This is a genomic window from Streptomyces sp. NPDC052773 (assembly GCF_044547145.1).
In the GTDB taxonomy this organism is placed as follows: domain Bacteria; phylum Actinomycetota; class Actinomycetes; order Streptomycetales; family Streptomycetaceae; genus Streptomyces.
The window spans coordinates 38870-269555 of the sequence record NZ_JBITZX010000011.1; the positions used below are offsets into that span (position 1 = coordinate 38870).

The 230686-nt window shown below is 72.6% G+C and carries 197 protein-coding genes, 1 tRNA gene and 2 pseudogenes (1 of these 200 only partly in view); 126 read left to right on the forward strand and 74 right to left on the reverse strand.

What is annotated here, in order from left to right:
- Positions 1 to 101: 101 nt before the first annotated feature.
- Positions 102 to 455 carry a hypothetical protein gene (locus tag ACIG0D_RS23685; RefSeq protein ID WP_399804209.1) on the reverse strand — a complete coding sequence of 118 codons (354 nt, stop codon included), beginning with the start codon at positions 453 to 455 and terminating at the stop codon, positions 102 to 104.
- A gap of 136 nt (positions 456 to 591) precedes the next feature.
- On the reverse strand, positions 592 to 1374 hold the full coding sequence (locus ACIG0D_RS23690) for a hypothetical protein (RefSeq protein WP_399804212.1): 783 nt from the start codon (positions 1372 to 1374) through the stop codon (positions 592 to 594).
- 544 nt (positions 1375 to 1918) lie between these two features.
- Between ACIG0D_RS23690 and ACIG0D_RS23695 the strand changes: the two genes are divergently transcribed.
- Together ACIG0D_RS23695 and ACIG0D_RS23700 are read left to right on the forward strand one after the other, a co-directional pair.
- Positions 1919 to 2542 (forward strand): transglycosylase family protein, encoded by a 624-nt coding sequence (locus tag ACIG0D_RS23695; RefSeq protein ID WP_399804214.1) that lies wholly within the window; start codon positions 1919 to 1921, stop codon positions 2540 to 2542.
- Positions 2543 to 2706: 164 nt separating this feature from the next.
- Positions 2707 to 3321 carry a transglycosylase family protein gene (locus ACIG0D_RS23700; RefSeq protein ID WP_399804216.1) on the forward strand — a complete coding sequence of 205 codons (615 nt, stop codon included), beginning with the start codon at positions 2707 to 2709 and terminating at the stop codon, positions 3319 to 3321.
- Here the strand turns inward: ACIG0D_RS23700 and ACIG0D_RS23705 are convergent.
- Both ACIG0D_RS23705 and ctaD read right to left on the reverse strand, forming a co-directional pair.
- Positions 3287 to 3529 carry a hypothetical protein gene (locus ACIG0D_RS23705; RefSeq protein WP_399804218.1) on the reverse strand — a complete coding sequence of 81 codons (243 nt, stop codon included), beginning with the start codon at positions 3527 to 3529 and terminating at the stop codon, positions 3287 to 3289. The two genes, ACIG0D_RS23700 and ACIG0D_RS23705, sit on opposite strands and share 35 nt — an antisense overlap.
- Positions 3530 to 4094: 565 nt before the next feature.
- Positions 4095 to 5789: a cytochrome c oxidase subunit I gene (gene ctaD, locus ACIG0D_RS23710; RefSeq protein WP_399804220.1), complete on the reverse strand. Its 1695-nt coding sequence runs from the start codon at positions 5787 to 5789 to the stop codon at positions 4095 to 4097.
- A 432-nt stretch (positions 5790 to 6221) separates the two neighbouring features.
- On the opposite strand from ctaD, the gene ACIG0D_RS23715 reads away from it, so the two are divergent.
- The gene (locus ACIG0D_RS23715; RefSeq protein ID WP_365763968.1) at positions 6222 to 6437 is read left to right on the forward strand and encodes an I78 family peptidase inhibitor; all 216 of its coding nucleotides are present in this window, start codon (positions 6222 to 6224) and stop codon (positions 6435 to 6437) included.
- Positions 6438 to 6532: 95 nt separating this feature from the next.
- On the opposite strand, the gene ACIG0D_RS23720 is transcribed toward ACIG0D_RS23715, so the two are convergent.
- Entirely contained in the window at positions 6533 to 7573 is a 1041-nt protein-coding gene (locus tag ACIG0D_RS23720) for a phosphatase PAP2 family protein (protein ID WP_399804223.1), read from the reverse strand.
- A 239-nt stretch (positions 7574 to 7812) separates the two neighbouring features.
- Positions 7813 to 9108 (reverse strand): glycosyltransferase family 39 protein, encoded by a 1296-nt coding sequence (locus ACIG0D_RS23725; protein WP_399804226.1) that lies wholly within the window; start codon positions 9106 to 9108, stop codon positions 7813 to 7815.
- A gap of 258 nt (positions 9109 to 9366) precedes the next feature.
- On the opposite strand from ACIG0D_RS23725, the gene ACIG0D_RS23730 reads away from it, so the two are divergent.
- Positions 9367 to 10971 (forward strand): MFS transporter, encoded by a 1605-nt coding sequence (locus ACIG0D_RS23730; protein WP_399804229.1) that lies wholly within the window; start codon positions 9367 to 9369, stop codon positions 10969 to 10971.
- 112 nt (positions 10972 to 11083) lie between these two features.
- The gene (locus tag ACIG0D_RS23735) at positions 11084 to 12274 is read left to right on the forward strand and encodes an acyl-CoA dehydrogenase family protein (protein WP_399804231.1); all 1191 of its coding nucleotides are present in this window, start codon (positions 11084 to 11086) and stop codon (positions 12272 to 12274) included.
- Positions 12275 to 12316: 42 nt separating this feature from the next.
- Here the strand turns inward: ACIG0D_RS23735 and ACIG0D_RS23740 are convergent, their stop codons facing one another.
- On the reverse strand, positions 12317 to 12754 hold the full coding sequence (locus ACIG0D_RS23740; RefSeq protein WP_399804234.1) for a cell division protein SepF: 438 nt from the start codon (positions 12752 to 12754) through the stop codon (positions 12317 to 12319).
- Positions 12755 to 13106: 352 nt separating this feature from the next.
- On the opposite strand from ACIG0D_RS23740, the gene ACIG0D_RS23745 reads away from it, so the two are divergent.
- The 7 genes from ACIG0D_RS23745 to ACIG0D_RS23775 all read left to right on the forward strand — a co-directional run bounded on the left by ACIG0D_RS23745 (position 13107) and on the right by ACIG0D_RS23775 (position 21448).
- Positions 13107 to 14315: a DUF5685 family protein gene (locus ACIG0D_RS23745; protein ID WP_399804236.1), complete on the forward strand. Its 1209-nt coding sequence runs from the start codon at positions 13107 to 13109 to the stop codon at positions 14313 to 14315.
- Positions 14316 to 14645: 330 nt separating this feature from the next.
- The gene (locus ACIG0D_RS23750; protein WP_399804239.1) at positions 14646 to 15479 is read left to right on the forward strand and encodes an amino acid ABC transporter permease; all 834 of its coding nucleotides are present in this window, start codon (positions 14646 to 14648) and stop codon (positions 15477 to 15479) included.
- Entirely contained in the window at positions 15476 to 17233 is a 1758-nt protein-coding gene (locus ACIG0D_RS23755; protein ID WP_399804242.1) for an FAD/NAD(P)-binding protein, read from the forward strand. Before ACIG0D_RS23750 ends, ACIG0D_RS23755 begins: the two co-directional genes overlap by 4 nt.
- Before the next feature lie 58 nt (positions 17234 to 17291).
- Positions 17292 to 18074, forward strand: coding sequence for a DUF1684 domain-containing protein (locus ACIG0D_RS23760; RefSeq protein ID WP_399804244.1), 783 nt, complete (start codon positions 17292 to 17294; stop codon positions 18072 to 18074).
- A gap of 229 nt (positions 18075 to 18303) precedes the next feature.
- Positions 18304 to 19209 (forward strand): S1 family peptidase, encoded by a 906-nt coding sequence (locus tag ACIG0D_RS23765; RefSeq protein ID WP_399804247.1) that lies wholly within the window; start codon positions 18304 to 18306, stop codon positions 19207 to 19209.
- Between the two features lie 386 nt (positions 19210 to 19595).
- Positions 19596 to 20678, forward strand: coding sequence for a S1 family peptidase (locus ACIG0D_RS23770; RefSeq protein ID WP_399804250.1), 1083 nt, complete (start codon positions 19596 to 19598; stop codon positions 20676 to 20678).
- Between the two features lie 170 nt (positions 20679 to 20848).
- Complete coding sequence (locus ACIG0D_RS23775; RefSeq protein ID WP_399804252.1) at positions 20849 to 21448, forward strand: 2'-5' RNA ligase family protein; 600 nt, start codon at positions 20849 to 20851, stop codon at positions 21446 to 21448.
- Between the two features lie 217 nt (positions 21449 to 21665).
- Here ACIG0D_RS23775 and ACIG0D_RS23780 read toward each other — a convergent pair whose 3' ends face one another.
- The gene (locus ACIG0D_RS23780; RefSeq protein WP_399804255.1) at positions 21666 to 22688 is read right to left on the reverse strand and encodes a DUF3533 domain-containing protein; all 1023 of its coding nucleotides are present in this window, start codon (positions 22686 to 22688) and stop codon (positions 21666 to 21668) included.
- 132 nt (positions 22689 to 22820) lie between these two features.
- Here ACIG0D_RS23780 and dnaE point away from each other — a divergent pair, with 132 nt between their 5' ends.
- The 4 genes from dnaE (at position 22821) to ACIG0D_RS23800 (ending at position 29042) form a co-directional block, all read left to right on the forward strand.
- Positions 22821 to 26471: a DNA polymerase III subunit alpha gene (gene dnaE, locus ACIG0D_RS23785; protein WP_399804729.1), complete on the forward strand. Its 3651-nt coding sequence runs from the start codon at positions 22821 to 22823 to the stop codon at positions 26469 to 26471.
- Positions 26468 to 27436, forward strand: coding sequence for a DNA polymerase thumb domain-containing protein (locus tag ACIG0D_RS23790; protein WP_399804258.1), 969 nt, complete (start codon positions 26468 to 26470; stop codon positions 27434 to 27436). Before dnaE ends, ACIG0D_RS23790 begins: the two co-directional genes overlap by 4 nt.
- 9 nt (positions 27437 to 27445) lie before the next feature.
- A complete protein-coding gene (locus ACIG0D_RS23795; protein WP_399804261.1) occupies positions 27446 to 28021 on the forward strand; it encodes a GNAT family N-acetyltransferase in 576 nt (191 codons plus the stop codon).
- A 160-nt stretch (positions 28022 to 28181) separates the two neighbouring features.
- Positions 28182 to 29042: an esterase/lipase family protein gene (locus ACIG0D_RS23800; RefSeq protein ID WP_399804264.1), complete on the forward strand. Its 861-nt coding sequence runs from the start codon at positions 28182 to 28184 to the stop codon at positions 29040 to 29042.
- A gap of 58 nt (positions 29043 to 29100) precedes the next feature.
- Here the strand turns inward: ACIG0D_RS23800 and ACIG0D_RS23805 are convergent, their stop codons facing one another.
- Positions 29101 to 30156 (reverse strand): lytic polysaccharide monooxygenase, encoded by a 1056-nt coding sequence (locus ACIG0D_RS23805; RefSeq protein ID WP_399804267.1) that lies wholly within the window; start codon positions 30154 to 30156, stop codon positions 29101 to 29103.
- Between the two features lie 164 nt (positions 30157 to 30320).
- Here ACIG0D_RS23805 and ACIG0D_RS23810 point away from each other — a divergent pair, with 164 nt between their 5' ends.
- Positions 30321 to 30773, forward strand: a complete 453-nt coding sequence (locus tag ACIG0D_RS23810) for a GNAT family N-acetyltransferase (RefSeq protein ID WP_399804272.1) — start codon at positions 30321 to 30323, stop codon at positions 30771 to 30773.
- Position 30774: 1 nt separating this feature from the next.
- On the opposite strand, the gene ACIG0D_RS23815 is transcribed toward ACIG0D_RS23810, so the two are convergent.
- The 3 genes from ACIG0D_RS23815 to ACIG0D_RS23825 form a co-directional block, all read right to left on the reverse strand.
- Entirely contained in the window at positions 30775 to 30912 is a 138-nt protein-coding gene (locus tag ACIG0D_RS23815; protein ID WP_365764004.1) for a hypothetical protein, read from the reverse strand.
- 235 nt (positions 30913 to 31147) lie between these two features.
- Positions 31148 to 31666 (reverse strand): DUF402 domain-containing protein, encoded by a 519-nt coding sequence (locus ACIG0D_RS23820; protein ID WP_399804274.1) that lies wholly within the window; start codon positions 31664 to 31666, stop codon positions 31148 to 31150.
- Positions 31647 to 32579 carry a GNAT family N-acetyltransferase gene (locus tag ACIG0D_RS23825; RefSeq protein WP_399804277.1) on the reverse strand — a complete coding sequence of 311 codons (933 nt, stop codon included), beginning with the start codon at positions 32577 to 32579 and terminating at the stop codon, positions 31647 to 31649. The genes ACIG0D_RS23820 and ACIG0D_RS23825 overlap by 20 nt, the downstream gene beginning before the upstream one ends.
- Positions 32580 to 32650: 71 nt before the next feature.
- On the opposite strand from ACIG0D_RS23825, the gene ACIG0D_RS23830 reads away from it, so the two are divergent.
- Complete coding sequence (locus tag ACIG0D_RS23830) at positions 32651 to 33025, forward strand: GntR family transcriptional regulator (RefSeq protein ID WP_399804280.1); 375 nt, start codon at positions 32651 to 32653, stop codon at positions 33023 to 33025.
- A 10-nt stretch (positions 33026 to 33035) separates the two neighbouring features.
- Here the strand turns inward: ACIG0D_RS23830 and ACIG0D_RS23835 are convergent, their stop codons facing one another.
- Complete coding sequence (locus ACIG0D_RS23835) at positions 33036 to 33815, reverse strand: DUF72 domain-containing protein (protein ID WP_399804283.1); 780 nt, start codon at positions 33813 to 33815, stop codon at positions 33036 to 33038.
- 15 nt (positions 33816 to 33830) lie between these two features.
- A complete protein-coding gene (locus tag ACIG0D_RS23840; protein WP_399804286.1) occupies positions 33831 to 34925 on the reverse strand; it encodes a DUF5925 domain-containing protein in 1095 nt (364 codons plus the stop codon).
- 274 nt (positions 34926 to 35199) lie between these two features.
- On the opposite strand from ACIG0D_RS23840, the gene ACIG0D_RS23845 reads away from it, so the two are divergent.
- Positions 35200 to 36609: a xylan 1,4-beta-xylosidase gene (locus ACIG0D_RS23845; protein ID WP_399804289.1), complete on the forward strand. Its 1410-nt coding sequence runs from the start codon at positions 35200 to 35202 to the stop codon at positions 36607 to 36609.
- Between the two features lie 20 nt (positions 36610 to 36629).
- Here the strand turns inward: ACIG0D_RS23845 and ACIG0D_RS23850 are convergent, their stop codons facing one another.
- The 7 genes from ACIG0D_RS23850 to ACIG0D_RS23880 form a co-directional block, all read right to left on the reverse strand.
- Positions 36630 to 40406, reverse strand: coding sequence for a lipopolysaccharide biosynthesis protein (locus tag ACIG0D_RS23850; RefSeq protein WP_399804292.1), 3777 nt, complete (start codon positions 40404 to 40406; stop codon positions 36630 to 36632).
- A complete protein-coding gene (locus ACIG0D_RS23855; protein ID WP_399804295.1) occupies positions 40399 to 41202 on the reverse strand; it encodes a polysaccharide deacetylase family protein in 804 nt (267 codons plus the stop codon). The genes ACIG0D_RS23850 and ACIG0D_RS23855 overlap by 8 nt, the downstream gene beginning before the upstream one ends.
- Positions 41199 to 42170 (reverse strand): glycosyltransferase family 2 protein, encoded by a 972-nt coding sequence (locus ACIG0D_RS23860; RefSeq protein ID WP_399804732.1) that lies wholly within the window; start codon positions 42168 to 42170, stop codon positions 41199 to 41201. Before ACIG0D_RS23860 ends, ACIG0D_RS23855 begins: the two co-directional genes overlap by 4 nt.
- A 59-nt stretch (positions 42171 to 42229) precedes the next feature.
- Positions 42230 to 43051 (reverse strand): glycosyltransferase family 2 protein, encoded by an 822-nt coding sequence (locus ACIG0D_RS23865; RefSeq protein WP_399804297.1) that lies wholly within the window; start codon positions 43049 to 43051, stop codon positions 42230 to 42232.
- Between the two features lie 344 nt (positions 43052 to 43395).
- Entirely contained in the window at positions 43396 to 44493 is a 1098-nt protein-coding gene (locus tag ACIG0D_RS23870; protein ID WP_399804300.1) for a GNAT family N-acetyltransferase, read from the reverse strand.
- A 1-nt stretch (position 44494) separates the two neighbouring features.
- Positions 44495 to 44947: a hypothetical protein gene (locus ACIG0D_RS23875; RefSeq protein ID WP_399804303.1), complete on the reverse strand. Its 453-nt coding sequence runs from the start codon at positions 44945 to 44947 to the stop codon at positions 44495 to 44497.
- A 140-nt stretch (positions 44948 to 45087) separates the two neighbouring features.
- Complete coding sequence (locus ACIG0D_RS23880; RefSeq protein ID WP_399804305.1) at positions 45088 to 46293, reverse strand: S8 family peptidase; 1206 nt, start codon at positions 46291 to 46293, stop codon at positions 45088 to 45090.
- A 384-nt stretch (positions 46294 to 46677) separates the two neighbouring features.
- Between ACIG0D_RS23880 and ACIG0D_RS23885 the strand changes: the two genes are divergently transcribed.
- Positions 46678 to 47481, forward strand: a complete 804-nt coding sequence (locus ACIG0D_RS23885; RefSeq protein WP_399804307.1) for an SGNH/GDSL hydrolase family protein — start codon at positions 46678 to 46680, stop codon at positions 47479 to 47481.
- Between the two features lie 3 nt (positions 47482 to 47484).
- Here ACIG0D_RS23885 and ACIG0D_RS23890 read toward each other — a convergent pair whose 3' ends face one another.
- The 4 genes from ACIG0D_RS23890 to ACIG0D_RS23905 form a co-directional block, all read right to left on the reverse strand.
- Positions 47485 to 49110: a serine/threonine-protein kinase gene (locus tag ACIG0D_RS23890; protein WP_399804310.1), complete on the reverse strand. Its 1626-nt coding sequence runs from the start codon at positions 49108 to 49110 to the stop codon at positions 47485 to 47487.
- A gap of 53 nt (positions 49111 to 49163) precedes the next feature.
- Complete coding sequence (locus ACIG0D_RS23895; protein WP_399804313.1) at positions 49164 to 50795, reverse strand: nickel transporter; 1632 nt, start codon at positions 50793 to 50795, stop codon at positions 49164 to 49166.
- Positions 50792 to 52564, reverse strand: coding sequence for a tetratricopeptide repeat protein (locus tag ACIG0D_RS23900; RefSeq protein WP_399804735.1), 1773 nt, complete (start codon positions 52562 to 52564; stop codon positions 50792 to 50794). The genes ACIG0D_RS23895 and ACIG0D_RS23900 overlap by 4 nt, the downstream gene beginning before the upstream one ends.
- 309 nt (positions 52565 to 52873) lie before the next feature.
- Positions 52874 to 54406 (reverse strand): DUF4331 domain-containing protein, encoded by a 1533-nt coding sequence (locus ACIG0D_RS23905; RefSeq protein ID WP_399804315.1) that lies wholly within the window; start codon positions 54404 to 54406, stop codon positions 52874 to 52876.
- Positions 54407 to 54579: 173 nt separating this feature from the next.
- On the opposite strand from ACIG0D_RS23905, the gene ACIG0D_RS23910 reads away from it, so the two are divergent.
- The 3 genes from ACIG0D_RS23910 (at position 54580) to ACIG0D_RS23920 (ending at position 56327) form a co-directional block, all read left to right on the forward strand.
- Positions 54580 to 55122, forward strand: a complete 543-nt coding sequence (locus tag ACIG0D_RS23910) for a sigma-70 family RNA polymerase sigma factor (RefSeq protein ID WP_399804737.1) — start codon at positions 54580 to 54582, stop codon at positions 55120 to 55122.
- On the forward strand, positions 55119 to 55931 hold the full coding sequence (locus ACIG0D_RS23915) for an anti-sigma factor domain-containing protein (protein ID WP_399804318.1): 813 nt from the start codon (positions 55119 to 55121) through the stop codon (positions 55929 to 55931). Before ACIG0D_RS23910 ends, ACIG0D_RS23915 begins: the two co-directional genes overlap by 4 nt.
- Positions 55932 to 56057: 126 nt before the next feature.
- A complete protein-coding gene (locus ACIG0D_RS23920; RefSeq protein WP_165997082.1) occupies positions 56058 to 56327 on the forward strand; it encodes a hypothetical protein in 270 nt (89 codons plus the stop codon).
- A 42-nt stretch (positions 56328 to 56369) separates the two neighbouring features.
- Here ACIG0D_RS23920 and ACIG0D_RS23925 read toward each other — a convergent pair whose 3' ends face one another.
- The 3 genes from ACIG0D_RS23925 to ACIG0D_RS23935 are packed head-to-tail and all read right to left on the reverse strand — an operon-like array spanning position 56370 to position 59340.
- Positions 56370 to 57566: a CaiB/BaiF CoA transferase family protein gene (locus ACIG0D_RS23925; RefSeq protein ID WP_399804321.1), complete on the reverse strand. Its 1197-nt coding sequence runs from the start codon at positions 57564 to 57566 to the stop codon at positions 56370 to 56372.
- A 53-nt stretch (positions 57567 to 57619) separates the two neighbouring features.
- Positions 57620 to 58402 (reverse strand): ABC transporter permease, encoded by a 783-nt coding sequence (locus ACIG0D_RS23930; RefSeq protein ID WP_399804324.1) that lies wholly within the window; start codon positions 58400 to 58402, stop codon positions 57620 to 57622.
- The gene (locus ACIG0D_RS23935) at positions 58399 to 59340 is read right to left on the reverse strand and encodes an ATP-binding cassette domain-containing protein (protein ID WP_399804327.1); all 942 of its coding nucleotides are present in this window, start codon (positions 59338 to 59340) and stop codon (positions 58399 to 58401) included. The genes ACIG0D_RS23930 and ACIG0D_RS23935 overlap by 4 nt, the downstream gene beginning before the upstream one ends.
- Before the next feature lie 63 nt (positions 59341 to 59403).
- Here ACIG0D_RS23935 and ACIG0D_RS23940 point away from each other — a divergent pair, with 63 nt between their 5' ends.
- Positions 59404 to 60150, forward strand: a complete 747-nt coding sequence (locus ACIG0D_RS23940) for a TetR/AcrR family transcriptional regulator C-terminal domain-containing protein (protein ID WP_399804330.1) — start codon at positions 59404 to 59406, stop codon at positions 60148 to 60150.
- On the opposite strand, the gene ACIG0D_RS23945 is transcribed toward ACIG0D_RS23940, so the two are convergent.
- From ACIG0D_RS23945 to hmgA, 3 genes are read right to left on the reverse strand one after another with little or no spacing between them, the layout of a single operon-like run.
- Entirely contained in the window at positions 60147 to 61304 is a 1158-nt protein-coding gene (locus ACIG0D_RS23945) for a type ISP restriction/modification enzyme (protein WP_399804333.1), read from the reverse strand. The two genes, ACIG0D_RS23940 and ACIG0D_RS23945, sit on opposite strands and share 4 nt — an antisense overlap.
- Positions 61305 to 61356: 52 nt before the next feature.
- Entirely contained in the window at positions 61357 to 62106 is a 750-nt protein-coding gene (locus ACIG0D_RS23950; RefSeq protein WP_365766154.1) for a GntR family transcriptional regulator, read from the reverse strand.
- 28 nt (positions 62107 to 62134) lie between these two features.
- Positions 62135 to 63481 carry a homogentisate 1,2-dioxygenase gene (gene hmgA / locus ACIG0D_RS23955; RefSeq protein WP_399804337.1) on the reverse strand — a complete coding sequence of 449 codons (1347 nt, stop codon included), beginning with the start codon at positions 63479 to 63481 and terminating at the stop codon, positions 62135 to 62137.
- Positions 63482 to 63661: 180 nt separating this feature from the next.
- Between hmgA and ACIG0D_RS23960 the strand changes: the two genes are divergently transcribed.
- From ACIG0D_RS23960 to ACIG0D_RS23995, 8 genes are all read left to right on the forward strand, one after another.
- Complete coding sequence (locus tag ACIG0D_RS23960; protein WP_399804340.1) at positions 63662 to 64207, forward strand: hypothetical protein; 546 nt, start codon at positions 63662 to 63664, stop codon at positions 64205 to 64207.
- Positions 64208 to 64308: 101 nt separating this feature from the next.
- Positions 64309 to 64926 carry a TetR family transcriptional regulator gene (locus tag ACIG0D_RS23965; protein ID WP_399804343.1) on the forward strand — a complete coding sequence of 206 codons (618 nt, stop codon included), beginning with the start codon at positions 64309 to 64311 and terminating at the stop codon, positions 64924 to 64926.
- A gap of 128 nt (positions 64927 to 65054) precedes the next feature.
- Entirely contained in the window at positions 65055 to 67310 is a 2256-nt protein-coding gene (locus ACIG0D_RS23970) for a molybdopterin oxidoreductase family protein (protein WP_399804346.1), read from the forward strand.
- 155 nt (positions 67311 to 67465) lie between these two features.
- A complete protein-coding gene (locus ACIG0D_RS23975; RefSeq protein WP_399804349.1) occupies positions 67466 to 68887 on the forward strand; it encodes a CitMHS family transporter in 1422 nt (473 codons plus the stop codon).
- A gap of 64 nt (positions 68888 to 68951) precedes the next feature.
- Positions 68952 to 70181, forward strand: coding sequence for an MFS transporter (locus ACIG0D_RS23980; RefSeq protein ID WP_399804352.1), 1230 nt, complete (start codon positions 68952 to 68954; stop codon positions 70179 to 70181).
- A gap of 756 nt (positions 70182 to 70937) precedes the next feature.
- Complete coding sequence (locus ACIG0D_RS23985) at positions 70938 to 72326, forward strand: aldehyde dehydrogenase family protein (RefSeq protein ID WP_399804355.1); 1389 nt, start codon at positions 70938 to 70940, stop codon at positions 72324 to 72326.
- Positions 72327 to 72372: 46 nt separating this feature from the next.
- Complete coding sequence (locus tag ACIG0D_RS23990; RefSeq protein ID WP_399804358.1) at positions 72373 to 73470, forward strand: Zn-dependent alcohol dehydrogenase; 1098 nt, start codon at positions 72373 to 72375, stop codon at positions 73468 to 73470.
- A gap of 158 nt (positions 73471 to 73628) precedes the next feature.
- Positions 73629 to 74966: an MFS transporter gene (locus ACIG0D_RS23995; protein ID WP_399804361.1), complete on the forward strand. Its 1338-nt coding sequence runs from the start codon at positions 73629 to 73631 to the stop codon at positions 74964 to 74966.
- Between the two features lie 161 nt (positions 74967 to 75127).
- Here the strand turns inward: ACIG0D_RS23995 and ACIG0D_RS24000 are convergent, their stop codons facing one another.
- Together ACIG0D_RS24000 and ACIG0D_RS24005 are read right to left on the reverse strand one after the other, a co-directional pair.
- Positions 75128 to 75850, reverse strand: coding sequence for an ArsR/SmtB family transcription factor (locus ACIG0D_RS24000; protein WP_399804364.1), 723 nt, complete (start codon positions 75848 to 75850; stop codon positions 75128 to 75130).
- A gap of 78 nt (positions 75851 to 75928) precedes the next feature.
- A complete protein-coding gene (locus tag ACIG0D_RS24005; protein WP_399804367.1) occupies positions 75929 to 76570 on the reverse strand; it encodes a TetR/AcrR family transcriptional regulator in 642 nt (213 codons plus the stop codon).
- A gap of 91 nt (positions 76571 to 76661) precedes the next feature.
- Here ACIG0D_RS24005 and ACIG0D_RS24010 point away from each other — a divergent pair, with 91 nt between their 5' ends.
- The 3 genes from ACIG0D_RS24010 to ACIG0D_RS24020 all read left to right on the forward strand — a co-directional run bounded on the left by ACIG0D_RS24010 (position 76662) and on the right by ACIG0D_RS24020 (position 78824).
- Positions 76662 to 77813 carry an acyl-CoA dehydrogenase family protein gene (locus ACIG0D_RS24010; RefSeq protein ID WP_399804370.1) on the forward strand — a complete coding sequence of 384 codons (1152 nt, stop codon included), beginning with the start codon at positions 76662 to 76664 and terminating at the stop codon, positions 77811 to 77813.
- A gap of 90 nt (positions 77814 to 77903) precedes the next feature.
- Entirely contained in the window at positions 77904 to 78140 is a 237-nt protein-coding gene (locus ACIG0D_RS24015; RefSeq protein WP_399804374.1) for a YiaA/YiaB family inner membrane protein, read from the forward strand.
- A 60-nt stretch (positions 78141 to 78200) separates the two neighbouring features.
- Entirely contained in the window at positions 78201 to 78824 is a 624-nt protein-coding gene (locus ACIG0D_RS24020) for a TetR/AcrR family transcriptional regulator (RefSeq protein ID WP_365765238.1), read from the forward strand.
- 13 nt (positions 78825 to 78837) lie between these two features.
- On the opposite strand, the gene ACIG0D_RS24025 is transcribed toward ACIG0D_RS24020, so the two are convergent.
- A complete protein-coding gene (locus tag ACIG0D_RS24025; RefSeq protein WP_365765236.1) occupies positions 78838 to 79299 on the reverse strand; it encodes a MaoC family dehydratase in 462 nt (153 codons plus the stop codon).
- Positions 79300 to 79392: 93 nt separating this feature from the next.
- Between ACIG0D_RS24025 and soxR the strand changes: the two genes are divergently transcribed.
- Complete coding sequence (gene soxR / locus ACIG0D_RS24030) at positions 79393 to 79938, forward strand: redox-sensitive transcriptional activator SoxR (RefSeq protein ID WP_399804378.1); 546 nt, start codon at positions 79393 to 79395, stop codon at positions 79936 to 79938.
- Between the two features lie 102 nt (positions 79939 to 80040).
- Here soxR and ACIG0D_RS24035 read toward each other — a convergent pair whose 3' ends face one another.
- Together ACIG0D_RS24035 and ACIG0D_RS24040 are read right to left on the reverse strand one after the other, a co-directional pair.
- Complete coding sequence (locus tag ACIG0D_RS24035; RefSeq protein ID WP_399804381.1) at positions 80041 to 80784, reverse strand: 3-keto-5-aminohexanoate cleavage protein; 744 nt, start codon at positions 80782 to 80784, stop codon at positions 80041 to 80043.
- Between the two features lie 120 nt (positions 80785 to 80904).
- The gene (locus tag ACIG0D_RS24040; protein WP_399804384.1) at positions 80905 to 81507 is read right to left on the reverse strand and encodes a hypothetical protein; all 603 of its coding nucleotides are present in this window, start codon (positions 81505 to 81507) and stop codon (positions 80905 to 80907) included.
- A 231-nt stretch (positions 81508 to 81738) separates the two neighbouring features.
- Between ACIG0D_RS24040 and ACIG0D_RS24045 the strand changes: the two genes are divergently transcribed.
- Entirely contained in the window at positions 81739 to 84561 is a 2823-nt protein-coding gene (locus tag ACIG0D_RS24045; protein WP_399804387.1) for a penicillin acylase family protein, read from the forward strand.
- Positions 84562 to 84664: 103 nt separating this feature from the next.
- Here ACIG0D_RS24045 and ACIG0D_RS24050 read toward each other — a convergent pair whose 3' ends face one another.
- Entirely contained in the window at positions 84665 to 85903 is a 1239-nt protein-coding gene (locus ACIG0D_RS24050) for an exo-beta-N-acetylmuramidase NamZ domain-containing protein (RefSeq protein WP_399804390.1), read from the reverse strand.
- Between the two features lie 189 nt (positions 85904 to 86092).
- Between ACIG0D_RS24050 and ACIG0D_RS24055 the strand changes: the two genes are divergently transcribed.
- From ACIG0D_RS24055 to ACIG0D_RS24065, 3 genes are read left to right on the forward strand one after another with little or no spacing between them, the layout of a single operon-like run.
- Positions 86093 to 86857: an SDR family oxidoreductase gene (locus ACIG0D_RS24055; RefSeq protein ID WP_399804393.1), complete on the forward strand. Its 765-nt coding sequence runs from the start codon at positions 86093 to 86095 to the stop codon at positions 86855 to 86857.
- Entirely contained in the window at positions 86854 to 88518 is a 1665-nt protein-coding gene (locus ACIG0D_RS24060) for a class I adenylate-forming enzyme family protein (protein WP_399804395.1), read from the forward strand. Before ACIG0D_RS24055 ends, ACIG0D_RS24060 begins: the two co-directional genes overlap by 4 nt.
- Positions 88519 to 88545: 27 nt before the next feature.
- The gene (locus tag ACIG0D_RS24065; protein ID WP_399804398.1) at positions 88546 to 89139 is read left to right on the forward strand and encodes a TetR/AcrR family transcriptional regulator; all 594 of its coding nucleotides are present in this window, start codon (positions 88546 to 88548) and stop codon (positions 89137 to 89139) included.
- 81 nt (positions 89140 to 89220) lie between these two features.
- Here the strand turns inward: ACIG0D_RS24065 and ACIG0D_RS24070 are convergent, their stop codons facing one another.
- The 3 genes from ACIG0D_RS24070 to ACIG0D_RS24080 all read right to left on the reverse strand — a co-directional run bounded on the left by ACIG0D_RS24070 (position 89221) and on the right by ACIG0D_RS24080 (position 91958).
- Positions 89221 to 90435: an acyl-CoA dehydrogenase family protein gene (locus tag ACIG0D_RS24070; RefSeq protein ID WP_399804401.1), complete on the reverse strand. Its 1215-nt coding sequence runs from the start codon at positions 90433 to 90435 to the stop codon at positions 89221 to 89223.
- 6 nt (positions 90436 to 90441) lie between these two features.
- Entirely contained in the window at positions 90442 to 91464 is a 1023-nt protein-coding gene (locus tag ACIG0D_RS24075) for a phosphotransferase family protein (RefSeq protein ID WP_399804404.1), read from the reverse strand.
- Positions 91465 to 91661: 197 nt separating this feature from the next.
- Positions 91662 to 91958: a hypothetical protein gene (locus ACIG0D_RS24080; protein ID WP_399804406.1), complete on the reverse strand. Its 297-nt coding sequence runs from the start codon at positions 91956 to 91958 to the stop codon at positions 91662 to 91664.
- An 88-nt stretch (positions 91959 to 92046) separates the two neighbouring features.
- Here ACIG0D_RS24080 and ACIG0D_RS24085 point away from each other — a divergent pair, with 88 nt between their 5' ends.
- Positions 92047 to 92976 carry an NADP-dependent oxidoreductase gene (locus ACIG0D_RS24085; RefSeq protein ID WP_399804409.1) on the forward strand — a complete coding sequence of 310 codons (930 nt, stop codon included), beginning with the start codon at positions 92047 to 92049 and terminating at the stop codon, positions 92974 to 92976.
- 34 nt (positions 92977 to 93010) lie between these two features.
- Here ACIG0D_RS24085 and ACIG0D_RS24090 read toward each other — a convergent pair whose 3' ends face one another.
- The 4 genes from ACIG0D_RS24090 to ACIG0D_RS24105 all read right to left on the reverse strand — a co-directional run bounded on the left by ACIG0D_RS24090 (position 93011) and on the right by ACIG0D_RS24105 (position 95249).
- Entirely contained in the window at positions 93011 to 93334 is a 324-nt protein-coding gene (locus ACIG0D_RS24090; protein ID WP_399804412.1) for a DUF202 domain-containing protein, read from the reverse strand.
- Positions 93331 to 93723 carry a YidH family protein gene (locus ACIG0D_RS24095; protein ID WP_399804415.1) on the reverse strand — a complete coding sequence of 131 codons (393 nt, stop codon included), beginning with the start codon at positions 93721 to 93723 and terminating at the stop codon, positions 93331 to 93333. The genes ACIG0D_RS24090 and ACIG0D_RS24095 overlap by 4 nt, the downstream gene beginning before the upstream one ends.
- A 37-nt stretch (positions 93724 to 93760) precedes the next feature.
- Entirely contained in the window at positions 93761 to 94276 is a 516-nt protein-coding gene (locus tag ACIG0D_RS24100) for an NUDIX hydrolase (protein WP_399804418.1), read from the reverse strand.
- Positions 94277 to 94358: 82 nt separating this feature from the next.
- Positions 94359 to 95249: a DMT family transporter gene (locus ACIG0D_RS24105; protein WP_399804421.1), complete on the reverse strand. Its 891-nt coding sequence runs from the start codon at positions 95247 to 95249 to the stop codon at positions 94359 to 94361.
- A gap of 371 nt (positions 95250 to 95620) precedes the next feature.
- Between ACIG0D_RS24105 and ACIG0D_RS24110 the strand changes: the two genes are divergently transcribed.
- A complete protein-coding gene (locus ACIG0D_RS24110) occupies positions 95621 to 96568 on the forward strand; it encodes a hypothetical protein (protein WP_399804424.1) in 948 nt (315 codons plus the stop codon).
- A gap of 197 nt (positions 96569 to 96765) precedes the next feature.
- A complete protein-coding gene (locus tag ACIG0D_RS24115) occupies positions 96766 to 98322 on the forward strand; it encodes an APC family permease (protein ID WP_399804427.1) in 1557 nt (518 codons plus the stop codon).
- 121 nt (positions 98323 to 98443) lie between these two features.
- On the opposite strand, the gene ACIG0D_RS24120 is transcribed toward ACIG0D_RS24115, so the two are convergent.
- Both ACIG0D_RS24120 and ACIG0D_RS24125 read right to left on the reverse strand, forming a co-directional pair.
- A complete protein-coding gene (locus ACIG0D_RS24120; protein WP_399804430.1) occupies positions 98444 to 99841 on the reverse strand; it encodes a GntP family permease in 1398 nt (465 codons plus the stop codon).
- Between the two features lie 103 nt (positions 99842 to 99944).
- Positions 99945 to 100463 (reverse strand): gluconokinase, encoded by a 519-nt coding sequence (locus tag ACIG0D_RS24125; RefSeq protein WP_399804433.1) that lies wholly within the window; start codon positions 100461 to 100463, stop codon positions 99945 to 99947.
- A 130-nt stretch (positions 100464 to 100593) separates the two neighbouring features.
- Here ACIG0D_RS24125 and ACIG0D_RS24130 point away from each other — a divergent pair, with 130 nt between their 5' ends.
- Complete coding sequence (locus ACIG0D_RS24130; protein ID WP_365765192.1) at positions 100594 to 101295, forward strand: FadR/GntR family transcriptional regulator; 702 nt, start codon at positions 100594 to 100596, stop codon at positions 101293 to 101295.
- Between the two features lie 7 nt (positions 101296 to 101302).
- Here the strand turns inward: ACIG0D_RS24130 and ACIG0D_RS24135 are convergent, their stop codons facing one another.
- Positions 101303 to 101728, reverse strand: a complete 426-nt coding sequence (locus tag ACIG0D_RS24135; protein WP_399804436.1) for a YchJ family protein — start codon at positions 101726 to 101728, stop codon at positions 101303 to 101305.
- Positions 101729 to 102095: 367 nt separating this feature from the next.
- Here ACIG0D_RS24135 and ACIG0D_RS24140 point away from each other — a divergent pair, with 367 nt between their 5' ends.
- The 20 genes from ACIG0D_RS24140 (at position 102096) to ACIG0D_RS24235 (ending at position 132337) form a co-directional block, all read left to right on the forward strand.
- The gene (locus ACIG0D_RS24140; RefSeq protein WP_399804439.1) at positions 102096 to 103961 is read left to right on the forward strand and encodes a phage tail sheath C-terminal domain-containing protein; all 1866 of its coding nucleotides are present in this window, start codon (positions 102096 to 102098) and stop codon (positions 103959 to 103961) included.
- A 33-nt stretch (positions 103962 to 103994) separates the two neighbouring features.
- On the forward strand, positions 103995 to 104519 hold the full coding sequence (locus tag ACIG0D_RS24145) for a phage tail protein (RefSeq protein ID WP_141309194.1): 525 nt from the start codon (positions 103995 to 103997) through the stop codon (positions 104517 to 104519).
- A 26-nt stretch (positions 104520 to 104545) separates the two neighbouring features.
- The gene (locus ACIG0D_RS24150; RefSeq protein WP_399804740.1) at positions 104546 to 105274 is read left to right on the forward strand and encodes a hypothetical protein; all 729 of its coding nucleotides are present in this window, start codon (positions 104546 to 104548) and stop codon (positions 105272 to 105274) included.
- Positions 105267 to 105995, forward strand: a complete 729-nt coding sequence (locus ACIG0D_RS24155; protein ID WP_399804442.1) for a hypothetical protein — start codon at positions 105267 to 105269, stop codon at positions 105993 to 105995. Before ACIG0D_RS24150 ends, ACIG0D_RS24155 begins: the two co-directional genes overlap by 8 nt.
- Positions 105996 to 106107: 112 nt before the next feature.
- Positions 106108 to 107025: a DUF4255 domain-containing protein gene (locus ACIG0D_RS24160; RefSeq protein ID WP_399804445.1), complete on the forward strand. Its 918-nt coding sequence runs from the start codon at positions 106108 to 106110 to the stop codon at positions 107023 to 107025.
- Between the two features lie 32 nt (positions 107026 to 107057).
- Positions 107058 to 109130, forward strand: coding sequence for an AAA family ATPase (locus ACIG0D_RS24165; RefSeq protein WP_399804447.1), 2073 nt, complete (start codon positions 107058 to 107060; stop codon positions 109128 to 109130).
- Complete coding sequence (locus ACIG0D_RS24170) at positions 109121 to 109399, forward strand: hypothetical protein (RefSeq protein ID WP_399804449.1); 279 nt, start codon at positions 109121 to 109123, stop codon at positions 109397 to 109399. The genes ACIG0D_RS24165 and ACIG0D_RS24170 overlap by 10 nt, the downstream gene beginning before the upstream one ends.
- Positions 109396 to 116277: a DUF4157 domain-containing protein gene (locus tag ACIG0D_RS24175; protein WP_399804451.1), complete on the forward strand. Its 6882-nt coding sequence runs from the start codon at positions 109396 to 109398 to the stop codon at positions 116275 to 116277. Before ACIG0D_RS24170 ends, ACIG0D_RS24175 begins: the two co-directional genes overlap by 4 nt.
- Positions 116274 to 116969, forward strand: coding sequence for a hypothetical protein (locus ACIG0D_RS24180; RefSeq protein WP_399804454.1), 696 nt, complete (start codon positions 116274 to 116276; stop codon positions 116967 to 116969). The genes ACIG0D_RS24175 and ACIG0D_RS24180 overlap by 4 nt, the downstream gene beginning before the upstream one ends.
- Complete coding sequence (locus tag ACIG0D_RS24185; RefSeq protein WP_399804457.1) at positions 116966 to 117700, forward strand: hypothetical protein; 735 nt, start codon at positions 116966 to 116968, stop codon at positions 117698 to 117700. The genes ACIG0D_RS24180 and ACIG0D_RS24185 overlap by 4 nt, the downstream gene beginning before the upstream one ends.
- Before the next feature lie 11 nt (positions 117701 to 117711).
- Positions 117712 to 118089 (forward strand): hypothetical protein, encoded by a 378-nt coding sequence (locus ACIG0D_RS24190; RefSeq protein WP_399804460.1) that lies wholly within the window; start codon positions 117712 to 117714, stop codon positions 118087 to 118089.
- Positions 118082 to 119221: a hypothetical protein gene (locus ACIG0D_RS24195; RefSeq protein ID WP_399804463.1), complete on the forward strand. Its 1140-nt coding sequence runs from the start codon at positions 118082 to 118084 to the stop codon at positions 119219 to 119221. The genes ACIG0D_RS24190 and ACIG0D_RS24195 overlap by 8 nt, the downstream gene beginning before the upstream one ends.
- Positions 119222 to 119296: 75 nt before the next feature.
- Positions 119297 to 119836: a phage baseplate assembly protein V gene (locus tag ACIG0D_RS24200; protein ID WP_399804466.1), complete on the forward strand. Its 540-nt coding sequence runs from the start codon at positions 119297 to 119299 to the stop codon at positions 119834 to 119836.
- Between the two features lie 77 nt (positions 119837 to 119913).
- On the forward strand, positions 119914 to 120249 hold the full coding sequence (locus ACIG0D_RS24205) for a hypothetical protein (protein WP_399804469.1): 336 nt from the start codon (positions 119914 to 119916) through the stop codon (positions 120247 to 120249).
- Positions 120246 to 120656, forward strand: a complete 411-nt coding sequence (locus tag ACIG0D_RS24210; protein ID WP_399804471.1) for a GPW/gp25 family protein — start codon at positions 120246 to 120248, stop codon at positions 120654 to 120656. The genes ACIG0D_RS24205 and ACIG0D_RS24210 overlap by 4 nt, the downstream gene beginning before the upstream one ends.
- Positions 120653 to 123811 carry a putative baseplate assembly protein gene (locus ACIG0D_RS24215; protein ID WP_399804474.1) on the forward strand — a complete coding sequence of 1053 codons (3159 nt, stop codon included), beginning with the start codon at positions 120653 to 120655 and terminating at the stop codon, positions 123809 to 123811. Before ACIG0D_RS24210 ends, ACIG0D_RS24215 begins: the two co-directional genes overlap by 4 nt.
- Positions 123808 to 127632 (forward strand): putative baseplate assembly protein, encoded by a 3825-nt coding sequence (locus ACIG0D_RS24220; RefSeq protein WP_399804477.1) that lies wholly within the window; start codon positions 123808 to 123810, stop codon positions 127630 to 127632. Before ACIG0D_RS24215 ends, ACIG0D_RS24220 begins: the two co-directional genes overlap by 4 nt.
- Positions 127632 to 129833: a hypothetical protein gene (locus tag ACIG0D_RS24225; protein WP_399804480.1), complete on the forward strand. Its 2202-nt coding sequence runs from the start codon at positions 127632 to 127634 to the stop codon at positions 129831 to 129833. The genes ACIG0D_RS24220 and ACIG0D_RS24225 overlap by 1 nt, the downstream gene beginning before the upstream one ends.
- Positions 129834 to 129887: 54 nt before the next feature.
- Positions 129888 to 131441 carry a DUF6519 domain-containing protein gene (locus ACIG0D_RS24230; RefSeq protein ID WP_399804483.1) on the forward strand — a complete coding sequence of 518 codons (1554 nt, stop codon included), beginning with the start codon at positions 129888 to 129890 and terminating at the stop codon, positions 131439 to 131441.
- Positions 131441 to 132337: a peptidoglycan-binding protein gene (locus ACIG0D_RS24235; RefSeq protein ID WP_399804485.1), complete on the forward strand. Its 897-nt coding sequence runs from the start codon at positions 131441 to 131443 to the stop codon at positions 132335 to 132337. Before ACIG0D_RS24230 ends, ACIG0D_RS24235 begins: the two co-directional genes overlap by 1 nt.
- 140 nt (positions 132338 to 132477) lie before the next feature.
- On the opposite strand, the gene ACIG0D_RS24240 is transcribed toward ACIG0D_RS24235, so the two are convergent.
- Positions 132478 to 132565 (reverse strand) — tRNA-Leu (locus ACIG0D_RS24240).
- A gap of 220 nt (positions 132566 to 132785) precedes the next feature.
- On the opposite strand from ACIG0D_RS24240, the gene ACIG0D_RS24245 reads away from it, so the two are divergent.
- The 3 genes from ACIG0D_RS24245 (at position 132786) to ACIG0D_RS24255 (ending at position 135714) form a co-directional block, all read left to right on the forward strand.
- Positions 132786 to 134111 (forward strand): M20/M25/M40 family metallo-hydrolase, encoded by a 1326-nt coding sequence (locus ACIG0D_RS24245; RefSeq protein WP_365767852.1) that lies wholly within the window; start codon positions 132786 to 132788, stop codon positions 134109 to 134111.
- A 157-nt stretch (positions 134112 to 134268) separates the two neighbouring features.
- Positions 134269 to 134502, forward strand: coding sequence for a chaplin ChpH (gene chpH, locus ACIG0D_RS24250; protein WP_399804487.1), 234 nt, complete (start codon positions 134269 to 134271; stop codon positions 134500 to 134502).
- Positions 134503 to 134616: 114 nt separating this feature from the next.
- Positions 134617 to 135714, forward strand: a complete 1098-nt coding sequence (locus ACIG0D_RS24255) for a chaplin (RefSeq protein ID WP_399804490.1) — start codon at positions 134617 to 134619, stop codon at positions 135712 to 135714.
- Between the two features lie 115 nt (positions 135715 to 135829).
- On the opposite strand, the gene ACIG0D_RS24260 is transcribed toward ACIG0D_RS24255, so the two are convergent.
- The gene (locus ACIG0D_RS24260) at positions 135830 to 136018 is read right to left on the reverse strand and encodes a DUF5703 family protein (protein ID WP_324940905.1); all 189 of its coding nucleotides are present in this window, start codon (positions 136016 to 136018) and stop codon (positions 135830 to 135832) included.
- A gap of 47 nt (positions 136019 to 136065) precedes the next feature.
- Between ACIG0D_RS24260 and ACIG0D_RS24265 the strand changes: the two genes are divergently transcribed.
- A complete protein-coding gene (locus ACIG0D_RS24265) occupies positions 136066 to 136800 on the forward strand; it encodes a hypothetical protein (protein ID WP_399804493.1) in 735 nt (244 codons plus the stop codon).
- 151 nt (positions 136801 to 136951) lie between these two features.
- Here the strand turns inward: ACIG0D_RS24265 and ACIG0D_RS24270 are convergent, their stop codons facing one another.
- On the reverse strand, positions 136952 to 139051 hold the full coding sequence (locus ACIG0D_RS24270; RefSeq protein ID WP_399804496.1) for a helix-hairpin-helix domain-containing protein: 2100 nt from the start codon (positions 139049 to 139051) through the stop codon (positions 136952 to 136954).
- Positions 139048 to 140031, reverse strand: a complete 984-nt coding sequence (locus ACIG0D_RS24275) for an aldo/keto reductase (RefSeq protein WP_399804498.1) — start codon at positions 140029 to 140031, stop codon at positions 139048 to 139050. Before ACIG0D_RS24275 ends, ACIG0D_RS24270 begins: the two co-directional genes overlap by 4 nt.
- Before the next feature lie 194 nt (positions 140032 to 140225).
- Between ACIG0D_RS24275 and ACIG0D_RS24280 the strand changes: the two genes are divergently transcribed.
- On the forward strand, positions 140226 to 141281 hold the full coding sequence (locus tag ACIG0D_RS24280; protein WP_365766170.1) for an LLM class F420-dependent oxidoreductase: 1056 nt from the start codon (positions 140226 to 140228) through the stop codon (positions 141279 to 141281).
- Positions 141282 to 141484: 203 nt separating this feature from the next.
- On the opposite strand, the gene corA is transcribed toward ACIG0D_RS24280, so the two are convergent.
- Positions 141485 to 142480 carry a magnesium/cobalt transporter CorA gene (corA, locus tag ACIG0D_RS24285; RefSeq protein ID WP_399804500.1) on the reverse strand — a complete coding sequence of 332 codons (996 nt, stop codon included), beginning with the start codon at positions 142478 to 142480 and terminating at the stop codon, positions 141485 to 141487.
- 62 nt (positions 142481 to 142542) lie between these two features.
- Between corA and ACIG0D_RS24290 the strand changes: the two genes are divergently transcribed.
- The 4 genes from ACIG0D_RS24290 (at position 142543) to mshC (ending at position 146044) form a co-directional block, all read left to right on the forward strand.
- On the forward strand, positions 142543 to 143229 hold the full coding sequence (locus ACIG0D_RS24290) for a histidine phosphatase family protein (protein ID WP_399804503.1): 687 nt from the start codon (positions 142543 to 142545) through the stop codon (positions 143227 to 143229).
- A 99-nt stretch (positions 143230 to 143328) separates the two neighbouring features.
- Positions 143329 to 143919: a DUF3090 domain-containing protein gene (locus ACIG0D_RS24295; protein WP_165996987.1), complete on the forward strand. Its 591-nt coding sequence runs from the start codon at positions 143329 to 143331 to the stop codon at positions 143917 to 143919.
- Positions 143883 to 144707 carry an SCO1664 family protein gene (locus ACIG0D_RS24300; RefSeq protein ID WP_399804506.1) on the forward strand — a complete coding sequence of 275 codons (825 nt, stop codon included), beginning with the start codon at positions 143883 to 143885 and terminating at the stop codon, positions 144705 to 144707. Before ACIG0D_RS24295 ends, ACIG0D_RS24300 begins: the two co-directional genes overlap by 37 nt.
- 107 nt (positions 144708 to 144814) lie before the next feature.
- Complete coding sequence (gene mshC / locus ACIG0D_RS24305) at positions 144815 to 146044, forward strand: cysteine--1-D-myo-inosityl 2-amino-2-deoxy-alpha-D-glucopyranoside ligase (protein ID WP_399804509.1); 1230 nt, start codon at positions 144815 to 144817, stop codon at positions 146042 to 146044.
- Between the two features lie 72 nt (positions 146045 to 146116).
- On the opposite strand, the gene ACIG0D_RS24310 is transcribed toward mshC, so the two are convergent.
- The 6 genes from ACIG0D_RS24310 to ACIG0D_RS24335 form a co-directional block, all read right to left on the reverse strand.
- Positions 146117 to 147043 (reverse strand): PAC2 family protein, encoded by a 927-nt coding sequence (locus tag ACIG0D_RS24310; protein WP_365766175.1) that lies wholly within the window; start codon positions 147041 to 147043, stop codon positions 146117 to 146119.
- A gap of 132 nt (positions 147044 to 147175) precedes the next feature.
- Complete coding sequence (locus ACIG0D_RS24315; RefSeq protein ID WP_399804513.1) at positions 147176 to 147727, reverse strand: SMI1/KNR4 family protein; 552 nt, start codon at positions 147725 to 147727, stop codon at positions 147176 to 147178.
- Between the two features lie 182 nt (positions 147728 to 147909).
- Entirely contained in the window at positions 147910 to 149529 is a 1620-nt protein-coding gene (locus ACIG0D_RS24320; protein WP_399804516.1) for an FAD-dependent oxidoreductase, read from the reverse strand.
- Between the two features lie 63 nt (positions 149530 to 149592).
- Complete coding sequence (glpK, locus tag ACIG0D_RS24325; protein ID WP_399804519.1) at positions 149593 to 151155, reverse strand: glycerol kinase GlpK; 1563 nt, start codon at positions 151153 to 151155, stop codon at positions 149593 to 149595.
- 62 nt (positions 151156 to 151217) lie between these two features.
- Positions 151218 to 152006, reverse strand: a complete 789-nt coding sequence (locus ACIG0D_RS24330; RefSeq protein WP_399804521.1) for an MIP/aquaporin family protein — start codon at positions 152004 to 152006, stop codon at positions 151218 to 151220.
- A gap of 374 nt (positions 152007 to 152380) precedes the next feature.
- The gene (locus ACIG0D_RS24335) at positions 152381 to 153145 is read right to left on the reverse strand and encodes an IclR family transcriptional regulator (protein WP_399804524.1); all 765 of its coding nucleotides are present in this window, start codon (positions 153143 to 153145) and stop codon (positions 152381 to 152383) included.
- A gap of 324 nt (positions 153146 to 153469) precedes the next feature.
- On the opposite strand from ACIG0D_RS24335, the gene metH reads away from it, so the two are divergent.
- The 4 genes from metH (at position 153470) to ACIG0D_RS24355 (ending at position 161549) form a co-directional block, all read left to right on the forward strand.
- Positions 153470 to 156982, forward strand: coding sequence for a methionine synthase (gene metH, locus ACIG0D_RS24340; RefSeq protein ID WP_399804527.1), 3513 nt, complete (start codon positions 153470 to 153472; stop codon positions 156980 to 156982).
- Between the two features lie 186 nt (positions 156983 to 157168).
- Positions 157169 to 157870, forward strand: a complete 702-nt coding sequence (locus ACIG0D_RS24345) for an HAD family hydrolase (protein WP_399804530.1) — start codon at positions 157169 to 157171, stop codon at positions 157868 to 157870.
- Between the two features lie 423 nt (positions 157871 to 158293).
- Positions 158294 to 159898, forward strand: coding sequence for an ABC transporter substrate-binding protein (locus tag ACIG0D_RS24350; protein ID WP_399804532.1), 1605 nt, complete (start codon positions 158294 to 158296; stop codon positions 159896 to 159898).
- Between the two features lie 70 nt (positions 159899 to 159968).
- Positions 159969 to 161549 (forward strand): ABC transporter substrate-binding protein, encoded by a 1581-nt coding sequence (locus ACIG0D_RS24355; RefSeq protein WP_399804535.1) that lies wholly within the window; start codon positions 159969 to 159971, stop codon positions 161547 to 161549.
- 93 nt (positions 161550 to 161642) lie between these two features.
- Here ACIG0D_RS24355 and ACIG0D_RS24360 read toward each other — a convergent pair whose 3' ends face one another.
- Positions 161643 to 162314 (reverse strand): response regulator transcription factor, encoded by a 672-nt coding sequence (locus ACIG0D_RS24360; RefSeq protein ID WP_073942070.1) that lies wholly within the window; start codon positions 162312 to 162314, stop codon positions 161643 to 161645.
- Positions 162315 to 162328: 14 nt separating this feature from the next.
- Positions 162329 to 163296, reverse strand: a pseudogene (locus ACIG0D_RS24365) (RecB family exonuclease).
- A gap of 176 nt (positions 163297 to 163472) precedes the next feature.
- On the opposite strand from ACIG0D_RS24365, the gene ACIG0D_RS24370 reads away from it, so the two are divergent.
- The 3 genes from ACIG0D_RS24370 to ACIG0D_RS24380 all read left to right on the forward strand — a co-directional run bounded on the left by ACIG0D_RS24370 (position 163473) and on the right by ACIG0D_RS24380 (position 166843).
- Complete coding sequence (locus tag ACIG0D_RS24370; RefSeq protein ID WP_399804538.1) at positions 163473 to 165011, forward strand: site-2 protease family protein; 1539 nt, start codon at positions 163473 to 163475, stop codon at positions 165009 to 165011.
- 69 nt (positions 165012 to 165080) lie between these two features.
- Positions 165081 to 165983, forward strand: a complete 903-nt coding sequence (locus ACIG0D_RS24375) for a tRNA (adenine-N1)-methyltransferase (protein WP_399804541.1) — start codon at positions 165081 to 165083, stop codon at positions 165981 to 165983.
- 284 nt (positions 165984 to 166267) lie between these two features.
- Entirely contained in the window at positions 166268 to 166843 is a 576-nt protein-coding gene (locus ACIG0D_RS24380; protein ID WP_399804544.1) for a hypothetical protein, read from the forward strand.
- Between the two features lie 58 nt (positions 166844 to 166901).
- Here ACIG0D_RS24380 and ACIG0D_RS24385 read toward each other — a convergent pair whose 3' ends face one another.
- Positions 166902 to 167207: a ferredoxin gene (locus ACIG0D_RS24385; RefSeq protein WP_365764273.1), complete on the reverse strand. Its 306-nt coding sequence runs from the start codon at positions 167205 to 167207 to the stop codon at positions 166902 to 166904.
- A gap of 245 nt (positions 167208 to 167452) precedes the next feature.
- Here ACIG0D_RS24385 and arc point away from each other — a divergent pair, with 245 nt between their 5' ends.
- From arc to prcA, 5 genes are all read left to right on the forward strand, one after another.
- A complete protein-coding gene (arc, locus tag ACIG0D_RS24390) occupies positions 167453 to 169219 on the forward strand; it encodes a proteasome ATPase (RefSeq protein WP_399804548.1) in 1767 nt (588 codons plus the stop codon).
- Positions 169220 to 169464: 245 nt separating this feature from the next.
- Positions 169465 to 170976 (forward strand): depupylase/deamidase Dop, encoded by a 1512-nt coding sequence (gene dop / locus ACIG0D_RS24395; RefSeq protein WP_399804551.1) that lies wholly within the window; start codon positions 169465 to 169467, stop codon positions 170974 to 170976.
- A 169-nt stretch (positions 170977 to 171145) separates the two neighbouring features.
- Positions 171146 to 171364, forward strand: a complete 219-nt coding sequence (locus ACIG0D_RS24400; RefSeq protein ID WP_062154959.1) for a ubiquitin-like protein Pup — start codon at positions 171146 to 171148, stop codon at positions 171362 to 171364.
- A 253-nt stretch (positions 171365 to 171617) separates the two neighbouring features.
- The gene (gene prcB, locus ACIG0D_RS24405; protein WP_399804554.1) at positions 171618 to 172463 is read left to right on the forward strand and encodes a proteasome subunit beta; all 846 of its coding nucleotides are present in this window, start codon (positions 171618 to 171620) and stop codon (positions 172461 to 172463) included.
- A gap of 59 nt (positions 172464 to 172522) precedes the next feature.
- Positions 172523 to 173284: a proteasome subunit alpha gene (gene prcA, locus ACIG0D_RS24410; RefSeq protein WP_399804557.1), complete on the forward strand. Its 762-nt coding sequence runs from the start codon at positions 172523 to 172525 to the stop codon at positions 173282 to 173284.
- A gap of 58 nt (positions 173285 to 173342) precedes the next feature.
- Here prcA and ACIG0D_RS24415 read toward each other — a convergent pair whose 3' ends face one another.
- Complete coding sequence (locus ACIG0D_RS24415) at positions 173343 to 174359, reverse strand: LacI family DNA-binding transcriptional regulator (protein ID WP_399804560.1); 1017 nt, start codon at positions 174357 to 174359, stop codon at positions 173343 to 173345.
- 119 nt (positions 174360 to 174478) lie between these two features.
- On the opposite strand from ACIG0D_RS24415, the gene ACIG0D_RS24420 reads away from it, so the two are divergent.
- From ACIG0D_RS24420 to ACIG0D_RS24500, 17 genes are all read left to right on the forward strand, one after another.
- The gene (locus ACIG0D_RS24420; RefSeq protein WP_399804563.1) at positions 174479 to 175738 is read left to right on the forward strand and encodes an MFS transporter; all 1260 of its coding nucleotides are present in this window, start codon (positions 174479 to 174481) and stop codon (positions 175736 to 175738) included.
- A gap of 9 nt (positions 175739 to 175747) precedes the next feature.
- The gene (gene pafA / locus ACIG0D_RS24425) at positions 175748 to 177109 is read left to right on the forward strand and encodes a Pup--protein ligase (protein ID WP_165996941.1); all 1362 of its coding nucleotides are present in this window, start codon (positions 175748 to 175750) and stop codon (positions 177107 to 177109) included.
- Positions 177110 to 177240: 131 nt separating this feature from the next.
- On the forward strand, positions 177241 to 178242 hold the full coding sequence (locus tag ACIG0D_RS24430; protein ID WP_399804566.1) for an FKBP-type peptidyl-prolyl cis-trans isomerase: 1002 nt from the start codon (positions 177241 to 177243) through the stop codon (positions 178240 to 178242).
- Positions 178243 to 178376: 134 nt separating this feature from the next.
- Positions 178377 to 178748 carry an FKBP-type peptidyl-prolyl cis-trans isomerase gene (locus ACIG0D_RS24435; protein WP_399804568.1) on the forward strand — a complete coding sequence of 124 codons (372 nt, stop codon included), beginning with the start codon at positions 178377 to 178379 and terminating at the stop codon, positions 178746 to 178748.
- Between the two features lie 188 nt (positions 178749 to 178936).
- Positions 178937 to 179914: a helix-turn-helix transcriptional regulator gene (locus ACIG0D_RS24440; RefSeq protein ID WP_399804571.1), complete on the forward strand. Its 978-nt coding sequence runs from the start codon at positions 178937 to 178939 to the stop codon at positions 179912 to 179914.
- 19 nt (positions 179915 to 179933) lie between these two features.
- Positions 179934 to 181022, forward strand: coding sequence for a helix-turn-helix transcriptional regulator (locus tag ACIG0D_RS24445; RefSeq protein ID WP_399804573.1), 1089 nt, complete (start codon positions 179934 to 179936; stop codon positions 181020 to 181022).
- Complete coding sequence (locus tag ACIG0D_RS24450; protein WP_365764252.1) at positions 181019 to 181309, forward strand: hypothetical protein; 291 nt, start codon at positions 181019 to 181021, stop codon at positions 181307 to 181309. Before ACIG0D_RS24445 ends, ACIG0D_RS24450 begins: the two co-directional genes overlap by 4 nt.
- A 20-nt stretch (positions 181310 to 181329) precedes the next feature.
- Entirely contained in the window at positions 181330 to 181524 is a 195-nt protein-coding gene (locus tag ACIG0D_RS24455; protein ID WP_365764250.1) for a hypothetical protein, read from the forward strand.
- Positions 181525 to 181785: 261 nt separating this feature from the next.
- On the forward strand, positions 181786 to 182070 hold the full coding sequence (tatA, locus tag ACIG0D_RS24460) for a Sec-independent protein translocase subunit TatA (protein ID WP_365764248.1): 285 nt from the start codon (positions 181786 to 181788) through the stop codon (positions 182068 to 182070).
- Positions 182071 to 182117: 47 nt separating this feature from the next.
- On the forward strand, positions 182118 to 183065 hold the full coding sequence (gene tatC, locus ACIG0D_RS24465; protein ID WP_399804577.1) for a twin-arginine translocase subunit TatC: 948 nt from the start codon (positions 182118 to 182120) through the stop codon (positions 183063 to 183065).
- Positions 183066 to 183096: 31 nt separating this feature from the next.
- Complete coding sequence (locus ACIG0D_RS24470) at positions 183097 to 183987, forward strand: diacylglycerol kinase (RefSeq protein WP_399804580.1); 891 nt, start codon at positions 183097 to 183099, stop codon at positions 183985 to 183987.
- Positions 183988 to 184027: 40 nt separating this feature from the next.
- Positions 184028 to 186880, forward strand: coding sequence for a DEAD/DEAH box helicase (locus ACIG0D_RS24475; protein ID WP_399804583.1), 2853 nt, complete (start codon positions 184028 to 184030; stop codon positions 186878 to 186880).
- Between the two features lie 336 nt (positions 186881 to 187216).
- Positions 187217 to 188890, forward strand: a complete 1674-nt coding sequence (locus tag ACIG0D_RS24480; RefSeq protein ID WP_399804586.1) for a sensor histidine kinase — start codon at positions 187217 to 187219, stop codon at positions 188888 to 188890.
- On the forward strand, positions 188887 to 189297 hold the full coding sequence (locus tag ACIG0D_RS24485) for a roadblock/LC7 domain-containing protein (RefSeq protein WP_365764238.1): 411 nt from the start codon (positions 188887 to 188889) through the stop codon (positions 189295 to 189297). The genes ACIG0D_RS24480 and ACIG0D_RS24485 overlap by 4 nt, the downstream gene beginning before the upstream one ends.
- Positions 189294 to 189689, forward strand: coding sequence for a DUF742 domain-containing protein (locus tag ACIG0D_RS24490; RefSeq protein ID WP_399804589.1), 396 nt, complete (start codon positions 189294 to 189296; stop codon positions 189687 to 189689). Before ACIG0D_RS24485 ends, ACIG0D_RS24490 begins: the two co-directional genes overlap by 4 nt.
- Positions 189670 to 190290 (forward strand): GTP-binding protein, encoded by a 621-nt coding sequence (locus ACIG0D_RS24495; RefSeq protein WP_399804591.1) that lies wholly within the window; start codon positions 189670 to 189672, stop codon positions 190288 to 190290. The genes ACIG0D_RS24490 and ACIG0D_RS24495 overlap by 20 nt, the downstream gene beginning before the upstream one ends.
- A 34-nt stretch (positions 190291 to 190324) precedes the next feature.
- Complete coding sequence (locus ACIG0D_RS24500) at positions 190325 to 191902, forward strand: cytochrome P450 (RefSeq protein ID WP_399804594.1); 1578 nt, start codon at positions 190325 to 190327, stop codon at positions 191900 to 191902.
- Here ACIG0D_RS24500 and ACIG0D_RS24505 read toward each other — a convergent pair.
- From ACIG0D_RS24505 to ACIG0D_RS24515, 3 genes are all read right to left on the reverse strand, one after another.
- Positions 191896 to 192825: an RluA family pseudouridine synthase gene (locus ACIG0D_RS24505; protein WP_399804596.1), complete on the reverse strand. Its 930-nt coding sequence runs from the start codon at positions 192823 to 192825 to the stop codon at positions 191896 to 191898. The two genes, ACIG0D_RS24500 and ACIG0D_RS24505, sit on opposite strands and share 7 nt — an antisense overlap.
- A gap of 163 nt (positions 192826 to 192988) precedes the next feature.
- Positions 192989 to 193840, reverse strand: coding sequence for a siderophore-interacting protein (locus ACIG0D_RS24510; RefSeq protein ID WP_399804599.1), 852 nt, complete (start codon positions 193838 to 193840; stop codon positions 192989 to 192991).
- A 194-nt stretch (positions 193841 to 194034) separates the two neighbouring features.
- Positions 194035 to 194964, reverse strand: a complete 930-nt coding sequence (locus ACIG0D_RS24515; protein WP_399804742.1) for a 5'-3' exonuclease H3TH domain-containing protein — start codon at positions 194962 to 194964, stop codon at positions 194035 to 194037.
- Positions 194965 to 195198: 234 nt separating this feature from the next.
- Here ACIG0D_RS24515 and ACIG0D_RS24520 point away from each other — a divergent pair, with 234 nt between their 5' ends.
- From ACIG0D_RS24520 to ACIG0D_RS24535, 4 genes are all read left to right on the forward strand, one after another.
- The gene (locus ACIG0D_RS24520) at positions 195199 to 196272 is read left to right on the forward strand and encodes a glycine betaine/L-proline ABC transporter ATP-binding protein (RefSeq protein ID WP_399804602.1); all 1074 of its coding nucleotides are present in this window, start codon (positions 195199 to 195201) and stop codon (positions 196270 to 196272) included.
- Positions 196272 to 198101 (forward strand): ABC transporter permease/substrate binding protein, encoded by a 1830-nt coding sequence (locus tag ACIG0D_RS24525; RefSeq protein WP_399804605.1) that lies wholly within the window; start codon positions 196272 to 196274, stop codon positions 198099 to 198101. Before ACIG0D_RS24520 ends, ACIG0D_RS24525 begins: the two co-directional genes overlap by 1 nt.
- Before the next feature lie 408 nt (positions 198102 to 198509).
- Positions 198510 to 199079: a helix-turn-helix domain-containing protein gene (locus tag ACIG0D_RS24530; protein ID WP_399804607.1), complete on the forward strand. Its 570-nt coding sequence runs from the start codon at positions 198510 to 198512 to the stop codon at positions 199077 to 199079.
- The gene (locus tag ACIG0D_RS24535; protein ID WP_399804610.1) at positions 199076 to 199795 is read left to right on the forward strand and encodes a helical backbone metal receptor; all 720 of its coding nucleotides are present in this window, start codon (positions 199076 to 199078) and stop codon (positions 199793 to 199795) included. The genes ACIG0D_RS24530 and ACIG0D_RS24535 overlap by 4 nt, the downstream gene beginning before the upstream one ends.
- On the opposite strand, the gene ACIG0D_RS24540 is transcribed toward ACIG0D_RS24535, so the two are convergent.
- The gene (locus tag ACIG0D_RS24540) at positions 199707 to 200831 is read right to left on the reverse strand and encodes a TDT family transporter (protein WP_399804612.1); all 1125 of its coding nucleotides are present in this window, start codon (positions 200829 to 200831) and stop codon (positions 199707 to 199709) included. The two genes, ACIG0D_RS24535 and ACIG0D_RS24540, sit on opposite strands and share 89 nt — an antisense overlap.
- A 70-nt stretch (positions 200832 to 200901) precedes the next feature.
- Here ACIG0D_RS24540 and ACIG0D_RS24545 point away from each other — a divergent pair, with 70 nt between their 5' ends.
- Complete coding sequence (locus ACIG0D_RS24545; RefSeq protein WP_399804615.1) at positions 200902 to 201921, forward strand: LysR family transcriptional regulator; 1020 nt, start codon at positions 200902 to 200904, stop codon at positions 201919 to 201921.
- An 82-nt stretch (positions 201922 to 202003) separates the two neighbouring features.
- On the opposite strand, the gene ACIG0D_RS24550 is transcribed toward ACIG0D_RS24545, so the two are convergent.
- Positions 202004 to 202711 carry a gamma-glutamyl-gamma-aminobutyrate hydrolase family protein gene (locus ACIG0D_RS24550; protein WP_399804617.1) on the reverse strand — a complete coding sequence of 236 codons (708 nt, stop codon included), beginning with the start codon at positions 202709 to 202711 and terminating at the stop codon, positions 202004 to 202006.
- A 73-nt stretch (positions 202712 to 202784) separates the two neighbouring features.
- Positions 202785 to 203591, reverse strand: coding sequence for a FadR/GntR family transcriptional regulator (locus ACIG0D_RS24555; protein ID WP_399804620.1), 807 nt, complete (start codon positions 203589 to 203591; stop codon positions 202785 to 202787).
- 77 nt (positions 203592 to 203668) lie between these two features.
- Here ACIG0D_RS24555 and ACIG0D_RS24560 point away from each other — a divergent pair, with 77 nt between their 5' ends.
- The 4 genes from ACIG0D_RS24560 to ACIG0D_RS24575 are packed head-to-tail and all read left to right on the forward strand — an operon-like array spanning position 203669 to position 208195.
- A complete protein-coding gene (locus ACIG0D_RS24560; protein WP_399804623.1) occupies positions 203669 to 205033 on the forward strand; it encodes a glutamine synthetase family protein in 1365 nt (454 codons plus the stop codon).
- An 8-nt stretch (positions 205034 to 205041) separates the two neighbouring features.
- Complete coding sequence (locus ACIG0D_RS24565; RefSeq protein ID WP_399804625.1) at positions 205042 to 206430, forward strand: aldehyde dehydrogenase family protein; 1389 nt, start codon at positions 205042 to 205044, stop codon at positions 206428 to 206430.
- Positions 206427 to 207218: a 3-oxoacyl-ACP reductase gene (locus ACIG0D_RS24570; protein ID WP_399804628.1), complete on the forward strand. Its 792-nt coding sequence runs from the start codon at positions 206427 to 206429 to the stop codon at positions 207216 to 207218. The genes ACIG0D_RS24565 and ACIG0D_RS24570 overlap by 4 nt, the downstream gene beginning before the upstream one ends.
- A 29-nt stretch (positions 207219 to 207247) precedes the next feature.
- Positions 207248 to 208195, forward strand: coding sequence for a DUF2510 domain-containing protein (locus ACIG0D_RS24575; protein WP_399804745.1), 948 nt, complete (start codon positions 207248 to 207250; stop codon positions 208193 to 208195).
- 61 nt (positions 208196 to 208256) lie between these two features.
- Here the strand turns inward: ACIG0D_RS24575 and ACIG0D_RS24580 are convergent, their stop codons facing one another.
- Entirely contained in the window at positions 208257 to 209459 is a 1203-nt protein-coding gene (locus ACIG0D_RS24580) for an amino acid deaminase/aldolase (RefSeq protein WP_399804630.1), read from the reverse strand.
- Between the two features lie 1110 nt (positions 209460 to 210569).
- Here ACIG0D_RS24580 and ACIG0D_RS24585 point away from each other — a divergent pair.
- From ACIG0D_RS24585 to ACIG0D_RS24595, 3 genes are all read left to right on the forward strand, one after another.
- A complete protein-coding gene (locus ACIG0D_RS24585) occupies positions 210570 to 211805 on the forward strand; it encodes a hypothetical protein (protein ID WP_399804633.1) in 1236 nt (411 codons plus the stop codon).
- Positions 211802 to 213007: a type VII secretion-associated serine protease mycosin gene (mycP, locus tag ACIG0D_RS24590; RefSeq protein ID WP_399804635.1), complete on the forward strand. Its 1206-nt coding sequence runs from the start codon at positions 211802 to 211804 to the stop codon at positions 213005 to 213007. The genes ACIG0D_RS24585 and mycP overlap by 4 nt, the downstream gene beginning before the upstream one ends.
- A 65-nt stretch (positions 213008 to 213072) precedes the next feature.
- The gene (locus tag ACIG0D_RS24595; protein ID WP_399804638.1) at positions 213073 to 213804 is read left to right on the forward strand and encodes an SseB family protein; all 732 of its coding nucleotides are present in this window, start codon (positions 213073 to 213075) and stop codon (positions 213802 to 213804) included.
- 12 nt (positions 213805 to 213816) lie between these two features.
- On the opposite strand, the gene ACIG0D_RS24600 is transcribed toward ACIG0D_RS24595, so the two are convergent.
- Complete coding sequence (locus ACIG0D_RS24600) at positions 213817 to 214164, reverse strand: DUF1844 domain-containing protein (RefSeq protein WP_399804641.1); 348 nt, start codon at positions 214162 to 214164, stop codon at positions 213817 to 213819.
- A 388-nt stretch (positions 214165 to 214552) separates the two neighbouring features.
- On the opposite strand from ACIG0D_RS24600, the gene infC reads away from it, so the two are divergent.
- The 10 genes from infC to ACIG0D_RS24650 all read left to right on the forward strand — a co-directional run bounded on the left by infC (position 214553) and on the right by ACIG0D_RS24650 (position 225633).
- The gene (infC, locus tag ACIG0D_RS24605; RefSeq protein WP_166004705.1) at positions 214553 to 215203 is read left to right on the forward strand and encodes a translation initiation factor IF-3; all 651 of its coding nucleotides are present in this window, start codon (positions 214553 to 214555) and stop codon (positions 215201 to 215203) included.
- 112 nt (positions 215204 to 215315) lie between these two features.
- Positions 215316 to 215510, forward strand: a complete 195-nt coding sequence (rpmI, locus tag ACIG0D_RS24610) for a 50S ribosomal protein L35 (protein WP_003977225.1) — start codon at positions 215316 to 215318, stop codon at positions 215508 to 215510.
- Between the two features lie 99 nt (positions 215511 to 215609).
- Complete coding sequence (gene rplT, locus ACIG0D_RS24615; RefSeq protein ID WP_016642495.1) at positions 215610 to 215993, forward strand: 50S ribosomal protein L20; 384 nt, start codon at positions 215610 to 215612, stop codon at positions 215991 to 215993.
- 114 nt (positions 215994 to 216107) lie between these two features.
- Positions 216108 to 216956, forward strand: a complete 849-nt coding sequence (locus ACIG0D_RS24620) for a TrmH family RNA methyltransferase (protein WP_399804645.1) — start codon at positions 216108 to 216110, stop codon at positions 216954 to 216956.
- Positions 216957 to 217008: 52 nt separating this feature from the next.
- Positions 217009 to 218151 carry an ATP-binding protein gene (locus ACIG0D_RS24625; protein ID WP_399804648.1) on the forward strand — a complete coding sequence of 381 codons (1143 nt, stop codon included), beginning with the start codon at positions 217009 to 217011 and terminating at the stop codon, positions 218149 to 218151.
- 138 nt (positions 218152 to 218289) lie between these two features.
- A complete protein-coding gene (gene pheS / locus ACIG0D_RS24630; RefSeq protein WP_399804651.1) occupies positions 218290 to 219411 on the forward strand; it encodes a phenylalanine--tRNA ligase subunit alpha in 1122 nt (373 codons plus the stop codon).
- Entirely contained in the window at positions 219411 to 221924 is a 2514-nt protein-coding gene (pheT, locus tag ACIG0D_RS24635) for a phenylalanine--tRNA ligase subunit beta (protein WP_399804653.1), read from the forward strand. The genes pheS and pheT overlap by 1 nt, the downstream gene beginning before the upstream one ends.
- Before the next feature lie 237 nt (positions 221925 to 222161).
- On the forward strand, positions 222162 to 223214 hold the full coding sequence (locus ACIG0D_RS24640; protein ID WP_399804656.1) for a PP2C family protein-serine/threonine phosphatase: 1053 nt from the start codon (positions 222162 to 222164) through the stop codon (positions 223212 to 223214).
- A gap of 261 nt (positions 223215 to 223475) precedes the next feature.
- A complete protein-coding gene (locus ACIG0D_RS24645; RefSeq protein ID WP_399804659.1) occupies positions 223476 to 224816 on the forward strand; it encodes a transcriptional regulator in 1341 nt (446 codons plus the stop codon).
- Positions 224817 to 225066: 250 nt separating this feature from the next.
- Positions 225067 to 225633: an NUDIX domain-containing protein gene (locus ACIG0D_RS24650; RefSeq protein ID WP_399804662.1), complete on the forward strand. Its 567-nt coding sequence runs from the start codon at positions 225067 to 225069 to the stop codon at positions 225631 to 225633.
- Here the strand turns inward: ACIG0D_RS24650 and ACIG0D_RS24655 are convergent.
- Positions 225630 to 225887 (reverse strand): hypothetical protein, encoded by a 258-nt coding sequence (locus ACIG0D_RS24655; protein ID WP_365765503.1) that lies wholly within the window; start codon positions 225885 to 225887, stop codon positions 225630 to 225632. The two genes, ACIG0D_RS24650 and ACIG0D_RS24655, sit on opposite strands and share 4 nt — an antisense overlap.
- Before the next feature lie 241 nt (positions 225888 to 226128).
- Positions 226129 to 227004, reverse strand: coding sequence for a 3-hydroxybutyryl-CoA dehydrogenase (locus ACIG0D_RS24660; protein WP_165996865.1), 876 nt, complete (start codon positions 227002 to 227004; stop codon positions 226129 to 226131).
- A 205-nt stretch (positions 227005 to 227209) separates the two neighbouring features.
- On the opposite strand from ACIG0D_RS24660, the gene ACIG0D_RS24665 reads away from it, so the two are divergent.
- Positions 227210 to 228532, forward strand: a complete 1323-nt coding sequence (locus ACIG0D_RS24665; RefSeq protein WP_399804748.1) for a glycoside hydrolase family 10 protein — start codon at positions 227210 to 227212, stop codon at positions 228530 to 228532.
- A gap of 187 nt (positions 228533 to 228719) precedes the next feature.
- Here ACIG0D_RS24665 and ACIG0D_RS24670 read toward each other — a convergent pair.
- Together ACIG0D_RS24670 and ACIG0D_RS24675 are read right to left on the reverse strand one after the other, a co-directional pair.
- Positions 228720 to 228905 (reverse strand): annotated as a pseudogene (locus tag ACIG0D_RS24670) (DUF1918 domain-containing protein); the annotation flags it as partial.
- 90 nt (positions 228906 to 228995) lie between these two features.
- Positions 228996 to 229922 carry a DMT family transporter gene (locus ACIG0D_RS24675; RefSeq protein ID WP_399804665.1) on the reverse strand — a complete coding sequence of 309 codons (927 nt, stop codon included), beginning with the start codon at positions 229920 to 229922 and terminating at the stop codon, positions 228996 to 228998.
- On the opposite strand from ACIG0D_RS24675, the gene ACIG0D_RS24680 reads away from it, so the two are divergent.
- Positions 229921 to 230686, forward strand: the 5' portion of a protein-coding gene (locus tag ACIG0D_RS24680) for a PLP-dependent aminotransferase family protein (protein ID WP_399804667.1). It continues 677 nt past the right edge of the window; the window shows 766 of its 1443 coding nt (coding positions 1-766); its start codon is at positions 229921 to 229923; the stop codon falls past the right edge of the window. The two genes, ACIG0D_RS24675 and ACIG0D_RS24680, sit on opposite strands and share 2 nt — an antisense overlap.

Consider the following 230686-nt stretch of genomic DNA (forward strand, 5'->3'; position numbering starts at 1 on the left):
CCACGCGGGGGGGGGGGGCCCAGCCCGCCGCACACCTCATTTGCCCTCCCCCCCCGGGGGGCCCCCCCCCGCCGGCCCCCCCCCCTCTCGTCATGACGTGTTCAGCGGCCGGAGCGCCGCCCCGGGGGCAGCGCCGCCGGGATCTGCCCGACGCGCTGCCACTGTGGCTGCTGCTGTTGCCCGCCGCCGTGCCGGGCGCTCTGTGCGCCCGCGCTGTAGGCGCCGTACGAGCCGCCGAACGAGCCCGCGCCGTACGGAATGCTCCCGAAGGCGGTGAACCCCAGCTTCTCCTCACCGCTGCGGTCACCGGGCAGGGTGCGGAACGACTTGACGTACTCGGCGTAGAGCTTGTCGTAGATCGGGGTGGCCGATGGGCCGTTCTGATCCTGAGCCGACCGAGGTGGGGGAGGGACCGAAGGATAGGACGGGCGGCGGGGAGCGTCGTATGCGTGCACGTATGTCCAAACGACTGCGGTGCACAAGAAGATGCGGGGGACTGTCCCGGCCTGTAGGGGCGCGGGGAACCGCGCGACGGACCACGGTCGCCCCGCAGCCGCCGACGCAGCCCGCACCGCTACGGCGATTCCGTACTCACGTCCCGGCGAGCGGCAGCGTGGCGGCGACCAGCTTGCCGCCCGCCGCGGCCTTGTCCAGCGCCTCCCGCAGCAGGTCCTCCCGGGGCTGGCGCCCGATGGATCCCACCGGGGCGGCGAACATCAGCACCTGCTGGTGCTTGTTCGCGGCGGCCCGCCAGCCCTCGGTGACCTGGAGCGGCTGGTGGGCCTGCCACCAGGCCACGGGCTGGCCGCCGTTCGCCGACGGCTGGAGCACCGCGTGCAGCTGCCCCATGGCCAGCAGCACCGACCAGCCGTGCAGCACCGACGGCACCGCGGTCAGCTCGGTCACCGGCATGAACCCCTGCTCGATGAGCAGCGGCAGGAAGTCGTCGCCGACGGCGGTCGAGCCGGGCCGCACGATGGGGCCGGTCGGCTCGACGACCAGCGCCGGGTGCAACTCCCCGGCGATCAGGACGAGTCCGCTGGTGACCCCGAGCACGGCCTGCTCGGGGGTGACCTTCTGGGCTTCCGGGCCGGCGGTGTCGCCGCGGATGGACTTCACGGCGCCCTGGAGCTGTTCCTCGGTGACCTGGACGACCTGGGAGGGCAGGCAGGCGGCGTGGGCGAAGGCGAGCACGGCGGTCTCGTCGCCGATGAACAGCACGGTGCTGGTGCGCTCGCGCTCGGAGTCGCCCGGGGTGCGGCAGGACGTGCAGTCGTAACTGCCCGGGGTGTTGTCTCCGGCGAGCAGCCGGTCGGCTTCTTCGTCGCCGATCTCGGCGCGTACCTCGTCGCTGACGTCGAGCATGCGCGGCACGGGTGGCTCCCTGGGGATGCGGTGCGTGGCGAGGCCGGGTGGCTCCCGGCCGGTGGTCCGGGACGGTCCCGGGCTCATGAAGATGACAACGGGGGATCTGTGGCGGGAGTCACGCTGTACGACGAATGGAATCGAACCATCCGACGCGCAGGGTCACGTCCGGACCGGAATCGGACACTCACCGTCAACTCCTGGTGGCGGGGCGGCACTTGTGCCGGTGAAGTGGGTCACAGGTCGTCGGCTCGACTGGTCGACAAATCCGGAAATCGGCGAATGAATGGGGTGGCCGAAAGTTGCCGCTACCGGCGGTAATGTCGAACTGGCCTGCGGGGACGGCGCGTTGGTTGATCCGGGCCGGGAGCGGTCCCTACATTCCTCGGCCGTGTGCAACGAGCACCGCTCGGGTACGTCCGCCGGCCTCGCCGGTCGCACCATGCCGGCTCGCAGCACAGCCTCCGGCGGACGGGACGGAGCGCGCCGACCGCGACCGCGCGGGAAGCGGGCCCCGTTCGGGGGGACCCCGGGTCCGTCGAGAGGGATCTACATGTCCGAATGTGCCGATACCACCCGCGACAACGTCCGTAAGACCCGTACGACGGCGGCTCTCGCCGGGGCGGCCCTGCTCGCCCCGCTCGGGCTGCTGGCCGTGACCGGCACCGCCCGGGCGGCGGACGGCGGAGTGTGGGACCGCATCGCCCGGTGCGAGAGCGGCGGCAACTGGCACATCAACACCGGCAACGGCTACTACGGAGGACTCCAGTTCTCCGCCGACACCTGGCGCGCGTACGGCGGCACCGGCTACGCGCCGACCGCCGACCGCGCCACCAGGGACCAGCAGATCGCGGTGGCCACCAGGGTCCAGCGCGCCCAGGGATGGGGCGCCTGGCCGACCTGCTCGGTGCGGGCCGGCGCGTACGGCAGCGCACCCGAGGCGCCCGCGCCCGCCTCCCCGGCGGCCCCGTCCCGGCCCGCCGAGACACCCGCGCGCCCGGCGGGCCACACCGACCGCGGCGCGTCCCGCGGCGACTACACCGTCCGCGAGGGCGACACGCTGAGCGCCATCGCCGCCCGGCACGGGACCACGTGGGAGCGGCTGTACGCCGCCAACAAGGCCGTCATCGGCCAGGACCCCGATGTGATCACGCCGGGACAGCGCCTGCGGCTCTGACGCCCCAGGGCTCTGACGCCCCGCGTCCATGCCGCCGCGCGGCCGCGACGCCGTCCGACGCCGCGTCCGGGGGCTCCGTCCGGTTTCCGCCGACCGGGTGGGGCCCCCGCGCGCGTGGGGCGCGGCACGACGGAGGCGTCCGGGGCGCTGCTTAGCGTGGGCCGATGTTGCGTACGCCGATCACGCTCGCCCTGGCCGCGGCGGCCCTGCTGGCCGGGACCGCCCCCGCCGCCGCCCACGCGGCATCCCCGCCCCCCGCCCGCGTGGCGCACGAGTGCCCGAAGGACCAGTGGCCCTGGGGGTGCGTCGCCGAGTGCGAGAGCGGCGGCGACTGGCACATCAACACCGGCAACGGCTACTACGGGGGGCTGCAGTTCCAGCAGTCCACCTGGGAGGCGTACGGCGGCCTGAAGTACGCCCGCCGCGCGGACCTCGCCACCCGCGAGCAGCAGATCGCCGTCGCCCAGAAGGTGCTCGCGGCGCAGGGCTGGGAGGCCTGGCCGGTCTGCGCCAAGCGGTACGGGCTCCAGGGCCGGATGCACACCGTCAAGCGCGGGGACACGCTCTCCTCGATCGCCCGCAGATACCGCGTGCCGGGTGGCTGGCAGGCGCTGTACAAGGCCAACAAGGCGACCATCGGGGCCAGTCCGCACCGGCTGGAGATCGGCATGCTGATCGCCCTGCCGAAGGGCGCGTCCCGCGCCCAGGACGCGCAGCGGCCCCCCGCGGTGTTCGGCCCGCCGCTCAACGACCCCGCAGCTCGGCCGCCTCGCCGCTGAACACCACCGCCCCGTGGCGCGGCTCGTACACGACGACCGTCCGGCCACGCGGCGCGGACGGCAGCCGCCGCTCGGCGAGGAACCCGCACGCGTCCAGCCCGGCCGGCAGCGCGTACGTACGCGCTGCCACCGCCGGTGACAGCCCTTGCGCGGGCTTGTCGAGCAGCAGCACGCGCGGGCCGGTCGCGAGGGCGCGGGCCGGCTCCACCCGGCGCAGGGTGCCGGCCGGACAGTGGACGGCACGCGGCCTCCGGCCGCGTCGGGGTTCCCACCCGCACCACGTGCCGGTTTCGTGGTCGAGTGCGGGTGGCCGCTGTGGGGGTGCGGCGCCGTCGGCGGGTGCGGGTCGCCCCAGCGGCGTCAGGCGGGACCTGGCGGCGCGCGGGCGGGTGCGGGCGGTGTGGAAGGCGTGTTGCGGGCCCTCGGGGAAGCGGCCCGTCAGGGTGCTCAGGATGCCGATGACGGCGGCTCCGGCGCCGCCGTGGGTGCCGCGTCCAGGCCGGCCAAGAGGGCCGCGGCGGCGAACCAGGGCAGGCGCAGTGGTCGTAGGCGCGCAGGCCCATGCCGAGCAGGCAGCCGCCGAGGGCGGCGGCCCGCGACGAACGCCGGCAGCTTCAAGGACGGCGCCGGCACGCCCGCCGCCTGCGCGCCCGGCGCGTGGTCCCGCGTCGCCGCCGGTGCCCGCCCCGCACGGCCCCGGCGCAGCCCGTGCACGGCGAGCAGGGCGGGCGCCAGGCCGGCCTACCGGCAGCGGCGGCGCCGGCCGAGCCGTCTCAAGGGTGCCCGGGGATGTTCGTGTCGTGCGCCGGGTCGCCGTGGTGGGGTGCCGGTGCCGCGTACTCCGGATGGTGCAGGTCGAACGCCGGGGAGTCGGTGCGGATCCGGGGCAGCGCCGTGAAGTTGTGCCGGGGCGGCGGGCAGGAGGTCGCCCACTCCAGGGAGCGGCCGTAGCCCCAGGGGTCGTCGACGCCGACCTTCTCGCCGTACTTGGCGGTCTTCCAGACGTTGTAGAGGAACGGCAGCGTGGACAGGCCCAGCAGGAACGCGCCGATCGTCGAGACGGTGTTGAGGGCGGTGAAGCCGTCCGCGGCCAGATAGTCCGGGTAGCGGCGCGGCATGCCCTCCGCGCCCAGCCAGTGCTGCACCAGGAACGTGGTGTGGAAGCCGACGAAGAGCGTCCAGAACTGGATCTTGCCGAGCCGTTCGTCGAGCAGCTTCCCGGTGAACTTGGGCCACCAGAAGAAGAATCCGGCGAAGATCGCGAAGACGACCGTGCCGAACACCACGTAGTGGAAGTGCGCGACCACGAAGTACGTGTCCGTGACGTGGAAGTCCATCGGGGGCGAGGCCAGGATCACCCCCGTCAGCCCGCCGAACAGGAACGTCACCAGGAAGCCCACCGACCACAGCATCGGCGTCTCGAAGGACAGCGAGCCCTTGAGCATGGTCCCGGTCCAGTTGAAGAACTTCACCCCGGTCGGCACCGCGATCAGGAAGCTCATGAAGGAGAAGAACGGCAGCAGCACCGCGCCGGTCGCGAACATGTGGTGCGCCCACACCACCACCGACAGCCCGGTGATCGCCATCGTCGCGCCGACCAGCGCCATGTAACCGAAGATCGGCTTGCGGCTGAAGACCGGGATGATCTCCGTGACGATCCCGAAGAACGGCAGCGCGATGATGTACACCTCGGGATGCCCGAAGAACCAGAACAGGTGCTGCCACAGCAGCGCCCCGCCGTTCGCCGCGTCGAAGATGTGCGAGCCGAACCGCCGGTCCGCCTCCAGACACAGCAGCGCGGCGGCCAGCACCGGGAACGCCAGCAGGATCAGGATCGACGTGAACAGGGTGTTCCAGGTGAAGATCGGCATCCGGAACATCGTCATGCCGGGGGCGCGCATCCCGATGATGGTGGTGATGAAGTTGACCGCGCCGAGGATCGTGCCGAAGCCGGACAGCGCCAGCCCCATGATCCACAGGTCGGGGCCCACCCCGGGCGAGCGCTCCCAGCTGTTCAGCGGCGCGTAGGCGAACCAGCCGAAGGCCGCCGGCCCGTCCGGCACCAGCAGCGAACCGAGCACGATCAGCCCGCCGAACAGGAACAGCCAGTACGACAGCATGTTGAGCCGCGGGAAGGCGACGTCCGGGGCACCGATCTGCAGCGGCATCAGCTCGTTGGCGAAGCCCGCGAAGGTCGGGGTCGCGAACAGCAGCAGCATGATCGTGCCGTGCATCGTGAACAGCTGGTTGAACTCGTTGTTGCCGACCAGCTGGAGCCCAGGCCGGGCCAGCTCCGCGCGCATCACCAGCGCCATCGCCCCGGCGACCAGGAAGAAGCCGAACGACGTGATCAGATAGAGATGGCCGATCTTCTTGTGGTCGGTGGTGGTCAGCCAGTCGACGATCACCCGGCCGTGCGCCTTCGTCCGCGCGGGTCGTGCCCTCGCTGGTACGGTCTCCGTCCCCATGCTTCGCTCGCCCCTTCGCTCGTCGCGTCCCGGGTCCGCAGCCGCTCGCGCCGCACCGGCGGCCGAGCTCCCGCCATGATGCTCGCGCGGTCGCGCACCGCGACAGGGCGCATACGGGCCTTCTGTGTGGGAACCGTGTATTTCCCGTGTGGCGGCGGGGCCTCGTGGCCTGCTCCGGAATGGGAATGGAAAGCGGCCCGGGGACGGTCCTCACGGCACTTTCCGCCGGGCAATTCGACAAGCCCCGCCGACACGCGGGAATTGCGTTCGAATGCCTGCGGAAGAGGTACGGAACCGTTCGTCCGTGTGAGGGATCGCGCCCGAAACGCGTGTCGTGATCCTGTGACAGAAGTGTGACCGGAGGGGGACCAGTGACCCAGGGTGCCCGGCCCGCCCTTCCCTCGGCCGCCGCCCAGCGCCTAGCGTGGCGGCATGGCACCGATTCCGAAACCCCCCGCAGAGCCCCAGGACAGTCCGGACACCTATGTCGGCCTCGACGCGGACGCGGCCGAGCGGCGCGCCCGGGAACGGGGGTGGTCGACGGTGCGCGCGCTGCCGCCGGGGGCGATCATCACGATGGAGTACCGCGTGGGACGGCTGAACTTCGAGGTCAGGGACGGCCGTGTGAGCCGCGCCTGGAAGGGCTGAGAGCGCATGAGTGAGGCCCCGGTCGCGGTGACCGGGGCCTCACTCACACGCCTCACGCGTACGGCTCACTCACGCGGCTCGCTCGCGCTCCTGGCTCACACGCTCGCTGAGCCGCCCGTGAGCGGGCGCGCCGCCGGGGTCGCCGCGCCGCGGGTGAGGCGGTCGGTGTGCGGCGGGCGGCGGCTGCCGGCCGGGGTGACCGGGGTGCGTTCCGAACGGGCCGTGTGCGGGCCCGGGGCCAGCAGCGCCGACGTACGGGACGCGCGCGCGGGCGTCGGCGGGACGATCTCCCGCACCGGTACCGGCTCCTCCTCGGCGGGCGGCAGCGGGGTGACCAGCGCGGGCTCGGGCACCGGCACCGCACCGGCGCGGCGGGCCCGCAGCCGGTCGCGCCGGGTGAACAGCCACGCCTCGGCGCCCGCGATGTTCGGCTCCAGCCACGGCAGCGCGAGCAGCACCAGCAGGCCCGCGGCCCAGCCCAGCAGCACGTCGCTCAGCCAGTGCGTACCGAGGTAGACGGTGGTCAGGCCGACGCTCAGCGACAGCACCGCCGACAGCGCCGACAGCCAGCGGCGGGCGCGTGGGGTGGAGGCCAGATAGGCGAGGATGCCCCAGGTCACCACCGCGTTGGCGGTGTGGCCAGAGGGAAATATGTCGCTGCCGGCCTGGAACCAGTGCCACATCTCGTTGGAGCCGACCTCGGTCGCGTAGTGCGGCCCCGAGCGACCCAGCCCGTACTTCACGGCGCCCACGGTCACGTTCAGCAGCAGCAGGGCCGCGCCGAAGGCGAGCAGCGGGCGCAGGGTGTGCTGCCGCCAGCAGCGCCAGCCGAGCCAGGCCGCGACCATCACGGCGGTCGGGCCGCGCTGGCCGAGGACCACCCAGTAGTCCAGGAAGGCGTGGATCTCCGGCCACTGCTGGTAGGGCCGGAACAGCATGGCCTGCCAGTCCAGCCGGACCAGCCACGAGGTGGTCACCACGGCGAGGACGATCGTGAGGTAGAAGGCGAGCGTCGCGCCGAAGAGCACCACCCGGTGCCGCGTCATGCGCGGCACGTCGAGGACCGGCCGCTGTGGTTCGCGGTCCAGTCGGGCGAAGATCCGGTCGAGCCGGGTCGGCCTTGGTTCGGTACGCACCCAATCGACGTTACAGCGAGTGAGCTGACTTCCCGGCCGAATCACCGGGTTTGTAATGACGATGTGATGTGGGATTGCTCTCAGGAGTGACTTTATTTCCAGGCATTCCGCAATCCCCGGGTCGTGTTCCTTCAATTCTTTTGATCATTCCAAGGTGGCTGGTTTTGGGGCGCTTATGAATTCGTTCACCGGCGCATGGGCCGGAATTCGCCGGGCGCTCACCGGGCGGGCGGGGCCGGTCAGGGCGGACCCGAGCCGTTCAGCCAGAACGCCCCGTAGACCGCCGACGCCACCGCGACCCCGGCCGTGACCAGCGCCGACCGGCGCACGCGCAGCCGGGCGAGGGCGAGCGCGAGCGGCAGCAGCAGCGGGAAGGCCGGCAGCAGCAGGCGCGGTTTCGAGCCGAAGTAGCTCGACGCGCACAGCGCGAGGGCGGTGACGGCCCCGGCGTACACCAGCAGCGCGAGCGGCTGGCGCTGCCGTACACAGACGACGTACAGCCGGATCACCAGCGCCACCCCGGCGGTCAGGGCGACCCCCGCCAGGGCCGACGGAAACGACGTGAACTTCTCGGCGACGAACCGGGCGAAGGCGTAACCCCCGTCGAAGCCGTTGCGCCAGCCCGCCTGTACGTCCAGATAGCCGAGCGGCCCGTCGCCGGTGCGGTGGCCGACCCACAGCACATAACCGGCCGTGCCCAGGGGCGCGAGCAGCATTCCGAGGGCGCGCCGCCACCCGGGTGCGCCCTCCCCGCCGGGGTCGTGGGCGGGAAGGGGGGCGTACGGAGCCGGGTGCGCGCCGGGGGCGGGCGCCGCGCTCCGCTGCCGCGCGGATGGCCCAATCGCGGGGCCCCGGGAGTCCCCCACGGCCGTCCTCCGGCCCCGGGACTCCCGTACGAACGACGCCACGCCCGCCGCCCACACCGCCGCGACCACCGCGAGTCCCACCGGCCGGGTCAGCCCGGCAAGCGACGCGAGGGCGCCCGCGGCGAGCCAGCGGCCGGTGAGGACCGCGTACAAAGACCACGCGGCGAGGGCGGTGAACAGGGACTCGCTGTACGCCATCGACTGCACGATCCCGACCGGCAGCACCGCCCACAGCAGCACCGCGCAGACCCCGGCCCGCCGCCCGTACAGCAGGTCGGCGACCGCGAAGATCCCCCAGGCCGCGGCGAGCGAGGCCACAGCGCTGACCGCGAACCCGGCGTCCGCGTACGACAACGGGGTCACCGCGTGCCCCAGCCGCTCCAGCCACGGCAGCAGCGGGAAGAACGCGAGATCCGAGTGGAGGTCGCCGTTCGCCATGCGGACCTCGTAGCCGTAACCGCCCTCGGCGACCCTGGCGTACCAGAGGGAGTCCCAGCGGGCGGTGAGCAGGGTGTACGCGCTCTTGTCGCGCGCCGCGCTCCACAGGGCCAGCACGAGCAGACCCAGGGCACGGACGGCCGCGTACCCGAGGAGGGCCGGAACCGCCCCGGGCAGCGTGAGGCGCCTGGAGCGCTCGGGGGGCGCGGGGCGCGCGTCAAGATCGGTCACGGGCTCGATTATCGGCGGGCGGGTGAACCGGGCGGCCGGGCCGGGCGTACTCCCCGGTGGGAGGAGTGGTGTACGCCACACCGGATCCGCCGGACGGGTGAGAGTTCCGCCACGCGACCTCGGCGTGGACTCGCGTACGCTGACGTGTCACTCGCCGTTCGTTGCGCGGGCCGGAGACCACCGCTCCTCCGGCCGAGTCGCGGGGAGTCCCCACCCCGCGAGCCCGCCGATGCGAGGGAACATCTGGGAGGTACGTACATGTCCGGGACGACCACGGCTGCCGTCGGGCTGCGCCGTCGGGCGGCCGGGGCCGGTGCCAACCGCTGGGTCGTCCTCGTCGTCCTCTGCGTCAGCCTGCTGCTGGTCGCCGTCGACGCCACCGTGCTGCACGTGGCGGTCCCCGCCGTCACCGAGGACATCAAACCCGGCGCGATAGAACTGCTCTGGATCGTCGACACCTACCCGCTGGTCTGCGCCTCGCTGCTGATCCTGTTCGGCACGCTCGGCGACCGGGTGGGCCGCAGACGCGTCCTGCTCCTCGGATACGCCCTCTTCGGGGTGGCCTCCGCGCTGGCCGCCTTCGCCCCCGACGCCCAGGTGCTGATCGTCGCCCGGGCGCTGCTCGGCGTCGGCGGCGCGATGATCATGCCCGCGACGCTGTCGATCCTGCGCCAGGTCTTCCCCGACCGGCGCGAACGCGCGCTCGCCATCGGTATCTGGAGCGCGGTCGCCGCGGTCGGCGCGGCCGTCGGCCCGCTGCTCGGCGGTTTCCTGCTGGAGCACTTCTGGTGGGGCTCGGTCTTCCTCGTCAACATCCCGTTGATGCTGGTCAGTCTGCCCGTGGGACGGATGCTGCTGCCGGAGTCCAAGGGCGACGGCAAGGGCCCGTGGGACGTCGTCGGCGCCCTGATGGCGGCGGCCGGACTGTTCGGCGCCGTGCTCGGCGTGAAGCGGCTGGGCGGCGGCGAGGGCCTGGGCCCGGCCACGGTGGTGCCGCTGCTGGTGGGCGCGGTGCTGCTGGTGCTGTTCGTGCGGCGCCAGCGGCGGCGGGCGTATCCGCTGGTCGACCTGAAGATGTTCGCCCGCCCGGCGTTCAGCACCTCCGTCGGCTGCATCGTGCTCGCGATGCTCGCCCTGGTCGGCCTGGAGCTGATCGCGGCGCAGTACCTCCAGCTGGTGCTGGGGCTGTCCCCGCTGGAGACCGGGCTGCGGCTGCTGCCGCTGACCATAGCGGCGATGGCCGCCGGCCTGTTCGGGGCGCGGATGCTGCGCCGCTTCGGGCCGCGCCGGATGGTGGTGTTCGGGTTCTGTCTGACGGCGGGCGCGGTGGTGCTGCTGACCGCGATGGGCCGGGAGGACAACGCCACCCTGATGCTCTCCGGGTTCGTGCTGCTCGGCTTCGGCCTGGAGACCACCCTCTTCGGGGCGTACGAGTCGATGCTCAGCGAGGCCCCGCAGGAGCAGGCCGGCGGGGCCGCCGCGATCGGCGAGACCTCCTACCAGCTGGGCGCGGGCATCGGCATCGCGCTGCTCGGCACGGTGATGAACGCGGCCTACGCGCCCGGCATCAGCGCGGTGCCCGGAGTGCCCGCGCCGGCCGCGACGTCGGCGAGCCACTCCCTCGGCGAGGCCTACGACGTGGCGGACCGGCTCGGCGGCGCGACCGGCGAGGCGCTGCGCAGCGCCGCCCGGGACTGCTTCGTGCACGGACTCCATGTGACGCTGCTGGTCAGCGCGGGGCTGCTGCTGCTCGGCGCGGTGATGGCGCTGCGACTGCCGCGGGCGATGCACTGCGAGCCGGAGGGCGCCAAGGTCGAGGTGCCCGCGCCGCGCGAGGTGGCCGAGTCCAGGGTGTCCGCCTGAGCGGCTGACGCTGGACGTACGGGAGACTGCGTCGTAGCGTCGCCCTGAATACGAGACTAGCGGTGCTAGTTAACAACTGGCGCCGCTGCTCCCGAGCCGCCGGAGGGTGCCCGTGTCCACGTCCGCCAAGCTGCCGCCGTTCGACCCCGCCGACCCGCTGGGCCTCGACGACCTCCTCGAACCCGAAGACCTGGCGGTGCGCGACACCGTGCGCGGCTGGGCGGCGGACCGGGTGCTGCCGTATGTCGCCGAGTGGTACGAGAAGGGCGAGCTGCCGCAGATCCGCGAGCTGGCCCGGGAACTCGGATCCATCGGCGCGCTCGGCATGTCCCTCGAGGGATACGGCTGCGCGGGTGCGAGCGCGGTGCAGTACGGGCTCGCCTGCCTGGAGCTGGAGGCCGCCGACTCCGGCATCCGCTCCCTGGTCTCGGTGCAGGGCTCGCTCGCCATGTACGCGATCCACCGCTTCGGCAGCGAGGAGCAGAAGCAGGCCTGGCTGCCGCGGATGGCGTCCGGCGAGGTCATCGGCTGCTTCGGCCTCACCGAGCCCGACCACGGCTCCGACCCCGCCTCCATGCGGACGTACGCCAAGAAGGACGGCACCGACTGGGTGCTCAACGGCCGCAAGATGTGGATCACCAACGGGTCCGTCGCCGGGGTCGCCGTGGTCTGGGCGCAGACCGACGAGGGCATCCGCGGATTCGCCGTTCCCACGGACACCCCCGGCTTCTCGGCGCCCGAGATCAAGCACAAGTGGTCGCTGCGCGCCAGCGTCACCAGCGAACTGGTCCTGGACGACGTACGGCTGCCCGCCGACGCCGTGCTGCCCGGGGTGACCGGACTGCGCGGCCCGCTCAGCTGCCTCTCGCACGCCCGCTACGGCATCGTGTGGGGAGCGATGGGCGCCGCGCGCACCTGTTTCGAGACCGCCGTCGACTACGCGAAGTCCCGGGAGCAGTTCGGGCGCCCCCTCGGGGGTTTCCAGCTCACCCAGGCCAAGCTCGCCGACATGGCGGTCGAACTGCACAAGGGGATTCTGCTCGCCCACCATCTGGGGCGGCGGATGGACGCCGGCCGCCTGCGTCCCGAGCAGGTCAGCTTCGGCAAACTCAACAACGTCCGCGAGGCCATCGACATCTGCCGTACGGCCCGCACGATCCTCGGTGCCAACGGGATCTCCCTCGAATATCCCGTGATGCGGCACGCGACCAACCTGGAATCGGTGCTCACCTACGAGGGCACCGTCGAGATGCACCAGCTCGTGCTGGGCAAGGCGCTCACCGGACTGGACGCCTTCCGGTAAGCCGCCGGGGGAGCGGAGGCGGGGCCGGGGATCGGCCCTGCCTCAGCTCTGGTTGAAGAAGCCGTCCGCGCGGTGCGCGGCCGGGTCGCCGTTCACGATCTCCGTGTGGGCGGGGGTCAGCAGGAACACCCGGGTCGACACCCGCTCGATCGAACCGCGCAGCCCGAAGATGAGCCCCGCGGCGAAGTCGACGACGCGCTTGGCGTCGGCCGGCTCCATCGCCGTCAGATTCATGATCACCGGGACGCCGTCCCGGAACAGCTCGCCGATGGCCCGCGCGTCCCGGAAGCTGTCCGGGGTCACCGTGCCGATCCGGCGGCCCTTTTCCTCGGCCGTCTCCGAGGCCACCTTCACCCGCGGGTCCGTGACCCAGGCGTCCCCGGACTCGTTTCCCTCGTAAGTCTCGTCGTCGTAGTAGCGCTCGTCATCGTTGTCGTCGACGAGGCCGAGCCACGCACTCGCCTTGCGCACCGATCCCATGGACGCCTCCTCTCACAGCGGTCTTTCGTGCTTTCCGCATCCCCATGGTCGTCCATGATGCGGATGTCGCGCCAAGTGGATAGACGCCGCGCGGGGGGTTTGTGACGGTACTGGTGCACAGCCAATCCGTCGAGAGGCCGGATACCCCAAGGGTCTTGAGGTATGCGGCTGCTGACTGTGAGTGAAATATGATTCTTCGCGGCGTACGGGTGACGGGCGGTGCGTACGGGTGAACGAAGTGGCCGATACGATGCGGCCGAATCCGCGTCGTACGGACCACGGGGGAAGTGTTGTGTTCGGAATCGTCAGGCCTTGCGGCCATCGTCTCGGAGAACGCCTCAAGGCCGAATGGATGGCGCATTTGTGCGGCCTGTGTCTGGCGCTGCGCTCCGATCACGGCCAGTTCTCCCGGGTGGTGACCAACTACGACGGGTTGCTCATCTCGGTTCTGACGGAGGCTCAGGGCGAGCGCGAGGGCGGCCGGTGGCGGCGTACCGCCGGACCGTGCCCGCTGCGCGGCATGCGCACCGCGTCGGTCGCGCAGGGTGAGGGCGCCCGGCTCGCCGCGGCCGTCTCCCTGGTGCTCGCCTCCGCGAAGGTCCGCGACCATGTCGCCGACGGCGACGGGCTGCTGGCCCGCCGCCCGGTGGCGCTCGCCGCCCGCCGGGTCGCCGGCAGCTGGGGACGCGCGGGCGCCCGCACCGGTACGGCCGTCGGCTTCGACACCGCCGTACTCGTCGACGCCGTCGACCGGCAGCTCGGCATCGAGGCGCTGGCCGGGCCCGGCACCCCGATCCTCGCCGTCACCGAACCCACCGAGACGGCGACCGCCGCCGCCTTCGCGCACACCGCGGTCCTCGCCGGTCGCCCCGGCAACGCCGCGTCGCTGGCCGAGGCCGGACGCCTCTTCGGACGGCTCGCGCATCTGCTGGACGCCGTGGAGGACCGGCAGGCTGACGCCGCGTCGGGTGCCTGGAACCCGCTCACCGCCACCGGCACCTCGCTCACCGAGGCCCGGCGGCTCGCCGACGACGCCCTGCACGGGATCCGGCTCGCGCTGCGCGAGGTGGAGTTCACCGACGGGCGGCTGGCCCATCTGCTCCTCGTGCACGAACTGCGGCGCTCGGTGGACCGGGCGTTCGGCACGGTGCCCGTGTGCGCGACGCACCAGCCGGGGCCGTACGGACAGCCGCAGCAGCCCGGTCCGTACGGGCAGCCGCACCAGCCCTACCAGGCGGGGCCCTACGGCACGCCGCCGCAGCAGGGCGGGCCGCAGAACCCGTACGCCGGGGGAGGGGCGTACGGCGGAGGAGCCCACGGTGGAGGGCACGGCGGTGGTGGTGACTTCGGCGGATTCGGGGGCGGGCCCGCGCCCCAGCCGCCCAAGGGACGGCGCGGGTTCTGGGCCGGTTGCGGGATGTTCTGGCTGCTGTGCTGCACCTGCAAGATGTGCTGTGCCGAGGAGTACGAGGGGCCGTGGTCCCGTAAGAAGCGCGAGGGCTGCTGTCAGAACTGCGACTGCCCCAGCTGTGATTGCTGCTGCCCCTGTGACGGGTGTTGAGCTGCTGAGGGGAGGGGTGCCCGTGTGAAGGCGAGGAAGGAAGAGAAAGAAGGCAGGCAGCGGGGTCGGCTCAACAGGAAGAGGACCACACGCGACCGAAGTCGATGTGGGAGCGCGTGACCAGCCACTGCTGCGAATGCATGGGCCAAGTGGAACAGGTGTCCGGACGGCACGTCAACCGGTCCCCGGAAATGAGACACGGCTTGACAGTCCGGCAGATCGGGCCCGTACTCTCGACCGACGGCCGTGCTGAGGGGCTTGGCCGCTGCGTGTGAAGGCATCACCGTGCCCGGCCTACGTCACGGAGCCTTCCCATGTCCTCCGACACCCTTGCCCAAGCCCCCGCGCTCTCGGCACCGCCCCGATTCCGTACGCATCGTCCCCCAGCGCCGCTACGGCCAGTGGCTGGCCGCCGCCGTCGTCCTCGTCCTGCTCGGGCTCGCGGTCGAGTCCGTCCTGCGCAACGACGCGTTCCAGTGGGACGTCGTCGGCGACTACTTCACCTCGGCCGCGGTGCTGCGCGGACTGTGGCTCACCCTCTGGCTGACCGCGGTGGTGATGGTGCTCGGCTTCGCGCTGGGCACCCTGCTCGCGGCGGCCCGGCTCTCCGCCAACCCCGTGCTCAGAGCCGTCAGCTGGGGATACGTCTGGCTGTTCCGGTCGATCCCGATCCTCGTGCAGCTGCTGCTGTGGTTCAACATCGGGGCGCTGTACCCGCAGATCCTCGGGGTGAGGACGGTCGACCTGCTCGGGCCGGTCGCCGTCGCCGTCATCGGACTGACCCTGCACGAGGCCGCGTACGCCGCCGAGGTGGTGCGCGGCGGGATCCTGTCCGTCGGCGCCGGACAGATCGAGGCCGCGCAGGCGCTCGGGCTGAGCCGGTGGCGCCGCTGGTGGCGGATCGTGCTGCCGCAGGCGATGCGCTCCATCGTGCCGCCGGCCGGGAACATGCTGATCGGCACCCTCAAGGGCACCTCCATCGTCAGCGTCATCGCGGTGCAGGACCTGCTGTACTCGACCCAGCTCGTCTACCACCAGACGTACCAGGTCATCCCGCTGCTGATGGTGGCCACCGTCTGGTACACCGTCGTCACCTCGGTGCTCGGCGTCGGCCAGCACTACGTCGAGAAGCGCTACGCGCGCGGTACGGAGCGGGTCCGATGAGGGCGTCCCTGGTCATCGTGGGGGCGGGGCCGCGCGGGACCGGCGTCCTGGAGCGGATCGCCGCCAACGCCGCCGAACTGCCGCCCGGAGCGGGCCTCGACATCCATCTCGTCGACCCCTATCCGCCGGGCCCCGGGCGGATCTGGCGCACCGGGCAGTCGCCGCTGCTGTGGATGAACTCCCGCGCCGAGGACGTCACCGTGTTCACCGACGCCAGCGTGGAGATGGCCGGGCCGGTCCGGGAGGGCCCCACCCTGCACGAATGGGCCGGCCTCGACGGGGACGCCTTCGTGGGCCGCCGGGTCCAGGGCTCGTATCTGCGCTGGGCCTACGACCGGGCGGTGGCCGCGCTGCCGCCGGACGTCACCGTCCACCACCACCCGTACCGGGCCGTGCGCGTCTCCGGGCCGCGCGAGGGCCGGCAGCGGGTCTGGCTGGCGGGCCGCCCGCGCCCGCTCCTGGCCGACGCCGTCGTCCTCACCCTCGGCCACCTGGACGCCGAACCCGACGCGGAACAGACCGAGTTGAGCGCGTACGCCCGCGCCCACGGCCTCGTCCACCTGCCGCCCGACTTCACCGCCGACAGCGACCTGAGCCCGCTGCGGCCCGGCGAGCCGGTCCTGGTGCGCGGCTTCGGGCTCGCCTTCGTCGACCTGATGGTGCTGCTCACCGAGGGGCGGGGCGGGCGGTACGACGGGGACGTCTACGTCCCCTCCGGGCGGGAGCCGGTGCTGTACGTCGGGTCGCGGCGCGGGGTGCCGTACCACTCGAAGATCGGCTACCGCCTGGACGGCGCGCCGCCGCCGTTGCCCCGGTTCCTCGGCCCGGCCGAGACCGAGGCGCTGCTCGCCCGGCCCGGGAGGCTCGACTTCCGGCGGGATGTCCGGCCGCTGGTGGAGAAGGAGCTGGGCTTCGCCCACTACCACCGGCTGTTCACCGCCCACCGCGAGCGCACCCGCCTCGGCTGGGCCGCCTTCGAGGAGCGGTACGCCACCGTCGACGACCCCGCCGAGCGGGCCGCCCTCGTCGCCGCGGCCGTGCCCGATCCCGCCGACCGGTTCGACCCGGCCGCGCTCGACCGGCCGCTCGCGGGGGTGCGGTACGGCTCCCACGAGGCCTTCCAGACCGGTCTGCGCCGCTATGTCGAGGCCGACCTGAGGCGGCGCCACGACCCGGCGTACAGCCCCGACCAGGCGGTCTTCCTCGCCCTGCTCTCCGTGTACGGCCAGCTGATGCGGCTCGGGGACATCGGCACCTGGTGGCACGGCTTCTTCAGCTACCTCGCCTCCGGGCCGCCCGGGCCCCGGCTGCGGCAGCTGCTGGCGCTGTCCCGGGCGGGCCTCGTGCGGTTCGTCGGCGCCGACATGAGCGTGCGGGCCGAGGGCGGGGTGTTCCGGGCGACGAGCCCGACCGTGCCGGGGTTCGCCGTCGAGGCGCGGGCGCTGGTCGAGGCGCGGCTGCCGGAGCCCACGGTGGCCCGGACCCGGGATCCGCTGCTGCGGGAGCTGTACGCCGACGGGGCCGCCGCCACCGCCGACGGGCTGCTGCGCGTGGACCCCGCCGACGGGCGGGTCCTCGACCGGTCTGGCCGGCCGCACCCACGCCGGTTCGCCCTCGGACCGCACACCGACGTCCGCAGCGCGGGCGCCTTCACCCGGCCCCACACCGGCGGCCCGCCGTTCCGGCAGAACGACGCGGCGGCACGGGCGGTGCTGGAGCTCCTGGGAGCCTCGGCGGGCCGGGCCGCGGCTTGAACGCGCCTCGCGGTGCTCACATTCGGGTCGGACGACCCGGTACGGAAGGGTTGATCGCATGACGACGGACGCATTCGACGCGTGGAAGCGGTGGCACGAGGGCCGCCTGGAGGCGGTGTCCGCCCCCTACGGGGTGCTCGCGCTGAGCGCCACGCACTGGCTCGAGGACTATCCGGAGGGGCGACTTCCGGACATCCCCGGGAACTGGACCACCGAGGGGGGTGCCGTGGTCCTCACGGCCGCTCACGGGGACGGTCTGACGCTCGACGGCGTGCCCTTCGAGGGCCGGGTACGGCTCACGGCCGACTCGGGACCGGCCGCCGCCGCGCGGGTGGGCTACGGCGAACGACGGCTCGTCGTGCTGGTCCGCGAAGGCGCATGGGCGGTACGCGACTTCGACCCGGCGGCCGAGAACCGCCGCCGGTTCCGCGGTATCGACGCCACACCCCACGACCCGCGCTGGTCGGTGCCGGGGCGCTTCACGCCGTACGGCGAGCACCGCACCGTGCGGGTGGAGAACGCGGACGGGCGGCGGCGCGGCCTCGGGCTGGGCGGGGAGCTGGCGTTCACCCTCGACGGGCGGGAGCACACGCTCCAGGTGTCGGTGGAGGCCGACGGCTCGCTGTGGGCCGTCTTCGCCGACGCCACCAGCGGCGACGGCAGTTACCGCTTCCGGTTCCTGCGGCCTGCCGCGCCCGACGCGGACGGCCGTACGACGGTGGACTTCAACCGGGCCCTGCTGCCGCCGTGCGCCTTCGCCGATCACTTCGTCTGCCCCTTCCCGCCACCCGGGAACACCCTGGACGTGCCGGTCGCGGCGGGGGAGCGGAATCTGCTGTGACGAATTGACGGACCATCAGGTGCTGTTCAGGGGGCCAATCCACACAGTTGGTTCAAAGGTTGACGGCCGAAAGGCACCCTTGCGCCTACCGGCCGTTCGGCCGAATACTCCCACCCAGCGCTTGTCAGGGGCACGGCGTGTTCGGAATCCGGACACTCGTGCCCCCGGCTGCGCCTCACGGGCCCCGACCCCACGCGGGCCCCCGACTTCCTTTGTGGAGGAACGAAAAGTGAGGATCAAGCGCACCACCCCCCGCAGCGGCGTATCGAGACGGACCCGGCTGACCGCCGTTTCCGCCGGACTCGTGGCCGCCGCCGCGATCGCGATCCCCAGCGCGAACGCGTCCGAATCCACCACGTTCAGCGCCACCGAGCTGAAGAGCGCCGGCGCCTCGGTGCTCAAGGCGGATGTCCCGGGCACCGCCTGGGCCGTCGACAGCAAGAACAACCGCGTTCTCGTGACCGTCGACAGCACGGTCTCCCAGGCCGAGATCGCGAAGATCAAGAAGCAGGCCGGTGCCAACGCCGACGCGCTCACCATCAAGCGCACCCCCGGCAAGTTCACCAAGCTGATCCAGGGCGGCGACGCCATCTACGCGAGCAGCTGGCGCTGCTCCCTCGGCTTCAACGTCCAGGCCAGCAACGGCACCCAGTACTTCCTGACCGCCGGTCACTGCACCGACGGCGCGGGCACCTGGTACTCCAACTCCGGGCGCACCACCGTCCTCGGCTCCACCGCGGGCTCCAGCTTCCCGGGCAACGACTACGGCATCGTCCGCTACACCAACACGTCGGTGAGCAAGCCCGGCACCGCGAACGGTGTGGACATCACGCGCGCGGCCACCCCGGCCGTGGGCACCACCGTCATCCGGGACGGCTCCACCACCGGTACGCACAGCGGCCGGGTCACCGCCCTGAACGCGACCGTCAACTACGGCGGCGGCGACATCGTCTCCGGTCTGATCCAGACCAACGTCTGCGCCGAGCCCGGTGACTCCGGCGGCCCGCTGTACGGCAGCAACGGCACCGCGTACGGTCTGACCTCCGGCGGCAGCGGCAACTGCTCCACCGGCGGTACGACCTTCTTCCAGCCGGTCACCGAGGCGCTGAGCGCCTACGGCGTCAACGTGTACTGATCCTCACCTCGTTCGCAGCCGGCATCTCCCTGGCCCCCGCACGCCACCGCGTGCGGGGGCTTCTCTCGTGGGGTGTCCGGGGCGAGATGTGTGCGGAGGTGCAAGGGTGAAATCGCGTCAGGTCTAGACCTCACCGCCCTGTGTACGGTTACTCACGCGTAGCGTTTGCAGTGCGAATTCCCTGCGGATTTCCCGCACAGGGACCGGGCGGGCGCGGGGTGGTGAAGGAGCGAAGGGTGCGTGGTGGTCACCGTGTGCGCGTCCTGAAGTCGACCTTGTGTGCTCCCTGTGCGGTTCGGAAGAGTGGGCGCCCGTCAACCAAGCCTTCCGGCCCGTGGTGGTCCCCACAACCGCCACCGGGCCGACCCCCCACAGGAGGACGTGAGTTGCAGCACCGACGCATACCCAAGCGGCGGGCAGCCTTGGCAGGCGCGGGCATCGCCGCGCTGGTCGCCGCGGGCGTCACCTTCCAGACTGCGAACGCCAGTGAGCCGTCGGACACCCCGGCGGTCAAGACCCTCTCCGCGATCGCGGCCGGAAAGCTCGCCTCGACGCTGGACCGGGACCTCGGCGGGGACGCGGCGGGCACCTACTACGACGCGCAGGCCAAGAGCCTGGTGGTGAACGTGGTCGACGAGGCCGCCGCCGACGTGGTCGAGGAGGCCGGCGCCAAGGCGAGAATCGTCGAGCACTCCCTCGCCGAGCTGAAGAGCGCCCGTACGGCGCTGAAGCAGGACGCGACCATCCCGGGCACCGCCTGGGTGACCGACCCGACCACCAACAAGGTCGTCGTCACCGCCGACCGCACCGTCTCCGCGGCCGAGTGGAAGAAGCTGACCGAGGTCGTCGACGGACTCGGCTCGGTCGCCGAACTCCAGCGCACCAAGGGGGAGTTCAAGCCCTTCATCGCCGGCGGTGACGCCATCACCGGCGGGGGCGGGCGCTGCTCGCTCGGCTTCAACGTGGTCAAGGGCGGGGAGCCGTACTTCCTGACCGCCGGCCACTGCACCGAGGGGATCTCGACCTGGTCGGACTCGTCCGGCACCGTCATCGGCCGGAACGAGGCCTCCAGCTTCCCGGGCGACGACTACGGCCTCGTCAAGTACACCGCCGACGTGGCCCACCCGAGCGAGGTCAACCTCTACAACGGCTCGGCCCAGCAGATCACCGGCGCGGCCGAGGCCACCGTCGGCATGCAGGTCACCCGCAGCGGCTCCACCACGCAGGTGCACTCCGGCAAGGTCACCGGCCTGGACGCCACCGTGAACTACGGCAACGGCGACATCGTCAACGGGCTCATCCAGACCGACGTCTGCGCCGAGCCCGGCGACAGCGGCGGCGCCCTGTTCTCCGGTGACAAGGCCATCGGGCTCACGTCCGGGGGCAGCGGCGACTGCACCTCCGGCGGGGAGACGTTCTTCCAGCCGGTGACGGAGGCGCTGTCGGCGACGGGGACGCAGATCGGCTGATCCGCTCCGCTCCGTTTCACCGAAGTCCCGCCCCGCGCGCGAGGGGCGGGACTTTCGCCTCTGCCGACCCGCCCGCCCGTGCGGGTGCGTGGCCGGGTGCGGCCGGCCCTGGTGGGGACCGAGCGCCGCCGGCGGCTGCGGGCCGTGGGCCGGGGTGCTTCCATGGTCGTGTGAACGGCGAGCCGGTGGACGCGCTGGAGGTGGCGCCGACGCCCCGGACGGCGGTGGCGTGGCTGCCGCCGCGGGAGCTGTGGCCGGCGATCCAGGACATCCGCTGGGAGCACGACCCGCAGGTGCGGCGGTGGCCGCCGCATGTGAATCTGCTGTTCGGCTTCGTGCCGGAGGAGGAGTTCGAGCGGGCCCTGCCGCTGCTCTCCGCCGCGGCGGCGCGGTGCGCGGCGTTCCCGGCGCGGCTGGCCGGGGTGCGCTGGTTCCGGCACCGGCACTACGCCACGGTGTGGCTCGACCCGGCCGCGGCGGACCGGGCGCCGTGGGCCCGTCTCCACCGGGAGCTGCTGGAGCGGTTCCCGCTCTGTGAGGGGCGGGGTGGGAGGGGTGGCCGCGGTGGGCACTTCACCCCGCATCTCTCCCTCGGCCGTACCCAGGACCCGAAGCCCCTGGCCGCCGAGTGCGCGGCCCGCCTCGGCACCCTGCCGACCGTGGTCGAGGAACTGACCCTCCTCTCCCGCCGCGACCAGGAGCCCATGCGTCCGCGAGCGGTGATCACCCTGGGCACGGGCGAGGTGCGCAGGCCACGGGACACCCCGTAGGGGGTGTCTCGCCGATCATGCCGGGCTCCCGGCGCCTGGCACCGCGCCTCGCCGCGTTGTCGTCGGTCGCCAACTCCCCCACGCTCGGCTGCGCTCGCGCGGGGGCACCCCCATCGCATCGACTCCCTCCTCCGCCTTGCGATGCACGGCACCAGACGCCGCTCGCTGATCCGGCCTGATCGACGAGACACCCCCTCAGACCGCCGTCTGCCCGCGGCTACGCGGGTCTCTCCGCTGCGCGGCGCTCGCGCAGGGCCGCCGCCGCCAGGGTGATCAGGATGCCGGCCGCCGCCCAGGCGGACAGGACCAGCAGGGGGCCGAGGGTGGCGTTGCCGTCGAAGTACGCGATGGAGCGGGCCGTCCAGGTGCCGGCGCCCGGGGGGAGGGCCGGGCCGATCGCCTCCCAGAACGGGGGCAGCATCGGCAGGGGGAAGGCGCCGCCCGCGCTCGGGTTGCCCGCGATCACCACGAGCAGGATGGCGAGGCCGATGCCGACGATGCCGAAGAGTCCCTGGAGGGCGAGGGTGGCGGCGCCGACGGCGAAGGTGATGAGGGCGCCGAGACCCCAGAGTGCCGCGACGCTGCCGGGGAGGGCGTCCAGGATGGGGCCGACGATGAGCGCGCCGCCGAGTCCGCCGACGATCGACACCGCGGCCATCGTCGCCAGCCGGATCGCCGCGCGGCGCGGGTCGGCGGGCCGGGCGCCGGTGCTGATCGCCAGGATCGAGGCGCACAGATAGCCGCCGACGCACCAGCCGACGACCAGGTAGAACGACGACAGCCCGTCGAAGTCCTTCGGCGAGGCCGGGGCCACGTCCACGACCCTCACCGTGCGCCGCTCCGCCTTCTCCAGGGTGGTGGTCAGATGCTCCAGCGCGGTGGCGAGGACGGTGCCGCCGCCGGAGGCGACCAGGAGCGTGTCGGTGGTGCCGGCCGGGTTCAGCACCAGGGCGCCGTCGATGTCGCGGTCCATGACCTGCTTCCGGGCCGTCGCCTCGTCGGCCACCGCCCGCGGGTCCAGGGGCGAGCCGGGCAACCGCTCCAGCCGGGTGACCGTCTGCCGGGCGACGGCCTGCGACGCGACCACCCCGAAGGGCACGTCCTTCGGCCTGGGGTTGTGCAGCGCTCCCACGTACGAGGCGATGAACAGCAGCTGGAGGGCGATCACGCCGAGGACGAGCAGGGTGGCTCGCGGTGTGACGGCCTCCTTCACCTCGCGCAGGAACGTGGTCTGTGTCATGTCCCCACAGTCCTGGTCCGGCGCTGTTTCCGCAGGTGGGAGGCGCCCGAACGGTTGTCGTACATGTGTTCGGGATTTGGTCTATGGTGGTGGTGAGCAGGTTGGGAACGGATGTTCGAGCGGGAGGTGCGGATGCCGGGCTTCACGCATCTGCGCACCGTCTCCGGGTTCTCCCTGCGCTACGGCGCCTCGCACCCGGAGCGGCTGGCCGAGCGTGCCTCCGAGCGCGGCATGGACGCCCTCGCCCTCACCGACCGCGACACCCTCGCCGGCGCCGTCCGCTTCGCCAAGGCCTGCGCCCGCGCGGGCGTGCGCCCGCTGTTCGGCGTGAACCTGGCGGTGGGCCCGGCGGAGGCCGCCCCCGAGTCCGGTCTCGTCCGCCCGGAGCGGCGCCGCCGCACCCCCGTGCGCGGTGGTGCCTTCGTCGACGAGTCGACTCCGCGCGTCACCTTCCTCGCCCGCGACGGCGCCCGCGGCTGGGCCGACCTGTGCCGTCTGGTCACCGCGGCCCACCGGAGCGAAGGCGCCCACCGGAGCGAGGGCACTCACCGGAGCGAGGGCACCCCGGTCCTCCCCTGGGCCGACAACCACGCCGACGGGCTCACCGTGCTGCTCGGCCCCGACTCCGACGTCGGCCGCGCGCTCGCCGCGGGCCGCCCCGACCGGGCCGCCCGGCTCCTCGCGCCCTGGCGGGAGGTGTACGGCGACGCCCTGCGCCTGGAGGCCGTCTGGCACGGCCGTACCGGCACCGGCCCCGGCTCGCTGCGGCTGGCCGCGAGGACCGTCGGCTTCGCCGCCGAGCAGGGCGTCCGCCCGGTGCTGAGCAACGCCGTGCGCTACGCCGACCCCGGGCAGGGCCGGGTCGCCGACGTGCTGGACGCCGCCCGCCGCCTGGTCCCGATCGACCCCACCAAGGAGCTGGACTCCGGCGAGGCCTGGCTCAAGGACGCGGGCGCCATGCGCGAGGCGGCCGAGCGGATCGTGGAGGCCGCCGGGTACCGGCGCGAGGCCGCCCTGCGACTGCTGGAGCAGACCCAGGCGACGGCCGCCGAATGCCTGGTCGACCCCGAGGACGACCTCGGCATCGGCACCGTCCACTTCCCCGAGCCGCACCTGGTCGGCGCGGACCGCCGCACCGCCCAGCGGGTGCTCGCCTCCCGGGCGGCGGCCGGCATGGTGCGGCTCGGCTACACCGGCCGCCGCGCCTACTGGGAGCGGATGCACGAGGAACTGGACATCATCGCCCACCACGGCTTCGCCTCCTACTTCCTGACGGTCGCCCAGGTCGTGGACGACGTACGGAAGATGGGCATCCGGGTGGCCGCGCGCGGCTCCGGTGCGGGCTCCCTCGTCAACCACCTCCTCGGCATCGCGCACGCCGACCCGGTCGAGCACCGGCTGCTGATGGAGCGCTTCCTGTCCAGGGAACGGGTCGTCCTGCCCGACATCGACATCGACGTGGAGTCCGCGCGCCGCCTGGAGGTCTACCGGGCGATCATCGACCGGTTCGGCGCCGAGCGGGTCGCCACGGTCGCGATGCCGGAGACCTACCGGGTGCGGCATGCGATCCGCGACGTCGGCGCGGCCCTGTCCCTGGACCCCGCCGAGATCGACCGGCTCGCCAAGTCCTTCCCGCACATCCGCGCCCGCGACGCCCGCGCGGCGCTCGAGGAGCTGCCCGAGCTGAAGGCGCTCGCGGCCGAGAAGGAGCGGTACGGCGAGCTGTGGGAGCTGGTCGAGTCGCTGGACGCGCTGCCGCGCGGGGTCGCCATGCACCCCTGCGGCGTGCTGCTCTCCGACGCCTCCCTGCTCTCCCGTACGCCCGTGATGCCGACCAGCGGCGAGGGCTTCCCCATGGCGCAGTTCGACAAGGACGACGTGGAGGACCTGGGGCTGCTCAAGCTGGACGTGCTGGGCGTGCGGATGCAGTCGGCGATGGCGCACGCGGTCGCCGAGGTGAAGCGCGTGTCGGGCGCCGAGGTCGACCTGGACGCGCTGCCGCCGGGCGACCCGGCGACGTACGCCCTGATCCGCTCCGCCGAGACCCTGGGCTGCTTCCAGATCGAGTCGCCGGGCCAGCGGGACCTGGTGGGGCGGCTCCAGCCGGCGACCTTCCACGACCTGGTCGTCGACATCTCCCTCTTCCGGCCGGGCCCGGTCGCCGCCGACATGGTGCGGCCGTTCATCGAGGCGCGGCACGGGCGGGCGCCGGTGCGCTACCCGCACCCGGATCTGGAGGGTCCGCTGAGGGAGACGTACGGGGTCGTCGTCTTCCACGAGCAGATCATCCACATCGTCGACATCATGACCGGCTGCGGGCGCGGCGAGGCGGACCGGGTGCGCCGGGGGCTGTCCGACCCGGAGTCGCAGGGGCGGATCAAGGTGTGGTTCGCCCAGCGCGCGGCGGAACGCGGCTACGACGGGGAAACGATTCGGCGCACCTGGGAGATCGTCGAGGCCTTCGGGTCGTACGGCTTCTGCAAGGCGCACGCGGTCGCGTTCGCCGTACCGACGTACCAGTCGGCCTGGCTGAAGGCCCATCACCCGGCCGCCTTCTACGCCGGGCTGCTCACCCACGACCCCGGGATGTACCCGAAGCGGCTGCTGCTGGCGGACGCGCGGCGGCGCGGGGTGCCGATCCTGCCGCTGGACGTGAACAAGTCGGGGGTCGCACACAGGATCGAACTGGTGTCTGAATCGCCGGGGGTGTGGGGGCTCCGGCTCGCCCTCTCCGACGTCCACAACATCAGCGAGGCCGAGGCGAAGCGGATCGAGGACGGACAGCCCTACTCCTCCCTGCTCGACTTCTGGGAGCGGGCGAGGCCCAGCCGCCCGCTCGCCCAGCGCCTCGCCCAGGTCGGCGCCCTCGACGCGTTCGGCGCCAACCGCCGCGACCTGCAACTCCATCTGACCGAACTGCACCGGGGCGCCCGGGGCACGGTCGGCGGCGGAGGACAACTCCCGCTGGCAGGCGGCCGGAAGACCGCCTCCGCCGGGCTGCCCGACCTCTCCGCGGAGGAGCGGCTGAGCGCCGAGCTCGGCGTGCTCTCCATGGACGCCTCACGCAACCTGATGGACGACTACCGGGAGTTCCTCGACGAGCTGGGCGTGGTCGCCGCGCGCCGGCTGCGCGATGCCCGGCACGGGGAGACCGTGCTGGTCGCGGGCGCCAAGGCGGCCACCCAGACCCCGCCGATCCGGTCCGGCAGGCGGGTCATCTTCACCACCCTGGACGACGGCACCGGCCTGGTCGACCTCGCCTTCTTCGACGACTCCCACGACGCCTGCGCCCACACCGTCTTCCACTCCTGGCTGCTGCTGGTGCGCGGCGTGGTCCAGCGGCGCGGCCCGCGCAGCCTCAGCGTGGTGGGCGCCGCCGCCTGGAACCTCGCCGAACTGGTCGAGGCGCGCCGGGAGGAGGGCCTGGAGGGGGTCGCGGCCCGGCTCGCCGGCGCGCCCGGCACCGGCCCGGCGGCCGGCGACGGTTCCGCGTCCGGCGACGGTTCCGCGTCCGGCGACGGCTCGGCGTCCGGCGACGGTTCCGCGTCCGGTGACGGCCGGGGGCCCGCGCGGGGACGGCTCGCCGGTTCCGACGGGCTGCCCGCCCCGGCCGGCTCCGCCGCGCCGGACCGCATGGACGAGCACCGGTCCCGGACCATCCGCATGCCCACCGGCTACGAGATGCACCCCTGGGCCGACCTGCGGCCCGCGGGCCAGGAGCCCGCACAGACACGTTCACAGGTACGGAAGTTGTGGCACCAGAGTCCGGGGAGTGCGGGATGACGATTCTCTGCGTACGTTTCCAGCTGCCGCCGATGTACGAGGCGGCCCTGCCGGGGCTGCTCGGGCTGCTGGAGGAGTTCACGCCGGTCGTCGAGGCCCTGCCACCCGACGGGGCGCTCGCCGATCTCGGCGGCGCCGAACGCTACTTCGGGCGCAGCGCCGTCGAACTGGCCTCGGTGATCCGGGTCCGCGCCCTCGCCCACTTCGGCGTCAACTGCGCGATCGGCGCCGGGCCGGGTCCGATGCTGGCCCGGATCGCGCTGCGCGCCGCCCGGCCCGGGGTGACCTGCGCGGTCCCCGAGGACGCGGTGGCCGAGTTCCTCGCCGACCAGCCCGTCGCCGTGCTGCCCGGCGTGGGCGCCGCGACCGCCCGCACCCTGTGCGACTACGGCCTCGACACCCTCGGTCGGGTCGCCGCCGCGCCACTGTCCACGCTCCAGCGCCTGGTCGGCGCCAAGGCGGGCCGCGAACTGCACGAGAAGGCGAACGGCGTCGACCGCGGCCGGGTGGTGCCCAACGCGGTGTCCCGCTCCCTGGCCACGGACCGCCCCTTCGAACGCGACGAACTGGACCCGGAACGCCACCGCCGCGCGCTGCTGTCGGCCGCCGAGGAGATCGGCGCCCGGCTGCGGGCCGTGGACAAGGTCTGCCGCACCCTCACCCTCACCGTGCGCTACGCCGACCGGTCCGCCACCACCCGCTCCCGCACCCTCGCCGAGCCGACCGCCCACTCCGCGGCGCTGGCGAGGACGGTCTACGGCATGTACGACGCCCTCGGCCTCCAGCGCGCCCGGGTCCGCGCGATCGCCCTGCGCGCCGAGGGCCTGATGCCCGCCGAACAGGCCTCCCACCAGCTCACCTTCGACCCCGCGGACGAACGGATCCGCCGTATCGAGGAGGTCGCCGACCGCGCGCGGGCCAAGTTCGGGCCGCGCGCGGTGATGCCGGGAAGACTGGCGGCGTAGATTGATCAGGTGGCTCTGAAGATCGATCTGCGCGCGTTCACCCCCGAGGACGAGCAGGCCGTGCTGGACCTCTTCGCCGCCTGCGAGGACTGGTTCGTCGCCGCCACCGGACAGCCGTCCGGGCCGGGCGACGTCCAGAGCATGTACTACGCCCTGCCGCCGGGCTGCGACCCCGAGCAGAAGCGGCTGCTGCTCGTCGAGGCCGAGGGCGAGGTGATCGGGCTCGTCGACGCCGTCCTCGGCCACTCGGACCCGCAGACCTGCGCGGTCGGCTGCTACCTGCTCGCCCCCCGGTGGCGCCGGCGCGGCATCGGCGGCGCCGTCGCCGCGTCCCTGCTGTCCGCCGTGCCGGACGTACGCCGCGTCACGGCGGCGCTCGCACCTGACTGGCCTCCGGGCGCGGCCTTCCTGCGCGCCACCGGCTTCCGCATCGCGGACACCCCGGGGGTCTCCGTGGGCGACCGCAACACCGGACCGGCCGAACAGGCGGCGCTGCGCGCGGAGTTGGACGTCCGGTCCTTCCGCGCCGCCGACCGCGGGGTGGTCGTGGCCCGTACCGGCATCAGCGAGCCCTCGGCGGACTGACCGGCCGTCAACTAGCGCTGCCAGTTTTTACTGTCGCGTAACTTCCTTTTGGGGCTACCCGTCCGTAACTTGACGGAAGAAACAGCATCCCGTGATCCGGATCACCGGGCGCAAGGCAGACGCACCGCTCCTTCCCCACGAGCCGTCAGGAGATCACCCGATGCTGCCCTGGAGCCGAATACGCAGATCCGTGGCCGCCCTGCTGCTGGCCGCCGCGGTCGCCCTCGTCCCCGCCACCACCGCCCACGCCACCGATGCGCCAAGCCGGGGCTGGAACGACTACGGCTGCAAGCCCTCCGCCGCCCACCCCCGCCCCGTCGTGCTGGTCCACGGCACCTTCGGCAACTCCGTCGACAACTGGCTGGGGCTCGCCCCGTACCTGGTCAAGCGCGGCTACTGCGTCTTCTCCCTCGACTACGGACAGCTCCCCGGCGTCCCGTTCTTCCACGGGCTCGGCCCCATCGAGAAGTCCGCGCAGCAACTGGACGCGTTCGTCGACAAGGTGCTCGACGCGACCGGCGCCGCCGAAGCCGACCTGGTCGGCCACTCCCAGGGCGGCATGATGCCCCGTTACTACCTCAAGTTCCTCGGCGGAGCCGCCGAGGTGAACGCGCTCGTCGGCATCGCGCCCGACAACCACGGCACCACCCTCGCCGGACTCACCAAGCTGCTGCCCTACTTCCCCGGCGCCGAGGACCTGCTCTCCACCGCCACCCCGGCGCTCGCCGACCAGATCACCGGATCCGCCTTCCTCGCCAAGCTCAACGAGGGCGGCGACACGGTGCCCGGCGTCCGCTACACCGTGCTCGCGACCAAGTACGAGCAGGTCGTCACGCCGTACCGGAGCGGGTTCCTCGACGGGCCGAACGTACGCAACGTGCTGCTCCAGGACCTCTGCCCGGTCGACTTCTCCGAGCATCTGGCGATCGGGCTGTTCGACCGGATCGCCTTCCACGAGGTGGCGGGCGCCCTCGACCCGGCGCACGCCAAGCCCACCACCTGCGCCGCGGCGTTCAGCTGACACCGCCGGGGTCCGACCGGCCTGAGCCGCCGGTCGGACCCCGGAGTCACGCGCCGCCTCAGCGGCCGTGCCGGCCGCCGGTCACCGCCTTGCGGCGCACCGAGGCGAACAGGGCCGCCGCGCCCAGCGCCAGCGCGGCTGCGCCACCGACGGCGATGTACGCCGTGGCGCTGTCGCCGCCGGTCTCGGCGAGGCTCCCGGACGCGCCCGCCGCCTTCGGCTGGTTGGCCGGTGCCTCACCGGCCGGCTCCCCGGCGGCGGGCTCGGCGGCGGCCGGCTTACCGGTGGCCGGTTCTCCGGCGGCCGGCTCCGCGGCGGCGGGCTCCGCCGTCGTCCGGTGGTCGTCGTCGCCGTGCCCGTGGTTCTCGACGGTCGACTGGTCGGCGCCCGCCTCGATCTGCTCCTGGGAGGGCGCGGACGCGGACGGGGCCGGGGCGGCGCTCTCCGGCGTACCGCCGCCACCCGCCGCGCCGCCGCCGAAGCTGACGTCCGAGCAGGAGTAGAACGCCTCCGGGCTGTCCGAACGCTGCCAGATCGCGTACAGCACATGTGTGCCGGTGCGCTCGGGGAGCGTGCCGGTGAAGGTGTAGAAGCCGCCCGACGCGGCCGGGTCGGTGGCCGTCGCCACCGGGTTCGCCAGATCCAGGTCGTCCCAGGCCAGCGGCTGGGAGGGGTCGTAGCCCGGCTTGGTCAGGTACACCGTGAAGGTGCCCTTGTGCGGGGCGGTCACGCGGTACTTGAAGGTGTGCGAGCCGCTGCGCACACCGGTCGCCGGCCAGTCGGCGCGGGCCAGGTCGAGGCCCTTGAACTGCTCGTTGTTCGCGCTGCACAGCTTGCCGTCCGGGATCAGCTCCCGGTGCCGCCCGGCGGCGTCGCCGATGCGGATGCCGTTCCAGTCGTACAGCGCCTGGGTGCCGCCCGCCGCGACCGCCGCCTTGCACGCGTCCGACGACGGGCTCTCCGGTCCCTCCGCGTAGCACTGCGAGACCCGGCTGACCGGGTCGCCCATCGAGCCGTGCGCCGACGCGGGCGCGGCGGACAGCGCGGTCAGGGCGAGCGGGCCGAGGCCGAGGGCGGCGACGGTGGCGGCGGCCGTGCGGCGGGGTGCGGACATGAAGGAACTCCTAGGGGCGGTCGGTGCTTGCCGGGGATCCCGTGGGTGATCAGAAGCTAGCCCCAAGAAACCGCGATACCGCCTGCCGAGGGCGCCTGGGGGAGATCCTTATGGTGCCGTTAAGGGAGTGCTCAGACTGCGCTCAGGTAGCTACCGTTCGGGGCATGCGCCACCTGGAGATCCGGCCGGCCGTCGCCGCCGACATACCCGCCGTCAAATCCGTCACCGACGCCGCGTACCACCCCTACATCGCCCGTATCGGCGTCGTGCCGCAGCCCATGGAGGCGGACCACGCGGCGGACGTGGCCGCGGGGCGGGTGTTCGTCACCGGGGACCCGGTGACCGGTCTCGTCGTCCTGGACGCGTACGAGGACCATCTGTTCCTGGACAGCATCGCCGTCCGCCCCGACGCCCATGGACAGGGCGTGGGGCGGCGGCTGCTGCGATTCGTCGACGCACGCGCTCGTGCGCTCGGCCTGTCCGAGATCAGGCTCTACACGAACGCGATGATGTGGGAGAACCAGAAGATCTATCCGAGGTACGGATACGAGGTCGTGGAGCGGCGCGTCGACGGGCCGTACGACCGGATCCACTACCGCAAGCTCCTGACCGGCTGACTCAGCCGTCCGGCCACCAGGTGCGGGCGATGTCCTTGCGGACCTCCGGCCGCCCGGCGGGGCGCTCGTCGGCCGCCTCCTCGCGGATGCGGCGCGCGTCGGACTTCTTCAGGGGCTTGTGCACGGTCACACGGCGCATGGCTGCCTCCTCGTGGGCCACCGAGTTCCGCGTTCTCACGGAGGTAGACCCGTTACCTGAGACTTCCTCATCGCCGCCGGATGTGTCAGTGGCGGCTGTCACGATTCGGTTGCGAGTGGCGGGTGTCACCGCTGAGGCCTCGGCAAACCAACGTGATCGTCCGAACGCGGTGCGTGCCCGCGACTGGCGACTCCTCGCGGTCAAGTGAGCACGCGAGGTGAACATGCGGCGCGTCTCAGGCCAGCAGGGACTCCAGGCCGCCCTCGGCCCTCGCCAGCGCCTCCAGTTCGTCGAGGGCGGTCACGGCGGCCCGCGCCGCCCCCGGATCGCGCCGCGCGAGGCCGCTCTCGGCGAACTCGTCCTCGTCGAGACGGCGTACGTCCGACCCGTCCGCCGAGCGCCACAGATCCAGGTCCAGGTCCTCCACGACGAGTTCGGCGCCCGTGCGGACCGCGGGCCGGGTGATGTCGCAGTACCAGCCCTTCAGGGCACCGCCGGCCGCGCGGACCTCCTTCACGGAGTACCAGCGGTCCCGCCAGTAGTACTCGGTGAAGACGTCGCCCGGCTCGAAGCGCACGAAGCCGAAGTCCCGGACGCCGCCGCCCGCCCAGGCGGCGCGCACGGCGATCCGGGAGCCGTCGTCGGCGAGCAGCTCCGCCGGGTAACGGATCTTCGTCCGGCCCGCCTTGACCAGGACCACCTCCACCACGGCCCGCTCGGACCCGCGTCCCGGATCAGCCGAGTTCCCGTACATGGCGCACCTCCGTCGCGCAGATCTCGTACCCGAACCACGTGTTGATCGCGAGCATCGGGCCGTTGCCGGTGTCGTTGCCCGTGAACGCCTCCGTGTACCCCGCGGCGCGGGCCCGGTGCAGGGAGGCGTTCTTGGCGAGTTTGGCCAGGCCCCGGCCGCGGAAGGCGCGGGCGGTGCCGGTCATCGCGGAGCCGTAGCGGTGGAGCGCGCGGTCCGTGTGGGCGGCGCTGAACGCCGCCGGGCGGCCGTCGACGACCGCCACCGTGGTCAGCTCCAGGTCGAGCAGGGGATGCCGCCAGGTCTCCGCGACCCAGGCCTCGAAGTCGGTGAACTCGGCCGCGATGTCGCCGGGTTCGTCCGCCGTGGCCTCCGCGTCCAGCTCGAACAGGGGGCGCGGGTCGTCCGCGTAGTCGGCCGCCGTGCGCAGTTCGACCCCCGGGGGCGGGCTCTGCAGCGGCGGCAGGGTGCCGTTCGCCAGGTCCAGGCGCAGAAAGTGCGCGGAGCGGCTGGGGCGGTAGCCGTGGCGTTCGGCGAAGGCGCGGTTCGCGGGCTGGTCCAGCACCCACACGAACAGCCGGGCCGCGCCCTGGGCCGCCAGATACTCCTCGGCGGTGCGCACCAGCAGCGAGCCGGCGCCGCGCCGGGTCCGCTCCGGGTGGACGTACACGTTGAGGTAGCCCTGGCCGGGCTCCGGGCTGTCGTGGGCGAGTCCCACCTGGGCGGTGCCGACGATCTCCCCGTCCTCCTCGGCCACCAGCTGCCGGTGACGGGCGTCGGGATGGCTGTGGGTGAGGTCGTGCCGCACGGAGTCCGGGGTGGTCAGCATGAAGGGCAGCGCCCGGCGCCGGACTTCGGCGAAGCCCTCGGCGTCGGCCCGGACCTCGGGGCGCAGCTCGCGCACGATCACGGTCATGTGGGCGCACGCTACGCCGGGGGCCCGGCCGGGTGCCTCCCATTTTCCGGGACCTGCGGGACAATCGGCCCGTGACCTTGAAGATCCACATCGATGAGGGCGGCGTACCGCCGTACGAGCAGGTGCGGGCGCAGATCTCCGCGCAGGCGCGGTCGGGGGAGCTGCCGGTCGGGTACCGGCTGCCCACGGTGCGCGGCCTGGCCGAGTCGCTGGGCCTCGCCGCGAACACCGTCGCCAAGGCATACCGGGCCCTGGAGACGGACGGCGTGATCGAGACCCGCGGCCGTAACGGCACGTTCATCGCCGCGGCCGGCTCGGCGGCCGAGCGTGAGCTGGCCGCGGCGGCCCAGTCCTACGCCGAGCGGGCGCGCCGCCTGGGTGCCGGTCAGGAGGCGGCCCTGGCGGCCGTACGGGAGGCCCTGCGGGCGGCGTACGGGGAGCGGTGACCACCGCGGGTCACCGGCCGGGCGAACCCGTCACCCCCGCCGGGGTCCGCGTCACCGTGCGGCCCCGGGCGACGGCCAGCCGGCCGAAGGCCGCCGCGTCCGCGACGGCCGCTCCGCCGGGGTCGTTGTTGAAGTACGCGTACACGTCCCGGCCGTCGTCGAACGCCTCCGCGATGCGGCGCAGCCAGGTCTCCAGGGACTGGCGGCCGTAGCGCGGCCAGGGCCGGGCGCGGCCCTGGTGGAAGCGGACGTAACCCCAGTCGGCCGTGCGCCACAGCGGGGTGACCGGGCGGGAGAGGACGTCGGCCCAGCACAGGGCGGCGCCCCGGGAGGTCAGTACGTCGCGGACCTCCGGCGTCCACCACGACTCGTGCCGCGGCTCGACGGCGACCCGGACCGACGACGGGAAGCAGCGCAGGCACGCGTCCAGCAGCGCCGCGTCCACCCGCAGCGTCGGCGGCAGCTGGAGCAGCACCGGGCCCAGCCGGCCGGCGAGACCCGCCGCGTGGGTCAGCAGCCGCTCCACCGGCTCCTCGGGGTCCTTCAGCCGCTTGATGTGGGTCAGATACCGGCTGGCCTTGACCGCGACGACGAAGTCGTCCGGCACCCGCTCCCGCCACGTCTCGAACGTCTCGCGGGACGGCAGCCGGTAGAACGCGTTGTTGATCTCGACGGTGGCGAACCACCGCGTGTACTCCTCCAGCCACCGCCGGGTGGGCACCTCCGCTGGGTACAGGACGCCCTTCCAGTCCTTGTACTGCCATCCCGACGTGCCGACATACAGGGGCATACCCCCATCAAAGCATCACAGGTACAGCCCTGCCTCCGTCCCGCCCCGCGGCTCCGGCAGCGACGCCGGAGAGGTCCCGCGGCGCAGCGCGTACAGCTCGGCCAGCGTCGCCCCGTCCCGGCCGATGCCCTCGTCGGTGCCCAGCCAGTTCACCGCCTCCGCCCGGGTCAGCCGCCCCACCTCGATCCGGGCCAGACAGCGGCCGGGGCGGACCACGGCGGGGTGCAGACGCTCCAGGTCCTCGTTGGTGGTGACGCCGACCAGGACGTTGCGGCCCTGGCCCAGCAGCCCGTCCGTCAGGTTCAGCAGCCGCGACAGCGCCTGGCCCGCCGTGTGCTTGGCCTCGCCGCGGATCAGCTCGTCGCAGTCCTCCAGCAGCAGCAGCCGCCAGCGGCCCTTGCCCGCCGCGTCCTCCTCGCCGATCGCGATGTCCATCAGATAGCCCACGTCGCTGAACAGCCGCTCCGGGTCCAGCACACAGTCCACCTGGCACCAGTCCCGCCAGGAACGGGCCAGGGTGCGCAGCGCCGAGGTCTTGCCGGTGCCCGGCGGGCCGTGCAGCAGGAGCAGCCGGCCGGCGATGTCCTCCGGCGTCGTCTTCATCAGGCGGTCCATCGCCTCCGCGACCGGCGCCGTGTAGTTCGCCCGCACCTCCTCCCACGTACCCGCCGAGATCTGCCGGGTCGTCCGGTGCGGGCCGCGCCTCGGGGAGACGTACCAGAAGCCCATCGTGACGTTCTCCGGCTGCGGCTCGGGCTCGTCCGCCGCGCCGTCGGTCGCCTCGCTCAGCACCTTCGCCGCGAGGTCGGCGCTGGTCGCCGTCACGGTGACGTCGGCGCCCCGGTTCCAGCGGGAGACCAGCACCGTCCAGCCGTCTCCCTCGGCGAGGGTGGCGCTGCGGTCGTCGTCGCGGGCGACCCGCAGCACGCGCGCGTCCGGCGGCAGCAGGGTCGCCCCGGAGCGGACGCGGTCGATGTTCACGGCGTGCGAGTAGGGCTGCTCGCCCTTCGCGAAACGGCCGAGGAACAGCGCGTCGACGACATCGGCCGGTGAGTCGCTGTCGTCGACGTTGAGCCGGATCGGCAGTGCGTCGTGTGGGTTCGCGGACATGCCGCCATGATCGGGCACCGGGCCGCCTCGTGCACCCGGTTTCCGAGGTGCGCGCGGAGTGTCGGCGTGCGCCCCGCGTGTTCACCTCTGCGCCGGAGTGTCCGCCTTCACGCCGGAGTGTCCGTCTCCGCGCCGGAGTGTCGGTGCCCGCCGCGGACTGTCGGCCTCCGTGCCCCTCGCCCCGTCTTGCCCCTTACCTGCCTTTACCCGCCCCTTCGTTGCTTCTTCACGACATCTGCCCGGGCGCCCGCCTCCGCCGTTACTGTTGCCCTCGATGGGACGACATGGGTGGGATGCGGGGGCACGGCGGTGGCGGCTGGCCGCGCTGCTCGGCGTGTCGGCGGCCGTCGTGGCCCTGCTGGTGACCCTGGTCGGCACACTGCCCGGCGGCGGCCCCGCCACCGAGGGCACCTCACCCGACGGCGACCAGGTGCACGGCACGCCCGCCACCCCGCCCGGGCGCTCGCGCCCCGACGTCGGCTGGGGCTTCACGCACACCCGGTTCAGCGCCGACGAGGGCAGCCCGCGGGCCGTCGCCCGCGTCGAGGACCGGCTGAAGGGCGCCGGGCTGCCGCAGAACCAGCACATCATGGGCTGGGGCGCCGACAACCCCGAGCCCGTGCAGGGGCGTTACGACTTCGAAGCCCTCGACCTGCGGGTCGACTTCATGCGCGCCTCCGGCGCCACCCCCGTCATCACCCTGTGCTGCGCCCCGGACTGGATGAAGGGCGGCGAGGCCGGCGCCGAGACCGACTGGAGCCAGGCCGCCCTGGAGACGGCGCCCGAGCCGGAGCACTACGACGACTTCGCCGCGCTCGCCGCGACCGTCGCCAAGCGCTATCCGGACGTACGGCACTTCATCGTCTGGAACGAGTTCAAGGGCTTCTGGAACGACGCCGAGCACCGCTGGGACCACGAGGGCTACACCCGGATGTACAACCTCGTGTACCGGGCGCTCAAGGACGTCGACGAGGACATCATGGTCGGCGGCCCCTACCTGGTCATGGACAGCCTCGACCCCCGCCAGGAGCACGCCTCCCCGGCGCTGAAGGGACCGTGGGGCGCCCTCGACCGGCGGGTGCTGGACGCCTTCGCCTACTGGAACCGGCACAAGGCGGGCGCCGACTTCGTCGTCGTGGACGGCTCCAGCTACACCCGCGACGACGAGCTGCTGCCCGACGAGTTCGCCGCCACCGACAAGTTCACCGCGGTGGGGGAGTGGGTGCGCCGGCAGACCGGCGGCGCGCTGCCGCTGTGGTGGGCGGAGTACTACGTCGAGCCCGCCGACGGCGACGACCACCGCCACGGCTGGTCCGAGACCCGCCGGGTCGCCGTCCAGGCCGCCGGGATGATCGCCATGGCGAAGGGCGGCGCCACCTCCGGCTTCTACTGGAACCCGCAGGCCGAGCAGGGCCCCGAGTGCCCCGGCTGCCTGTGGACGCCGACCGACGGCGCGGACGGCGGCGGCGAGCTGCCGATGTACGGCCTCGTCTCCCGGTTCGCCGCCGCGTTCCCGCCGGGCACCCGCTACGAGCACGTCCCCGTCTCCGGCGACGACGTACGCGTCCTCGCCACCGACCGCACGGTCCTCGTCGTCAACACCCGCGACCGGGCACTGACCGCGAAGGTCGACGGCCGGACCGTCGACCTCCAGGCGTACGAGGTCACCTGGCTGACGCGCTAGCTAAGGGGTCTCTCGCGCCCTCACTTGATGGTCAGGAACCGCTGCACCAGCGAGGCCGCCAGCACCGCCAGCAGCGGCAGCGAGAACCAGAAAAGGCTCTGCAGCGCGCGCAGTTGCCGCACCCCCGGCCGCACCGCGACCCGGATCACCTCCCGGGCCGAGAGCAGCACCAGCAGCGACACCGCCGCGAGCGCCCCGACCACCGACCACGGCGTCCAGGTCACCCGCGGACCGGCCGGGCCGGGATCCGGCTCGGGAACCTCACCCGCGGGCCGCTCGCGCAGCGCGTACATCGTGACGTCCTCGTTGGCGAGGACCTTGCGCAGCTCCGGCCGCCGGTCCAGGTTCTCGACCAGCCGGGGCTCCCACGTGGGGGCGTAGCCGACGTCCATGACCAGATAGGTGACCTGGCTGCGGTTGACCATCAGATACGAGTTCGGGCCCGCGTCCCTGAGCGCCTTCACCAGCCCCGACACCAGCACCGGATCGGTCGGCGCCAGGGTCGGCAGATACTCCACCTTCTCCATGTCCCGCGCCCCCCACGGCATCGCCGGGGTCACGTTCTCGAAGGTGTCGTTGCTCAGCCACAGCAGCCGCACGCTCGGATCGTCGTGGGCGTACACGTACTCCATGGCGGCGACCTCGCCGGACCGGATCCGCTCGAACGGCTCGTTGCCCCAGCGGGCCACCAGGAAGCCGCCCATGAGGACCAGGCCGGCCAGCAGCGCGGCCGGCGGGGCGAGGCTCGCCCGGTCCTTCTCGCGCTCCTTCGCGGTGACGCCGGCGCGCGGGAACAGCGCGAGGGCGGCGAGCAGGGCCGCGCCGGGCAGGGCGAACATGAAGACGCGCAGCGCCATCTCGCCGCCGTAGGACTGCATGCCGAAGCCGAGGAACGGCACGAAGGCGAGGACGAGCAGCGACCGTTCGCGGTACCTGTGCCCGCGCCGCCGCCACCAGCCCCAGCAGGCGAACGCCAGCACCCCGCCGGCCAGCGCCACCCGCGCGTACAGCACCAGCTTGTGGGTGGAACTGCCGCCCTCGATCCGGCCGGACACCGACGAGGAGACATTGCCGCCGATGCCGCCGATCCCGCCGAACATCTCGTCGAAGTGCCCCGACCAGTACGGCTCCGCCATGAAGCCGATCCAGGACACCACCGCCACCCCGAACAGCAGTGGCAGCCCGCGCAGTTCGCAGCGCCCGACGAGGACCAGCACCGTGACCACGCCCAGCATCACGAACGGGGTCAGCTGATGGGCCGGCACGCTCGCCAGGAACAGACCGGTCACCACCAGCAGCAGCACCGTCCGCTGCCGCCGGTTCACCGGTTCGGTCTCCGCCTCGCCGGGCCGCCGCTTCGTCCAGATCACGCGCGGGGCGCGGAACCACACCAGCAGGATCGCCACGAACACGAGGTAGAGCAGATAGGTGAAGCCCTGCGGGGAGAAGTAGTCCTGGCCCACCCAGCCGCTCAGCGCGAAGATCCACACGCCGGTCCACCTGGCCCGCCAGCTCGCCCGCATCGAGCGGGCCAGCAGGAACATCGGCGCCAGGCAGAGCAGCTGGATCAGCGTCGGCCACCAGCGGATGACCTCGGTGAAGTCGTCGACCCCGCACGCCTGGGCGACGAACGCGGCCACCGCGAAGAACCCCGGCCAGCTCCACCGCGCGTCCAGATCCGGTACGGCCGTCCCGGTCCGCTCGATGTGGTCGAGGAACCCCAGATGCTGCCAGGCGGTCGCGAACCGCGGCTCGGTCTCGATCACCGCGGGCAGCGCGTGCAGGGACACCACCGTGGCCAGCAGCGTCACCAGCAGCAGCGCCCGGTGCTCGCGGCCCGGCCGGAGCAGCGAGGCGAACACCACCACCAGCAGCCCGGCGCCGGCCAGCGTCGGGGCGGGCAGCACCGAGATCAGTCCCAGCCCGCCCATCCGGTCCAGGTCGGCCTCGCCGAGGCGGGCGGCGGGCACCCAGTACAGCAGCAGCGCGGCGACCAGCAGACAGCCGAGGACCACCCCGAGGCGGGTGGGTGTCAGCCGCTCCCGCCAGGACGGCGGCGACGACGAGGGCGGTGGCGACGACGGGGGCGGTGGCGGCGCGGGAACCGCCGCTTCGGCGGGCTGCACGGGCTCGGACGCTTCCTCTTTCTCCGATTGCTCCAGCGGGTGCCCGGCGTCCCGTTCGAACGGCGCGTCCACCTCCGCGTCCGCCGCCCCCGGGTCCGCCACCCCCTGGTCCGCCACCCCCTGGTCCGCCACCTCCGCGTCCGCCACGACCGGGACGCCCGCGGGCGGCGTACCCGGCCCCGGGCGCACGTCCGGGCGGCGCTCCAGATGGTCGAAGTCGACACGGACCCCGAGAGCGAGCGTGTCGGTGTCGAGCGCCCAGCCCGGACCGCGACGGCGGGCCGCGGGCGCGGCCGGCACCTCACGCGCCCCCGGCCCGGCGAGGTCACCGCCCGGCGCCTCCCCCTCCGGACGCCCGGCGCCGGGCGCCCGGACGATCCGGTACAGCCGCGGCGCGGCGATCGCCACGATCACCGCGAGGCTGGCGATCTCCGCGACACCCGCCCCGGTCAGCCCCATCCGCGGGAGCAGCAGCAGCGTCAGGCCCAGCACCAGGGCGCACAGCAGGCCCTGGAGCCAGGCCAGTCCGGCCGTACGGCTCTGGGCGCGCAGCACCGCGAAGTACGTCTCCATCACCACCCGCAGCAGCGCCCCGACCGCGAACCAGCGCAGCAGCGGGGTGGCCGCGTCCGCGTAACCGGCCCCGAACACGCCGAGGATCCACGGCGCGCCGAAGAACAGCACCGCGCACACCGGCAGCATGATCCTCGCCATCCGGCGCAGCGCCGCGCGGGTGTCGGCGGCCAGCCGGCCCGGTGCGTGCGAGCCCTCCACGGTCAGCGAGGCGCCCATGTTGATGGCGAGCAGGTTGACCGTGCCGCCGATGGTGGCGGTGATGTAGAAGTACGCGTTGTCCTCGGAGCCGACCTGCGCGGCCACGATCACCGGGACGAGATAGACCACGGCGAGCGAGAACAGCGAGCCGGTGTAGTCGCCCGCCAGGAACCGGCCGACCTCCCGCAGGGACGGCGGCGCCGCCCGGTTCTCGGTCGCCCGCACATGCCGGGGCACCAGCCGCCGGAACACCAGCCAGCCCAGCGGCAGCACCGAGACGGCGATCGCCGCCACCCACGACACGAACACCCCGGTGGTGGGGACGGCCGCCGCGAAGGCGACCAGCAGCGCCAGCTTCACCGCGGAGAACGCGGTGTTGCCGACCGGCACCCACAGCGCGCTGCGCAGCCCGGTCAGCACCCCGTCCTGAAGGGTCAGCAGATTCCAGGCGACCACCGCGACCACGAAACCCAGCCCGCCCACCGGCCCCGCCAGGAAGGCGTACGACGGCCCCCACAGGTCCAGCGTCAGCAGGAACCCCCCGGCCGCCGACGCGACCACCAGCGAACTGCCCGCGTACGTCCGGGCGATGAGCCGCCCGGTGGTGCGCCCGGCGACCGGGATGAACCGGGCCAGCGCACCGGTCAGGGTCACCGCGGTCAGCCCCGCGAGCAGCTTCATCGCGGCGATCGCGGCGGAGCCCTGGCCGACCGCCGACTCCGAGTAGTAGCGGGCCGCCGCCAGCCAGAAGCCGAGGCCCAGCACGGCGGAGATCCCGGTGTTGAGCATCAGCGCGTAGGCGTTGCGCAGCAGCCGGCCGCCGCCGGGCCGCTCGGGCGGCGGCTGCTCCGGCCGGGCGTCGCTGCCCGCCTGCGCTGTGGTGGTCGTGTCAGACACGGGAACGGATGGCCTTCCGGCGGACCTGTCGGACTCTGCGGACCAGGGCGTACCCCTTGGTCAGGGCACGGTCGGCGGCGAACGTACGGCCGATCGCGCGGCCCTCGACCAGCCGCCCGAACTCCTCGATACCGGTGCTGCGGCGCACGGTGACCCGGCGCAGCGCGTACGGCCCCTGGCGGCGCCGGGCCAGGTCGTTGGCGACGGCGAGCGCCTGCGCGAACCCGGCCGACCGCACCTGCCGGCGCACCCGGCGGTCGGAGTAGCCGTAGGGGTAGGCGAACGACACCGGCAGCGCGCCCAGCTCGTCGGCGACCAGGTCCCGGCAGCGGGTCAGCTCGAACCGCAGCGCGTCGTCGCCGAGCTGGTCGAGCTGCGGATGGCTGTGGCTGTGGCCGCCTATCTCCACGCCCGTGCCGGCCAGTTCGCGCACCTGGTCCCAGTCGAGCATGGTGTCCGGGGCGCCCCCGGTCTCGTGGGCGCCCCGGATCCAGCCGGTGGAGACGAACAGGGTGGCCGGGAAGCCGTGTTTGGCGAGCACGGGCAGGGCGTGCCGGTACACGCCCGCGTAGCCGTCGTCGAAGGTGACCAGCACCGGGCGGGGCGGCAGCGGGCGGCCCTCGCGCCAGCGGCCGGCCAGGTCGGCGGCGGTGACCGGGGTGAACCCAAGGCCGCCGATCACCTCCATCTGGTCGGTGAACGCCCGCGGTGTGACCGAGAGGGCGCGGGTGGCGTCGCTGGGGTCGGTGTCGATCGCGTGGTACATGAGGATCGGCACACCGGCGTCCGCGGTCATCTGCTCTCCCCCTCGATCGGCGCCACGGAGAACGTGGCCCCGCCCCGGCGCGCCCGCACACTCCCCACGACGTACCCGCCGGCCGCCGTCAGCACGCCGGCGACGATCGCCCCGGCCCGTCCCGCGCCGCCCGGCCGGGCCAGCACGGCGTCCCGCAGCCCGCGCGCCACCCCGGCGGGCAGCACCCGGGTGGCGTACCGCCGCTCCGACTCCAGCCCCTTGTCCGCGCCGACGCTGCGGGCGACGAGCGCCTTGGACAGGCCCTCGGCGTACGTCCGGGTGCGGAAGTAGCCGAACCCTTCCCGCCCGGCCGGCACCCGGTGGTGGATGACCGCGCGGTCGTCGATCAGCAGCACCGCGCCGGGCACCGCCCGGGTGAGCCGGATGCACAGCTCCGTCTCCTCGCAGCCCAGCGGGCGTTTGTCGCCGTCGCGGCCGATGCCGGTGGCGAAGCCGCCCGCCGCGTCGAAAGCGATCCGGCGGAAGGAGGCGTTGCCGCCGAGCACGTTGCGCACCCGGACCCGGCCGGGCGGCAGGCCCCGGTAGGTGCAGCCGACCACCCAGTCGAACTCCTCCGGGAACCAGACGGGTCGGCGGCCCGACGCCCAGACGGGCACGGTCCGGCCGCCGACCGCCATCACCCGCGGATCGGCGTAGCCCTCGGCGAGGTGGCGCAGCCAGTCCCGCTCGGCGACGGCGTCGTCGTCGAGGAAGGCGATCACCTCGCCGTGCGCGGCGGCGATGCCGGTGTTGCGGCCGGCGGACAGCCCGCGGGGGCCCGCGTTGGCGAGCACCCGCACGTCCCCGGCCTCCTTGTACTCCCGGGCCAGCCGGTCCAGCAGCGCCTGGTTGTGGTCGACGACCAGCAGGGTCTCCAGCGCGGGCCGGGACTGCTCCCGCACCGAGGCGACCGCCGCGAGGATGTCCTCCCAGCGGTCCTCGGTGTAGACGCAGATCACGACGGAGATGCCGGGGCCGTCCGCGGCCCCTCTGTCCGTCCCGTTGTCCCTCCCGCTGCCCGCCCCGCTCAAGACGCCTCTCCCCGCACCGCGTCCAGCATCGGGGAGGTGTGCGTACGGCGGCGCAGTGCCCGCCGGTTGGAGCGCTCGCGCAGGATCACCCGCAGCACCCGCAGCCCGTCGCGCACGGCGCTGAGGTTGCTGGTGCCGTGGATGCGGAGGTACTCGTGGCTCGGTATCTCCTGCACCTTCAGGCCCGCCTTGACGACCCGTATGTTCATCAGGGTCTCGACCTCGAAGCCGGTGCAGTCGAGGTCGATCTCGTCCAGGCAGTGCCGCCAGAAGGCGTTGTAGCCGTAGCACAGGTCGGTGTAGCGGGCGCCGAACTTGCGGTTGACGACCGCGCACAGGGCGCGGTTGCCGAGCTTGCGGACGAAGGTCATGTCGTCGGTGCCGCCGCCGTTGGCGAAGCGGGAGCCCTTGGCGAAGTCCGCGCCGGAGACCAGCGCGGAGACATACGAGACGATCTCGCCGCCGTCGGCCGAGCCGTCGGCGTCGACCATCACGATGATGTCGCCGGTGCAGGCGGCGAACCCGGTGATCAGGGCATCCCCCTTGCCTTTGCCGCGCTGCCGGACGACCTTCACGCCGGGCCACAGCTCACGGGCGACCTCGACGGTGTCGTCGGTGGAGTTGCCGTCGACCAGGACCACTTCGTGGATCCAGGCGGGCAGGGTCTTGAAGACGTACGGCAGGTTCTCCGCCTCGTTCATGGCGGGGATCACCACGCTCACCGGTGGCGCGATGGCCAGGTGAGAGGAGATCGGCCGGTAGGCGGTGGTCCTGGCCGGCTCCTGGCCCGTGGACGCCGGGCGCAGTACTGAGCTCATGGGTTCGGTTCCCTCTCGTCCGGTGGGCCGCCCGCCCCTGGGCGGCCCGGCTGTGTGTCCGGTTCGAAAGGGGGGTTGTCACTGGCATAACTCACCGGCGCCGGAAGAACGGCAGCAGCCGGTTGCGCGGCACGCCTCGGCACCGGCACGTGCGCAGGCACGCACGCCCGACCGAGTACGGCACCCCCCTACCGCGCCCCGCGCCGGTACCACCTACGGCCCTGAGCCCTCCCCTTGAGCCGCTGGGCGATGGTCCGATGCGGGTGAGATGTACGACGGTATTGATGATTGAACCACTATGGCAAGACCTGCAACCAGGTCTCACATTTTTGTTGGTTTTTCCCTTACTGCCGACCTGAGCGGATCTTTCCCACCCGTTTGAGCAGCCGGTCGGCGGGTTCGAACAGTCCGGGCCGGGACACCACGGCGTTGCGCAGCGCCCGCACCGGGGCCCGGCGTGCCCGGTGCCCGAGCGCCACCGGGTGACGGCGGGTCACCCATCCCTCGGACACCTCGATGTCGCGGGTCTTCAGGGACTCCTTGTATTCCTTCTGGCCCCGGCCCAGATCGAGATGGGCGATGCCGTCGGCCGCGGCGGCCTCGGCCATCCGCAGATGCAGGATCAGGCCCGGGGAGTACTTCGCGAACGCCGGGTCGTACGCCGGGAACCAGCAGGCGAGGATCCGCTCGCTGCGCAGCCCGAAGTGGGCGGCGACCGGACGGCCGTCCGCGTACAGCACCGACAGGTTCCCGGCGAACCGGTCGGTGCGGGTGTGGAACAGATGGTGGACCAGGCCGGTGATCCAGTTCTGGGCGAAGCGGTCGCTGCGGCCGGTGCGGCGGTACTGCGCCGACTTCCACTCCATCAGGGTGCGCAGCGCCGCCGGGTCGCGCTCGTCGTGCACATAGCGCAGCCCGCCGGTGTCCCGGTCCAGCTTGCGCTCCTTGGCGAGCGTGGTCCGGGTGAACTTCGGCGAACGCTCGCGCAGCCCGGCGAGATAGGTGTCGTAGCCCTGGTCGACGTCCATGACCGGGGACGGGAAGGTGCCGGAGACCCATGGCTCGAACGGCCGCTGGCCCCGCACCAGATGGTCGAACTCCCAGACGGCGAGCCCGCAGGCGCGCAGCAGCTCCCGGGCGTCCCAGGTGAACCCGGGCCGGTGCACCACGCCCTGCGCGTCGGAGACGCCGAGCCCGACGGCCCGGCCGACCCCGGCGGCGGACCGCTGGAACGGGAGGAACGCGGCCGGTTCGCCGCCCTCCCGGACCACCGCGATCCGCACCCCGCGCCGGTACCTGCCCACCGCGAGCGCGAACTCGGGCGACAGGAAGGGGTTCGCCAGTTCCGGTGCGCCGTGCAGATGCGCCTTGGCCTGCAGGGCGGTCCACGCCGCCCGGTCGGCGGCGGTCAGCTCGCCGGGGCGGTACACGTTGATGTCCACGTCACTGGCCCTGTCTCTTCGGTGTACGTCCGCTGAGCCGGCGCAGAAGGACCGGCAGGAGAACGAGGGCGCTGAACACGGTCACGGCCACCAGCCCGGCGCGCACCGACCACTGGTGCGTGGCGAGCAGGGTCTGGGCCACCAGCATGTCGACCACGACCGCGCCCGCCAGCGAGGCGACGGCGCGGCCGAAGGGTTCGAGTCCGGTGAGCGCGGCGGCGATCGCCGCGGCCGGTGCCGCGAGCAGGAAGAACAGGGCGAACGGGCCGCGCAGCGGCGAGTCCGAGCCGGTGAGCGTGAGCAGCGCGCCCAGCCCCCCGACGGCGGTGGCGGCGCCCGCGAGCAGTGCGTTCAGGTCCCTCCCCGGCCCTGAACGCGTCCGCTCGGCGTCGTCGTCCGCCTCGTCCGCCGTTTCTGTTCCACCTGGATGGGTTGTGCTGCGGATGGTCTGCATGGGCGACTTTGCCCCCCGAAGCGCCGGATGCCGGGCTTCAATGTGGCCCAGTGCCGAGGGGGCCGTCAAGAGCGCGCAGATGTTCCCCGGAGGCGCCGCGCACCTCCGGGGAACCGTGGGTCAGTTCAGCCGCGGAGGTGTCAGGGGACGATCTTCAGCAGCCGGTTGGGGGAGCCGCTGCCGGGGCTGGTGACCTTGCCGGTGGTGGCGCCGGCGGTCAGCGCCGAGGCGACCTGGGCCGGGGTGGCCGAGGTGTGGTTCGCCAGGTAGACCGCTGCCGCGCCCGCGACGTGCGGGGTCGCCATCGAGGTGCCGGAGATGGTGTTGGTCGCGGTGTCGCTGGTGTGCCAGCCCGCCGTGATGGAGGAGCCGGGCGCGAAGATGTCCAGCGCGGAGCCGTAGTTGGAGTAGCTCGCGCGGGCGTCGGTGCTGGTGGTGGCGCCGACGGTGATGGCCTCGGCGACCCGGGCGGGGGAGAACGAGGAGGCGTTGGCGTTGCTGTTGCCCGCCGCGACCGCGTAGGTGACGCCGCTGGCGATGGAGTTGCGCACCGCGGTGTCCAGGGTGGTGGAGACGCCACCGCCCAGGGACATGTTGGCGACCGAGGGCCCGGAGTGGTTCTTCGTCACCCAGTCGATGCCCGCGATGACGCCCGCCGTGGTGCCCGAGCCGCTGTTGTTCAGCACCCGCACGGCGACGATCTTCGCCTTCTTGGCGACGCCGTAGGTGGAGCCCGCGATGGTGGTGGCCACGTGGGTGCCGTGGCCGTTGCCGTCCTGGGCGGTGGTGTCGCCGTCGACGGCGTCGTAGCCGTTGAAGGCCCGGCCGGTGAGCTGGGAGTGGGTGATGCGCACGCCGGTGTCGATGACGTAGGCGGTCACGCCGGTGCCCGCGGTGTCCGGGTAGGTGTAGGTGCCGGACAGCGGGAGCGAGGTCTGGTCGATACGGTCCAGGCCCCAGGGCGCGTTGGACTGGGTGGCGTCGATGGAGACGCGCTGGTTCTGCTCGACCGCGGCCACCGCCGGGTCGGCGGCGAGTCTCTTCGCCTCGGCCTCGGAGAGGGTGGCGGTGTAGCCGTTCAGCGCGGCGCCGAACGTCTTCTTCACGGACCCGCCGTAGCGCTGGATCAGGGCCTTGCCCTGGCTCGACGCGGCCTTGAGGCCGGTGCCCTTCTTCAGGGTGACGATGTAGCTGTCCTTGATCGCGGTGGGGGAGTCGGCCGCGAGCACGGTGCCCACGGCCGGGGCGGCCTGGGCGGGGAGGGTGGTGAGCCCGCCCACGAGGGCGGCGGTGGCCAGGCTGGTTATCGCGGCGAGCCGCACCTTCTTGCTCCGCAGGTGTGCCATTACGAGGGAGTCCTCCTCTAGGCGGCGCGCGCCCGGGTGGGGCGCAGCGCGTGTGGGGGATGCGCGCGTCTTCGCGCACACGGCCCGAAGTGGCGGGGTACCGCTCCGGGCTGAGGTAAAGCGTGGGTGTTCTACGGGCGTGGAACAAGGGAGTTGAGCACCCGTCAACAAATCTGTCATGCACACGAAATCAAGCGCACCGGCGCCTGGGCGGATCGGTCCGGAAAGTGCACGGTAACGGTCTGAAAATCGCTCCGGAACTACGTGGCAACCACTCAGGAACCGGCCGGTAACGCACACAAAAAGACTTGGCATGGACACTTCCCGTCAACTCGCGTAGTTGGTACCACGGTTGAGGCAGAGATCCTGCTAAAGGGAGGTTGCATGAGACGTTCCCGACTTGTCGCATACGTGACCTCGGTACTCCTCGGCGTCGTTGCGACGCTCACCGGAGCCACCGCGGCCCACGCGTCAGAAGCCGCCGCCACCGGATACGTGGCGCTCGGCGACTCCTACTCCTCCGGCGTCGGCGCGGGCAGCTACATCAGCTCCAGCGGCGACTGCAAGCGCAGCACGAAGGCGTACCCGTACCTGTGGGCCGCCGCCAACTCGCCCTCGTCCTTCCACTTCACCGCCTGCTCGGGCGCCCGGACCGACGACGTCCTCGCGGGCCAGCTCGCCCCGCTCGGTACGGGCACCGGACTCGTGTCCATCAGCGTCGGCGGCAACGACGCCGGATTCGCGGACGTCATGGTCACCTGTGTGACGCAGTCCGACAGCGCCTGCATCAGCCGCATCAACACCGCCAAGGCGTACGTCGACAGCACCCTGCCCGGCAAGCTCGACTCCGTGTACAGCGCCATCCGCTCCAAGGCGCCGTCGGCACACGTCGTCGTCCTCGGCTACCCCCGCTTCTACAAGCTCGGCACCGCCTGCCTCGGCCTGTCCGAGACCAAGCGTGCCGCCATCAACCAGGCCTCCGACCACCTGAACACCGCGATCGAGAAGCGCGCCCTGAACCACGGCTTCACCTTCGGTGACGTGCGCCCCGCGTTCACCGGCCACGAGATCTGCTCCGGCAGCTCCTGGCTGCACAGCGTCAACTGGCTCAACATCGGCGACTCGTACCACCCGACCGCAAACGGCCAGTCCGGCGGCTATCTGCCGGTGTTCCGCACCGCGGCCTGAACCTCACGCGCTCGGTGAGGCGGAGGCCCCGCCCGTCGGGGTCTCCGTCACGCACGTCACCGAGAACGCCACCTTCTCGGACGTGCCGCGCACCGGCTCACGCACCTCCACCCCGATCGCGTTCTCGAACGTCCCGCTGTCGTCGTACGTCGTCACGGTCACCCGGTCCTGCCCGCTCCGGCCGCCGCCCTCCGGGAACGACAGCGTCTTCCAGCCGCCGTCGAACGGCTCCCCGTCCTCGTTCACCCACTGGTACACGACCTCGGTCGGCACCCGGCTCACCGTGAACGTCGCCGTGAACCGCGGCGCGTCCCCGGCCGGCGGGGGACACGGCCCCGAGTACTCGGTACGCGCCCCGATGACCGTCACGGTCACCGACTGGGGCGGGGGAGTGCTGGAGTGGCTCTCGCTCGGCGTCGGGCTCGGGCTCGGACTCGGCGTCGGGGAGGGGGACTTCTCCGGGGTCCCCTCGTCGGTCGGGGTCGGTGAACCCTGCTGCACGGTGGGGGTGCCGGTGACGCCGTCCGCGTTCCGGCCGTCTCCGTCCGCGCGGTTCAGCAGCGTGTACGTAAGCCCCGCGAGGGCCAGCGCGAGCGCGGCCACGCCCGCGACGAGGGCGAGGGCGGCCCGGCGGCGGCGCGGCGGCTCCTGGCCGGGGGTGGTGGGGGCGGTCGGGGGGCTTCCCCGTCCCGGCGGCGGGGTGGACCCGCCCGCGGCGCCCGCGGCGCCCGCGGCGACGGTCGGGGCGTACGGCGAGTACGGCGTCGTCGGGGCCGTGTCCGCGCGATCGGCGCGCGGGGTGCCGCCCGCGCCGACGAGCCGCAGATCCCGCTCGGCCCGCTCGGCGGACAGCCGCTCGGCCGGGTCCTTGCGCAGCAGCCCCTCGATGACCGGGCCGAGCGGACCGGCCCGGCGCGGTGGCGGCAGCTCCTCGTCGACGATGGCCCGCAGGGTGCTCAGCGGGGTGTCCTGCCGGAACGGCGAGCTGCCCTCCACCGCCGCGTACAGCAGCACGCCCAGCGACCACAGATCGGACTCCGGGCCGGGCGTGCGGCCCAGCGCCCGCTCGGGGGCCAGGAACTCCGGCGAGCCGACGACCTCGCCGGTCATGGTCAGCGCGGAGCTGCCCTCGACCATGGCGATCCCGAAGTCGGTGAGCACCACCCGGCCGTCGTTCGACAGCAGCACGTTCGCCGGTTTTACATCCCGGTGCAGCACCCCCGCCGCGTGCGCGGCCCGCAGCGCGGACAGCACCTCGGCACCGATGTGCGCCGCCCGCTGCGGGGCGATCGGACCCTCCGCCTCCAGCAGCTCGGCCAGCGAGATGCCCCGCACCAGCTCCATCACGATCCAGGGGCGGCCCTCCTCGGTCGCCACGTCGTACACCGTCACCACATTGCGGTTCGCGACCCGCGCGGCGGCCCACGCCTCGCGCTCCAGCCGCGCGTACATCCGCTCCACGTCGGAGGCGGCCAGCCCGGCCGGGGCGCGCACCTCCTTCACGGCGACCTCGCGGTGCAGCACCTCGTCACGGGCCCGCCACACCGTGCCCATACCGCCCTCGCCGAGCGGGGACAGCAGCCGGTAGCGCCCCGCGATCAGCCGTTCACGACCCGGTACGTCGGACACGGGCGTCCCCCATTCGCATCCGGGCGAAATCCCTGTTTCTTCACGAAAGTAGCTCACCCGAGTGCCGTTGCCGCCCCCTTGAGCACCAATCCGGCGCCGAGGGCGACGACGACCGACGCCGACCCCAGCGGGGCGCCCCGCCGCAGCGCCGCCGCCAGCGGGCCCGCGGGCCGGCGCACCCGCGCCGCCAGGCCCGCGCCCAGCCGGAACACGGCGAACCCGGCCGCGGTGAGCGTCACCGCGAGGCCCGCGCCGTACGCGACGACGAGCAGCAGCCCGAACCAGGCCCGGCCCAGCGCAGCCGCGCCGACCAGCACGACGACCGCGGACGGGCTGGGGACGAGTCCTCCGGCGAAACCGAGGAAGAGGGTGCCGCGGAGGGAGGGGCGTGGGTGGGGGTGCTCGTGGGGGTGAGGGTGTGGCTGGGGGTGCTCGTGGGGGTCATGGTGTGGCTGGGGGTGCTCGTGAGCATGGTCCTGCTCGTGTTCGTTCTCGTGCGCGTGGCCGTGCTCGTGCGGATGCCCGTGGTCATGGGAGGCGCTGTGGTCGTGGGAGTGCCCCTGGTCAAGGGAGGCGCCGTGGTCGTGGGAGTGGCCGTGCGGGTGCGTGTGGCCGTGTCCGTGTGGGTGGGCGTGCCCGTGTGTGTGGGTGTGCCCGTGCCCTCGGTTGTGCCAGGCGCGTCGTACGAGGGCCAGGCCCGCCGCCGTGACCAGGGCGCCGCTCGCGATGCCCAGCCAGGCGACCACCGAGGGCGCCGCCGCCGAACCGGCCGTGACGAGCAGGCCCAGGGCGACCACGCCGAGGGTGTGGGTGGCGGTCACCGACGCGGCCAGCGGCAGGACGTCCCGCAGCCGCGCCCGGCCGCCCCGGGCCGCCGCCGTCGCGGCCATCAGCGTCTTGCCGTGGCCCGGCGCCAGCGCGTGCAGCGCGCCCAGGGCGAGCGCGACGGCCAGGGCGAGGGCGGCGAAGCCGGGGGTGAGGTCGTGGCGGGCGACCAGGGAATCGAGGGCGCGGGTGAAACGGTCGGCGCCGCGCGGCAGCAGGGACGCGGCGGGCGCGTCGCCGTCCCGCTCCCCGGCCAGGGCGGGCCCGCCGGGGCGCAGGCGCAGGGACGCGGAGGTGGTGTCGGCCGGCGAGGACAGCAACTCCTCGGGGTAGCGGGTCAGTTCGCGGGACACCGACTCCTCGGGCACGTCCGACGCGGTGAGCGTCATCCGGTCGCCGCGTGCCGTGATCTCCCGCCAGCCCGGGCCGACGGCCGCGCCCGCGCTGCGGAAGCCGACGGTCACCGGCCCGTCCTGCGGGAGCGGGGCCGTCAGCCGGCACTCCACGCGCAGGGTGTCGAGCCCCGCCTTCCCCGGCCGGACGTGTCCGGCGCCGGAGACCACGGTGAGCGGGACGCCGCGTCCGCCGACGGTGACCCGGCTGTCGCGCGCGGCCCGCGCGCACCGCTCCCGGGCCCAGGCGTCCAGGCCGCGCCGCTCGATGGCGGGCCGGGCCTGCGCCGCCGGGATCTCGGCGAAGTCCTCGACGTGCTCGACGCGCAACTCGCCGGGGGCGGCGACCAGCCCGTCGTACTGGCTGACGGTGAAGTCGCCCAGCGGATGGGCGGCGGCGGCCCCGGCGGGCAGCAGGACGAGCGCGCAGGCGGCCACCGCCGACGCGGCGAGGTGACGGGGCCTCACTCGGCGCCCCCCAGGCTCTTGAGCGCCGCCTTCGCCTCCCGGGCGCCCCGCGGGGAGAAGCCCGGGTTCAGCTCCAGCGCCGTGGTGAGGGAGGCGCGGGCGTCGGCGGTGCGGCCGAGCGCCCGTTCGATCATGCCGCGGTGATAGTGGAACGCGGCGTCCCGGTAGCCGGTCGCGGTGGCCCGGCGGGCGTACGCCAGCGCCTGCGCGTCCCGTCCGTTCACGTGCAGGGCCCAGGCGAGCGCGTCGGCGGTGTGCACGGTACGGCGGCGCTCCCACTCGGCGCGGGCCGCCCGCAGCGCCGTCCGCGCGTCGCCGTGGTCGGCCGCCGCGAGGGCGGTGTCCAGGTCGGGGTTGACGCCGCCCGCGCGGGCGAGGTCCGTCCAGGCGGCGACGAGGGCGTACTGCTCGCGCGCCTTCGCCTTCTCGCCCCGCGCCTCGTACAGCTCGCCGAGCAGCACCAGCGGGCCGGGCAGCGGGGAGCGGGCGACGACCCGCTCCGCCGTGCGGACGGCCGCGGCCAGGTCACCGCGCGCGGCCTGGGCGCGCGCCCGCCCCTCCAGCGCGGGCAGATGGCCTGCGTCGGCGGCGAGCGCGCGGGCGTAGTGCCGCAGGGCCGCCGCGTGATCGCCCTGGGCGAAGGCGAGCCGACCGAGCGCGGTGGCCACGTACGCCACGTCGCCGGGCGCGCGGGCCGAGCCGAGCGCCTGCTCCAGGACCCGGCGCGCGGTACGGACGTCGCCGCGCAGCTCGCGTACGTACGCGTACCGCGTGAACACCGGCACGCCCGGCCGCCGGGTGTCGGCGAGGTCGGCGGCGCGCGCCGCCTCGGCGTAGCGGCCCAGTTCGACGAGGGCGTCGACACGGCTGCACAGGGCGCGTTCGTTGTACGGGTTGCTCTTCAGCGCCCGGTCGGCGTGGCGGAGCGCGCCGGTGAAGTCGTGCCGGGCGGCGGCGAGGGCGGCACGCCCGGCGAGCGCCTGGTCGTTGCCGGGCCGCAGGGCGAGGGAGCGGTCCAGGGCGCGCTCGGCCCGCGGATAGCGGGACGGGTCGCCGGTGGTCCTCGCCTGTTCGACGTAGGCGAGACCGAGGGTCGCCCAGCCGGTGAAGTCCCGGGGCTGGGCGCGCAGATGCGCCTGGAGCGCGGTGACGCCCGCGTCGAGGTCGCCCTGGGAGAGCAGCACCGGCGGGACGGGCGCCGAGGAGACCGGCCGCGGGCCGACGTCACCGGCGTCGCCGACCGCGATCGACGTGCCCGTCAGGGCCACCGCCAGCAGGGCGGCACAGCCGGTGAGCCGCAGCGCCCGTCGGCGCCGGGGTGCGGTGTCGTTGTCGTGCGTCGTACGGGGGACCATGCCTCTCCTCGTGCGGCGGTGCGGAAGCTTGTGCGGGGGCCGTCCGGCGGTGGAAGGCCGTGTGGTGGGGCGTGCGGTGGGGGAAGCGCGGGCGGCGGCCGGGCGAGGCCGCCGGCGCCTGGGGCGTGCGCCCGGCGGCCCGCGCCGGTGGGAGTGCGGTGATGCGGAAGGTCCGCCCGGCGGTGCGGGGTCCGCGTCTGCGGGTCCGCCCGGCGGTGCGGGGTCCGCGTCTGCGGGTCCGCCCGGCGGTGCGGGGTCCGCGTCTGCGGGTCCGCCCGGCGGTGCGGGCCCCTCGTCTGCGGGTTCCGCCCGGCGGTGCGGAAAGCCGCCCGGCGGTGGGGAGGGTGGCGCGGCCCGCGCCGTGGGGGATGGGGAGGGACGGGCCGCGCCGGTCTGGGGGAGGGGCGCCGTCAGCGGAACCGGCGCCCTCGCGCCGCCGACCGATCCGGCACCGGTGGGAGTCACCCGGGCCCGCGCCGGTTCGGCGATATCCGATCCGGCACCGGTCGGAGTCACCCGGGCCCGCGCCGGTTCGGCGTCACCCGATCCCGCACCGGTCGGCGTCACCCGGGCCCGCGCCGGTTCGGCGACATCCGATCCGGCACCGGTCGGCGTCACCCGGGCCCGCACCGATTCGGCGTCACCCGATCCGGCACCGCCCCGACGCCGACCGAGCCCTCACCGGTCCGGCTCAGCGCGGCCGGGGGCGCCGCCACCGCGGCGTCAATACGCGCGGCCCCTTCCGCGGCGCCACCACGCCAGGGCCGCGCCGATCAGCAGGACGCCCATCGCGCCGGCGCCCGCGGAGAGGGCGATGAGGGAGGTGTCGTCGCCGCCGGAGGCGGAGCCCGCGGGGCGCAGCGCGTCGCCGAGCTGGCTGCGGACGTCGGTGTCACCGGAGGTGCCCTTCGCGAGCGGACCGCGCGAGCCCTCCGTCGGCAGGGCGAGGTACGGGAACGCCTTGTCGAACTTCTTGTCGTTGGCGTCGACCGCGTCGCCCAGGTCGTTCTTCGCGCCGACCAGCTCGCCCTCGACCACCTGGAGCGCGGCGTCGATCACGTCGTCGCCCAGCCGGCGGCCGTTGGGGAAGCCCGCGGTGTCGCCGTCGAGGACACCGAGCCGCTTCGGGTGCTTCGCCGGCTTGACCGAGGTGTTCAGGCGCAGCTGCTCCGACGGAGTCACGTGCGGCGGCTGGTTGAGGTCCTTCACGCCCTTGAGGAAGACGTCGACGAGGTCGTTGCGGGGCTCGTCCGGGGCCTTGATCTTGTAGATGGCCTCGATGAGCTTGGGCAGTTCGGGGTTGGTGACGTTCTTCAGGAACCTCGCGTCGTCGCGGGGCGTGGACGCGTTGAAGACGTCCTTGTCCTTCAGCGGGTTGACGACCTCGTTCACCAGCGGGTTGCCCAGGCGCGAGACCTGCCGGAAGTGCCCCTGGGCGTTCTTGCGCTGCGTGGTGGACCAGATGCCGACGACCGGCTGGTGCGCCGACTCGGTGATCAGGTCCGTGGGGACCCGGAGCGCGATGGAGTTGACGTTGTAACCCTTGAGGGTGTCGTTGCCGACCTCGGTGAGGTTCCCGCCGTACAGCAGGTCGAAGACGCGCAGGTCCAGGAAGAACGGGTCGTCCGCCTGCCCGGCGAACGTCGCGGCGCCGCCGGGCAGTTCCCGTACCGCCTGGGCGCGCAGCTTGCCGTAGTCCGGCATGGACGCCTTGCCGACGTTCGACGGCGCCACCGGCACCTCGTCGGCGATCTTCGTCCGGGACACCGAGCGCAGGTTCTTCAGCCGGATCAGCTCGATGTCGTACGTCTGCGTCACGTTCAGGTCCGGGTCGTCCAGGCTCTCGACCGGTCCGGTGTTGTACAGGAAGGTCTTGTCGTTCTTGACGTGCGTGGTGAAGGTGTAGCGGAAGACCAGGTCCTCCCGCGCGTCACCGTCGTTGTCGACGCGGAGGTCGTACTGCGCGTCCTCGGCGAAGGGGAAGAAGTTCGGTCCGCCGGCCGGCTCCTCGAAGGGGATCCAGTTGGCGATGAGCGTCGTCGTGTCCGGCTTGTCCGGGCTGACGAACGCGTAGAGATCCGTGTTGTCGTACTGCGGGGTCCCCGAGATCAGCGGGGCCTCCCGGTGGCTGGAGGCGGCGGCGGCCCCCGGCTCCAGCGCGGTCACACCGGCGGCTGCGAGCCCCCCGGCGGCCAGCGCGCCACACACGAGCGCGGCCACGCCGCGCCCCGTCCCGCTCCTGGAGATAGCTGTCATGCCGTCCGTCCTCCGTGCCTGCTTGCCTGACACGGGGGATTCGCGGCCGACGGCCCGGCGGATTGGTCCGTTCGAAAAAATTCCGGGAAAGCCGGTTTCCCCACGCCGTGACCCGCGTTTTCGGCACGCTGATCCGTACTCCCGTCCGACAGATGACAGGGAGGGGGAAGCGGGTGGGGGCGGACGAGCTTCTGCTGCGCGTGGCGGGCGGCGACCAGCGGGCCTTCGAGGACCTGTACACGCTGGTGTCCGGCCCGGTGTTCGGTCTGGTGAAGCGGGTGGTGCGGGATCCGGCCCAGTCGGAGGAGGTGGCCCAGGAAGTGCTGCTCGAACTGTGGCGGTCGGCCGGGCGGTTCGACCCGGGGCGCGGCAGCGCGCTCGCCTGGGTGCTCACCCTCGCCCACCGGCGCGCCGTGGACCGGGTGCGCAGCGCCCGCGCGGCCGTCGACCGCGAGCAGCGGGAGGCGCTGCGCGCCCAGGCGCCCGCCTACGACCAGGTCGCCGAGGAGGTGGAGGCGGGCCTCGAACGCGAGTGGGTGCGCCGCTGTCTGAACCGGCTCACCGCCCTCCAGCGCCAGTCCGTCACCCTCGCCTACTACGACGGCTACACCTACCGCGAGGTCGCCGAGCGGCTGTCGCTGCCGCTGGGCACGGTGAAGACCCGGATGCGCGACGGGCTGACCCGGCTGCGGGACTGCCTCGGAGGTGCGGCATGAGCCTGCTCGGCCGTCTGCTGCGCCGCGACGACCCCCATTCGCTCGCCGCGCCCTACGCCCTCGACGCGCTCGGCCCAGAGGAGCGGCGCCGGTTCGAGCGGCATCTGGCCCGGTGCGGGCGGTGCGACGCCGAGGTGCGGGCGCTGTCCGAGGACGCGGTGCGGCTGGCCTGGTCGGCGGCCGAACCCGCCCCGCCCGCACTGCGCGACCGGGTCATGGCCGCCGTACGGACCACTCCGCAGGAGGGCGCTTCCGCCCCCGGCCACACGCCGCGGTTGCCGCCGCACGTCTGGGGTGTGCAGCCGCCGCCGGCGCGCGCCCGGTCGCCCCGCGCACGCCCCCTGTTCGTGCCGTTCGCGACGGTGACCGCCGCCGCGGCCCTCGTCGTCGCGGCGCTGTTCGCGGTGCAGGCGGACCGGACGCGGGACGAACTCGCCGCCGAGCGGGACCGGGCACGTGAGATCGCCCACGTCCTGAGCGCCGAGGACGCCCGCGCGGCGACCGGACGGGACGCGCGGGGCCGCACGATTGGAGTGATCGCTTCCGTTTCGACGGGGCGCGCGGTGGTGACCCTGCGGGGGTACGGCGAGCCGCCCGGCGAACACGTGCACCAGCTGTGGCTCATGCGCCCCGACGCGCAACCGCGCTCCCTGGGCCTCTTCGACGGCGACACGCCGCTGGTCGCGACCGGCCTGGACAGCGCGGCGACGTCACTCGCCGTGACCGTGGAACCCGACGGTGGGTCAGCTCGGCCGACGACCACGCCGGTTGTCCAACTCGCCCTGAAATCGGTCGGATTCGGAGAGTAATCAGAGACGCGTCGTCAACACCCTTACGGGGAAGGTGTTTCCCGTGACCGCGATACACGCGTGCCCCGAGGGGGCGATAGGGTTACCCTGCCCGGGCCGGGTGGACTCGTACGGGTGGGGAGTGACATGGAACAGATAACTGTGCGCAGCAGGGCCAGGGTCCCTGCGATCACCTACGGAAGCAGCGCGAGCAGTACGCGCCTCGACCGCCATCTCGCGGTGCTGGCGGGTCCCGCCGTGCCGCGGCAGAAGACGGCCGAGGCCACCTCGCTGATGCTGGAGCTGACCGCGCGTGAGCCCGCGCACCGTCCCAGCGCCACGGGCGCCCGAGTGAGCCGCGTCTCGCTCTTCGCCCCGCTGCGCCGGCTCCGCCGCACCCTGTTCGGCGGGCACTGACCGGCACGGGCGCTCCCCGAGGGCCGCTTCCCGGACCCGCGCTCAGGCCGCCACACCGTCCCGGCGCAAGGCTGCGATCTCGTCGTCCGTCATCCCCACGGCACGCAGCAGCGCCTCGGTGTGCCGGCCGAGCGCGGGGACGTCACCCATCCGTGCGGGGTCCCCACCCGGCAGCGTGATCGGCGGCAGCAGCGCCCGCAGCGGCCCCACCGGCGAGCCCACCTCCCGCCACCGCCCCCGCGCCGCCAGCTGCGGATGCTCCGCCACCTCGCGGACGTCCCGCAGCCGCGCGCACGCGATACCCGCGCCCTCCAGCCGCGCCAGCGCCTCGTCGGCGTCCAGCACGCTCAGCGCCTTCGCCACCAGCTCGTCCGTGCGCTCCCGGTTCGCCACCCGCGCCGCGTTCGTCGCGAACGCCGGGTCCGTGCCCAGCTCCGGCTCGCCTATGACCTGCTCGGCCAGCCGCCGCCACTCCCGGTCGTTCTGCACCGACAGCAGCACCCGCCCGCCGTCCGCCGTGGCGTAGGCGTCGTACGGCGCGATGACCGCGTGCGCGAGGCCGGTGCGCGCCGGGGGAGTGCCGTCGTGCATCGCGTGGTGCAGCGGATGGCCCATCCACTCCGCCAGCGCCTCCAGCATCGAGATCTCCACCGGCCCGCCCCGCCCCGTCGTCCCCCGCCGCACCAGCGCGGCCAGCACCCCGGAGAAGGCGTACATGGCCGCCGCGATGTCCGCCGCCGGGATCCCCGCCTTCACCGGCTGCTCCGGCGTCCCGGTCACCGACACCAGGCCCGCCTCGCACTGCACGAGCATGTCGTAGGCCCGCTTGTCCGCGTACGGCCCCGACCCGCCGTAGCCGGAGATGTCCACGGCGATCAGCCGCGGGTGCGCCGCGCACAGCGTCGCCGCGTCCAGGCCGAGGCGGGCCGCCGCGCCGTGCGCGAGGTTCTGCACGAACACGTCCGCGTCCGCGATCAGCCGCCGTACGACGTTCAGCCCGCGCGGGTCCTTCAGGTCCAGCGCGATCGACTCCTTGCCGCGGTTGCACCACACGAAGTGCGAGGCCATGCCGCGGGCGGCGGTGTCGTAGCCGCGCGCGAAGTCGCCGCCGTCGACCCGCTCCACCTTGATCACCCGGGCGCCGAGATCGGCGAGCTGACGGGTGGCGAACGGGGCGGAGACGGCCTGTTCGACGGCGACGACGGTGATGCCCTCCAGGGGCAGGGGGAGACGGTCCATGGGCTGGATCATGCCCCTGTCCAGGGGTTTTGTCAGCAGTGCGGGAGCAGGCCCTAGCCGTTGCCGCGCGCGAACCGGCGTACGGCCGCCGGGGCGAAGACGGCGGTCAGCAGCGCGCACCAGGCCAGCGACCCGGCGACCGGATGCGCCACCGGCCAGGCCGCGCCCTCGGGCACGGGGGCGTTGCCGAACAGGTCGCGTACGGCCGTGGTGACCGCGCTGATCGGGTTCCACTCGGCGAGGGCGCGCAGCCAGCCGGGCAGGCCCTCGGTGGGGATGTAGGCGTTCGACAGCAGCGGCAGCACGAAGGTGGCCGCGCCGAGCTGGCCGGCCGCCTCCTCGTTCCGGGTGAGCAGGCCCAGGAAGATGCCCACCCAGACGCAGGCGAACCGGAACAGCAGCAGCAGGGCGACGGCCCCCGCCGCCCCGGCCGCCGATCCCTCGACCCGCCAGCCCATCGCGAGCCCGACGAGCAGGAACGGCACCGTGCCCGCCGCCGTGACGACGAGGTCCGCGGCGGCCTGGCCGAGCGGCACCGCGGCCCGGCTCACGGGCAGGCTGCGCAGCCGGTCCGTGACGCCGCGGTGGGTGTCCTGGGCGGCCTGGAACATCCCGGTCATCACCCCACCGGCGGCCGTCGCCACCAGCAGCCCCGGCACCAGGAAGGAGCGGTACTCGGCGCCGGGCATGGCGAGGGCGCTGCCGAAGACGTAGCCGAAGAACAGCAGCATGTTGATCGGCATGGTCTGGGTCAGGATCAGCAGGCCGGGGTTGTTCCGGGCCCGCTGGAGCTGACGGGCCAGCATGGCGGTGCCGTCGTGGGCGAGCGTGCTCATGCGGCGGGCTCCTTCTCGGTGAGGCGCAGGAAGACGTCGTCGAGGGTTGGGGGCCTGAGGCTCGCGTCGAGCAGCGGCACTCCCGCCGTGTCGAGTTCGCGCACCAGGCGGGGCAGGGTGAGCGTGGTGTCCCGGGTGACCGCGCCGACGGCTGCCCGGTCGTGGTCGAAGACGGGCCCGGCGCCGGTGAGCCGGTCCAGGACGCCCGCCGCCCGCACCATCGCGTCGGCGTCGGCGACGACCACCTCCACGTACGCCCCGACGAGCGCCTTCAGCTCCGCCGGGGAACCGGTGTGCGCGACCCGGCCGTGGTCCACCAGGGCGATGTCGTCGGCGAGCCGGTCGGCCTCCTCCAGGTACTGGGTGGTCAGCACCACGGTCGTGCCGTCGGCCTTCAGCGCGCGCACCGCGTCCCATATGCCGTTGCGGGAGGCCGGGTCGAGACCGGTCGTCGGCTCGTCCAGGAACAGCACCTCGGGACGGCGGACCAGGCTCGCCGCCAGGTCCAGCCGGCGGCGCATGCCACCGGAGTAGGTGGCCGCGGGGCGGTCGGCGGCCTCGGTGAGTCCGAAGCGCTCCAGCAGCTCGTCGGCGGCCCGCGCCGGGCCGCGCACCCGGTGCAGCCGGGCGAACAGCCGCAGGTTCTGGCGGCCGGTGAGGTCGCCGTCGACCGAGGCGTACTGCCCGGTGACGCCGATCCGGCGGCGGACCTCCGCCGCCTCGCGGACCAGATCGTGCCCCGCGATCCGCGCGGAGCCCGCGTCCGGGCGCAGCAGCGTGGTCAGCAGCCGCACGGCGGTGGTCTTGCCCGCGCCGTTCGGGCCGAGCAGCCCGCACACCGTGCCCCGCGCGACCGCGAGATCCAGCCCGCGCAGGGCGCGCACCTCGCCGAAGCGCTTCTCCAGACCCTCACTAAGTACAGCGTACGTAGTAGTCATGGCTCGACCATAGCGCACTACGTACGGTGTACGTAACTACGATGGTGGGCGAGGTGATGACCGATGGCGGGCCGAGCGGCCGAACCCGAAGTGATCTGGGCGCGCCCCGAGCGGACGGGGCGTGGGCCCAGGCCCGCGTACACCCGTGCCGACATCGCGGCGGCGGCCGTCCGCATCGCCGACGCCGAGGGGCTGGACGCGGTGTCGATGCGGCGGGTGGCCGCCGAGCTGGGCTGCGGCACGATGTCGCTCTACAACTACGTCCCCCGCAAGGAGGACCTGTACGAGCTGATGGTGGACGCGGTCGGGGCCGAGCACGAGATCCGGGAGCCGTCGGGCGACTGGCGGGCCGACATGCTCCGCAACGCGGAGGAGACGCGCGCCATCATGCGCCGCCACACCTGGGTGCCGCGCCTGATGACGGGGGTGTACGGCTTCAGCCCCAACACCCTGCGCTACCTGGAGCACTGCCTGGCCTGCCTGGAGCCGCTCGACGTCCCCCACAGCACCAAGATGGAGCTGATCGCGCTGGTCAACGGCGTCGTGACGACGTACACCGCGAACGAGATCGCCACCGCCGAGCGCACCCGTTCCATGCCCTGGTCCGCGGAGGAGGAGAACGCGGTCCGCATGGCCTACCTCGGCAGCCAGGTGGCCGGCGGCGCGTATCCGCGCCTGGCCGCGGCCTTCGGCGAGGCGAGTGGGCCGATCGATCTGGAGGCGGTGTTCCGGCGGGCGCTCGAACGCGTGCTGGACGCCTTCGATCCCGGCCTGCGCCGGGCGGGCGGGGATGTGCCGGACGGGTCCTAGATCAGGGTGAGTTGCCCCTCGGGTCCCTCCTCGGGTTCGTTCAGCACCGAGGCCGGTCTGCGGGCCGTGTCCGGGACAGGGAGGACGCCCGCCGTGCGCAGTTCCGCCGTCGTGATCGGGTGACGCACCGTCAGATGATCCTTGTGCGGGCGGAGTTCGGCGAGCAGGGTCAGGACGGTGATCAGCTCCAGGAGTTCGGACGTCCAGGCCTGCGGCCAGGTCGCCGGGCGGATCGCGGCGAGGGTGCCCGGCTCGGCTTCGGCGGTGCGGGCGGCGAACCACTGCTCCAGCACCCGGACCCCACCCGTCTCGAAGTCCCAGGCCTCCGGCGGCACCGGGGAGATACGGCCCCCGTCGAGGAGGAGGGCTTCCTCCTCGCGGTCGTAGACGAGGGTCCGGGGGCGGGCGGGCAGCGGGGCGCGGACGTACGGGCGGCGGCCACCCGGGAGTCTGGGGCGCTCACCGTCGCGGCGCAGCAGCCACAGCAGGCGGTGGCCCAGCGCCAGACCCTCGGCCCAGACGTCGGGATCCGCGGTGAGCGGAACGGCCGGGCCGGGACCGGCCGTCGCCAGCGCCCAGGCCAGGACGTCCAGCGGCTCGACCGGCCGTCCCAGGCGGGTGGTCAGGTGGTCCAGGAGGCCGGGCGCCAGGTTGGGTTCCGTGCCGTCAGGGCGGCGGTAGAGGGGGCGGACCGGGCCGGGGCGGAGCAGCGGGAGGAAGGAGGTCGCCAGCAGCGGCAGCGCCGGGTCCCCGGGGTGCTCCACGGCGAACACCTGGTGCGCGTCGGCCACCCGCCACAGCTCCGGGCGGGCGGCGTCGATGAGCCGGTGGTCGGGCAGCAGCCACTGCTCGTCGAAGGGGGCGCGCAGGACGCGGACCGGCTCCGGGCAGGGGCCCGAGGCGCGCGACAGGCGTTCCGTACCGGTGGACTGGCCGGGGAGCCGGCCGACCGCGGTGCGCAGGGTGCGGGCGCGGGACGGCTCCAGCAGCGCCTCCCGGTCTGCGCCCTCGGCCTTCAAGAAGGCGTCCCAGCGGGCCCTGAGCGAGCCGGGGTCGGGAGCCGCCGGCCACTCCCGGCCGATCCGCGGGGGCGCGACGGACCACGGCATGAGGTCGGCCAGCAGCGGAGCGTCCTCGTACGTCACGCCCGGCATCGTACGACGGGGTCAGGTGGCGTCGAGCGGGCCCGTGGAGGAGAACCGGTGCTCAGGTGGCGTCGAGCGTGACCGTGAAGGAGAACCGGTCGCCCCGGTAGTGGATGACGGCCACGTCCAGGACCCGCCCGTCACCGTCGTAGGTGACGCCCGTGTAGTGCAGGATCGGGCTGAGCAGCGGCACCTCCAGCAGCCGGGCCGTCTCCGGGTCGGCGAGGCGGGCCTCCACGGTGTCCGTGATACGGCTGATGTCGGCGCCGACCACGTCCCGCAGCACCTTGGTCATCGGCCAGCGGACCAGGTCGTCCAGGTCGATGCGGTCGGCCAGTTCGGGGCGGACCCAGTTGCGGGCGTGGTTCGTCGGCTCCCCGGTCTCCGCGTCGCTGCGCAGCCGGTGGTACGTGGCCGCCTCCACGAGGTCCGGGAAGTGCTCGGCGACCTCGGCGGGCACGGGGGCGCGGCCGTGCTCCAGCAGCCGCGTGGTCATGCCGGACTGCTGGGCCACGATCGCGTCCACCGAGCCCAGCAGCCGGACCGGGGAACCCCGGCGGGCGCTGGGCTCGATGAACGTGCCGCGCCGGCGGTGGCGGGTGATGAGCCCTTCGTCCTCCAGCTCCTTCAGCGCCTGCCGCATGGTCAGCACGCTCACGCCGTAGTGCCCGGCGAGCTGTTCCTCCGTGGGCAGCCGCAGCGGGTCCCGGGGCGAGCGGCCGAGTATCGAGGCGCGCAGCGACTGCGACACCTGATACCAGAGCGGCAGCTTGCGGTTCAGGACGATGGAGTCGGGGGCGAAGGAGGTCACGGGGCCATCCGTACCTGGTGCGGAATCGTCAGTGCAACCGGTGCGCCGGGGTCACCGTGCGCGGAAAGTGCCGCTCCAGGCCCTGCCAGACGTCGTCGTACGCCTGCTGGAGGTGCTCGGCGCGGGCGGCGTGCGGGGTGAGCGTCACCGGCCAGCGGGTCTCGAACATGAACGCCAGGCCGTCGTCGAGTTTCTGCGGCCTCAGCTCGGCCGCGCTCGCCCTGTCGAACGTCTCCCGGTCCGGGCCGTGCGCCGACATCATGTTGTGCAGCGAGCCGCCGCCCGGTACGAAACCGCCCTCTCCGGCCGTCTTCGCGTCGTACGCGCCCTCGATCAGGCCCATGTACTCGCTCATCACGTTCCGGTGGAAGTACGGCGGCCGGAAGGTGTCCTCGCCGACCAGCCAGCGCGGCGCGAAGACGACGAAGTCGACGCCCGCCAGGCCAGGGGTGTCCGTGGGCGAGGTCAGCACCGTGAAGATCGACGGGTCCGGGTGGTCGTAGGAGATGGTGCCGATGACGTTGAAGCGGCGCAGGTCGTAGACGTACGGCACGTAGTTGCCGTGCCAGGCGACCACGTCCAGCGGGGAGTGGTCGTAGGTGGCCGTCCAGAGGTTGCCGCAGAACTTGTTGACCACCTCCACCGGGCCCTCGACGTCCTCGTAGGCGGCGACCGGCGCCCGGAAGTCGCGGGGGTTGGCGAGCCCGTTGGCGCCGATCGGGCCGAGGTCGGGGAGGCGGAAGGGGGCGCCGTAGTTCTCGCAGACATAGCCGCGGGCGGTCTCGTCGAGGAGTTCGACGCGGAAGCGGACGCCGCGCGGGATCAGCGCCACATGGCCCGGCTCCGCGTGGAGCAGGCCGAACTCCGTGCGCAGGAGGAGGCCGCCGCGCTCCGGGACGATCAGCAGCTCGCCGTCGGCGTCGCTGAAGACCCGGTCCATGGAGGCGTTGGCGTGGTACAGGTGCACGGCCATGCCGGTGCGCTGGGTCACGTCGCCGTTGCCGCCGAGGGTCCACAGACCGGCCAGGAAGTCCGTGCCCGGGCCCGGGGCCGGGAGCGGGTTCCAGCGCAGGCGGTTGGGGTCCGGGACGGTCTGGTTGAACGGGGCCGTGCGCAGCGCGCCGTTGCCGGTGCGGGTGAACGCCGGGTGCGCGGCGGACGGGCGGATCCGGTACAGCCAGGAGCGGCGGTTGTGGGCCCGCGGCTCGGTGAACGCCGTACCGCTCAGCTGCTCCGCGTACAGCCCCAGCGGGGCGCGCTGCGGCGAGTTGCGGCCCTCGGGCAGGGCGCCCGGGACCGCCTCGGAGCTGTGCTCGTTGCCGAATCCCGAGAGATACGTCAGCCCTTCGGCGGTCTTGCGCGGGTCCCCGCTCATGATCACTGCTCCCTGTGCCCGGTGGTGTACTTCTGCTGATTCCTATGGTTCACCGTAGGATTGCGGTTGCTCCCGCGCAAGAGGCTCGCGCGACCTCCTCTCGGCGGACTACCCGAGGACTACGCGAACCCGACTCCAGGTGGATTCGAGGCCTCGTGCAGGTGTTCTACGCTCACCGGCATGTCGTGGACGCGCGGATTGACCGCCGCGCTCGCGGTCTGTGTCCTCGTGCTGGCCGGATCCGTGGGCTGCGGCACCAGTGACGCAGAGGAACGGGGAGACGGAGGGGCGCCCGCACCCGTGGGGAGGGTGCTGGAGGACCGGGACGAGGAGGGACGGCCCTACCGGCAGGTGGACGAGGAGCACGCCCCCGAGGTCGGCATCGAGGTGCAGCGCGAGCCCGCGGGGGACGGCTGGCGGGTCCGGCTGACCCTGCGCGACTTCCGCCTCTCGCCCGCCGGGACACCCGGGAAGGCGGTGGCCGGGCGCGGCACCGTGCGGCTCTTCCTCGACGGCCGCTTCGTCACCGAACTGCGCGACCTCGAACACCGCCTCCCCGGCCGCCTCGTCCCCCGCGGCACCCACCACGTCACCGCCCGGCTCTACGCCGACGACGGCACCGTCTGGGCGGTGAACGGCGAACCGGTCGAGAACACGGCGGACATCACCGTCTCGGAACCGGAGGCCTCGCCCGGGGCGGCTTCCGGTGGCGGCGGCGGGGGCTGAGGTGCGCCGGGGCAGGAGGTGACGTGGGGGGACGGTGAGTCCTGGAGCCCGCTGCGGACGTACTGGGGGTGAGGTTCACCGGATCGCCACGGAGAGGCATCATGAAGCCCGTGCCCCATGCGACCACGCTCCGCCGAGCGCCCGTCCAGCGCCGTAGTGCCGAACGGCTGACCAGGATTCTCGACGCCTGCGCCGACCTTCTCGACGAGGTCGGCTACGACGCGCTCAGCACCCGGGCCGTCGCCCAGCGCGCCGGTGTCCCGATCGGCTCCGTCTACCGCTTCTTCGGCAACAAACGGCAGATGGCGGACGCGCTCGCGCAGCGCAACCTGGACCGGTACGCCGATCGGGTCACCGCGCGGCTGAAGGACGCCCGGCCCGGGGACTGGCGCGCGGCCATGGACGCCGTACTCGACGAGTACCTGGCCATGAAGCGCACCGCGCCCGGCTTCTCCCTCGTCGACTTCGGCAACCAGATCCCCGTCGGCGCCCGGCAGGGCGAGCCCAACCACCGGGTCGCGGACCGGCTGACCGACCTGCTCGCCGGCTTCCTCGGGCGCGACCCCGACGACGATCTGCGCCGGACCTTCCTGATCGCCGTGGAGACCGCGGACACCCTCGTCCAGCTGGCCTTCCGGGTGGAGCCGCAGGGCGACGAGCGGATCATCGGCGAGATGCGGGAGATGCTGCGCTGCTATCTGGGGCGCGTGCTCGACTGACGGCCCCGCGCCGGGGAGCCGCATCTCACGGAGGGGAGTCGCGCGGAGCCCTCCCCTTCCATGCCTACTGGTCGGTATGCTCACCGCGCATCGTGCGTCGCCGTAGCCGCCAGACCCCGGGAGGACCCGTGTCCCGCACCGCTCTGCGTATCTGCCCCCTGTGCGAGGCCACCTGCGGGCTGACCCTCACCATCGAGGGCACCACGGTCACCAGCGCCCGCGGTGACCGCGACGACGTCTTCAGCCAGGGCTTCATCTGCCCCAAGGGCGCCTCCTTCGGCGCCGTCGACGCCGACCCCGACCGGCTGCGCACCCCGCTGGTGCGCCGCGGCGGCGAACTGCGCGAGGCGACCTGGGAGGAGGCCTTCGACGCGGTCGCGGCGGGCATCAGGCCCGTCGTCGAGCGGTACGGCCCGCACGCCGTCGGCGTCGTCCTCGGCAACCCCAACGTGCACACCATGGCCGGCGGCCTCTACCCGCCGGTCCTGGTCGGCGCGCTCGGCACCCGCAGCCTGTTCACCGCCTCCACGGTCGACCAGATGCCCAAGCACGTCTCCAGCGGTCTGCTCTACGGCGACGCGGGCGCCATCCCCGTGCCCGACCTCGACCACACGGACCATCTGCTGCTCATCGGCGCCAACCCGCTCGAGTCCAACGGCAGCCTGTGCACCGCCCCCGACTTCCCGGGCCGCCTCAAGGCCCTCAAGGCGCGCGGCGGCACCCTCACCGTCATCGACCCGCGCCGCACCCGCACCGCCCGGCTCGCCGACCGGCACATCGCCGTCCGGCCCGGCACCGACGCGCTGCTCCTCGCGGCCACGGCCCACGTCCTGTTCGCGGAGGACCTCGTCGACGTGGGCGACCTGGCCCCGCATCTGCACGGCCTCGACGAACTGCGGGAGGCGCTGCGCGACTTCACCCCCGAAGCGGTCGCCGAAGCCTGTGACGTCGACGCCGACGTGCCGCGCGTCCTCGCCCGCGAGCTGGCCGCCGCCCCCACCGCCGCCGTCTACGGCCGTATCGGCAGCTGCACCGTCCCGCACGGCACGCTCGCCAGCTGGCTCGTCGACGTCCTCAACATCCTCACCGGCAACCTGGACCGCCCCGGCGGCGCCCTCTTCCCGCAGGCCGCCACCGACAGGACGCCCCGCCCGGCCGGCCCCGGCAAGGGCTTCGCGCTCGGCCGCTGGCACTCCCGGGTGAGCAAACACCCCGAGGCGAAGGGCGAGTTGCCGATCTCCGCGCTCGCCGAGGAGATCGACACGGCGACCGAGGAGGGCGAGCCGATCCGCGCGCTCGTCGCCATCGCCGCCAACCCCGTGCTCTCCGCACCCGACGGCGACCGCCTCGACATGGCCCTCGCCTCGCTGGACTTCATGGTGAGCGTCGACCCCTACCTCAACGAGACCTCCCGCCACGCCGACGTCGTACTGCCGCCGCCCCCGCCCGCGCAGAGCCCGCACCACGACTTCGCCTTCAACACCCTCGCCATCCGCAACCAGGTCCGCTACACCCGCCCCGCCGTGCCGCTGGAGCCCGGCCGGATGGCGGAGACCGAAATCCTGGCCCGGCTGATCCTGGCGGTGAGCGGCATGGACGGTGCCGAACCCGCCGCCGTCGACGCGATGGTGATCGACCAGACCCTCGGCAAGGCGGTCAAGGACCCGCATTCTCCTGTGCACGGCCGCGACCCGCGCGAGCTGGCCGCACAGCTCACCGGCGAGAACGGCCCCGAGCGGCGGCTCGACATGATGCTGCGGCTCGGCCCCTACGGCGACGGCTTCGGCGCCCGCGAGGACGGGCTGACGCTCGAGAAGCTGCTCGCGCATCCGCACGGCATCGACCTCGGCCCGCTGCGCCCCCGCCTGCCGCAGCCGCTGAGGACCCGTACTGGCAAGGTGGAGCTGCTGCCCGGCCCGATCGCCGCCGACCTGCCCCGGCTGAAGCGCGCCATGGCCGAACGCCCCGCCGGGCTGGTCCTGGTCGGCCGCCGCCATCTGCGCTCCAACAACTCCTGGATGCACAACATCCCGGCCCTCACCGGCGGCACCAACCGCTGCACCCTCCACATCCACCCCGACGACGCCGAACGGCTCGGCATACGCGACGGGGCGCCGGTGCGGGTCAAGGGCGCCGGGGGAGCGGTGACCGCGCGGGCGGAGGTCACCGACGGGGTGCGCCGGGGCGTGGTCAGCCTGCCGCACGGCTGGGGCCACGACCGCCCCGGCACCCGGCTGCGCCACGCGGCCACCGACCCCGGCGTCAACGTCAACCAGCTCCTCGACGGCTCCCTGCTCGACCCGCTGTCCGGCAACGCGGTCCTCAACGGAGTGCCCGTCGAGCTGACGCCGGTGGCCGAGCCGACGGCCACGCCGGTGGCCTGAAAAGTGCGGGGCGCTGACCTGAGCAAAGCTGTGACCAGCAGTTTTGCGCTTATTGCTCGCGTGTCAACGTCTTGTTAACGCCGCTTGACGGGACCTAACGTCGTCGCACCGCCGGCCCAGGTGGGAGTTCAAGGGCGAACGTTAGGTATCCACTCATGCTGACCATCCTCGGCTTCGCCATGATCGCGACCTTCCTGGTCCTGATCATGATGAAGAAGATGTCGCCGATCGCGGCGCTCGTGCTGATCCCCGCACTCTTCTGTGTGTTCGTCGGCAAGGGCGCCCACCTGGGCGACTACGTCATCGACGGCGTCACCAGCCTCGCCCCCACCGCGGCGATGCTGATGTTCGCGATCGTCTACTTCGGGGTGATGATCGACGTCGGTCTCTTCGACCCGATCGTCAAAGGCATCCTGAAGTTCTGCAAGGCCGACCCGATGCGGATCGTCGTCGGTACGGCCCTGCTCGCCGCGATCGTGTCGCTGGACGGCGACGGCTCGACCACCTTCATGATCACGGTCTCCGCGCTGTATCCGCTCTACAAGCGCCTGAAGATGAGCCTGGTCATCCTGACCGGCGTCGCGGCCATGGCCAACGGCGTGATGAACACGCTGCCCTGGGGCGGCCCCACCGCCCGCGCGGCCACCGCGCTGAAGCTGGACGCCAGCGACATCTTCGTGCCGATGATCCCGGCTCTCGCCGTCGGCCTGCTCTTCGTGATCGGCCTCTCCTACGTCCTCGGTCTGCGCGAGCGCAAGCGGCTCGGTGTGCTGACGCTGGACGAGGTGCTGGTGGAGGAGACGGTGCTGGTGGGCGCGGGCGGCGCGGCGGGCGCCGAGGGCAAGGCCACGACGACCGGCGGCACCGGTACCGGTACCGGCGCCGGCACGGGTACCGACTCCGGCTCCGGCGCCTCCGACGAGGGCGACGACGACTTCCAGGGCCTCGACCCGCACCGCGACACCCTGCGCCCCAAGCTGTACTGGTTCAACGCGCTGCTCACGGTCACCCTGCTCACCGCCATGATCATGGAGTGGCTGCCGATCCCGGTGCTGTTCCTGCTCGGCGCCGCGCTCGCGCTCACCGTGAACTTCCCGCACATCCCCGACCAGAAGGCGCGCCTCGCCGCCCACGCCGACAACGTCCTCAACGTCTCCGGCATGGTCTTCGCCGCCGCCGTCTTCACCGGCGTCCTCCAGGGCACCGGCATGGTCGACGCCATGGCCAAGTGGATGGTCGACGTCATCCCCGCGGCCATGGGCCCCCACATGGCCCTCGTCACCGGTGTGCTCAGCCTCCCGCTCACCTACTTCATGTCCAACGACGGCTTCTACTTCGGCGTCCTGCCGGTCCTCGCCGAGGCCGGCGCCGCGCACGGCGTCTCGCCGCTGGAGATGGCCCGCGCCTCGCTCGTCGGCCAGCCGCTGCACATGTCCAGCCCGCTCGTCCCGGCCGTGTACGTGCTGGTCGGCATGGCGAAGGTCGAGTTCGGCGACCACACCCGGTTCGTGGTGAAGTGGGCCGCTCTCACCTGTCTGGTCATCCTCGGCGCGGGCATCCTCTTCGGCATCATCTGACGGCCTGCCGACCAGGTCGTCGTCCGTCGCCCTCGAACTCCTTCCTCTCCCGGAGGTAACAACCATGGGGCCCGGTGGGAACCGCGGCTGGCTGCTCCGCCTCGTCATCGCCTTCAGCTTCGCGCAGGGGGCGGTGTCGATGGCCCGGCCCGCCGTCTCCTACCGGGCCCTCGCGCTGGGCGCGGACGAGCGGGCGGTCGGTGTGATCGCGGGCGTCTACGCCCTGCTCCCGCTGTTCGCCGCCGTCCCGCTGGGCCGCCGTACCGACCACGGCCGCTGCGCGCCCCTGCTGCCGGCCGGCGTCGTGCTGATCTCCGGCGGCTGCGCGCTCAGCGGCGTCGCGGACTCCCTGTGGGCCATGGCGGTCTGGAGCGGGGTGATGGGCCTCGGCCACCTCTGCTTCGTCATCGGCGCGCAGTCGCTGGTGGCCCGCCAGTCCGCGCCGCACGAACAGGACCGCAACTTCGGCCACTTCACCATCGGCGCGTCCCTCGGCCAGCTGGTCGGGCCCATCGCGGCCGGGGGCCTGATCGGCGGTCACGACATGGCGGCGAGCAGCGCGCTCGCTCTGCTGGTCGCGGGCGCGGGCGGCGCGGTCGCGTTCACCTCGCTGTGGCGGATAGAGCACCGCCATACTCCGCCCGCGGCCCGCAAGGGAGCGGGTGACCGGGTCCCCGTACGGGGCATCCTGCGCTCCCGGGGCGTACCGGCGGGCATCCTGATCAGCCTCTCCGTGCTGTCCGCCACCGACATCCTCACCGCCTATCTGCCGGTGGTCGGCGAGCACCGGGGCATCGCCCCGTCCGTGATCGGGCTGCTGCTCAGCCTGCGGGCGGCGGCCACCATCGCCTGCCGGCTGGTGCTGACCCCGCTGCTGCGGCTGCTCGGCCGTACCGCGCTGCTCACCGTCACCTGTCTGCTGGCCGCGGTGCTCTGCGCGGGCGTCGCGCTGCCGGTACCGGTGTGGGCGCTGGCCGTGATGCTGGCCGCGCTCGGCTTCTGCCTCGGCGTCGGACAGCCGCTGTCCATGACGACGGTGGTGCAGGCCGCGCCCGAGGGCGCCCGCTCCACGGCCCTGGCCCTGCGCCTGACCGGCAACCGCCTCGGCCAGGTCGCCGCCCCCGCCACCGCGGGCCTCGTGGCCGGCCTCGCGGGCGTGGCCGCCCCGTTCGTGATGCTCGCCGGCCTCCTCCTGCTGTCCTCGGGCGTGGCCCTGCGCTCCCCGGCCAGACCGGAGACCGGGAACGACCGCCCGGCCCCCACTCCGCGCGCCCGACGCCGCAGCGACGCCTGAACGCGTCCGCGAACGGCCCGGTGTGATGGGCGGGCGGGGCGAACGTGGTCCGGTCTGCGGTGCGCTCGCGTCTCATCCGGGGGTGCTGCGGCCGACGGCGGCTTCGGCGCGGGTGGCGGGGTGGCGGGGTGGCGCGGGTGGCACGGGTGGCGCCGGGGCCCGGGTGGCCCGGGCGCGGGTGGCCTGGGCACGGGCGGTCTGGGCGCGGGCGGTATGGCCCGCCCGGGCGCTAGGGGGTGTCTCGCCGATCATGCCGGGCTCCCGGCGTCTGGCACCGCGCCTCGCCGCGTTGTCGTCGGTCGCCAACGCTCCGCGTTGACTCCCTCCTCCGCCTTGCGATGCACGGCACCAGACGCCGCTCGCTGATCCGGCCTGATCGACGAGACACCCCCTAGTGAATGAAGTGAGCGTTCCTGCACGCTCGTCTGCGGGACGCGAGCCCCGGCCGCGAAGCCGCGCCGGGTTGCCCACCCGGCGACCCGGCCGGGCGGCGCGTGGGTTGCCCACCCGGCGACCCGGCCGGGCGGCGCGCCCTGACCACCCGCGCCTGAACCTCGACCAGCCCATCCGCCCACGCCCGGCCGCCACCCACACCCCGGCCCGGTGGCTGCGCGCGGCCCCTCGCAGGCGGACCGCGGGTCGACTTCCGAGCGCGTTCCCGGCAGGGTGAGGCGTGCCATGCGGGGCGCCCCTGGTGCCGTAAAACTAACGGCGCTAGTTTGGGGGCGACGACGAGGCCCGCCCGGAGGGAACGCGATGAAGGCACATGACGGCATGTACATCGACGGAGCCTGGCGCCCGGCCGCCGGAGGGGACGTCATCGACGTCCTGAACCCGGTGGACGAGCAGGTCGTCGGCCAGGTGCCGGCCGGCACCGCCCTGGACGTCGACAACGCCGTACGGGCCGCCCGCGCCGCGCTTCCGGCATGGGCCGCCACCCCGCCCGCCGAGCGGGCCGCGCGGCTGGCCGCGCTGCGCGACGGCCTGGTGGCGCGGTCCGAGGAGATCGCCGAGACGGTCACCGCCGAACTCGGCGCCCCGCTGAAGCTGTCGCAGACGGTCCACGTCGGCGCGCCGATCGCGGTCGCCGGCTCCTACGCCGACCTGGCCGCCACGTACGCCTTCGAGGAGAAGGTCGGCAACTCGACCGTCTACCACGAGCCGATCGGCGTGGTCGCCGCGATCACCCCCTGGAACTACCCCCTGCACCAGATCGTCGCCAAGGTCGCCCCCGCGCTCGCCGCGGGCTGCACGGTCGTCCTGAAGCCGGCCGAGGACACCCCGCTCACCGCCCAGCTGTTCGCCGAGGTGGTCCACGAGGCGGGCGTACCCGCCGGTGTGTTCAACCTGGTCACCGGGCTCGGCCCGGTCGCCGGCCAGGCGCTCGCCGAGCACCCGGACGTCGACCTGGTCTCCTTCACCGGCTCCACCGCCGTCGGCCGGCAGATCGCCGCGATCGCCGGGGCCGGCATCAAGAAGGTCGCCCTGGAGCTGGGCGGCAAGTCCGCCAACGTCATCCTGCCCAGCGCCGACCTGGCCCGCGCGGTCAACGTGGGCGTGGCCAACGTGATGTCCAACTCCGGCCAGACGTGCAGCGCCTGGACCCGGATGCTGGTCCACCGCGACCGGTACGACGAGGCTGTGGAACTCGCCCGGACCGCCGCCGCCAAGTACGGCGACCGCATCGGCCCGCTGGTCAACGCCAAGCAGCAGGAACGGGTGCGCGGATACATCCAGAAGGGCGTCGCCGAGGGCGCCCGGCTGGTCGCCGGCGGCCCCGACGCCCCCCGCGAGCGCGGCTACTACGTCAGCCCCACCGTCTTCGCCGACGTCACCCCCGAGATGACCATCGCCCAGGAGGAGATCTTCGGCCCGGTCCTGTCGATCCTGCGCTACGAGGACGAGGACGACGCCCTGCGCATCGCCAACGGCACGGTCTACGGCCTCGCCGGCGCGGTCTGGGCGGGCAACGAGGCGGAGGCGGTCGCGTTCGCGCGGCGGATGGAGACGGGGCAGGTCGACATCAACGGCGGCCGGTTCAACCCGCTGGCCCCGTTCGGCGGTTACAAGCAGTCGGGCGTGGGCCGGGAGCTCGGCAGCCACGGCCTGGCCGAGTACCTCCAGACCAAGTCCCTCCAGTTCTGAGCCACTTCGGTTCCACCCCGCCTCCGGTCCTAGGGAGTCATCTGTCATGGCCGTCCGTGCCGCCGTCCGAGCCGCCGTCGTGCCCGCCGTCGGCGCCCCGCTGGAGATCACCGGCATCGAGCTGCCCGACCCCGGACCCGGGCAGGTCCGGGTCCGGCTCGCCGCCGCCGGTGTCTGCCACTCCGACCTGTCCCTGTCCAACGGCACCATGAAGGTGCCGCTCCCGGCCGTCCTCGGCCACGAGGGCGCGGGCACCGTCCTGGCCGTCGGCGAGGGCGTCACCCATGTCGCGCCCGGCGACCCGGTCGTCCTCAACTGGGCTCCGTCCTGCGGGAGTTGCCCCGCCTGCGCGCTCGGCGAGGTGTGGCTGTGCGCCAACGCCCTCGGCGGCATCGGCGCCGTCCACGCCCGCCGCGCCGACGACGGCACCGACCTGCACCCCGGCCTGAACGTGGCCGCGTTCGCCGAGGAGACCGTGGTGGCCGCGAACTGCGTGCTGCCCGCCCCGGACGGCGTGCCGCTCACGGACGCCGCCCTGCTCGGTTGCGCCGTGCTCACCGGCTACGGGGCCGTCCACCACTCGGCGCGGGTCCGCGAGGGCGAGACGGTCGCCGTGTTCGGCGTCGGTGGCGTCGGCCTCGCCGCCCTCCAGGCCGCCCGGATCGCGGGCGCCTCGAAGATCGTCGCGGTCGACGTGTCCCCCGAGAAGGAGGAGCTGGCGCGGGCCGCCGGCGCCACGGACTACGTCATCGCCTCCGACACCACCCCGCGCGAGATCCGCGCCCTGACCGGCAAGCAGGGCGTGGACGTGGCCGTGGAGTGCGTGGGCCGGGCCGTCACCATCCGCGCCGCCTGGGAGTCCACCCGGCGCGGCGGACGCACCACGGTCGTCGGCATCGGCGGCAAGGACCAGCAGGTCACCTTCAACGCCCTGGAGATCTTCCACTGGGGCCGCACCCTCTCCGGCTGCGTCTACGGCAACAGCGACCCGGCCCGCGACCTGCCGGTGCTCGCCGGACACGTCCGCGAGGGCCGCCTGGACCTCGGCGCGCTGGTCACCGAGCGGATCGCCCTCGACGGCATCCCGGCGGCGTTCGAGAACATGCTGGCCGGCAAGGGCGGACGGGCGCTGGTCGTCTTCTGACGCCGCGGACGAGCCGCGCCGAGCACAAGGGACCCGGGGGACACCCCGGGTCCCCTTTTTCCGCCCGGCAACTTTCCGCACGACCGTTGACCTCCATACCGTCCGGTCAGTACGTTCCCCGGAACGTCCCCATCCGCACCCACCGGAGTGTGCACCGCATGGACACGTTCCCCTCCGCTCACGAGACCCCCGCCCCCGCTCCCACCGCCACCCGCCCCACCGACAACCGACGCAGGGTGGCCACCGCCGCCGCCCTCGCCTCCGCCGTCGAGTGGTACGACTACTTCGTCTTCGGGATCGCCGCCGCGCTCGTCCTCGGCGACCTCTACTTCCCGGCGGGCAGCCCCACCGCCGGGGTCCTCGCCTCCTTCGCCACCTTCGCCGTCGGCTTCCTGGCCCGCCCGCTCGGCGGCATCGTCGCCGGCCACCTCGGCGACAAGCGGGGCCGCAAGCCCATGCTGGTGCTCGCGCTGACCCTGATGGGCCTGGCCACCACCGGCATCGGCCTGCTGCCGACGTACGAGACCATCGGCGTGGCCGCCCCGCTGCTGCTGGTCCTGCTCCGCGTCCTCCAGGGTGTCGCCGTCGGCGCCCAGTGGGGCGGCGCGATGCTGCTGGCCACCGAGTACGCCCCCGAGGGCAAGCGCGGCATCTACGGCAGCGTCGTCCAGCTCGGCGTCCCCATCGGCGTGGTGACCGCCAACTCGGTCTTCCTGCTGGCCGGCGCGTTCACCTCGGACTCGGCGTTCCAGGCGTGGGGCTGGCGCGTCCCGTTCCTCGTCGGCGTATTCGTCCTCGCCCTCGCCTGGTACATCCACACCCGCGTGGAGGAGACCCCCGAGTTCCGCGAGGCCGAGCGGGCGCTCGCCGAGAAGGAGAAGGGGGAGGCGGCGGCCTCGCCGCTGCGCACGATCCTCCGCCACCACCTCGGCACGGTCCTGCTCGCGGGCGGCTCCTTCGCCGTGAACACCGCGACCTTCTACATCATCATCACCGGCGTCCTCGACTACACCACCCGCGAACTCGGCATGGAGCGCGGCGCGGTGCTCACCGTCTCGCTCTGCGTGAGCCTCACCCAGCTGGTGCTGATCCCGGTCTCCGCGGCCCTCTCCGACCGCCTCGGCCGCATCCGGATCTACGCGCTCGGCGCCGTCGGCATCGCCGCCTGGGCCGTACCGATGTTCCTGCTCATCGACACCGGCTCCCTGCTGTGGCTCGCGGTCGGCACGTTCGTCGCCAGCTGCTTCCTCAGCATCATGTACGGCCCCCAGGCCGCCCTCTTCGCCGAGCTGTTCACCCCCGAGATGCGCTACACCGGCGCCTCCCTCGGCTACCAGATCGCGGCCGTCGGCGGCGGCGGACTGGCCCCGTTCGTGATGGTGCTCCTCCTGGAGGCCACCGGCACCTCGATGGCGGTCTCCGCCTACATCGTCGCCCTCTCGGTGATCGCCCTCCTGTCCATCAAGGTCCTTGCGGACAGGGCACGTTCACACTGATGCACGGGCTGGTGTGCCGGGGGAGGGGGGGAGAGAGCGCGGTGCCTGTAAATGGGCGTCCACCGCTCCCACTCAGGGGCGTGGGGAACCGCGCGACCGGCCCCACTCACCCGCACCCGGCACACCACGCAAGCCCGCCTCCACAACCGCTCACGCCGGGCTCAGCGCAGTGCCCCCACAGGGATGCCCAGCAGCTCCGCGAACGCCCCCTCACCCGCCGGCGTCACCTTCACCGCGCGCTCCGAACCGATGCGGACGCACCATCCCGCGTCGAGAGCGTGCCGGCACAGGGCGGCGCCGGCGGTGCCGGCGAGGTGGGGGCGGCGTTCGGTCCAGTCGAGACAGGCACGGGCCAGCGGCCGGCGGCCGGCGCGGTCGAGGGGGATGCCGGCGCGGGCGAACCAGGCCAGGCCCGCGTCGGTGAGGGCGAACCCGGTGTCCCGGCGCAGCAGCCCCAGCGCGCCGAACGCGTCGGTGACCGCGATGCCGAGACGTCCGGCGAGATGGTCGTAGCAGGTCCGGCCGCGGGCCATCGCGGACCCGGCGCCGGCCTCGCGCAGGCCGCGCGGTCGCCCGGCCGTCCCCGGCGGGACCTGGGCCGCCAGGTCCTCCAGCAGCTGGGCGACCCGGGCGTCGGCCAGCCGCACGTACCGGTGCCGGCCCTGGCGTTCCTCGGCGAGCAGGCCGCCCGCGACCAGCTTGCCCAGGTGTTCGCTCAGCGTCGAGGGGGCGACGCCCGCGTGCCGGGCCAGCTCACCGGCCGTCCACGCCCGCCCGTCGAGCAGCGCCAGCAGGCACGCGGCGCGCGTGGTGTCGGCGATCAGTCCGGCGAGGGCGGCGAGCCCGGCCGCCCGGCTGTTGCTGGTGGTCATACGCCCCAGCATGCGGCACCCACGGTTCGGCGGACGCCGAACCGTGCCGCGCGGACCTTCCGAACCGCGCTGCGCGGGCGCCCGAACGCGCTACGCCCGCCGGCTGAGCTCCGCGAACTGCTGGGCCAGCCCGTCCAGCAGGGCCGTCAGACCGGTCTCGAAGGCCCGCTCGTCCACCTTCTCCTGCTGCTCGGCGAGGCGGTGCGCCTGGCCGAGGTGGGGATAGTCGGCCGGGTCGTAGGCGCTGGCGTCGTCCGGGAAGCCCCCGGCGAACGAGCCGAGCGCGGAGCCCATGATGAAGTACCGCATCAGCGCGCCGATGGAGGTGGCCTGCGCGGGCGGCCACCCGGCGTCGACCATCGCGCCGTAGACCGCGTCCGCGAGCCGCAGCGCGGCCGGGCGGCGGCCGGGGCCGCGGGCGAGCACCGGGACGATGTTCGGGTGGTCGCGCAGGGCGGCGCGGTAGGAGACCGCCCAGTCGTGCAGCGCCGTCCGCCAGTCCCGGCCGTCCTCGAACATCGACAGGTCGACCTGCGCGCTCACCGAGTCCGCGACCGCCTCCAGGATCTCGTCCTTGGTCCGGAAGTGGTTGTAGAGGGACGGCCCGCTCACTCCCAGTTCGGCGGCGAGCCGCCGGGTGGAGACGGCCGCCAGGCCCTCGGTGTCCACGAGTTCCCGGGCCGTCTCGACGATCCGGTCGGTGCTGAGGAGGGGCTTGCGCGGTCGGGCCATGGCGCACATAGTAGGGCTGCGCCCGGAAACTAGCAGTGCTAATTTAAATGTGCGACTTTCAATCGATGACCTACGTGTGGGGTGACGCGCCGTGAACCTGGAGCTCAGCGAGGAACAGACCGCCGTACGGCAGCTGGCCCGGGACTTCGTGGAGCGCGAGATCGCCCCCAACGTCGTCGCCTGGGACCGCGCGGAGGAGGTCGACCGGGGCATCGTGAAGAAGCTCGGCGAGGTCGGCTTCCTCGGCCTCACCGTCGACGAGGAGTACGGCGGCTCCGGCGGCGACCACCTCGCGTACTGCCTGGTCACCGAGGAGCTGGGCCGGGGCGACTCCTCCGTGCGCGGCATCGTCTCGGTCTCCCTCGGCCTGGTCGCCAAGACCGTCGCGGCCTGGGGGAGCGAGGAGCAGAAGCGGCGCTGGCTGCCCGGGCTCACCTCCGGCGAACTCGTCGGCTGCTTCGGCCTTACCGAGCCCGGCACCGGCTCCGACGCGGGCGGCCTCGCCACCCGCGCGGTGCGCGACGGCGACGACTACGTCGTCAACGGCACCAAGATGTTCATCACCAACGGCACCTGGGCCGACGTCGTCCTGCTCTTCGCCCGCTCCACCGACGCCCCCGGCCACAAGGGCGTCAGTGCCTTCCTGGTGCCCACCGACACCCCCGGCCTGACCCGCCGCACGATCCACGGCAAGCTCGGCCTGCGCGGCCAGGCCACGGCGGAACTCGTCCTGGAGGACGTCCGCGTGCCCGCCTCCGCGATGCTGGGCGAGGAGGGCAAGGGCTTCTCGGTCGCCATGTCGGCCCTCGCCAAGGGCCGGATGTCGGTGGCGGCGGGCTGTGTCGGCATCGCGCAGGCCGCCCTCGACGCGGCCGTGCGCTACGCGGGCGAGCGCGAGCAGTTCGGCAAGTCCATCGCCCACCACCAGCTCGTCCAGGAACTGATCAGCGACATCGCCGTCGACGTCGACGCCGCCCGGCTGCTGACCTGGCGGGTCGCCGACCTGATCGACCGCGGCCTGCCGTTCGCGGTGGAGTCCTCCAAGGCCAAGCTCTTCGCCTCCGAGGCCGCCGTCCGCGCCGCCAACAACGCCCTCCAGGTATTCGGCGGTTACGGCTACATCGACGAGTACCCGGCGGGCAAGCTCCTGCGGGACGCCCGCGTGATGACCCTCTACGAGGGCACCAGCCAGATCCAGAAGCTGCTCATCGGGCGGGCGCTGACGGGGGTTTCGGCCTTCTGAGCCCGGCCCCTGCGGGCCCGCTCGTTCTGAGTACGTTTCTGAGTACGCCGGCGGATGTGGCGCGGGCCACGTCCGCCGACCCTGGTCCCCATGAGTGACAAGCAGCAGAACACGGCCGCGTTCTACGGCCAGGCCGTCGCCTCGTTCGCCGTCGCCATGGCGGCCACCGCCATCGGCATCTACCAGCTCGACGCCGACCCGTGGGTCCGCGCCTTCCTCGGGATCGCCGTCCTCTACCTCGTCACCTCCGCCTTCACGCTCGCCAAGGTCATCCGCGACCGGCAGGAGGCCGGACGGTTTCCCACCCCTCCCCAGCGGGGCGTCTAAGCGGGCGCTCAGGTTCGGCGGTATGGTGGTGCCCCTGTCAGCGAGAGGGGCGAGCGAGCGATGAGTACGGCGGAGGAGACGGCCGGCGGCGAGAGGCAGCCGTGGGCCGAGGTCACCCCTGACGCGGCCCGGCGGCTGCTGATCGCCGCCGTGGAGGCCTTCGCCGAGCGCGGCTACCACGCCACCACGACCCGCGACATCGCGGGCCGCGCCGGCATGAGCCCGGCCGCGCTCTACATCCACTACAAGACCAAGGAAGAGCTGCTGCACCGCATCAGCAGGATCGGCCACGAGAAGGCCCTGGAGATCCTGCGCACGGCGGCCCGCCGCGAGGGCACCGCGCGCGAGCGGCTGGCCGACGCCGTCGGCTCCTTCGTCCGCTGGCACGCGGGCGGCCGGACCACCGCGCGGGTCGTCCAGTACGAGCTGGACTCGCTCGGCGAGGACGCCCGCGCCGAGATCCTCGCCCTGCGCCGGCAGTGCGACGCCGAGGTGCGGCGGATCATCGAGGACGGCATGGCCTCCGGCGAGTTCGACGTGCTCGACGTCAAGGGCACCACCCTCGCCGTCCTGTCCCTGTGCATCGACGTCGCCCGCTGGTTCAACGTCGAGGGACCCTGGACCCCCGACGAGGTCGGCGCGCTCTACGCCGACCTCGTGCTGCGGATGGTGGGGGCGAAGTAGCCCCCGGCCGGGGTCAGACGTAGTAGCGGGCCACCGACTCGGCGACGCACACCGGCTTGTCGCCGCCCTCGCGCTCCACGGTGAAGGCGACGGTCACCTGGACGCCGCCGGTCACGTCCTCGACGCCGGTGATCGTCGCGGTGGCGCGCAGTCGCGAGCCGACCGGTACCGGGGCGGGGAAACGGACCTTGTTCGTCCCGTAGTTGACGCCCATCTTCACGCCCTCGACCTTGATCAGCTGCGGCCCGAACAGGGGCAGCAGCGACAGGGTCAGGTACCCGTGCGCGATGGTGGTCCCGAACGGCCCGGCGGCGGCCTTCTCCGGGTCGACGTGGATCCACTGATGATCGCCGGTGGCCTCCGCGAAGAGATCGATCCGCTTCTGGTCGATCTCCAGCCAGTCGGTGTACCCCAGCTGCTCGCCCACCGCCGACTTCAGCTCGTCGGCACCTGCGAAGATCCTCGGCTCTGCCATGTACCCGCCTCCAGGTCGCAAACTCTAAGCGACTGCTTAGCATGGTCTCCCGTGGGGCCGCTGTCAACGAAAGGCGTCGGTAGGCTTCGAGGGGTGCCCCAGATTCCAGAGAAGATCCACGAGCTCACCGTCGGCCAGCTCTCCGCTCGCAGCGGGGCCGCCGTCTCCGCCCTGCACTTCTACGAGTCCAAGGGTCTGATCAGCAGCCGCCGCACCAGCGGCAACCAGCGCCGCTACAGCCGCGACACCCTGCGCCGCGTCGCCTTCATCCGCGCCGCCCAGCGGGTCGGCATCCCGCTGGCCACCATCCGCGAGGCCCTCGCCGAACTCCCCGAGGAGCGCACACCCACCCGGGAGGACTGGGCCCGGCTGTCGGAGGCCTGGCGCTCCGAACTCGACGAACGCATCAAGCAGCTCAACCGGCTGCGCGACCACCTCACCGACTGCATCGGCTGCGGCTGTCTGTCCCTGGACTCCTGCGTCCTGTCCAACCCGGACGACGTCTTCGGCGACCACCTCACCGGCTCCCGCCTCCTCCCGGAACGCCCGGGGGCACGCGGGCGTGGCGGGCCGCGGACGCCGCAGTGCCGGGAGGACGCCGGGGAGGCCGGGGAGGCGGAGGTGGGGGCGCGCGGCTAGGGCGCCCATGCTCGAAGGCCGGGCCGAGGTCATGGCCGAGATCACGAAGCAGCAGCCGCTCGCCGGTCGCGGCAGGTCGTCGCTCGCCGGCCGCCGTGGGCGTCACCGCCCGGCGCGGGCCGCGTCGGCGTATTCGGTCAGGGAGGCTCGGACCAACTCCGCGTTGGACGCGGCCCGTCGGCCGTTCGGCAGGGTCAGGGTGTCCTCCAGGCCGATGCGGGTGGCGAGGCCGAGGTGGGCGGCGAGGCGCAGGACGGGCCAAGTGGCGGCGTTCTCGCCGTGGAGAAGGATCCGCGGTCCGTCCGGGACGACATGCCGTGCGGCGAGGGCGGACAGGAGGGCCCGGGCGGTCCGGGGTGCCGTGTCGGGGTCCGGATCCGTGATCTCCGCGAGGACGCGCAGTACCTTCGGCGCGAGGGGCGAGCGGGTGAAGCGGGTGGCTCCGTCCGTCCCGGACCAGATGCCCGCCTCGACGCCCACCCCGCGTTCCAGCAGCGCGGCGGCCAGTTCCTCGGCGCCCGGCTCGTGCCAGTTGACCGAGGCGTGGTCGGGCAGCACGGTCCAGCCGTGGACCCGCGCGAGCCGGGCGGCCGGGTCGGGCTCGGCCCACGCTCCCGTGGTCACGCCGACCGGCACCGCGACCCGCGCGCGGATCGCCTCCAGCGTCGCCGCGACCACCCGCGGGGACAGCGTGTCCCGGCCGCAGGGCGTCTTGGGGTGGACGTGCACGTCCGTGGCCCCCGCCGCGACGGCCCGCGCGGCCTCCTCCGCCAGCGCCTCCGGCGAGAGCGGTATCACCGCCCCGTCGGCGGCACCCCGGCTTCCGTTCAGACAGACCTGCACCATCCCCCGATGGTGCCAGTCCCAAAGGCGCAACGGCCCCCCGTTGCCCCCGTTCCCCCGTTGCCGTACCTCCCCGATGAACGGGGGTGCGGCATCCCCCGGCGCACCCCCCTGACTACTCCCTCACGCCGACACCAGCACCCGCCCGCGCCGGGCGTACGCCAGCGCCTCGGGGGTGAGCACGGGCCGCGGTACGAGAATCCCGCAGTCCGCGCAGACCGGTCCGGACGAGGGTTCGTGATCCAGGTCGTCCTTCCAGAACAGCCGTTCCCCGCCGCACACCGGGCACTCCGCGCCCGGTTCGCGCTCCAGTGCCGCGATCAGTTTCCGCAGCACGTCGGCCAGCGGCTCGTCGGGATGCACCCGGGGATCGTCGCACCAGGCGACTCCGAAGCCGCCCCAGGTCATCCGGTGCCAGTCGTCCACACTGCCCGGCCTGCGCAGGCCGTCGTGCTTCTCCTTCCTGCGGCGTTCGGCGAACTCCACCTCGTAGGCGAGCCACACCGCCCGCGCCTCCTCCAGCTCCTCCAGCGCGGCCACGAGCCGCGCCGGATCCGGGGAGCGGTCCTCCGGGTCGAATCCGGCCCGGGAGCACAGATGGTCCCAGGTCGCCCGATGCCCGTAAGGGGCGAACCGCTCCAGGCACTTGCGCAGCGAGTAGCGCCGTAGCGCCAGATCGCACCGTGGATCGCGTACCTGTCTCGCCAGACTCCGGAAACCGGCCATCGCCCTGCACCTCCGTCACACCTGAACCTGTACTTCGGTCACTTCGGCGTCGTCGTACGGACGTCGCCGAATAGACGTATCGACACGCGATTCGGCTCCCTTCGGGGCCATCCGATTTCCGATGGCCGCCATAAGCGGGCCCGGCGGCACCCGAAGGTGACGCATGTTCATCTTCAAACTCGGGGATACCGGCGGTAACGACCGGCCCACCCCCCGTCGGGAGGAGCTGCCTTGCCACGACGCACCCCACGCAATGTGCTCGACAGACTGAGAACTCCCCACGGATTCCCCGGGTTCCTGAAGAGAGCGTCCATATGCGTTCTCGTTGCCGGACTTTTGGTTCCGCTTTCCCCGGCCACCGCCCCCGCGGCCACCCCGCACACCCCGGCCACCGCTCTCGCGGACGCCCCCGCGGCCACCGTGGACGACCACTGCGGCGGCCGGTGCTCCGACATCCTGACGCCGGGCCAGAACGGCAACGCCACCCTCGCCCAGATCCTCCTCCACCAGGCCTTCGGTACCCGGCCCGCGCACTCCGACGACCAGCTCGGGCCCTACGCCGACCTCGCGGCCCGCTACCCGGGCCTCACCGACGCGACCGTCGACACCTTCTTCAACGACGCCTCGTTCGGCGTCCCCGCCGACCAGGTCGCCTCCACCGTCCGGCCCGCCGGGCGCACCGACGTGACGATCGTCCGCGACAGGAAGACCGGCGTGCCGCACATCACCGGCACCACCCGCTACGGCACCGAGTTCGGCGCCGGCTGGGCGGCGGCCGAGGACCGGCTGTGGCTGATGGACGTCTTCCGGCACGTCGGGCGGGGCCGGTTGACCCCGTTCGCGGGCGGCGCCGCCGCCAACCAGGGCCTGGAGCAGGAGTTCTGGCGCAACGCGCCCTACACCGAGGCCGAGCTCCAGGCGCAGATCGACAGCGCCGCCGCCGCGCACGGCGAACGCGGCCGGCAGGCCCTCGCCGACGTGCGCGCCTACGTCGACGGCATCAACGCCTACATCGACGCCGCCGACCGCGCCCGCACCTTCCCCGGCGAGTACGTCCTGACCGGCCACAAGGACTCCGTCACCAACGCCGGCACCATCGAGCGCTTCAAGCCCACCGACCTGGTGGCCCTGGCCTCCGTCATCGGCGCGCTCTTCGGCTCGGGAGGCGGCGGCGAGGTGAACAACGCGCTCTCCCTGCTCGCCGCCCAGTCGAAGTACGGCGTCGCCGAGGGCACCGAGGTCTGGGAGTCCTTCCGGATGCGCAACGACCCCGAGGCCGCCCTCACCGTCCGCGACGGCAGCTTCCCCTACGCCGTCAGGCCTGCCGAGCCGCAGGGCCGCGCCCTGCCCGACCCGGGCTCGGTGACCCGCGAACCGCTGGTGTACGACCGCACGGGCGCCGCCACCGGACCGAACGCCGCCGACGCCTCCGCCGACGCCGCCGCGCACGCCGTCAGCTCCGCCCGGCGCGGCATGTCCAACGCCCTGGTGGTGAGCGGCGAGCACACCGCGAGCGGCCACCCGATCGCCGTCTTCGGCCCGCAGACCGGCTACTTCGCGCCCCAGCTGCTGATGCTCCAGGAACTCCAGGGCCCCGGCATCAGCGCCCGCGGCGCCTCCTTCGCGGGCCTGAGCTTCTACGTCGAGCTGGGCCGCGGCCGGGACTACGCGTGGAGCGCGACCACCTCCGGCCAGGACATCATCGACACCTACGCCGTCGAACTGTGCCAGGACGACCACCACTACCTGTACCGGGGCGCCTGCGTCCCGATGGAGAAGGCGGAGCGGCGGAACGCCTGGAAGCCGACCGTAGCCGACGGCACCGCGGCCGGCTCGTACACGATGCGGGTCTGGCGGACGAAGTACGGCCCCGTCACCCACCGCGCGACCGTCGGCGGCAAGAAGGTCGCCTACACCACCCTGCGCTCGTCCTTCCTGCACGAGGCCGACTCGATCGTCGGCTTCCAGATGCTGAACGACCCGTCCTACGTGACCGGACCCGAGAGCTTCCAGAGAGCGGTGCAGCACATCAACTACACCTTCAACTGGTTCTACGCCGACTCCGGGCACACCGCGTACTACAACAGCGGCGACAACCCGGTCCGCGCGGCCGGCGTCGACGCCGAGTTCCCGGTGTGGGCCCGGCCCGCCCACGAGTGGCGGAACTGGGACCCGGCGGCCAACACCGCCGACCACACCCCGCCGTCCGAGCACCCGAACTCGATAGACCAGGACTACTACGTCTCCTGGAACAACAAACCGGCCCGCGACTACCCCTCGGCGCCCTGGGGCAACGGCCGGGTCCACCGCGGCGACCTGCTCGACGACCGGGTGGAGAAGCTGGTCCGGGCCGGCGGGGTGACCCGCGCGTCCCTGGTGAGGGCGATGGCCGAGGCGGGCCTCACCGACCTGCGCGCCGAGCGGGTGCTGCCGAACCTGCTCAGGGTCATCGACGGCGCGCCCGTCACCGACCCGGCCGCAGCGGCGGCCGTGAGCAGGCTCAAGGCGTGGCTGTCCGCCGGGGCGACCCGCACCGAGACCTCACCGGGCGCGAAGGCCTACGCCCACGCGGAGGCGATCCGGATCCTGGACGCCTGGTGGCCGCTGCTGGTGAGGGCCGAGTTCGAACCCGGCCTCGGCAGCGAGCTGTACGCCGCCTTCACCGCCGACCTGCCCGTCGACGAGCCGCCGTCCGCCGCCCACGGCCCGACCGGCGCCCACGCCGGCAGCGCCTTCCAGTACGGCTGGTGGAGCTATGTCGACAAGGACGTCCGCGCGGTGCTCGGTGACCGCGTGGAAGGGCCCCTCGGGGACCGATACTGCGGCGGCGGCAGCCTCACCGCCTGCCGGGACACCCTGCTCGCCACCCTGAAGGCGGCGGCCGGCCGGACCGCCGCCCAGGTCTACCCCGGCGACGAGCACTGCGCGGCGGGCGACCAGTGGTGCGCCGACGCGATCATCCACCGCGAGCTGGGCGGCATCGGCCACCGCACGGTCGGATGGCAGAACCGGCCGACGTATCAGCAGGTCGTGGAGTTCACGTCACACCGGTGAGCCGCACACCGGTGAGCCGCACGCCGTGAGTTGTGGGCCGGTGCATTGTGGGCCGGCGGCGGGTCGGCGGACGCGATCCGCCGCCGGAACCGGCCGGACCGGCTCAGTACAGCAGGTACTCCTCCCGCACCTCACGGAAGGCCGCCAGCTCCGCGCCCCAGTCCGCGACCACGTCGTCCACGCCTGCCCCCGCGTCGATCAGGGTGCGGACCCGGGTCGAGCCGGTCAGTTTGTCGATCCAGTTGTCCGGCCGCCACGCGAAGCCCGGCCAGACCCGCTTGGCGGTCACCAGCAGGCCGATGCCGGTGCGGACCGGGTCGTAGGCCGCCCGGTCGTGGACGTGGATCTGCACGCCGCCGACCGTCTTGCCCTGGAACTTGGAGAAGGTGGGCGCGAAGTAGGCCTCCCGGAAACGCACTCCGGGCAGGCCGAGGTCGTTCGCCGCGGCGGCCCAGCGGCCGTCGACGCCCTCCGCGCCGAGCAGTTCGAACGGGCGCGTGGTGCCCCGGCCCTCGGAGAGGTTCGTGCCCTCGAACAGACACGTCCCGGCGTAGACGAGGGCGGTGTCGGGGGTCGGCATGTTCGGGCTCGGCGGCACCCACGGCAGTCCCGTGGCGTCGTGGAAGTCCCGCCGCTTCCAGCCCGTCATCCGTACGACGTCCAGCGGCACCGGCGAGGTCAGGAACTCCCCGTTGAACAGCCGGGCCAGCTCGCCGACCGTCATCCCGTGCGCCTGGGCGATGGGCTCGCGGCCGACGAACGTCGCGAACTCCTTGTGTAGCACCGGGCCTTCGGCGGAGCGGCCGGTGACCGGGTTCGGCCGGTCCAGGACGACGACGCGCTTGCCGGCGAGGGCGGCTGCCGCCATGCAGTCGTACAGCGTCCAGATGTACGTGTAGAAGCGGGCGCCGACGTCCTGGATGTCGAAGAGGACGGTGTCCACGCCGGAGGCGGTGAAGATGTCGGCGAGGGCGCGGCCGCTCTTGAGGTACGTGTCGTAGACCGGCAGGCCGGTGGCCGGGTCGTCGTAGCGGCCCTCGGAGCCGCCGGCCTGGGCGGTGCCGCGGAAGCCGTGCTCGGGGCCGAAGACGGCGGTGAGGTTCACCCGGTCGTCGGCGTGCATGACGTCCACGATGTGGCGGGCGTCGCGGGTGATGCCGGTGGGGTTGGTGACGATGCCGACCCGCTCGCCGCGGAGGATGTCGTATCCGTCCTTGACGAGGCGTTCGAAGCCGGTGCGCAGGCGGTGGCCCTGCGGGGCCGCGCTCGCCGTGGCCGTGGCGGTGGCGGTCGCGGTGAGTGCTGCGGTGCCGGCCAGGACAGTGCGTCTGGACACGTTCATGCGGTGACCTCCGGTGGTGTGGAGTGCTCCCGCAGGGAGTGTGGCAGGGCGCGGGCCCGGTGAGTGGTTGCTCGCGCAGTTCCCCGCGCCCCGAAGGTGGGGTTCCTTGCCCTTCCTTTCGACATACCGACTGGTTAGTCTGTCCTTTCGCGGGGGCTGAGCCTGCTTGTGTCGCGTCGAAGGAGACCGATGGTGGAAGCCGTGCAGGGTGCGGGAGTCGTGGTCACCGGGGCCGGTGGCGGGATCGGGGCCGCGTTGGCGCGGCGGTTCGCCGCCGAGGGGGCCCGGGTCGTGGTGAACGATCTGGACGCCGAGAAGGCCAAGGCCGTCGCCGAGGAGGTCGGCGGCATCGCCGTGCCCGGGGACGCCTCCGCGATCGTCGACGAGGCACGGGACGCGCTCGGCGGCGTCGTGGACGTGTACTGCGCCAACGCCGGGGTCGCCTCCGGGGGTTCGGAAGCCGCCGGAGAGGACGTGTGGGCGCTCGCCTGGGACGTCAACGTCATGGCGCACGTCCGGGCGGCGCACGCGCTGCTGCCCGACTGGCTGGAGCGGGGCGGCGGGCGGTTCGTGTCGACCGTGTCGGCGGCCGGGCTGCTCACCATGATCGGGGCCGCGCCCTACAGCGTCACCAAGCACGGGGCGTACGCCTTCGCCGAGTGGCTGTCGCTGACGTACCGCCACCGGGGTGTGAAGGTGCACGCGATCTGCCCGCAGGGCGTGCGCACCGACATGCTCACCGCCAGCGGCAGCGCCGGGGAACTCGTCCTCCAGCCGACCGCGATCGAGCCCGAGGCGGTCGCGGACGCGCTGTTCGCCGGGATCGAGGAGGACCGGTTCCTGATCCTGCCGCACCCGGAGGTCGCCGGGTACTACCAGGCGCGGGCCGCCGATCCCGACCGCTGGCTGGGCAACATGAACCGCCTCCAGCAGAAGTGGGAGGCGGCGCGGTGAGCCCCCGTTACGCCGACAAGCCCTGGCTGGACCTGCTCGAAGACGCCCAGAAGGCGCCCGTCAGCCCGGCGGACTCCCTGGTGCACGCCCTGCGGCGCGCCGTCGCCGAGGCGCCCGAGCGGACCTTCCTCGCCTACTTCGACGGGCGGCTGAGCTACCGGGAGGCCGACGAGCTGAGCGACTCGGTCGCCGGGCATCTCGCCGCCCGGGGGCTGGAGCGCGGCGACCGGGTCGCCGTGCTGCTGCAGAACTCGCCGCACTTCGTGCTCGCCGTGCTGGGCGCCTGGAAGGCGGGCGCGGTCGTGGTGCCGGTGAACCCGATGTACAAGTCGGGCGAGGTGTCCCATGTGCTGCGGGACGGCGAGGTCGCGGCGCTCATCTGCTCCGACCGGGCCTGGGAGACGTATCTGCGCGACACCGCGAAGGACTCGCCGGTGCGGATCGTGCTCACCGGGTGCGAACTGGACTTCCAGACGCGCGGGGACGACCGCGTGCTGAGCTTCGAGCGGCTGCCGCTCGCCGGCGACGCCGACGACCTCACGGCCGTCGCCCGCGCGGGCCACAAGGCGCCCGAGGGGCGCGACCCGGGCCCGGATGACGTGGCGCTGATCAGCTACACCTCCGGGACCAGCGGCACGCCCAAGGGCGCCACCAACGCGCACGGCAACATCATGCACAACGCCGAGCGGCAGCGGACCGGGCTCGGGCTGCCCGAGGCGCCGGTGTACTTCGCGCTGGCGCCGCTGTTCCACATCACCGGCATGGTCTGCCAGTTCGGCGCCTGTCTGAACAGCGCGGGCACGCTGGTGCTGGCGTACCGGTTCGAGGCGGGCGTGGTGCTCGACGCGTTCGCCGAGCACCGGCCGCACTACACGGTCGGCCCCTCCACGGCCTTCATGGCGCTGGCCGCGCACCCGTCCGTCACCCGGGACCACTTCTCCTCCTTCCGGGTGATCTCCTCCGGCGGGGCCCCGCTGCCGCCCGCCCTGGTGGAGAAGTTCCGGGCCGGCTTCGGGCCGTACATCCGCAACGGCTACGGCCTCACCGAGTGCACCGCGCCCTGCGCCTCCGTGCCGCCCCACCTGGAGGCGCCCGTCGACCCGGCGTCCGGGACGCTCGCCGTGGGCCTGCCCGGGCCCGACACGATCGTGCGGATCGTCGACGAGCGGGGCCGGGAGGTGCCCTTCGGGGAGCAGGGCGAGATCGTGGTCCGCGGACCGCAGGTCGTGCCCGGCTACTGGCGGCGGCCCGACGCCACCGCCGAGACCTTCCCGGACGGCGAGCTGCGCACCGGGGACATCGGGTTCATGGACGAGCGGGGCTGGCTGTACGTCGTCGACCGCAAGAAGGACATGATCAACGCGTCCGGGTTCAAGGTGTGGCCGCGCGAGGTCGAGGACGTGCTCTACACGCACCCGGCGGTGCGCGAGGCGGCCGTCGTCGGGGTGCCCGACGGCTACCGCGGGGAGACCGTCAAGGCGTACATCAGCCTCCGTCCGGGCGCCGCGGCGGACCCGGAGGAACTGGCCGCGTACTGCAAGGAGAGACTGGCCGCCTACAAGTACCCGAGGCAGGTGGAGGTCCTGCCCGACTTGCCGAAGACGGCAAGTGGGAAGATCCTCCGTCGGGAACTGCGTTCCCGCACGCGGGACAATCGGTAAGGCAACACGGAAAGGCAGGTGGCGGCAGTGCCCAGGACGACGGACGGAGACGGGACTCCTGTGCCGCAGCGGCTGCTGGCCGCCGCCACCCGGCTCTTCGCGGAGCAGGGTTACGACCGCACCTCGGTGCAGGAGATCGTGGAGGCGGCCGGTGTCACCAAGGGGGCGCTGTACCACTACTTCGGCTCCAAGGACGACCTCCTGCACGAGGTCTACGCGCGCGTGCTGCGGCTCCAGCAGGAGCGTCTCGACACCTTCGCGGACGCCGACGAGCCGGTGGAGAAGCGGGTGCGGGACGCGGCGGCGGACGTCGTGGTCACCACGATCGAGAACCTGGACGACGCGTCCATCTTCTTCCGCTCCATGCACCATCTCAGCCCCGAGAAGAACAAGCAGGTGCGCGCCGAGCGGCGGCGCTACCACGAGCGCTTCCGCGCGCTGATCGAGGAGGGCCAGGAGGCGGGCGTCTTCTCCAAGGCGACCCCGGCGGACCTGGTGGTCGACTACCACTTCGGATCGGTGCACCACCTGTCCACCTGGTACCGGCCCGACGGCCCGCTCACCCCCCAGCAGGTCGCCGACCACCTGGCGGACCTGCTGCTGCGGGCGCTGCGGCCGTAGGCGACGGCACGAGCGCCGCGGGCCGCGGCCAAGAGCACGAGTGAGGGGCGGTCGCCCGGGCGACCGCCCCTCACGCATGTCTCAGGCGTACTTCTTCAGCTCCCTGCGTGCCAGCGACCGCTGGTGCACCTCGTCCGGGCCGTCGGCGATCATCAGGGTGCGGGCGCCGGCGTACAGCTCGGCCAGCGGGAAGTCCTGGCTGACGCCGCCCGCGCCGTGCAGCTGGATCGCCTTGTCGAGGATGTCGACGACCGCGCGGGGCGTGGCGATCTTGATGGCCTGGATCTCGGTGTGGGCGCCCCGGTTGCCGACGGTGTCCATCAGCCAGGCCGTCTTCAGCACCAGCAGCCGCAGCTGCTCGACCGTCACGCGCGCGTCGGCGATCCAGTTGTGGATCACGCCCTGCTGGGCCAGCGGCTTGCCGAACGCCTCACGGGAGACGGCCCGCCGGCACATCAGCTCGATCGCCCGCTCGGCCATGCCGATCAGCCGCATGCAGTGGTGGATCCGGCCGGGGCCGAGCCGGGCCTGGGCGATGGCGAAGCCGCCGCCCTCCTCGCCGATCAGGTTCGACACCGGCACGCGCGCGTGGTCGAAGATCACCTCGGCGTGGCCGCCGTGCCAATGGTCCTCGTAGCCGAAGACCTGCATGGCGCGCTTGACGGTGACGCCGGGGGTGTCGCGGGGGACCAGGACCATGGACTGCTGGCGGCGGATGTCCGGACCGTCCGGGTCGGTCTTGCCCATCACGATGAAGATCTTGCAGTCCGGGTTCATCGCCCCGGAGATGTACCACTTGCGGCCGGTGATGACGTACTCGTCGCCGTCCCGCTCGATGTGGGTGGTGATGTTGGTGGCGTCGGAGGAGGCCACCTCCGGCTCGGTCATCGCGAACGCCGAGCGGATCTCGCCCGCCAGCAGCGGCTGAAGCCACTGCTTCTTCTGCGCCTCGTCCCCGAACTGGGCGAGGACCTCCATGTTGCCGGTGTCCGGCGCCGCGCAGTTCGTGGCCGTGGGCGCGAGCTGTGGGGAGCGGCCGGTGATCTCGGCGAGCGGGGCGTACTGGAGGTTGGTGAGGCCGGCGCCGTACTCGGCGTCGGGCAGGAACAGGTTCCACAGCCCCTGCCGCTTCGCCTCCGCCTTCAGGTCCTCCACCACGGCCGGGGTCTCCCACGGCGAGGCCAGCCGCTGCCGCTGCTCGTGGGCGACGGCCTCCGCCGGGTGGACGTACTCGTCCATGAAGGCGAGCAGCTTGGCGCGCAGCTCCTCGGTGCGCGCGTCGAACGCGAAGTCCATGTGTCCTCAGCCTTCCCGCAGGGTCGACAGACCGTGGTCGATGAAGACCGGCACCAGATCGCCGATGCGGTCGAAGCCGCGCCCGACCGTCTGGCCCAGCGTGTACCGGTAGTGGATGCCCTCGAGGATCACGGCGAGCTTGAACCAGGCGAACGCCGTGTACCAGGAGACCGCGGACACGTCGCGCCCCGAGCGCGCGGCGTACCGCTCGATCAGTTCGGCCGGGGCCGGGTGGCCCGGGGCCTCGGCGGTCGTGGAGACGGGGGAGTCGGGCAGGCTCAGCGGCATGCTGTACATCACCAGCAGGCCCAGGTCGGTCAGCGGGTCGCCGAGGGTGGACATCTCCCAGTCGAGGATCGCCCGGATCCGGTCGTCGTCGCCGATGAGAACGTTGTCCAGGCGGTAGTCGCCGTGCACCACGGCCGGGGCGGGGGAGCGGGGCAGGTCGCGGCCGAGCGCGGCGTGCAGCTCGTCGATGCCGGGCAGGTCGCGGTTGCGGGAGGCGTCGAGCTGCTTGCCCCAGCGGCGCAGCTGGCGGTCCAGGAAGCCCTCGGGCCGGCCGAAGTCGTCGAGCGCCACCGCGGCGGGGTCGACGGCGTGCAGCTCGACGAGGGTGTCCACCAGGCCGAGCACCACGTCGCGGGTGCGCTCGGGGCCCAGCGGGGCGAGCTGGTCGGCGGTGCGGTACGGGGTGCCGTCGACGAACTCCATCACGTAGAAGGGCGCGCCGAGCACCTCCTCGTCCTCGCACAGCAGCACCAGGCGCGGCACCGGGACGTTCGTCGGGTGCAGGGCGTCGATCACGCGGTGCTCGCGCTTCATGTCGTGCGCGGTGGCCAGGACGTGGCCGAGCGGGGGGCGGCGTACGACCCACTTGCCGGTGCCGTCGGTGACGGTGTAGGTGAGGTTCGACCGCCCGCCCTCGATCAGCCGGCCGGTCAGGGGGCCCTGCACGAGACCGGGGCGCTCACGGTCGAGCAGGGCGCGCAGCCGGTCCGGGTCGAGGCCTGGCGGGTGGTCGGGACTCATCGTCGCTCCTACGGACGGGTGAACTGGTCCCGACTCATGATGCCGACCGGTCGGTATGCCGTCCAGTGGGCGGAGTGAACGTGATCAGAGCCACGATAGGCGGACGGCTCCCCGCGTGGGTACGAGGAGCCGTTCCGAAGGGATGCCGGGCCGGGGTTTCCGGGGCGGTGGTGCCGGGGCCGAAGTGGCGCCGCGGCTCAGTGGTCGTCCCAGTGGCCCTCGTGCTCGGCGTGCCGGTGCCCGTCGTGGAGGTAGTCGATGTGGTCGCCGTGCAGGACCGTGTCGTGACCGCAGTCCTCGCCGTGGCGGTGGTCGTGGTCCGGGTGGGTGGTGTGCGCGTCGGCCTCGCACTCGTCCCAGTGGCCGCCGTGCTCCCGGTGCAGATGACCGTTGTGGGCGTAGTCGACGTGGTCGCCGTGCGGGACCTCGGTGTGTCCGCAGTCCGGGCCATGGGCGTGGGGGTGGGCCTGGTGTTCCTGGTGGAGGGTCGTCATGGGGCTCACTTCCGTTGAGGGCGCAGAAGAGGGACATTCCCGGCAATCAAGGTTGCATGACGTCCGCGTACCCCGCAGTGTCGGCGGCATGAGAGCGATCAGTTACCGCCGATACGGCGGAGCCGAGGTGCTGGAGTACGGCGAGCTGCCCGAGCCCAAGGTGGGGCCCGACGCGGTACTCGTGAAGGTGCGGGCGGCGGCCGTCAACCCCGTCGACTGGAAGTGCCGCGAGGGATATCTGGACGGGATCCTCGAGCCCGTGTTCCCCGTGGTGCCCGGGTGGGACGTCTCGGGGGTCGTCGTAAGGCCCGGGCCGGCCGTCGCCGAGTTCTCCCCCGGCGACGAGGTGCTGGGATACGTCCGCGAGGACTTCCTGTCCCGGGGCACCTTCGCCGAGTACGTCGCCGCCCCCTTGCGCACCCTCGCCCGCAAGCCGAGCGGCCTCTCCTTCGAGGAGGCGGCCGGGCTGCCGCTGGTGGGCCTGACCGCCTACCAGACGCTGGTGAAGGTGCTCCAGGTCAAGCCCGCCGAGACCGTGCTGGTGCACGCGGCGGCCGGCGGGGTCGGCTCGATCGCCGTCCAGCTCGCCCGGCACCTGGGCGCCCGGGTGATCGGTACGGCGAGCGAGGCCAACCACGACTTCGTCCGCTCCCTGGGCGGCGAGCCCGTGACCTACGGCGACGGACTGGCCGAGCGGGTGCGCGCGCTCGCGCCCGGCGGGGTCGACGCGGTGTTCGACACCGTCGGCGGCGACGCGCTCCGGGCCTCCACGAACGTGCTGGCCCCCGAGGGGCGTATGGCCTCCATCGCGGACGGCGACGTCGTCGACTACGGCGGCCGCTACTACTTCGTCCGCCCCGACGCGGCCGACCTCACCCACCTCGCCGGCCTCGCGGACCGCGGCGTGATCAGCGTCCACGTCTCGCGTACGTTCCCCCTGGCCCGGGCCGCGGACGCGCACCGCCTCAGCGAGGAGGGACGCACGCGGGGGAAGATCGTGGTGACGGTGGAGCAGTGAGGCCGCGGCTCCGGCGCGGAGGCTTCCGGCGGGCTCAGAGGATCAGGGCCGTCGCGCAGATGGCCAGGGCCACCGTGCACAGGGCCGCCGTCGCCGCGTGGCGCGGGGGCAGGGCCGGCGGGCGGGCGGTCCTGGTGAGGGTGCGGATGCGGTGGTGGGCCAGGAGGAGGAAGGCCAGCCAGAGCGCGAAGCAGAGGGCGCAGGCGAGGACGGCCGGGGTGGTCGGGCCCTCGTGCAGGGTGGTCCGCACGGCGAGTACCGCGGCGACGGTCAGGGAGAGGGTCGTACGCCGCCAGGCCAGCCGGGTGCGTTCGGGCTGGAGCCCCGGGTCCCGCTCCCCGGGCGCCGCCCCGCTCACCCTTCCCAGCCGAACAGCACGACCACGACCATCGCCATGGCCACGACCGCGACGACCAGGCTGAGCAGCGCGGGGAACCGGGACACGGGCAGGTCCTCGCCGCGCCGCATGGCCCGCTCGCAGCGGATCCAGTGGTTGACCGCGCGCAGCGAGCAGAGCACGCCCGCCGCCAGCAGCGCCAGGGCCAGTCCGATCCGCCAGCCCCAGCGCAGGTCCGGCAGGAACTGGTCCACCGCGAAACCGCCGCCGATCAGCGCGAGCGCGGTGCGCAGCCACGCGAGGAAGGTGCGTTCGTTGGCCAGCGAGAACCGGTAGTCGGGGGTGCCGCCCTCGTCCCGGACCCGGGCGGGGGCGAACCACAGACGGACGTTCCGCAGGACTTCGATCACCCGTACGACAGTACCGGGAGGGGATCGTCGCGGCAGGTCAGTGCGCCGACCGGTGGGCGCGCAGCCGCTCGTAGGCGGCGAGGCCGTCCGGGACCCACTCCCACTCGGTCAGCCGCCGCGCCAGCTCGGCCTCCGGCAGGAAGGCGTGCCAGGCGACCTCCTCCACCTGGGGGCGGACCGGGAGGTCGCAGCGGACCTCGTAGACGGCGGACCACCAGGACAGGCCGGCGCCGTTGTCGTAGAGGAACGTGAACAGCCGGCGCGGGCGCGGCAGGCCGCTCACGCCCAGCTCCTCCTCGGCCTCGCGCAGCGCGGCGTCGTCGTAGGACTCGCCCGCGCCCACCACTCCGCCGACGAACATGTCGTACAGCGAGGGGAAGACCAGCTTGGTCGGCGTGCGCCGGTGGACGAAGATCCGGTCCTGCGCGTCGCGCGCCTGGATGAACACACAGCGGTGCCGCAGGCCCTTCGCGTAGACCTCACCGCGCGGGCGCCGCCCGATGACGCGGTCGTTCTCGTCGACGATGTCCAGGATCTCGTCCGCAGCGCTCATGGGCCCATCCAAGCAGGCCCGGTGCGTCCTCCGGCAGGGCGGGCCGCGGCACCCGTCTCAGGGGCCGGCCGCGGCACCCGTCTCAGCCCGTCTGCAGGGCGACCCGTGCCGGGGCGACGGAGCCCTGGGGGAGGGCCGGGTGCATGCCGAGGAGGAGGATGCCGCCGACCACGGCCGTCAGACCGGCGGCCTGCCCGGCGAGGGCCGCGGCGTCGGTGTGCAGCCGGTCGCCGAGGAAGCCGACGCCGCAGAGGATGCCGGCCAGCGGCTGCGCGGCGGTCAGGGCGGGCAGCGACTTGCGCAGCGGGGCGGTCTCGAAGGCGCTCTGGACCAGGATCAGCCCGGTCACGCCCAGCACCAGCACGGCGTACGGCTGCCAGCCGGTCAGCAGCTCCGGCCACCCGCCGGCGGCGAACCGCTGCCCGCTCTCCCGGGTCAGCGCGTCCTGCACGCCGTAGAGCAGCCCCGCCGCCACCGCGAGCAGCACCGGCGCGGAGCCGAGGCGGGCGCGGCGGGCGTATCCGGTCAGCAGCAGTGCCGTACCGACCATCAGGCCGATGATCAGCCAGTGCCGCACCGGATCGGCGACCGCGTGGCCGCCGCGCGGCTCGCCGGCCACCAGGAACGCGGCCACGCCGCCCGCGAGCAGCGCCAGCCCCAGCCAGCCCTGGCGGCCGAGCGGCTGCCGGGTGCGGCGCCGGGACAGGGCGAGGGCGAAGAGCAGGTTGGTGGCGAGCAGGGGCTCCACGAGGGAGATCTCGCCCTGGCCGAGGGCCACCGCGCCGAGGGCCATGCCCACGGCCATCAGACCGATACCGCCCAGCCAGCTGGGCACCTTCGCCAGGTCCAGCAGCAGGCGCGGCGAGAGGAAGTCCGCGAGGGGTGCGCGCTGGGCCGCGTTCTGCTGGAGGACGAAGCCGAACCCCAGGCAGCAGGCGGCGCTCAGGGCGAGCACCAGAACCGTGATGGACAAGCCGCTCCCTGGGTGATCATTCGGCAGTGCCGGGCAAATGGGACGCTTCCGGCCATGCTGAGCGGTGCGGCGAGGCTGCGCTATGACGCACGTCACATCGGGTGAGGGGGCGGGCGGGGGCGCACTCCGTCCACCTGCGCAAGTCCCCTGAGTGTGAACGGCGTTGACGCGTGTCATGTGTCAGCGGCGCTTGACGAAGAGCCTTGGCTGGGGGTTTGCTGTGCGTGATCGCCTGATGGCGGAGCACGTCCGAGCGGCCCCGGGTCGCCCCCCGACCCTCCCCGGCCGGCCCCGAACCAGTCCCCAGCCAGTCCGACCCGTCCTGCGTCAGCCCCGAGTCAACCCAGAGAAAGCCCCGAGGAACCTCCGAGGTGTCCCCGCCCCCGCCTCCTCTCGGCCGCGGTCGCAAGCGCGACCGGGGTCTCGACTCGGCTCTCGACGACACCGACCTCACCACCGCCCGCGCCGCGCTGGCGCAGGGGCGCTGGCAGGCGGCCCGCTCCCTGCTCGCCCGCACCGGCGACGACTGGGACCGGCGCGGACACCGGGTCACCGTGCTCGCCCACGAGCCGTACACCGCCGCCTGGGCCCGTGAGTGGCTGCTCGCCGAACCCGACTCCGCCGACGCCTCCGTGCTGCTCGCCGTGGCCCAGGTCTGGCGGGCGCTGCGCGGCAAGGAGAAGCCGGACCGGGTCCGCGACGCCTGCCGTGCCGCCGCCGCCCGGATGCCCGCCGACCCCACCCCCTGGCTCGGCCTGCTCCTGCTCGAACGTCACCTCGGCGACCAGGAGGAGGTCGTACGGACCTTCGAGCAGGTCCGCGCCCGCTACGCCGACCACCACCACGCCCACCACCTGATGGTCGCCCGGCTCGCCGAGCGGCGCGCCGACGCGGGCCCCGACCCGCTGCACGAGGTGTACGACTTCGCCGCCTGGGCCGCCGAGCAGGCCCCGGCCGACTCGCCGCTGGCGATCCTCCCGGTGGTCGCCCACGCCGAGCGGTACCGGGTGCTGGCCGCGCACGGCTTCGAGCCCGCCGACCCGGCCGCCTCCGGGCACTGGGTCGGCCGCCGCGCCCGGCAGGTGATGAAGGCCGCCTTCGACTGGTGGCTGGAGTGGGAGCACGACGGCCATCCGCGCCGCCTCGTCGACCTGAACTTCCTCGCCCACGCCAAGTACTGCGAGGGCCGGGGCGCCGAGGCCGCCGCCCTGTTCCACCGCATCGGCGAGCACGCCACCCCGGAGCCGTGGTCCTACCCGGACCGCGACCCGCTCGCCGCCTTCCGGGCCGCCCGGGACCGGGCGCTCGGCACGGGGTGATCCCGACCCGCCACCCCTCGCACCCGGCCCCGCACCGCCCCTTACACACGCCTCCGACAAGCCCTCTTCCGTTCGCCCCCGACAGCCCTCTTCCGTTCGCCCCCGACAGCCCTCTTCCGTTCGCCCCCGACAGCCCCCTTCCGTACGCCCCCGACAGCCCTCACAGCCTCATCCCCGACAGCAAGGACGGTCTCGACATGACGACGGGCAGTTCGCCTACGAGAACGAGCACGAGCGGCACCGCCGGCGCCGACGGCATCAGCACCTTCAAGGGCGAGGAGCGCGCCCTGCGCGCCGACCGGCTCGGCACGGGCGGCCTGCTGCTCTCCGTGCTCGCGGCGACCGCCCCCCTGATGGTGGTCGCGGGTGTCATGCCCACCACATTCGCGGTGATGGGGATCGTCGGCCAGCCGCTCCTCTTCGTCATCCTCGGTGTCGTGCTGGTCCTCTTCGGCATCGGCTACGCCGAGATGAGCCGGCACGTCCACAACGCGGGCGCCTTCTACGCCTACATCTCCCGCGGCCTCGGCGGCACCGCCGGCGCCGCCGCCTCCCTCGTCGCCCTGGTCGCCTACAACGCGCTCCAGGTCGGCATCTACGGCATCTTCGGCTTCGAGGTCGCCGGGCTCTTCGCCACCTACGCCGAGATCGAGATCGCCTGGTGGATCCCCGCGCTGGCCGCCGTCGCCGTCGTCGGTGCGCTCGGCTGGCTGAAGATCGACGTCAACGCGCGCGTGCTCGGTGTGCTGCTGCTGATCGAGCTGGCGCTGGTCGTCATCTTCGACGTGGCCGCCGTCGCCGACCCAGGCCCGCAGGGACTGTCGCTCGCCGCCTTCGACCCCGGCACCCTCTCCGGCGCGGGCGTCGGCACCGCCCTGTGCTTCTGCATCGCCGCCTTCACCGGCTTCGAGCAGGCCCCCGTGTACGCCGAGGAGACCAGCCGCCCGCACATCCTGGTGCCGCGCGTGATGTTCCTCGCCGTGGGCTTCGTCGCCGTCTTCTTCGCCCTCAGCTCCTGGGCGCTCACCGTCGCCACCGGCCCGGACCACATCGTCGGCACCGCGCAGAAGCAGAGCGCCGGACTGCTGTTCTTCCTCACCGAGTCCCGCCTCGGCGGCACCTTCACCGACGTGCTGCACGTCCTCTTCGTGACCGGCATGTTCGCCGCGCTGCTCAGCTTCCACAACGTCGTCGCCCGGTACGCCTTCGCCATGGGCCGCGAGGGACTGCTGCCGCGCGCCTTCGGCCGGACCAGGGGCGCCAGCGGCGCGCCCGGCACCGGCTCGCTGCTCCAGACCGTCGTCTCCGGCGTGATCGTCATCGCCTTCGCGATCGCCGACGACAAGCCCGCCGGCGATCCGACCGAGCCCGTGCTGCACCTGTTCACCTGGTTCGGCAACGTGGGCGCCCTCGGCGTGATCCTGCTGATGGCCACGGCCTCGCTGTCCGTCGTCGTCTTCTTCGCCCGCCGTGGCGCCGCCGGCGCGCAGGCCTGGCGGCTGGTGACCTCCACGCTCGCCGGACTCGCCCTGCTCGTCATCGCCGGCTACACCGTCAAGGACTTCGACGTCCTGGTCGGCACCGGCCCCGGGTCGGCGCTGCGCTGGGTGCTGCCCGGCATCATCGCCGCGGCGGCCGTCGCCGGTGCGGTGCTCGGCCTGGTCCTGCGCTCCCGGGCCCCCGAGACCCACGCCCGCATCGGCCTCGGCAACGAGGCGTTCCAGCTCGACAAGGCGGCGGGCAAGCGGCCGTAGCGCACGCCGGAAGAGCCGGAAGGGCCCACCCCCGCAGGAGGGTGGGCCCTTCTCCCGTCTCCGGGCCGGTCGTGGCCGTACGGCTGGATGGTCGCCGTACGGCCGGACGCATCCCGTACGGCTAGATGATCAGCGACAGCAGCAGCACGAACGCGCCCGCGACCACCGAGATGATCGTCTCCATCACCGACCAGGTCTTGATGGTCTGCCCGACGCTCAGCCCGAAGTACTCCTTCACCAGCCAGAAACCGGCGTCGTTGACGTGGCTGAAGAAGAGCGAGCCGGCGCCGATGGCGAGGACGAGGAGGGCGGCGTGGGTGGTCGACATGTCGGCGGCCAGCGGGGCGACGAGGCCCGCCGCCGAGACGGTCGCCACGGTCGCCGAGCCGGTCGCGAGGCGGATCGCGACCGCGATCAGCCAGGCCAGCAGCAGCGCCGGGATCGACCAGTCCTCCGAGATGTCGAGCACCATCTGACCCACGCCGGAGTCGATCAGCGTCTGCTTGAAGCCGCCGCCCGCGCCGACGATCAGCAGGATGCCCGCGATGGGCGCGAGGCCCTTCTCGACCATGCCCGAGACCCGCTCCTTGGAGAAGCCGGCCGGGCGGGCGAGCGTGAAGATGCCGAGCAGGACGGACGCGAGCAGGGCGATCAGCGGCGAGCCGATCACGTCGAAGACGCGCTGGACGGTGGCCTCAGGGTCGTCGACGACGATGTCCACCAAGGCCTTGGCGAGCATCAGGACGACCGGCAGCAGGATGGTGGCCAGGGTGGCGCCGAAGCTCGGGCGCCTGTCCAGCTCGTCGGAGGCGCGCTGCGGGATCATCCGGTCGGGCGCCGGGACGTCCACCCAGCGGGCCGCGAACCGGGAGAAGACCGGACCGGCGATGATCACCGTGGGGATGGCGACCAGCACGCCGAGCGCCAGGGTCACGCCCAGGTTGGCCTGGACGGCGTCGATCGCGACGAGCGGGCCGGGATGCGGCGGGACCAGGCCGTGCATCACGGACAGACCGGCGAGCGCGGGGATGCCGATCCGCATCAGGGAGTAGTTGCCGCGCTTGGCGACCATCAGCACGACCGGGATCAGCAGCACGACGCCGACCTCGAAGAACAGCGGCAGACCGATCACGGAGGCGATCAGCACCATCGCCCACGGCATGGACTTCCCGCCGGCCTTGGCGAGGATGGTGTCGACGACCTGGTCGGCGCCGCCGGAGTCGGCGAGCATCTTGCCGAGGATCGCGCCGAGCGCGATCAGCACGCCGACGCCCGCCACGGTGGAGCCGAGGCCGGTGGTGAAGCTGGCGATCGCCTTGTCCAGCGGCGCCCCGGCGAAGGCGCCGAGCGCCAGTGACCCGATGGTCAGCGCCAGGAAGGCGTGCAGCTTGAACTTGGTGATGAGCAGGACGATGACGGCGATGCCCGCCAGCACGGCGATGCCCAGCTGGGCGTGGCCGGCCGAGGTGATGGGCTCGACGGTGTCCGCTGCCAGCATCTCGACGCTGAGTCTGGTCACGGGTGTTCCCTTGCAGGTACGGGGATGGGGGAGGGGGCGCCCGGACGGGCCGGGCGTGGGGGGTTGAGGCGAGGGGGGTTAACACGGGGGACGGCGAAGGCGGTTACCGGCCCGGGCCGGACAGCTCGTCCAGCGCCCGCACCGCCCGCTCGGCGATCTCCTCCGGGCCGCCGGAGACATCCACGGCCACGCCCGCCTCGTCCGCCTCGAGCGGCTCCAGCGTGGCGAACTGGGAGTCGAGCAGCGCGGTGGGCATGAAGTGGCCCTGCCGGTGCGACATCCGGTCCTCGATGAGCGCGCGGTCACCGGTGAGGTGCACGAAGACCAGTCCGGGCGCGGCGGCCCGCAGCCGGTCCCGGTACGACCGCTTCAGCGCGGAGCAGCTGACCACCCCGCCGAGCCCGGCCCGGCCGTCCGCCCAGCCGCCGATGGAGTCCAGCCAGGGGAGGCGGTCCTCGTCGGTCAGCGGGGTGCCGGCCGACATCTTGGCGATGTTGGCCTGGGGGTGGAAGTCGTCGCCCTCGGCGTAGGGGACGCCGAGCCGGGCGGCGAGCAGGGGACCAATGGTGGTCTTGCCGGTGCCCGCGACGCCCATGACCACGACGACGTGGGGGGTCTTCATCGCTGCCTCGCTGTCTTCGTCGACACGGTGATGTCGGCATACTGAAACGCATTAGGTACGACGAATTCAAGAGACTGTGACAAATAAGTCTGACTTTTTGAGCGTGTGATCCGCCCCGTACTCTGTGTGCATGAGCACACCGGGCCGGGGGCTGCACGGCCATGTACTGGACACCCTCGGCCCCGAGATCACCGCGGGCGAGTACCCCCCGGGCAGCGTGCTGCGCACCGACGAACTGGCGCAGCGCTTCGACGTCTCACGCTCCGTGATGCGCGAGGCGGTCCGCGTGCTGGAGTCCATGCACCTGGTCGAGTCGCGCCGCCGCGTGGGCGTCACGGTCCGCCCCAAGGCCGAGTGGAACGTCTACGACCCGCAGGTCATCCGCTGGCGGCTGGCCGGCGCCGACCGGCCGCACCAGCTGCGCTCGCTCACCGTGCTGCGCTCCGCCATCGAGCCGGTCGCCGCGCGGCTCACCGCCCAGCACGCCACCGCCGAGCAGTGCGCGGAGCTGACCGAGTGCGCCCTCGGGATGGTCGCGCACTCACGCGGCCACCAGCTGGAGGGCTACCTCCTGCACGACATCGCCTTCCACCGGGTCATCCTCACCGCCTCCGGCAACGAGATGTTCGCCCGGCTCGGCGATGTCGTCGCCGAGGTGCTGACCGGCCGCACCCAGCACGACGTGATGTTCGAGGACCCCGACCCGGCCGCCGTCACCCTGCACGTCCGGGTAGCCGAAGCCGTCCGGGCACGCGACGCGGACCGCGCGGAGCAGCTGACCCGCGAGATCACCGTGGGCGCGCTCCAGGAACTGGACATCCTCGCGCCCTAGCGCCTGATCAGTCCTCCGGGAACTCCCCGTCGATGTACACCCACGCCCCGTCGACCCGCTCGAACCGGCTGCGCTCGTGCAGCGCGCCGCCCTGGAACGAAGCCCGGAAGGTCACCGTGCCGGTGGAGTGGAACGGGGTGCCGTCGGTGGTGTCCAGGATCTCCAGGCCGGTCCACCGCATCCCCGGGTCGAAGTCGACCCGCGGCGGCCGGGTCCGCGGGTGCCAGGTCCGCAGCAGATACCCCTCGTCCCGCTTCACGAAAGCGCTGTAGCGCGAACGCATCAGCCGCTCGGCCGTCGGCGCCGTGCCCTCACCCCGGTGGAATCGGCCACAGCACGATTCGTACGTCTCCGCAAGACCGCAAGGGCATGAGGGCTTGTGGGCGGGGGTGGAGGCGCTACGGCGCCGGAGATGCGAGCTGTGTCGGGACATGCCCACCATTCTGCTGCACTAAAGCCTGTGTGAGGACCGTGAAGGCCCCGTCGCGACATGCGCACATCGTGTGCGAGTCGTGCGCGGTGCCCTCCATGGAAACTCCCCCAGAGGTGGCGTGAACGCGCCTTGTTGACCCAACTCCCCAACGACCAACGTGTATTGCGCACTTGAGCATCAGGAGTCACAAGCGCGCTGCTTGGCCCGGACGGCCGTACGTCCCGGGTTCTGACGGGGGAAGCTGATGCGGTGCCCACCGATCGGGGCTGCCTGACCGCGCCCCGCTGACGTTCGCACGCGCCGCCCTCTCTCCCTTCGCCGTCTCTTGGTGCCCACGACCGGTGCCCGACAAGGGATTGGAGGGGGAATGCCGACGAATGCGGTGAGCGCCGCCAGGCCGACGTATCCCGGCGTCTACGTCGAAGAGCTTCCCAGCAGCACCCGCACCATCTCCGCCGTGACCACGTCCGTGACGGCCTTCGTCGGCCACACCCGGCGCGGCCCGCTGAACGAACCGGTGCGGGTCACCGGCTTCACCGAGTTCGAACGCCGCTTCGGCGGCCTCGGCTCGCAGAGCGCCGTCGCCCACGCGGTGCACCAGTTCTTCGGCAACGGCGGCTCCGTCGCCGTGATCGTCCGGGTCGCCAAGGCCGGCAGCGGCCAGGCCGCCTGCGTCGCCCTGGAATCCACCGACGGGCACAGCGAGAGCCGCGTCCTGGAGGTCCAGGCCAGGGAACCCGGCGTCTGGGGCAACGGACTGCGCGTCGCCGTCGACTACGACACGCCCCACCCCGACCAGACCTTCAACCTGCGCGTCCACGACGCCAAGGGCGACACCCGGGAGAGCTTCACCGGCCTGTCCATGGACACCGGACACGGCCGCTACGCCCCCACCGTGATCAACGCCGCTTCCCGGCTGATCCGCGTCGAGGCCGTCGGCGAGGGCCGCCCCGACCCCTCCGGCACCGTCTCCAAGCCGTTCGGCCACGAACTGCCCGACCTCGCCGTCGACCTCACGGTGAAGATCGGCGACGTGGAGCGCGAGTTCACGCTCTACGACCCCGACTGCGACGGCGAGGCCCCCACCACCGTCGCCGAACTCGCCCTCCTCCTCGAGCGCAAGCTGCGCGCCCTGCCCGACGCGCCCGGCAGGCACGCCTACGCGGGCGCCGAGGTGACCGCGTTCGGGCGCCGCCTCCAGGTCGTCGCCGGCTCCACCGACCCCGACGACGTCGTCCGCTTCCTCGGCGAGTGCGCCAACGACCTCGGTCTGGAGGCCTCCGTCAACCCGCCGGTGTTCCCGCTCGCGGGCGGCGAGGACGGCGAGGCGCCCGGCCCCCGCGACCTGATCGGCTCCGAGGCCGACAAGACCGGCATCCAGGCGCTGCGCTCCGTCGCCGACGTCAACCTGCTGGCGCTGCCGGAGATCGCCGCGTACGAGAAGACCGAGGACATGCTCACCGTCGTCTCGGCCGCCCAGCGGCTGTGCGCGGAGCGGCGGATCTTCCTCCTCGTCGACGCGCCCACGAGCTGGGTCAGCGTGGACAGCGCCCGCGCCGGGATCGCCGCCTTCGACGCGGTCCGCGGCGACCACGCCGCCCTGTACTTCCCGCACCTCCAGCTCACCGACCCGCTCACCGGGCGGCTGCGCGCCTTCCCGCCGTCCGGCGCCATCGCCGGCGTCATCGCCCGCACCGACTCCGAGCGCGGCGTGTGGAAGGCGCCCGCGGGCACCGAGGCACGCCTCGCGGGCGTGCACTCGCTCACCGTCGACCTCACCGACCGCGAGACCGGGCTGCTCAACCCGCTCGGCGTCAACTGCCTGCGCACCCTCCCGGTGACCGGCCCGCTGGTCTGGGGCGCGCGCACCCTGGACGGCGCCGACGCCCTCGACAGCGAGTGGAAGTACGTGCCGGTGCGGCGCCTCGCGCTGCACGTGGAGGAGAGCCTGTACCGCGGGCTCCAGTGGGTCGTGTTCGAACCCAACGACGAATCGCTGTGGCAGCAGATCCGGCTGTCCGCCTCCTCCTACCTGCACACCCTCTTCCGCCAGGGCGCCTTCAAGGGCACCACCCCGCGCGAGGCGTACTTCGTCAAGTGCGACCACGAGACCACGACCGCCGAGGACGTCGCGAACGGCGTGGTGAACGTACTGGTGGGCATCGCGCCGGTACGCCCGGCCGAGTTCGTGATCGTCAAGATCCAGCAGACGTCCGGGCAGTTCGAGCTCTGATCACGCCCACGAGGATTCCGAGGACTGTTTTCGATGGCTGAGTTCACGGTCAACGCCCATCGGTTCGACCCGTACAAGAACTTCAAGTTCCTCGTCCTGTGGGACGGTCGTACGGTCGCCGGCATCAGCAAGATCTCTCCGCTGAAGCGGACCACCGAGGTCGTCAAGCACCGCCACGGCGGCGACCCCTCCTCGCCGCGCAAGTCGCCCGGCCGCTCCGAGTTCGAGGGCATCACCCTGGAGCGCGGGGTCACCCACGACCCGGAGTTCGACCGCTGGGCCAACAAGGTCTGGCAGGTCGGCGCCGGGCTCGGTTCCGAGGTCTCGCTCGCCGACTTCCGCAAGGACATCGTGATCCAGGTCCTGAACGAGGCCGGCCAGGTCGCCGTCTCGCACAAGCTGTACCGGACCTGGCCCAGCGAGTACCAGGTGCTCGGCGAACTCGACGCCAACGCCAACGCGGTGGCCATCCAGTCGCTGAAGCTGGAGTGCGAGGGCTGGGAGCGGGACTACGAGGTGCCCGAGCCCACCGAGCCCTCGTTCCTCAACCCGGCCTGAGCGAAAGCGGAACGGACGCGATGGCCATGGCGATCACCGGGGCGGCCGGGCTGCTGGCCGCCTGGGAGGCGGGACTCGCGGCGCCGCCCGCCGGACGCGCGCTGCTGCTGCACCGCACCGCGCGCCCCGACCTCGACGACCGGACGCTGCCGGAACTGCCGGTCGGCGAGCGCGAGGCGGACCTGTTCGCGCTGCGCCGGGCGCTGTTCGGGGAGCGCATGCAGGTCCGCATGGAGTGCGCGGAGTGCGGCGCGGACATGGAGTTCGAGCTGGACGCCGGGGCGGTCGCCCGCACCCTGGGCGACCGCCCCGACCCGGTCGTCCGGGTCGAACACGGCGGCTGGCGCGTCGCGTTCCGGCTGCCCGGCGTCGCCGACCTCACGGCGGCGGCCCGGACCGCGGACCCGCGAGCGGCGCTGCTCGCCCGCTGTGTCGTCACCGCCGAGCACGACGGGCGGACGGTGGCCGCCCCCGAACTGCCCGCTGCCGTGCAGCGCCGGATCGCCGAGGCCGTCGAGGCGGCCGACCCCGGCGCCGACGTGACGCTCGACGTGGCCTGCCCCGAGTGCGGGCAGGCCACCCGGGCCGAACTCGACATCGCCTCCTACCTGTGGACCGAACTGGACGCCTGGGCCCGCGACCTGCTCCTCGACGTCCACCTGCTCGCCACCGCCTACGGCTGGAGCGAGCCCGAGATCCTGGCGCTCAGCCCACTGCGCCGCCGCTACTACCTGGAGCTGTGTGCCGATGTCTGACGACACGACTCCCCGCGGCGGCGACTTCCTGGACCGCCTGATCGCCCGGCACGCGCCGGTGCCGCGCACCGGAGTGGTGCGGGTACGGCCCCGGCTGCCCGGCCCGTTCGAACGGATCGAGGCGGTACGCGCCCGGGGGACCGCGGAGGACGACGCCACCCTGGTGTGGCCCACCACCACCCCCTCGGCCGAACCCCGCGACACCGATCCGGCCCGCCCCGCGCCCGCCGCCGACGCGGCCCGCCTCCTCATCGAGCGGGAGCGGACCGTCGTACGCACCGAACCGGAGCCCCACGACTCGCGGCCGTTCACCCCGCCCGCGCCCGAGCCGCCGCTGCTGCGCCCCGCGACCCCGGTGACGCCCGTCTTCCGGCCGGCGCCGGACACCGGGCGGCGCACGGCGGGGCGCCCGGAGCGCGCCGCCATCCCGACCGCGGCGTCCGCGCCCATCCCCCCGGGCGCGGACGCCGCTCCCCCCACGCCACCGGCCGCCGCCCCGCACCCGAGGGCCGCGGACACGGCCGTCGCCCGGGACGCCGTACGGCAGGCCGCGGCGCGCCGGGCGGGGCGGGCGCCCGAGCAGGTCGTACAGGTGCAGATCGGGCGCCTGGAGGTGACGGCGGGACCTCCGCCGTCCGCAGGCCCGACCCGGCGCGCACCCGTGGAACGGCCCGCCGCGACGGTGAGCCTGGCGGACTACCTGGCGCGGGGGCGGGAGTGAGGCCGCGCCCGGCCGGCCCGGGGGCGGGAGTGAGGCGCGCACGTACTTCCAGGGCGCGAGTGAGGCACGCGGCCGAGACCGGCAGGACGAGAGGAACCGAGGAACCGACGTCATGAGCAACGCACTCGCCATCGCCCATGTCACCCAGGCCCTCGCCCTGCTCATCGAGTCCAACGTGGGACCCGAGTTCGGCGAGGCCGTCAAGGTGGAGCCGCGCAAGCCGCCGGCCGAACCACCGGACCAGCCCACCGTCAACGTGTTCCTGTACCAGGTCACGCCCAACACCGCGATGCGCGGCAACGACCTGCCCACCCGGGCGGGCGACGGCACGCTCGTCAAGCGCCCCGCCGCCGCGCTGGACCTGCACTACCTGATCAGCGCCTACGGCGACGAGACGGACCTGGTCGGGCAGCGGCTGATCGGCTCGGTGGTCCGGACCCTGCACGAGATCCCCGTCCTGCCGAAGGACGTCATCGAACAGGCCGGAGAGCGGCCCTACCTGGCGGGCAGCGACCTCGCCGAGGCCGCGCAGCGGGTGCGGTTCACGCCCACGGTGATGGACATCGACGAGACGTCGAAGCTGTGGGGGATGCTCCACCAGACGCCGTACTCCCTGTCGGTGGTCTACCAGGCGTCCCTGATCTTCATCGACGGCCGCGGGACGCCGGTGCCGCGCAAGCCCGTGGAGCGGCACGACGTACGGGTGCTGCCGTTCGGCGCACCGGGAGCGCCGGTCCCTCCGGGAGGCAGCGGGGGCGACGCCGCCGGTACGGCGGGGGAGCGCGCGGAGCCGGGCACGGAGCCGGGGACGGAGACGGGCACGGAGCCGGGGACGGAGACGGCGGGGCGGGAGAAGACATCCGCGAGCCCGCCCGCCGGAAAGCAGGTCAAGCCCACAGCGAAGGCGCCCGCGAAGGCCCCGGCGAAGACCACCGCCAAGCCGGCCTCCCGGGCACGCAGGTCGCCACGCAAGTCGACGGGGAGCGGCGGGCCCGCGCGGCGGGGCGGTGACGGGCCCGAGGAGAACTGAGACCGGGACACACGACGGGGGCAGGTGAGGACATGGGCACGACGGACAAGACCGGCACGGGGCACGGGAACGGGACCGATGCAGGGAATGTGACCGGTACGGGCGACGCTGCCGCGCTGAGCGCGGAGATCCGCCGCGTCCTGGCGCGCGTCGACGCGCACGCGGCCCGCGCCACCGGCCCGGGCACCTCCGCTGCGGCGGCCGGCGAGGACACGCCCGCGGCGGCCGACGAGGACACACCCGCGCCGTCCGACGAGGACACACCCGCGCCGTCCGAGGACCGGGCCGTGGCCGCCGTGCCGCCCCGCACGGGCCCGCTCGACGCGCTCGTCGCCTGCTTCGGCCTCACCTCCTTCGAACGGGACCTCGTCCTGCTCACCGCCGCACAGGAGCTGGAGCCGACGACCGCCGCCCGGTGCGCCGCCGCGAGCGGCGACCCGGAGCGGGCGTACCCCACCTTCTCGCTGGCCCTCGCCGCACTCGCCGAACCCCACTGGAGCGCGCTGACCCCGGTCGCGCCGCTGCGCCGCTGGCGGATCGTGGAACCCGCCGACGACACCTCCCTGACCACCGCCCGGCTCCGCCTCGACGAGCGCGTCTTGCACTTCCTCCTCGGCTCGCCCTACCTGGACGCCCGGCTGCACGGCCAGCTGCGCCGCGCCCCGGTCCCGGACCGGCTGCCACCGTCGTACGACCTCGCCGCGGACCGCATCACCACCGCCTGGACCACGGGCGCCCGCCCCGACACCCCGCCGCTGGTGGAGGTGACGGGCGGCGACCCGCGCAGCCGCGCCGACATCACCGCCGCGGCAGCTTCCCGCGCCGGAATCGGCCTCTACACCATGAACGCCGAGGACATCCCCGCCGACCCCGCCGAACGCGACCGGCTGGCCCGGCTGTGGCAGCGCGAGGCGATCCTGCTGCCCGCCGCGCTGCTGGTCGAGGCCGGCGAACTGGACCGGGACCAGCGGGCGGCGACCGAGGCGTTCCTGGCCGGGGCCGCCGTACCCGTCGTCGTGTCCGGGCCCGACCCGCTGGACGCCGAGCGCCCGCACGGCACCCGGGTGCCGGTGCCGCGCCTGGACGACGACGAGCAACTGGCCGTGTGGGCCGACGCGTTCACCGAGTTCGGCCTCGACGAGGGCGAACTGCGCTCGCTCGTCGCCCAGTTCCAGCTGCCGCCGCACGTCGTCCGCACCGCGGCCGACACCGTACGCCGCGACCTGCCCGGCGAGGACGAGCCGGACGCCGCGCGCCTCGCCTGGCGGGCGGGTCTGGAGGAGGCCCGCCTGGGGATGGACGCGCTGGGGCGCCGTATCGAACCGCAGGCCGGCTGGGACGACCTGGTGCTGCACGAGCGGCAGACCGCCGTGCTCCGGGAGATCGTCGCGCACGTACGGCAGCGGCCCACCGTCCACCAGGAGTGGGGGTTCGCCGGCACCCTGCGCCGCGGCCTCGGCGTCACCGCGCTGTTCGCGGGCGGCTCGGGGACGGGCAAGACGCTGGCCGCCGAGGTGATGGCGAGGGAACTCGGCCTGGACCTCTTCGTGATCGACCTCTCGCAGGTCGTCAGCAAGTACATCGGCGAGACCGAGAAGAACCTGCGCCGGGTCTTCGACGCCGCCGAACGCGGCGGCGCGCTGCTCCTCTTCGACGAGGCAGACGCCCTGTTCGGCAAGCGCAGCGAGGTCAAGGACAGCCACGACCGGTACGCCAACCTGGAAGTCAGCTACCTGCTGATGCGGATGGAGGCGTACCGCGGCCTCGCCATCCTCACCACCAACATGAAGAAGGCCCTCGACACCGCCTTCCTGCGCCGTATCCGCTTCGTCGTCGACTTCCCCTTCCCGGCGGAGCAGGAACGCGCCGAGATCTGGCGCCGCGTGCTGCCGTCGCGGGCGCCGGTGAAGGACCTCGACCCCGCCCTCCTCGCCCAGCTCACCGTGGCGGGCGGCTCGATCCGCAACATCGCCCTGTCCGGCGCGTTCCTCGCCGCCGAGGAGGGCGAGGCGTTGCAGATGCGGCACATGCTGGCCGCGGCCCGCACCGAGTACCTGAAGCTGGAGCGCTCCTTGACGCCGACGGAGGTCCGCGGATGGGTGTGACACCGCGCCAGATACGCGTGAACGTGGGTGAGCTGGCCCTCACCGGCTTCCGGGCCGACCCGGAACGGGTCTCGGCCGCGTTCGAGCGGGAGCTGACCCGGCTGGTCCGCGAGCACGGGGTGCCGCTCGCGGCGGACGGTGCCGTGACCATGGAGGCCCTGACCGGCCTCCCGCCGCTGCCCGCCGGACTCTCCGCGCGGCGGCTCGGCCAGGAACTGGCGCGCGCGGTGCACCGAGGACTCAGCGGCCACGGGGAGGTGACGCGGTGAGCTCCCAGACCCAGCAGGACCGCGCCGAGCAGTCCGCCGAAGAACGCCGCCGCAAACGCAAGGAGCGCGCCGCCAAGTCCCGTACCCCCGAACCGAAGAACATCGTCAGCGGCGCCGGCCAGCCCCTCGACCCCGGCGTCCGACGCGAACTGGAGGAACAGCTCGGCCACGACCTCAGCCGCGTACGCCTCCACACCGGCCGCGACGCCGGCCAACTCACCGAGCTCCTCGGCGCCGACGCGGTCGCCGTCGGCCAGGACGTCTTCTTCCGCGAGGGCACGTTCAAGCCCGGCACGGACGAGGGCCGCCGCCTGCTCGCCCACGAACTCCTGCACACGGTGCAGAACCCGCACGGCCTCGGCGCCCTGCGCGCCGGGCGCGAACTGGGCGCGGTGAGCCTGCCTCAGCAGGCGATCGAGCGGGAGGCGGAGGGCGCGGCGCAGGAACTGGTGCGCGAGCCCGGGCAGGACGCTCCGCGGGTGGAGGAGGGGCAGGGCACGCCTGGGTGGCTGCGGTACGCGACCGTCGACGCCGACCGCCGGCGCATGGAGCAGGTGGATCCGGCGACCCTGATCGACCGTCTCGCCAACGGCGTCCTGCGCTCCCTGCGCGGCGACCCGCAGGACCTGTCGGGGCGCGTGCGCCTGCAACTGGCGCGGATGGCGCCGCAGGTTCAGGAGAGTGTGCTGGACCGGTTGGAGGTCCGGCTCTTCACGTCCGAGGTCGACCGACTGTGGGAGCTGGTCGAGGAGGCGGAGCGAGGACCGCTGCCGCTGGTGGCGACCAGGGCACCCGAGCCGGTCCCCGACGCTGCCGAGGTCATCGAGCAGGAGCGTGCGCAGGAGGCGGCCGCCGCACGTGACGAGCGTAAGGCGCACGAGAAGGAGAGCGACGACCGGCGGCAGCGGGCGCAGCAGCGCAAGGACGCCGATCCTTCGGGCGACGGCGGCCCGGAGCGGGGTGGCTCGTCGGCGGCCGTGGGTGCGGCGAGGTCTCCTGCGGCTCAGGCCACGTCGGCGGGTTCCGGACCGTCGGCCGGGCAGGACAGGGAAGCTGCCGGTGCTCGACAGGAGGATCAGGCCCGGGCCGGGCAGCAGGACAAGGAGGCCGTCCGGCAGGCCGCGCAGAAGGACCAGGAGAGCACGGCACGCGGCCAGGAAGAAGACTCCCCGGAGCAGTCGGCAGAGCAGGCTGCGGACGCGGAGGGGCAGAGCACCGCGGGGGAGAGCGAGGAGGCCGCCGCCAACGAGAGCGGTGCCGAGCCAGGGGCCCTGGACACGAGCGGAGCGGAGCCCGGCGAGAAGGACCGCAAGGGCGGCGACCGCGACGAAGAGCGCCGCGTCGGGGATCCGGAGAACGAAGAGGACGCCGACGACGAGCCGTTGGGGCTTGAAGAGGAGCCGGAAGAGCAGGACGAGGACGACGCGCAGAGCGACGAAGCGTACGAAGCCGACGAGAACGACGAGCTGGAGACGCAGGGCGAGGAGGCGGACGGCGCCGACGCCGAAGGTTCCCTCTCCGAAGGCGATCTCGCCGGATCGGCCTCGCCTGTCGTGAAGACGCGGAACGAGAAGGACTCGTCCGGCGGTGGGCAGGACGGTGCTCCCGACGTCGTCGAATCCCCGGCCGACGAAGATGCGTCGGCCAAGGCCCTGAGGGAGACGGAGGCCGAGGCCGACGAATCCGGCGGGGGAGTGCGCTCCTCCGAGGAGGAGCGGGAGGCGGACGAACGGCTCGACCAGGACCTTCAGACCGACAAGTTCATCGAGCAGGAGATCGGTCCCGAGCCGGAAGAGAGGGCGGAGGAAAGGACTGCCGAGGGCCCGGACGAGAAGGGCTCGGACCCGGCCGACCCCCACGATGCCGAGCGGGAACGCGAACAGGCCTTGGAGCGCGAGGAGGACGCCGAGGCCAGGCGCCGGGACGAGGCGGCCCGCACCGCGACCGAGAGTACGGGCGGACAGGTGCCCGGGCCCGGTGGCGATACGGCCGCGCCGGGGCAGCTCTCGAAGGCCGACGAGGACGCGCGCAAGCAGGCGGCCAGCTCGTCTTCTGGTTCTGGGTCTTCGGCTTCGGAGCAGGGTTCGTCTTCCGGCTCGGCGTCGGGTTCGGGGGAAGGGAAGAGCGCAGAAGGCTCCTGGAGCAAGGACACGAACTCGTCCGGCGGGACCGGCGAGGTTTCCGCTACGCAAAGCCGTCAGGGTTCCGGCACCGCGTCCGCTGCGGAAACCGGCTCGGCGGCTGGATCGTCCTCCGGCTCCACGGCGGGCGCGGTCGCCGGCAAGGACGAGGGCAGGGCAGCGGGCAGCACGGTTTCGGGCGGGAGCGAGGCGTCCGAGTTCGGCACCGCGACGAAGGACGCCGTCCAAGTGGCGGACGTCAGCGAAGGGAAGGGACCCGCGACCATACCGGGCCCCCAAACCGGCCCGGAGCGTGTGTCGGCGCCAGGACACCCGGCCACGCCAAAGCTTTCACCGGGCACGGCGGCGGCCGGTCCCGGGGCCGCCGTGGTCGGGGGCAGGGGTGGTGCACCCAAGGCCGAGCCGTCCGCGAAACCGGAGCCGGGTAGCACTCCCGTACGGCCGAAGGCCAACGCCACGCCCAAGCAGCGGCAGGCGGCCAAGCAGGCGGCCAAGAACGTCCGGCGCGGCGGAGGCGGCGGGGGCGGCGGTCGTACGGCTCCCGCGCCCACACGAGGAGGTGGCGGCGGTCGCCGGTCGTCGGGGCCGGCGAAACCCAAGCAGGAAACGCCGGTTCCCGATGTCTCCAAGGGAACGCCGGAGGCGGGGCTGGCAACGGCGTCGAGGCTCAAGCCGTACCAGATGCTGGAGACCTTCAAAGGCGTCAACGGCGCAGTGAACAACTCCGTCGACAAGGAGCGTTCGGCGCTGCGCAAGGGGCCGCCGCAGATGGAGCGCCCCACCGGCTCGCCGAGGACGGTGTCGGGCGGTCCGAGGGTCGGCGCCCCGGGGACGTACACCAACGCCAAGGTGGCCCGCACCGACGCGGCCAAGGGCAAGACGGAGGAGATCACCGGCGAGCAGCGGCCGGAGGGACAGGCACCCGGCGCCGACGTACCCGAGCCGAGCTGGTGGGACATCCTGCTGACGATCGGCGGCGAGCTGCTCAAGAGGATCTTCCCGTTCGACGACCTGATCGACTCGATCATGGATATGCCGACGTCGGACGAGGGGATGAAGGGCAGCCGGGTGGGCAACGCCCCCGGGCTGCCGCTCCAGGACGACTCCGACCCGCAGCGCACGGACGAGCAGGGGCAGAAGCTCGACGAGCGGAAGAACGAGCTGCACCAGGCAGGCCGCGACGACGCCGCCCGGCCGATGGGCGAGGACCAGATCTACCCGGACGTCCAGCAGGAGACGCTCACCGGCAAGGTCGGTGGGGGCGGGAAACAGGCCGGGAAGAAGGGCGGTGGTGCACCGCGGGCCGGCGGCGGTGTACCGATCGAGTCCGCGTCCGCCGTCGCGGAGCACGACCGTGGCCCGCAGATCCAACGGGGCTTTGCCGATGGCCAGCAGAAGATGGGCCAGGAGCGCAGGAGCAAGGAAGAGAAGGCAAAGAACGACAAGGACAAGCACGACCAGGACCTGAAGCGCGAGATCGACGCCAACAGCAAGCAGCAGGCGGGCGCGCGTGAGCAGGGCCAGTCCGAGATCGCTGATTCCCGCGACAAGTGGCGCAAGGAGCAGGACGACAAGGTCGCGGAGATCGACGACAAGAAGGGCAAGAAGTACGACAAGGTCCGAAAGGACATCAAGGACAAGGACGAGGAGACCGACAAGCAGGTCGACAAGCGGACCGAAGACGACAACAAGAAGATCGACGACGAGCAGGCCGCTTCGGAGAAGGCCGCGGAGCAGAAACGGGAGGACAAGAAGAAGGAGGCCGAGAAGGGGGAGGGCGGGTTCCTCGACCAGCTCAAGCAGTGGTGGGAGGACCTCAAGAACGCCATCAAGGGCCTCTTCGAACGAGCGCGCAAGATCGTCACCGACCTCATCGACCGCTTCAAGAAAGAGGTCTTCGAGCTCATCGACACCGCGCGCAACTGGGTCGTCGAGCAGATCAACGACTTCGCCGACGCCCTGATTGCCTTCGGCGACGAACTGCTCGCCGACTACCCGGCGATGCGCGACAAGTGGCGCAACACCATCGACGGCGCGCGCGACTGGGCCGTCCAGAAGGTCAACGAGTTCGCCGACGCCCTCAAGGAGGTCGCCGGGAAGCTGCTCGACGGCCTGTGCGGCGCGCTGCTCGCCGGACTCGACGCGCTGGAGGGCGGCCTGTTGGCCGCTGTCGAGGTGGCGGAAAGCGTCACGGTCGCGGCGGTGGAGTTCGGGCAGGCGGTCGTCCAAGCGCTCGGTGACTGGGCCGCCATCTTCAACGACATTGTCTCCGATCCCGGTGACTGGATCAGCAAGGCGGGAGCCGCGGCCGACACGGGCGCCAGGGAACACCTCTTCGACGAGATCAAGAGTGCCGTCAAGGAGTGGTTCAACCAGAAGGTCCAGGAAATCATCGGAATTCCGATGGAGGACTTCCAGGCGCTGATCGAGGGCGGCGTCAGCGTGGAAGAGATGGGCAAGATGGCCTGGGACGAGGCCGTGCCCCAACTGCCCGTCATCATCGGCGTGATGGTCGTCGAAAAGGTCGTCGCCAAGCTCATCCCGGGTGCCGGATGGGCCATGGCCATCGTCGACGCCCTGAAGACCGCCTGGGGGGCGCTGAGCGAAATCCTGGCCGCCTTCGGCCTGTTCATCGACTTCTTGAAGGCCGTCAAGAGCGGCAACGCGGCGTTGCCCTTCGCGAAGGCGGTGGCGGCAGGTGTCGTCGCCCTGCTGGAACTCATCTACGAGTTCCTGATCGAAGGCGTCAGCCGGTTCATGGGCGGAGTGGCCACGAAGCTCGGCGACATGCTCAAGAACATCCGTGGAAAGAAGAAGGGGCCGGGCGGGCCCGACGCTCCCGGTCAGCCCGGAGCCCCCGGCCAGAACAACAATCCAGGCCAGAACAACCGGCCCGCACCCGACAAGTCCGGTCCGACGGCCGACAAACCCGGCCCCACGGACAAGCCCGGCCAGCGCGAGGCCCCCCGCAAGCCGACCCAGGACGAAACCTCCCGCCCGCAAACGGGTCCCCGACCGGGGAAGCGCTCCACCCCCGAAAGGAAGCCCAGGCCGGCGCAGCAGCCCAAGCCGAAGAAAAAGCGGGACGAACAGGAGCGCCGCGAGGAGGGGCGCGAGGTCAACGCGGCCCGACGCCGCCTGCGCGACGCCAAGCGCAAGCAGCGCCGCGACGACGACCAGGCCACGCAGGGCGGATCCCGCCGGGGGCCGGCTCGCGACACCCTCCGCCCGAAGAAGCGCGGCCCCGACGACAGGCGCCGACCGGGCGACAGGGCCCGGGAAAAGGACGGTAGTCGCAACCCCGACCTGATGAAGAAAAAGTCACGCCGTCGCCCCGAGTCCCGCACCGGCCGCAAGTTGCGCCGCGCCCGCCAGACCATCAAGTCGGCCCTGAACAGGGCCCGGCGCGCGGCTCGTCGGCTCTTCGGCAAGGGGCGCAAACTCACCCGCAAGCTCAATAACCGCGCCGCCCGCCTGCGGAACCAGTGGCGGCGGCAGCGGGACCGGATGCGGCGTGACCGGGAACGGCGGCGCGACAAGGCCAGGAGGGACCGGCAGAACGAGGATGTGCTCGAGCGGCCCACTGTGGAGTTCAGCGATGAAGCCCGCGAGACGCACACGTTGCGGTTCGACGGCGGTGGCCGGGACCAGGATCTCTATATACACAGCACACCCAAAGAGGTCCCCGCTTTCATCGCCGACTGGAAGGCGGACATCGAAGAGCAGGGTGAAACGCCCGAGAGGGCCGGGCAGTTGGAGCACATCAACCTGACCGAGAGATGGCACAGGGTAGCGGAAAGCCTGGACCGGCGGATCCCCAAGCGGACTCCCAAGGATAAGACCAAAGATTGGGCACCGGCCCGCAGGCGGCTTCGATCGGCCATGAAAGCAATAGCGGATCATGCAAAGAAGCGGCGTTTCTACGGCCTCCCCAAGTACCTCCCGCCGCAGAACTATGCAAATGCTCGGGCCGACCGCATCAAGGGGCGATTCATTCAGGAATCCACGAAGACGGTCTTCGGCGGCCCGGGCAAGATTGCAAGAGACGCGGATCCTGGCATGCCGCCAGGCTGGAGCTACATCGAGAGAAAAACGCTTGGTAAGGGTGCCGCCTGGGTGAAGATGCACCTTCTGCCTGAGCGAATCGGCGGCCTGGCCATGGGGAACAATCTAGTTCCCGCGCGCGGTCCCGAGACCAATGGAGAGTTCTACCGGGAAATCGAGGACCCTGCTTACAAGGATATCCCGAAAAAGCACAGGATCATCTGGTACGAAGCCAGCGCCGAGTTCGGCCACCCGCCTCACCCGGAGCCAGAATTTGCGGACTTCCCCAGCCGCATCAGTGCAGCATACGGTGGATACAAGAAAGTCAAAGGCACGGGAGAGGAGCATGATGACTGGGAGGAGCTGACCTCACCCATAGGCGCGAAGAGTGAGCCTGTAGAACCGCCTGGGGTGGATGAAGGGGGAATCCTCTCGATCAATAAAGCCGGGCATGACACCATCGAGAATCTGCTCAACGTCACACGCAGTCTCGCCGATCACCTTATCAAGGTACGCGACATGCATGGCGGTTTCGATGACGCCTCCGAGGTCAGTGATTACATGAACGAGTACAGGCAAACCCTGCGAGCCCACAACGCCATGCCCCTGGAGACGCTCACGGCCATGCTCAATGAACTCGCTGCCCTGGACGCCGCGGACAAGGTCAACTGGAAAAAGAAGGGGGCGGCGTGAACTTCAGTGACGGGTGCAGGTATCCATTTGAAGTGAGTAGCGCCAGGGCATTGCAGGAGATTAGCGACTGTTCCGCGCTCAGTGTTTCAGAGGTTCGATTCGGTAAGATATCCAGAACCCGCGAAGAGTCTTCCCGTGCTTTCCGAACCCTCGATGAGCTTTATGGCATACCTTTCAGCCCGAGGGTCAGGGAGTACTATTTTCGATTCAATGAGATCGAAACGTACTGGCGATCGTCGAACCCTGAACTGGAATTGGTCGGCGAAATCCATTTGACGCATCTGTCCCGGAGTGTCATAGAAAACCGCCTGCATCTCATCTGGGAGGGTGAGGGTGACCGGGAGCGTGAACTCCACAAAGAGCTGAAATTCTTCGACGACACCCCGCGCACCGGGTCCGGTCATATGGCATTGCTGCGTGTCCCGCCGGGCACCGCAGACCCCGAGATCTGGTTCTTTGACATGCGGCAGGGAGCCATGCCGATGGACCTGGACTACGGGTCCTACCTCGACACTCTGCTGATCACAAAAGGCACCATCGGCTGGCAGTACCTGTACTGCGACACAGGCCCGGGTGACCCAGGGTTCGCACCGGTTTCACGTGGGCTGAGGCAGATGTTGGACATCTTCCCGGGACTCTTTCCTGACTACGACTATTCGGACCTGCAAACTCGCTTGGAGGAACGGCTGTGACCCGCTACGCCGACATCCCCAAACCCATCCGCTCCGGAATAGTCGTAGTCAACCCCGACACCGGCACCCCCCAACGCGTCATCGTCCTCCAGTTCAACCCGGACACCCTGGAGCGCAGCGTCGCCCCCCAGTCCGCCGGGGACAGTGGCGACACCGGAGCCGGCGGCACCGGCAGCGGGGACCGGAACGAGGCGCTGCGGCTCAAGGGCCCCGCGCAGGAGACCTGGAAGTTCACGGCCGAGATCGACGCGACCGATCAGTTCGAGATCGTGGCGCCGGACGGAATCCACCCGCAGCTCGCCACGCTCGAAATGCTGGTGCAGCCGACCACCGCCCAACTGCGTGCCGCCTCGAAGCTGTCCCAGAAGGGCGCCATCGAGATCAGCCCGATCGAAATGCCGCTCACCCTCTTCACCTGGGGCAGCAAACGCGTCATGCCCGTCCGGCTCACCGAACTCTCCATCAACGAGTCGGCCTTCGACGTGAACCTCAACCCCATCCGCGCCTCCCTCAGCATCGGAATGAAGATCCTCACCGTGAGCGACCTGCCCGCAGGGCACCGCGGTGCCGACCTCTACCTAGCTCACCTCGCACAGAAGGAACGCCTCGCCGCAGCCGCCCGAGGCACCGGCATCGGATCGCTCGGGCTTGCCGGAGCCGCCGGAGCCGCCGGCTTCGTCACCGGAGCCGGAACCGGCACCGGCACCGGCACCGGAACCGGAAGGGGATGAGACACACCGCCATGGCCGACACCGAGCCGTACGAGTACGAGAGCGCCCTGGACGCCATACCGGGAGGGCATCCCTATCCCCGCACCAGCCGCTACCACGACGCCGAGATCGGCATCCACCGGATGGCCGACGGCACCGAAGTCCGGTACGCCAAGCGGCGCTTACTGCCTCCCCTCCCCGACGACCCGGAGGAGACGCAGGCCCACACCGTCGCGGCCGGCGAGCGCCCCGACCTGCTCGCGCAGCGGTATTTCGGCGACCCGGGACAGTGGTGGCGGATCGCCGACGCCAACCCCGTCCTCGACCCGGACGAGTTGACCAGCGAAGCCGGGCGGGCCATATGCGTCCCGCTCGCCGGCGGGTTCCCCCAGGGGGACCGGCGTGTTTGACGTGCCCGTGGGGCAGGGCCCCGTACATGTCACGCTCCTCATGGGGCCCAAGCTCGTGCGCCCCGTGCCCGCCGAAGTCACCGAGGCTCTGCTGTCCGCGCAGATCACGGCGACCGCGGGGGAGCGCAGCGGCTTCCAGCTCGCCTTCGATCTCACCAAGAACGGGCTCATCAACCGGCGGCTGCTCCCCGAGGGGTTCTTCGATCCCAAGACACGAGTGGTCGTCACCGTCACCGTCAAGGGCACCTCCGACGTGCTCTTCGACGGACTCGTCGTACGCCAGGAGGTCGGTGCCAGCAATCAGCCCGGCCACTCCACCCTCACCGTCACCGGCGAGGACCTGACCCTCCTGATGGATCTCGAGGAGCGCACCGCCCGGTATCCCAACCTCCCGCCCTGGGAGCGGGTGCTGTCCATCCTGCGCCGGTACTCCGACTACGGCATCCGCCCCGACGTGTACAAGGAGCAGATCGCCCAGCCGCCGCACCAGGACCTCCGCGTCCACTACCAGACGGGGACCGACCTCCAGTACGTCACCGACCTCGCCCGCGCCAACGGCTACACCTTCTACCTGGAGCCCGGCCCCACCCCGGGGCAGTCCTCCGCCCGCTGGGGACCCGAGGTGCGGGTCGGCATCCGCCAGCACGCCCTCAACGTCAACATGGACGCCCACTCCACCGTCGACCAGCTCACCTTCGCCTACGACGGGACAGCCCGCGAAGAGCCACAGGCACGCTGGCAGAACCCGAGGAACCGGCAGGCGTCGCTGCTTCCCCAGCCGTCGATCAGCCCACTGCGCCCGCCCCTCGGCAAGCGTCCCACCCCGGCCCTCAAGCGTCGCACCCTCTCCGGTACGGCGAAGCAGCAGCTCGCGCAGGCCGAGGCCGAACTCCTCGCCCGCGCCGCGGTCTCCGCCGACGTCGTCTCCGGCTCCGGCTCGCTCGACGTCAACCGGCACGGCTACATCCTCCAGCCCCGCCAGCTCGTCGGGGTCCGCGGCGCGGGACGGGCGTACGACGGCGACTACTACGTCAAGTCCGTCACCCACAACCTCCGCCCCGGCTCGTACCAGCAGAACTTCACCCTCTCCCGCGAAGGCCTCGAAGCGCGCAGCCCCTACGTCCGGCCCTGAGCGCCCGAGCACCTGAGCGCCTGAGCCCCCGAGCGCCCCACGCCCACCCTGACCGACCACCAGGAGCAGACCCACATGGCGGCACCCAGCAATCGCTACCTCGGCAAGTTCCGCGGCCGGGTCGTCAGCAACGACGACCCCCTGCGCATCGGACGCATCACCGTCGAGGTCCCGGACGTGCTCGGCGAGGAGCCGTCGACCTGGGCGCTGCCCTGCCTGCCGTTCACGGGACCGAGGTCGGGACAGTTCGTGGTGCCGCCGCCCGGCACCGGCGTGTGGGTGGAGTTCGAGCAGGGCGATCCCAGCTTCCCGGTGTGGACCGGATGCTGGTACGGCGCCGAGGACGAGCTGCCGCCCGACGCCCGTGACGCGCTCCGGGCCGGCGGGCCGCACAAGCCCGTCGTCGTGCAGACCCCACAGGCACACAAGATCGTGCTGAACGACGCCCCTGGCGACGACCAGGGAATCCTGCTCCAGGCCCAGGAGGGCGGGGCGTACATCCGCATCACCCGCGAGGCCGTGGTCATCGCCACCGGCGCGGGCGCCGAAGTCGTCTTGCGCGGACGCGAAGTGACCATCAACGAGGGTCAGTTGACCGTTCTCTCCAAACGGTAGGCGACCGTGCTCGACCAACGAACCAGCAGAACCAGCAGAACCAGCAGAACAGAGACGAAGACGGGGGACGAAACCAAGTGTCCGGGAGTCTGCTCGACGCCGACGCCGTGATCGGCTGCCCGCACGGCGGCCGAGTCGCCGCCACCACCCCACCCGCGGACGGAGTACGGCTCGCGGGGGCCGCCGTGGTCACGGCCGCGCACACCTACGCCGTCACCGGCTGCCCGCACACCGTCGACAACGTGCCCACACCCTGCGTGTCGGTCCGCTGGACCGCCCACGACACCGGCGTCACCGTCGACGGCGTGCCCGTACTGCTCGACACCTCCGCCGCCCAGTGCCTCACCGCGGCCCTCGTCCCGCAGGGCGCGCCCGTCGTCCAGGCCGCGCAGCGAAAGGTCACCGTCCGATGAGTTCACGCAGCGACATCAGCCCACCCGGCGGCACGCGCGCCCGCAGCGACATCGCCTTCCCCTTCCGCGCCGACCGCCGCGGCCGCACCGCCCACGCCCGGCACGGCGAGCACGTGTACGACCTGATCGAGCAGTTGCTGTTCACCAGCCCCGGCGAGCGCGTCATGCGCCCCGACTTCGGCTGCGGACTCCTCGACCTGGTCTTCGCGCAGAACAGCCCGGAGATCCTCAGCACCCTGGAACTGTCCGTGCACGCCGCCCTCCAGCGCTGGCTCGGCGATTTGATCGAGGTGGACGACCTCGACATCACCGGCGAGGACACCGTCGTCCGGGTCCGCCTCTCGTACGCCGTACGCGCCACTGGTGCCCGGCGTCAGGACGTCTTCGAAGGGAGGGCCGCCGCATGACCGGCGCCACCGTGTCCCGCCGCGCCAAGGTGCGGGCCGCCCAGCTCAACGGGGTCGACGCCGTCGAGGTCAGCGACGACGGGCTGCTGCTCACCGTCACCTTCCTCGGCAAGGCCCCGCACGGCCTCGGCCCCGAGAACGTACGGATCGACGGCGGCCGGCGCATCACCGGCATCACCGCCGTCGACGTCAGCGTCGAACGCGAGGAGGACCCGGAACTCGACGACCGGCTCTACGTCACCCTCGACCGGGCCGGCGACACCTCCCGCTACCGGCTCTCCCTCGTCGAGACCGACCCGTACGGGCGACCCGGCACCCAGCCCTACCGCGGCTTCGACCAGCGCTATCACAGCGCGACCTTCGCCTTCCGCCCGGACTGCCCCAGCCCCTTCGACGACACCCCCAGCGGCGACCATCCCGACCCTCCCGCCTTCCCCACCACCCCCGTCATCGACTACACCGCCCGCGACTACGACACCATCCGCAAGCTCCTCCTCGACCGGCTCACGCTCACCACCCCCGACTGGGTCGAGCGCCACCCCGCCGACCTCGGCACCACCCTCGTCGAACTCCTCGCGTACACCGGCGACCGCATCAGCTACCAGCAGGACGCCGTCGCCACCGAGGCGTACCTCGACACCGCCCGCCGCCGGGTCTCCGTACGCCGGCACGTGCGGCTCATCGACTACGCGATGCACGACGGCTGCAACGCCCGCGCCTACGTCACCGTGGAGACCGCCGAGGACCACACCCTCGCGCCGGGCACCTTCCGGTTCGCCTCCGTCGACGTCCGCAGCCTCGACCCGCACGACCGGCCCGAACCCGGCACCGTCATCCCCGAGACCGACCTGGGCGACCTCGACGAGCGCGGCTCGGTGGAGGTCTTCGAGCCCGTCCCGGCGACCGAGCCGCTGCGGTTGCGCGTCGCGCACAACGCCATCCGGCTGTGGAGCTGGGGCGGTGAGGTCCGCGTCCTGCCCAAGGGCGCCACCGCCGCCACCCTGCGCGACGCCTGGACCGACCCGGAGACCTGCCGCGACCGGCAGCTCGACCTGCAGCCGGGAGACGTGCTGATCCTGGAGGAGGTGAAGGGGCCGCGCAGCGGCACCCCCGGTGACGCCGACCCCGCCCACCGTCAGGCCGTCCGCCTCACCTCCGTCACCCCGGCCGTCGACCGCATCGAGGACCAGCCGGTGCTGGAGGTCACCTGGGCCGCCGAGGACGCGCTGCGCTTCCCGCTGTGCCTGGTCACCCGCGCGGGGCGGGACTGCCTGCCCGTCGAGGACGTCACCCTCGCCCGCGGCAACGTCGTCCTCGTCGATCACGGCCGCACCCTCGACGGGCTGCCGGAGACGTTCACCGTGCCCGCCGACCCGGCCGTCGTCTCCACCTGCTGCCCACCCGCCTTCGGCTGCGCCGACCCGGACGAGGGCAACGCCCCTGCCCGGCTGATCAACGCCCTCACCGACCGCACCGGCGACGGGCACTCGCTCACCCCGGACGACGTGCGGGAACTCTTCGACGTCGTCGGGGAGCCGGCCGTGACCCGCGCCGGAATCGGGCTCGAACGGGCCGGTCAGCGGCACGAGCGCGTCGTACCCGGCACGGCGTACGCGCAGACCGCCGCCCTGCGCACCCTGCTCGCCCAGTCCGTGTACCCGGGCATCCGGCCTCGCTTCCGTCCCGTCCTCGGCCGGGCCCCCGTCACCCAGGCGGTGCCCTTCCCCGAGCCGGGCACGGTCGCCGCCGGGCAGGCCGAGCGGATCGCCGCCATCCCCGGCCGGGTACGGCAGCGGCTGGTCGAGCTGTGGCGCAGCGCCCGCGACCGCGACGGGCTCGGCGACGCGGAGATCGCCGAACTCGCCGTCGTGTTCGGGCTGCGGATCCTGGAGCGGCTGGAGCTGCGGCTGCACCCCGTGCGCGCGCTGCGCGAACTCCTGCACCGCTCCGACCAGTTGCTCGACGGCAAGCTCCGCCGTATCGAGGTGCTGGCGGCCCGCGCCCGCGCGGGTACCGTCCTCGACCCGCACATCGCCTGGGAGATCGCCCACAGCTGGGGCCCCGCCTACGCCGAGGGGCTGCACCCCGACGAGCCCGTGCTGCGCGGCTCCGCCACCGGCGCGCTCACCCAGGACCCGCGCCACGCCCTGCCCGCCGTCCGCCTGTACGAGGCGGACGGGGCGGATGAGGCTGACGTGGTCGGCAAGGCGAGCGTGACCGGCCAGGCGCACGACTCCGGCTGGGATCCGCGCCGCGACCTGCTCGGCAGCGCCCCCCGCGACCGGCACTTCGTCGGCGAGCTGGAGGACGACGGACGGCTCGCGCTGCGCTTCGGCGACGGCCGGCACGGCGCCCGGCCCACCCCGGGCAGCCGGCTCACCGCCCGCTACCGGATCGGCGGCGGGACCGCGGGCAACGTCGGGGCCGAGGCCATCAACCACCTCGTGGTGCAGGACGGCGCGGAGGAGCTGTCCGCCGCCGTCGTGCGCAACCCGCTGCCCGCCACCGGCGGCACCGCACCCGAACCCGTCGACCAGGTACGCCAGCTCGCCCCCCTCGACCTGCGCCGCACCCGGCTGCGCGCGGTCACCGCCGACGACTACGCGGCCCTCGCCGGCGCCCTGCCCGGCGTCCAGCGCGCCGCCGCCGAGCTGCGCTGGACCGGCAGCGTGCAGGAGGCGCACGTCGCCGTCGACGCGGTCGGCGACGGCGCCCCGTCGCCCGAGCTGCTGGACCGGGTCGCCCAGGCCCTCGAGCCGTACCGGCGTATCGGCCACGACCTCGTCGTAGGGCCCGCCCGGCTGGTGCCGCTCGACATCGCGCTGACCGTGTGCGCCCGGCCCGGCCACCAGCACGGGCAGATCCTCGCCGAGCTGTACCGGGTGCTCGGCAGCGGACACGGCGGCTTCTTCCACCCGGACGCCCTCACCTTCGGCGAACCGGTGCGGCTCAGCCGCCTCGTCGCCGTGGCCGCGGCGGTGCCCGGCGTCGAGAGCGTACGCGTCACCCGGCTGCGGCGGCTGTTCGAACCGGACCGCGGCGAGCGCGAGGACGGCCTGCTGCGGATCGGGCCGCTGGAGATCGCCGCCTGTGACAACGACCCCGACCGGCCGGAACACGGCCGGCTGGAGATATCCCTGGGAGGTGCCCGATGACCGCGACCCACGAGTGTGCCTGCGGCGGGACGTGCGGCGGCGGACACGACGAGCGGCGGGCCCCGTCCCCGCTCCACAACCCTCCCCCAGCCTTCGGCCGGGGGTACCCCCATCTCGCTTCGCTCGGCCGCACCGCCCTCGACTACCGCGTCGGCACCTACGGCTCCTTCCTGACCGCCCTCCTCGACCGGCTCGCCTCACCCGCGTACCCGGCCCTGGGCGGACTGACCGTGCGTACGCCCGACGATCCCGCGATCGGACTGCTCGACGCCACCGCCGTCCTCGGCGACCTGCTCACCTTCCACTCCGAGCGGATCGCCGACGAGGCCTACATCCGTACGGCGAACGAGCACCGCTCGCTCGTGCTGCTCGGGCGGCTCGTCGGCCACCGGCCGCGGCCCGGCGTCGCCGCCGCCACGCACCTGGCGTACACCCTCGAACGCGACCCCCGCGCCGAGACCCTGCCCGTCGTCATCCCGCGCGGCGCGCGCAGCCACAGCGTGCCGGCGTCCGCCGACGAGGAGTCCCTGACCTTCGAGACCAGCCGCGATCTGTCGGCCCGCTGGGACTTCAACGAGCTGAAGGTGCGGCGCCGCAGGCCCTCCCTGATCACCCCCGAGGACCTGGAGCGGCGCTCCGAGCTGTTCGTCGAGGGCACCGCCAACTCCCTCCAGACCGGCGACCAGCTGCTGTTCGTCTTCGGGGAACAGGCCGGTGGGGAGCGGGTCCTGCTGCCCGTCGCCAAGGCGCGGATCGACCGGGAGGACGAGACCACCGCGATCTCGCTGCCTCCGTCGGCGCCGCGCACCCTGCGCGAGCTGGTCGACGAGGTACGGCGGTGGACCGCCGCGCCCGCCGCCCCGGGCGAGCCGGGGGAGGAGCCGCCGACGCCCCAGGTGCCGAACCCGCGGCCCGTCAGCCGGCTCGTCGAGGACTTCGAGGACCAGGTGCTGGCTCCGCTGCGCTCGGATCTGGACGACATCCGCACGCCCGAGCAGCTGGCCGCACGGCTCGCCGAGCCGGTTGCCCGGCTGGGCGAGGCGCAGGTGCTGGCTGCGCCCTACGAGGAGGTCGCGGACTGGTTCGCGCGGCTGGAGGCGGCGCTGGCTGAGATCGCCGAGCGGGCGTTGGAGCTGGCCCCCGCGCAGGAGGAGGGTGCCGCTTCGGGTCGTCGGGCGGCTGCGGCCTCGTCCGGGCTGGTCGCGCAGTTCCCCGCGCCCCTTGGGGGAGATGCGCGCGCCGCCGCTTATCAAGCGCTCAGCGATGTACTCCCCGCTCTGCGCGAGCGTGCGCCGGCACCGCGCGGTGCCACGCCCGGCCGGCGGCCCGACGCCGCGCGGCTGCTCGGCGCCCTCGACCCCGCCCTGGGCGCCCTCTACCCCGCCTGGCGCACCACCGCCGCCCCCGGCGCCCGGCCCCTGCTGCGGGAGCTGCTGGCGATGCGGGTGACCGCCGCGCCGTTCGGGGCGACCGCGCCGCTCAAGCCGGTGCAGGACGCCCGGGGCCGGGTCATCCGGACCGCGGACTGGCCGCTCACCGGGGCCGTCCTGGTCAGCATGCGGGTCGTGTTCGACACGGCGGGCAAGGTGCCGGTGCGGGCGGAGTTCCAGTACGTCGAGGGCAGCAGCTCCGACCAGCGGGCCGAGAACCTGCCCGCGCCGCAGTTCGCCACCTTCCCGCTGGGCACCGGGCAGGTCGACCTGTCCGTGCGGCCCGCCCGGGACACCGACCGCGACCGGCGTGCCGATCCCCAGGAGCCCGGGGTCACCGCCCGGCTCCACTCGGGTCTGCCCGAGCGCACCCTGACCGTGTCCCGGCCCGACCAGGACGGCCTGGTGCACGTCGTCGTCCAACACGGCGCCGACCGCCGGGAGGTGGCCCTGCGGCCGGGCATCGGCGACCAGTTCACCCACGGCGACCACGAGGTGAGCCTGCGCTACACCGTCGGCAGCGCGGAACCCAACGTCGAGGTGGTCCTCGCGAGCAAGCCGCAGCCCGTCAACCGGCGCGTCCTCCAGCTCGACACCGTCCACACCGGCATCACCCCCGGCAGCTGGGTGGCGATCCAGCGCCCCGCCAAGGGAGCCGAGGGCGGCATACCCGGCGACCGGAAGCTGTACTTCGTCACCACCCAGGTCGTCGCGGCGCGCACGGCGGCCTACACCAACTACGGCATCACCGGCCGCGGCACCGAACTCACCCTCGCCGACCCCTGGCTGGACGAGTTCGACGTCCTGCTCTCGCACATCCGCGACACCACCGTGCACGCCGCCGGGGAGCCGCTGCGCCTCGCCGACGAACCGCTCGGCGAGGACGTCCACGGAGACGAGATCGAACTCGCCGAGCTGTACGAGGGACTGCGGCCAGGCCGCACCCTGATCGTCACCGGAGAGCGCAGCGACATCCCGGGCGCCGCCGGGGTCACCGCCACCGAGGTCGTCACCGTCGCCACCGCCGACCCGGCCGTCGATCCGCACCTGCCCGGCGACCGCGTCCACACCCGGCTCACCCTGACCGCCCGCCTCGCCCACCGCTACCGGCGCGAGACCGTGCGCATCCTCGGCAACGTCGTCGAGGCCACCCACGGCGAGAGCCGCGAGGAGGCCATCGGCAGCGGCGACTCCGACCGCGCCAACCAGACGTTCGCGCTGTGGCAGTCCCCGCTCACCTGGCTCGCCGGTGACAACCCCCTCGGCGCCACCCCGGTCCTCGAGATCCGCGTCGACGGCCTGCTCTGGCACGAGGTCGACAGCCTCGCCGGCCGCGGACCCACCGAACGGGTCTACATCACCGGCACCACCTCCGACGGCCGTACGACGGTCACCTTCGGCGACGGTGTGCACGGCGCCCGGCTGCCCAGCGGGCACGAGAACGTCCGCGCCCGCTACCGGTTCGGCACCGGCAGGGCCGCCAACGTCCCCGCCGACCGCGTCACCCAGCCGCTGAGCCGCCCGCTCGGCGTCACCGCCGTCACCAACCCCCGCCCGGCGACCGGCGGTTCCGACGCGGACGGGCCGGGCCTGACCCGCCGCACGATCCCGCTCGCCGTGTCCGCCCTGGACCGGCTGGTGTCCGCCGCCGACTACGAGGACTTCGCCCGCTCCCGCGCCGGCATCGGCCGGGCCGCCGCCCGCGAACTCTTCGACGGACGGCGGCGCGTGCTGCACGTCACGGTGGCGGGCACCGACGACGTCCCCCTCGACCCGGACTCGGACACCCTGCGAGCCCTGCGCTCCGCCCTGACCGAGTACGGCGACCCGAACCTCCCCGTCCGGGTCGACGTCCGCGAGCTGGTCGTGCTGCTCGTCGCCGCGAAGGTGAAGGTCGCTCCCGACCACACCTGGGAGGTCGTCGAACCCCGGCTGCGCCGGGCCCTGCTGCGCCGCCTCGGCTTCGACGGACGCGACCTCGGGCAGCCCGCGCGGCTCTCCGAGGTGCTGGCCACCGCCCACTCCGTGCCCGGCGTGGACTACGTCGACGTCGACGTCTTCACCGGCGTCCCCGCCACGGCGGGCCCGGCCGAACTCGCCGGACTGCTCCGCGACCCAGGCCCGCCCCGGGCGACGGTGGCCGCGCCCCCGGCGGCGTACGACGAACGGATCCACACCGTCCGCGCCGAGGGCGGCGAGACCCTGTCGTCCGTCTGCGCCCGGTACGGCCTCCCGCTCGCCGAACTGCTGCGCCTCAACCCCGACATCACCGACACCCGCCGCCTGCCGCGCGGCCGGTCGGTGTACGTCTTCCGCGGCATCCGCCCGGCCCGGCTCGCCCTGCTGTCGCCGCGCGCCGCCGACACCCTGATCCTGACGGAGGTCAAGTGATGTCCCCGGACGTCCCGTTCGAGAACGCGGGACCGCCGGCGTCCCGCAACCCCGACGCCCTCGCCGACCTGCTGCCCCGCTGGCACCGGCTGCGCGACCTGGAGGAGGGCGAGCCGCTGCGCGCCCTGCTCGCGGTGATCGCCGAACAGCTCGACCTGGTCCGCGACGGCGTCGAGCAGGGCTACGAGGACCTGTTCGTGGAGACCGCGGCGCCCTGGGTGCTGCCGTACCTCGGCGACCTCGTCGGCTACCGCACCCTGCCCGGTTACGAGCGAAGCGAGATGGGGGCACCCCCGGCCGGAGGCTGGGGGAGCGTCCTGACCACCGGACTGCACACCGGCGGCCGGGCCGCGCTCGCCGAGGCGGTCGCCCCGCGCGCCGACGTGGCGGCGACCGTCGCCCACCGGCGCCGCAAGGGCACCCTGCACCTGCTGGAGGAGATCTCCGCGCGGGTCGCGGGCTGGCCCGCGCGCGCCGTGGAGCTGTCCCGGCTCACCGCCCACCACCAGTCGGTGAAGCTGGGCGTCACCGGCCACCGCGCCGAACGCGGCCGGCTCGCCGACCTGCGCGACGGCGCGGCCCTCGACCTCGCGGGCGGCCCGTTCGGGGCCATGGCCCGCACGGTCGACGTACGGCGCGCCGACTCGGCGCGCAGGCAGGGCGGCCCGAGTCCGGCGGCCGTCGGCCTGTACGTGTGGCGGCTCAAGGCACACCCGCTGACCTCCTCCCCGGCGTACTGCGTCGACCGGGCCCGCCACCTGTACACCTTCTCCATCCTCGGCAACGACACCCCGCTGATCACCAAGCCGTTCCCGGAGCCGTCGCCCACCCACCTCGCGACCATCGACAACGTGCCCGCGTTCATCCGGCGCCGGCAGCTCCAGGACCGGCTGCTCGACCACTACGGCCCCGGCAAGAGCTTCGTCATCCGGCGCGACGGCGAGGACAAGCCCGTACCGCCGTCCGACATCGTCGTCGCCGACCTGTCCGACTGGCGCTACCGGCCCCGGCGCGGCCAGGTCGCCGTCGACCCCGAGCTGGGCCGCATCGCGTTCGGCGCGCGGTCGGCGCCCCGGCAGGGCGTGTGGGTCGACTACCACTACGCGGCCGCCGCCGACCTGGGCGGAGGGGAGTACGACCGCCCCGACCGGGTCGCCCGCCCGGACGCCGCCGTCTACCGGGTCGGGCCGGGCCGGCGGTACCGGCAGATCATGGACGCCTACCGGGCCTGGCAGCACGACCGGCGGGCCGGACGCGCCGACTCCGAGGGCATCATCGAGATCACCCACAGCGGTGCCTACCAGGAACAGCTCGACTTCGACCTCGACCCCGGCGACCGCCTCCAGCTGCGCGCCGCCGAGGGCACCCGGCCCGTCATCCGGCTCCTCGACTGGTACAGCAACCGGCCCGACGCGCTCAACATCCGCGCCGTCTCCGAGGACTGCGCCCCGCACGAGCGGCCCCGCGTCGTCCTCGACGGTCTGCTCGTCGCCGGGCGCGGCATCAACGTCACCGGCCCGATGGGCGCCGTCACCGTGCGGCACTGCACGCTCGTGCCCGGCTGGTCGCTGGAACCCGAGTGCGACCCGCACTCCCCGGAGGAACCCAGCATCGTGCTGGAACGCACCACGGCCTGCCTCCAGGTCGAGCACAGCATCCTGGGCACCATCGAGGTCATCGGCGACGAGGTGAGCGAGGATCCCCTCCCCATCCACCTGCGCGACAGCATCCTGGACGCCACCGCCGACGACCGCGAGGCCCTCTCCGCCCCGGACTGCCGCCACGCCCACGCCGTGCTCCACCTGCACCGCACCACCGTCATCGGCGAGATCCACACCCACGCCGTGGAGATCGCCGAGAACTCGATCCTCACCGGGCGGCTGCACGTGGCCCGCCGCGGCGTCGGACGGCTGCGGTACTCCTACGTCCCGCCGGGCTCACGCACCCCGCGCCGCCACCGCTGCCAGCCGGACCTCACCCCCGGCACCCGGCCGGCGTTCGTCTCCCAGCGCTACGGCACACCCTGGTACGCCCTGCTGTCCGACCGGTGCCCCGAGGACATCCGGCGCGGCGCGGACGACGGCGCCGAGATGGGCGCCTTCCACGACCTGTACCGGCCCCAGCGCGAGGACGGACTGCGGGCACGGCTCGCCGAGTACACGCCCGCGGGCACGGACGCCGGGATCTTCTTCGTGACGTGAGCCGCACCCACACCGACTTCAAGCGCACTTTCTCGAACCAGGGGGACCCCCTTCATGCACGCTGACCTCTCCCGCGTCACGTTCCGCCCGGAACGCCACTACTCCGCGGTCGTCGCCCAGCAGGGCCGCGTCCAGCTCGACGCCGACACCAACGAACAGACCGCGATCCAGCTGCACCAGGCCCGCACGCTCGCCGCCGACCTGATCGGCCCGCACGGCGGACCCCGCGACGCGGCCGGCTTCCGCATCGACTACGTCGGCGGCAAGCACGACCTGGACACCCTGCACATCCACGGCGGCCGCTACTACGTCGACGGCATCCTGTGCGACGCCGACCGCCCGGCGCCCGGCGCCCCCGTCCCCGGTGAGGACGAGGAGGAGGCCGCGACCCCGCAGACGCCCGCGCACTGGACCTACTGGGACCAGCCGGACGCCTTCCTCGACCCCGAACGCCCCGGCGACCGGCTCCCCTCACCCGCCTCGGCGCCGTTCGTCGTCTACCTGAAGGTGTGGGAGCGCACCGTCACCGCCACCGAGGACCCGGCGCTGCGCGAGGTCGCCCTCGGCGCCGCCATGCCGGACACCGCGGCCCGCGTGAAGGTCGTCTGGCAGGTGCTGCCGCTGTCCCTCAGCGCGCTGGAGATCGAGGCGACCGACCCGTCCAAGGAGGACGTCCGCGCCGCCTTCGCCCGCTGGGCGCGGCGCCAATCCGCCCCGTCCGCCCGGCTCGCCGCCCGCAGCGAACGGCCCGACCACGCCGACGAGGACCCCTGCCTGGTCAAGCCCGACGCCCGCTACCGGGGCGCCGAGAACCAGCTGTACCGGGTCGAGGTGCACGCCGGCGGCGCGGCGAAGGACGCCACCTTCAAGTGGTCCCGCGAGAACGGCTCCGTCGTCTTCCCGGTCGACGAACTCGACGGCACGTGGGTGCACCTGGCCTCCCTCGGCCACGACGACAAGCTCGACCTCGACGTCGGCGACCTCGTCGAGCTGACCGACACCGCCCACGCCTCCCGCCTCGACGCCCTGCCGCTGCTGCGGGTCGAGGAACTGGACCTGCCCGGCCGCCGCGTCCGGCTCTCCGCCGAGCCCGCCCCCGGCGTCGGCCGCCTGCCCCACCTGCACCCCTTCCTGCGCCGCTGGGACCACCACGAGGGCCCGCGGCGCAAGGGCCGCACCACCGCCCTGCGCGGCGGCGCCGTCCCCGTCACCGAGGGGGAGTGGCTGCCCCTGGAGGACGGCGTCGAGGTCTACTTCGCCAAGGGCGGCACGTACCGCACCGGCGACCACTGGATCATCCCCGCCCGCACCGCCACCGGCGGCGTCGAGTGGCCCGCGGACACCGCCCGCCGCCCGCTGCTCCAGGCCCCCGCCGGGATCGCCCGGCACTACGCCCCGCTGGCCCTGGTCAAGGGCGAGTACGGCGCCGTCGACCTGCGTCTCGCCTTCGCCCCGCTCGCCACCGCCGTGCCCGCGGCGGACGAGGCCGCGCTCGCCGCGGAGGAGCAGGCCCGCCGCGAGGAGCAGGCCGCCGAGGCCGCCGCGCCCACCGAGGCCCGGCCCGAGCCCGCGAGCGGAGCCCAGGACACCCCGGAAGGAGACCAGTGATGGCCAAGCCGATCAGCGCGTCCAAGATGGTGGAGATCCTGCGGGCGGAGGGCCTGACCGTCCACGAGGTCCGCAACTGGCGCACCCACAACCGCAACAGCAAGGGCCCCTGGGGCCCGGTGAACGGCGTGATGATCCACCACACCGTCACCTCCGGCACCGCCCGCTCCGTCGACATCTGCTACGACGGCTACGCCGGGCTGCCCGGCCCGCTCTGCCACGGCGTCATCGACAAACAGGGCCACGTCCACCTCGTCGGCAACGGCCGCGCCAACCACGCCGGCCTCGGTGACGGCGACGTGCTGCGCGCCGTGATCAACGAGACGACCCTGCCGCCCGACAACGAGGCCGACACCGACGGCAACCGGCACTTCTACGGCTTCGAGTGCGTCAACCTCGGCGACGGCAGGGACCCCTGGCCCGAGGCGCAGAAGGAGGCCATCGAGAAGGTGGCCGCCGCGATCTGCCGCCACCACGGCTGGTCCGAGCGGTCCGTCATCGGCCACAAGGAGTGGCAGCCCGGCAAGACCGACCCGCGCGGCTTCACGATGGACGGGATGCGGGGGCGCATACGCGACCGTCTGCGGGGTGCCGGGGGCGGCGGAGGCGGCACCAAGCCGGCACCTGCACCGCCGAAGCCGTCCTACGAGCCCTTCCCCGGCAGCGCGTTCTTCCACCCCGGCCGGAGCTCTCCGATCATCACCGCCATGGGCCGCCGCCTCGTCGCCGAGGGCTGCGGCCGGTACGAGGACGGCCCCGGCCCCGAATGGACCGAGGCCGACCGCCGCTCCTACGCCGCCTGGCAGCAGAAACTCGGCTACCGCGGCAAGGACGCGGACGGCATCCCGGGCCCCACGAGCTGGGCGAAGCTGAAGGTCCCGGACGTCCGGAACTGAGGCCCGCCCCCGCGCGGCGCCCGCCCCGCCGCGCCGGCACGCCGCTCCAGGCGGGCCGGGGCGGCGCACCTCCCGCGAGGGAGCCCTTGGGCCCGGAAACGACGAATCCCCCGGCCGCCGCGGCGACCGGGGGATCCGGCTGGTGTCCGAGGGGGGACTTGAACCCCCACGCCCGATAAAGGGCACTAGCACCTCAAGCTAGCGCGTCTGCCATTCCGCCACCCGGACAAGGTGTCTGTCGTGCGGGGCGGTTTCCCCCGCGGCGACGACGTAAACATTACCAGGCTTTCCGGGGTGGCTGATCACCCCCGGGTCACGGCCCGGTCACCCCGGTCACGTGAACGGCGTGTGACGGGCCGGGCCCGCTCTTGGGCCCGGCAGGACCGAGGAGGAGGATGTGGGGGAACCACCAGCGGGAACCACCAGCGGCGTAGCGGGAGGAAGCAGCGTGAGCCAGACGGGCACCGGCCAGGGCGTCACCGGCGAGGACGAGGTCGTCGACCTCTGCAGCGAGCTGATCCGGATCGACACCAGCAACTACGGCGACCACTCCGGCCCCGGCGAGCGCAAGGCGGCCGAGTACGTCGCCGAGAAGCTGGCCGAGGTCGGACTGGAGCCGAAGATCTTCGAATCCCACCCGGGCCGCGCCTCCACCGTGGCCCGGATCGAGGGGGAGGACCCGTCCCGGCCCGCCCTGCTCATCCACGGCCACCTCGACGTCGTACCGGCCAACGCGGACGACTGGACCCACCACCCCTTCTCCGGCGAGGTCGCCGACGGCTGCGTCTGGGGCCGGGGCGCCGTCGACATGAAGGACATGGACGCGATGACCCTCGCGGTCGTCCGCGACCGGCTGCGCAGCGGCCGCAAGCCCCCGCGCGACATCGTCCTCGCCTTCCTCGCCGACGAGGAGGCCGGCGGCACCTACGGCGCCCGCCACCTGGTCGACCACCACCCGGACCTGTTTGAGGGCGTCACCGAGGCGATCGGCGAGGTCGGCGGCTTCTCCTTCACGGTCAACGAGAAGCTGCGGCTCTATCTCGTCGAGACCGCCGAGAAGGGCATGCACTGGATGCGGCTCACCGTCGAGGGCACGGCCGGCCACGGCTCCATGACCAACGACGACAACGCGATCACCGAGCTGTGCGACGCCGTCGCCCGCCTCGGCCGCCACACGTGGCCGGTCCGGGTCACCAAGACCGTGCGGTCCTTCCTCGACGAGCTGTCCGACGCGCTCGGAACCGAGCTGGACCCCGAGAACATGGACGAGACCCTCGCCAAGCTCGGCGGCATCGCCAAGATGATCGGCACCACCCTGCGCAACTCGGCGGCGCCCACCATGCTCGGCGCCGGCTACAAGGTCAACGTCATCCCCGGCCAGGCGACCGCCCACGTCGACGGCCGCTTCCTGCCCGGCTACGAGGAGGAGTTCCTCGCCGACCTCGACCGCATCCTCGGCCCGCGCGTGAAGCGCGAGGACGTGCACGCCGACAAGGCCCTGGAGACCGACTTCGACGGTCGGCTGGTGGACGCCATGCAGAGCTCCCTGGTTGCCGAGGACCCCATCGCGCGGGCCGTGCCGTACATGCTCTCCGGCGGCACCGACGCCAAGTCCTTCGACGACCTCGGCATCCGCTGCTTCGGCTTCGCCCCGCTCCAACTGCCGCCGGAGCTGGACTTCGCCGGCATGTTCCACGGTGTGGACGAGCGGGTCCCGGTCGACGGCCTGAAGTTCGGCGTCCGTGTGCTCGACCGCTTCATCGACGCGTCCTGATTCGTCCCGCTGAAACGCGACTTGACTTTTCGGTCGCGCGTGCGGGCCCGCGCTGGGACGGGTGAATGCGCTCATAGGGTCGTAGCTCTATTAGTCCTTCCTCGTTATTGGTGATGCGATCCGAACTTGGGATCACATTGCCAACCAGGAGGAATTAATGATCAAGAAGGTCGTCGCTGCTGCCGCCGCCACCGGTGGACTGGTTCTCGCGGGTGCGGGCATGGCCGTCGCCGACTCCGGTGCCCAGGGTGCCGCCGTGCACTCCCCGGGTGTCGCGTCCGGCAACGTTGTCCAGGTGCCCGTGCACATCCCCGTGAACGCCTGCGGCAACACGGTCTCGGTGATCGGCGTGCTGAACCCCGCCTTCGGCAACTACTGCGTCAACAAGTGACATCGGGCCTCGCCTCATGAGGCTCTGAGCCCTTCGGCCTCGGAGCGCGCGCCATGCGTTCCGAGGCCGAAGGCTCTTCCCGGTTCTGTCACGACGTAGAAGGGGGATTCAGCAATGCGACAGGCCACCCGCAAGGGCCTGATGACCGTGGCGGCCGCCACGGGAGTGATCGCCGCCGCCGGCGGCCAGGCCCACGCGCACTCCGCGAGTGCGAGCGGCTCCGCCACCGGCTCGCCCGGTGTGCTGTCCGGCAACACGGTGCAGGCGCCGGTGCACGCGCCGGTCAACGTCTGCGGCAACACCGTCAACGTCGTCGGGGTGCTCAACCCGGCGGCCGGCAACAGCTGCGGAAACCACAGCCACGGCCACTCCGGCCACGGCGAGTCAGGGGCGTACGGCGACTCGAGCGGCACCGGTGGTTCCGGTGCCGGTGGCTCGGGGGGTGCGCAGGCGAGCGGGTACACGTCCGACTCGCCGGGCGTCGCCTCGGGCAACACCGTGCAGGTGCCGGTGTACGCGCCGGTCAACGCGTGCGGCAACAGCGTCGACGTCGTCGGGGTGCTCAACCCGGCGGCCGGCAACTCCTGCGGAAACCACAGCCATCACCACCCGGGCGGCCACGGCGACCCGGGCGGCTCCGGCGGCTCGGGCGGTGCGCAGGCGGAGGGACACGCCTCCGACTCGCCGGGCGTCGCCTCGGGCAACCACGTCCAGGCACCCGTCCACGCACCGGTCAACGTCTGCGGCAACAGCGTCGACATCATCGGCGTGGGCAACGCCGCGATGGGCAACGACTGCGCCAACGAGGACACGGGCGGCGGCCACACCACCCCGCCGGGAGACGGCGACGGCACGACGCCACCCGGAACGAACCCGCCGGGCACGAACCCGCCCGGGACGACTCCTCCGGGAACCAACCCGCCGGGCACCCCCGAGCAGCCCGGTACCCCTGGCACCCCGGAGCAGCCCGGCACCCCGGGAACGCCGGTGACCCCCGGCACCCCGGCCACCCCGCCCAACCTGGGTGGGACCACCCCAGGTGACCAGGGTCACGGCAATCTGCCCGGCGCCCAGTCCGTCACCCAGCCCCGGGCCGACGCCGAGCTCGCGGACACCGGCAGCGGCCTGCCGCTCGGGACCGCCGCGTCCCTCGGCGCGGGAGCACTGCTGGCGGGCACCGTCCTGTACCGCAGGGCACGCGCCTCCGCCTGAGGCGCAGGGCACGCGCCTCCGCGTTACGCGCAGGCACGCGCCTTCGCGTAACGCGCGCACCGGAAACGGAGCGGGCCCCACCACCGGCGGGGCCCGCTCCGTTTCGCCTCTCACCTCACCACGTGGCACGCACCTGGCGGATGATCCGCCGGCGCAACCGCACCTTGCGGCTGCCGTCGCGCAGCAGGCTCAGGCGGTGCAACTCCCAGTGTCCGTACTCGGCATGGTCCGTCAGCAGACGTGTGGCGTCCTTGCGGGAGACCCCGCGCGGTACGTACACGTCGACAAATTCGTATTCCGGCATCGCATCTATTGTGCGTGCTGGGGTCCGGTACGGATAGCGTCTGCAGTATGTCTGATGCTGCGCAGCCCACCGCTGCCGAGGTACGCGCCGCCGCCGAGGCGGTCAAGACCGCGCTCGACCGCCATCTCGCCGCGGTCGAACGCCGGTCGGGGGAGGACGACCCGGCCGTCTACGAGGCGTTCAACCAGCTGGCCGCGGCCGCAGAGGCGTACGACGAACTGCTCTACGACCGCTACGACGAGGTCACGCCCTTCGAGATCCCCGGGGCGGACGACTCGCTGCCGCCGTACACCGGGCCCGACGAGCCGAACGCGCTCAGTGTGCTGATCCGCCGCGACTACGCGGTGGCGCACCCACAGCGGCTGCTGGCGCAGGCCCGGCGGATCGAGGCGGCGGACGAGGGCACGGACGCGGACGCCGCGGAGACCGTCAACGGCGCGCTCGGCATCCTGTTCGGCGAGTTCGAACCGGACGAGATCGCCTCCCGGCACAAGGAGTTCGGCCTCGAGGAGGGGGACTCCACGCTGTGGGTGACCGCCGCGGACGAACTCCCGGAGGCCGGCGAATGGCTGCCGGCCCCCTTCGACTCCGTCGATCCTCAGCGGGTGATCTGCCGCTTCGACGTCAGCGCGGTCTTCGACGAGGACCTGGACGACGAACCCGACGACGACGCCGTCCCCGAGGAGCTGGAAGAGGCACTGGAAGAGGAGGCAGAGGACGAAGAGGACGACCTGGACCTCGACGAGGACGGGGATCTGGAGCCGCTGGACGCGGATCGCTGACCCACCCGTCCGCTCCCGGCGCCCGCGCGTCCCCTCCCGACCCACTCTCGTCCCACGAGCACCAGGCGCCACGGCGGCCACGGGAATCCCCCCGTGGCCGCCGTCACTTGTCCCGGCGGACCCCCGTGGCCGCCGTCAGGTGCCCGCCGCCCTACTCCGCCGCAGGTGCCTCGGGCCGCAGCAGATCGGGCAGCCGCGTGGTGCGCGGCTTGGGCAGCCCCTCCGCGACCGCTCTCGGCAGGGCCTGCTCCACCCCCTGGACCACGGACAGATGACGCTCGGCGCGGCCGAAGGCGGTGTAGATCCAGGCCCGTGTGAGGATCTGGGCGGCGTCGCCCGGCAGCACCACGACGACCGCGGGCCACCGGCCCCCGACCGCCTGGTGCGCGGTCAGCGCCCACCCGTGCCGCACACACTGCTCGACCCGCTCGCGCGGCACGACGACGTTCTCACCCGCGCACGACAGCCGCAGCCCCTCGGCGTCGGCCCCGACCACCCGCCCGGGCACCGTACGGCCGGCCGCGGGGGAGTAGGCGACCCGGTCGCCGGGGTCGAAGCCGCCGAAGCGCCCGGGGCCGGGATTCAGCCGTTCCTTCAGCGCCGCGTTCAGCGCCCGCGTCCCCACCGCGCCACCGTGCCCCGGCGTGATCACCACGGTCTCCTCGGCGGGCACCCCGATCGCCCGCGGCACCGAGTCCGCGACGAGCTGCACGGTCCGGTGCACGGCCTCACCCGCGTCCCGCACCGGAACGATCACGATCTCCTTGCCCGGCGCCTCGACCTGGTTCAGCTCGCCGACGCCGATCCCGGACACCAGCTCGCCGAGCGGCCCGGGGTCCGGGCGCCGGGAGGCGATCTGCGGCACCCGCCGCGCGGCCAGCACATCCGCGAACACCCGCCCCGGGCCCGCCGACCACAGCACCGCCGGATCCCCGGACAGCACCAGCCGGGCCCCGTCGGGCAGCGACTCGACGAGCGACGCGCCCGTCTCCACGTCCAGCTGGGCCGCGTCGAGCACCACCAGCAGATCCAGGTCCAGCGCCCCCTCGGCGTCCCGCCCCGGCCCCTCGGCCCCGGACAGCAGCCCGGCCACCGTGACGACCCGCGCCTGCTCGGCGAACCGCCCGCGCCCCAGCGGACTGTGCACGGCGGCCCACGCCCGCAGCCCCAGCTCCTCGGCCGCACCCAGCAGCTCCACGGCCTCGGCCCGGGCCGCCTCCCCGCCCGTGTGCAGCACCAGACCGTGCCCGGCGACCGCCCGGACCAGCTCGGCGGCGGACCCCTGGGCCGCTGCGGCGACCCGCTCCCACTCCGCCCCCGGAGCGCCCTCCTTCGGCACCGAGCCGATCAGCCGGGCCAGCCCGTCGGCCAGGCTCTCCTCCGCCAGCGCGTACCGCTCCAGACCGACGAGCACCCGCACGGGCTCCTGCGCCTCCTCCCCTTCCGCGGACTCCTCGAGCCCGTCCTGGAAGGCCAGCACCTCACCCTCCGCGAGGGCGTCCTGCACGGCCGCGTCCGGGTCGGGCACGCCCCGCTGCGCCAGCGCGGCGGTCAGCGCCGGCAGCTCCAGCGCGGTGTGCCCGGCCAGCGCCGCCTGCTCCAGCAGCCAGACGGTGACCGCCCGCAGCCGCCGCTCGTCGTCCGGGCCGCAACTCCCGCCCAGCAGCGCCCGCGCGAACCCGTCGGCCTGCTCGGGCCGCACCCCGCCGACCCTCAGCAGCAGCCACGGATCGGCCCGCAGCCGCTCCGCCGCGCCGTCCCCCAGCACGGCGGCGACCTGCGGCGCCAGCGCCTCGGGGGCACCCCCCTCGGCGAGCACCCGGCGGACGCCGTCCACCGCCTCGGGCGCGGGCGCGGCCACCACCACCGGCGCGACCGGCTGTGTGCGCCGCACCGGCTCCGGCGCGGGCCGCCGCACCGGCGCCTCGGGCTCGGCGAACACCGCGGCCACGGGCTTCTCCCCGCTCTCCACGGCCCGCACCGCGGCGAGCAGATCGGCGGCCTTCCCGCTGAGCTTCGCGCCGCTCTCGATCGGCCCCCGCTTCTCCGCCTTGCGCCGCTCGATCCGCTCGCGTTCCAGTCGCTGCGCCGCCAGCTCCGCCTCGGCCTCGGAGAGCCGCGCCGCCTCGGTGCCCTCGGCCCCGGTCGGCTGCGCCCCCTCCGTCTCCTCGCCCTCGGGGGTGCCGCCCTCCGCCTCGGCGCCCGGCGTCTCCTGCGCGGCGTCCTCGGTGGTCTCCGGCTCCGTGCTCACAGCGTGCTCCAGTCGTGATCGGGATAGCGGTGCACGGGCGCCGACACATCGTCGAGCGCCCGGCAGATCTCGTCAGGAAGACTAAGGGCCTCCACTGACAATGCCGCCGTGAGCTGCTGCGCGTTGCGCGCGCCGACGATCGGCGCGGCCACCCCGGGCCGGTCGCGCACCCACGCCAGCGCCACCTGCAAGGGCGTCACCGCCAGCCCGTCCGCCGCCGTGCTCACGGCGTCCACGATCCGGCTCGCCGTGTCGTCGAGGTACGGCTCCACGAACGGCGCCAGGTGCTCCGACGCACCCCGCGAGTCCCCGGGCACCCCGCTGCGGTACTTCCCCGTCAGCACGCCCCGCCCGAGCGGCGACGAGGGCAGCAGCCCGATCCCCAGGTCGATCGCAGCGGGCAGGACCTCGCGCTCGACCCCGCGCTGCAACAGCGAGTACTCCATCTGCGTACTGGCCAGCCGGGTCCGCGTCCCCGGCGCCGCGAGCTGCCAGGTCGCCGCCTTCGCCAGTTGCCACCCGCAGAAATTGGACACCCCGGCATACCGCACCCGCCCGCTGCCCACCGCCAGGTCCAGCGCCTGGAGCGTCTCCTCCAGCGGTGTCTCGGGGTCGAACGCGTGCACATGCCACAAGTCGACGTAATCCGTCCCCAACCGTGTCAACGAGGCATCCAGCGCGGCCAGCAGATGCCCCCGCGACCCGTCGAACCGCCGATCCGGGTCGGGCACACTCCCGGCCTTCGTCGAGATGACGAGCTCACGCCGCGGCACCAGGCCGTCCATCAGCCGTCCGAGCAGATACTCCGCTTCCCCGTCCCCATACACATCCGCCGTGTCGACCAGCGTCCCGCCCGCTTCCCAGAACGTCTTCAACAGGTCCGCGGCGTCATGCTCGTCGGTGTCCCGCCCCCACGTCAGGGTGCCAAGGCCGATCCGGGACACACGCAGGCCGGTCCGGCCGAGATGCCTCTGCTCCATGTCCGCCGAGATTACTGGCCAGAACTCTCACCGTGGATGGCCTGTGGACAACCGATTTCCCCACCCGGCACGCAGGTGGAACGACGGCCCCGGCCCCCGATCGACCAACGGCGCCGCAGCAACCCCCGCAGGCCCCCACCCACCCGGTAGGGTCACCCCACAAAAGGACGTTACTGATCAGTAAGGGGAAGGCCATGCAGCTCGGCATCAACCTCGGCTACTGGGGCGCCGGAATGGACGCGGACAACCTGGCCGTCGCCCAGGAAGCAGACCGCCTCGGCTACGCGGTCTGCTGGGCCGCCGAGGCCTACGGCTCCGACGCCGCCACCGTACTCAGCTGGGTCGCCGCCCAGACCACGCGCATCGACGTCGGCTCGGCCATCTTCCAGATCCCCGCCCGCCAGCCCGCCATGACGGCCATGACCGCCGCCACCCTCGACTCCCTCTCCGGCGGGCGCTTCCGCCTCGGCCTCGGCGTCTCCGGCCCCCAGGTCTCCGAAGGCTGGTACGGCGTCAAGTTCGACAAGCCCCTCTCGCGCACCCGCGAGTACGTCGAGATCGTCCGCAAGGCCATGAGCCGCGAACGCCTCACCCACGACGGCGAACACTGGACCCTTCCCCTCCCCGGCGGGCCCGGCAAGCCCATCAAGCTCACCGTCCACCCCCAGCGCGAGCACATCCCGCTCTACATCGCCGCGATCGGCCCCAAGAACCTCGAACAGACCGGCGAGATCGCTGACGGCGCCCTGCTGATCTTCCCCTCCGCCGACCACCTCGAGGACACCACGCTCAAGCACCTCCGCGCGGGCCGCGAGAAGGCCGGCAGGACCATGGACGGCTTCGACGTCTGCCCGACCCTGCCCATCGCCGTCGGCGACGACAAGGACGTGACCGCCCTCGCCGACACGTTCCGCCCCTACACCGCCCTCTACGTCGGCGGCATGGGCAGCCCCAAGCAGAACTTCTACAACCAGCTCGCCCAGCGCATGGGGTACGAGAAGGAGGCCGCCGACATCCAGGCCAGGTACCTCTCCGGCGACAAGCAGGGCGCCGCGGCCGCCGTACCGCACGACCTGATCGACAAGACCACCCTCCTCGGCTCCGTCGACCGCATCGCCGACCGCATGAAGGCCTACGCCGAGGCGGGAGTCACGACGCTGTCGCTGGCCCCCGCGGGCTTCACCCTCGACGAGCGGATCGCCTCGCTCCGCGCCGGCACCGAGGCCCTGGAGCGCGCCGGTCTCGCGTAGCGGAATTCCCACGGCCGTGGTGGGGGCTCGGGGGTCTACCCCGCCACGGCCGTCACGCGGAACAACGCGCGGCCCCGCCCGGGGTTACGCCTCCGCTCACGCCCCCGTCAGCCGGCGCCGCATGGTCTCTCTCAGGACCCCGGACCGCCGCAACGCGCTCGACGGCCCGGCCGAGGCCGCCCCGGAGTTCGCGTGAGGGCCGCTCACATCCACCCCCGCCCCTTGAACAACCGGTAGAGCCCCACCTCCAGCACGGCCATGACCGCGATCACCGCCGGATACGACCACACCCACCGCAACTCCGGCATGTGGTCGAAGTTCATGCCGTAGACCCCCGCGATCATCGTCGGGACGGCGGCCATGGCCGCCCACGCGGAGATCTTCCGCATGTCGTCGTTCTGCCGCACGCTCATCTGCGCCAGATGCGCCGACAGCACATCCGACACCAGCCGGTCCAGCCCCTCCACGGACTCGTTCACGCGCGTGAGATGGTCCTGCACGTCCCGAAAGAACGGCCGCGCCCGGTCGTCGACGAACGGCACCGCACCGCCGACCCCCCCGGTCCCCGACAGCCGGCCGAGCGGCAGCGCCAGCGGTCCGGTGGCGCGGCGGAACTCCAGGATCTGCCGCTTGAAGCCGTAGATCCGCGAGGCGATGTGCCGGGAGCCGCCGCCCTCGGGCGAGAACACCTCCGCCTCCAGCTCCTCCAGATCGTTCTGCAGCTCGGCCGCGACCTCCAGATAGTGGTCGACGGTGGCGTCGGCGATCGCGTACAGCACCGCCGTCGGCCCCTTGCCCAGCAGCTCCGGCTCCTGCTCCAGCCGCCGCCGTACCGCGGCCAGCGGCGCTCCCTCGCCGTGCCGGACGGTCACCACGAAGCCGTCGCCGAGGAACACCATGACCTCCCCGGAGGACACGGCGTCGCTCTCCGGCTCGTAGACCACCGGCTTCAGCACCAGGAACAGCGAGTCGTCGTACACCTCCAGCTTGGGCCGCTGGTGGGCCTTCAACGCGTCCTCCACGGCCAGCGGATGCAGCCGGAACTCCTCGGTGACGTGCGCGAACTCCCGCTCGCCCGGCTCGTGCAGGCCGATCCACACGAATCCGCCCCCGGCCCGTGCCTGATCGAGGGCGTCGGACAGGTCCTCGGGACCCTTGGTCCGGCGCCCGTCCCGGTAGACGGCACAATCGACGATCACTGAGCGCATTCTCCCTTCACCGGCCCACCACCACACCCGGGCGTACGCCTACGCTGGGCGGCATGCCCACGTTGATCCTCGTCCGGCACGGACGTTCCACCGCCAACACCGAGGGACTGCTCGCCGGCTGGACGCCCGGCGTGCGGCTCGACGAACGCGGCGCCGCCCAGGCCGCCGCCCTGCCCGCCCGCCTCGACGGGCTGCCGCTCGCCGAGGTCGTCACCAGCCCGCTCGAGCGCTGCCAGGAGACGATCCGGCCGCTGCTCGACGCCCGCCCCGGCCTGACCGCGCACACCGACGAACGCATCGGCGAGTGCCACTACGGCGACTGGTCCGGCCGCAAGCTCGCCGAACTGAAGGACGAGCCGCTGATGGAGGTCGTGCAGGCCCACCCCTCGGCCGCCGAGTTCCCCGGCGGCGAGTCGATGCGCGCGATGGCCACCCGCGCCGCCGAGGCCGTACGCGAGTGGAACGCGCGCGTGGAGCGCGATCACGGGCCCAACGCGGTGTACTTGATGTGTTCGCACGGCGACATCATCAAGTCGCTCGTCGCGGACGCCCTCGGACTTCATCTCGACCTCTTCCAGCGGATCAGTGTGGAACCGTGTTCCATCACCGCGATCCGTTACACCCGGCTGCGCCCTTTTCTCGTCCGCCTCGGCGACACCGGCGACTTCGCGTCCCTCATGCCGCGCGAGGAACCCCCGGCCGAGGAAGCGCCCGTCGGGGGCGGTGCGGGCGCACCGTGATCGTCGGCCGCAGTAGGGTGAAGCGGTCAGTCGGTCCCGAAGTCGATGCCGATCCGTCGATGCCGATCCACAAGTCCAGACGATTCCAGGAGACAGGACGTGTCCCGTCAGGTGTTCCTCTACGACCCACCGGACCGCTTCGTGGCCGGCACGGTCGGACTGCCCGGGCGCCGTACGTTCTTCCTCCAGGCCTCCGCAGGCTCCCGGGTGACCAGCGTGGCCCTGGAGAAGACACAGGTCGCGGCGCTCGCCGAGCGCATGGACGAACTCCTCGACGAGGTCGTACGGCGTAGCGGCGGCAGCGCCGCCGTGCCGGCCGTCGCCCCCGCCGAGATCACCGACACCGCCCCGCTGGACACCCCCGTCGAGGAGGAGTTCCGGGTCGGCACCATGGCCCTCGCCTGGGACGGCGAGGAGCAGCGCATGATCGTCGAGGCACAGGCCCTCGTGGAGATCGACGCCGACTCCGACGAGGACCTGGCCGAGGCCGAGGAGCGGCTGCTCCAGGACGACGAGAACGGGCCCCCGATGCTGCGGGTCCGGCTCACCGGTGCCCAGGCCAGAGCCTTCGCCAAGCGCGCCCTCGACGTCGTCAACGCCGGCCGGCCGCCCTGCCCGCTGTGCAGCCTGCCGCTCGACCCGGAAGGACACGTATGTCCGCGCCAGAACGGATACCGCCGCGGAGCATGAGCCCGGCGGACCTGCTCGCCGAGGGCGAGCTGACCGTGCGCGGACAGATCCGTCAGGCCTCCAACGCGGCGCTGTACTGCACGGTGACGCACGAGGGCGAGGAGACGGAGACGGCCTGCGTCTACAAGCCCGTCGCCGGGGAGCGCCCGCTGTGGGACTTCCCCGACGGCACGCTCGCCGGGCGGGAGGTGGCCGCCTACCTGGTCTCCGAGGCCACGGGCTGGGGCCTGGTCCCGCCGACCGTGCTGCGCGACGGCCCGTACGGCGAGGGCATGGTCCAGCTGTGGATCGAGGCCGTCCCCGGCACCGAGCTGCTGGCCCTCGTCGAGGACGAGGAGCCGGGGCCCGGCTGGAAGGCGATCGGCCTCGCCGAAGTGGGGGAGGGGCGCACCGCGCTGCTGGTGCACGCCGACGACGCGCGGCTGCGGCGGCTCGCCGTGCTCGACGCGGTGATCAACAACGCCGACCGCAAGGGCGGCCATCTCCTGCCCGCCGCGGACGGCCGGCTCTACGGCATCGACCACGGCGTCACCTTCAACGTCGACAACAAGCTGCGCACCCTGCTGTGGGGCTGGGCCGGGGAACCGCTCACCGAGGAGGCCGTCACGGTCCTCGAACGCCTCCGGGACCAGCTGAAGCAGGGCGCGGCGCTCGCCGAACGCCTCACCGGTCTGATCACGCCGGCCGAGGTGGACGCCACCCGCGCGCGGGTCGACGCCCTGCTCACCGCCAAGGTCCACCCGGAGCCCAGCGGGGAGTGGCCCGCCATCCCGTGGCCGCCGGTGTGAGGCACCCCATGCCCGGCACATCCGCCGGGAACGCGCAAGAGCGCCTTCCCGGCCATATGGCCTGGTCCGGTTCGTATACGGAACTCCAGTCCGGTTAGGCTCAAGACATGCATGCCTGGCCCGCTTCCGAGGTCCCCGCCCTGCCTGGTCAGGGCCGCGACCTGAGGATCCACGACACCGCGACCGGCACTCTGGTCACCCTCGATCCCGGCCCCGTCGCCCGTATCTACGTCTGCGGCATCACCCCGTACGACGCGACCCACATCGGTCACGCGGCGACCTACAACGCGTTCGACCTCGTCCAGCGCGTCTGGCTGGACACCAAGCGGCAGGTCCACTACGTCCAGAACGTCACCGACGTCGACGATCCGCTGCTGGAGCGGGCGCAGCGCGACAGCGTCGACTGGGTCGCGCTCGCCGAGAAGGAGACCGCGCTCTTCCGTGAGGACATGACCGCCCTGCGGATGCTGCCCCCGAAGCACTACATCGGCGCCGTCGAGGCGATACCCGGCATCGTGCCGCTGGTGGAGCGCCTGCGCGACATGGGCGCGGCCTACGAACTCGAAGGCGACATCTACTTCTCCGTCGAGGCCGACCCGCACTTCGGTCAGGTCTCGAACCTGGACGCCGCCGCGATGCGGCTGCTCTCCGCCGAGCGCGGCGGCGACCCGGACCGCCCGGGCAAGAAGAACCCGCTGGACCCGATGCTGTGGATGGCCGCCCGCCCGGGCGAGCCCAGCTGGGACGGCGGCTCGCTGGGCCGTGGCCGGCCCGGCTGGCACATCGAGTGCGTCGCCATCGCCCTCGACCACCTGGGCATGGGCTTCGACGTCCAGGGCGGCGGCTCCGACCTCGCCTTCCCGCACCACGAGATGGGCGCCTCGCACGCCCAGGTGCTGACCGGCGAGTTCCCCATGGCCAAGGCGTACGTCCACGCCGGCATGGTCGCCCTGCACGGCGAGAAGATGTCCAAGTCCAAGGGCAACCTGGTCTTCGTCTCCCGGCTCCGCCGCGACGGCGTCGACCCGGCCGCCATCCGGCTCGCCCTGCTCGCCCACCACTACCGGGCCGACTGGGAGTGGACGGACCAGGTGCTGCGGGACGCCGAGGAGCGGCTGGCGCGCTGGCGGTCCGCCGTCTCCCGCCCCGACGGACCGGGCGCCGACACGCTCGTCGAGGAGATCCGCGAGGCCCTGGCCGACGACCTCGACGCCCCGGCCGCGCTGGCCGCCGTCGACCGCTGGGCCGCCCTCCAGCACGAGCGCGGCGGCGAGGACCCCGGCGCGCCGGGTGTCGTCACCCGCGCCGTGGACGCGCTGCTCGGCGTCGCCCTGTAGCGGCCCGGTCCGGCTCCAGTCACGGCGAAGGGCGGTGCGGAACGTGTCCGCACCGCCCTTCCTCCAGAGCGCTCAGTCCTCCGAGGACTCCCCGTCCTCCGTGCCCGGCTTCGGCGGCATCGGCGGGCGCGTACGGTCCCCGGGGCCGCCGTCCCGTCCGCCGTCCCGGCGGCGCAGATACCGCTCGAACTCGCGGGCGATCGCCTCACCCGACGCCTCCGGCAGCTCCGCGGTGTCCCGGGCCTCCTCCAGCGTCTGCACGTACTCGGCGACCTCGCTGTCCTCGGCGGCCAGCTGGTCCACGCCCACCTGCCAGGCACGCGCGTCCTCGGGCAGCTCGCCCAGCGGGATACGCACGTCGATCAGGTCCTCCAGCCGGTTGAGGAGGGCCAGCGTCGCCTTCGGGTTGGGCGGCTGCGAGACGTAGTGCGGTACGGCGGCCCAGAGCGAGACCGCCGGGACACCCGCGTGCGTGCAGGCCTCCTGGAGGACGCCGACGATGCCCGTGGGGCCCTCGTACTTGGTCTCCTCCAGGTCCATCCGCCGGGCCAGGTCCGGGTCGGACGTGGTCCCGCTGATCGGCACCGGACGGGTGTGCGGGGTGTCGCCGAGCAGGGCGCCCAGGATGACCACCAGCTCCACGCCCAGCTCGTGGGCGAAGCCCAGCAGCTCGTTGCAGAACGAGCGCCAGCGCATGGACGGTTCGATCCCGCGCACCAGCACCAGGTCACGCGGCTTCTCGCCGCCGACGCGGACCACCGACAACCTTGTCGTCGGCCACGTGATCTTGCGCACGCCGCCGTCCATGAACACCGTGGGGCGGTTCACCTGGAAGTCGTAGTAGTCCTCGGCGTCCAGCGCCGCGAAGACCTCGCCCTTCCACTCCCTCTCCAGATGCGCGACCGCGGTGGAGGCGGCGTCGCCGGCATCGTTCCAGCCCTCGAACGCGGCCACCATGACCGGGTCGATCAGCTCGGGAACCCCCTCGAGCTCGATCACCCAGTGCCTCCTTCCGACGTGCCCTCGCTTGACATCCCAACCTTACGGCGTGCCGCGAGGGCGCCCGCAGCCCCCTTGCACGGGGGAGTGAACGGATCACTGCCCCGAACGTCCCCCCGGAACACCCCGCGGTCAGGGAGCGGCGGCGTCGAACCACTCCCTGCCCGCCGCCCAGTGCGCGACCCAGCCGGCGAAGCCCGAGGTGCCGGTGGTGTAGCCGAACTCGGCGCCGAAGGGCAGGGCGCCCACGTCGGTGATCTGCCATACGTGCCCGCGGTGCGGGCCGGTGACGATCAGATGCCAGTCCATGGCGCACCCGTCGGTGCCCAGCACGATCGAGCCGTGCTCGAAGACGGCGTCGAGGTCCGGCTCGTCGTCGTCCTCCTCCCACAGCCAGGCCTCGGTGAGCGGGAAGGGCTTGCTCAGGTCGCGGTCGGCGGGGTCGGACTGCGACCCCTGCGGAAGCTCGCCGAGTGCCAGCAGGCCGAACTCCGGCGGCCCTTGGTACGAGCCGTCGGTGATCTCCGCGACGAAGGTGCGATAGGGCTCGGGCAGCACGATCCCGTGCTCCGCCTCGAAGGCGCGCACCTTCTCCCAGCCGAGGGCGGACGCACCACCGTCGTCCACGTCGAAGGCCGCGCGCAGCGCCGCGAGTTCCCGCGGGTCCGCGTCTTCCGTGTTCATGCCGCCCATGGAAGCACGCGGCACTGACAACGCCGGTCCCTGGGCGCCCACGGGTACCGGAGCACGCGAAAGGGGCGGCTCCATCGGCGCGGAGCCGCCCCTTCCCGTGCCGGCCCCCCAGTGCGGTGGGGGCCGGGCCTCGGGTGCCGGCGGCGGTCAGGGAAGAGCCGGCGCGCGAGTCTCTACTTCTTCTCGTCCAGCAGGTCCTGGACCTTGGCGCGGACCTCGTCCGTGGCCAGACCGCGGATCGTCAGCGTCGTACGGCGGCGCAGCACGTCGTCCGCCGTCTCCGCCCACTCGTGGTCACGGGCCCAGACGACCTGCGCCCAGATCTCCGGCGCGTCCGGGTGGACGCGCCGGCCCAGCTCCGGGTTGTCGTTGGCGAGGCGGGCGATGTCGAAGGCCAGCGAACCGTAGTGGGTGGCCAGGTGCCTGGCGGTGTCGGCGGCCATGCGCGGGCCGGGGGCCGGGCCGTCGACCAGCAGCCGGTGGGCGACCGCGCGCGGGTTGGCGACACCCGGCAGCGGCAGCTTCTTCGGCAGCGACGAGATCGGCTCGAAGTCCTCGCCCAGCGGGTGGCCGGGCAGCGACTCCAGCTTCTTCATCACCGTACGGCCGATGTGGCGGAAGGTCGTCCACTTGCCGCCCGCGACGGACAGCATGCCGCCCTTGCCCTCGGTGACGACCGTCTCGCGCTTGGCCTTGGCGGTGTCGCCGGGGCCGCCCGGCAGCACCCGCAGACCGGCGAAGGCGTAGGTGATCAGGTCGCGGCTGAGCTGCTGGTCGCGGATGGAGAACGCGGCCTCGTCGAGGATCTGGGCTATGTCCTTGTCGTTGACGGCGACGTCCGCCGGGTCGCCCTCGAACTCCTCGTCGGTGGTGCCGAGGAGGAGCATGTCCTCCCAGGGCAGGGCGAACGTGATGCGGTACTTGTCGATCGGGGTGGCGAGCGCGGCCTTCCACGGGGAGGTGCGCTTCAGGACCAGATGCGCGCCCTTCGACAGCCGGATCGACGGCGCGGCGTTCGGGTCCTCCATCCGGCGCAGGTGGTCGACCCACGGGCCGGTCGCGTTGAGCACGAGGCGCGCGTTGACGCCGAACTCCTCACCGGAGATCCGGTCCTTCAGGTCGGCGCCGGTGACCCGGCCCTTGGTGAAGCGCAGACCGGTGACCTCGGCGTGGTTGAGGACGACCGCACCGGCCTCGACGGCCGCGCGGACCGTCATCAGCGCCATGCGGGCGTCGTTCATCTGGTCGTCGCCGTACACGGCGACGGCCTTCAGGTTCTCGGTGCGCAGCTCGGGCACGTCCGCCGCCGCCTTGGCGGGGGAGAGCAGGTGGCCGACGCCGTCGCCGAAGGCCGACAGCATCGAGTACGCGAACACACCCGCGCCGAGCTTCGCGGCGCCGTGCGGCCCGCCCTTGTACACGGGGAGGTAGAAGGTGAGCGGGTTCGCCAGGTGGGGGGCCACCTGGCGGGAGACCGCACGGCGCTCGAAGTGGTTCTCCGCCACCAGCTTCACCGCGCCGGTCTGCAGGTAGCGCAGACCGCCGTGGAGGAGCTTGGAGGAGGCGGAGGAGGTGGCACCGGCGAAGTCGCCGGCGTCGACCAGCGCCACCCTGAGGCCGGCCTGCGCGGCGTGCCAGGCGGTGGAGATGCCCAGGATGCCGCCGCCGATCACAAGAAGGTCGTACGACGCCTTGGCGAGCCGCTCCCGGGTCTCGGCGCGGCTCGGGCCTACGCCGGAGGCCGGGCGCGTACCGAGGGCAGGCACGGACTGCAGGGTGGACTGACTGGTCATGTCGGGTTCTTACTCCTCGTCAGAGCTCGGCTGAGAACGCGCCACTGAGCCGGTGGCTCGCGGTCAGTTCTCGTCGTCGTCGAGCCAGCCCATGGTCCGTTCGACGGCCTTGAGCCAGTTCTTGTACTCACGGTCGCGGGTCTCCGCGTCCATGCGGGGGGTCCACTCGGCGGCCCGGCGCCAGTTGGCGCGCAGGTCGTCGGTGCTGTTCCAGAAGCCGACGGCGAGACCGGCGGCGTAGGCGGCGCCGAGGCAGGTGGTCTCGGCGACCATCGGGCGCACCACGGGGGCGTCCACGAAGTCGGCGAGGGTCTGCATCAGCAGGTTGTTGGAGGTCATGCCGCCGTCGACCTTGAGGGCGGCCAGCTCCACGCCGGAGTCCTTCGTCATGGCGTCCGCGATCTCGCGGGTCTGCCAGGCGGTGGCCTCCAGGACGGCACGGGCCAGGTGCGCCTTGGTGACGTACCGGGTCAGGCCGGCGATCACACCGCGGGCGTCGGAGCGCCAGTACGGGGCGAACAGGCCGGAGAAGGCGGGCACGAAGTAGGCGCCGCCGTTGTCCTCGACCGAGAGCGCGAGCGTCTCGATCTCGGCGGCGGTCGAGATCAGGCCCATCTGGTCGCGCATCCACTGCACCAGCGAGCCGGTGACGGCGATCGAGCCCTCCAGGGCGTAGACCGGCTTCTGGTCGCCGATCTGGTAGCCGACCGTGGTCAGCAGGCCGCTGTAGGAGTTGATGATCTTGTCACCGGTGTTCATCACCATGAAGGTGCCGGTGCCGTACGTCGACTTGGTCTCGCCCTCGGAGAAGCAGGTCTGGCCGAACAGGGCCGCCTGCTGGTCGCCGAGCGCGGAGGCGACCGGGATGCCGCCGAGCAGGTCGCCGAGGCGGCCGCCGGTGATCTCGCCGTACACCTCGGCGGAGGAGCGGATCTCCGGGAGCATCGCGGGCGGGACCCCGATGGACTCGCAGATCTTCTCGTCCCACTGCATGGTGTGCAGGTTCATCAGCAGGGTGCGGGAGGCGTTGGTGACGTCGGTGACGTGCTTGCCGCCGTCGACACCGCCGGTCAGGTTCCAGATGACCCAGCTGTCCATGGTGCCGAAGAGGATGTCCCCGGCCTCGGCGCGCTCGCGCAGGCCCTCGACGTTGTCCAGCAGCCAGCGGGCCTTGGGACCGGCGAAGTAGGAGGCGAGGGGAAGGCCGGTCTCGCGGCGGAAGCGGTCCTGGCCGACGTTGCGGCCCAGTTCCTTGCAGAGGGCGTCGGTGCGGGTGTCCTGCCAGACGATGGCGTTGTGGACGGGCTCACCGGTGTTCTTGTCCCACAGCACGGTGGTCTCGCGCTGGTTGGTGATGCCGATGGCCTTGATGTCGTCGCGGGTGATGCCGGCCTTCTCGATGGCGCCGGCGACGACCTCCTGGACGTTGGTCCAGATCTCGGTGGCGTTGTGCTCGACCCAGCCCGGCTTCGGGAAGATCTGCTCGTGCTCCTTCTGGTCGACGGAGACGATCCGGCCGTCCCGGTCGAAGACGATGCAGCGGCTGGAGGTGGTGCCTTGGTCGATGGCGGCGATGAACGGGCCATGCCCGTGGGAAGCGATGCCGGCGGTGTGGGCGTCGGTCACTGTGTGCTCCTGGGGTTCATGTCGAACGGACTGGGGTGGTGAGCTGATGCTCCAGCGAACCTCTAGGCGAAGGCCAGCTTGTAGAGGCCCGCCGCGAGCGCGGCGCCGATCAGCGGTCCGACGACCGGGATCCAGGCGTAGCCCCAGTCGGAGCCACCCTTGTTGGGCAGGGGGAGAAGCGCGTGCACGATGCGCGGGCCGAGGTCGCGCGCGGGGTTGATGGCGTAACCGGTCGGTCCGCCGAGCGACAGACCGATGCCGACCACGACCAGCGCGACCATCAGTCCGCCGAGCGGGCCGAGGCCCTTGCCGCTGTCGTTGAGGCCTTGGGTGAGGACCGCGAGCACCAGCACGAAGGTGCCGATGATCTCGGTGGCGAGGTTCATCGCCACGTTGCGGACCTCGGGGCCGGTGGAGAAGACGCCGAGCACCGGACCGGCCTGGGCCTCCCGGGCCTCGACGGCCTTGGTGGACTGGGTACCGGGGCCACCGACGATCTCGCGGTCGGTGAGGTGGGCGCGGAACTGTCCGTAGTACGCCACCCAGGCGAGCGTGGCACCGATCATGGCGCCGAGGAGCTGTCCCGCGAAGTAGGTGGGGACGTTGCTCCACTCACCGTCCTTGATGGCGATGCCGAGCGTCACGGCCGGGTTGAGGTGGGCGCCGGACAGCGGCGCCGAGATGTAGACGGCCGTCAGTACGGCGAAACCCCACCCGAAGGTGATGGCGAGCCAGCCGGCGTTGCGGGCCTTGGAGGCCTTGAGCACGACGGCGGCCACGACGCCGGCGCCGAGCAGGATGAGTATGGCGGTACCGATGGTCTCGCCGATGAAGATGTCGGAGCTGGACACCCGCGACTCCTTTGTCCTTCGTCCAGGGGAAGCCGAACCCCGTGTCCCAACGGAGGTTCTGCGCCCTCGGGGGTGAGAGCTGTGCCGGCCCTTGGCGTTGTCACACTCTAGCGCGTATTGCCGGTAGGTGTTCGACAATGCCGACCGATGGACGGGAGTCTTGTCGGGCGGTCGCGCATGCGTCAAGGGTTCCGTTATCGAAAACACGATCGTTATTGATCGCGCTGAGTTATCGATCTTCAATGCGGCAATGGGCAGAGTTATGTCCGATGTGCCCGTTTTCAGGCATGGCGATCGCCGGAACGCCGTCCGGCGTCCCGGCGAGACTTTCCCGATACGGCCCCGAAGGCGCCGCGAATCCCGGCCCTACGGCCTCAGAAGCGCCCCGCGCCCAGGTCCCGCGAGACCGCGCGGGCGCAGTCCCGCACCGCCGCGATCAGCTCGGGACGCAGCTCGCCGTCCCGGGCCACCCGCTCCACCGCGCCCGTGATGCCGACCGCGCCGACCGGCATCCGGCGCCGGTCGTGGATGGGGGCGGCGATCGAGGCCACGCCCTCCCAGGTCTCCTCCACGTCGGCCGCGTAGCCCCGCGCGCGCGTCAGGTCGAGGATCTGCTCGAAGGGGGCCAGGTCGCAGACGGTGCGGTCGGTGAACGCCTTGCGGTCGGCCTCGACGGCCTCGCTGTGCGCGACCGGGTCGTACGCCGACAGCACCTTGCCGAGTGCCGTGGAGTGCAGCGGCTGCATGGCGCCGATCTCCAGCACCTGCCGGCTGTCGTCGGGGCGGAAGACGTGGTGGACGATCAGCACGCCCTGCTGGTGCAGGACCCCCAGATAGACGCTCTCCCCGCTGGAGCGGGCCAGGTCGTCGGCCCACACCAGGGCGCGCGCCCGCAGCTCGTGGACGTCGAGGTAGGTGGTGCCCAGGCGCAGCAGCTCCGCGCCCAGCTGATAGCGCCCGGAGGCGTCGTCCTGCTCGACGAACCCCTCCTGCTGGAGGGTGCGCAGGATGCCGTGGGCGGTGCCCTTGGCCAGGCCGAGGGCCGAGGCGATGTCCGACAGGCCCAGCCGCCGCTCGCCGCCCGCGAGCAGTCGCAGCATCGCGGCCGCCCGCTCGAGCGACTGGATGTTCCGTGCCATCGCCGTCCTGCCTCCGTCCCCTTCGACCGTCGAGCTGCGAGGTCGCTGCCTCTGTTCGGCAATGTCGAACACTACCGGTCCATGCCGACCTCTTGCTAATGGTCGTCGACAGCTCTTTGCCGTCCGTCCACCTCGGATGGCCGAAACCCGACGCCCGTCTTCCACCCGTTCGCGGCGACCATCCTCGTCCGTCACGTGGACGCCCCTGACCATAGGCCCCCTCGCCGGTTACTCTGACGGCGTGCGCCCGCCCCGGGTCGGTCCCCCGACCGCGCCCCGAGGCGCCGCAAAGCCGACAGCCGTCGCATCTCAGGGAGCCCTTACATGGCCTCGTTGCCGCCGACCCCTACCGCCGACAGCCGGACCCGTGCGTCCGCGCTCCGAGAGGCACTCGCCACCCGCGTGGTGGTCGCCGACGGAGCGATGGGCACCATGCTCCAGGCCCAGGAACCCACCCTCGAGGACTTCCAGAACCTGGAGGGCTGCAACGAGGTCCTGAACGTCACCCGCCCCGACATCGTCCGCTCGGTGCACGCCGCGTACTTCGACGCCGGTGTCGACTGCGTGGAGACCAACACCTTCGGCGCCAACCTCACCGCGGCGGGTGAGTACGAGATCGCCGACCGCGTGCTGGAACTGTCGGAGGCCGGCGCGCGGATCGCCCGGCAGACCGCCGACGAGTACACGGCCCGCGACGGCCGCCAGCGCTGGGTTCTCGGCTCCATGGGCCCCGGCACCAAGCTGCCCACCCTCGGCCACACCACCTTCCGCGCCATCCGCGACGCCTACCAGCAGAACGCCGAGGGTCTGCTCGCCGGCGGCGCCGACGCCCTGATCGTCGAGACCACCCAGGACCTCCTCCAGACCAAGGCCTCCGTCATCGCCGCCCGCCGCGCGATGGAGATCGCCGGGTACGACGTACCGCTCATCGTGTCGGTCACCGTCGAGACCACCGGCACGATGCTGCTCGGCTCGGAGATCGGCGCCGCGCTCACCGCGCTGGAGCCGCTCGGCATCGACATGATCGGCCTGAACTGCGCCACCGGCCCCGCCGAGATGAGCGAGCACCTGCGCCACCTCTCCCGGCACTCGCGCGTCCCGCTGTCCTGCATGCCCAACGCCGGCCTGCCCGAGCTGACCAAGGACGGCGCGTACTACCCGCTCACCGCGCCGGAGCTGGCGGACGCGCAGGAGAACTTCGTCCGCGACTACGGCCTGTCCCTGGTCGGCGGCTGCTGCGGCACCACGCCGGAGCACCTGCGCCAGGTCGCCGAGCGCGTCCGTGACCTGCGCCCGGTCGAGCGCGACCCGCGCCCCGAGCCGGGCGCCGCCTCGCTCTACCAGTCCGTTCCGTTCCGCCAGGACACCTCGTACCTGGCGATCGGCGAGCGCACCAACGCCAACGGGTCCAAGAAGTTCCGCGAGGCCATGCTGGAGGGCCGCTGGGACGACTGCGTGGAGATGGCGCGCGAGCAGATCCGCGAGGGCGCGCACATGCTCGACCTGTGCGTGGACTACGTCGGCCGCGACGGCGTCGCCGACATGGAGGAGCTGGCCGGACGGTTCGCCACCGCCTCCACCCTGCCGATCGTGCTGGACTCCACCGAGGTCGACGTGATCCGGGCGGGCCTGGAGAAGCTGGGCGGCCGCGCGGTGATCAACTCGGTGAACTACGAGGACGGCGACGGCCCCGAGTCCCGGTTCGCCAAGGTCACGCAGCTCGCGAGGGAACACGGCGCCGCGCTGATCGCCCTCACCATCGACGAGGAGGGCCAGGCCCGCACCCCGGAGAAGAAGGTCGAGATCGCCGAACGGCTGATCGCCGACCTGACCGGCAACTGGGGCATCCACGAGGAGGACATCCTCATCGACACCCTTACCTTCACCATCTGCACCGGTCAGGAGGAGTCCCGCAAGGACGGCATCGCCACGATCGAGGCGATCCGCGAGCTCAAGCGCCGCCACCCGAACGTGCAGACCACCCTCGGTCTGTCCAACATCTCCTTCGGCCTGAACCCCGCCGCCCGCATCCTGCTGAACTCCGTCTTCCTCGACGAGTGCGTCAAGGCCGGACTGGACTCGGCGATCGTGCACGCGTCGAAGATCCTGCCGATCGCCCGCTTCGACGAGGAACAGGTCAACACCGCCCTCGACCTGATCTACGACCGGCGCAGCGAGGGTTACGACCCGCTCCAGAAGCTCATGCAGCTGTTCGAGGGCGCCACCGCGAAGTCGCTGAAGGCGGGCAAGGCCGAGGAACTGGCCGCGCTCCCGCTCGACGAGCGCCTCAAGCGGCGCATCATCGACGGCGAACGCAACGGGCTCGAAGCCGACCTCGACGAGGCGCTCGCCCAGCGCCCGGCGCTGGAGATCGTCAACGAGACGCTGCTCGACGGCATGAAGGTCGTCGGCGAGCTGTTCGGCTCCGGCCAGATGCAGCTGCCGTTCGTGCTCCAGTCCGCGGAGGTCATGAAGACCGCCGTGGCCTACCTGGAGCCGCACATGGAGAAGACCGACGAGGACGGCAAGGGCACCATCGTCCTCGCCACCGTGCGCGGCGACGTCCACGACATCGGCAAGAACCTCGTCGACATCATCCTGTCCAACAACGGCTACAACGTCGTCAACCTCGGCATCAAGCAGCCCGTCTCCGCGATCCTGGAGGCCGCCGAGGAGCACCGCGCCGACGTCATCGGCATGTCCGGGCTCCTGGTGAAGTCCACCGTGATCATGAAGGAGAACCTGGAGGAGCTGAACGCCCGCGGCCTCGCCGCGCGCTACCCGGTCATCCTCGGCGGCGCCGCCCTCACCCGCGCCTACGTCGAACAGGACCTCCACGAGATCTACGAGGGCGAGGTCCGCTACGCCCGCGACGCCTTCGAGGGCCTGCGCCTGATGGACGCCCTCATCGGCGTCAAGCGGGGCGTGCCCGGCGCCAAGCTGCCCGAGCTGCGCCAGCGCCGGGTGCGGGCCGCCACCGTCGAGGTCGAGGAGCGCCCGGAGGAGGGCCACGTCCGCTCCGACGTCGCCACCGACAACCCCGTGCCCACCCCGCCGTTCTGGGGCACCCGCGTCGTCAAGGGCATCCAGCTCAAGGAGTACGCGAGCTGGCTGGACGAGGGCGCGCTGTTCAAGGGCCAGTGGGGCCTGAAGCAGGCGCGCACCGGACAGGGGCCGACGTACGAGGAGCTGGTCGAGACCGAGGGCAGGCCGCGGCTGCGCGGCCTGCTGGACAAGCTCCAGTCGGAGAACCTGCTGGAGGCGGCCGTCGTCTACGGCTACTTCCCCTGCGTCTCCAAGGACGACGACCTGATCATCCTGGACGAGTCCGGCAACGAGCGCACCCGGTTCACCTTCCCCCGCCAGCGCCGCGGCCGGCGGCTGTGCCTGGCCGACTTCTTCCGCCCGGAGGAGTCCGGCGAGACGGACGTCGTCGGGCTCCAGGTCGTCACCGTCGGCTCCCGCATCGGCGAGGAGACCGCGAAGCTGTTCGAGACCAACGCCTACCGCGACTACCTCGAACTGCACGGCCTGTCCGTCCAGTTGGCCGAGGCGCTGGCCGAGTACTGGCACGCCCGGGTCCGCTCCGAACTGGGCTTCGCCGGCGAGGACCCGGCCGACATCGAGGACATGTTCGCGCTGAAGTACCGCGGCGCGCGCTTCTCCCTCGGCTACGGCGCCTGCCCCGACCTGGAGGACCGCGCCAAGATCGCCGACCTGCTCCAGCCGGAGCGCATCGGCGTGCACCTGTCGGAGGAGTTCCAGCTGCACCCCGAGCAGTCGACGGACGCCATCGTCATCCACCACCCCGAGGCCAAGTACTTCAACGCACGCTGAGACGCGGGCCGGGGCGCAAGGCTGGGCGCAGGCCGAGGTGCCCGAGGGCGGGGACGGCCGGGTGCCCCGCCGCCCCGCCGTTCAAACGAGGCGGTTCGCCGACGTACGTCGTACACTGGTCGGTCCACTGGAGGCCGGTTCCCCACAAGGGAACCGGCCTGCTCGTCCCTCAAGGAGGTACGCCGGATGACGACCACCGTCCCCGCGCTCGGCACCCGTACGGCCGACGGCTCCGCGCTCCAGGCCGTGCTCCTCGACATGGACGGGACCCTGGTGGACACCGAGGGCTTCTGGTGGGACGTCGAGGTCGAGGTCTTCGCGAGCCTCGGGCACACCCTCGACGACTCCTGGCGCCATGTCGTGGTCGGCGGTCCCATGAGCCGCAGCGCGGGGTTCCTGATCGAGGCCACGGGGGCCGACATCACCCTGGCCGAACTCACCGTCCTGCTCAACCAGGGGTTCGAGGACCGGATCGACCGGGCGCTGCCGCTGATGCCCGGGGCCGCCCGGCTGCTCGCCGAGCTGGCCGCGCACGAGGTGCCCACGGCCCTGGTCTCCGCCTCCCACCGGCGCATCATCGACCGGGTACTCGCCACGCTCGGCCCCCAGCACTTCGCCCTGACCGTGGCCGGTGACGAGGTGCCGCGCACCAAGCCGCACCCCGACCCGTATCTGCTGGCCGCGGCCGGACTGGGCGCGGATCCGGCCAGGTGCGCCGTCATCGAGGACACCGCCACCGGCGTGGCCGCCGCCGAGGCCGCCGGCTGCCGGGTCGTCGTGGTGCCGTCCGTCGCCCCCATCGCCCCCGCCGCCCGGCGCACGGTGGTCACCTCGCTCGAAGAGGTCGACCTCCCCTTTCTGCGCGGGCTGATGACGGAAATGCGCTAGCTCTTCACCCACCGTGCAGCGGCGATTGGGCGGGAATTCATCGAACGCACACGCGGGCGAATTCGAACCGCTCCGGGTGGCCGAATTCCAGCGTTCGCACACCTCGTTGGATATGTGACGTTCACCACTCGGGTGCGGTCCGGTGCGTCACCCCACGCGTGCTCCTTGCCCGGTTTCCGCGGTTTGCGCCGTGACCTTGTGTCCCGATTGATGGGACGCTGCACGAATCCTTCCGCTGTCGGGTTTTCGGTGTGTCCACGCCCGGTTTCGCTGCGTGATGGCGGTTCAACTCCGGTGCCCGCGAACCGCGCTGCGGGCGCGCACTAATCTCGTCGCGAGAACATCACCCCCTGATCCCGTGATCCGCGGCGCCACCCCTGCATGCCGGATACACGGACTCGACAGCTCTGGAGAAACTCGAGCATGAACCGCAAGACTTTGGTGCTGCCGGCCGTGGCCGGCCTGCTCGCGCCCGCGCTCGCCGCCTGCGGCGGGTCCGACGGCGGGAGCGACGGCGGCGACGCGATCGCCGTCGGCACCACGGACCGGTTCATCGCCTCCAAGGACGCCCCGGCACCCCTCGACCCGGCCTACGCCTACGACGTCGGCACCTGGAACGTGCTGCGCCAGACCGTGCAGACCCTGATGATCCAGCCCCGCGGCGAGGGCGAGCCCGTCCCCGAGGCCGCCGAGAGCTGCGGCTTCACCGACACCGGCAACGAGCGCTACTCCTGCCGGCTGCGCGAGGACCTGACCTTCGCGAACGGCGACCCGATCACCGCCGCCGACGTCAAGTACTCCATCGACCGCGCCCGCTCCCTCAAGGCCGACAGCGGTGTCTTCGCCCTGCTGTCCACCATCGACACCGTCGAGACGCAGGGCGACGGCGAGGTCATCTTCCACCTCAAGACCGCGGACGCCACCTTCCCGTACAAGCTGTCCACCCCGGTCGCCGGCATCGTCAACCCCGACGACTACCCCAAGGGCAAGCTGCGCGACGGCTTCGCCGTGGACGGCTCCGGCCCGTACACCCTGAAGGCCGAGGAGAGGAACGGCGAGCTGGTCAAGGCCGTGTTCACCAAGAACCCCTCGTACAAGGGCGCCCTGACGGTGAACAACGACAAGGTCGAACTGGTCTCCTACGCGGACGCCGACGCCATGGGCGAAGCCCTCGAGAAGGGCGACATCGACCTGATGTCCCGCACCATGACGCCGCAGCAGATCCAGCGGCTGGGCACCGACGCCCCCGAGGGCGTCAACCTCGTCGACATGCCCGGCCTCGAGATCCGCTACCTGGCCTTCAACACCGACGCCCCGGCCGTCCGCAGCAAGGCCGTCCGCCAGGCCATGGCCCAGATCGTCAACCGCGGGGAGATCGTCTCCGAGGTCTACGGCTCCCAGGCCGAACCGCTGTACTCGCTGGTCCCGGCCGCCGTCACCGGCCACTCCAACTCGTTCTTCAACCGCTACGGCGACCCGAGCGTCGCCAAGGCCCGCGCCCTGCTCGCCAAGGCCGACATCACCACCCCGGTCAAGCTGACGCTGCACTACACGACCGACCACTACGGCGCCGCCACCAAGAAGGAGTTCGAGCTGCTGCAGAAGCAGCTCAACGACAGCGGCCTGTTCGACGTCGACATCAAGGGCGCCCCCTGGGCGACGTTCCGCCCCGCCGAGCAGAAGGGCGAGTACGAGGTCTTCGGCATGGGCTGGTTCCCGGACTTCCCCGACGCCGACAACTTCCTCGCGCCCTTCCTCGACAAGGACAACTTCCTCGGCTCGCCGTACGCCAACAGCCAGATCCGCAACAGCCTGATCCCGCAGTCGCGCCGTGAGGCCGACCGGCTCGCCGCCGTCGACAGCCTGACCCGGATCCAGGACACCGTCGCCGAGGACGTCCCCGTACTTCCCCTGTGGCAGGGCAAGCAGTACGTGGCCGCGCGTGACGACATCACCGGCAGCGCCTACGCGCTGAACTCCTCCTCGACCCTTCAGCTGTGGGAGCTCGGCCGCGGTGTGAGCGGCTGACATCTCCTCACCCGTGCCCGGCCGCCGCACGGCCGTCCGGGACTTCGAGAACGACGTAAGGCACACGCACGTGAACATGCGCAAGCAGTGGCCTGTCCTGCCCCTCGTGGCGGGGCTGGCCTCCGGCCTGCTGACCGGATGCGGTTCGGAGAACGGTGACGCGGGAGAGAATGGTTCCTCCATCGTCATGGGGATGTCCGACGACGTCCTGGCGACGGACCCCGCCTCCGGCTACGACCCCGGCTCCTGGCTGTTGTTCAACAACGTCTTCCAGTCGCTGCTCAGCTTCCCGAAGGGAGGCACCGAGCCGGAGCCGGAGGCCGCGGAGCAGTGCTCCTTCACGGACACCTCGACCAAGGTGTACCGGTGCACGCTGAAGGACGGTCTGAAGTTCAGCAACGGTGACCCGCTCACCTCGAAGGACGTCAAGTTCTCCTTCGACCGCATGCTGAAGATCAACGACCCCGACGGTCCGGCGATCATGTTCCCCATGCTCGACTCCGTCGAGACGCCCGACGACCGGACCGTCGTCTTCAAGCTGAAGGTGCCCGACGCCACCTTCCCCAGCAAGATCGCCTCCGGTGCCGGCTCCATCGTCAACCACCGCGAGTACGACGGCACCAAGCTGCGCGAGGACGGCCAGGCGGTCGGCTCCGGCCCCTACAAGCTGGACTCCATCGGTGACGACGAGGCCGTCTTCTCCGTCAACGAGCACTACAAGGGCAGCGCCGAGGTCAAGAACTCCGGCGTCACGCTGAAGTTCTTCCACGGCGACCGAACCGCCCTGAAGCAGGCGCTCCTCGGCGACGAGATCGACATCGCCTACCGAGGCCTGAGCGCGGGCGACATCGCCGACATCGAGAAGGCCGACGCCGACTCCGGCGCCGAGGTCATCGAGGGAAGCAGCGCCGAGGTCCAGCACCTGGTCTTCAACATGGACGACCCGGTCGCCGGAAAGCTCTCGGTCCGCAAGGCCATCGCCTACCTGATCGACCGCGACGCCCTCATCGAGGACGTCTACCAGGGCACCGCCACTCCGCTCTACTCGATCATCCCGGCCGGTATCGCCGGCCACAACACGGCCTTCTTCGACACCTACGGCGCCAGCCCCTCCAAGTCCAAGGCCGCCGCGGCCCTGCGCGCCGACGGCATCGACGGCAAGGTGAAGCTCACCCTCTGGTCGACGCCGTCCCGCTACGGCCCCGCCACCGACCAGGAGTTGCAGGCCATCGCCGGCCAGCTCAACGCCAGCGGCCTCTTCGAGGCCCAGGTCAAGTCGGTTCCCTTCGACCAGTACGAGAAGGACATCGAGGCCGGCAAGTACGGCGTCTACGTCAAGGGCTGGGTGCCCGACTACCCGGACGCCGACAACTTCACCGCCCCGTTCTTCGGCAAGGGCAACGTGCTCGGCAACAACTACACCAACAGCACCATCACCGGCACGCTGATCCCGCGCACGGCCGCCGAGTCCGACCGCGCCGCCACCGACAAGGACTATGCCGCGCTCCAGGACATCGTCGCCGACGAACTGCCCATGCTGCCCATCTGGCAGGCCAAGCAGTACGCGGTCGTCCGCGACGGCGTCTACGGCCTGGAGTACTGCCTGGACGCCTCGACGGTCTTCCGGTTCTGGGAGCTCAGCAAGAGCTGAGCGGTGACGGACGCTAAGGGCGGTCCTTCCTCCCCCGAGGAGGAAGGGCCGCCCTTCGTTGTCGTACGGCTCGCCCGCTGGTACTGGCTGCTGCTACTGGGCGCCGGGACGCACCAGCCCGCTCTCGTACGCGTACACCGCCGCCTGCACGCGGTCGCGCAGCCCCAGCTTGGTGAGGACATGGCCGACGTGCGTCTTCACGGTCGTCTCGCTGACGAACAGGTCCGCGGCGATCTCCGCGTTCGACAGACCGCGCGCCACCAGCTTCAGCACCTCGACCTCACGGTCGGTCAGGGTGTTCAGCGTGTCCGGCACCGGCTCGTCACCCGAGGGCAGATGCGTGGCGTACTTGTCGAGGAGCCGGCGGGTGATGCTCGGCGCGAGCATGGCCTCACCGGCGGCCACCACCCGGATCGCCTGCACCAGTTCGTGCGCGGGCGCGTCCTTCAGCAGGAAGCCGCTCGCCCCGGCGCGCAGGGCCTCCACCACGTACTCGTCCAGGTCGAAGGTGGTCAGCACCAGCACCTTCGCCGGACCGTCCCGACCGGGGCCGGTGATCTGCCGGGTGGCCTCCACACCGTCCATCCGGGGCATGCGGATGTCCATCAGGACCACATCGGGCTGCAGAGCCCGCACCTGGTCGAGGGCCTGGAGGCCGTCCCCGGCCTCGCCGACGACCGCGATGTCCTGCTCGGCCTCCAGGATCATCCGGAAGCCCGTACGCAGCAGCGGCTGGTCGTCGACCAGTAGGACACGGATGGCCACGTAAGTCTCCTTCGCTAGTCCGGCCCCATTCTGCCCTGCGCGGCCCGGCTCACGGGGAGCGGGTGGGCAGCGGATAGGGCGGGGGAGTGCCGCCGAACTCCGGGCAGTGCGCCTGGTGGTCGCACCAGCCGCACAGCTTCGTGGGGCGGGGCCGCCAGTCCCCGGTCTCGGTCGCCCGCCGGATCGCCTCCCACAGCGCGAGCAGCTTGCGCTCCACCCGCTCGAGGTCCGCCCGGACCGGGTCGTACGTCAGCACGTCCCCGCTGCCGAGGTAGACGAGCTGGAGACGGCGCGGGATCACGTTCTTCAGCCGCCACACCACCAGGGCGTAGAACGTCATCTGGAACAGCGCGCTGTCGGCGTACTCCGGCCGGGGCGCCTTGCCCGTCTTGTAGTCGACGATCCGCACCTCGCCCGTGGGCGCCACGTCGACCCGGTCGATGATGCCGCGCAGCCGGAGCCCCGACTCCAGCTCCGCCTCGACGAACAGCTCCCGCTCCGCGGGCTCCAGCCGGCTCGGGTCCTCCAGCGTGAACCAGCGCTCCACGAGCTGCTCCGCCTCACCGAGCCAGCGGGCCATCCGCTCGCCCTCCGGATCGTCGGCGAACAGCTCGGCCAGCTCGGGACGGGACTCCCGCAGCCGGTCCCACTGCCCCGGGATCAGCGACTTGGCGCGCGGCGGGGTGCGCTCCGCGGCGGGCGCGTCGAACAGCCGCTCCAGCACCGCGTGCACCAGCGTGCCCTTGGTCGCCGCCTCGCTGGGCTTCTCCGGCAGCCGGTCGATCACCCGGAACCGGTACAGCAGCGGGCACTGCATGAAGTCGCCGGCGCGGGAGGGGGAGAGGGAGGTCGGCGGTATGGCGGGGGCGGCGGGAGCGGCCTCCTCCGCCGTCCCGGCCGCAGCCGTGATCATGCCGGCGGGCGCGGGCTCCGCCGTACCGTCGCTGTGGGCCTCCGTCACGCCCTCGGTGCTCGTCTCCATGTCCACAGACCTTACGGCCCACCACTGACAGTGATCCCCGCCACGGTCGTGTGCACCGGCGGCGACGGGGAAAACAGACGGGGTGCCGGGGCGGAACGCACCCCCGTGGCCGCATACCATCGACCCGAGACCTTCCGCCCGGCAGGCGCGGGACACGCTTCGAACGAGGGGACATCGTGGACGAGAGCGGCGGGAGCGGGCAGCCGCGGTCGGGCAACGACAACTCGACCGGACCTCACGCGACACCGGCGACCCCGGCCCCTCACCCCACCCCCGACGCGCCGGTCCGCGAGGACCGGACGGCGAGCCACGCCACCGGCACCGCCGACGCGACGGGCCCCGCCGGGAAGCCGGTCCTCGAGAAACCGGCCCCGGAGAAGCCCGCCGTCGAGAAGCCCGCCGAGAAGCCCGCCGCCGAGAAGGACGAAGCCCCGGCCCCGCCGGACGCCCCGGCCGTCCAGCCCTCCGACACCGGCGCGGACGGCCCCCGCCCCGGCGACCACGACCGCACCCCCGCCCACTCCGGCCCCAAGGGCCGACGGGGCCCCGCGCCCCAGCGCCCCGAGCCCGGCGGCGGGCTGCTGATGGGCCGCCCCTTCGGCGTGCCCGTGTACGTGACGCCCAGCTGGTTCCTCGTCGCCGCCCTCATCACCTGGGTCTTCGGCGGCCAGCTCGACCACATGCTGCCCGAGCTGGGCGGCGCCCGGTACCTGGTGGCGCTGTTCTTCGCGGTCGCCTTCTACGCCTCCGTCCTCGTCCACGAGCTGGCCCACACGGTCGCCGCCCTCCGCTTCAAGCTGCCGGTCCGCCGCATCCAGCTCCAGTTCTTCGGCGGCGTCTCCGAGATCGAGAAAGAGGCCGAGACCCCCGGCCGGGAATTCGTCCTGGCCTTCGTCGGCCCGCTGCTCTCCCTCGTCCTCGCCGGCGTCTTCTACCTCGCCATGCAGCCCGTGGAGCCCGGCACGGTCCCCAGCGTCCTGCTCGCCGGCCTGATGATCTCCAACCTCATCGTCGCCGTCTTCAACCTGCTGCCCGGCCTGCCCCTGGACGGGGGCCGGATGCTGCGCGCCGTCGTCTGGAAGCTCACCGGCAAGCCGATGAGCGGCACGATCGCCGCCGCCTGGGTCGGCCGCGCGCTCGCCGTCTCCGTCCTGATCGGCCTGCCGCTGCTCACCCAGTCCGGCCTCCTCGGCGCGGACGCCGAGGACAACGTCGGCATGGACACCGTCCTGGACGCCCTGCTCGCCGCGATCCTGGCCGCGATCATCTGGACCGGCGCCGGCAACAGCCTCCGCGTCGCCCGGCTGCGCGAACACCTCCCCGAGCTGCGCGCCCGCACCCTGACCCGCCGCGCGGTGCCCGTCCCGGGCGACACCCCGCTCTCCGAGGCCCTGCGCCGCGCCAACGCCGCCGGCGCCCGCGCCCTGGTCGTCGTCGACGCCGACGGCAGCCCGCTCTCGATCGTCCGCGAGGCCGCCATCGTCGGCGTCCCCGAGCACCGCCGCCCCTGGGTCGCCGTCAGCGGCCTCGCCCAGGAGCTCACCGACGGGATGCGGGTCTCCGCCGAGCTGGCCGGCGAGGAACTGCTGGACGCCCTGCGCGCCCACCCCGCCACCGAGTACCTGGTCGTGGAGCAGACCGGCGAGATCTACGGCGTCCTGTCCGCCGCCGACGTGGAACGCGCCTTCGTCAAGGCGATGGCACGGCCCAGCTGACCCGGCGCCCCCGGCCGCCCTCCCCAAGCCGTGGTCGGCTGCCACGGCAAAGCCCGGTAGGCTGTTCACATGTCCGAACCGACCGGTGCCGCCCGCCGCCGCGGGCCCTTCAAGGTCGGGGACCAGGTACAGCTGACCGACCCCAAGGGCCGCCACTACACGTTCACGCTCGAGGCCGGGAAGAACTTCCACACCCACAAGGGTTCCTTCCCGCACGACGAACTGATCGGCGCTCCCGAGGGCAGCGTTGTCCGTACGACGGGGAACGTCGCCTATCTCGCGCTGCGCCCCCTGCTCCCCGACTACGTCCTGTCCATGCCCCGCGGGGCAGCCGTCGTCTACCCCAAGGACGCGGGGCAGATCCTCGCCTTCGCCGACATCTTCCCCGGCGCCCGCGTCGTGGAGGCCGGCGTCGGCTCCGGCTCGCTCAGCAGCTTCCTGCTGCGGGCCATCGGCGACCAGGGCATGCTGCACTCCTACGAGCGCCGCGAGGACTTCGCGGAGATCGCCAAGCAGAACGTGGAGCGCTACTTCGGCGGCCCGCACCCCGCCTGGCAGCTCACCGTCGGCGACCTCCAGGACAACCTGTCCGACACCGACGTCGACCGCGTCATCCTCGACATGCTCGCCCCCTGGGAGTGCCTGGAGGCCGTCTCCAAGGCGCTCGTGCCCGGCGGCATCCTGTGCTGCTACGTCGCGACCACCACCCAGCTCGCCCGGACCGTCGAGTCCATCCGCGAGATCGGCTGCTTCAACGAGCCGACCGCCTGGGAGACGATGATCCGCAACTGGCACATCGAGGGCCTGGCGGTCCGCCCGGACCACCGGATGATCGGCCACACCGGCTTCCTCCTCACCGCCCGCCGCCTCGCGGACGGTGTCGAGCCGCCCATGCGCCGCCGCCGCCCCGCCAAGGGCGCCTACGGCGAGGACTACACGGGCCCCAACGCCGACGGAGGCATGGGCCGCTAGCCGGACCCGGGCCGCGCGCAGCCGCCGAGGCGGCCTAGGGGGTGTCTCACCCGCCGGCCCCGTGTCGCGTACAACGTCCCGGCGCCGTGGCCGAGTTCCCGCACCCCGCGCGGAACTCCTCCACGGCGCCGCGCTTTTGACGCCCCCGCGGGCCCGCCGAGCCTCGTGAGCCCTCCGCGCGCGGTCGGCCGATACCAGCCCCCACCCCGCCGTTCCCCCGCGCTGTGACGTGTGGCACCATGCTGGCCACCCCACCGGCACAGCCCTCACAGGAGACACTCCTAGTGCAGCAATCCGCGGTCCCGGAACTGGCCCACACGCACACCCGCCCGATCCACTGGCTGGCCACCGCCACCGCGCTCGCCGGCGTGGTGGCTCTCTCCGCGCTCCTCCAGCCGGGCGCGGCCACCGCCGCCCAGGAGCCGGGCCTGGGGCCCCAGTCCGCGCCCGTGGCCGCCGCGCCCGCGACCGACGGCGTGGACTTCCCCCTCGAATGCGGCCCCGTCGAGGCCGTGGTGGAGCGCGAGGCGACCGGGGACCTCGACGGCGACGGCCGGCCGGAGACGGTGGCCGTGGTGCACTGCGACGCGGGCATCAGCACCCCGCCCGACGGCATCTACGTCCTCACGCGCGGCGCCGACGACGCGCCCACGCGCGTGGTGGCCACCCTGGTCGACCCCAAGGACCGCTACACGGTCAAGGACTTCGCCGTCCGTGACGGCGCGGTGACCGCCACGCTGCTCGGCTACTCGTCCGACGACGTGCCCACCTGCTGCCCGGACACCGAGGACCGCGCGAAGTGGCGGTGGGAGAACGGCGCGTTCGTCCGCTCGTCACCCGCGGGTGCCCGCAGCGTCTGACGGCCGTCGGCGAACCGTGTGAGAAATCAGACAGTAGTAACGCACCGTGCAGATCTGGTCACTCTGCGTCCGGGCCGTAGACCTCGACCCTGTCCGAAACTCGACGTACGTGGATGCACTCGCCGGGACACTCCTTCGCCGAGTCGATCACATCCGTGAGGAGCGGCAGCGGCACGGGCGTTGTCGCTCCCGGCTCCTGAAGCAGTTCTTCCCCGGCGCCCTTCACATAGGCCAGACCGTCGATGTCCAGCTCGAACACCTCGGGCGCGTACTGCGCGCAGATGCCGTCGCCGGTACAGAGATCCTGATCGATCCAGACCTCCAGAGCCTCGCCGTCGACTCCGGCCTCCTGCTGCACGGTCATCTCTCCTGCCGTTTTCTGCACCGAGCCGCACGGGAATCCGGCCAGCTCTGGCGGGTGTTGAACGCTTCGACCCTACCTCTGGTCGCTTTTCAATCGCGTTCGGTGGGTATCCCCCTGGCGTGAGGGAGAGCGCAAGGGTGAAGATCGGACACACCCCGACCGTCTTTGTGATCTAGGGGTTTCAATCGACACCCACCCAGGTAGGGTCTGGAAGCGTCCAGCTCCCCTTGGAGGAGGTGAGGACCGTGGCAGCCCACGACGACGACATGAACCGCGGCATCCGCCCGGGACGCGGGTCCGACGACCCGGCCGGGCAGATCGCCTACCTTGAGCAGGAGATCGCCGTCCTGCGACGCAAGCTCGCCGACTCTCCGCGACACACGAGGATTCTCGAAGAGCGGATCGTCGAGCTGCAGACAAACCTGGCCGGCGTGTCCGCCCAGAACGAACGACTCGCGAACACGCTCCGTGAGGCCCGCGACCAGATCGTGGCCCTCAAGGAGGAGGTCGACCGGCTCGCACAGCCGCCGGCCGGCTTCGGTGTCTTCCTGCAGGCGAACGAGGACGGCACCGCAGACATCTTCACCGGGGGCCGCAAGCTCCGGGTGAACGTCAGCCCCAGCGTCGAGCTGGACGAGCTCCGGCGCGGCCAGGAAGTCATGCTCAACGAGGCGCTCAACGTGGTCGAGGCCATGGAGTTCGAGCGCGTCGGTGACATCGTCACCCTCAAGGAGATCCTCGAGGACGGCGAGCGGGCCCTGGTGCTCGGGCACACCGACGAGGAGCGGGTGGTACGGCTCGCCGAGCCGCTGCTGGACGTCACCATCCGCCCCGGCGACGCCCTCCTGCTCGAACCCCGCTCCGGCTACGTCTACGAGGTCGTGCCCAAGAGCGAGGTCGAGGAACTCGTCCTCGAAGAGGTCCCCGACATCGGTTACGACCAGATCGGCGGCCTCGGCAACCAGATCGAAGCCATCCGCGACGCGGTCGAGCTTCCGTACCTGTACCCGGACCTGTTCAAGGAGCACGAACTGCGGCCGCCCAAGGGCGTCCTGCTGTACGGGCCCCCCGGATGCGGCAAGACACTCATCGCCAAGGCCGTCGCCAACTCACTGGCCAAGAAGGTCGCGGAAGTGACCGGCCAGGCGGCGGGCAAGAGCTTCTTCCTGAACATCAAGGGCCCCGAGCTCCTCAACAAGTACGTCGGCGAGACCGAGCGGCAGATCCGCCTGGTCTTCCAGCGGGCCCGTGAGAAGGCCAGCGAGGGCACCCCCGTCATCGTCTTCTTCGACGAGATGGAGTCCCTCTTCCGCACCCGTGGCTCCGGCGTCAGCTCGGACGTGGAGAACACCATCGTCCCGCAGCTGCTCGCCGAGATCGACGGCGTGGAGGGCCTGCAGAACGTGGTCGTGATCGGCGCCTCGAACCGCGAGGACATGATCGACCCCGCGATCCTGCGTCCCGGCCGGCTCGACGTCAAGATCAAGATCGAGCGTCCGGACGCCGAGGCGGCCAAGGACATCTTCGGCAAGTACCTCACCGAGCGTCTCCCGCTCCACGCGGAGGACCTCACCGAGCACGGCGGCGACAAGGCGGCGTGCGTCCAGGCCATGATCCAGACGGCCGTGGAACACATGTACGCCGAATCCGAGGAAAACCGCTTCCTCGAGGTGACCTACGCCAATGGCGACAAGGAAGTCCTGTACTTCAAGGACTTCAATTCCGGCGCCATGATCGAGAACATCGTGGGCCGCGCCAAGAAGATGGCGATCAAGGACTTCCTCGAGCACAACCAGAAGGGCCTTCGGGTCTCCCACCTCCTCCAGGCGTGCGTGGACGAGTTCAAGGAGAACGAGGACCTGCCCAACACCACCAACCCGGACGACTGGGCCCGGATCTCCGGAAAGAAGGGCGAGCGGATCGTTTACATCCGCACCCTCATCACCGGAAAGCAGGGCGCGGACACCGGACGCTCCATCGACACGGTGGCGAACACCGGACAGTACCTGTAAAACACAGGGCGGCTGCGGGTGCCCTTCCCGGGTACCCGCAGCCGACTGTTTTTCCGGCGCCGGCCGGAACGAGGGGCGCGCGAGGCAATGACGCAAATGATCTCCCCACCAGCGCAAAGGCGTTCTAGGCTCTTCCGTACCGCCGAGTCGCGCAGTGCGGGGACGGGCACCGCACACGCAACCGAGCGCCAGCGGTATCTGAGCGGGGCCCACGACCGAGGACTCCGCCGGGCAAGGAGGGCCGCATGACCGTACGGCGAGTAATGGGCATCGAGACGGAATATGGGATCTCCGTCCCCGGCCACCCCAACGCCAATGCCATGCTCACCTCATCCCAGATCGTCAACGCCTACGCGGCGGCGATGCACCGGGCCCGCCGGGCCCGCTGGGACTTCGAGGAGGAGAATCCGCTGCGGGACGCACGGGGCTTCGACCTCGCCCGCGAGGCCGCCGACGCCAGCCAGCTCACCGACGAGGACATCGGCCTGGCCAACGTCATCCTCACCAACGGCGCACGGCTCTACGTCGACCACGCGCACCCCGAGTACAGCGCGCCCGAGGTCACCAACCCCCGCGACGCCGTCCTCTGGGACAAGGCCGGCGAGCGGATCATGGCCGAGGCCGCCGAGCGGGCCGCGCAGCTCCCCGGCGCCCAGCCGATCCACCTCTACAAGAACAACACCGACAACAAGGGCGCCTCCTACGGCACGCACGAGAACTACCTGATGAAGCGGGAGACCCCCTTCTCGGACATCGTGCGCCACCTCACGCCCTTCTTCGTCTCCCGCCAGGTCTTCGCCGGCGCCGGCCGCGTGGGCATCGGTCAGGACGGCCACGAGCACGGCTTCCAGCTCAGCCAGCGCGCGGACTACTTCGAGGTCGAGGTCGGCCTGGAGACCACCCTCAAGCGCCCGATCATCAACACCCGCGACGAGCCCCACGCCGACGCGGAGAAGTACCGCCGGCTGCACGTGATCATCGGCGACGCCAACCTGTCCGAGATCTCGACGTACCTCAAGCTGGGCACGACGGCCCTGGTCCTGTCCATGATCGAGGACGGCTTCATCGCCGTCGATCTGGCAGTGGACCAGCCCGTCCGCACCCTCCACCAGGTCTCGCACGACCCGTCCCTCAAGCGTCTGATCACCCTGCGCAGCGGCCGGACGCTCACCGCGGTCCAGCTCCAGATGGAGTACTACGAGCTGTCGCGCAAGTACGTGGAGGAACGCTTCGGTGCCGACGCGGACGAGCAGACCAAGGACGTGCTCTCCCGCTGGGAGGACGTGCTCACCCACCTGGAGAACGACCCCATGAGCCTGGCCGGCGAGCTGGACTGGGTCGCCAAGCGGGAGCTCATGGAGGGCTACCGCCGCCGCGACAACCTCGACTGGGACGCCGCGCGGCTCCACCTCGTCGACCTCCAGTACGCCGACGTACGCCCCGAGAAGGGCCTCTACAACCGTCTGGTGGCCCGGGGCCGGATGAAGCGGCTCCTGGACGAGGCGGACGTCGAGCGGGCCAAGCAGAAGCCGCCGGAGGACACGCGGGCCTACTTCCGCGGTCGCTGCCTGGAGCAGTACGCCGACGACGTGGCCGCGGCCTCCTGGGACTCCGTGATCTTCGACCTCCCGGGCCGGGACTCCCTCCAGCGCGTCCCAACCCTGGAACCGCTTCGCGGAACGCGTAATCACGTCAAGGAGCTCCTGGACCGCTGCCGCACCGCCGAGGACCTGGTCAGGGTGCTCTCCGGCGGCTGAGCGGGTACCCGGGGGGAGCCGGCCGGGCAGGGTGGAAAACACCGGCTCCGGGAATCATCGAGATGGGCCCCGTGCGTTGGAGAAACTGCGGGGCCGTTGTCAGACCCGGAGAGTAGGGTCTGATCTTGAACCAGCAACTGTGTCGGGCGAACCGAGCGGGGTGAGGGTGATGGCGACCAAGGACACCGGCGGCGGACAGCAGAAGGCCACCCGGTCCACCGAGGAGGTCGAGGAGCAGGCGGCGGAGGCGCAGGCTTCCGAGGACCTCAAGGAGCGTCACGAGAAGCTGAGCGACGACGTGGACTCCGTCCTGGACGAGATCGACGACGTGCTCGAGGAGAACGCCGAGGACTTCGTGAGGTCCTTCGTTCAGAAGGGTGGCCAGTAAAGGCAGCCTGCCTCACCCGCCTTCGAACCGAAGGCCGGGAGAGGGCGAGGGGGCGCCCGGGAAGCGGTGCACCGGTGCGGTGCCGGGAGCGCGCGGCGGAGTCAGGTGCCGCGTGCTACCGGCGCCGCGCTGTCTTCGCCGAACGGCTTCCGCCACCGCATGTGGATCACCACCACAAGACGGGTAGGGTCCGTCGTACTGTGCTTCAACTGCAATTCCGGCCTCGGCCTGTTGACTAATCGGAAGGAAACGCGTGGAAGCCAACACTCGTGACACCGGGCGTCTACCAGCTGCCTTCCTGACGCCTGGATCTTCTTCGTTCATGGACTTCCTGTCGGAGCACCAGCCGGAGCTGCTGCCCGGGAACCGGCAACTCCCGCCCACCCAGGGTGTGGTCGAGGCCCCGCACGGGACGACCATCGTGGCCGTGACGTTCCCCGGCGGCGTCGTGCTCGCCGGTGACCGCCGGGCCACGATGGGCAACGTCATCGCGCAGCGGGACATCGAGAAGGTCTTCCCGGCGGACGAGTACTCGGCCGTCGGCATCGCCGGCACCGCCGGTCTGGCCGTCGAGATGGTCAAGCTGTTCCAGCTGGAACTCGAACACTTCGAGAAGGTCGAAGGGGCGCAGCTCTCCCTGGAGGGCAAGGCGAACCGGCTGTCGACGATGATCCGGTCCAACCTCGCCATGGCCATGCAGGGCCTGGCCGTGGTGCCGCTCTTCGCCGGGTACGACCTGGACCGCGCCAAGGGCCGCATCTTCTCCTACGACGTGACGGGCGGCCGCTCCGAGGAGCACGGGTACGCCGCCACCGGCTCCGGCTCGATCTTCGCGCGCGGCGCCATGAAGAAGCTCTTCCGTGACGATCTGACCGAGGCAGAGGCCACGACGCTCGTCGTCCAGGCCCTGTACGACGCGGCAGACGACGACTCGGCGACCGGTGGTCCCGATGTCGCCCGCCGGATCTACCCGATCGTCACCGTGATCACCGAGGACGGCTTCCGCCGGCTCACCGAGGACGAGTCCTCGCAGATCGCCCGCTCGGTGCTGGAGCGGCGTCTGGAGCAGCCGGACGGCCCGCGGGCCGCCCTGCTCTGACCGTGGGCGCTTTGTTGTCAGGTGATCCAGTGACTTCCACAGAAAGGGACGGATAACCGGTGTCGACGCCGTTCTATGTCTCTCCCCAGCAGGCCATGGCCGACCGGGCCGAGTACGCCCGCAAGGGCATCGCGCGCGGCCGGAGCCTGGTCGTGCTGCAGTACGCCGACGGCATCGTGTTCGTCGGCGAGAACCCGTCCCGCGCGCTGCACAAGTTCAGCGAGATCTACGACCGGATCGGCTTCGCCGCGGCCGGCAAGTACAACGAGTACGAGAACCTGCGCATCGGCGGCGTCCGCTACGCCGACCTGCGCGGTTACACCTACGACCGGCAGGACGTGACCGCCCGCGGCCTCGCCAACGTCTACGCGCAGACGCTGGGCACGATCTTCTCCAGCGCCGGCGAGAAGCCGTACGAGGTCGAGCTGGTCGTGGCGGAGGTCGGTGAGACGCCGGAGGGCGACCAGATCTACCGGCTGCCGCACGACGGCTCGATCGTGGACGAGCACGGCTCGGTCGCGGTCGGCGGCAACGCCGAGCTGATCAGCAACTATCTGGACCAGCGCCACCGGGACGGCATGACCCTGGCGGAGGCGCTGAAGCTGGCGGTCCAGGCGCTGTCCCGCGAGTCGAACGGGTCGCAGCGGGAGATCCCCGCCGAGCGCCTGGAGGTCGCGGTGCTGGACCGTACGCGTCCGCAGAAGCGGAAGTTCAAGCGGATCACCGGTGGGCAGCTGTCGCGGCTGCTGGCCGAGGACACGGCCGCCGAGACGGAGGGCGGCGCGTCCTCCGAGTCCTCCGAGTCCTCCGAGGAGGAGTGACCTCCGCCCGCGCGTGAACAGAACGCCCCGGTCCGTCGAGGACCGGGGCGTCGCGCGTTCAGACGGCCGGTGGCGGCGCCGTGGAACCCCGGACGACGAGTTCCACCGGGATGTCCCCGCGCGGCGGTGTACGGCCCTCCAGGACGGCCAGGAGGGCCTGCATGCCGCGCTCGCCGAACAGCTCGGCGTCGAGGCGGACGGTGGTCAGCTCGGGGTCGATGGCGGTGGCCAGGGCGAGGTCGTCGAGGCCGGTGACGGAGATGTCGTCGGGGATGCGCAGGCCCAGGCGGCGTGCGGCCTTGTAGGCGCCGGCGGCGAGTTTGTCGTCGTCGCAGACGATGGCGGTGGGGCGCGGGCCCGGCGCGGTGAGCGCGGCTTCGGCGGCGGCGCGGGCGCCCTCGATGGAGATCGGCGCGGGCGCGGTGCGCACGGTGGTGCCGGGGACGGCGCCGACCCGCGCGGCCAGCTCCCGGGCCCGGATCTCGAAGGTCCAGGAGGGGACGTCGGCGGCGAGGTGCAGGAAGCGGCGGTGGCCGAGGCCGAGGAGGTGTTCGGCGACCTGACGCACGCCGTCGGTGATGTCGAGGTTGACGGTGGCGGCGCCGAGGCTGCCCTCGGGGTCGCTGTCGAGCATGACGAGGGGCAGCTGGTCGCCGCGGATGGCGGTGAGGGCGTCGGCGGCCATGGACGAGGCGATGACGCCGTCCAGGGCGGCCTGGGCGGAGGCGAAGGGGTCCCGCGCGGGGCCGATGCCCTCGGGGGAGGGGTAGAGCACGACGCCGAAGCCGTGGGCGGCGGCGACGCGCGCGGCGCCGGTGTAGACGCCGGCGAAGAACTCGGTGGTCAGCGCGGGGACCACGAGGAGCACGGTGCGGGTGCGGCCGAGGCGCAGGTTGCGGGCGGCCAGGTTGGGCCGGTAGCCGAGGTCCCGCGCGGCCCGGCGGACCCGCTCGGCCGTCGCCTCGGAGACCCGGCCGCGCCATTTGTCGCCCAGGACGAGGGACACGGCGGCCTGCGAGACTCCGGCGGCCTCGGCGACGTCGCGGCTCGTGGGGCGGGTGCTGGCTCGTGCCACCGTCGGGCTGCTCCTTCGTGGGGGTCGCGCCCGGGCTCCGCCTGGACGTGCGAACAGCGGACATGGTACGTATGACGGAGGACGTTATACGTAAAACTTCGAGCCGGAAGGCGGGGGACATGGCTGCGGGATACCTGGAGATCCTCAGGGCGAAACACGCCGCCCGGCTGCTGACGGGCACGCTGGTGGGGCGGCTGCCGAACGCCACCGCCGCGATCGCGATCGTGCTGTTCGTCCGCGCGGAGGGCGGTTCGTACAGCCTGGCCGGCGCGCTGGCGGCCGTGTACGGGGTCGCCAACGCGGTGGGCCAGCCGCTGCTCGGGCGTCTGGTGGACCTGCACGGCCAGCCGCGCGTCCAGCTGCCCGCCGCGGTGCTGTCGGCCCTGGCGATGGCGGTCTTCGCGTTCGCCGGCACCGAGCCGGCGCTCCTGTCCTACGCCGCGGTCGCGGCGGCGGGTCTGTTCACCCCGCCCCTGGAGGGCGGCCTGCGGGCGCTGTGGCCCTCCGTCCTCCGCAAGGAGGACCAGGTGCACACCGCCTACGCGATGGACGCGGTGGCCCAGGAGGTCATGTTCACCGTCGGCCCACTCCTGGTCACCCTCTGCGCCTCCCTGTGGTCCGAGCGGGCCGCGCTGCTGGTGCTGAACGTGATCGGTGTCCTCGGCGCCCTCTCCGTGGTCGTGTCGCCGCCCTCGCGCGCGTGGCGGTCCGCTCCCCGCGAGGCCCACTGGCTCGGCGCGCTGCGCTCGCCCGGCCTGATCGCCCTGCTCGTCGCCTTCCTGTTCGTCGGCGTGGCGCTCGGCTCGATCACGGTCGCGGCGGTGTCGTACGCCGACGACCACGGCGGCGACGCGGTCTACGGCTGGCTGATGGCGGCCCTGGGGCTGGGCGCGCTGGCCGGCGGCGCGGTGTACGGGGCGCGGCAGTGGAGCGGCTCCCCGGAGCGGCGACTGTGCGTGCTGGTGGCGCTTCTGGCGGTTTGTTATCTGCCGCTGATGCTGATGCCGGGCGCGGTCGCCATGACGGCGCTCACCGCGCTCGCCGGGGTCTTCCTGGCGCCCGCCATCGCCTGCGCGTTCGTCATCGTGGACCGGCACGCGCCGAGCGGCACGGTCACCGAGGCGTTCTCCTGGCTGGTGACGACGTTCACCGTGGGCGCCTCGGTCGGAACGGGCCTGGCCGGGCCGGTCATCGAGTGGGGCGGGACCCTGTGGGGATTCGCGGTGCCCGGCGCCGCCGGCGGGGTGTCGCTGCTGGTGCTGCTGGCCACCGGAAGGGTACTCGCGGCTCCCGCGCGGACCGCGGTCGTTGCGTCTTCATCGGAAAATGATCCAAATCGTGCCGTCGAACCCCGTTTCAGTTCAGGGGATCGGGCGTAATGTTCAGTCATGGACCGCCGCATTTTCGGGCTGGAGAACGAGTACGGCGTCACGTGCACGTTCAGGGGACAGCGCCGTCTGTCGCCTGACGAGGTGGCGCGGTACCTCTTCCGCCGTGTCGTGTCATGGGGCCGCAGCAGCAATGTCTTTCTGCGGAACGGTGCCCGCCTCTATCTCGACGTGGGCTCTCATCCGGAATACGCGACACCCGAATGTGACAACGTGATCGAACTGGTCACCCACGACAAGGCCGGCGAGCGCATTCTCGAAGGACTCCTGGTGGACGCGGAACGACGCCTGCACGAGGAGGGAATCGCGGGCGACGTCTACCTCTTCAAGAACAACACCGACTCGGCGGGCAACTCCTACGGCTGCCACGAGAACTATCTGGTGGCCCGGCACGGGGAGTTCTCCCGGCTCGCGGACATCCTCATCCCGTTCCTCGTCACCCGGCAGCTGCTGTGCGGCGCGGGCAAGGTGCTGCAGACCCCGCGTGGTGCGGTGTACTGCGTCAGCCAGCGGGCCGAGCACATCTGGGAGGGCGTCTCGTCGGCGACGACCCGCTCCCGGCCGATCATCAACACCCGCGACGAGCCGCACGCGGACGCCGAGCGCTACCGCCGGCTGCACGTCATCGTGGGCGACTCCAACATGTCCGAGACGACGATGCTGCTGAAGGTCGGCGCCACCGACCTGGTGCTGCGCATGATCGAGGCGGGCACGGTGATGCGCGACCTCACCCTGGAGAACCCGATCCGGGCGATCCGCGAGGTCAGCCACGACATCACCGGCCGCCGCAAGGTGCGCCTGGCCAGCGGCCGCGAGGCCTCCGCCCTGGAGGTGCAGCGCGAGTACTACGAGAAGGCCCTCGACTTCTGCGAGCGGCGCGGCATCCGCACCGGCACCGTCGAGCGGGTGCTGGAGCTGTGGGGCCGCACGCTGGAGGCGATCGAGACCGAGGACCTGGACCGGATCGACACCGAGATCGACTGGGTCATGAAGTACAAGCTCATCGAGCGGTACCGGGCCAAGCACAACATGACCATGTCGCATCCGCGGGTCGCCCAGATAGACCTCGCCTACCACGACATCCACCGCCGTCGTGGCCTGTACTACCTGCTGGAGAAGAAGGGCCAAGCCGCCCGGATCTGCAACGACTTGAAGATCTTCGAGGGCAAGTCCGTTCCGCCGCAGACCACTCGGGCCCGGCTGCGCGGCGACTTCATCCGACGGGCCCAGGAACAGCGCCGGGACTTCACCGTCGACTGGGTGCATCTGAAGCTCAACGACCAGGCACAGCGGACCGTGTTGTGCAAGGACCCGTTCCGTTCGGTGGACGACCGGGTGGAGAAGCTGATCGCCGGAATGTGAGCCGCGGCGTTTTCCGCACGACAAGCCGGAACGCCACACGGGCGCCGTACGTTACCCGTACGGCGCCCTTCTCACGCCGTAGAGTTGCGCGCACGCCATCCACAAGATCGACCGATTACGAGGCCCCTATCGTGCGCCGACGCTCACTCATGATTGCCGTTCCCGCCGGACTGGTCACGCTCGCCGGATGCGGCGACGACAAGGCCGATTCGGGCAAGGCCAGTGACAGTGCCTCGCCGACGGGGCAGGCCACCTCCGCCGCGCCGTCGCCGAAGATCGTCGACGGTCCGCTGCCGGCGATCACCGCGGGCACGAAGTTCGACGAGAAGCCGACGATCGCCAAGGGCAGCGGGTCGCCGTCGAAGGACCTCGCGGTGAAGACCGTCGTCGCGGGCGGCGGTCAGACCGTCGCGGAGGGCGACTACATCCAGGCGAACTACCTCGGCCAGATCTGGGACACCGCGAAGGTGTTCGACAATTCGTACGACCGCAAGACGCCGCTGGTGATCCAGCTCGCCCAGGGCAGCATCATCGACGGCTGGCGCCACGCGCTGACCGGCAAGAAGCTGGGCAGCCGGGTCGAGTTCTCGGTCCCGCCGACCTGGGGGTACGGCGAGCAGGGCCAGCCCCAGGCGGGCATCAAGGGCACCGACACCCTGGTCTTCGTCGTGGACCTCAAGGGCACCTTCAACGCCAAGAGCTCCGCCAAGGGCAAGGAGGTCGCGCAGAACGACGCGGCCGTGCCGGAGGTCGGGACGAACACGGACGGCAAGGCGCCGTCCATCGAGGTCCCGAAGGCGGACCCGCCGAAGAAGCTCGTGGCGAACTACGTCCTGGAGGGCGACGGCCCCGAGGTCGGCGCCCAGGACAGCGTCCTCGTGCAGTACAAGGGCGTGCAGTGGCAGAACGGCAAGGAGTTCGACTCCACGTACGGGCGCAAGGCCCTGACGTCGTTCTCCCTCCAGCAGGTCGTCAAGGGCTGGTCCCAGGGGCTGACCGGCAAGAAGGTCGGCAGCCGCGTCGTCATCGTGATCCCGCCGGACCTGGGCTACGGCGACAACCCGCCGAGCGGCAGCGGCATCGCCAAGGGCGCCACCTTGGTGTTCACGGTGGACATCCTCGCCAAGATGTGAGGCGCCGCCTGACCGGCCGGGCGCCCGGCGCGGGGTGCGCCGGTGGCCGGCCTGGTGTGGCTGGGCACGGCCGCGCCGGGCGGGATGAAAGACTGGGCGCGTTACTTGTCGTACACATGCAGGAGCCTTCAGACGTGAACATCGAGAAGCCCGAGATCGACTTCCCGGGCGGCGAGCCCCCGGCGGACCTCGAGATCAAGGACATCTGGGAGGGTGACGGCGAGGTCGCGCAGGCGGGTCAGACCGTCACCGTGCACTACGTGGGCGTCGCCTTCAGCACGGGTGAGGAGTTCGACGCGAGCTGGAACCGGGGCACCCCGTTCCGCTTCCCGCTGGGCGCCGGCCGGGTCATCAAGGGCTGGGACCTGGGCGTGCAGGGCATGAAGGTCGGTGGCCGCCGCCAGCTGACCATCCCCGCCCACCTCGCCTACGGCAACCAGAGCCCCACCCCGGCGATCAAGCCCGGCGAGACCCTGATCTTCGTGGTCGACCTCCTCGGGGTCTGATCGTCGTACAGGAGTCGTAAAAGATCAGGAGACGTTCCGATCGTCGTACGGACCGCGTGCGGGATCCGACCGGCTCCGATCATCCAGGGCCCATGCCTGTCCGGGCATGGGCCCTCGGCTTTTGCCCGGGCACCGCGGAGCGGTACGGTCATCGGTCGGAAGCACCATAGGGAAGGCGAAGGGCGTCGATGGCCATTGCCAAGGCCGAGCGGCTGATGAACCTCGCGCTGTGTCTGCTCGGGACGCGGCGGCCGCTCAGCAAGCGTGAGCTGCGCGAGTCCATCGAGGCGTACGTCGAGGCCTTCGGGCCGGACAATGGTGCGGCCGGCAGCGAGGACTCGTTCAACCGCATGTTCGAGCGGGACAAGGACGACCTGCGCGAGCTGGGCCTCGTCATCGAGACCGTCGAGAACCTGGACGGCGAGGTCGGCTACCTGGCCCGCCGCGACAGCAACCGCCTCCCGCCCATCACCCTCGACGCCGAGGAGGCCGCCGCCCTCGGCCTCGCCGCCAAGGTCTGGCAGCAGGCCCGGCTGGCCGGCGCCGCCAGCGGCGCCCTGCAGAAACTGCGCGCGGCCGGACTGCCGGAGGACGTGGACCCCTACGAGGCGCACGGCGCCCTGGAACCGCGCATCCCCGTGCACGAGGCCGCCTTCGAACCGCTGATGCTCGCCTGCCGCGACCGCCGCCCGGTGATGTTCGAATACCGCAAGGCGACCGCCGCCCGCCCCGAGACCCGGCACGTCGAGCCGTGGGCGCTGGAGTGCTGGCGCGGCCACTGGTACCTGGCGGGCTGGGACCGCGACCGGGGCGCCGAGCGGGTGTTCCGGCTGTCGAGGATCACCGGCAAGGTGCGCTCGCGCGGTGGCCGCTTCACCGCGCCGGTCCCCGACGTCGTCACCGTCCGCGAGACCGTCGCCGGCTGGGCGGGCGAGACCGCCGACCGCAGCGCGCGCATCCGGCTGCGCGCCGGCGCCGGGTACCCCCTGCGGGCGAAGGCCACCGCGGTGCGGGAACTCGGCGACGGCTGGGACGAGTTGGAGATTCCGTACGGGCACGGACTGGACGCCTGGCTGGTGGAGTTCGGGCCGGACGTGGTCGTCCTGGAACCCGCCGAGCTGCGCGCCGACGTGGTGGACCGGCTGCGTGCCGTCGCCGAGGGCTGAGGGGAAGCGGGACAGACAAGTGGCAGGCAAACCGGTCAGGCCCGTGAACGCCATCGACCAGACCAGACGGATGCTCTCCCTGGTGACGTATCTCAAGGAGCGCCCCGGGGCCCGGATCGAGGACGTCGCCCGCGCCTTCGGCATCACCGAGGAGGAGCTGGTCTCCGACCTCGACGTGCTGCCCATGTGCGGCACCAGCTTCCGCGGCGGCGATCTGCTCGACATCGACACCGACGGCGAGCGCATCTGGTGGCACAACCCCGCCGCGCTCGGCGCGGAGGCCGCCGAGCCGCTGCGGCTCGCCGCCGACGAGGCGACCGCCCTGCTGGTCGCCGCCCGCGCGGTGGCCACCCTGCCGGGGCTGCGGGAGAGCGACCGGCAGGCGCTGCTGCGCGCCACCGCCAAGGTGGAGACCGCGGCGGGCGAGGCGGCGGGCGCCAGCTCCCGGCTGTCGGTCACCTTCGAGTCCGAGGGTGGCGTCTTCGCCGACGTCGACCGGGCCATCTCCGAGCGCCGCCGGCTGTGGATCCGCTACTACTCGCCGGCCCGCGACGAGGTCACCGAGCGCGAGATCGACCCGATCCGGCTGGTCAGCGTAGGCCACACCTACGTCGAGGCGTGGTGCCGCCGCTCCGAGGCGCGCCGTACCTTCCGGCTCGACCGGGTCGCCGAGATCAAGATCCTCGACGAGCCGTCCGCGCCGCCCGAGATCGAGCTGCGGGACCTGTCGGAGGGGCTGGTGCAGCCCGCCGCCGAGGATCCCGAGGTGATCGTGGAGGTCGGCCCCGGCGGTCGCTGGGTCGCCGAGTACTACCCGCACGACAGCGCCGAGGAGCTTACCGACGGCGGTCTGCGGATCACTCTGCGCACCCCCGAGCCGGCCTCGCTGCGCCGCCTCGCGCTGCGCCTGGGCGCCGACGGCCGCATCGTCGCCCCGGCCGAACTGGCCGAAAGCGCCCGCCGAGCCGCCCGCGAGGCACTGGCGGCGTACGCGGAGATCGACGCGCCGGAGGCGTACGACGAGGGGGCAGAGGCACCGGGGCGGACGCCGCGGGTGCCGGCGGACGACGACCACGGGCTGTTCGAGAGGCAGGAGCAGGGGCTGTGAGCGAGTCGGCGTTCGGTGGGCAGGGTGTGTCGGTGGCCTCCGCCTTCGCGGGGATGCGCAGTGTGACCCCCGTGGTGTTCAAGGCGGGCTGCCCGGACTGCCGGGGCCGCTTCGAACTCGCCGCGAGCGCCCTGCGGCTGGCCATCGGCGCCAGCAGCCGTACGACGTTCTACTCCTTCACCTGCCCCGAGTGCGGGGCGGCCGTCCGCAAGCCGGCGGGGGAGCGGATCGTCGAACTGCTCACCGGCGGCGGGGTGCGGACGCTGCGGCTCCACTCCACCGTCTAGGACGGTCTAGGCTCGGCGTCATGTTCTGGCCGATGTTCGCGGTTGCTGTGGGTTTCCTGGGTCTCGCCGTTCTCGGTGTGCTGGCCATACGGGTGTTCGTCGAGGCCCGGCGCCTCGGTCGGCAGGTGACGGAGTCCGCCCGCCGGATCAACCGCGCCGCGGAGGACCTGGAGCGCGCCGCGGTCAGCGCGGCCCGCTCCGCCGACGCGCTGTGAGGTCAGCCGTACGGCCCCTGTGAGCCCAGCCGGTTCATGTGCTTTGGGCCGCTTCGCCCTGTCAACTTGCCCCACCCGGCAGGTACGCTGACGGTCGCGGTCCGGAGAACGAGGCCCGGATCGCGGACCGGGAGTACGCACGGGGATTGCCGGACGTTTACCCCTGAGCGTTACGATCGCTGTCGGCCCGGTTGCTCGGACACCTGTCCGACCGGTCGGACAGCCACCCACCCATCCGCCTCGGTGAGAAGGTAAAGACTTATGGGACGGCTCGGACCTACCGAGATCATTCTGATCCTCGTCGTCATCATCCTGCTGTTCGGCGCCAAGAAGCTTCCGGACATGGCCCGCTCGCTCGGCAAGTCCGCGCGCATCCTCAAGAGCGAGGCGAAGGCGATGAAGGAGGACGACAAGAAGTCCGCGCCGGCCGACCCGCCGCACTCCACCGACGAGCAGCCCCCCGCTCAGCGCGTCATCCAGGCCGCCCCCGGCGACGTGACCAGCTCCCGCCCGGTCACCGAGCCGACGGACACCACCAAGCGCTGACGCAGGGCCGGTGACCTCCGGCCCGCCGTACGAGATGGGAACGTGGGTTGCTGAAGTCTGCCCGCAAAAGTGAGAGGGATCCCGAGGGGCGGATGCCCCTTGCGGACCATTTGCGTGAGCTACGCAACCGGCTGGTGAAGAGTCTCGTAGCGATCTTCGTGGCGACGGTGATCGCAGCCTTCTTCTACAAGCACATCGTCGAGTTCTTCACGGATCCCATCCTGGACGCGGTGGGATGCGCGTACAGCTTCGCCGAGCTGGCCAAGGGCACCGAGGACATGCAGTGCGCGCGGATCGTGCAGAACGGTCTGCTGAGCCCGTTCACGCTGGCGCTCACGGTGTCGCTGGCGTCCGGTGTGGTGCTCTCCAGCCCTGTGTGGCTCTACCAGCTGTGGGCGTTCGTCGCCCCGGGCCTGCACCGGCACGAGAAGAAGTACAGCCTCGCCTTCGTCGCCGCGGGATTCCCCCTGTTCGTTCTCGGGGCCTACTTCGCGTACTGGTCGCTGCCGAAGATGGCCTCGGTGATGCTCGAGTTCGCGATCATCGGCGCTGACAACCAGCTGCCTCTCGAAGACCTCTTGCACCTGGTCATGCGGATGATCGTCGTCTTCGGTCTCTCCTTCGAGCTGCCGCTGCTGCTGGTGATGCTCAACTTCGGCGGGGTGCTGACCGGCAAGAGGATGGCCGGCTGGTGGCGAGGCATGATCCTGGGCATCACGCTGTTCGCGGCGATCGCCACGCCGAGCACCGACCCCCTCTCCATGCTGGCGCTCGCCGGCCCCATCTGGGTCATGTACTTCGGCGCCACGGGCATCTCGCTCCTGAACGACAAGCGTCGCGCCCGCCGCGAGGCGGAGGGCCCCGCCGACGACGAGGCCTCCGAGCTGGACCTGACCCCCGAGGACATCGGCGAGATCGAGCCCGTCAGCACCGCTCCCGCCCTGCCCGAGCAGGCCACCAGGGACCGGGTCAACGGTTATGACGACGTGACCTGAGGACCGGGGCGCAGCTCGTAGGGTCACGGACGTGACCAGCGAGATCACCCTCTTCGTCAACCCCACCGCGGGCCGCGGCCGGGGCGCCCACGCGGCGCGGCCGGCCGCTTCCGCGTTGCGGGCGGCCGGTTTCTCGGTGCGGACGGTCCTCGGCGCGGACGCCGGGGACGCCCTCACCCGCGCGCGTGCCGCCGTCACGGACGGCACCGGCGCCCTGATCGCAGTCGGCGGGGACGGCATGGCGGGCCTGGCGCTCCAGGCCGTCGCCGGCACCCGCACTCCGCTCGGCCTGGTCGCCGTCGGCACCGGTAACGACTTCGCCCGCGCGCTCGGCCTGCCCGTGCGCGACCCGGCCGCCGCGGGCCGGCTGATCGCCGGCGCCCTCAAAAGCTCCCGGCTGGACGACATCGACCTCGGCCGGGTCGGGGACCGCTGGTTCGGCACCGTACTGGCCTCCGGCTTCGACTCCCGGGTCAACGACCGGGGCAACCGGATGCGATGGCCCGCCGGGCGCCTCAAGTACGACCTGGCGATGCTCGCCGAGCTGGCCGCGTTCCGCCCGTTCCCGTACCGGATCACCCTGGACGACGGCGCCGTCCGCGAGGTCGAGGCGACGCTGGTGGCGGTCGGGAACGGGTCGTCGTACGGCGGCGGGATGCGGATCTGTCCCGGCGCCGACCTCACCGACGGGCTGTTCGACATCACCGTGGTCGGGGACTGCTCGCGGCGGACGCTGCTGCGGGTCTTCCCGACCGTGTACCGGGGCGGGCACGTCGACCATCCCAAGGTCACCGTGCACCGGGCGGCGAAGATCGAGATCGCGGCCGCGGGGATCACCGGCTACGCCGACGGGGAGCCCCTCGGACCGCTGCCGCTGACCGCGCGCTGCGTGCCCGGGGCGGTCCGGGTGATACGCCCCTGAGCTGGGGATACCGCCGGATTGCCAGGACCGGATCCGGATAATGATCGTCCTGTTGTCAGTGCGGCCCGGTACGCTCGAAAGCACGATGACACAGGACCTCTCACCGGCCGAGCGGTACGCGGCAGCCCGCAGGCGGGCAGCCGAGCAGGCCACCGCGCTCGCGTCCTTCCGCGAGATGTACGACTTCGGCCTCGACCCCTTCCAGATCGAGGCCTGCCAGGCCCTGGAGGCGGGGAAGGGCGTGCTGGTGGCCGCTCCCACCGGCTCCGGCAAGACGATCGTGGGCGAGTTCGCCGTCCACCTCGCCCTGCGGCAGGGCAAGAAGTGCTTCTACACGACACCCATCAAGGCGCTGTCGAACCAGAAGTACAACGACCTGTGCCGTCGCTACGGCACCGAGAAGGTCGGCCTGCTCACCGGCGACAACAGCGTCAACTCCGACGCCCCGGTGGTCGTGATGACCACCGAGGTGCTGAGGAACATGCTGTACGCGGGCTCCCAGACCCTCCTGGGCCTCGGCTATGTGGTCATGGACGAGGTGCACTACCTCTCCGACCGCTTCCGCGGCGCCGTCTGGGAAGAGGTGATCATCCACCTGCCGGAGTCCGTGACGCTGGTGTCGCTGTCGGCGACCGTGTCCAACGCCGAGGAGTTCGGCGACTGGCTGGACACCGTGCGCGGCGACACCGAGGTGATCGTCTCCGAGCACCGGCCCGTGCCGCTGTTCCAGCACGTCCTCGCCGGGCGGCGGATGTACGACCTGTTCGAGGAGGGCGAGGGCCACCGGAAGGCCGTCAACCCCGACCTCACGCGCATGGCGCGGATGGAGGCGAGCCGGCCGTCCTTCCAGGACCGCCGGCGCGGCCGGGCGATGCGTGAGGCGGACCGGGAGCGCGAGCGCCGCCAGCGCTCGCGGATCTGGACGCCGAGCCGCCCCGAGGTCATCGAGCGGCTGGACGCCGAGGGCCTGCTCCCGGCCATCACCTTCATCTTCAGCCGCGCCGCCTGCGAGGCCGCCGTCCAGCAGTGCCTGTACGCCGGACTGCGGCTCAACGACGAGGAGGCCCGCCACCGGGTGCGCGCGCTCGTCGAGGAGCGCACCGCCTCCATCCCGCGCGAGGACCTGCATGTGCTGGGGTACTACGAGTGGCTGGAGGGCCTGGAGCGCGGCATCGCCGCCCACCACGCGGGCATGCTGCCGACGTTCAAGGAGGTCGTCGAGGAGCTGTTCGTGCGCGGGCTGGTCAAGGCCGTCTTCGCCACCGAGACGCTGGCGCTGGGCATCAACATGCCCGCGCGGTCGGTGGTCCTGGAGAAGCTCGTCAAGTGGAACGGCGAGCAGCACGCCGACATCACCCCCGGCGAGTACACCCAGCTGACCGGCCGGGCCGGCCGCCGCGGCATCGACGTCGAGGGCCACGCGGTCGTGCTGTGGCAGCGCGGGATGAGCCCCGAGCACCTGGCCGGGCTGGCCGGCACCCGCACGTATCCGCTGCGCTCCAGCTTCAAGCCGTCGTACAACATGGCGGTCAACCTGGTCGAGCAGTTCGGGCGGCACCGCTCGCGCGAACTGCTGGAGACCTCGTTCGCCCAGTTCCAGGCCGACAAGTCGGTCGTCGGCATCTCCCGCCAGGTCCAGCGCAACGAGGAGGGCCTGGAGGGCTACAAGGCCTCCATGACCTGCCACCTCGGCGACTTCGAGGAGTACGCCCGGCTGCGCCGGGAGCTGAAGGACCGCGAGACCGAACTGGCCCGGCAGGGCGCCGCACAGCGGCGCGCGGAGGCCGCCGTCTCGCTGGAGCGGCTGAAGCCGGGTGACGTCATCCACGTCCCGACCGGCAAGTACGCCGGGCTCGCGCTGGTGCTGGACCCGGGCCTGCCCGCCGGACGCTCCAACGGCCACCGCGGCTTCGACCACTACGACGGGCCGCGCCCGCTGGTGCTCACCGCCGAGCGGCAGGTCAAGCGGCTGGCGTCGATCGACTTCCCGGTGCCGGTGGAGCCGCTGGAGCGGATGCGGATCCCGAAGTCCTTCAACCCGCGCTCGCCGCAGTCCCGGCGCGACCTGGCGTCGGCGCTGCGCACCAAGGCCGGGCACATCGAGCCGGATCGGCACCGCAAGCGCCGCTCGCAGGCCGCCGACGACCGTGAGATCGCCCGGCTGCGGGCGGCCCTGCGGGCGCATCCGTGCCACGGGTGCAGCGATCGCGAGGACCACGCCCGCTGGGCGGAGCGCTATCACCGGCTGCTGCGGGACACCAAGCAGTTGGAGCGCCGCATAGAGGGCCGTACGAACACCATCGCGCGGACCTTCGACCGGATCGTGGCGCTGCTGACCGAGCTGGACTATCTGCGCGACGACGAGGTCACCCAGCACGGCAAGCGGCTCGCCCGGCTCTACGGCGAGCTGGACCTGCTGGCCAGCGAGTGCCTGCGGGCCGGGGTCTGGGAAGGCCTCGCGCCGACCGAACTCGCCGCGTGCGTCTCGGCGTTGGTGTACGAGGCGCGGGTCGGCGACGACGCGCTCGCGCCGAAGCTGCCGTCCGGCAAGGCGAAGGCCGCGCTCGGCGAGATGGTGCGGATCTGGGGGCGGCTGGACGCGCTCGAGGAGGAGTACCGCATCACCCAGACCGAGGGTGTCGGGCAGCGCGAGCCCGACCTCGGCTTCGCCTGGGCCGCGTACATGTGGGCCTCCGGCAAGGGGCTCGACGAGGTGCTGCGCGAGGCGGAGATGCCGGCGGGCGACTTCGTGCGGTGGTGCAAGCAGGTGATCGACGTGCTGGGGCAGATCCAGGCGGCGGCTCCCGCGGAGGGCTCCACCGTGCCGAAGGCCGCGCGCAAGGCGGTTGAGGGGTTGCTGCGGGGGGTTGTGGCCTACTCGTCCGTTGGGTAGTCCGCCGTCGGCGGGGAAAGTCGCCGCACCCTGAGCGAAGCCGTTCACCCGTTGGGGTGGGCGGCTTTCGTATGTCTGTGCGCCGTGACGGCGTGTGTGCGAACGATCTCCGTGCGTGTAAATGGAGTCGAGCGTACCCCGTGTCCGTAGCCCGCTTCAGGCGGTTGCTGAATATGACACGCCGATGATCCGGTCGGACTAAGCTCGCCCGCAGCGCACCGAGTTGCGCTGAATTCGTGCGTCTGTTCCAAATCGTCGTGAATACCCAGACATATCCATGACTCTTCCCCCCGCAAGCTCGCCCGACACCCAGTCGATTCGTTTCAGAGGGCCCACATGGTGAGTGTTCCAACCCCGCCCCGCCGTGAACTCCCATACGCGCGCGTGCTGTTGCCGCCGGCCATAGTGATGGCGGCGGCGACCGGAGCCGCCGTCGCCGTGGTGGCATACCCGGCTCGGCTCGCGGTCGGCCTGTGCGGCGGCATCGCCACGCTGCTGGTCCTCGTGACGGCGGCCGAGGCGGCCCGTCGCGGCCGGGCACTGCGCCGCCAGCAGGCCGACCACGCCCGCCGCTCCGCCGTGCTGGAGCAACGCCTGGCCGAACAGGACCTGTTGCTCGGCCGGTTGACCAAGGACGTGCTGCCCCGGGCGGTCCGATGGCTGCGCCGCGGACTCGCGACCCGCGACGCGATCCTCCGCCTGGAGCAGTTCGAGCCCAGCTTCCGCGACCTGCGCAAGCCGCACGCCGACCTGCTCCAGGCGGTGCTGAGGGCGATCGAGAGCGAAGTGGTCCAGCGCGAGGGCGCGCAGCAGTCCTTCGTGCACGTCGCCCAGCGCGTCCAGGCCATCGTCCACCAGCAGGCCAAGGAACTCCGCGAGATGGAGGAGGACCACGGCACCAACCACGAGGTCTTCCAGGACCTGCTGCGCATCGACCACGGCAACGCCCTGATCGGCCGCCTCGCCGACTCGGTCTCCGTCCTCGGCGGCGGCCGGCCCGGACGCCAGTGGCCGCAGCCCGTCGCGCTCTACAGCGTGCTGCGCGGCGCCATGTCCCGGATCCTGGAGTACCGGCGCATCGAACTGAAGTCGATCGCCAAGGTCAACATCCGGGGCATCTCGGTCGAGCCGGTCATCCACGCCCTCGCCGAACTCCTCGACAACGCCACCCGCTACTCGCCGCCCACCACCAAGGTGCACGTCACCGCGCACGAGGTGCAGTACGGCGTGGCCATCGAGATCGAGGACTGCGGCCCGCCGCTGAACGAGGAGTCCCGCGGGCGCCTCGAGGACCTGCTGGCCATGGCCATGGAGGGCACCGACCTCGAGGTCATCGAGGACCTGCCGCGGATCGGCTTCGCCGTCGTCGGCCGTCTGTGCAAGGAATACGACATGCAGATCTCCCTGCGCTCCTCGGCGTACGGAGGTCTGCGGGCCGTGCTGGTGCTGCCGCGGATCATGATGACCGACCAGCCCGGCGTGTTCGGCCTCGTGCCCCACGGCATCGGCGCCCAGTCCATCGCCCCGCGCCCGCCGGACGCCCTCGAAGGCCCCAAGCGCAAGCCGAAGGTCCGCCGCCCCACCAACCCGCGCATCCCGGCCGGGGTGTCCCTCGAGGACGACGTCCCCGTGGTCACCGAGTGGACCGAGAACGGGCTGCCGCAGCGCCGCAGCCGGGTCAAGACCCCGCTCAGCCAGCAGATCGCCGAGGACGCGGCCTGGGACCAGGCCGTGAAGGAGGCCGCCGAGCGGGCCGCCGCCAACGAGATCAAGGACAACCCGTGGGCGCCGCTGCGCCCCGAACCGGAGCCGGAGCCCGAGCCCGAGCCGGAGAAGGAGCGGCCCCTGCCCGGCATGTGGGTCGAGGCCTTCTACGAGGGGCTGAAGAAGGACAACCCGGGTGACCCGACCGCCTTCACCGTCAACCCGGCCGCCTATCAGCATCTGCTCAAGGAAAACCAGGACCGACCGGCCGACGCCGAGGCCGAGGACAAGGGGGACCTCACGTGATCCAGCAGCAAGGGAACATCGACTGGATGCTCCGCGACCTCGTCGACGGGACCCTCGGCATCGAGATGATCGTGGTGCTGTCGGCGGACGGGCTGCGCATCGCGCGCTACGGCGGCGATCCCGACGCAGCCGACCGGGTCGCCGCGGCCTGCGCCGGCATGCAGAGCCTCGCCCACGCCCTCACCGACGAGATCCACGCCAGCGAGAAGGGCGAGATGCGGCTGCTGCTGATGGAGGTGGACGGCGGCTACTTCTACCTGATGAACGCCGGCCCCAACGCCTACATCGCCGTGCTCTCCGACGTCCGCACCGAACCCGGCCTGATGAGCGGCCGGATGCGGGACCTGATCGTGCGCCTCGGCACCCACCTCACCAGTCCGCCCCGGCGGAACGGGCAGAGCGTATGACTCCTCCGCAACGCCAGAGGCGCCACCCCGGGCAGGAAGCGGAACCGGCACCCCCGCGGGAGGGCGAGGGCAAGCACCCCGAACGGCTCTATCTGATCGGCGAGGGCGACGGCGTACCCGCCGACATCGACCTGGTCACGTTGATCGTGGCGCGCGCCGACGACGCCGGCTCGCTGCCCCCGGAACAGGCCGCGGTGGTCCGGCTGTGCGAGTCCCCGCTCTCCGGAGCGGAGCTGTCCGCCTACCTCCAGCTGCCGTTCAGCGTGGTCTCCGCTCTGCTGACCGAGATGCTGGCGGCCGGACTGGTGCAGGCGCGCGCCCCGATCGTCCGCCAGGCGCTTCCTGACCGTTCCCTCCTCGAAGCGGTGATGCATGGACTTCAAAAGCTCTGACACCATTCCCGGCCCCCGCGCGGAGGACCAGCTGCCGCACACGGCACAGGCCGCGGTGAAGATCGTGATCGTGGGCGGGTTCGGCGTCGGCAAGACCACCATGGTCGGTTCGGTCAGCGAGATCCGGCCGCTGACCACCGAGGAGACCATGACCCAGGCCGGGATCGGGGTCGACGACAACTTCGGCTCCGACACCAAGACCGCCACCACCGTGGCGATGGACTTCGGCCGCATCAGCATCTCCGAGCAGCTGGTGCTGTATCTGTTCGGCACCCCCGGCCAGGAGCGGTTCTGGTTTCTGTGGAACGGCCTGTTCGAAGGCGCGCTCGGCGCGGTCGTCCTCGTCGACACCCGGCGCCTGGAGGTCAGCTTCGACGTGATGGGGCGCCTGGAGGAGCGCGGCGTGCCCTTCGTGGTGGCCGTCAACACCTTCCCCGACGCGCCCCGTTACCCCATCGAGCAGCTGCGCACCGCCCTCGACCTGGAGCCGGAGATCCCCATCATCGAGTGCGACGTCCGCCGCCGCGCCTCCAGCCGCGACGTCCTCATGACCCTGATGCGCTTCCTGCACAACCTCGCCCTGACCGGCCGGCTCAAGTGACGACCGGCCCAAGACGCCTGGAAAGCGACCCACCGTGACGTCTGACATCCCCACCACCACCGGTACGGACGGCCCCGCCCCCACCCCGCCCCCCGGCTGCCCCGCTCATGGACTCGACACCGGCGGGCTGCGCCGGCTCCACGGCCCCCAGCCCCTGGACCTGCGCTCCCTGTACGAGGAACTGCGCGCGGAGCACGGCCCGGTGGCGCCCGTGCTGCTCCACGACGACGTACCGATCTGGGTGGTCCTCGGCCACGCGGAGAACCTGCGGCTGGTGAACACGCCCGCCTTGTTCAGCCGTGACAGCCGGATCTGGACCCCGCTCCTGGACGGCCGGGTCAAGCCCGACCACCCGCTGATGCCGCACATCGCCTGGCAGCCCATCTGCTCCCACGCGGAGGGCGACGAGCACCGCAGGCTGCGCTCCGCGGTCACCAGCGCCATGTCGCCCATCAACCACCGCATCATGCGCCGGTCCATCTACCGCCACGCCCAGGCGCTGGTGAACAAGTTCTGCGAGCGCGGCGAGGCGGACCTGGTCAGCCAGTACTCCGAGCATCTGCCGATGGCGGTGATGTGCGACCTGCTCGGCATGCCGAAGGAGTACAACGACCGGATCGTGCACTGCGCCCGCGACATGCTCAAGGGCACCGAGACCGCGATCGCGAGCAACGCGTACATCATGGAGGCCCTGGCCCGGCTCACCGCCCGCCGGCGGGCCGAGCCCGACGAGGACATCGCCGGGCTGCTCGTCACGCACGAGGCCGGGCTCACCGACGACGAGATCCGCGAGCACCTGCGGGTCGTGCTGATCGCGGCGTACGAGGCGACGGCGAACCTGCTCGCCAACGCGCTGCGCATGGTCCTCACCCACCCCGGGTTCCGGGCCCAGCTCAACGGCGGCCAGATGACCGTGGCGCAGGCGGTGGAGCAGTCCCTGTGGGACGAGCCGCCGTTCAGCACGGTCTTCGCCTACTTCGCCAAGCAGGACACCGAGCTGGGCGGGCGGCAGATCCGCAAGGGCGACGGGCTGCTCTTCGCGCCCGCGCCGGGCAATGTCGACCCGCGGATCCGTCCCGACCTGAAGGCCAGCATGATGGGCAACCGGTCGCACCTCGCCTTCGGCGGCGGACCGCACGAGTGCCCCGGTCAGAACATCGGCCGTGTCATCGCCGACGTCGGTGTGGACGCGGTGCTGCGGCGGCTGCCGGACGTACAGCTCGACTGCGAGGAGGACGAGCTGCAGTGGCGGGAGTCCATCGCCTCCCGCCATCTGGTGGAACTGCCGGTGCGGTTCGAACCCAGGCCGCAGCAGGACATCGACCAGATGCCGAGCCACACGCCGAACCCGCCGAAGGGCCCAGCGTGGGAGCCGCTGCCCGCGGAGCCGCTGCCCGAGGAGCTGCCGTCGGCGGAGCTGCCTCCGGGGGAGCTGCCGCCCGCGGAGCCGGAGCCCGCCACCGCACCGGAGCCCGACCCCGCCTCCGCTTCCGCTTCCGCCGCCGTGCCCGCCCCCGATCCCGCCTCTGCCTCGGCCTCCGCCCCCGAGCCGGAGCCGGATCGCAAGCCGGGGGCCTGGCAGCGACTCCTGCGCTGGTGGCGCGGCTACTGACCGGGCCAGGCGGCCAGCGTCCGCGTGCTGCGGAAGCGGTGCGCCGCCCCCGTCAGCGGATCGGTGAACTCCAGCTCCCGCGCGAGCAGTTGCAGCGGGTCGCGGAAGTCGCCGGGCGCGGCGGGGGCGGTCACCTCCGGGTAGAGGGGGTCGCCGAGGATCGGCACCCCCAGCGTGTTCATGTGCACCCGCAGCTGATGGGTCTGCCCGGTGCCGGGCACCAGCCGGTACCGGCCGAGGCCGTCCCGGTGCTCGATCAGCTCGATCCGGCTGACCGCGTTCGGCTCGCCCGCCACCTCGACGGCGGTGAGCGAGCCGCGCTCCTTGACGATCCGGCTGCGCACGGTCCGGGGCAGGGCGAGCGCCGGATCGTACGGCGCCACCGCCTCGTACTCCTTGCGCACCAGGCGGTCCCGGAACAGCGTCTGGTACGCGCCGCGCTCCTCGGGCCGTACGGTGAACAGCACCAGCCCGGCGGTGAGCCGGTCCAGCCGGTGCGCGGCGCTGAGCGTGGGCACGCCCAGCTCACGGCGGAGCCGGGCCAGCGCGGTCTCGGCGACATGGCTGCCGCGCGGGGTGGTGGCCAGGAAGTGCGGTTTGTCGACGACGACGATGTGCTCGTCGCGGTGCACGATCCGCAGCGGGAACGGCACCGGGACCTCCTCGGGCAGCTCCCGGTGGAACCACACGAACATCCCCGGCACGTACGGCGCGTCCGCCGCCACCGCCGTGCCGTCCGCCCCGACGATCTTCCCCGCGTCGAACATCCCGTCGACGACGCCGGGCCCCGCGCCCGACAGCCGCTCCACCAGATGCTCCCGGACGGTCGCCCACGGCCCCTTTGCGGGCAGCCGCACCCGCACCGGGTCGACCCCGTGGCGCTGGGGGAGCGGTGCGGACGGAATACGGCTCCTGCGTCTCATCGCCGTCCAGCGTAAGCGGCTCCGCGGGGGCGGCTTCGAGGGGTCCGCGGTGACGGCGCGGGCCGGGCGGAAACGACCGGCGGACGGTGCCAGGGGGGTCTCGCCGATCTTGCCGGGCTCCTGACGCATCAGACGCCTGACGGGTGCCGCCGGTGCGAGCCGGTCACGCGGCCGACGGCGCCGCGCCCTCCTGTTCGACCTCGATGCGGGCGTTCCACTCGCGCTTGGAGGCCTGCCAGCCGTCCTCGTTGTGGCCGAGGCGCCAGTAGCCGGAGATGGAGAGGTCCTCGCGCGGGACCTGGTGCTCGACGCGCAGCAGGCGGCGCAGCTCCTTCACGCAGGCGGCCTCGCCGTGGACGAAGGCGTGCACCCGGCCCTCGGGGAAGCGCAGCGTGCGGACGGCCTCGACCAGGGCCTGGCCGACGGGCCGGTCGCCCCGGTGCAGCCAGACGACCTCCGCGTCGGAGTCGATCTTCTGCTCCTCCTCGGGGCCGGCGACCTCCACGAAGGCGCGGACGCGGGCGCCGTCGGGCAGCGCCTCCAGGGCGGCGGCGATGGCGGGCAGCGCGCTCTCGTCACCGGCGAGCAGATGCCAGTCGGCGTCGGGGTCGGGGGCGTAGGCGCCGCCGGGGCCCAGGAAGCGGATGGTGTCGCCCGGCCGCACGCGCATCGCCCAGGGGCCGGCCAGGCCCTCGTCGCCGTGCAGCACGAAGTCCAGGGTCAGCTCGCACACCTCGGGATCCCAGGCGCGCACCGTGTACGTCCGGGTCACCGGCCACTGCTCGCGGGGCAGTTCCTCGCGGATCCGGTCCAGGTCGAACGGCTCGGGGTAGGTGATGCCCTCGGCCGGCGGGAACAGCAGCTTCACATAGTGGTCGGTGCAGGTGCCCGCGGCGAACCCGGCGAGGCCGTCGCCGCCGAACACCACGCGCTGCATGTGCGGGGTGAGCCGTTCGGTGCGGACGACCTGTGCCGTGTGGGCCTTCCGCGGCTTCCTGGCCGGACGTTCTGCCATGACGGCCTCCCTGATCCCTGAAGTTAGGCAAACCTAAGTTAGCACTCCGCCCACTCCACTGACACCACACCCCGGCACGTTCCGGACGCGTGTCGCACCCACGACCACGCGTCGAGCGCGGGCGGAGCGCCGCGCGGGCGCCGCACGGAACGGACACCGGGTGCCGCCGGGGCGTCGTCGCCGACCGGGTACCCTCACGCCCCCAACGTCACCAGCAGTCGCCGGAGCGAACCGCCGAGCCCCCACCGCGCCGCGAGGGCGTCGACCATCTCCGGGTCGCGCGGGGCGCGCGGCAGGGTGGTGTCGACGTCCGGCAGCGGAACGTCGTCCGCGACGCGCACCACCTTCGGGGCGACCGCCAGATACGGCCGGGCCTCGGTCAGCCGCCTGCGCTGGGTGGGCGTGAGCTTGGCGCGCGGGTCCTCGACGGCCGCCAGGACGCCGGCCAGGTCGCCGAACTCGGCGAGCAGCTTGGCGGCGGTCTTCTCGCCGATGCCGGCCACGCCCGGCAGCCCGTCGCTCGGATCGCCGCGCAGCAGCGCCAGATCCGCGTACCCGCCGCCGTCGACGCCGTACTTCTCGCGCAGCCAGCTCTCGTCGGTCACCTGGAGCGTGCCGACGCCCTTGAGCGGATACAGCACCCGCACCCCGCGCGCGTCGTCCACCAGCTGGTAGAGGTCGCGGTCGCCGGTGACGATGTCGACCGGGCCCGTGGCGCGGGCGGTGTACGTGCCGATGACGTCGTCCGCCTCATACCCCTCCACGCCCACGCGGGCGATGCCCAGGGCGTCGAGGACCGCCTCGATGACCGGGACCTGCGGCGACAGGGTGTCCGGCACGACCTCCTCGTCCGGTCCCGCCGGGTGTTCCTCGGCGACGCGGTGCGCCTTGTAGGAGGGGATCAGGTCGACCCGCCACTTCGGGCGCCAGTCGGCATCCATGCAGGCCACAAGGTGCGCGGGGCGGTGGTCCTTGACCAGCCGGTCGATGAAGTCCAGCAGCCCGCGCACGGCGTTCACCGGCATGCCGTCCGGTGCCTTCACGGACTCCGGGACGCCGAAGTAGGCGCGGAAATAGAGCGAGGCGGTGTCGAGGAGCATCAGTCGTCCGGTCACGTCTCGCATCATGCCGTACGCCACCGACAGCCCCACCCGTACGCCACCACCGGCCATCCTCGCCGGGTGCCGCGCGGGGAACGCGTTGCGCCCTGCGCCCGCCCCGTGAGCTGTCCCACCTTTGCGTTTGCCGTGAGGGGACCCGGGCAGGCGCCGCTTCGGAGCGATGCCGGTTGCGCATTGAACGTGATTCCTGCGCCCCATCGCTCTGTTTTTCGTTGCCGTCCATGACGAGAGGTTCGTGTGTCATCCAGGCTTGAGGCCGACCATCTGTACAAGGTGTTCGGCAGACGACCGGACGAGGCAGTCGACCGGCTCCGCGCCGGCGCCGACCGCGAGGAGCTGCGCGCCGACGGCACCACCGCGGCCGTGATCGACGCCTCCTTCACCGTGGAGCCGGGCCAGATCTTCGTCGTCATGGGCCTGTCCGGATCCGGCAAGTCCACCCTGCTGCGCATGCTCAACGGGCTGCTGGAGCCGACCGCCGGAGCGGTCCGCTTCGACGGCCAGGACCTGACCGCGCTCGGCGCGCGCGAGCTGCGCGAGGTCCGCGCCCGCAAGATCAGCATGGTCTTCCAGCACTTCGCGCTGTTCCCGCACCGCAGCGTGCTGGAGAACGCGGCCTACGGCCTGGCCGTGCAGGGCGTGCCCCGCGCCGAGCGCGAGCGGCGCGCCGGCGAGGCGCTGGCCCTGTGCGGTCTGGCGGGCTGGGAGAAGTCCTGGCCGGACGAGCTGTCCGGCGGCATGCAGCAGCGCGTCGGCCTGGCCCGCGCGCTCGCCACCGACGCCGACCTGCTCCTCATGGACGAGTCCTTCAGCGCGCTGGACCCGCTGATCCGCCGCGACATGCAGGACCAGCTGCTCACCCTGCAGCAGACGCTGAAGAAGACGATCGTCTTCATCACCCACGATCTGAACGAGGCCATGCGCCTCGGCGACCGCATCGCCGTGATGCGCGACGGCCGGATCGTGCAGACCGGCACGGCCGAGGACATCCTGCTGCGCCCCGCGAACGACTACGTCGCCTCCTTCATCCAGGACGTCGACCGCTCCCGGGTGCTGACCGCCGGCGCCGTGATGGACACCGGCCTGCACGGCGACGAGGGGACCTGCGGCTGCGAGACCGCGACGCCGGACACCCCGTTCGCCGAGCTGTGCGCGATCAGCGCGCGCGTCCCGCACCCGGTCGCCGTCCTGGACGGCGAGCGGCAGGTCGTCGGCGTCGTGCCGCGCCGGCGCCTCGTCGGCTTCCTCGGCGACGAGGAGGGCGGACCCGTGCCCTGTGACAACCCGCGCGAAGGGACGGTGACCGCGTGATGCCCAGGCTTCAGCTCGGTGACTGGGTCGACTCCGGTGTCGACTGGCTGCTGAACCATCTCTCCTGGCTCTTCGACGCGGTCAAGACGCTCGTCGAGGGCATGTACGACGGCATCAACGCCGTGCTCACCGCGCCCGAGCCGCTGCTGCTCGCGGGCATCCTCGCGGTGCTGGCCTGGTGGCTGCGCGGCCTCGTCGCGGGCGTCCTCGCCTTCGCGGGCTTCGCCCTGGTCGACTCGCTCGACCTGTGGGAGCGGGCCATGTCGACCCTCTCCCTGGTGCTCGTCGCGACCGTGATCGCCCTGGTGATCGCCGTACCGCTGGGCATCTGGGCGGCCCGCTCCCGCAGGGTCAGCGCGACCGTGCGGCCGGTCCTGGACCTGCTCCAGACCATGCCGTCGATGGTGCTGCTGATCCCGGCCATCCTGTTCTTCGGCCTGGGCACCGCCGCCGGTGTCATCGCCACGCTGATCTTCGCGATCGCGCCGGGCGTCCGGATGACCGAGCTGGGCATCCGCCAGGTCGACGCGGAGCTGGTGGAGGCCGCCGAGGCGTTCGGCACCAGCCCGCGGGACACCCTGCTGCGGGTCCAGCTGCCGCTCGCCCTGCCGACGATCATGGCGGGCGTCAACCAGGTGATCATGCTCGGCCTGTCGATGGTCGTCATCGCGGGCATGGCCGGCACCGGCGGCCTCGGCGGCGCGGTCAACGAGGCCATCGGCCAGCTGGAGATCGGCTACGGCTTCGAGGCGGGCGTCGCCATCGTCGTCCTCGCCATCTACCTGGACCGGATGACCAGCGCGCTCGGCACGCAGATCTCCCCGCTCGGCCGCCGCGCCGCCGCCAGGGCGCGCGTCGCGAGCGGCGCGAAGGCGGTCTGGGCCCACCGTCCCCGCCCGGCCGTGCCGCTCGTCGGTGTGGCCGTCCTCGCGCTCGTCGCGGGTGGCATGGGCGTCTTCCGCTCCTCCGCCGGCACCGCCGAGGCCTCCGCCTCGAACGTCGGCAAGGGCAAGGAGATCACCATCGGGTACATCCCGTGGGACGAGGGCATCGCCTCGACGTATCTCTGGAAGGAGCTCCTGGAGCGGCGCGGCTTCGACGTCACGACCACCCAGTACGCGGCCGGCCCGCTCTACACCGGTCTCGCCACCGGCCAGGTCGACTTCCAGACCGACGCCTGGCTGCCGACCACCCACGCCGAGTACTGGGCGAAGTACGGCAAGCAGCTCGACGACCTCGGCAAGTGGTACGGCCCGACCTCGCTGGAGCTGTCCGTCCCGGCGTACATGAAGGACGTCAACACCCTCGACGACCTGAAGAAGCACGCCGACGACTTCGGCGGCAAGATCGTCGGCATCGAGCCCAGCGCCGGGATGATGGGCCTGCTCAAGAGCAAGGTCATGAAGGAGTACGGCCTGGAGGGCGCGTACGACGTCGTCGACGGCTCCACGCCCGCGATGCTCGCCGAGCTGAAGCGCGCGTACGCCCAGAAGAAGCCGATCGCCGTCACGCTCTGGTCGCCGCACTGGGCGTACAGCGACTACGAGCTGAAGAAGCTGAAGGACCCCAAGGGCGCCTGGGGTGAGGGCGACGGCGTGCACACGCTCTCCCGCAAGGGGTTCGCCGAGGACAACCCCGAGGTGGGCCGCTGGCTGAAGGACTTCTCGATGACCGAGAAGCAGCTGACGAGCCTGGAGTCGCGGATCCAGAAGGCCGGCAAGGGCAAGGAGCAGGACGCCGTCCGCACCTGGCTGAAGCAGCACCCCGGCCTGGTGGACGAGTGGGCCCCGGTCGACGGCCGGGGCGGCAAGGACCAGGCGGCCGGGTGACCTGACGGACCCGACCGCCCGGAGCGAGGGGCGGGCCCCACCGCACGACATCCGTCGTGGTGGCGGCCCGCCCCTCGCGGCATGTGCGGCCCACCACAAGGATCCGGACAACCACGGAGCGCTACGCCGTTGCCCGAGCCCGGTCGCGGGACGAGCCCCCGGCCGATCGGACCCGGGCGGGAACATCGGGGACCGCTGCCGCATTGAAAGGAGAGAGCGAACAACTGTGCGGATAGGGGCCCGCGGGCCGCCCGGGGCGGCCGATCCACTGGCGTGAACTGTCAGGTCGCACCCCACCCCGTGGGTCGTCGATGCGACGGCCCCGTGAAACGGTTTGCCGAACATGCGTAGGGTGCAGAGAACTACTCATCGGCAGCAGCGCGGCGAGCGAAGGAGGGAGCCGGAGCGATGGGCGACCACAAAGAACAGCCCCTTCGGGTGGGCGCGGCCGTCCGGCGGCGGCGCCGGGCCCTGGAGCTCACCCTCGCCGTCGTGGCCGAGCGCAGCGGCCTGTCGGTGCCCTTCCTGAGCCAGGTCGAGAACGACCGCGCGCGGCCCAGCCGCAGCTCCCTGGAGAAGATGGCCGACGCGCTGCGCACCACCGCCGTCGAACTCCTCGCCGCCGCCGACCCGGCGTGCAGCGTCGACGTGGTGCGCGCCGAGGAGGCCGAGCCGACCCCCGAGCCGCAGATGCGGTCCCTGGTCCGCGGCCACCACCAGATGCACGCCTCCGAGTTCACCGGCGACCATGACGCGGGCCGCGAGTTCCAGCACCGCAACGACCAGCTGATGTACGTCGCGGACGGCCAGGTCGAGATCGAGGCCGAGGGCCGCGCCTACCGACTGGGCCGCGGTGACACGCTCTACCTCACGGGCGGGGTGCGCCACCGCTGGCGGGCGACCGTGCCGGAGACCCGGGTGCTGGTCGTCGCCGTGGCGGAGCACATCGAGGCCGTCCAGGACCGGCACCGCCAGTGAGGGTCGTCTCGCTGGTGCCGTCGCTCACCGAGGCGGTGGCCGTGACCCTGCCCGGCGTGCTGGCGGGCGCCACCGACTGGTGCAGCCATCCGGTGGACCTCGACGTCACCCGCGTCGGTGGCACCAAGAACCCGAAGACCGACCGGATCATCGGGCTCGCCCCCGACCTGGTGATCGCCAACGAGGAGGAGAACCGCGCCCCCGATCTGGACGCCCTGCGCGCGGCGGGCGTCGAGGTGCTGGTGACCGAGGTCCGCGACGTGCCGCAGGCCTTCCGCGAGCTGGACCGGGTGCTCACCGCGTGCGGTGCGCGGTCCCGGCCGCGCTGGCTGGACGAGGCGGAGGCGGCCTGGGCGGACCAGCCGGTGCCGGAGCGGCGCAGGACGGCCGTGGTGCCGGTCTGGCGGCGCCCCTGGATGGTGCTGGGCCGCGACACCTTCGCGGGCGACGTCCTCGCCCGGCTCGGCGTCGACCACGCGTACGCCCACCATGCCGACCGCTATCCCCGCGTCCCGCTCGACGAGCTGGTCGCGGCCCGCCCGGACCTGGTGGTGCTGCCCGACGAGCCCTACCGGTTCACCGCCGAGGACGGCCCCGAGGCCTTCCCCGGGCTGACCTGCGCGCTCGTCAGCGGACGGCACCTGACGTGGTACGGACCGTCGCTGGCCGAGGCACCACGGGTGCTGGGCGCGGCGCTGCGAGCAGCCGCCCGCTGACCAGTCCCCGCGCGGTGTGCGCGGCGGCCGTGGCCCAGGCGGCGACCAGCACGCCGTACAGCAGGACCGCGAGCCCGTCGAAGACGACCAGCCCGGTGTGCCGGGCCAGCGACCCGGCGCCGGTGACGCAGGTACCGACCGGGAAGGTGAACGCCCACCAGGTCAGCGCGAACCCCATGCCCTGCCGCCGGGCCCGCACCACGTGCGCGGTCGCCAGCCCCAGCCACAGCAGCGCGAAACCCATCACGGGCACCCCGTACAGCACGGCGGGCAGCGCGAACCAGGCGTCGTGGGAGTGCGGTACGGCGATCGGGGCGACGTCCGCGAACATGCCGGCCGCGGTGGTGGACTGCCCCAGCGGGCCGAGCACGAGGAACAGGGTCGGGGTCAGCGCGAGCGGCAGCGGGCCGCCGGTGACCAGCCGGGCGAAGACCAGCGGCAGCATCAGCAGCGTGCCGAACAGGCTCAGCCCGAACAGCCCGACACACGCGAACAGCAGCGTCTCGCGGGCCTGTCCGGGCGGCAGGTGCGGCACCAGCAGTGGCCCGACCGCCGCCGACACCATCGGCGCGACCAGCGGCAGCAGCCAGACCGGGGTCGCCTGGTGCGGCTCCACGCGGTGGCGTACGGCCATCAGGTACGGCACGGCGACCGCGACCGACAGCCCGACCGCCGTCCCCACGGCGAACAGCACCGCGCCGAGGGTGAGCGCGGCGGTCTCGCCGAGCCAGTCCGGGCCGAGCGTGAGGGCGCCGCCGCCGACCGACACCAGGGCCATGGCCAGGCAGCCGTAGAAGGGGGCCGTGGCCGGGTCGCTCAGGTGGGCGCGGGCCTGGTCGCGGTGGTGGGACCAGTGCAGGGCGCGGGCGGCGAGCAGGGTCACCAGCAGGGCGAGGGCGAGGGCCCATACGGCGGTGCAGGCGGTGCGCAGGCCCGGCAGGGGCAGCGGGAGCGCGGCGCCCGCCGTACCGACGACGGCGGTTCCCATCACGGAGGCGTACCAGTTGGGGCCGAGGTGGCGGACTGCGGTGACCATGCCGCAACCCTCCCGTCCGCGGGCCGCTCCCACCAGGGACGATCTCTCTATGAGGGCATAAACTGGCCTTATGAGCAGCACGAGCAACACCACGGGCCCCGACGGAATGGAGGAGTCCGCACCGGCCGGGTCCGCCGGGACCGCCGCGTCCGCCGGGAGCGCCGCGTCGACCGAGTCTCCGGCGTACGCCGCGTCGGCCGGGTCGCTGGCGCACCGGGTGCCCGACCTGGGCGCCCTGGAACTGCTGCTGGCCGTGGCCCGGCTCGGCAGCCTGGGCGCCGCGGCCCGCGAGGTCGGCATCACCCAGCCCGCGGCCAGCAGCCGCATCCGCTCCATGGAACGCCAGCTGGGCGTCGCCCTGGTCGACCGCTCGCCGCGCGGCTCCCGGCTCACCGACGCGGGTGCCCTGGTGACCGACTGGGCCCGGCGGGTCGTCGAGGCGGCGGAGGCGTTCGACGCGGGGGCGCAGGCGCTGCGGGACCGGCGCGACTCGCGGCTGCGGGTGGCGGCCAGCATGACCATCGCCGAGTACCTGCTGCCCGGCTGGCTGCTCGCGCTGCGCGCCCAGCGGCCCGACACGGCGGTGTCGCTGCTCGCCGGGAACTCGACGGCGGTGGCCGAGCGGCTGCTGGCGGACGAGGCGGACCTCGGTTTCGTCGAGGGGCTGACCGTGCCGCCCGGGCTGGACTCGGCGGTCGTCGCCCGTGACCGGCTCATCGTGGTCACGGCACCCGGCCACCCCTGGGCCCGCCGCCGGGAGCCCCTCGCGCCCGCGGAACTCGCCTCGACCCCTCTCGTCCTGCGCGAGAAGGGATCCGGCACCCGTCAGGTCCTCGACGCGGCACTGGGCGGTCTGGCCCGCCCGCTGATCGAACTGTCCTCCACCACCGCCGTGAAGGCCTCCGCCGTGGCCGGCGCGGGCCCCGCCGTCCTGAGCGAACTCTCCGTCCGCGAGGAGCTGTCCACCCGCCGCCTGGTCAGCGTCCCCGTCGACCGCGTCAGCCTCCGCCGCGACCTGCGCGCCGTCTGGCGCACCGGCCACCGCCCGACGGGCCCGGCACGGGACCTGCTGTCGCTGACGCGGCGGTAGTCCGGGGGATCGGGGGAGGGGACTCGCTGGGGAGCCGTCGCGAGTGCCTTGGGCACCGCCCCCCGCGCCCCGATCGACTCGCTCAGGGCCTCGGCCGGGCTGTCGTGGCGGCGTGCACCAGCGCGCGCATCACGCGGTCGTCCTCGCCCATCTCCGGATGCCACTGGACGCCGAGCGCCCAGGCGTCGGTGTCCGGAAGTTCGACGGCCTCGATCGTGCCGTCGGCGGCGTGGGCCGAGGGGAGCAGGCCCGTGCCCAGGCGGTCGACGGCCTGGTGGTGGTACGTCGGTACGGAGGTCTCCTCCGGGACGATCGCGGCGTAGCGCGTGCCCGGGACCGGCTTGACCGGGTGGCGGCCGAAGACGCCGACCACCTCGGCGTGGCCGTCGAGGTGCTGGACGAGGGTGCCGCCCAGGGCCACGTTCAGCAGCTGCATGCCCCGGCAGACGCCGAGCAGCGGCATCCGGGCCGCCAGTGCCGCCTCGATCAGGGCGAGTTCCCAGGCGTCCCGGGCGTGGGCCGGCGGACCGGTGCGGGGGTCGCGCTCGGCGCCGTAGCGGGCCGGGTCCACGTCGGGGCCGCCCGCGATCACCAGGCCGTCCAGCCGGGCCACGGCCGCGGCGGCCCGCTCCGGCGCGTCCGGCGGGAGCAGCGCGGCCAGCCCGCCCGCGCGCTGCACGAGCCGCGGATATCCGGCGGGCAGCAGCGCCGCCTCCAACTCCCACACGCCCCAGCGCGTCCCCGTCTCGAGGTAGGTGCTGACCCCGATCAGCGGCCGCCCGTCCGTCATCCGACCTCCCGCACCGCACCGTAATGGACTCGTTCCATACCTTTGCCGAGACGTGGACGCCCTGGCAAGACGCTCACCCGAGGAACCCGCGCAGCAGCGCCGCCGTCCCCGCGCAGTGCTCCCGCATGATCTCCCGCGCCCCGTCCGCGTCCCCGTCGAGCACCGCCTCCACCAGCGCGGTGTGCTGGTGCTGCGAGTGCTCCAGGTTGCGCACCAGCAGGGGGATGCAGTCCAGCAGGTCGTTCACCGCGGCCCGTACCGCCGCGTACTGCGCGGTCAGCGTCGGCGAGCCGGACAGCTCGGCCAGGGTGAGGTGCAGCAGGGTGTCGTGGCGGCGGTAGTCGGCGAGCGGGGCGTCCCGGGTGCCGGCCAGCGCCTCGCGCAGCCGCCGCGCCTGCGCGTCCGTCAGCCCGTGCGCCGCGCACAGCCCGGCCGCGCCGGTCTCCAGCACCTCCCGGAACCGCAGGACGTCCTCCAGGTCGACCCCCGCGACCCGGCGCCGCAGCTCGTCCTCGCCGACGGCGTCCGCGCGCTCGCGCACGAACGTTCCGCCGTACCGGCCGCGCCGTGACTCCACCATCCCTTGGTCCTGGAGCACCTTCAGCACCTCGCGCAGCGTCACCCGGCTGATCCCCAGCCGCTCCGCCAGCTCCCGCTCGGCCGGCAGCCGCTCGCCGCCGCGCACCAGGCCGAGCCGCAGGATCTGGAGGATCTGCTCCAGCGCCTCCTCGAAGCCGTTGCCCGCGCGCACCGCGCGCAGCACGGGGGCCAGCCGGTCGCCGGGACCCGCACCCGTCACGGCACCTGGACCCGCACCCGTGACGGCATCGGCACCGGCACCCGTGACGGCACCGGCGGGTTCCACCGGATCGCGTGGCATGTGGCCGTGCCCCCTTCCCAAGTAAAGGTCTCCCCTCATACCTTAGGGCTCCCGGCTGACCGAAGGAGGCCCTCCCCGTGGCAGACCGCACACCCCCGCTGAGCGTCGAGGAGCTGCACGCCCTCGTCGCGGGCGGTGACATCGACACCGTCGTCCTGGCCTTCCCGGACATGCAGGGACGCCTCCAGGGCAAGCGGTTCGCCGCGCGCTTCTTCCTCGACGAGGTGATGAGACACGGCACCGAGGGCTGCAACTACCTCCTCGCCGTGGACGCCGAGATGAACACCGTCGACGGCTACGCGATGTCCTCCTGGGACCGCGGCTACGGCGACTTCGCCATGCGCCCGGACATGAGCACCCTGCGCCGCGTCCCCTGGAACGCGGCCACCGCCCTCGTCGTCGCCGACCTCGCCTGGGAGGACGGCTCCCCGGTCGTGGCCGCGCCCCGCCAGATCCTGCGCCGCCAGCTCGACCGGCTCGCCGAACGCGGCCTCACCGCCCAGGTCGGCACCGAGCTGGAGTTCATCGTCTTCAAGGACACCTACGAACAGGCCTGGGACGCGAACTACCGCGGCCTCACCCCGGCCAACCAGTACAACATCGACTACTCCGTCCTCGGCACCGGCCGTATCGAGCCCCTGCTGCGCCGTATCCGCAACGAGATGGCCGGCGCAGGGATGACCGTCGAGTCCGCCAAGGGCGAGTGCAACCCGGGCCAGCACGAGATCGCCTTCCGCTACGACGAGGCCCTGGTCACCTGCGACCAGCACGCGATCTACAAGACCGGCGCCAAGGAGATCGCCGCACAGGAGGGCATGTCCCTCACCTTCATGGCGAAGTACAACGAGCGCGAGGGCAACTCCTGCCACATCCACCTGTCCGTCACGGACGCCGACGGCCGGCCCGCCTTCGCCGGCGAAGGCAGGCACGGGATGTCCCCGCTCATGCGCCACTTCCTCGCCGGACAGCTGGCCGCCCTGCGCGACTTCTCCCTCCTCTACGCCCCCAACATCAACTCCTACAAGCGGTTCCAGCCCGGCTCCTTCGCCCCGACCGCCGTCGCGTGGGGCCACGACAACCGCACGTGCGCGCTGCGCGTCGTCGGCCACGGCCGCTCCCTGCGCTTCGAGAACCGGCTGCCCGGCGGCGACGTCAACCCGCACCTCGCGGTCGCCGCGATGGTGGCCGCGGGCCTGTACGGCGTCGAGCAGGAGCTGGAGCTGCCCCAGCCCTGCGAGGGCAACGCCTACAGCGCCGGGTACGAGCAGGTGCCGACCACCCTGCGCGAGGCCGCCGAGCTGTGGGAGAACAGCCCCGTAGCGAAGGCCGCCTTCGGCACCGAGGTCGTCGACCACTACCGCAACATGGCGCGCGTCGAACTGGCCGGCTTCGACGCCGCGGTGACCGACTGGGAGCTGCGCCGCTCCTTCGAACGGATGTGAGGCAACCCGTGACCGACACCCTCGAGGTGCTCAACCCCGCGACCGAGGAGGTCGTCGCCACCGTCCCGGCCGCCACCGCCGAGGACGTGGACCGGGCCGTCGTACGCGCGGCGAAGGCGCAGACGGCGTGGGCCGCCCTCGCCCCCGGCGACCGGGCCCGGCTGCTGCGCCGGTTCGCCGCCACCGTCGACGACCACCTGGAGGAACTGGCCCTCCTGGAGGTCCGCGAGGCCGGCCACGTCATCGGCAACGCCCGCTGGGAGGCGGGCAACGTCCGCGACCTGCTCCACTACGCGGCCGGGGGAGTGGAACGGCTGACCGGCCGCCAGATCCCGGTCCCCGGCGGCCTCGACGTCACGATCCTCGAACCGCTGGGCGTCGTCGGCGTGATCGCCCCCTGGAACTTCCCGATGCCGATCGCCGCCTGGGGCACCGCCCCCGCCCTCGCCGCCGGCAACGCGGTGCTCCTCAAGCCCGCCGAGACCACCCCGCTCACCGCCCTGCGGCTCGCCGAACTCGCCCTGGATGCGGGCCTTCCGGAACACCTCTTCCAGGTGCTGCCCGGCCACGGCCCCGTCGCAGGTGACGCGCTCGTCGAGCACCCCGGCGTCGCGAAGATCGTCTTCACCGGCTCGACGGCCGTCGGCAAACAGGTGCTCGCCAAGGGCTCCGCCCACCTCAAGCGCGTGACCCTCGAACTCGGCGGCAAGAGCCCCAACATCGTCTTCGCCGACGCCGATATCGAGGCCGCCGCCGCAGCGGCTCCCATGGCCTTCCTCGACAACTCCGGCCAGGACTGCTGCGCCCGCACCCGCATCCTCGTCCAGCGCTCCGCCCACGACCGCTTCCTGGAGCTGCTGGCCCCCGCCATCGAGGCGGTCACGGTCGGCGACCCGGCCGACGAGACCACCGACATGGGCCCGCTGATCTCCCGCCGCCAGCTGGAGCGGGTGCGCGGCTATGTCGACCCGGACGCGCCCGGCATCCGCGGCAAGGCCCCCGAGGGCCCCGGCTTCTGGTTCCCGCCCACCGTCCTCACCGGCGTCGACCCGACCGCCCGCGTGGCCGTCGAGGAGGTCTTCGGGCCCGTCGCCGTCGTCCTCCCCTTCGAGGACGAGGCGGAGGCCGTGGCCCTGGCCAACGCCACCGAGTACGGCCTGTCCGGCTCCATCTGGACCCGCGACGTCGGCCGCGCCCTGCGCGTCTCGCAGGCCGTCCGGGCGGGCAACCTCTCCGTCAACTCCCACTCGAGCGTCCGCTACTGGACCCCGTTCGGCGGCTTCAAGCAGTCCGGCATCGGCCGCGAACTCGGCCCGGACGCCCTGGCCGCCTTCACCGAGACCAAGAACGTCTTCATCAGCAACGTCCCCACCAGCACGGAGGGCCCCGCACAGTGACCTCTCAGACCTCTGACAGCATCTGCCGCCGGCTCGTCGGCCGTACCGCCGTCGTCACCGGAGCCGGCAGCGGCATCGGCCTCGCCGCCGCCCGCCGGCTCGCCTCCGAGGGCGCCCACGTCGTCTGCGGCGACGTCGACGAGACCCGCGGCAAGGCCGCCGCCGAGGAGACCGGCGGCATCTTCGTCAAGGTGGACGTCACCGACCCCGAGCAGGTGGAGGCGCTGTTCAGGACGGCGTACGACACCTACGGCAGCGTCGACATCGCCTTCAACAACGCCGGCATCTCCCCGCCCGACGACGACTCCATCCTGGAGACCGGCCTGGAGGCCTGGAAGCGCGTCCAAGAGGTCAACCTCACCTCCGTCTACCTGTGCTGCAAGGCCGCCATCCCCTATATGCGCCGCCAGGGCAAGGGCTCCATCATCAACACCGCGTCCTTCGTGGCCCGGATGGGCGCGGCCACCTCCCAGATCTCCTACACCGCCTCCAAGGGCGGGGTTCTGGCCATGTCCCGGGAGCTGGGCGTGCAGTTCGCCCGCGAGGGCATCCGCGTGAACGCCCTCTGCCCGGGCCCGGTCAACACCCCCCTGCTCCAGGAGCTCTTCGCCAAGGACCCCGAGCGGGCCGCCCGCCGCCTGGTGCACATCCCGCTCGGCCGGTTCGCCGAGGCCGAGGAGATCGCCGCCGCGGTCGCCTTCCTCGCCAGCGACGACTCCTCCTTCGTGAACGCCACCGACTTCCTGGTGGACGGCGGGATCTCGGGGGCGTACGTCACACCGCTGTAGCCGTGGGCCTACAGTGCCGGGATATGAGCATGACACCGCCGCCGGGCTGGTACCGCGACCCCTCGGCCCCGCACGCCGAGCGCTGGTGGGACGGCACGGCCTGGACCGAGCACCAGCGCGCCCCGGAACCCGCCGGGCACCCGGTGCCCGGCCCGCCGCCCGTCCCCGGTCCGCCGCCGCCCACCGCACCGGGCGGCGGCACCGCGCGGTCCAGGGCCATCGCCCTCACCGTCGCGAGCGCCGTCCTGGTCGCGGCGATCGTCACCGGCGCGGTCTTCCTGAAGGAGGACGGGGAGGGCGGCACCGGACCGGTGACGACCCCCACGCCGACGGCCCCCACACAGGAGCCCGCCCCGCCGCCGTCACCCACCCCCTCCGCTCCCTCCACCCCCTCCGAGCCGTCCGCCGACGACCCGGCCGTCGTCGAGGACCAGCTCAACGGCATCACGTTCCCGCTGCTCGACGGCTGGGTCCGGCCCCGCAACGTCAGCCAGGACAACGTCGTGATGACCACCGACGGCACCTACGAGTGCCCGAGCGGCGTCGGCCTGTGCCGGCACGGCATGGTCTTCTCCCGCACGGCCACCGCCACCGACGAGACCTCCCCGAAGGCCCTCGCCGAGGGCGACATCGCGGACGCCGCCGACAAGGCCTACGACCGCGACGCCCTCGGCCGGCGCCTCCACGGCGGCATCGAGTCCCACCGGGTCGTCGACTCCGGGCCGGTCGCGGTCGCGGGCCGCGCCGGGTACTTCGTTCGCTGGCGGGTCACCACGGCGGACGGCCCCGGCGGCTACGTCCAGTCCCTCGCCTTCCAGTCCAGCGTCGGCACCGAGTCGCCGGTCATCGTCCGCTTCGTCTTCGACGCGGGCGATGACGGGCCGCCGCTCACCGACATGGACCGCATCACCAAGGGCATCCGCGTCACCGGCGACGCCGACCCGGGCGGCGGCGTGGGCAGCAGCGTCGGGCCGTAGGGACACAGAGGGCCCTGGTGGGCCGTAGGGACTCGGAGGGCCCCGGCGGTGCGGAGGAGGCTCAGAGGAACGTACGGCCCTCGCCCCGGTACGTCGGCACGGTCGCCGTCACCCGGTCGCCCTCCACCAGGTGCAGCGCGTCGAACCGCTCGCACAGCTCACCCGCCTTCGCGTGCCGGAACCACACCTTGTCGCCGATCAGCAGATCGTCGGCGGGGGAGCCGAGCAGCGGCGTCTGCACCTCGCCGGCGCCCTCCTGCGGGTCGTAGCGCAGCCCCTCCGGCAGATACGGCACCGGCAGTCGGTCCCGCCCCGCCGCGCCGGAGGCCGGATACCCCCCGCCGAGCACCGTCACGACCCCCACGCCCGGCCGCCGTACGACCGGCTGCGCGAACAGCGCGGCCGGACGCCCGTGGAACGACGTGTAGTTGTCGAACAGCCGCGGCAGATACAGCCCCGACCCGGCCGCCACCTCCGTCACCGCGTCCTCCGCCACGGTGTACTGCACACTGCCCGTGCCGCCGCCGTTGACGAACTCCAGCCCCGGCACCACCGCCCGCACGGCGCGCACCACCGCCGCCCGCCGCTCGGCCAGCTCCCGGCGCGCCGCCGCCTGCATCAGCCGTATCGCCCGCGAGCGCACCGGCCGTCCCGCGACCGCGTCCCCGACCCCGGCGACATGACCCTCGTACGCCATGATCCCGACGACCTCGAAACCCGGCCGCCGGGCCACCGACCGCGCCAGCTCGGCGACCTCGGCGGGGGAGTGCAGCGGCGAACGCCGGGCCCCGACCCGCACCCGCCCCCCGAGCAGCCTGAGCGAGGTGTCCAACTCCAGGCACACCCGCACCACTTCACGCCCACCGTCCCGCGCGGCGTCGATCAGGGCGAGCTGCGCCGGATCGTCGACCATCACGGTCACCGCGGCGGCGAGCTTCGGATCGCTCGTCAGCTCGGCGTACCCCGCGCGGTCGGCGGACGGATACGCGAGCAGGACGTCCTCGAACCCCGACCGGGCCAGCCACAGCGACTCGGCGAGGGTGTACGACATGACCCCCGAGAACCCGTCCTTCGCCAGGACCCGTTCGAGCAGCGCCCGGCAGCGCACGGACTTGCTGGCCACCCGGACCGGCTTCCCGCCCGCCCGGCGGACCAGGTCGTCCGCGTTGGCGTCGAAAGCGTCCAGGTCCACGATCGCCAGCGGGGCGTCGAGATGGGCGGTGGCCCGGTCGTAACGGGCCCGGTCGGCGGCGCGCGCAGTCATGAACGAAGCCTGCCAGACAGGATTACCGCAGGGTAGGGGGATGTTCCGGGCAGATGCCCCGCGGTCGTGGACTGGTTCCCGCATCGGTGCGGGCACGCCGTAAAGTGGCGCGCACGCACGGCGGAACGGCCCCGGAGCGGTGTCCGCGCCGGATGGCGGTCCGGCCGTGCGGGTATGCGTGCGACGTGCGGACGGGCGGCTCGCGTACCGGCAGAGGGTGGCCCCGTACGAGGAGCGGGCCCGGTACGAGGAAACGGGGGGCGCATGACCACGGACGCGCGGCACGCCCCCATCCCCCCACGCCCGGCCACCCCACCCACCCCCACGGAAGCCTCCGCCCGCCCTGATCCCTCCGCCCCCGCGGCAGGCCCGGCCCCGACCGGCACGCCTTCCCCGGCGGACGCCTCCGCGCGGCTCGGTGCCCCGCGTCCCTCCGCGGACTCGGCCCCGGCCGGCACGTCTTCCCCGGCGGACGCCTCCACGCGCCTCGGCGGCCCGCGTCCCTCCGCGGACTCGGCCCCGACCGGCACGTCTTCCCCGGCGGACGCCTCCGCGCGGCTCGGTGCCCCGCGTCCCTCCGCGGACTCGGCCCCGGCCGGCACGCCTTCCCCGGCGGACGCCTCCACGCGCCTCGGCGGCCCGCGTTCCGCCCAGGGCCCGGCTGCGGCCGAGCGGGCGGGCGGCACGCCGTCGCCCGCGGGGGGCCCGGCCGGTGTCGCCGGCTCCCCTTCCGCCGCATTTCCCGCCCACGGCGGCTCCGGCCCAATCCCGGGCGGGCAGTCGCGCGGTGGCGGCCCGATTCCCGGCGAGCAGCCGCGCGGTGCGACCGCCGCCGCGGACGGCTCCGCCCGCCTCGGAGCCTCGCGTTCCGCCGCCTACGACGCGTCCGCGGACGCGCGGGCGAGCGAGGCCGCTCGCGGCGGTGACTCCGGTGGTGCCCGCGCGGGGGAGACGGGTGGTCCTCGCCCGGGTGACTCCGGCCGCGCCCGCGCGGGGGACCCCGGTAGTGCCCGCGCGTCCCGTCGACCGGACGGCACCCCGCTCACCCCGCCCCCGCCGCCCGCCTCGGCCCGGTTCCCGGACACGCCGCCCCCGCCGCCGCGCGGACCCGTGCCGCCCCGCTCCGCGGACGCCGCCGCCGAGACCGCCACCGAGCGCACCACCCGGCTGCGCCCCGTCCCGCCGGAGCCGGCCTCCGCGACGGGCACCGACGGCGCCGCGGCCCCGGCTGAATCGGTACGCCGGCCGGCCACCGGGACAGCCGGACCGGACCGGCACCAGACCGCCGCCCCGGCCACGCCCCCGCACCCCCAAGGCGCCGCCCGCAGGCCGGACCGTGCCGCCCCGCACTTCGAAGGCGCCGCGCGCCGGCCGGATCGTGCCGCCCCGCACTCCGAAGGCGCCGCCCGCAGGCCGGACCGTGCCCCGTCGCACCCCGCCCGCGCCGAGGACCCCGCCCGGCTCCCTGGCCGGGGCCCGGCGGCACCGGACCTCAGGCACTCCTGGAGCTCCCCACCAGCCCCCGGACTCTCGATGCCCCACGCCCTCGGTGACTCCTTCGGCGACCCGCCTCCGTACCGCCCGCTCGGCGGCCGAGTGCGCCGGCACACGGTCGCGGCAGCCGCCTGTGTGGTCCTCGGACTCGGACTGATCGGCGGAGCGGTCACCGGCAGCTGGCTCGTCGGCGACTCCGCGGACGCGGGCGAGCGCGGCGCCTTCGCCACGGCCGCCGGACTCTGGCACAACGTGCCCGTCGACCGGCTGTTCCCGCCCACCGTCGCGGGCCGCGGCGCGGGCCCCGGCGGAGCCGACCGCACCTGGACCCGGATCGCCGTCGCCCCCGACACCGGCTGCGCGGACGCCTTCGACCCGCTGCTGCGCAAGGCCCTCGCCCCCGCCGGCTGCGAGCGCCTGCTGCGCGCCACCTACACCGACGCCACCCAGAGCCACGTCACCACCGTCGGCCTGCTCTTCACCAAGGCCGACGCCGCCGGCATGCGCTCCCTGGAGGCACGGTTCAAGGACGAGGGCCTGTACCGCCGTACCGACCTGATGCCCCGCCCCTACGCCGCGAAGGGCACCGCGTCCGCCGGCTTCGGCGACGCCCAGCGCGCCTCCTGGACCCTCTCGGTGCTCACCGACGCCCCCGTCGTCGTCTACGCCGTCTCCGGCTGGGCCGACGGCCGCGCCGTGGACGAGCCGCAGCCCGCCACCGACGCGATGGCCTCCGGCGCCACCACGGCCCCCGCCCAGGCGGGCCTCGGCCACGAGGCGAAGGGCCTCGCCGACCGCGTCGAGCGGAGCCTGCGCAAGTCCGTCGTCGCCGCCACGGAGCAGCCCTCATGACCCGCCGCACCACGAAGGACCGTACGGCCCGCCGTACGACCCGCCGCGCCGCCCTGCTCAGCGCCCTCCTGGCCGCCTCCGTCGCCCTGGTGCCGCCCACCGTCGCCCACGCGGACGGCATCCGCGCCCAGCAGTGGGCCCTGGACGCCCTGCACACCCGCGAGGCCTGGCAGACCACCAAGGGCGCGGGCATCACCGTCGCCGTACTCGACACCGGCGTCGACGCCACCCACCCCGACCTCGCCGGGAACGTCCTGGAAGGCACGGACATGGTCGGCTTCGGCGCGAAGCGCGGCGACCGCGCCTGGGCCCGGCACGGCACCGCCATGGCCGGGATCATCGCCGGCCACGGACACGGCTACGGCGGCACCGAGGGCGTCATGGGCATCGCCCCCGAGGCGAAGATCCTCCCCGTCCGGGTGATCCTCGAGGACGGCGACCCCGCCCGCGGCAAGGCCCGCAAGACCCGCGGCAACGCCCTCGCCGAGGGCATCCGCTGGGCCGCCGACCAGGGCGCCGACGTCATCAACCTCTCCCTCGGCGACGACTCCGCCTCCGCGCACCCCGAGCCCGCCGAGGACGAGGCCGTGCAGTACGCCCTGCGGAAGGGCTCCGTGGTCGTCGCCTCGGCCGGCAACGGCGGCGAGAAGGGCGACCACATCTCCTACCCGGCGGCCTACCCGGGCGTCATCGCCGCGACCGCCGTCGACAAGTTCGGCACCCGCGCCTCCTTCTCCACCCGCCGCTGGTACGCCACGGTCAGCGCCCCAGGCGTCGACGTCGTCATCGCCGACCCGGACCGCAAGTACTACGAGGGCTGGGGCACCAGCGCCGCCGCCGCCTTCGTCTCCGGCGCCGTCGCCCTGGTCAAGGCCGCCCACCCCGACCTGACCCCGGCCCAGATCAAGCGCCTCCTGGAGGACACCGCCCGCAACGCCCCCGCCGACGGCCGCGACGACTCACGCGGCTTCGGCTTCATCGACCCGGCCGCCGCCATCGAGGCCGCCGCCCGCCTGGAACCGCGGGACCTGCGCTCGGCCGCCTACGGCGAGAAGTACTTCGGCCCCGGCCCCGACGCCACCCACCCCGAGAACGGCCACTCCGGCTGGGCGGGCCCCCTCGCCGGCAGCGTCGGCGGCGTCCTCCTGGTGGCCGCGGTGGTCCTGTGGCGGGGCCGCCGCAGCCACCACGGCGGCTACTGACCGGCCCCGGCCCCGCCCCATCCCCCCGCCGACGTGCCCCAAGCCTGCCGATAGGGTCGGTGACCGTGGCGAACAAGAACATTCCCGACCCCGGCTTCTCCGACGACGACGGCTCCGCCGACCCCCGGCTGAGCGCGGCGCTCGCGGCCTGGGCCGAGGACCGTACCGCCCTGGAGCCGGTGCTCCAGGCCCTCAAGGGCGCCCGGCTGCTGGTCCCCGTCGTCGCCGTGCTCGGCGAGGTCGAGGAGGACGAGAACGGGCTGCGCCGCGAGAAGACCAGCGACATGGCCGTCCCCACCCTGAAGGCCGCGGGCCGCACCGCGCTGCCCGCCTTCACCTCCACCGACTCCCTCGCCCGCTGGGACCCGCAGGCCCGCCCCGTGGCCGTACCGCTGCATCAGGCGCTCCAGGCCGCCGCCCACGAGAAGGCCGACACCGTCGTGCTGGACCTGGCCGGACCCGTGCCGTTCGAGCTGACCGGCCCGGCGCTGCTGGCACTGGCGGAGGGCCGTACGACGACCGACCCGCTCGCCGACCCGGCCGTCCTGGACGCGGTGCGCACCGCCGTCGCCGCCGAACCGTCCGTGGTCCGCGCCCACCTCGGCCCCGGCCAGGCCGACGGCACCCTCGCCCTCGTGCTGGACCCGGCCGCCGCCCCCGCCGAGACCGCCCGCGCGGTGGCGCAGCGGCTCGCCGCCGACGAGACACTGAGGGCCCGCCTGGTGCGCGGCCTCGACCTGGCACTGCTGCCGGCCGGGACCACCCCTCCGGGCGAGCCCTTGTATGTACGCGGATGAAGCCCTGAGTGCCTAGCCGTAGACCGGGCCGGTGTACTTCTCGCCCGGGCCCTGGCCCGGCTCGTCCGGGACGACCGACGCCTCGCGGAACGCCAGCTGGAGCGACTTCAGGCCGTCGCGCAGCGGCGCCGCGTGGAACGAGCTGATCTCGGTGGCGCTGCCGTCCAGCAGGCCGGCCAGCGCGTGGATCAGCTTGCGGGCCTCGTCCAGGTCCTTGTACTTGTCGCCCTCCTCGGTCAGACCGAGCTTCACGGCGGCGGCGCTCATCAGGTTGACGGCCACCGTCACGATCACCTCGACGGCGGGAACCTCCGCGATGTCGCGGGTCATGGCGTCGAAGTCGGGCGTCTCTTCACTCATGGCGTTCACCATAGGGGCTGCGGCGGGACGAGCCGTAGTCAGCCTCGGTTAGCCCTTTCCGGGCGAGGCTGCTAACCTTGTGTAACGACCGGTCGGACACGTGTGCCTCACAGTTCACGGGCCCGGCCCACAAGTGGAGGCTTTCGAACTCCCACCTGACCGCCCTCCGGGGCGGCGGGTCACCGGTCAGACGGTCCCGTCCCCGAGGCGGCGATCCGTCCGAATGCGCGCCCCGCGATGATCGCGTCGGTGCTCCGGTAGTAGTTCGAGGAGCCCCGCCTGTGATCGTCCGGGGCATTTTTTCTGCTTCGGCGCGGTTAGGTCTAACGAACACAGACGTTACGCGGCTGTCCGCCAGACCGTCGCGTGGTGCTACCGAGGAGGATCCATCAGCGCCGAGCCCCGCATCAACGACCGGATTCGCGTTCCCGAGGTGCGACTTGTCGGTCCCAGCGGCGAGCAGGTCGGCATCGTGCCGCTTGCCAAGGCCCTGGAGCTTGCGCAGGAGTACGACCTGGACCTGGTCGAGGTCGCGGCGAACGCCCGTCCGCCCGTGTGCAAGCTCATGGACTACGGGAAGTTCAAGTACGAGTCGGCCATGAAGGCCCGTGAGGCGCGCAAGAACCAGGCGCACACGGTCATCAAGGAGATGAAGCTCCGGCCGAAGATCGACCCGCACGACTACGACACCAAGAAGGGTCATGTCGTCCGGTTCCTCAAGCAGGGCGACAAGGTCAAGATCACGATCATGTTCCGTGGTCGCGAGCAGTCCCGGCCCGAGCTGGGCTACCGGCTGCTGCAGCGTCTCGCGGAGGACGTCCAGGACCTCGGCTTCGTGGAGTCGAACCCGAAGCAGGACGGTCGCAACATGATCATGGTCCTCGGTCCGCACAAGAAGAAGACCGAGGCGATGGCCGAGGCCCGCCAGGCGCAGGAGGCCCGCAAGGCTTCCGCGAAGGCCAACCCCGGTCGTTCGCAGAACCCTGCCGACGCCGAGGCCGCCCCCGAGGCTGCCGCCGAGGAACCCGCCGAGGCGTGATCCCGGGGACTTCCGAGTCCCGAGGCAGTATCCGAAACAAGTACGACGCTCCACCGTGCCCGGTTCTCGTGACCGGGCACCGGAGCGCCACCGACGAGGAGAGAACGGCGCTATGCCGAAGAACAAGTCGCACAGCGGTGCCAGCAAGCGCTTCAAGATCACCGGCTCCGGCAAGGTGCTCCGCGAGCGCGCCGGCAAGCGCCACCTGCTCGAGCACAAGTCGTCCCGCGTGACGCGTCGCCTCACCGGCAACGCCGAGATGGCCCCGGGCGACGCCGCGAAGATCAAGAAGCTTCTCGGCAAGTGAGGTCGGGCGCTCAGCGCCTGAACCACGCAAGACACCGGGACCCAATCGATTACCGGGCCGTGTGAGGACACCCACGGCCCCGCTACAAGGAGTTAAAAAGTGGCACGCGTCAAGCGGGCAGTCAACGCCCACAAGAAGCGCCGGGCGATCCTCGAGCAGGCCTCCGGCTACCGCGGTCAGCGTTCGCGCCTGTACCGCAAGGCCAAGGAGCAGGTCACCCACTCGCTGGTCTACAACTACAACGACCGCAAGAAGCGCAAGGGTGACTTCCGCCAGCTGTGGATCCAGCGCATCAACGCCGCTGCCCGCGCCAACGGCATCACCTACAACCGCTTCATCCAGGGTCTGAAGGCCGCGAACATCGAGGTCGACCGCAAGATCCTGGCCGAGCTGGCGGTCAACGACGCGAACGCGTTCGCCGCGCTCGTCGAGGTCGCGCAGAAGGCGCTGCCGTCGGACGTCAACGCGCCCAAGGCTGCGTGACACCGCGCCGGCTCTGAGCCGGCGTGACTGAACGGACCCGTGGGCTGGGTGCCCGCGGGTCCGTTGCTGTGTGGTGAAGACCGCGAACCTGAACTGCTGAAGGTGAAGAAGAGGATGCCCCCCGCCAGCCCCGAGCTGATCTCCCCCCGTTCCCCCCGCGTCTCCGCCGCCCGGCGGCTGGCCAAGCGGAACTTCCGGGGCAAGGAGCGGCTGTTCCTCGCGGAGGGACCGCAGGCCGTGCGGGAGGCCGCGGCGTACGGCGACACGCTCGTCGAGCTGTTCGCGACCGTGGAGGCCGCGGAGCGCTACGCGGACATCGTCGGCGAGGCCCGGGACTGCGGCGCCCGCGTCCACCTCGCCTCCGAGCAGGTGATCGCCGACATCTCCACCACCGTCACCCCGCAGGGGCTCGTCGGGATCTGCCGGTTCGTGGACACCCCGTTCGAGGAGATCCTGAAGGCGCGGCCCAAGCTGGTCGCCGTCCTCGCGCACGTCCGCGACCCCGGGAACGCCGGGACCGTGCTGCGCTGCGCCGACGCCGCGGGCGCCGAGGCGGTCGTCCTCACCGACGCCTCCGTCGACCTGTACAACCCGAAGGCCGTGCGCGCCTCGGTGGGCTCCCTGTTCCACCTGCCCGTGGCCGTCGGCGTGCCCGTCGAGCGGGCCGTCGCCGGGCTCAAGGACGCCGGGGTGCGGATCCTCGCCGCCGACGGCGCCGGCACCGACGACCTCGACGACGAGCTGGACAAGGGCACCATGGGCGGCCCCACCGCCTGGATCTTCGGCAACGAGGCCTGGGGCCTGCCGGAGGACACCCGCGACCTCGCGGACGCCGTGGTCCGCGTCCCCATCCACGGCAAGGCCGAGAGTCTGAACCTCGCCACCGCCGCCGCCGTATGTCTCTATGCCTCGGCCCGGGCCCAGCGCGCCTCCGGAGGGTGCCGAACCGTCACCGAGAGCTAGTAGGGTGACGGGCTCGGGGCCCACTCAACCATCGGAGAGGTGGGATACGGGGATGAGCGTCGGCACGAGCAGCGCACCGGGAGCACGGGACGTGCGGCACCCGCCCGCGCCCCCGGCCGGTGATCCGGCGGCCGAGCTCGGCATCGATCCCGACGACCTGCCCGACGGCCTCGTCGTCGCCGACGAGCACGGACACGTCGTCTGCTTCAACGCCGCCGCCGAGCGGATCACCGCCGTGCGCGCCGCCGACGCCCTCGGGCAGCGCCTGGAGAAGGCCCTGCCGTTAGAGGACCTGGACGGACGGCGCTGGTGGCAGCTCACCGACCCCTACGGCGGCCTCGCCATCCGGGTCCGCCAGCCCGAGCGCAACCTGCTGCTGCCCGGCGGCCGGGAAGTGCTCGTCTCCGCCCGCTATGTGCGCACCGAGCCCACCGGGCCCGTCCGCCGCGTCGTGGTCTGCCTGCGCGACACCGAGGCCCGGCGCCGCACCGAGCGCAGCCACGCCGAGCTGATCGCCACCGTCGCCCACGAGCTGCGCTCCCCGCTCACCTCCGTCAAGGGCTTCACCGCGACCCTGCTCGCCAAGTGGGAGCGGTTCACGGACGACCAGAAGCGGCTGATGCTGGAGACCGTCGACGCGGACGCCGACCGCGTCACCCGGCTCATCGCCGAACTGCTGGACATCTCCCGCATCGACTCCGGCCGCCTCGAGGTCCGCCGCCAGCCCGTCGACATCGGCGCCGCCGTCGGCCGGCACATCCAGGCGTACGTCGCCGCAGGACAGCCCGCCGACCGGTTCCTGCTGCGCATCGAGCAGCCGCTGCCCGACCTGTGGGCCGACCCCGACAAGATCGACCAGGTGCTGAGCAACCTGCTGGAAAATGCGGTGCGGCACGGCGAGGGAACCGTCACCATCGACATCACGGCCACGGCGTCCCCCCGCGAAGGGGAGGAGGCCGGCACGTCGGTCACGGTGAGCGACGAGGGGCCCGGCATCCCGGAGGAGTCCATGAACCGCGTCTTCACCCGCTTCTGGCGGGGCAGCAAGCGCGGCGGCACCGGCCTCGGGCTCTACATCGTCAAGGGCATCGTCGAGGCCCACGGCGGCACCATCACGGTCGGCCGCGCCCCCCAGGGCGGCGCCGAGTTCCGATTTACGTTGCCCGTGGGGGCACCGGCGTATCTCGCCCAGTGACCCACGGGCGCATTCGTACACCCTCACCCCGTTAGACTCGGCCTTTGGCACCTTTGTGTCCTGCACACGGCCCAGACGAGCCAGCTCACCGGCCGGTCACGGGGACCATCCGCCAGCCAATCGGAAGCACGGGAAGAGATGTCGGCACCGAATAAGTCGTACGACCCTGTCGAGGTCGAGGCGTTGAAACCGGAAGAGATCGAGCGCATGCGGGACGAGGCGCTCGCCGCCTTCGCCGCCGCGGACTCCCTCGACGCGCTCCACGAGGCCAAGGTCGCCCACACCGGCCCCGCCTCCCCGCTGGCCCTCGCCAACCGCGAGATCGGCGCCCTGCCCCCGCACGCCAAGGCCGACGCCGGCAAGCGTGTCGGCATGGCCCGCGGCGCCGTGAACAAGGCCCTCGCCGCCCGTCAGGCGGAGCTGGAGGCCGAGCGGGACGCCCGCGTGCTGGTCGAGGAGGACGTCGACGTCACGCTGCCGTACGACCGCGTCCCGGCCGGCGCCCGCCACCCGCTGACCACCCTGTCCGAGCGGATCGAGGACATCTTCGTGGCCATGGGCTACGAGGTCGCCGAGGGCCCGCAGGTCGAGGCCGAGTGGTTCAACTTCGACGCGCTCAACATCGGCCCGGACCACCCGGCGCGCGGTGAGGCCGACACCTTCTTCGTGGAGGGCCCGGACGGCACCGCCGACTCCGGTGTCGTGCTGCGCACCCACACCTCGCCGGTGCAGATCCGCTCCCTGCTCGACCGTGAGCTGCCGGTCTACGTGATCTGCCCGGGCCGCGTGTACCGCACCGACGAGCTGGACGCCACCCACACCCCGGTCTTCCACCAGGTCGAGCTGCTGGCCGTGGACGAGGGCCTGACCATGGCCGACCTCAAGGGCACCCTGGACCACATGGTCCAGTCGCTGTTCGGCGAGGGCATGAAGACCCGGCTGCGGCCGAACTTCTTCCCGTTCACCGAGCCGTCCGCCGAGATGGACATGGTGTGCTACGTCTGCCGCGGCGAGTCCGTCGGCAACCCCGACCGCCCCTGCCGCACCTGCTCCAGCGAGGGCTGGATCGAGCTGGGCGGCTGCGGCATGGTCAACCCGCGGGTGCTCACCGCCTGCGGCGTCGACCCGGAGAAGTACAGCGGCTTCGCCTTCGGGTTCGGCATCGAGCGGATGCTGATGTTCCGCCACAACGTCGAAGACATGCGAGACATGGTCGAGGGTGACATCCGGTTCACCCGGCCCTTCGGGATGGAGATCTGATGCGGGTCCCGCTTTCTTGGCTGCGGGAGTACGTCGACCTGCCGGCCACCGAGACCGGCCGTGACGTCCAGGCCAAGCTCATTTCGGCCGGTCTGGAGGTCGAGACGGTCGAGCAGCTCGGCCACGACCTCAAGGGCCCCCTGGTCGTCGGCCAGGTGCTGACCATCGAGGAGCTGGAGGGCTTCAAGAAGCCGATCCGCTTCTGCACCGTCGACGTCGGCCAGGCCAACGGCACCGGCGAGCCCCAGGAGATCGTCTGCGGCGCCCGCAACTTCGCGGTCGGCGACAAGGTCGTCGTGGTCCTCCCCGGCGCCACCCTGCCCGGCGGCTTCTCCATCGCCGCGCGCAAGACCTACGGCAGGGTCTCGCACGGCATGATCTGCTCCAGCGACGAGCTGGGCATGGGCGACGACGGCACCAAGGGCATCATCGTCCTGCCGCCCGAGACCGAGGTCGGCCGCGACGCCATCGAGCTGCTCGAACTCGTCGACGAGGTCCTGGACATCGCCGTCACCGCCAACCGCGGCGACTGCCTGTCCATCCGCGGCGTCGCCCGCGAGACCGCCATCGCCTACGGTCTGCCGCTGCGCGACCCGGCCCTCCTCGACGTCCCGGCGCCGAACGCCTTCGGCTACCCGGTGAAGATCTCCGAGCCGCTCGGCTGCGACCGCTTCACCGCCCGCACCGTCTCCGGCCTGCGCCCCGAGGCCCGCTCCCCGATCTGGCTCCAGCGCCGGCTCCAGAAGGTCGGCATGCGCCCGATCTCGCTCGCCGTCGACGTCACGAACTACGTGATGATGGAGCTCGGCCAGCCGCTGCACGCCTACGACCGCAAGCTGGTCCAGGGCACCATCGGCGTGCGCCGCGCCGAGGAGGGCGAGAAGATCGTCACCCTCGACGGCGTCGAGCGGAAGCTGCACGCCGAGGACCTGGTCATCACCGACGACCGCGGCCCCATCGGCCTCGCGGGCGTGATGGGCGGCGCCAACACGGAGATCGCCGATCACGAGGACGTGGAGGGTGCGACCACCGACGTGGTGATCGAGGCGGCGCACTTCGACGCCGTCTCCGTCGCCCGTACGGCCCGCCGCCACAAGCTGTCCTCCGAGGCCTCCCGCCGCTTCGAGCGCGGTGTCGACCCGCAGGCCGCCGCCGCGGCGGCCCAGCGCACCGTCGACCTGCTCGTACTGCTCGCGGGCGGCACCGCCGACGCCGGCGTCACCGAGGTCATCGCCCCGTCCGCGCCGCACACCATCACCCTGCCCGCCGACCACCCCGACAAGGTCGCGGGCGTCACCTACGGCCGGGAGACCGTCGTACGGCGACTCCAGGAGATCGGCTGCGACGTGTACGGGCAGGACGAGCTGATCGTCACCGTCCCGTCCTGGCGGCCCGACCTGCTGGAGCCGAACGACCTCGCCGAGGAGGTCATCCGGCTGGAGGGCTACGAGAACCTGCCCTCCACCCTGCCCAAGCCCCCGTCCGGCCGCGGCCTGATCCACCGGCAGCGGCTGCACCGCCGGGTCGGCCGCGCGCTGGCCGGCGCCGGCTACGTCGAGGCCCCGAACTACCCGTTCGTCAGCGAGCAGGTCTTCGACCAGCTCGGCCTGGACGCCGACGACCCCGCCCGCCGCGTGGTCAAGCTGGTCAACCCGCTCAGCGACGAGGAGCCCGCGCTGCGCACCTCGCTGCTGCCGGGTCTGCTCGGCGCGCTGCGCCGCAACGACGGCCGCGGCTCGCACGACCTCGCGCTGTTCGAGACCGGCCTGGTCTTCCACCCGCGCGCGGAGCGGCCCGTCGCCGGGCACGTGCCGGTCGACCGCCGACCCACCGACGAGGAGATCGCCGCACTGAACGCCGCGCTGCCCGAGCAGCCGCGCCACGTCGCCGTCGTCCTCGCGGGCGCCCGCGAGCAGGCCGGCTGGTGGGGCAAGGGCCGCCCGGCCGACTGGGCCGACGCCGTCGAGGCCGCCCGGGTCGTCGCCCGCGAGGCCGGGGCCGAACTGGTCGTCCGGAAGGGCCAGTACGGACCGTGGCACCCGGGCCGGTGCGCCGAGCTGCTCGTCGTCGCCGACGGCGCCGAGCGGGTCGTCGGCCACGCGGGCGAGCTGCACCCGCGCGTGCTGAAGGCGCTCGGACTGCCCGAGCGGACCTGCGCGATGGAGCTGGACCTGGACGCGCTGGAGCGGGCCGGCGACGGCACGCCGCAGGCGCCGGGCATCTCCACGTTCCCCGTGGCCACGCAGGACGTCGCGCTCGTCGTGGACAAGCCGGTGCCGCACGCGGAGGTCGAGGCCGCGCTGCGGGAGGGCGCCGGTGAGCTGCTGGAGGGCATCCGGCTGTTCGACGTGTACGAGAACGCGGAGCAGCTCGGCGACGGGAAGAAGTCCCTCGCGTACGCGCTGCGGTTCCGGGCCGCGGACCGGACGCTGACCGTGGACGAGGCGTCGGCGGCGCGGGACGCGGCGGTGGCGCTGGCCGCTGAGCGGACCGGAGCCGTGCTGCGAGGTTAGTTTCCGGCGCCTACCGAGCGGGGTGCTGTGCGACCGTGGGCGGCTTCAGGTCGTTCGTGGCTGGTCGCGCAGTTCCCCGCGCCCCTTTGGGGGGGGAGGCGTCGCCCCCCACATCCTTCTCACTCGTTTGAGTGGCAAAATCAGGTGATCTGGCTCGATCGGGGCATGCGGCGACAGAATCGGACCGGCCTTTCGGGGTCGGTCTGCGCTGTCAGGGCCTATATGGGGGCCATCCGCATGATCCGTATCAGGGCACGGGCGCCCGGCCGCCGGCTGCTCGCGCTGGGGCTGCCCACGGCCTGGGGTGCCATGGCCGTCACCTACAAGCTGGCCTGCCCGCTCGCCCAGCAGACCGGGCTCGGAGCGCGGATCGCCACCAGCGCGGTCTTCTTCGCCGTCGGCACCGGACTGATGCTGCATGTGCGGCAGGTGCTGCTGCGCGAGCTGAAGCAGGTCCGTGATGTCGCCGGGGCCGCGCAGAGCACGCTGCTGCGACCGCTGCCGCCCCACGTCGACGGGCTGCGGGTGGCCGCCGCCCAGCTGTCCGCCGACCGGGGTGCCCGTGTCGGCGGCGACCTGTACGAGGTCGTCGCGACCGAGCACGGCGTACGGGCGGTGATGGGCGACGTCCGCGGGCACGGCATCGGCGCCATCGGCACCGTCGCAGCCGTGCTCGGCAGCTTCCGCGAGGCCGTGCACGACGAGCCCGACCTCGGCAGGGTGCTGCGCCGCCTGGACCGCGCCCTCGCCCGCCACCTGCGCGAGCGGGCCCGGTCGGACGGGGAGAGCCCGGTCGCCGAGGAGTTCGTCACGGTCCTGCTGCTGGAGATCGGGCGCGGGGGTGAGGTGCGCGCCCTCAACTGCGGTCATCCCTGGCCGTACCGGCTCCTCGACACGGGGGTGGAGCCGCTGTCGCGAGCCGAACCCCTGCCCCCGCTGGGCCCGTTCCCGCTGCCGCCCGAACTGCCCGCCGTCCGCTGCTCCGCGCTCCGCCCCGGCGAGGTGCTGTTCCTGTACACGGACGGGGCGGAGGACGCCCGGGACGCGCACGGCCGGTTCTTCCCGCTGGCGGAGGTGCTCGCGGCGGCGCTGGACGCGGGCGCGCGAACTCCCCAGGCCCTCCTGGCCGCCGTGCTCACGCGCCTGCTGCGCCACACCCAGGGAGCCCCGGCCGACGACGTGGCCTTCCTGGTCCTGCGCAACGAACGGCTGCGCAGGCGCGCCCCTTCGGCGGCGCGCGGAACCGCGCGCTCCGCCACGACGCACCCGCAGCCGACGCGGCACCTGTAGGTCGCCGAGCCGGCCGAGCCGTCCGCCCCGCCACGGAGTGTCGGGCAGGCGACGGGGCGGACGGCGTGAGCACGGGCCGCCGCACTGTACGAGGGGGAGCCGACGGCCCGGCCTCTTTCGAGGCATTTCAGTCAACCCGTTGGAAACCCTCCGCGACAGCGCGCGCACCGCCCGGATGCGGGCACTCCGTTCACACCCCGTGTGAAGCCGGATTCACTACGCTGTCAGCACCGAGCGAGCCAGCACCTGGGGGCCTGACCTATGCAGCCCAACACCCTGCTCGACGCGATCCTGGACGAGGCGGGCATCTCGCACGCCGGACTGGCCGCGCACGTGAACCAGGCCGGCCGGGCGCGCGGCCTCGCGCTCCGCTACGAACACACCGCCGTGGCCCGCTGGTTGAAGGGCCAGCGCCCGCGCGGTCAGGTACCCGACCTGATCTGCGAGGTGCTCGCCGCCCGGCTGCACCGGCCGGTCACGCTCGACGACATCGGCCTCGGCGTCCCCGGCGGCGAGCCGAGCGGGCACGCCACCTCGCTGTCCGGCTTCGTGGAGCGCGCCACCGCCCTGTGGCGCTCCGACGAGCAGCAGCGCCCGCACATACTGGGCGCCCCCGCGGTCACCGGCACCCCCGCCGTGATGCCGGTGTGGGAATGGGAGAACCCGCCCGAGGACGTGGACGTCTCCCGGGGCGGGCGGCACCGGGTGACCCCGGCCGACATCGAGATGCTGCGCGCCGCCCGCACCCACTACGAGCAGATGTACCGCAAGACCGGCGGGGTGGCGACGCGCACCCGGATCGTCGGCTTCCTCAACGCCGAGGCCGCGCCGCTGCTGCGTGGCGGCTACACCGACGCGACGGGCCGTCAGCTGCACCGGGCCACCGGCGGCCTGGTGGCCATCGCGGGCATCTGCGCCTACGACTCCGACGCGCACGGCCTCGCCCAGCGCTACTTCCACCAGGCGCTGCGGCTGGCGAAGGCCAGCGGGGACCGCGGACTCGGCGCGTATGTGATCGCGCTGCTGGTCAACCAGTCGCTCTTCATGAAGGAGTACCGGCAGTCCGTGGCCTTCGCGGAGGCCGCGCTGCGCGCCGCCGGCCGGCACATCACCCCCGCCCTCGCCTCCGACCTGTACGCGATGCAGGCGAAGGCCTACGCGCATCTCGGCGACGGCAGCGGCGCGCTGTCCTGCATCAGGCGGGCCGAGCAGGCCGCCGAGCGGATCCGGCGCGGGTACGAGCCCGACGAGACCGGCTATGTGCAGCCCGGCCTCGTCAACGTCCAGGTGGCGGAGGCGCTGCTCAGCCTGGGCGAGCTGGCGGCGGCCCGGGAGCACGCCGAGGCGGCGGTGGACACCCCCGCCCACGACCGGGGCCGGGTGCACCGGCTGGCCATGCTCAGCACCATCGAACTGCGCCAGGGCAACGCCGAGAAGGCCGTGGACACCGCGGTGCGGATGGCGGAGCAGGCCCGGGGGATGGAATCGCAGCGGCTGCGGGACAGACTCCGCGCGGTGCGCGAGCATCTGGTGCGCAGTGGCGGCGCCGGTACGGCGGAGGCCGCCGAGCTGATCGACGGGGCGCTGCGCGTACCGCTGTAGACGACCCCGCGGCCCGGCCGCCACGCGAAGCACCGTGATGCGCTGTGATGCGCGGTGATGCGCGGTGATGCACCGTGATGCACCGTGATGCACAGCCGTTCACGGTGATTCACTGTGATTCACCGCGATCCACTGCGACACTCCGCGACACGCTGCGCCCGCCGCCGCCCCGGGAGCGGCCGCCGTGCGCCTGCTGCCCGCCCGCTCCTGCTGCGATATTGCCACTTACTCGGCGGAAGGTGGCAGAACCGTGCAGTGGACGAAGCAGAACGAACAAACCGTGTATGAAAACCGCTGGTTCAGCGTCAATCTCGCGGATGTGGAGTTGCCGGACGGCCGGCACCTCGACCACTTCCTGATACGGCTGCGGCCCGTCGCCGTGGCCACGGTGGTGAACGAGGCCAACGAGGTCCTCCTCCTGTGGCGCCACCGCTTCATCACCGACAGCTGGGGGTGGGAACTCGCGGCCGGCGTCGTCGAGGACGGCGAGGACATCGCGGCGGCGGCCGCCCGGGAGCTGGAGGAGGAGACCGGCTGGCGGCCGGGACCGCTGCGCCACCTGATGAGCGTGGAGCCGTCCAACGGGCTCACCGACGCCCGGCACCACATCTACTGGACCGACGAGGGGGAGTACGTCGGGCATCCCGTGGACGACTTCGAGTCGGACCGCCGGGAATGGGTCCCCCTCAAGCTCGTCCCCGACCTGGTCGCCCGCGGCGAGGTCCCGGCCGCCAACATGGCGGCCGCACTGCTGTTGCTGCATCATCTCCGGCTCGGCCAGGACACCGTGGCCCCGGGCCCCTCCGGCAGGCCCTAACGCCCGAAGGCCTGCCAGATCGCCACCACGAGGGCCCCGATCGCGGTCACGGCCGTGATCGAGGGCAACGGCCAACGAGCGTGCTCCAGGTGGACGAGCCGGGTGTGCAGCTCGTCGACTTCCTTGGCGGTCTCCTCGGTGCGGTGGGAGAGCAGGGCCAGTCCGCCCTCGACGCGGGCGTACGCCACGTCGAGGCGGCGACGTAACTCTGCGAGTTCCTCCAGGGAGACGGAATGCTGGGGATCGGCGGTCACGACCGCTCCTTTCCGTGGTCTCTCACATCCCTTGCATGCTGCATCCCCGAGTCAACTCCCCTGGTGGGCGCGTGGGGAGTGTGTGCGCACGGCATATGCGTACCCGACGCGCACACGGTGTGTGAATGCCGTGGGCCCGGCACCTCCGTCAGGTGCCGGGCCCATGCAGCTAGCGCTGCGTAGTCAGCGGTACGGGACCAGGGCGCGCAGCCCTGATCAGCCGACCGGGTGACAGCCGTTATCAGCCGTACGTGTAAAAGCCGGAACCGGTCTTGCGGCCCAGCCGCCCCGCGTCGACCATGCGCTGGAGCAGCGGGGGAGCGGCGTACAGCGGCTCCTTGTACTCCTCGTACATCGAGTGCGCCACGGAGGCGACCGTGTCCAGGCCGATGAGGTCGGAGAGCTTCAGCGGGCCCATGGGGTGGGCACAGCCCATCTCCATGCCGTTGTCGATGTCCTCACGGCTGGCGATGCCCGACTCGAACATCCGGATCGCGGAGAGCAGATACGGGATCAGCAGCGCGTTGACCACGAAGCCGGAGCGGTCCTGGGCGCGGATGGCGTGCTTGCCGAGCACCTTCTCGGTGAACAGCTGGGCCCGGCTGAGGGTGCCCTCGGAGGTGGTGAGCGCCGGGATCAGCTCGACGAGCTGCTGCACCGGGGCCGGGTTGAAGAAGTGGATGCCGATGACCTGGTCCGGGCGCGCGGTGGCGACGGCCAGCTTCACCAGCGGGATGGAGGAGGTGTTGGAGGCCAGGATCGCGTCCGGGCGGGTCACCACCTGGTCGAGCACCTGGAAGATCTCGGTCTTGACCTGCTCGTTCTCGACGACCGCCTCGATCACCAGATCCCGGTCGGCGAACTCGCCGAGGTCGGTGGTGAAGCTGAGCCGGGCCTGCGTCGCGTCCCGCTCCGCCTCGCTGATCTTGCCCCGCTCGGCGGCCTTGGCCAGGGAGTTGAACAGCCGGGTGCGGCCGATCTCCAGGGCTTCGCCGGTGGTCTCGGCGACCTTGACGTCCAGTCCGGCGCGGGCGCACACCTCCGCGATACCGGCGCCCATCTGGCCGCAGCCGACCACTCCCACGCGCGCGATGTCTCCCGCCGGGATGCCTGTCACATCGTCCCCTTCGCTGATCCGTTCGGCCGCGGCAGGGCCGCCGGGTCCCGGGGCCTGCTTCGAGCCTGCTTCGTGCCTGCTCCGTTCGTGCACGTTACCGCCAAGTATCGATGATCGATCGCCGGGGTCGGGCATTCTGGGCCCGGAGACGATCCGTGACCGCGTGGAGACGCGGTGTAGGGGGTGTTCTGTCATGGGACGTGGGATGGGACGGGTGACCCGTCGGGCGTTCGCCGCGGCGGCGGTGTCTGCCCTGCTGATGACGGGGGACGCCACCGCCGCCCCGGGACGGGCCGCGCGGCGGCCGGCGGACGAGGGCCCGGTGCCGGACGACGACGCAGCCGCGGGGGCCGGGGGACCGGAACAGGACGCGTCGGCCGGGACGGCGGGCGGCGGCGCGGCGGCCGGGGAGATGCGCGGCATGTGGCTGGCCACGGTCACCAACCGGGACTGGCCCTCCCGCCCCGGGCTGAGCGCCGCCCAGCAGCGCGCAGAACTGATCGCCCACCTCGACCAGGCGGTGCGCAGCCGGCTCAACACGGTGATCTTCCAGGTGCGGCCGGCGGCCGACGCGCTGTGGCCCTCGCCGTACGAGCCGTGGTCTCAGTTCCTCACCGGCACCCAGGGCAAGGACCCCGGCTGGGATCCCCTGGGCACGGCCGTGGAGGAGGCCCACCGGCGCGGTCTGGAGCTGCACGCCTGGTTCAACCCGCTGCGCGTCGCGACCCACGGGGACCTGGGCCGGCTGGTGCCGGGTCATCCCGCCCGCCGCCATCCGGAGTGGGTGGTGAGCTACGGCGGGCGGCTCTACTACAACCCGGGGCTGCCCGAGGTCCGCGCCTTCGTGCAGACCGCGATGCTCGACGCCGTCGCCAAGTACCGGATCGACGCCGTCCACTTCGACGACTACTTCTACCCGTACCCGGTGCCCGGCCAGAGCTTCGACGACGACGCGGCCTACGACCGGTACGGCGGTGACTTCACCAACCGGGCCGACTGGCGGCGCGACAACATCAACCGGCTGGTGCGGGACATGGCGTCGGGGATCAAGAAGGCCCGGCCCGCCGCCCGGTTCGGGATCAGCCCCTTCGGGGTGTGGCGCAACGCGGCCACCGACTCGCGCGGTTCGGACACCCGGGCGCTCCAGGCGTACGACGATCTCTACGCGGACACCCGCCGGTGGGTGCGGGAGAACTGGATCGACTACATCTGCCCGCAGCTCTACTGGTACATCGGCTACGCCGCCGCCGACTACGCCAAGCTGGTCCCGTGGTGGTCCGAGGTCGCCCGGGGCACCGCGACCAAGCTGTACATCGGCGAGGCCCTGTACCGGGCCGGCAACCCGGCGCAGCCCGCGCCCTGGCAGGACCCCGCCGAGCTGTCCCGGCATCTGACGCTGGCCCGTGAGCATCCGCAGGTGCGCGGGCACGTCTTCTTCGCCGCCAAGGACGTGGCGGCGGACCCGGTCGGCGCGATGGCGCGGGTGATCGCCGACCACTACCGGCAGCCGGCGAACCCCGCGCGCTGAGTCACTCTCCGGGCATGGGGGGCCGGTCGGGCATCGAAGACCGGCCGGTCGTAGGGGTCTGTCCGGTGGTCGGGGGCTGCCCGGTCATCGGGGTCTGTCCGGTCGTCGGGGACTGGCCCGTCATCGGGGTCTGCCCCGTGGCCGGGGGCCGGTCGGTCATCGAGGACTGGCCGGTCGTCGGCGGCCGGGTGCTCCGGTGCCGGATCTCCGTGTCGGGGCCGGGGGAGCACAGACCCTCGTGCCCGTCCTGGAACCGGACGCGGTACGGGGGGTTGCCCTCCTGGCCGAGCACTTCCACGATCTCGCCGACCTTGTCGTGCTGTCCGACCACCCTGCCGTGCTGGACAAGCTGGTCGCCCACGCTTGCGCGCATCTGGGGCCTCCTCACCATCGCGGGAGCAGCGGTCCGTGGCCTTGAGTCCACGGCGGTGGACGCCGGGCGGTACCGGGCGACGCGCGCCGTTCAGCCTCGCGCCCGTTGGGTGACGGCGATGCAGACGAGCACGGCCGCGGCCGTCAGCGGGGCGGCCACTGTCAGGTGCTCGCCCAGCAGCAGCACCGACCACACCAGTGTGAGCAGGGGCTGGGCCAACTGCAACTGGCTCGCCTTCGGGATGCCGATGGCCGCCATGCCCCGGTACCAGACCACGAGGCCCAGGAACTGGGAGCCCGCCGCCACCCACAGCAGCCCGGCCACGGCGTGCGCCGTGAGGGTCACCGGCTCGTACGCCAGCGTGATCGCCGCCGCCGGGACGCTCAGCGGCAGACACAGCACCAGCGCCCAGCCGATCACCTGCCAGCCCGGCATGACCCGGGCGAGCCGGCCGCCCTCGGTGTAGCCGGCCGCGCACACCAGCAGCGCGCCGAAGAGGTAGATGTCGGCGGTGCTCAGGCCGCCGCCGCTCTGCTGCGCGGTGAAGACGCCCACGGCGGCGGCGCCCGCGAGGGCCGCGATCCAGAAGGTGCGGGACGGGCGGGTGCCGACGCGCAGGGCGGACAGCGCGGCGGTGGTCAGCGGCAGCAGTCCGACCACGACCGCGGCGTGCGAGGTGGTCGACGTCTGGAGCGCGAGGGTGGTGAGCATCGGGAAGCCGAGGACGACGCCGGCGGCGACCACGGCCAGCCCCGGCAGATGGCGGCGGTCCGGCAGCGGGACCTTCAGGGCGAGCAGACAACCGCCCGCGATCAGCGCCGCCAGCACACTGCGCACGGCCACCAGCGACCAGGGCCCGAACCCCTCCAGGCCCCAGGCGGTGGCGGGGAAGGTGAGGGAGAAGGCGACGACACCGAGGGCGGCCTGCAGGGTGCCGCCGGAGACGCGGGCCCGCGGAGCGGAAGGGGTGTCGACCGCTATCGTCGTCGGCTTGGTAGCGCTACTCTGTGCTCTCATGCAAGAGCGTAGCAGTGTGGGTGAACTGGCGGAACAGCTGCGGAGAGAGCTCGACCGCTACTCTCCGGGTGGAAAGCTGCCGTCGAGTCGTGCGCTGGTGGAACGGTTCCGGGTGAGTCCCGTGACCGTGTCCCGGGCGCTGGCGCAGCTCGCCGCGGAAGGGCTGGTGGTCACCCGGCCCGGCGCCGGGGCGTTCCGCGCCGAGGCGCGCCGGCCCGCCGCACCCACCGGGGACACCTCGTGGCAGGAACTCACGCTCAGCGCGGAGGGCACCGCCGAGCCGGCCCCGCGCTCCGTGGACGCCGCCGGGGTGCTGGTCTCCCTCGCCGCGCCGCCGCCGGGTGTGATCGAGTTCAACGGCGGCTATCTGCATCCCTCCCTTCAGCCCGAGCGGGCGATGGCCGCGGCACTGTCGCGCGCGGGGCGCCGTCCCGGAGCCTGGGGCCGGCCGCCCATGGAGGGCCTGCCGGAGCTGCGGGAGTGGTTCGCACGCAGCATCGGCGGCCCGGGCGGGGCCGTCACCGCGGCCGAGGTGCTGATCACCTCCGGCGGCCAGTCCGCGCTGACCACCGCCCTGCGCGCGCTCGCCCCGCCCGGCGCGCCGGTCCTCGTGGAGTCGCCGACATACCCCGGCATGCTCGCCATCGCCCGCGCGGCGGGGCTGCGGGCGGTGCCGGTCCCGGTGGACTCCGACGGGGTCCGCCTGGCGCTGCTCGCCGACGCGTTCCGCGCCACCGGCGCCCGGGTCTTCGTCTGCCAGCCGC

Excerpts from the sequence above, each read along its gene's own strand:
- ACIG0D_RS23695 (WP_399804214.1), top strand. The coding sequence starts at position 1,919 with ATGTCCGAATGTGCCGATACCACCCGCGACAACGTCCGTAAGACCCGT.
- ACIG0D_RS23700 (WP_399804216.1), top strand. The coding sequence starts at position 2,707 with ATGTTGCGTACGCCGATCACGCTCGCCCTGGCCGCGGCGGCCCTGCTG.
- ctaD (WP_399804220.1), bottom strand. The coding sequence starts at position 5,789 with ATGGGGACGGAGACCGTACCAGCGAGGGCACGACCCGCGCGGACGAAG.
- ACIG0D_RS23715 (WP_365763968.1), top strand. The coding sequence starts at position 6,222 with ATGGCACCGATTCCGAAACCCCCCGCAGAGCCCCAGGACAGTCCGGAC.
- ACIG0D_RS23730 (WP_399804229.1), top strand. The coding sequence starts at position 9,367 with ATGTCCGGGACGACCACGGCTGCCGTCGGGCTGCGCCGTCGGGCGGCC.
- ACIG0D_RS23740 (WP_399804234.1), bottom strand. The coding sequence starts at position 12,754 with ATGGGATCGGTGCGCAAGGCGAGTGCGTGGCTCGGCCTCGTCGACGAC.
- ACIG0D_RS23745 (WP_399804236.1), top strand. The coding sequence starts at position 13,107 with ATGGCGCATTTGTGCGGCCTGTGTCTGGCGCTGCGCTCCGATCACGGC.
- ACIG0D_RS23755 (WP_399804242.1), top strand. The coding sequence starts at position 15,476 with ATGAGGGCGTCCCTGGTCATCGTGGGGGCGGGGCCGCGCGGGACCGGC.
- ACIG0D_RS23760 (WP_399804244.1), top strand. The coding sequence starts at position 17,292 with ATGACGACGGACGCATTCGACGCGTGGAAGCGGTGGCACGAGGGCCGC.
- ACIG0D_RS23780 (WP_399804255.1), bottom strand. The coding sequence starts at position 22,688 with ATGACACAGACCACGTTCCTGCGCGAGGTGAAGGAGGCCGTCACACCG.
- dnaE (WP_399804729.1), top strand. The coding sequence starts at position 22,821 with ATGCCGGGCTTCACGCATCTGCGCACCGTCTCCGGGTTCTCCCTGCGC.
- ACIG0D_RS23790 (WP_399804258.1), top strand. The coding sequence starts at position 26,468 with ATGACGATTCTCTGCGTACGTTTCCAGCTGCCGCCGATGTACGAGGCG.
- ACIG0D_RS23800 (WP_399804264.1), top strand. The coding sequence starts at position 28,182 with ATGCTGCCCTGGAGCCGAATACGCAGATCCGTGGCCGCCCTGCTGCTG.
- ACIG0D_RS23805 (WP_399804267.1), bottom strand. The coding sequence starts at position 30,156 with ATGTCCGCACCCCGCCGCACGGCCGCCGCCACCGTCGCCGCCCTCGGC.
- ACIG0D_RS23810 (WP_399804272.1), top strand. The coding sequence starts at position 30,321 with ATGCGCCACCTGGAGATCCGGCCGGCCGTCGCCGCCGACATACCCGCC.
- ACIG0D_RS23815 (WP_365764004.1), bottom strand. The coding sequence starts at position 30,912 with ATGCGCCGTGTGACCGTGCACAAGCCCCTGAAGAAGTCCGACGCGCGC.
- ACIG0D_RS23820 (WP_399804274.1), bottom strand. The coding sequence starts at position 31,666 with ATGTACGGGAACTCGGCTGATCCGGGACGCGGGTCCGAGCGGGCCGTG.
- ACIG0D_RS23825 (WP_399804277.1), bottom strand. The coding sequence starts at position 32,579 with ATGACCGTGATCGTGCGCGAGCTGCGCCCCGAGGTCCGGGCCGACGCC.
- ACIG0D_RS23835 (WP_399804283.1), bottom strand. The coding sequence starts at position 33,815 with ATGCCCCTGTATGTCGGCACGTCGGGATGGCAGTACAAGGACTGGAAG.
- ACIG0D_RS23840 (WP_399804286.1), bottom strand. The coding sequence starts at position 34,925 with ATGTCCGCGAACCCACACGACGCACTGCCGATCCGGCTCAACGTCGAC.
- ACIG0D_RS23845 (WP_399804289.1), top strand. The coding sequence starts at position 35,200 with ATGGGACGACATGGGTGGGATGCGGGGGCACGGCGGTGGCGGCTGGCC.
- ACIG0D_RS23855 (WP_399804295.1), bottom strand. The coding sequence starts at position 41,202 with ATGACCGCGGACGCCGGTGTGCCGATCCTCATGTACCACGCGATCGAC.
- ACIG0D_RS23865 (WP_399804297.1), bottom strand. The coding sequence starts at position 43,051 with ATGAGCTCAGTACTGCGCCCGGCGTCCACGGGCCAGGAGCCGGCCAGG.
- ACIG0D_RS23875 (WP_399804303.1), bottom strand. The coding sequence starts at position 44,947 with ATGCAGACCATCCGCAGCACAACCCATCCAGGTGGAACAGAAACGGCG.
- ACIG0D_RS23880 (WP_399804305.1), bottom strand. The coding sequence starts at position 46,293 with ATGGCACACCTGCGGAGCAAGAAGGTGCGGCTCGCCGCGATAACCAGC.
- ACIG0D_RS23885 (WP_399804307.1), top strand. The coding sequence starts at position 46,678 with ATGAGACGTTCCCGACTTGTCGCATACGTGACCTCGGTACTCCTCGGC.
- ACIG0D_RS23905 (WP_399804315.1), bottom strand. The coding sequence starts at position 54,406 with ATGACAGCTATCTCCAGGAGCGGGACGGGGCGCGGCGTGGCCGCGCTC.
- ACIG0D_RS23915 (WP_399804318.1), top strand. The coding sequence starts at position 55,119 with ATGAGCCTGCTCGGCCGTCTGCTGCGCCGCGACGACCCCCATTCGCTC.
- ACIG0D_RS23920 (WP_165997082.1), top strand. The coding sequence starts at position 56,058 with ATGGAACAGATAACTGTGCGCAGCAGGGCCAGGGTCCCTGCGATCACC.
- ACIG0D_RS23925 (WP_399804321.1), bottom strand. The coding sequence starts at position 57,566 with ATGGACCGTCTCCCCCTGCCCCTGGAGGGCATCACCGTCGTCGCCGTC.
- ACIG0D_RS23930 (WP_399804324.1), bottom strand. The coding sequence starts at position 58,402 with ATGAGCACGCTCGCCCACGACGGCACCGCCATGCTGGCCCGTCAGCTC.
- ACIG0D_RS23935 (WP_399804327.1), bottom strand. The coding sequence starts at position 59,340 with ATGACTACTACGTACGCTGTACTTAGTGAGGGTCTGGAGAAGCGCTTC.
- ACIG0D_RS23940 (WP_399804330.1), top strand. The coding sequence starts at position 59,404 with ATGGCGGGCCGAGCGGCCGAACCCGAAGTGATCTGGGCGCGCCCCGAG.
- ACIG0D_RS23945 (WP_399804333.1), bottom strand. The coding sequence starts at position 61,304 with ATGCCGGGCGTGACGTACGAGGACGCTCCGCTGCTGGCCGACCTCATG.
- hmgA (WP_399804337.1), bottom strand. The coding sequence starts at position 63,481 with ATGAGCGGGGACCCGCGCAAGACCGCCGAAGGGCTGACGTATCTCTCG.
- ACIG0D_RS23960 (WP_399804340.1), top strand. The coding sequence starts at position 63,662 with ATGTCGTGGACGCGCGGATTGACCGCCGCGCTCGCGGTCTGTGTCCTC.
- ACIG0D_RS23965 (WP_399804343.1), top strand. The coding sequence starts at position 64,309 with ATGAAGCCCGTGCCCCATGCGACCACGCTCCGCCGAGCGCCCGTCCAG.
- ACIG0D_RS23975 (WP_399804349.1), top strand. The coding sequence starts at position 67,466 with ATGCTGACCATCCTCGGCTTCGCCATGATCGCGACCTTCCTGGTCCTG.
- ACIG0D_RS23980 (WP_399804352.1), top strand. The coding sequence starts at position 68,952 with ATGGGGCCCGGTGGGAACCGCGGCTGGCTGCTCCGCCTCGTCATCGCC.
- ACIG0D_RS23985 (WP_399804355.1), top strand. The coding sequence starts at position 70,938 with ATGAAGGCACATGACGGCATGTACATCGACGGAGCCTGGCGCCCGGCC.
- ACIG0D_RS23990 (WP_399804358.1), top strand. The coding sequence starts at position 72,373 with ATGGCCGTCCGTGCCGCCGTCCGAGCCGCCGTCGTGCCCGCCGTCGGC.
- ACIG0D_RS23995 (WP_399804361.1), top strand. The coding sequence starts at position 73,629 with ATGGACACGTTCCCCTCCGCTCACGAGACCCCCGCCCCCGCTCCCACC.
- ACIG0D_RS24000 (WP_399804364.1), bottom strand. The coding sequence starts at position 75,850 with ATGCTGGGGCGTATGACCACCAGCAACAGCCGGGCGGCCGGGCTCGCC.
- ACIG0D_RS24005 (WP_399804367.1), bottom strand. The coding sequence starts at position 76,570 with ATGGCCCGACCGCGCAAGCCCCTCCTCAGCACCGACCGGATCGTCGAG.
- ACIG0D_RS24015 (WP_399804374.1), top strand. The coding sequence starts at position 77,904 with ATGAGTGACAAGCAGCAGAACACGGCCGCGTTCTACGGCCAGGCCGTC.
- ACIG0D_RS24020 (WP_365765238.1), top strand. The coding sequence starts at position 78,201 with ATGAGTACGGCGGAGGAGACGGCCGGCGGCGAGAGGCAGCCGTGGGCC.
- ACIG0D_RS24025 (WP_365765236.1), bottom strand. The coding sequence starts at position 79,299 with ATGGCAGAGCCGAGGATCTTCGCAGGTGCCGACGAGCTGAAGTCGGCG.
- ACIG0D_RS24035 (WP_399804381.1), bottom strand. The coding sequence starts at position 80,784 with ATGGTGCAGGTCTGTCTGAACGGAAGCCGGGGTGCCGCCGACGGGGCG.
- ACIG0D_RS24040 (WP_399804384.1), bottom strand. The coding sequence starts at position 81,507 with ATGGCCGGTTTCCGGAGTCTGGCGAGACAGGTACGCGATCCACGGTGC.
- ACIG0D_RS24050 (WP_399804390.1), bottom strand. The coding sequence starts at position 85,903 with ATGAACGTGTCCAGACGCACTGTCCTGGCCGGCACCGCAGCACTCACC.
- ACIG0D_RS24055 (WP_399804393.1), top strand. The coding sequence starts at position 86,093 with ATGGTGGAAGCCGTGCAGGGTGCGGGAGTCGTGGTCACCGGGGCCGGT.
- ACIG0D_RS24070 (WP_399804401.1), bottom strand. The coding sequence starts at position 90,435 with ATGGACTTCGCGTTCGACGCGCGCACCGAGGAGCTGCGCGCCAAGCTG.
- ACIG0D_RS24075 (WP_399804404.1), bottom strand. The coding sequence starts at position 91,464 with ATGAGTCCCGACCACCCGCCAGGCCTCGACCCGGACCGGCTGCGCGCC.
- ACIG0D_RS24080 (WP_399804406.1), bottom strand. The coding sequence starts at position 91,958 with ATGACGACCCTCCACCAGGAACACCAGGCCCACCCCCACGCCCATGGC.
- ACIG0D_RS24085 (WP_399804409.1), top strand. The coding sequence starts at position 92,047 with ATGAGAGCGATCAGTTACCGCCGATACGGCGGAGCCGAGGTGCTGGAG.
- ACIG0D_RS24100 (WP_399804418.1), bottom strand. The coding sequence starts at position 94,276 with ATGAGCGCTGCGGACGAGATCCTGGACATCGTCGACGAGAACGACCGC.
- ACIG0D_RS24115 (WP_399804427.1), top strand. The coding sequence starts at position 96,766 with ATGACGACGGGCAGTTCGCCTACGAGAACGAGCACGAGCGGCACCGCC.
- ACIG0D_RS24125 (WP_399804433.1), bottom strand. The coding sequence starts at position 100,463 with ATGAAGACCCCCCACGTCGTCGTGGTCATGGGCGTCGCGGGCACCGGC.
- ACIG0D_RS24130 (WP_365765192.1), top strand. The coding sequence starts at position 100,594 with ATGAGCACACCGGGCCGGGGGCTGCACGGCCATGTACTGGACACCCTC.
- ACIG0D_RS24135 (WP_399804436.1), bottom strand. The coding sequence starts at position 101,728 with ATGTCCCGACACAGCTCGCATCTCCGGCGCCGTAGCGCCTCCACCCCC.
- ACIG0D_RS24140 (WP_399804439.1), top strand. The coding sequence starts at position 102,096 with ATGCCGACGAATGCGGTGAGCGCCGCCAGGCCGACGTATCCCGGCGTC.
- ACIG0D_RS24145 (WP_141309194.1), top strand. The coding sequence starts at position 103,995 with ATGGCTGAGTTCACGGTCAACGCCCATCGGTTCGACCCGTACAAGAAC.
- ACIG0D_RS24150 (WP_399804740.1), top strand. The coding sequence starts at position 104,546 with ATGGCGATCACCGGGGCGGCCGGGCTGCTGGCCGCCTGGGAGGCGGGA.
- ACIG0D_RS24155 (WP_399804442.1), top strand. The coding sequence starts at position 105,267 with ATGTCTGACGACACGACTCCCCGCGGCGGCGACTTCCTGGACCGCCTG.
- ACIG0D_RS24160 (WP_399804445.1), top strand. The coding sequence starts at position 106,108 with ATGAGCAACGCACTCGCCATCGCCCATGTCACCCAGGCCCTCGCCCTG.
- ACIG0D_RS24165 (WP_399804447.1), top strand. The coding sequence starts at position 107,058 with ATGGGCACGACGGACAAGACCGGCACGGGGCACGGGAACGGGACCGAT.
- ACIG0D_RS24170 (WP_399804449.1), top strand. The coding sequence starts at position 109,121 with ATGGGTGTGACACCGCGCCAGATACGCGTGAACGTGGGTGAGCTGGCC.
- ACIG0D_RS24190 (WP_399804460.1), top strand. The coding sequence starts at position 117,712 with ATGGCCGACACCGAGCCGTACGAGTACGAGAGCGCCCTGGACGCCATA.
- ACIG0D_RS24200 (WP_399804466.1), top strand. The coding sequence starts at position 119,297 with ATGGCGGCACCCAGCAATCGCTACCTCGGCAAGTTCCGCGGCCGGGTC.
- ACIG0D_RS24210 (WP_399804471.1), top strand. The coding sequence starts at position 120,246 with ATGAGTTCACGCAGCGACATCAGCCCACCCGGCGGCACGCGCGCCCGC.
- ACIG0D_RS24215 (WP_399804474.1), top strand. The coding sequence starts at position 120,653 with ATGACCGGCGCCACCGTGTCCCGCCGCGCCAAGGTGCGGGCCGCCCAG.
- ACIG0D_RS24220 (WP_399804477.1), top strand. The coding sequence starts at position 123,808 with ATGACCGCGACCCACGAGTGTGCCTGCGGCGGGACGTGCGGCGGCGGA.
- ACIG0D_RS24225 (WP_399804480.1), top strand. The coding sequence starts at position 127,632 with ATGTCCCCGGACGTCCCGTTCGAGAACGCGGGACCGCCGGCGTCCCGC.
- ACIG0D_RS24230 (WP_399804483.1), top strand. The coding sequence starts at position 129,888 with ATGCACGCTGACCTCTCCCGCGTCACGTTCCGCCCGGAACGCCACTAC.
- ACIG0D_RS24235 (WP_399804485.1), top strand. The coding sequence starts at position 131,441 with ATGGCCAAGCCGATCAGCGCGTCCAAGATGGTGGAGATCCTGCGGGCG.
- chpH (WP_399804487.1), top strand. The coding sequence starts at position 134,269 with ATGATCAAGAAGGTCGTCGCTGCTGCCGCCGCCACCGGTGGACTGGTT.
- ACIG0D_RS24255 (WP_399804490.1), top strand. The coding sequence starts at position 134,617 with ATGCGACAGGCCACCCGCAAGGGCCTGATGACCGTGGCGGCCGCCACG.
- ACIG0D_RS24260 (WP_324940905.1), bottom strand. The coding sequence starts at position 136,018 with ATGCCGGAATACGAATTTGTCGACGTGTACGTACCGCGCGGGGTCTCC.
- ACIG0D_RS24265 (WP_399804493.1), top strand. The coding sequence starts at position 136,066 with ATGTCTGATGCTGCGCAGCCCACCGCTGCCGAGGTACGCGCCGCCGCC.
- ACIG0D_RS24275 (WP_399804498.1), bottom strand. The coding sequence starts at position 140,031 with ATGGAGCAGAGGCATCTCGGCCGGACCGGCCTGCGTGTGTCCCGGATC.
- ACIG0D_RS24280 (WP_365766170.1), top strand. The coding sequence starts at position 140,226 with ATGCAGCTCGGCATCAACCTCGGCTACTGGGGCGCCGGAATGGACGCG.
- ACIG0D_RS24290 (WP_399804503.1), top strand. The coding sequence starts at position 142,543 with ATGCCCACGTTGATCCTCGTCCGGCACGGACGTTCCACCGCCAACACC.
- ACIG0D_RS24300 (WP_399804506.1), top strand. The coding sequence starts at position 143,883 with ATGTCCGCGCCAGAACGGATACCGCCGCGGAGCATGAGCCCGGCGGAC.
- mshC (WP_399804509.1), top strand. The coding sequence starts at position 144,815 with ATGCATGCCTGGCCCGCTTCCGAGGTCCCCGCCCTGCCTGGTCAGGGC.
- ACIG0D_RS24315 (WP_399804513.1), bottom strand. The coding sequence starts at position 147,727 with ATGAACACGGAAGACGCGGACCCGCGGGAACTCGCGGCGCTGCGCGCG.
- ACIG0D_RS24320 (WP_399804516.1), bottom strand. The coding sequence starts at position 149,529 with ATGACCAGTCAGTCCACCCTGCAGTCCGTGCCTGCCCTCGGTACGCGC.
- ACIG0D_RS24335 (WP_399804524.1), bottom strand. The coding sequence starts at position 153,145 with ATGGCACGGAACATCCAGTCGCTCGAGCGGGCGGCCGCGATGCTGCGA.
- metH (WP_399804527.1), top strand. The coding sequence starts at position 153,470 with ATGGCCTCGTTGCCGCCGACCCCTACCGCCGACAGCCGGACCCGTGCG.
- ACIG0D_RS24345 (WP_399804530.1), top strand. The coding sequence starts at position 157,169 with ATGACGACCACCGTCCCCGCGCTCGGCACCCGTACGGCCGACGGCTCC.
- ACIG0D_RS24350 (WP_399804532.1), top strand. The coding sequence starts at position 158,294 with ATGAACCGCAAGACTTTGGTGCTGCCGGCCGTGGCCGGCCTGCTCGCG.
- ACIG0D_RS24375 (WP_399804541.1), top strand. The coding sequence starts at position 165,081 with ATGTCCGAACCGACCGGTGCCGCCCGCCGCCGCGGGCCCTTCAAGGTC.
- ACIG0D_RS24385 (WP_365764273.1), bottom strand. The coding sequence starts at position 167,207 with ATGACCGTGCAGCAGGAGGCCGGAGTCGACGGCGAGGCTCTGGAGGTC.
- dop (WP_399804551.1), top strand. The coding sequence starts at position 169,465 with ATGACCGTACGGCGAGTAATGGGCATCGAGACGGAATATGGGATCTCC.
- ACIG0D_RS24400 (WP_062154959.1), top strand. The coding sequence starts at position 171,146 with ATGGCGACCAAGGACACCGGCGGCGGACAGCAGAAGGCCACCCGGTCC.
- ACIG0D_RS24420 (WP_399804563.1), top strand. The coding sequence starts at position 174,479 with ATGGCTGCGGGATACCTGGAGATCCTCAGGGCGAAACACGCCGCCCGG.
- pafA (WP_165996941.1), top strand. The coding sequence starts at position 175,748 with ATGGACCGCCGCATTTTCGGGCTGGAGAACGAGTACGGCGTCACGTGC.
- ACIG0D_RS24440 (WP_399804571.1), top strand. The coding sequence starts at position 178,937 with ATGGCCATTGCCAAGGCCGAGCGGCTGATGAACCTCGCGCTGTGTCTG.
- ACIG0D_RS24455 (WP_365764250.1), top strand. The coding sequence starts at position 181,330 with ATGTTCTGGCCGATGTTCGCGGTTGCTGTGGGTTTCCTGGGTCTCGCC.
- tatA (WP_365764248.1), top strand. The coding sequence starts at position 181,786 with ATGGGACGGCTCGGACCTACCGAGATCATTCTGATCCTCGTCGTCATC.
- ACIG0D_RS24475 (WP_399804583.1), top strand. The coding sequence starts at position 184,028 with ATGATCGTCCTGTTGTCAGTGCGGCCCGGTACGCTCGAAAGCACGATG.
- ACIG0D_RS24480 (WP_399804586.1), top strand. The coding sequence starts at position 187,217 with ATGGTGAGTGTTCCAACCCCGCCCCGCCGTGAACTCCCATACGCGCGC.
- ACIG0D_RS24490 (WP_399804589.1), top strand. The coding sequence starts at position 189,294 with ATGACTCCTCCGCAACGCCAGAGGCGCCACCCCGGGCAGGAAGCGGAA.
- ACIG0D_RS24495 (WP_399804591.1), top strand. The coding sequence starts at position 189,670 with ATGGACTTCAAAAGCTCTGACACCATTCCCGGCCCCCGCGCGGAGGAC.
- ACIG0D_RS24505 (WP_399804596.1), bottom strand. The coding sequence starts at position 192,825 with ATGAGACGCAGGAGCCGTATTCCGTCCGCACCGCTCCCCCAGCGCCAC.
- ACIG0D_RS24510 (WP_399804599.1), bottom strand. The coding sequence starts at position 193,840 with ATGGCAGAACGTCCGGCCAGGAAGCCGCGGAAGGCCCACACGGCACAG.
- ACIG0D_RS24515 (WP_399804742.1), bottom strand. The coding sequence starts at position 194,964 with ATGCGAGACGTGACCGGACGACTGATGCTCCTCGACACCGCCTCGCTC.
- ACIG0D_RS24525 (WP_399804605.1), top strand. The coding sequence starts at position 196,272 with ATGCCCAGGCTTCAGCTCGGTGACTGGGTCGACTCCGGTGTCGACTGG.
- ACIG0D_RS24530 (WP_399804607.1), top strand. The coding sequence starts at position 198,510 with ATGGGCGACCACAAAGAACAGCCCCTTCGGGTGGGCGCGGCCGTCCGG.
- ACIG0D_RS24540 (WP_399804612.1), bottom strand. The coding sequence starts at position 200,831 with ATGGTCACCGCAGTCCGCCACCTCGGCCCCAACTGGTACGCCTCCGTG.
- ACIG0D_RS24545 (WP_399804615.1), top strand. The coding sequence starts at position 200,902 with ATGAGCAGCACGAGCAACACCACGGGCCCCGACGGAATGGAGGAGTCC.
- ACIG0D_RS24550 (WP_399804617.1), bottom strand. The coding sequence starts at position 202,711 with ATGACGGACGGGCGGCCGCTGATCGGGGTCAGCACCTACCTCGAGACG.
- ACIG0D_RS24555 (WP_399804620.1), bottom strand. The coding sequence starts at position 203,591 with ATGCCACGCGATCCGGTGGAACCCGCCGGTGCCGTCACGGGTGCCGGT.
- ACIG0D_RS24575 (WP_399804745.1), top strand. The coding sequence starts at position 207,248 with ATGACACCGCCGCCGGGCTGGTACCGCGACCCCTCGGCCCCGCACGCC.
- ACIG0D_RS24580 (WP_399804630.1), bottom strand. The coding sequence starts at position 209,459 with ATGACTGCGCGCGCCGCCGACCGGGCCCGTTACGACCGGGCCACCGCC.
- mycP (WP_399804635.1), top strand. The coding sequence starts at position 211,802 with ATGACCCGCCGCACCACGAAGGACCGTACGGCCCGCCGTACGACCCGC.
- ACIG0D_RS24600 (WP_399804641.1), bottom strand. The coding sequence starts at position 214,164 with ATGAGTGAAGAGACGCCCGACTTCGACGCCATGACCCGCGACATCGCG.
- rpmI (WP_003977225.1), top strand. The coding sequence starts at position 215,316 with ATGCCGAAGAACAAGTCGCACAGCGGTGCCAGCAAGCGCTTCAAGATC.
- ACIG0D_RS24620 (WP_399804645.1), top strand. The coding sequence starts at position 216,108 with ATGCCCCCCGCCAGCCCCGAGCTGATCTCCCCCCGTTCCCCCCGCGTC.
- ACIG0D_RS24625 (WP_399804648.1), top strand. The coding sequence starts at position 217,009 with ATGAGCGTCGGCACGAGCAGCGCACCGGGAGCACGGGACGTGCGGCAC.
- pheS (WP_399804651.1), top strand. The coding sequence starts at position 218,290 with ATGTCGGCACCGAATAAGTCGTACGACCCTGTCGAGGTCGAGGCGTTG.
- pheT (WP_399804653.1), top strand. The coding sequence starts at position 219,411 with ATGCGGGTCCCGCTTTCTTGGCTGCGGGAGTACGTCGACCTGCCGGCC.
- ACIG0D_RS24640 (WP_399804656.1), top strand. The coding sequence starts at position 222,162 with ATGATCCGTATCAGGGCACGGGCGCCCGGCCGCCGGCTGCTCGCGCTG.
- ACIG0D_RS24645 (WP_399804659.1), top strand. The coding sequence starts at position 223,476 with ATGCAGCCCAACACCCTGCTCGACGCGATCCTGGACGAGGCGGGCATC.
- ACIG0D_RS24665 (WP_399804748.1), top strand. The coding sequence starts at position 227,210 with ATGGGACGGGTGACCCGTCGGGCGTTCGCCGCGGCGGCGGTGTCTGCC.
- ACIG0D_RS24675 (WP_399804665.1), bottom strand. The coding sequence starts at position 229,922 with ATGAGAGCACAGAGTAGCGCTACCAAGCCGACGACGATAGCGGTCGAC.